Source organism: Rhizobium quercicola, from assembly GCF_021168455.1.
GTDB lineage: Bacteria > Pseudomonadota > Alphaproteobacteria > Rhizobiales > Rhizobiaceae > Ferranicluibacter > Ferranicluibacter quercicola.
The window spans coordinates 1-181,349 of the sequence record NZ_JAJOZR010000012.1 but is presented as its reverse complement, the minus strand read 5'-3'; the positions used below and the strand labels follow the sequence as shown (position 1 = coordinate 181,349).

173 protein-coding genes, 1 tRNA gene, 2 pseudogenes and 1 riboswitch are annotated in these 181,349 nt (G+C 66.2%); of the genes and pseudogenes, 98 read left to right on the top strand and 78 right to left on the bottom strand.

Annotated features, from left to right (window positions below; genetic code table 11):
- The 10 genes from LRX75_RS23440 to LRX75_RS18555 all read right to left on the bottom strand — a co-directional run.
- A partial coding sequence (locus LRX75_RS23440; protein ID WP_420851161.1) for a helix-turn-helix domain-containing protein occupies nt 1-139 on the bottom strand: 139 nt, incomplete at its 3' end.
- Between the two features lie 415 nt (nt 140-554).
- Nucleotides 555-1,013: a cytochrome c-type biogenesis protein gene (locus LRX75_RS18595; RefSeq protein WP_231816167.1), complete on the bottom strand. Its 459-nt coding sequence runs from the start codon at nt 1,011-1,013 to the stop codon at nt 555-557.
- Nucleotides 1,014-1,045: 32 nt separating this feature from the next.
- Nucleotides 1,046-3,034 (bottom strand): heme lyase CcmF/NrfE family subunit, encoded by a 1,989-nt coding sequence (locus tag LRX75_RS18590; protein ID WP_231816148.1) that lies wholly within the window; start codon nt 3,032-3,034, stop codon nt 1,046-1,048.
- Entirely contained in the window at nt 3,031-3,480 is a 450-nt protein-coding gene (gene ccmE, locus LRX75_RS18585; protein WP_231816166.1) for a cytochrome c maturation protein CcmE, read from the bottom strand. Before ccmE ends, LRX75_RS18590 begins: the two co-directional genes overlap by 4 nt.
- Before the next feature lie 8 nt (nt 3,481-3,488).
- Nucleotides 3,489-4,643: a c-type cytochrome biogenesis protein CcmI gene (ccmI, locus tag LRX75_RS18580; protein ID WP_231816147.1), complete on the bottom strand. Its 1,155-nt coding sequence runs from the start codon at nt 4,641-4,643 to the stop codon at nt 3,489-3,491.
- Between the two features lie 214 nt (nt 4,644-4,857).
- The gene (locus LRX75_RS18575) at nt 4,858-5,286 is read right to left on the bottom strand and encodes a hypothetical protein (protein ID WP_231816165.1); all 429 of its coding nucleotides are present in this window, start codon (nt 5,284-5,286) and stop codon (nt 4,858-4,860) included.
- Between the two features lie 183 nt (nt 5,287-5,469).
- Nucleotides 5,470-6,858, bottom strand: coding sequence for an ATP-binding protein (locus LRX75_RS18570; protein WP_231816164.1), 1,389 nt, complete (start codon nt 6,856-6,858; stop codon nt 5,470-5,472).
- Between the two features lie 31 nt (nt 6,859-6,889).
- Complete coding sequence (locus LRX75_RS18565; protein WP_110799759.1) at nt 6,890-7,582, bottom strand: response regulator transcription factor; 693 nt, start codon at nt 7,580-7,582, stop codon at nt 6,890-6,892.
- A gap of 128 nt (nt 7,583-7,710) precedes the next feature.
- The gene (locus LRX75_RS18560) at nt 7,711-8,028 is read right to left on the bottom strand and encodes a hypothetical protein (protein ID WP_231816146.1); all 318 of its coding nucleotides are present in this window, start codon (nt 8,026-8,028) and stop codon (nt 7,711-7,713) included.
- Between the two features lie 178 nt (nt 8,029-8,206).
- Nucleotides 8,207-8,566, bottom strand: coding sequence for a hypothetical protein (locus tag LRX75_RS18555; protein WP_231816145.1), 360 nt, complete (start codon nt 8,564-8,566; stop codon nt 8,207-8,209).
- 336 nt (nt 8,567-8,902) lie between these two features.
- Here LRX75_RS18555 and LRX75_RS18550 point away from each other — a divergent pair, with 336 nt between their 5' ends.
- Complete coding sequence (locus LRX75_RS18550) at nt 8,903-9,067, top strand: hypothetical protein (protein ID WP_231816144.1); 165 nt, start codon at nt 8,903-8,905, stop codon at nt 9,065-9,067.
- Between the two features lie 1,117 nt (nt 9,068-10,184).
- Here LRX75_RS18550 and LRX75_RS18545 read toward each other — a convergent pair.
- The 3 genes from LRX75_RS18545 to LRX75_RS18535 form a co-directional block, all read right to left on the bottom strand.
- A complete protein-coding gene (locus LRX75_RS18545; RefSeq protein ID WP_231816163.1) occupies nt 10,185-11,675 on the bottom strand; it encodes a DNA-packaging protein in 1,491 nt (496 codons plus the stop codon).
- A gap of 154 nt (nt 11,676-11,829) precedes the next feature.
- A complete protein-coding gene (locus LRX75_RS18540) occupies nt 11,830-12,540 on the bottom strand; it encodes a hypothetical protein (protein ID WP_231816143.1) in 711 nt (236 codons plus the stop codon).
- Nucleotides 12,541-12,694: 154 nt separating this feature from the next.
- A complete protein-coding gene (locus LRX75_RS18535) occupies nt 12,695-13,162 on the bottom strand; it encodes a YcgN family cysteine cluster protein (RefSeq protein WP_113150161.1) in 468 nt (155 codons plus the stop codon).
- Between the two features lie 294 nt (nt 13,163-13,456).
- Here LRX75_RS18535 and LRX75_RS18530 point away from each other — a divergent pair, with 294 nt between their 5' ends.
- From LRX75_RS18530 to LRX75_RS18520, 3 genes are all read left to right on the top strand, one after another.
- Nucleotides 13,457-15,625 carry a transglycosylase domain-containing protein gene (locus tag LRX75_RS18530; protein WP_231816162.1) on the top strand — a complete coding sequence of 723 codons (2,169 nt, stop codon included), beginning with the start codon at nt 13,457-13,459 and terminating at the stop codon, nt 15,623-15,625.
- A gap of 447 nt (nt 15,626-16,072) precedes the next feature.
- Nucleotides 16,073-16,660, top strand: coding sequence for a DUF1214 domain-containing protein (locus LRX75_RS18525; protein WP_231816142.1), 588 nt, complete (start codon nt 16,073-16,075; stop codon nt 16,658-16,660).
- A complete protein-coding gene (locus tag LRX75_RS18520; RefSeq protein ID WP_231816141.1) occupies nt 16,653-17,198 on the top strand; it encodes a DUF1254 domain-containing protein in 546 nt (181 codons plus the stop codon). The genes LRX75_RS18525 and LRX75_RS18520 overlap by 8 nt, the downstream gene beginning before the upstream one ends.
- Before the next feature lie 73 nt (nt 17,199-17,271).
- Here the strand turns inward: LRX75_RS18520 and LRX75_RS18515 are convergent, their stop codons facing one another.
- Both LRX75_RS18515 and LRX75_RS18510 read right to left on the bottom strand, forming a co-directional pair.
- Nucleotides 17,272-17,469: a hypothetical protein gene (locus LRX75_RS18515; RefSeq protein ID WP_231816140.1), complete on the bottom strand. Its 198-nt coding sequence runs from the start codon at nt 17,467-17,469 to the stop codon at nt 17,272-17,274.
- A gap of 425 nt (nt 17,470-17,894) precedes the next feature.
- The gene (locus LRX75_RS18510; protein WP_092932722.1) at nt 17,895-18,176 is read right to left on the bottom strand and encodes a hypothetical protein; all 282 of its coding nucleotides are present in this window, start codon (nt 18,174-18,176) and stop codon (nt 17,895-17,897) included.
- A 472-nt stretch (nt 18,177-18,648) separates the two neighbouring features.
- Between LRX75_RS18510 and LRX75_RS18505 the strand changes: the two genes are divergently transcribed.
- Nucleotides 18,649-19,542, top strand: a complete 894-nt coding sequence (locus tag LRX75_RS18505) for an SH3 domain-containing protein (RefSeq protein WP_420851230.1) — start codon at nt 18,649-18,651, stop codon at nt 19,540-19,542.
- A 573-nt stretch (nt 19,543-20,115) separates the two neighbouring features.
- Complete coding sequence (locus tag LRX75_RS18500; protein WP_231816139.1) at nt 20,116-21,150, top strand: DUF2336 domain-containing protein; 1,035 nt, start codon at nt 20,116-20,118, stop codon at nt 21,148-21,150.
- Between the two features lie 18 nt (nt 21,151-21,168).
- Here the strand turns inward: LRX75_RS18500 and LRX75_RS18495 are convergent, their stop codons facing one another.
- From LRX75_RS18495 to LRX75_RS18485, 3 genes are all read right to left on the bottom strand, one after another.
- Nucleotides 21,169-21,516 carry a DUF1491 family protein gene (locus tag LRX75_RS18495; RefSeq protein ID WP_231816138.1) on the bottom strand — a complete coding sequence of 116 codons (348 nt, stop codon included), beginning with the start codon at nt 21,514-21,516 and terminating at the stop codon, nt 21,169-21,171.
- Nucleotides 21,517-21,845: 329 nt separating this feature from the next.
- Nucleotides 21,846-22,961 (bottom strand): peptidoglycan-binding domain-containing protein, encoded by a 1,116-nt coding sequence (locus LRX75_RS18490; RefSeq protein ID WP_231816137.1) that lies wholly within the window; start codon nt 22,959-22,961, stop codon nt 21,846-21,848.
- Nucleotides 22,933-24,498 carry a sensor histidine kinase gene (locus LRX75_RS18485; RefSeq protein ID WP_231816136.1) on the bottom strand — a complete coding sequence of 522 codons (1,566 nt, stop codon included), beginning with the start codon at nt 24,496-24,498 and terminating at the stop codon, nt 22,933-22,935. The genes LRX75_RS18490 and LRX75_RS18485 overlap by 29 nt, the downstream gene beginning before the upstream one ends.
- 587 nt (nt 24,499-25,085) lie before the next feature.
- Here LRX75_RS18485 and LRX75_RS18480 point away from each other — a divergent pair.
- Both LRX75_RS18480 and LRX75_RS18475 read left to right on the top strand, forming a co-directional pair.
- A complete protein-coding gene (locus LRX75_RS18480) occupies nt 25,086-25,589 on the top strand; it encodes a DUF5330 domain-containing protein (RefSeq protein ID WP_231816135.1) in 504 nt (167 codons plus the stop codon).
- A gap of 96 nt (nt 25,590-25,685) precedes the next feature.
- Nucleotides 25,686-26,129, top strand: coding sequence for a SufE family protein (locus LRX75_RS18475; RefSeq protein ID WP_231816134.1), 444 nt, complete (start codon nt 25,686-25,688; stop codon nt 26,127-26,129).
- A gap of 322 nt (nt 26,130-26,451) precedes the next feature.
- Here LRX75_RS18475 and LRX75_RS18470 read toward each other — a convergent pair whose 3' ends face one another.
- The 3 genes from LRX75_RS18470 to LRX75_RS18460 form a co-directional block, all read right to left on the bottom strand.
- Complete coding sequence (locus LRX75_RS18470) at nt 26,452-27,402, bottom strand: DUF6456 domain-containing protein (RefSeq protein WP_231816133.1); 951 nt, start codon at nt 27,400-27,402, stop codon at nt 26,452-26,454.
- Nucleotides 27,395-28,021, bottom strand: coding sequence for a helix-turn-helix domain-containing protein (locus LRX75_RS18465; protein ID WP_231816132.1), 627 nt, complete (start codon nt 28,019-28,021; stop codon nt 27,395-27,397). Before LRX75_RS18465 ends, LRX75_RS18470 begins: the two co-directional genes overlap by 8 nt.
- 365 nt (nt 28,022-28,386) lie before the next feature.
- On the bottom strand, nt 28,387-28,806 hold the full coding sequence (locus tag LRX75_RS18460) for a Ros/MucR family transcriptional regulator (protein WP_113151628.1): 420 nt from the start codon (nt 28,804-28,806) through the stop codon (nt 28,387-28,389).
- A gap of 644 nt (nt 28,807-29,450) precedes the next feature.
- Here LRX75_RS18460 and msrB point away from each other — a divergent pair.
- Complete coding sequence (gene msrB, locus LRX75_RS18455) at nt 29,451-29,888, top strand: peptide-methionine (R)-S-oxide reductase MsrB (RefSeq protein WP_231816131.1); 438 nt, start codon at nt 29,451-29,453, stop codon at nt 29,886-29,888.
- 39 nt (nt 29,889-29,927) lie between these two features.
- Here the strand turns inward: msrB and trhA are convergent, their stop codons facing one another.
- Nucleotides 29,928-30,587, bottom strand: coding sequence for a PAQR family membrane homeostasis protein TrhA (gene trhA / locus LRX75_RS18450; RefSeq protein WP_231816130.1), 660 nt, complete (start codon nt 30,585-30,587; stop codon nt 29,928-29,930).
- Nucleotides 30,588-30,984: 397 nt separating this feature from the next.
- Between trhA and LRX75_RS18445 the strand changes: the two genes are divergently transcribed.
- A complete protein-coding gene (locus LRX75_RS18445; RefSeq protein WP_420851229.1) occupies nt 30,985-31,899 on the top strand; it encodes a VOC family protein in 915 nt (304 codons plus the stop codon).
- 16 nt (nt 31,900-31,915) lie between these two features.
- On the opposite strand, the gene LRX75_RS18440 is transcribed toward LRX75_RS18445, so the two are convergent.
- Complete coding sequence (locus LRX75_RS18440) at nt 31,916-32,197, bottom strand: DUF2798 domain-containing protein (RefSeq protein ID WP_231816129.1); 282 nt, start codon at nt 32,195-32,197, stop codon at nt 31,916-31,918.
- 129 nt (nt 32,198-32,326) lie between these two features.
- Between LRX75_RS18440 and LRX75_RS18435 the strand changes: the two genes are divergently transcribed.
- The 11 genes from LRX75_RS18435 to LRX75_RS18385 all read left to right on the top strand — a co-directional run bounded on the left by LRX75_RS18435 (nt 32,327) and on the right by LRX75_RS18385 (nt 46,249).
- Nucleotides 32,327-33,265, top strand: coding sequence for a LysR family transcriptional regulator (locus tag LRX75_RS18435; RefSeq protein ID WP_231816128.1), 939 nt, complete (start codon nt 32,327-32,329; stop codon nt 33,263-33,265).
- A 141-nt stretch (nt 33,266-33,406) separates the two neighbouring features.
- Nucleotides 33,407-35,512: a S9 family peptidase gene (locus LRX75_RS18430; protein WP_269456258.1), complete on the top strand. Its 2,106-nt coding sequence runs from the start codon at nt 33,407-33,409 to the stop codon at nt 35,510-35,512.
- A 319-nt stretch (nt 35,513-35,831) separates the two neighbouring features.
- Nucleotides 35,832-37,088 carry a DUF2254 domain-containing protein gene (locus tag LRX75_RS18425; protein WP_231816127.1) on the top strand — a complete coding sequence of 419 codons (1,257 nt, stop codon included), beginning with the start codon at nt 35,832-35,834 and terminating at the stop codon, nt 37,086-37,088.
- Nucleotides 37,089-37,192: 104 nt separating this feature from the next.
- Nucleotides 37,193-37,723, top strand: coding sequence for a hypothetical protein (locus LRX75_RS18420; protein ID WP_231816126.1), 531 nt, complete (start codon nt 37,193-37,195; stop codon nt 37,721-37,723).
- Nucleotides 37,724-37,823: 100 nt separating this feature from the next.
- On the top strand, nt 37,824-39,326 hold the full coding sequence (locus tag LRX75_RS18415) for a protein adenylyltransferase SelO (protein WP_231816125.1): 1,503 nt from the start codon (nt 37,824-37,826) through the stop codon (nt 39,324-39,326).
- A gap of 141 nt (nt 39,327-39,467) precedes the next feature.
- Nucleotides 39,468-39,809 carry a type II toxin-antitoxin system Phd/YefM family antitoxin gene (locus LRX75_RS18410; protein WP_231816124.1) on the top strand — a complete coding sequence of 114 codons (342 nt, stop codon included), beginning with the start codon at nt 39,468-39,470 and terminating at the stop codon, nt 39,807-39,809.
- Complete coding sequence (locus tag LRX75_RS18405; protein ID WP_231816123.1) at nt 39,806-40,447, top strand: hypothetical protein; 642 nt, start codon at nt 39,806-39,808, stop codon at nt 40,445-40,447. Before LRX75_RS18410 ends, LRX75_RS18405 begins: the two co-directional genes overlap by 4 nt.
- A gap of 367 nt (nt 40,448-40,814) precedes the next feature.
- Nucleotides 40,815-43,139, top strand: coding sequence for a glucose/quinate/shikimate family membrane-bound PQQ-dependent dehydrogenase (locus LRX75_RS18400; protein WP_231816122.1), 2,325 nt, complete (start codon nt 40,815-40,817; stop codon nt 43,137-43,139).
- A 473-nt stretch (nt 43,140-43,612) separates the two neighbouring features.
- A complete protein-coding gene (locus LRX75_RS18395; RefSeq protein WP_231816121.1) occupies nt 43,613-44,950 on the top strand; it encodes an MFS transporter in 1,338 nt (445 codons plus the stop codon).
- A gap of 78 nt (nt 44,951-45,028) precedes the next feature.
- Nucleotides 45,029-45,481, top strand: a complete 453-nt coding sequence (locus LRX75_RS18390; protein WP_231816120.1) for a MerR family transcriptional regulator — start codon at nt 45,029-45,031, stop codon at nt 45,479-45,481.
- Between the two features lie 285 nt (nt 45,482-45,766).
- Nucleotides 45,767-46,249, top strand: coding sequence for a GNAT family N-acetyltransferase (locus LRX75_RS18385; RefSeq protein ID WP_231816158.1), 483 nt, complete (start codon nt 45,767-45,769; stop codon nt 46,247-46,249).
- A 454-nt stretch (nt 46,250-46,703) separates the two neighbouring features.
- Here LRX75_RS18385 and LRX75_RS18380 read toward each other — a convergent pair whose 3' ends face one another.
- The 5 genes from LRX75_RS18380 to LRX75_RS18360 form a co-directional block, all read right to left on the bottom strand.
- A complete protein-coding gene (locus tag LRX75_RS18380; protein WP_231816119.1) occupies nt 46,704-46,922 on the bottom strand; it encodes a hypothetical protein in 219 nt (72 codons plus the stop codon).
- A gap of 140 nt (nt 46,923-47,062) precedes the next feature.
- On the bottom strand, nt 47,063-47,464 hold the full coding sequence (locus tag LRX75_RS18375; RefSeq protein ID WP_231816118.1) for a response regulator: 402 nt from the start codon (nt 47,462-47,464) through the stop codon (nt 47,063-47,065).
- Between the two features lie 233 nt (nt 47,465-47,697).
- The gene (tam, locus tag LRX75_RS18370) at nt 47,698-48,471 is read right to left on the bottom strand and encodes a trans-aconitate 2-methyltransferase (RefSeq protein ID WP_231816117.1); all 774 of its coding nucleotides are present in this window, start codon (nt 48,469-48,471) and stop codon (nt 47,698-47,700) included.
- Between the two features lie 16 nt (nt 48,472-48,487).
- A complete protein-coding gene (locus LRX75_RS18365) occupies nt 48,488-49,051 on the bottom strand; it encodes a phosphatase (protein ID WP_231816116.1) in 564 nt (187 codons plus the stop codon).
- Between the two features lie 266 nt (nt 49,052-49,317).
- Entirely contained in the window at nt 49,318-50,358 is a 1,041-nt protein-coding gene (locus tag LRX75_RS18360) for a zinc-dependent alcohol dehydrogenase family protein (protein WP_231816115.1), read from the bottom strand.
- Between the two features lie 258 nt (nt 50,359-50,616).
- On the opposite strand from LRX75_RS18360, the gene LRX75_RS18355 reads away from it, so the two are divergent.
- Entirely contained in the window at nt 50,617-51,501 is an 885-nt protein-coding gene (locus LRX75_RS18355) for a branched-chain amino acid aminotransferase (protein WP_231816114.1), read from the top strand.
- A 222-nt stretch (nt 51,502-51,723) separates the two neighbouring features.
- Here LRX75_RS18355 and LRX75_RS18350 read toward each other — a convergent pair whose 3' ends face one another.
- Nucleotides 51,724-52,515 (bottom strand): COG3904 family protein, encoded by a 792-nt coding sequence (locus LRX75_RS18350; protein ID WP_231816113.1) that lies wholly within the window; start codon nt 52,513-52,515, stop codon nt 51,724-51,726.
- A complete protein-coding gene (locus LRX75_RS18345) occupies nt 52,512-53,840 on the bottom strand; it encodes a hypothetical protein (RefSeq protein ID WP_231816112.1) in 1,329 nt (442 codons plus the stop codon). Before LRX75_RS18345 ends, LRX75_RS18350 begins: the two co-directional genes overlap by 4 nt.
- 256 nt (nt 53,841-54,096) lie before the next feature.
- On the opposite strand from LRX75_RS18345, the gene LRX75_RS18340 reads away from it, so the two are divergent.
- The 7 genes from LRX75_RS18340 (at nt 54,097) to LRX75_RS18310 (ending at nt 59,417) form a co-directional block, all read left to right on the top strand.
- Complete coding sequence (locus LRX75_RS18340; RefSeq protein ID WP_092932672.1) at nt 54,097-54,696, top strand: superoxide dismutase; 600 nt, start codon at nt 54,097-54,099, stop codon at nt 54,694-54,696.
- A gap of 501 nt (nt 54,697-55,197) precedes the next feature.
- A complete protein-coding gene (locus LRX75_RS18335) occupies nt 55,198-56,043 on the top strand; it encodes a metallophosphoesterase (RefSeq protein ID WP_231816111.1) in 846 nt (281 codons plus the stop codon).
- A 104-nt stretch (nt 56,044-56,147) separates the two neighbouring features.
- The gene (blaOXA, locus tag LRX75_RS18330; protein WP_231816110.1) at nt 56,148-56,990 is read left to right on the top strand and encodes a class D beta-lactamase; all 843 of its coding nucleotides are present in this window, start codon (nt 56,148-56,150) and stop codon (nt 56,988-56,990) included.
- A gap of 198 nt (nt 56,991-57,188) precedes the next feature.
- Nucleotides 57,189-57,623, top strand: a complete 435-nt coding sequence (locus LRX75_RS18325) for a c-type cytochrome (RefSeq protein ID WP_231816109.1) — start codon at nt 57,189-57,191, stop codon at nt 57,621-57,623.
- Between the two features lie 252 nt (nt 57,624-57,875).
- Complete coding sequence (locus tag LRX75_RS18320; protein WP_231816108.1) at nt 57,876-58,790, top strand: cytochrome c; 915 nt, start codon at nt 57,876-57,878, stop codon at nt 58,788-58,790.
- 55 nt (nt 58,791-58,845) lie between these two features.
- Complete coding sequence (locus LRX75_RS18315) at nt 58,846-59,082, top strand: type II toxin-antitoxin system HicA family toxin (protein ID WP_231816107.1); 237 nt, start codon at nt 58,846-58,848, stop codon at nt 59,080-59,082.
- Nucleotides 59,079-59,417 (top strand): type II toxin-antitoxin system HicB family antitoxin, encoded by a 339-nt coding sequence (locus LRX75_RS18310; protein ID WP_231816106.1) that lies wholly within the window; start codon nt 59,079-59,081, stop codon nt 59,415-59,417. The genes LRX75_RS18315 and LRX75_RS18310 overlap by 4 nt, the downstream gene beginning before the upstream one ends.
- A gap of 924 nt (nt 59,418-60,341) precedes the next feature.
- On the opposite strand, the gene LRX75_RS18305 is transcribed toward LRX75_RS18310, so the two are convergent.
- On the bottom strand, nt 60,342-61,172 hold the full coding sequence (locus tag LRX75_RS18305; protein WP_231816105.1) for a gamma-glutamylcyclotransferase: 831 nt from the start codon (nt 61,170-61,172) through the stop codon (nt 60,342-60,344).
- A 173-nt stretch (nt 61,173-61,345) separates the two neighbouring features.
- A complete protein-coding gene (locus LRX75_RS18300) occupies nt 61,346-62,284 on the bottom strand; it encodes a LysR family transcriptional regulator (protein ID WP_231816104.1) in 939 nt (312 codons plus the stop codon).
- A 150-nt stretch (nt 62,285-62,434) separates the two neighbouring features.
- On the opposite strand from LRX75_RS18300, the gene LRX75_RS18295 reads away from it, so the two are divergent.
- From LRX75_RS18295 to LRX75_RS18285, 3 genes are all read left to right on the top strand, one after another.
- Complete coding sequence (locus LRX75_RS18295) at nt 62,435-63,619, top strand: MFS transporter (protein ID WP_231816103.1); 1,185 nt, start codon at nt 62,435-62,437, stop codon at nt 63,617-63,619.
- A gap of 26 nt (nt 63,620-63,645) precedes the next feature.
- The gene (locus LRX75_RS18290) at nt 63,646-64,683 is read left to right on the top strand and encodes an aldo/keto reductase (RefSeq protein ID WP_231816102.1); all 1,038 of its coding nucleotides are present in this window, start codon (nt 63,646-63,648) and stop codon (nt 64,681-64,683) included.
- A gap of 209 nt (nt 64,684-64,892) precedes the next feature.
- Entirely contained in the window at nt 64,893-65,729 is an 837-nt protein-coding gene (locus LRX75_RS18285) for an aldo/keto reductase (protein WP_231816101.1), read from the top strand.
- A 314-nt stretch (nt 65,730-66,043) separates the two neighbouring features.
- On the opposite strand, the gene LRX75_RS18280 is transcribed toward LRX75_RS18285, so the two are convergent.
- The gene (locus tag LRX75_RS18280; RefSeq protein WP_231816100.1) at nt 66,044-66,430 is read right to left on the bottom strand and encodes a DUF2780 domain-containing protein; all 387 of its coding nucleotides are present in this window, start codon (nt 66,428-66,430) and stop codon (nt 66,044-66,046) included.
- A 304-nt stretch (nt 66,431-66,734) separates the two neighbouring features.
- Between LRX75_RS18280 and LRX75_RS18275 the strand changes: the two genes are divergently transcribed.
- The 8 genes from LRX75_RS18275 (at nt 66,735) to LRX75_RS18240 (ending at nt 74,367) form a co-directional block, all read left to right on the top strand.
- Nucleotides 66,735-68,306 (top strand): helicase HerA-like C-terminal domain-containing protein, encoded by a 1,572-nt coding sequence (locus LRX75_RS18275; RefSeq protein WP_231816157.1) that lies wholly within the window; start codon nt 66,735-66,737, stop codon nt 68,304-68,306.
- 362 nt (nt 68,307-68,668) lie between these two features.
- On the top strand, nt 68,669-68,878 hold the full coding sequence (locus tag LRX75_RS18270; protein ID WP_062469383.1) for a cold-shock protein: 210 nt from the start codon (nt 68,669-68,671) through the stop codon (nt 68,876-68,878).
- A 712-nt stretch (nt 68,879-69,590) separates the two neighbouring features.
- Entirely contained in the window at nt 69,591-69,809 is a 219-nt protein-coding gene (locus LRX75_RS18265; protein ID WP_231816099.1) for a hypothetical protein, read from the top strand.
- Nucleotides 69,810-70,510: 701 nt separating this feature from the next.
- On the top strand, nt 70,511-70,810 hold the full coding sequence (locus tag LRX75_RS18260; RefSeq protein ID WP_113151597.1) for a hypothetical protein: 300 nt from the start codon (nt 70,511-70,513) through the stop codon (nt 70,808-70,810).
- A 95-nt stretch (nt 70,811-70,905) separates the two neighbouring features.
- On the top strand, nt 70,906-71,559 hold the full coding sequence (locus LRX75_RS18255; RefSeq protein WP_231816098.1) for a PI-PLC domain-containing protein: 654 nt from the start codon (nt 70,906-70,908) through the stop codon (nt 71,557-71,559).
- Nucleotides 71,556-72,182, top strand: a complete 627-nt coding sequence (locus LRX75_RS18250; RefSeq protein WP_092932639.1) for an HAD family hydrolase — start codon at nt 71,556-71,558, stop codon at nt 72,180-72,182. Before LRX75_RS18255 ends, LRX75_RS18250 begins: the two co-directional genes overlap by 4 nt.
- Nucleotides 72,182-73,675, top strand: coding sequence for a glycosyltransferase family 2 protein (locus LRX75_RS18245; protein WP_231816097.1), 1,494 nt, complete (start codon nt 72,182-72,184; stop codon nt 73,673-73,675). The genes LRX75_RS18250 and LRX75_RS18245 overlap by 1 nt, the downstream gene beginning before the upstream one ends.
- On the top strand, nt 73,672-74,367 hold the full coding sequence (locus tag LRX75_RS18240) for a glycosyltransferase family protein (RefSeq protein WP_231816096.1): 696 nt from the start codon (nt 73,672-73,674) through the stop codon (nt 74,365-74,367). The genes LRX75_RS18245 and LRX75_RS18240 overlap by 4 nt, the downstream gene beginning before the upstream one ends.
- Before the next feature lie 59 nt (nt 74,368-74,426).
- Here LRX75_RS18240 and LRX75_RS18235 read toward each other — a convergent pair whose 3' ends face one another.
- Nucleotides 74,427-75,275 (bottom strand): hypothetical protein, encoded by an 849-nt coding sequence (locus LRX75_RS18235; RefSeq protein ID WP_231816095.1) that lies wholly within the window; start codon nt 75,273-75,275, stop codon nt 74,427-74,429.
- Nucleotides 75,276-75,470: 195 nt separating this feature from the next.
- A tRNA-Gln gene (locus tag LRX75_RS18230) sits at nt 75,471-75,545 on the bottom strand.
- Between the two features lie 348 nt (nt 75,546-75,893).
- On the opposite strand from LRX75_RS18230, the gene LRX75_RS18225 reads away from it, so the two are divergent.
- Together LRX75_RS18225 and LRX75_RS18220 are read left to right on the top strand one after the other, a co-directional pair.
- Nucleotides 75,894-76,214, top strand: a complete 321-nt coding sequence (locus tag LRX75_RS18225) for a cupin domain-containing protein (protein ID WP_231816094.1) — start codon at nt 75,894-75,896, stop codon at nt 76,212-76,214.
- Nucleotides 76,211-77,161, top strand: coding sequence for an MBL fold metallo-hydrolase (locus LRX75_RS18220; protein ID WP_231816093.1), 951 nt, complete (start codon nt 76,211-76,213; stop codon nt 77,159-77,161). The genes LRX75_RS18225 and LRX75_RS18220 overlap by 4 nt, the downstream gene beginning before the upstream one ends.
- Nucleotides 77,162-77,297: 136 nt before the next feature.
- Here LRX75_RS18220 and LRX75_RS18215 read toward each other — a convergent pair whose 3' ends face one another.
- The gene (locus tag LRX75_RS18215) at nt 77,298-78,281 is read right to left on the bottom strand and encodes a DUF1499 domain-containing protein (protein WP_231816092.1); all 984 of its coding nucleotides are present in this window, start codon (nt 78,279-78,281) and stop codon (nt 77,298-77,300) included.
- 687 nt (nt 78,282-78,968) lie between these two features.
- On the opposite strand from LRX75_RS18215, the gene LRX75_RS18210 reads away from it, so the two are divergent.
- Nucleotides 78,969-79,352, top strand: a complete 384-nt coding sequence (locus LRX75_RS18210) for a hypothetical protein (RefSeq protein ID WP_231816091.1) — start codon at nt 78,969-78,971, stop codon at nt 79,350-79,352.
- 15 nt (nt 79,353-79,367) lie between these two features.
- Here the strand turns inward: LRX75_RS18210 and LRX75_RS18205 are convergent, their stop codons facing one another.
- Together LRX75_RS18205 and ppdK are read right to left on the bottom strand one after the other, a co-directional pair.
- Nucleotides 79,368-81,176: a GGDEF domain-containing protein gene (locus LRX75_RS18205; RefSeq protein WP_231816090.1), complete on the bottom strand. Its 1,809-nt coding sequence runs from the start codon at nt 81,174-81,176 to the stop codon at nt 79,368-79,370.
- 106 nt (nt 81,177-81,282) lie between these two features.
- On the bottom strand, nt 81,283-83,958 hold the full coding sequence (gene ppdK / locus LRX75_RS18200) for a pyruvate, phosphate dikinase (protein ID WP_231816089.1): 2,676 nt from the start codon (nt 83,956-83,958) through the stop codon (nt 81,283-81,285).
- 234 nt (nt 83,959-84,192) lie between these two features.
- On the opposite strand from ppdK, the gene LRX75_RS18195 reads away from it, so the two are divergent.
- Nucleotides 84,193-84,414 carry a hypothetical protein gene (locus LRX75_RS18195; RefSeq protein ID WP_231816088.1) on the top strand — a complete coding sequence of 74 codons (222 nt, stop codon included), beginning with the start codon at nt 84,193-84,195 and terminating at the stop codon, nt 84,412-84,414.
- Nucleotides 84,414-85,145 (top strand): nucleotidyl transferase AbiEii/AbiGii toxin family protein, encoded by a 732-nt coding sequence (locus LRX75_RS18190; RefSeq protein WP_231816087.1) that lies wholly within the window; start codon nt 84,414-84,416, stop codon nt 85,143-85,145. Before LRX75_RS18195 ends, LRX75_RS18190 begins: the two co-directional genes overlap by 1 nt.
- Nucleotides 85,146-85,158: 13 nt before the next feature.
- On the opposite strand, the gene LRX75_RS18185 is transcribed toward LRX75_RS18190, so the two are convergent.
- Nucleotides 85,159-88,623 carry a chromosome segregation SMC family protein gene (locus LRX75_RS18185; RefSeq protein WP_231816086.1) on the bottom strand — a complete coding sequence of 1,155 codons (3,465 nt, stop codon included), beginning with the start codon at nt 88,621-88,623 and terminating at the stop codon, nt 85,159-85,161.
- Nucleotides 88,624-88,701: 78 nt separating this feature from the next.
- Entirely contained in the window at nt 88,702-89,544 is an 843-nt protein-coding gene (locus tag LRX75_RS18180; protein WP_231816085.1) for a DsbA family protein, read from the bottom strand.
- A gap of 219 nt (nt 89,545-89,763) precedes the next feature.
- On the opposite strand from LRX75_RS18180, the gene LRX75_RS18175 reads away from it, so the two are divergent.
- The gene (locus tag LRX75_RS18175; RefSeq protein ID WP_231816084.1) at nt 89,764-90,003 is read left to right on the top strand and encodes a FitA-like ribbon-helix-helix domain-containing protein; all 240 of its coding nucleotides are present in this window, start codon (nt 89,764-89,766) and stop codon (nt 90,001-90,003) included.
- A complete protein-coding gene (locus LRX75_RS18170; protein WP_338110338.1) occupies nt 89,994-90,419 on the top strand; it encodes a type II toxin-antitoxin system VapC family toxin in 426 nt (141 codons plus the stop codon). The genes LRX75_RS18175 and LRX75_RS18170 overlap by 10 nt, the downstream gene beginning before the upstream one ends.
- A 7-nt stretch (nt 90,420-90,426) precedes the next feature.
- Here the strand turns inward: LRX75_RS18170 and LRX75_RS18165 are convergent, their stop codons facing one another.
- Complete coding sequence (locus LRX75_RS18165; RefSeq protein ID WP_231816082.1) at nt 90,427-90,954, bottom strand: DUF721 domain-containing protein; 528 nt, start codon at nt 90,952-90,954, stop codon at nt 90,427-90,429.
- Nucleotides 90,955-91,104: 150 nt separating this feature from the next.
- Here LRX75_RS18165 and mutY point away from each other — a divergent pair, with 150 nt between their 5' ends.
- The 3 genes from mutY (at nt 91,105) to LRX75_RS18150 (ending at nt 94,068) form a co-directional block, all read left to right on the top strand.
- The gene (gene mutY / locus LRX75_RS18160; protein ID WP_231816156.1) at nt 91,105-92,226 is read left to right on the top strand and encodes an A/G-specific adenine glycosylase; all 1,122 of its coding nucleotides are present in this window, start codon (nt 91,105-91,107) and stop codon (nt 92,224-92,226) included.
- A 76-nt stretch (nt 92,227-92,302) separates the two neighbouring features.
- Nucleotides 92,303-92,926, top strand: coding sequence for an HAD family hydrolase (locus tag LRX75_RS18155; RefSeq protein WP_231816081.1), 624 nt, complete (start codon nt 92,303-92,305; stop codon nt 92,924-92,926).
- Nucleotides 92,927-93,036: 110 nt separating this feature from the next.
- Nucleotides 93,037-94,068: a calcium-binding protein gene (locus LRX75_RS18150; protein WP_231816080.1), complete on the top strand. Its 1,032-nt coding sequence runs from the start codon at nt 93,037-93,039 to the stop codon at nt 94,066-94,068.
- A 540-nt stretch (nt 94,069-94,608) separates the two neighbouring features.
- Here the strand turns inward: LRX75_RS18150 and LRX75_RS18145 are convergent.
- The gene (locus LRX75_RS18145) at nt 94,609-95,748 is read right to left on the bottom strand and encodes a site-specific DNA-methyltransferase (RefSeq protein WP_231816079.1); all 1,140 of its coding nucleotides are present in this window, start codon (nt 95,746-95,748) and stop codon (nt 94,609-94,611) included.
- A gap of 175 nt (nt 95,749-95,923) precedes the next feature.
- Between LRX75_RS18145 and LRX75_RS18140 the strand changes: the two genes are divergently transcribed.
- From LRX75_RS18140 to LRX75_RS18130, 3 genes are all read left to right on the top strand, one after another.
- Nucleotides 95,924-96,202, top strand: coding sequence for a nucleotidyltransferase family protein (locus tag LRX75_RS18140; RefSeq protein WP_231816078.1), 279 nt, complete (start codon nt 95,924-95,926; stop codon nt 96,200-96,202).
- Nucleotides 96,202-96,543 (top strand): HepT-like ribonuclease domain-containing protein, encoded by a 342-nt coding sequence (locus tag LRX75_RS18135; RefSeq protein ID WP_231816077.1) that lies wholly within the window; start codon nt 96,202-96,204, stop codon nt 96,541-96,543. Before LRX75_RS18140 ends, LRX75_RS18135 begins: the two co-directional genes overlap by 1 nt.
- Nucleotides 96,544-96,659: 116 nt before the next feature.
- On the top strand, nt 96,660-97,355 hold the full coding sequence (locus tag LRX75_RS18130; RefSeq protein ID WP_231816076.1) for an HAD family hydrolase: 696 nt from the start codon (nt 96,660-96,662) through the stop codon (nt 97,353-97,355).
- Between the two features lie 82 nt (nt 97,356-97,437).
- On the opposite strand, the gene LRX75_RS18125 is transcribed toward LRX75_RS18130, so the two are convergent.
- Entirely contained in the window at nt 97,438-97,998 is a 561-nt protein-coding gene (locus LRX75_RS18125; RefSeq protein WP_231816075.1) for a hypothetical protein, read from the bottom strand.
- Between the two features lie 290 nt (nt 97,999-98,288).
- Between LRX75_RS18125 and thrC the strand changes: the two genes are divergently transcribed.
- The 4 genes from thrC (at nt 98,289) to LRX75_RS18105 (ending at nt 104,617) form a co-directional block, all read left to right on the top strand.
- Nucleotides 98,289-99,695: a threonine synthase gene (thrC, locus tag LRX75_RS18120; protein ID WP_231816074.1), complete on the top strand. Its 1,407-nt coding sequence runs from the start codon at nt 98,289-98,291 to the stop codon at nt 99,693-99,695.
- A 15-nt stretch (nt 99,696-99,710) separates the two neighbouring features.
- Nucleotides 99,711-101,012: a M16 family metallopeptidase gene (locus LRX75_RS18115; protein ID WP_231816073.1), complete on the top strand. Its 1,302-nt coding sequence runs from the start codon at nt 99,711-99,713 to the stop codon at nt 101,010-101,012.
- Between the two features lie 78 nt (nt 101,013-101,090).
- The gene (locus tag LRX75_RS18110) at nt 101,091-101,702 is read left to right on the top strand and encodes a GNAT family N-acetyltransferase (protein ID WP_231816072.1); all 612 of its coding nucleotides are present in this window, start codon (nt 101,091-101,093) and stop codon (nt 101,700-101,702) included.
- A gap of 65 nt (nt 101,703-101,767) precedes the next feature.
- On the top strand, nt 101,768-104,617 hold the full coding sequence (locus tag LRX75_RS18105; RefSeq protein WP_231816155.1) for an EAL domain-containing protein: 2,850 nt from the start codon (nt 101,768-101,770) through the stop codon (nt 104,615-104,617).
- A 143-nt stretch (nt 104,618-104,760) separates the two neighbouring features.
- Here the strand turns inward: LRX75_RS18105 and LRX75_RS18100 are convergent, their stop codons facing one another.
- The 3 genes from LRX75_RS18100 to LRX75_RS18090 all read right to left on the bottom strand — a co-directional run bounded on the left by LRX75_RS18100 (nt 104,761) and on the right by LRX75_RS18090 (nt 107,094).
- The gene (locus LRX75_RS18100; protein ID WP_231816071.1) at nt 104,761-105,876 is read right to left on the bottom strand and encodes a zinc-binding metallopeptidase family protein; all 1,116 of its coding nucleotides are present in this window, start codon (nt 105,874-105,876) and stop codon (nt 104,761-104,763) included.
- Nucleotides 105,877-106,156: 280 nt separating this feature from the next.
- Nucleotides 106,157-106,348 (bottom strand): CsbD family protein, encoded by a 192-nt coding sequence (locus LRX75_RS18095; protein WP_113151773.1) that lies wholly within the window; start codon nt 106,346-106,348, stop codon nt 106,157-106,159.
- A 146-nt stretch (nt 106,349-106,494) separates the two neighbouring features.
- Nucleotides 106,495-107,094 (bottom strand): YqgE/AlgH family protein, encoded by a 600-nt coding sequence (locus tag LRX75_RS18090; RefSeq protein WP_231816154.1) that lies wholly within the window; start codon nt 107,092-107,094, stop codon nt 106,495-106,497.
- A gap of 253 nt (nt 107,095-107,347) precedes the next feature.
- On the opposite strand from LRX75_RS18090, the gene LRX75_RS18085 reads away from it, so the two are divergent.
- Both LRX75_RS18085 and LRX75_RS18080 read left to right on the top strand, forming a co-directional pair.
- Nucleotides 107,348-108,259, top strand: a complete 912-nt coding sequence (locus LRX75_RS18085) for a protein-disulfide reductase DsbD domain-containing protein (RefSeq protein ID WP_231816070.1) — start codon at nt 107,348-107,350, stop codon at nt 108,257-108,259.
- 125 nt (nt 108,260-108,384) lie between these two features.
- Nucleotides 108,385-108,870 (top strand): peroxiredoxin, encoded by a 486-nt coding sequence (locus LRX75_RS18080; RefSeq protein WP_231816069.1) that lies wholly within the window; start codon nt 108,385-108,387, stop codon nt 108,868-108,870.
- Nucleotides 108,871-109,099: 229 nt separating this feature from the next.
- Here the strand turns inward: LRX75_RS18080 and rnhA are convergent, their stop codons facing one another.
- The 6 genes from rnhA to LRX75_RS18050 form a co-directional block, all read right to left on the bottom strand.
- The gene (rnhA, locus tag LRX75_RS18075; protein ID WP_062594637.1) at nt 109,100-109,558 is read right to left on the bottom strand and encodes a ribonuclease HI; all 459 of its coding nucleotides are present in this window, start codon (nt 109,556-109,558) and stop codon (nt 109,100-109,102) included.
- Nucleotides 109,555-110,535, bottom strand: a complete 981-nt coding sequence (locus LRX75_RS18070; protein ID WP_231816068.1) for a homoserine kinase — start codon at nt 110,533-110,535, stop codon at nt 109,555-109,557. Before LRX75_RS18070 ends, rnhA begins: the two co-directional genes overlap by 4 nt.
- A 119-nt stretch (nt 110,536-110,654) precedes the next feature.
- A complete protein-coding gene (gene ispH, locus LRX75_RS18065) occupies nt 110,655-111,695 on the bottom strand; it encodes a 4-hydroxy-3-methylbut-2-enyl diphosphate reductase (protein WP_231816067.1) in 1,041 nt (346 codons plus the stop codon).
- 4 nt (nt 111,696-111,699) lie between these two features.
- On the bottom strand, nt 111,700-112,065 hold the full coding sequence (locus tag LRX75_RS18060) for a DUF1304 domain-containing protein (protein WP_231816066.1): 366 nt from the start codon (nt 112,063-112,065) through the stop codon (nt 111,700-111,702).
- Nucleotides 112,062-112,889: an SURF1 family protein gene (locus LRX75_RS18055; RefSeq protein ID WP_231816065.1), complete on the bottom strand. Its 828-nt coding sequence runs from the start codon at nt 112,887-112,889 to the stop codon at nt 112,062-112,064. Before LRX75_RS18055 ends, LRX75_RS18060 begins: the two co-directional genes overlap by 4 nt.
- On the bottom strand, nt 112,858-113,241 hold the full coding sequence (locus tag LRX75_RS18050; protein ID WP_092987417.1) for a DUF983 domain-containing protein: 384 nt from the start codon (nt 113,239-113,241) through the stop codon (nt 112,858-112,860). Before LRX75_RS18050 ends, LRX75_RS18055 begins: the two co-directional genes overlap by 32 nt.
- A gap of 226 nt (nt 113,242-113,467) precedes the next feature.
- Here LRX75_RS18050 and LRX75_RS18045 point away from each other — a divergent pair, with 226 nt between their 5' ends.
- Nucleotides 113,468-114,499: a polysaccharide deacetylase family protein gene (locus LRX75_RS18045; RefSeq protein WP_231816064.1), complete on the top strand. Its 1,032-nt coding sequence runs from the start codon at nt 113,468-113,470 to the stop codon at nt 114,497-114,499.
- An 18-nt stretch (nt 114,500-114,517) separates the two neighbouring features.
- Here LRX75_RS18045 and pdxH read toward each other — a convergent pair whose 3' ends face one another.
- Complete coding sequence (gene pdxH, locus LRX75_RS18040; protein WP_113151781.1) at nt 114,518-115,138, bottom strand: pyridoxamine 5'-phosphate oxidase; 621 nt, start codon at nt 115,136-115,138, stop codon at nt 114,518-114,520.
- A gap of 101 nt (nt 115,139-115,239) precedes the next feature.
- On the opposite strand from pdxH, the gene LRX75_RS18035 reads away from it, so the two are divergent.
- The 4 genes from LRX75_RS18035 to LRX75_RS18020 all read left to right on the top strand — a co-directional run bounded on the left by LRX75_RS18035 (nt 115,240) and on the right by LRX75_RS18020 (nt 118,862).
- Nucleotides 115,240-115,686 (top strand): RT0821/Lpp0805 family surface protein, encoded by a 447-nt coding sequence (locus LRX75_RS18035; protein ID WP_231816063.1) that lies wholly within the window; start codon nt 115,240-115,242, stop codon nt 115,684-115,686.
- A gap of 127 nt (nt 115,687-115,813) precedes the next feature.
- Nucleotides 115,814-116,962, top strand: coding sequence for a DnaJ C-terminal domain-containing protein (locus tag LRX75_RS18030; protein ID WP_231816062.1), 1,149 nt, complete (start codon nt 115,814-115,816; stop codon nt 116,960-116,962).
- A 401-nt stretch (nt 116,963-117,363) separates the two neighbouring features.
- Nucleotides 117,364-118,182: an enoyl-ACP reductase FabI gene (fabI, locus tag LRX75_RS18025; protein WP_113151783.1), complete on the top strand. Its 819-nt coding sequence runs from the start codon at nt 117,364-117,366 to the stop codon at nt 118,180-118,182.
- Between the two features lie 95 nt (nt 118,183-118,277).
- The gene (locus tag LRX75_RS18020) at nt 118,278-118,862 is read left to right on the top strand and encodes a histidine phosphatase family protein (protein ID WP_231816061.1); all 585 of its coding nucleotides are present in this window, start codon (nt 118,278-118,280) and stop codon (nt 118,860-118,862) included.
- Between the two features lie 11 nt (nt 118,863-118,873).
- Here LRX75_RS18020 and LRX75_RS18015 read toward each other — a convergent pair whose 3' ends face one another.
- Entirely contained in the window at nt 118,874-119,134 is a 261-nt protein-coding gene (locus LRX75_RS18015) for a DUF1344 domain-containing protein (RefSeq protein ID WP_110726688.1), read from the bottom strand.
- A gap of 313 nt (nt 119,135-119,447) precedes the next feature.
- On the opposite strand from LRX75_RS18015, the gene LRX75_RS18010 reads away from it, so the two are divergent.
- The 3 genes from LRX75_RS18010 to ribB all read left to right on the top strand — a co-directional run bounded on the left by LRX75_RS18010 (nt 119,448) and on the right by ribB (nt 124,507).
- Nucleotides 119,448-122,105: a bifunctional diguanylate cyclase/phosphodiesterase gene (locus LRX75_RS18010; protein ID WP_231816153.1), complete on the top strand. Its 2,658-nt coding sequence runs from the start codon at nt 119,448-119,450 to the stop codon at nt 122,103-122,105.
- A gap of 134 nt (nt 122,106-122,239) precedes the next feature.
- Nucleotides 122,240-123,337, top strand: coding sequence for a chorismate synthase (aroC, locus tag LRX75_RS18005; protein WP_231816060.1), 1,098 nt, complete (start codon nt 122,240-122,242; stop codon nt 123,335-123,337).
- Nucleotides 123,338-123,406: 69 nt separating this feature from the next.
- Nucleotides 123,407-124,507 (top strand): 3,4-dihydroxy-2-butanone-4-phosphate synthase, encoded by a 1,101-nt coding sequence (gene ribB, locus LRX75_RS18000; protein WP_231816059.1) that lies wholly within the window; start codon nt 123,407-123,409, stop codon nt 124,505-124,507.
- A gap of 20 nt (nt 124,508-124,527) precedes the next feature.
- On the opposite strand, the gene LRX75_RS17995 is transcribed toward ribB, so the two are convergent.
- The 3 genes from LRX75_RS17995 to LRX75_RS17985 form a co-directional block, all read right to left on the bottom strand.
- Nucleotides 124,528-124,899 carry a HepT-like ribonuclease domain-containing protein gene (locus LRX75_RS17995; protein WP_231816058.1) on the bottom strand — a complete coding sequence of 124 codons (372 nt, stop codon included), beginning with the start codon at nt 124,897-124,899 and terminating at the stop codon, nt 124,528-124,530.
- Nucleotides 124,896-125,186 carry a nucleotidyltransferase family protein gene (locus LRX75_RS17990; RefSeq protein ID WP_231816057.1) on the bottom strand — a complete coding sequence of 97 codons (291 nt, stop codon included), beginning with the start codon at nt 125,184-125,186 and terminating at the stop codon, nt 124,896-124,898. The genes LRX75_RS17995 and LRX75_RS17990 overlap by 4 nt, the downstream gene beginning before the upstream one ends.
- A gap of 76 nt (nt 125,187-125,262) precedes the next feature.
- Nucleotides 125,263-126,453, bottom strand: a complete 1,191-nt coding sequence (locus LRX75_RS17985; RefSeq protein WP_231816056.1) for a winged helix-turn-helix domain-containing protein — start codon at nt 126,451-126,453, stop codon at nt 125,263-125,265.
- A gap of 104 nt (nt 126,454-126,557) precedes the next feature.
- On the opposite strand from LRX75_RS17985, the gene LRX75_RS17980 reads away from it, so the two are divergent.
- The 5 genes from LRX75_RS17980 to LRX75_RS17960 all read left to right on the top strand — a co-directional run bounded on the left by LRX75_RS17980 (nt 126,558) and on the right by LRX75_RS17960 (nt 129,752).
- Nucleotides 126,558-127,238 (top strand): energy-coupling factor ABC transporter ATP-binding protein, encoded by a 681-nt coding sequence (locus LRX75_RS17980; protein WP_231816055.1) that lies wholly within the window; start codon nt 126,558-126,560, stop codon nt 127,236-127,238.
- Nucleotides 127,235-127,837, top strand: coding sequence for an energy-coupling factor transporter transmembrane component T family protein (locus LRX75_RS17975; RefSeq protein ID WP_231816054.1), 603 nt, complete (start codon nt 127,235-127,237; stop codon nt 127,835-127,837). Before LRX75_RS17980 ends, LRX75_RS17975 begins: the two co-directional genes overlap by 4 nt.
- Before the next feature lie 36 nt (nt 127,838-127,873).
- On the top strand, nt 127,874-128,437 hold the full coding sequence (locus LRX75_RS17970; RefSeq protein WP_231816053.1) for a biotin transporter BioY: 564 nt from the start codon (nt 127,874-127,876) through the stop codon (nt 128,435-128,437).
- Nucleotides 128,438-128,523: 86 nt separating this feature from the next.
- Entirely contained in the window at nt 128,524-129,453 is a 930-nt protein-coding gene (locus LRX75_RS17965) for a histone deacetylase family protein (RefSeq protein WP_231816052.1), read from the top strand.
- 5 nt (nt 129,454-129,458) lie between these two features.
- On the top strand, nt 129,459-129,752 hold the full coding sequence (locus LRX75_RS17960) for an exodeoxyribonuclease VII small subunit (protein ID WP_231816051.1): 294 nt from the start codon (nt 129,459-129,461) through the stop codon (nt 129,750-129,752).
- Here the strand turns inward: LRX75_RS17960 and LRX75_RS17955 are convergent, their stop codons facing one another.
- Complete coding sequence (locus tag LRX75_RS17955; protein WP_231816050.1) at nt 129,753-130,919, bottom strand: thioesterase domain-containing protein; 1,167 nt, start codon at nt 130,917-130,919, stop codon at nt 129,753-129,755.
- Nucleotides 130,920-131,187: 268 nt separating this feature from the next.
- Between LRX75_RS17955 and LRX75_RS17950 the strand changes: the two genes are divergently transcribed.
- The 4 genes from LRX75_RS17950 (at nt 131,188) to LRX75_RS17935 (ending at nt 136,896) form a co-directional block, all read left to right on the top strand.
- Entirely contained in the window at nt 131,188-132,546 is a 1,359-nt protein-coding gene (locus LRX75_RS17950) for an APC family permease (protein WP_231816049.1), read from the top strand.
- Between the two features lie 265 nt (nt 132,547-132,811).
- Nucleotides 132,812-134,740: a 1-deoxy-D-xylulose-5-phosphate synthase gene (dxs, locus tag LRX75_RS17945; protein ID WP_231816048.1), complete on the top strand. Its 1,929-nt coding sequence runs from the start codon at nt 132,812-132,814 to the stop codon at nt 134,738-134,740.
- Nucleotides 134,741-134,836: 96 nt separating this feature from the next.
- A complete protein-coding gene (locus LRX75_RS17940) occupies nt 134,837-135,649 on the top strand; it encodes a TlyA family RNA methyltransferase (protein WP_231816047.1) in 813 nt (270 codons plus the stop codon).
- On the top strand, nt 135,646-136,896 hold the full coding sequence (locus LRX75_RS17935) for a class I SAM-dependent RNA methyltransferase (protein WP_231816046.1): 1,251 nt from the start codon (nt 135,646-135,648) through the stop codon (nt 136,894-136,896). Before LRX75_RS17940 ends, LRX75_RS17935 begins: the two co-directional genes overlap by 4 nt.
- A gap of 1,049 nt (nt 136,897-137,945) precedes the next feature.
- Here the strand turns inward: LRX75_RS17935 and LRX75_RS17930 are convergent.
- Both LRX75_RS17930 and LRX75_RS17925 read right to left on the bottom strand, forming a co-directional pair.
- Nucleotides 137,946-138,698 (bottom strand): crotonase/enoyl-CoA hydratase family protein, encoded by a 753-nt coding sequence (locus LRX75_RS17930; protein WP_231816045.1) that lies wholly within the window; start codon nt 138,696-138,698, stop codon nt 137,946-137,948.
- 9 nt (nt 138,699-138,707) lie between these two features.
- Nucleotides 138,708-140,483 (bottom strand): acyl-CoA dehydrogenase family protein, encoded by a 1,776-nt coding sequence (locus tag LRX75_RS17925; protein WP_231816044.1) that lies wholly within the window; start codon nt 140,481-140,483, stop codon nt 138,708-138,710.
- Between the two features lie 206 nt (nt 140,484-140,689).
- Between LRX75_RS17925 and LRX75_RS17920 the strand changes: the two genes are divergently transcribed.
- Nucleotides 140,690-141,682: a transporter gene (locus LRX75_RS17920; RefSeq protein WP_231816043.1), complete on the top strand. Its 993-nt coding sequence runs from the start codon at nt 140,690-140,692 to the stop codon at nt 141,680-141,682.
- A gap of 73 nt (nt 141,683-141,755) precedes the next feature.
- Here LRX75_RS17920 and LRX75_RS17915 read toward each other — a convergent pair whose 3' ends face one another.
- The gene (locus LRX75_RS17915) at nt 141,756-142,211 is read right to left on the bottom strand and encodes a BA14K family protein (protein ID WP_231816042.1); all 456 of its coding nucleotides are present in this window, start codon (nt 142,209-142,211) and stop codon (nt 141,756-141,758) included.
- 245 nt (nt 142,212-142,456) lie between these two features.
- Here LRX75_RS17915 and LRX75_RS17910 point away from each other — a divergent pair, with 245 nt between their 5' ends.
- Nucleotides 142,457-143,422: a glycoside hydrolase family 25 protein gene (locus LRX75_RS17910; protein WP_420851232.1), complete on the top strand. Its 966-nt coding sequence runs from the start codon at nt 142,457-142,459 to the stop codon at nt 143,420-143,422.
- A 92-nt stretch (nt 143,423-143,514) separates the two neighbouring features.
- Here LRX75_RS17910 and LRX75_RS17905 read toward each other — a convergent pair whose 3' ends face one another.
- Both LRX75_RS17905 and LRX75_RS17900 read right to left on the bottom strand, forming a co-directional pair.
- Nucleotides 143,515-144,633, bottom strand: coding sequence for an FAD-binding oxidoreductase (locus LRX75_RS17905; protein ID WP_231816041.1), 1,119 nt, complete (start codon nt 144,631-144,633; stop codon nt 143,515-143,517).
- A 1-nt stretch (nt 144,634) separates the two neighbouring features.
- Nucleotides 144,635-145,879 carry an aromatic ring-hydroxylating oxygenase subunit alpha gene (locus tag LRX75_RS17900; protein WP_231816040.1) on the bottom strand — a complete coding sequence of 415 codons (1,245 nt, stop codon included), beginning with the start codon at nt 145,877-145,879 and terminating at the stop codon, nt 144,635-144,637.
- Nucleotides 145,880-146,025: 146 nt separating this feature from the next.
- A riboswitch (cobalamin riboswitch) is annotated at nt 146,026-146,220 on the bottom strand.
- A gap of 307 nt (nt 146,221-146,527) precedes the next feature.
- Between LRX75_RS17900 and LRX75_RS17895 the strand changes: the two genes are divergently transcribed.
- From LRX75_RS17895 to LRX75_RS17885, 3 genes are all read left to right on the top strand, one after another.
- Nucleotides 146,528-147,121, top strand: coding sequence for a DUF6656 family protein (locus LRX75_RS17895; RefSeq protein WP_231816151.1), 594 nt, complete (start codon nt 146,528-146,530; stop codon nt 147,119-147,121).
- 209 nt (nt 147,122-147,330) lie between these two features.
- On the top strand, nt 147,331-148,323 hold the full coding sequence (locus LRX75_RS17890) for an L-threonylcarbamoyladenylate synthase (RefSeq protein ID WP_231816039.1): 993 nt from the start codon (nt 147,331-147,333) through the stop codon (nt 148,321-148,323).
- A 132-nt stretch (nt 148,324-148,455) separates the two neighbouring features.
- Complete coding sequence (locus LRX75_RS17885) at nt 148,456-149,889, top strand: FAD-binding oxidoreductase (protein WP_231816038.1); 1,434 nt, start codon at nt 148,456-148,458, stop codon at nt 149,887-149,889.
- Nucleotides 149,890-149,910: 21 nt separating this feature from the next.
- On the opposite strand, the gene LRX75_RS17880 is transcribed toward LRX75_RS17885, so the two are convergent.
- Nucleotides 149,911-152,508 carry a DUF1217 domain-containing protein gene (locus LRX75_RS17880; protein ID WP_231816037.1) on the bottom strand — a complete coding sequence of 866 codons (2,598 nt, stop codon included), beginning with the start codon at nt 152,506-152,508 and terminating at the stop codon, nt 149,911-149,913.
- Between the two features lie 185 nt (nt 152,509-152,693).
- Here LRX75_RS17880 and LRX75_RS17875 point away from each other — a divergent pair, with 185 nt between their 5' ends.
- Together LRX75_RS17875 and LRX75_RS17870 are read left to right on the top strand one after the other, a co-directional pair.
- Entirely contained in the window at nt 152,694-153,260 is a 567-nt protein-coding gene (locus tag LRX75_RS17875) for a DUF6101 family protein (RefSeq protein ID WP_113151807.1), read from the top strand.
- 148 nt (nt 153,261-153,408) lie between these two features.
- A complete protein-coding gene (locus LRX75_RS17870) occupies nt 153,409-153,576 on the top strand; it encodes a hypothetical protein (protein WP_231816036.1) in 168 nt (55 codons plus the stop codon).
- Between the two features lie 12 nt (nt 153,577-153,588).
- Here LRX75_RS17870 and ubiA read toward each other — a convergent pair whose 3' ends face one another.
- Entirely contained in the window at nt 153,589-154,548 is a 960-nt protein-coding gene (gene ubiA / locus LRX75_RS17865) for a 4-hydroxybenzoate octaprenyltransferase (RefSeq protein WP_231816035.1), read from the bottom strand.
- Nucleotides 154,549-154,611: 63 nt separating this feature from the next.
- Nucleotides 154,612-155,040 carry a CopD family protein gene (locus LRX75_RS17860; RefSeq protein WP_231816034.1) on the bottom strand — a complete coding sequence of 143 codons (429 nt, stop codon included), beginning with the start codon at nt 155,038-155,040 and terminating at the stop codon, nt 154,612-154,614.
- A gap of 254 nt (nt 155,041-155,294) precedes the next feature.
- Here LRX75_RS17860 and LRX75_RS17855 point away from each other — a divergent pair, with 254 nt between their 5' ends.
- From LRX75_RS17855 to LRX75_RS17840, 4 genes are all read left to right on the top strand, one after another.
- Nucleotides 155,295-156,338 (top strand): polyamine ABC transporter substrate-binding protein, encoded by a 1,044-nt coding sequence (locus tag LRX75_RS17855; RefSeq protein ID WP_231816033.1) that lies wholly within the window; start codon nt 155,295-155,297, stop codon nt 156,336-156,338.
- Nucleotides 156,335-158,731, top strand: a complete 2,397-nt coding sequence (locus LRX75_RS17850) for a putative bifunctional diguanylate cyclase/phosphodiesterase (protein ID WP_231816032.1) — start codon at nt 156,335-156,337, stop codon at nt 158,729-158,731. The genes LRX75_RS17855 and LRX75_RS17850 overlap by 4 nt, the downstream gene beginning before the upstream one ends.
- 121 nt (nt 158,732-158,852) lie before the next feature.
- Entirely contained in the window at nt 158,853-160,121 is a 1,269-nt protein-coding gene (purD, locus tag LRX75_RS17845; protein ID WP_231816031.1) for a phosphoribosylamine--glycine ligase, read from the top strand.
- 97 nt (nt 160,122-160,218) lie between these two features.
- Nucleotides 160,219-160,797 carry a plant virulence effector HPE1-like domain-containing protein gene (locus LRX75_RS17840; RefSeq protein WP_231816030.1) on the top strand — a complete coding sequence of 193 codons (579 nt, stop codon included), beginning with the start codon at nt 160,219-160,221 and terminating at the stop codon, nt 160,795-160,797.
- A gap of 130 nt (nt 160,798-160,927) precedes the next feature.
- On the opposite strand, the gene LRX75_RS17835 is transcribed toward LRX75_RS17840, so the two are convergent.
- The 6 genes and pseudogenes from LRX75_RS17835 to LRX75_RS17815 form a co-directional block, all read right to left on the bottom strand.
- Nucleotides 160,928-161,425, bottom strand: coding sequence for a 2-thiouracil desulfurase family protein (locus LRX75_RS17835; RefSeq protein ID WP_338110337.1), 498 nt, complete (start codon nt 161,423-161,425; stop codon nt 160,928-160,930).
- Nucleotides 161,426-161,432: 7 nt separating this feature from the next.
- Nucleotides 161,433-161,852, bottom strand: a pseudogene (locus LRX75_RS23435) (DALR anticodon-binding domain-containing protein); the annotation flags it as partial.
- A 147-nt stretch (nt 161,853-161,999) separates the two neighbouring features.
- A pseudogene (glyS, locus tag LRX75_RS17830) lies at nt 162,000-163,886 on the bottom strand (glycine--tRNA ligase subunit beta); the annotation flags it as partial.
- Nucleotides 163,887-164,002: 116 nt separating this feature from the next.
- Nucleotides 164,003-165,928 (bottom strand): DUF2207 domain-containing protein, encoded by a 1,926-nt coding sequence (locus LRX75_RS17825; RefSeq protein ID WP_420851231.1) that lies wholly within the window; start codon nt 165,926-165,928, stop codon nt 164,003-164,005.
- Between the two features lie 76 nt (nt 165,929-166,004).
- On the bottom strand, nt 166,005-167,306 hold the full coding sequence (locus LRX75_RS17820; RefSeq protein WP_231816027.1) for a 3-phosphoshikimate 1-carboxyvinyltransferase: 1,302 nt from the start codon (nt 167,304-167,306) through the stop codon (nt 166,005-166,007).
- A 32-nt stretch (nt 167,307-167,338) separates the two neighbouring features.
- Nucleotides 167,339-167,890 (bottom strand): LemA family protein, encoded by a 552-nt coding sequence (locus LRX75_RS17815; RefSeq protein ID WP_113151818.1) that lies wholly within the window; start codon nt 167,888-167,890, stop codon nt 167,339-167,341.
- A 245-nt stretch (nt 167,891-168,135) separates the two neighbouring features.
- On the opposite strand from LRX75_RS17815, the gene LRX75_RS17810 reads away from it, so the two are divergent.
- The gene (locus LRX75_RS17810; RefSeq protein WP_231816026.1) at nt 168,136-168,345 is read left to right on the top strand and encodes a hypothetical protein; all 210 of its coding nucleotides are present in this window, start codon (nt 168,136-168,138) and stop codon (nt 168,343-168,345) included.
- Between the two features lie 49 nt (nt 168,346-168,394).
- Nucleotides 168,395-168,553, top strand: coding sequence for a hypothetical protein (locus tag LRX75_RS17805; RefSeq protein WP_231816025.1), 159 nt, complete (start codon nt 168,395-168,397; stop codon nt 168,551-168,553).
- 4 nt (nt 168,554-168,557) lie between these two features.
- Here LRX75_RS17805 and LRX75_RS17800 read toward each other — a convergent pair whose 3' ends face one another.
- A complete protein-coding gene (locus LRX75_RS17800; RefSeq protein ID WP_231816024.1) occupies nt 168,558-169,511 on the bottom strand; it encodes a glycine--tRNA ligase subunit alpha in 954 nt (317 codons plus the stop codon).
- 110 nt (nt 169,512-169,621) lie between these two features.
- Between LRX75_RS17800 and LRX75_RS17795 the strand changes: the two genes are divergently transcribed.
- Both LRX75_RS17795 and LRX75_RS17790 read left to right on the top strand, forming a co-directional pair.
- Nucleotides 169,622-169,900, top strand: coding sequence for a hypothetical protein (locus LRX75_RS17795; protein ID WP_231816023.1), 279 nt, complete (start codon nt 169,622-169,624; stop codon nt 169,898-169,900).
- Complete coding sequence (locus LRX75_RS17790; protein WP_231816022.1) at nt 169,897-170,217, top strand: type II toxin-antitoxin system RelE/ParE family toxin; 321 nt, start codon at nt 169,897-169,899, stop codon at nt 170,215-170,217. Before LRX75_RS17795 ends, LRX75_RS17790 begins: the two co-directional genes overlap by 4 nt.
- Nucleotides 170,218-170,295: 78 nt before the next feature.
- Here LRX75_RS17790 and LRX75_RS17785 read toward each other — a convergent pair whose 3' ends face one another.
- The 4 genes from LRX75_RS17785 to LRX75_RS17770 form a co-directional block, all read right to left on the bottom strand.
- Entirely contained in the window at nt 170,296-170,481 is a 186-nt protein-coding gene (locus tag LRX75_RS17785; protein WP_110726750.1) for an NfeD family protein, read from the bottom strand.
- Between the two features lie 40 nt (nt 170,482-170,521).
- Nucleotides 170,522-171,388, bottom strand: coding sequence for a S49 family peptidase (locus LRX75_RS17780; protein WP_231816021.1), 867 nt, complete (start codon nt 171,386-171,388; stop codon nt 170,522-170,524).
- An 87-nt stretch (nt 171,389-171,475) separates the two neighbouring features.
- A complete protein-coding gene (locus LRX75_RS17775; RefSeq protein WP_231816020.1) occupies nt 171,476-172,279 on the bottom strand; it encodes a tRNA1(Val) (adenine(37)-N6)-methyltransferase in 804 nt (267 codons plus the stop codon).
- Between the two features lie 14 nt (nt 172,280-172,293).
- Nucleotides 172,294-172,518 carry a putative signal transducing protein gene (locus LRX75_RS17770; RefSeq protein WP_113151824.1) on the bottom strand — a complete coding sequence of 75 codons (225 nt, stop codon included), beginning with the start codon at nt 172,516-172,518 and terminating at the stop codon, nt 172,294-172,296.
- A gap of 109 nt (nt 172,519-172,627) precedes the next feature.
- Between LRX75_RS17770 and LRX75_RS17765 the strand changes: the two genes are divergently transcribed.
- From LRX75_RS17765 to moaB, 4 genes are all read left to right on the top strand, one after another.
- The gene (locus tag LRX75_RS17765) at nt 172,628-173,644 is read left to right on the top strand and encodes a polyprenyl synthetase family protein (protein ID WP_231816019.1); all 1,017 of its coding nucleotides are present in this window, start codon (nt 172,628-172,630) and stop codon (nt 173,642-173,644) included.
- Nucleotides 173,645-173,873: 229 nt separating this feature from the next.
- The gene (locus tag LRX75_RS17760; protein WP_231816018.1) at nt 173,874-175,712 is read left to right on the top strand and encodes a tetratricopeptide repeat protein; all 1,839 of its coding nucleotides are present in this window, start codon (nt 173,874-173,876) and stop codon (nt 175,710-175,712) included.
- A gap of 90 nt (nt 175,713-175,802) precedes the next feature.
- Nucleotides 175,803-176,678, top strand: a complete 876-nt coding sequence (locus LRX75_RS17755; protein WP_231816149.1) for a 4-(cytidine 5'-diphospho)-2-C-methyl-D-erythritol kinase — start codon at nt 175,803-175,805, stop codon at nt 176,676-176,678.
- Nucleotides 176,679-176,691: 13 nt separating this feature from the next.
- On the top strand, nt 176,692-177,228 hold the full coding sequence (gene moaB, locus LRX75_RS17750; protein WP_231816017.1) for a molybdenum cofactor biosynthesis protein B: 537 nt from the start codon (nt 176,692-176,694) through the stop codon (nt 177,226-177,228).
- A 47-nt stretch (nt 177,229-177,275) separates the two neighbouring features.
- Here the strand turns inward: moaB and LRX75_RS17745 are convergent, their stop codons facing one another.
- Nucleotides 177,276-177,788, bottom strand: a complete 513-nt coding sequence (locus tag LRX75_RS17745) for a glycosyltransferase family protein (RefSeq protein ID WP_231816016.1) — start codon at nt 177,786-177,788, stop codon at nt 177,276-177,278.
- 234 nt (nt 177,789-178,022) lie between these two features.
- On the opposite strand from LRX75_RS17745, the gene LRX75_RS17740 reads away from it, so the two are divergent.
- The 3 genes from LRX75_RS17740 to LRX75_RS17730 all read left to right on the top strand — a co-directional run bounded on the left by LRX75_RS17740 (nt 178,023) and on the right by LRX75_RS17730 (nt 180,847).
- The gene (locus tag LRX75_RS17740; protein ID WP_231816015.1) at nt 178,023-179,180 is read left to right on the top strand and encodes a PA0069 family radical SAM protein; all 1,158 of its coding nucleotides are present in this window, start codon (nt 178,023-178,025) and stop codon (nt 179,178-179,180) included.
- A gap of 178 nt (nt 179,181-179,358) precedes the next feature.
- Nucleotides 179,359-180,054, top strand: coding sequence for a ribonuclease HII (locus tag LRX75_RS17735; protein WP_231816014.1), 696 nt, complete (start codon nt 179,359-179,361; stop codon nt 180,052-180,054).
- Between the two features lie 178 nt (nt 180,055-180,232).
- Entirely contained in the window at nt 180,233-180,847 is a 615-nt protein-coding gene (locus LRX75_RS17730; RefSeq protein ID WP_231816013.1) for a LysE family translocator, read from the top strand.
- The last annotated feature ends 502 nt before the right edge of the window (nt 180,848-181,349 follow it).

Below are 181,349 nucleotides of genomic sequence, written 5' to 3'. Positions count from 1 at the left end.
CCGCCCGCAACTTCTGCCCAAGCCGCACCGCACTCGCAGCCGACACATCGAACCGTCGCGCAACAGATCGAACCGATTCACCCTGCACGACAGCCGCCGCAATCCGGCTGCGCAAATCCAACGAAAGTGACTTCGGCATTGCTGAAAGCCTCCCGCTAAAATCCATACGGAATCAGAAAACAACACAAAATGCCAGCCCCCGATTCCGTTACCCGCAGACAGACTCTAGCCATCAGGCGCCGCGACCGATCTCCCGGGTCCGATGCAGATAGTCTGCAAAGAGAGGAACCGTGAAATCGATATCCCCATGGGACGGGCTGTAGATCATGCCCTTGCGTATGATGCTGGACCGCGTCGGCCCGAGGCTCGTAACCGTCTCGCCCATACGCTCGGCGACGTCGCCCGATCGGTAAGGGCCGCTCCCCAGCTCCGCCATGCAGATGTAAAGATCTACCGATTGCACAGAGTTTACCGCCGTTCACCTCGCCGTCAAATATGGCGCTATAAACCTAAACACATCCATATAATTGGATAAACTCCATAAAGTATTCGGCTTACTTCAGGAGCTGATCCAGCCGCGCCTCTTCCTCCGCAGACAGCGGCACCCCCGCCACCCGCGACTGCCGACGGCCACGGGCGGCAAGCAGCATGGCGGCGGCGCCGGCGACCAGCAGCAGGACCGGCGTGCCCCAGAGGATCAGGGTCTTGGCCTCGAAGCGCGGTTTCAGCAGCACGAATTCGCCATAGCGCGAGACGACATAGTCGATCACGGCGGTGTCGGCGTCGCCGCGGGCGAGCCGTTCGCGCACGATCAGCCGCAGGTCCTTGGCGAGCTCCGCATTGCTGTCGTCGATCGACTGGTTCTGGCAGACCATGCAGCGCAGCTGCGCCGACAGCGCGCGCGCCCGCGCCTCCAGCGCCGGATCGGCCAGCACCTCGTCCGGGTTCACCGCCCATGCCGGCCCGAGCGTCGGGAGCGCGAGCATCAGGGCGACGAGCATCGTCCCCGCCATCCGCATGCCCGTGCGCGCCAGTCGGGCCATCGTCATTCCGCGGCCTCGGGCAGGCTACGGACCGGCTTTCGCGCCCGCGCGGGCGCGCCGATGCGCAGGCGTCGGTCGCTGAGGGAGACCGCGCCGCCGAGCATCATCAGCACAGCGCCGCCCCAGATGCAGAGAATCAGCGGCTTCCACCAGATGCGCACGACGACGCCGCCATCCGGCTGGTCGTCGCCCAGCGAAACGTAGAGCTGGCTCGCCCCGAAGCTCAGGATGCCCGCTTCCGTCGTCGGCATGCGCCGCGCGGTGTAGAGGCGGCGCGACGACCAGACGTCGGCGACGACGATGCCGGCGCGGCTGATGGTGAAATGACCGCGTTCTTCGGTGTAGTTCGGTCCTTGCGCCGCCTTCACGCCATCGAAGCGCAGCGCGTATCCGCCGGCCTCCGTCGATTGCCCCGGCGTCATCGCCAGGATGTGCTCGCTCTGGAACGCCGTCACGGCGACGATGCCGATGACCGTCACGCCGACGCCGGCATGGGCGAGCGCCATGCCGAAGCTCGAGCGCGGAAGGCCGGACAGCCGCCGCCAGGCGGTGCCGGGCGAAACCTTGCCGAGGCCGGAGCGGAGCACGAGATCCGTCACCGCGCCGCCGATCATATAGGCGCCGAGCGCGATCCCGAGCAGCGCCAGAACCGGCCCGCCGCCCTGCGCATAGGCGATGCCCGCGCCGACCAGCAGCCCGAAGGCGACGGCCGCAAACAGCCGCTGGCCGGCCGCCAGCACGTCGCCCCGCTTCCAGGCGAGCAGCGGGCCGAAGGGCACGGCAAAGAGCAGCGGCAGCATCAGAAGGCCGAAGGTCATGTTGAAGAAGGGCGGCCCGACGGAAATCTTGTCGCCCGTCAGCGCCTCCAGCGCCAGCGGATAGAGCGTGCCGGTCAGCACGGTCGCGGCAGCGGTCGTCAGGATGAGATTGTTGAAGACCAGCGCGCCCTCGCGCGAGATCGGCGCGAACAGCCCGCCCGCCTTCAGCCGCGCGGCACGGATCGCAAACAGCGTCAGCGCGCCACCGATGAAGAGAATGAGGATGACGAGGATGAAGATGCCGCGGCGCGGGTCGGTCGCAAAGGCGTGCACCGAGGTCAGCACGCCGGAGCGCACGAGAAAGGTGCCGAGCAGCGACAGCGAGAAGGTCATCAGCGCCAGCAACACCGTCCAGATCTTCAGCGCCTCGCGCTTTTCCATCACCAGGGCGGAATGCAGCAGCGCGGTGCCGGCCAGCCAGGGCATGAAGGAGGCGTTCTCGACCGGATCCCAGAACCACCAGCCGCCCCAGCCGAGTTCGTAATAGGCCCAGTAGGAGCCCATGGCGATGCCCGCCGTCAGAAAGCTCCAGGCGGCCAGCGTCCAGGGCCGCACCCATCGCGCCCAGGCCGCGTCCAGCCGGCCCTCGATCAGCGCCGCCACGGCGAAGGAGAAGCAGACGGAGAAGCCGACATAGCCGAGATAGAGCAGCGGCGGATGGATCGCGAGCCCGACATCCTGCAGCACGGGGTTGAGATCCTGCCCCTCGCCCGGCGCCGGCACCAGCCGCGCGAAAGGGTTGGAGGTCAGGAGCACGAAAAGCGCGAAGGCGGTCGCGATCAGCGCCTGGATCGACAGGACATGGGCTTTCAGGGTCGCGGGAAGATTGCCGCCGAAGAACGCGACCAGCGCCGAGAAAAAAGTCAGGATCAGCATCCACAGGAGCATCGAGCCCTCGTGATTGCCCCAGACGCCGGAGAATTTGTAGAGGAGCGGGATCGCCGAATGCGAATTGGCCCAGACGTTCTCGACGGAGAAGTCGGAGGTCACATGCGCATGCGTCAGCGCCGCGAAGGAGAGCGCCACGAGGATGAAGGTGGCGTAAGCCGCCGAAGTGCCGCTCGCCATCAGGCCCGCGTCGCGCCGGACGGCGCCGATGGATGGCAGCGCGGCCTGCAGCAGGCTGGTCGCCAGCGCCAGCACCAGCGCGTAATGCCCGAGTTCGGCGATCATCGGATCGTCTCCTGCCCGCCGAGCGAGACGCCCTGCGCCTTCAGCCGGTCGGCCACATCCTTCGGCATATAAGTCTCGTCGTGCTTGGCCAGCACCGTGTCGGCCACGAACACGCCGGCCTCGTTCATCGCGCCTTCCGCCACCACGCCCTGCCCCTCGCGAAACAGGTCGGGCAGCATACCGGTATAGGTCACCGGCACCTTGGCCAGCGTATCCGTCACGGTAAACGTCACCGTCGTGCCCGCACTGCGCTCCACGGAGCCGGTCGCCACCAGCCCGCCCAGCCGGATGCGCGTGCCCGGCGCAACATGCGCCTTTTCGAGATCGCCGGGAACATAGAAATAGGCCACCGCCTGGCTGAAGGCGAAGAGTACGAGCAGCACGGCCAGAGAGAGAAAGCCGACGCCGCCGGCGATCAGCGTCAGACGCTTCTGCTTGCGCGTCATCTTCAGCGTCATGGTGCTCTCCCCGTGTCGATGCCGAGTTCCGCCGCCAGCGCCAGCAGCTGCCGGCCGCCGTCTCCCGCGCGCGGAAAAGCGGCGAGCCCTTCGCGCAGCGCGCCTTCCGCCTTGGCGGTCTCGCCCAGCACCGCATAGGAGCGGATGATCCGCTGCCAGCCCTCGAGGTTGGCGGGATCGTCCTTCAGCTTGGCGGCAAGGCTCGCCACCATGCCCTCGATCATCTGTCGCCGGTCGTCCGTGCTCATCGTCGCGGCATCGGCGATCGCCGCGGCATCCGGCCCGCCCAGCCTGGCCGCGTCGGCGGGGGGTGCGCCACCCGCCGGCGCCAGCGCGGCGATGTGCTCGTTGACGAGCGGCAGCCAGGGCGCGCCGGCCGGCGATGTCTGCACGATCTCGCGAAACGCCGTCAGCGCCTCGGCCGCCTTGCCGTCCTGCTCCAGCCCCAGCGCGAGGTAGAAGCGGGCGCGCGGATCGTTCGGCTGCAAAGCCAGCGATTGCTCCAGCGCCGTGCGCGCCTCGGCCGCGACCAGCCCGCCGGAGCGGGCGATCAGGCTTTCGGCATAGCCGCCGAGCCGCTGCGGCGACGGGCCGTTGAGGCGGATCGCGTTGGAAAAGGCGGAGATGGCGTCGTCGAAACGGCCGCTGCGATAGTAGATCGGCGCCAGCACATCGTATCCGGCGCCGTCGTCCGGGTTGGCGGCCAGTTGCTTCTCGGCCTGCGCGATCAGGAGTTCGATGTCGTCGCCGGGATCGGCGAGACGCGCGACCAGCGGCGCATCGGGCAGCTCCGGGCTGCCGGTCGTCATGTACAGACAAAGCCCGACCACGGGCAGAACGACGATGACCGCGGCCTGTGCCAGCCGGTTGGCCCTGCAGGCCGAAGACGTCCCTTCCGGGCCCGCCGACCGTTCGGCCCTGGCGCTTGCGGCCAGCAGCCGCCGGGCGATCTCGGCGCGGGCGAGCTCCGCCTCCTCGGGCGGGATCAGCCCGTTGCGCGCATCCCGTTTCAGCTCGTCCAGCTGGTCGCGGTAGACTTCGGCATCATGCTGGCCGGCGACCATGCCGGGCGCGCCTGCGCGCAAAAGCGGCAGAAGAAGCAGCGCCGCGACGGCGGCGGTCATCACGGCAACGATGATCCAGAACAGCATGTCCAGTCTTTCAAGCCCTCACGGCACGCCCGACATGGCGCCCCGTCCTCCGGCCCGTCCATGATGTCGCCGCGGCAGACGGATCAGGCTCCGATGGCAGCCATACTATGGGCACAGCCGGGTTCCAATCGGCAAAGCGGGCATGACGGAAAATTGAGGTCCTTGCCGGCACGGCGACACCCGGCCCGGCGCCCGCCGACCGTCCGTGCCCGCGTCAGGTCAGCGGCGTCCAGGAGCCATCGGCGTTGCGGCAGGCGACGCCGCGCGCGACGTTGTCGGCGGTGCCCGCCGTCACCGTGTGGCTGTACTGCCGGCAGTTCTGCGAGCCCACCTGATAGGGCGCCGCCGCGACGACCGAGCCGCGCATGCCGTTGCCCTGCCAGACGACGGGCTGGCCGCCCGGAGCGGCCTCCAGCGCCCGGTACTCGGCCTCCAGCGCCCGCTGGCGATCCGCACCCGACAGCTTCACATTGGCGTTCTGGCCGATGATGCCGTTGCCCAGCGCCGCGATGAATGAGGACGATGCGCTCCCCCGCGTCGCCACGCCGCCCAGTGCGGCCGTCGTCGGCCCGGCGGACTTGGAGGCGCAGCCGCTCGCCGCACCCAGGGCGATGAGAAGCCCCGTCGTTGCCAGCGGGATCATGCGGGGGAAACGGTGTCTGTCTGTCATGCGCGAAGCGGATCCGGGTTTCATGGGCAAGCGTCGATGCGTGTATTTTGCATCGCCGCAAAACGCGGGCAACAGCTCATCGCGAAATAAGCAACCACCTCCGGTCGTTTCCCGCCGATGCGTGTCGAAAAAGCACGCCGCACCTCGCGCGGCCCGTCACGAGGCCGCCGGCAGCACCAGCGTCGCCTTCAGGCCGCCGATGTCGGCGCGGTCCATGGCCAGCGTGCCGTGATACTCGCCGGCGATTTCCCGCACGATCGACAGGCCGAGCCCCGTGCCCGGCTTGCTTTCGTCCAGCCGCCGGCCGCGCTTCATCGCCATGGCGATCTGTGCGGGCGCGATGCCCGGCCCGTCGTCCTCCACATCCACCGTAATCCAGGCCCGCCGTCCGGGATCGAGCCCCTGCACGCCCTCGCCCGAGAGATGCGCGGTGATCCGCACTTCGCCGAGCGCGTAGCGCGCGGCATTGTCGAGCAGGTTGCCGACGGTCTCCTCCACGTCCTGCTGCTCCATCGCCAGCACGAGGTTGGGCGGCGAGATCGTCAGAAGAAACGTCTTTTCCGAATGCAGGCGGCGCATCACGCGCACCAGCCGCTCCAGTGCCTGTTCCACCTCGGTGCGCGCCAGCACGGATTCGCGCTGCGCGGCGATGCGCGCCCGGTTGAGGTAGGATTGAACCTGCACCTGCATGGCGTCGGCCTGGCTGCGCACGAGCTCGCCATGCGGCGCCTCCAGCACGCGCGCCTCGTTGATCAGCACGGCGAGCGGCGTCTTCAGCGAATGCGCGAGGTTGCCCACCTGCATGCGCGCCCGCTCGATGATGCGCCGGTTGCTGTCGATCAGCGCATTGACCTCGCTCGCCAAGGGCTGGATCTCGCGCGGAAACACCCCGTCCAGCCGCTCGCTCTCTCCCGCCCGGATCTTTTCGAGCGACCGCCGCGCCTGGTCCAGCGGGCGCAGGCCGAAGAGGATGGCGAGCGCGTTCATGCCCAGCCCGCCGAAGCCGAAGATCGCCAGCGCCAGATAGAGATTGCGGTTGAAATCGTTGATATCGGCCTCGAGCACGTCGCGGTTGCCCGCGATGCGGAACCGCGCGGTTCGACCCTGAATGTCGAGCACCACTTCGGTCTCGGCCACCTCGACCTCGTTGCCGAAGCTGTCGAGCGTCGTATAGAAACGCTCGTAGCGAATGTCGAACGGCACGTCGTCGACGCTGACGATCGGCAGCTTGCCGGAGCCGAGCGAGGTCGAGACCAGTGGCGGCGTGTTGAATTCGCCGATCGGCTCGACAATCCAGTACCAGCCCGTCTGCGGCTGCGAGAACCTGAGGTCGCCCAGCTGCGGGCTGCCGGCCAGCACGCCCTTGTCGTTGACGACGATCGAGTTGATGACATTGTAGAGCTGCGCCCGCAGCAGGTCCTGAAAGCCGCGCTCCGACCCCTGCCGGTAGAGCGTCGAAATGACGACGCCGATCACCACGAGCGCCGCCGCCGCCCAGATGGTGGAGACGAGAAGAACGCGGGCGGTGAGGGATTGCAGCCGCAGCATCAGCCCCGCCGGCTTTTCACGGGCCGCGTCAAGACTTTTCCGCCATGCCATTTTCCGCGACACCCGGCGCCTGCATGCGGTAGCCGAGCCCGCGCACGGTCTCGATCAGGTCGTTGCCGATCTTCTTGCGCAGCCGGCCGACGAAGACCTCGATCGTGTTGCTGTCCCGGTCGAAATCCTGGTCGTACATATGTTCGACCAGCTCGGTGCGCGACACCACCTGTCCCATATGGTGCATGAGGTAGGAGAGCAGCCGGAATTCGTGCGAGGTCAGCTTGAGCGCGATGCCGTTGACCGTCGCCTTGGAGCCCTTGGTGTCCAGCCGCACCGGGCCGCAGACGATCTCGGACGTCGCATGGCCCGCCGCGCGGCGGATGAGTGCGCGGATACGGGCGAGCACTTCCTCGACATGGAACGGCTTCGTCACGTAGTCGTCGGCGCCGGCGTCGATGCCGGCGACCTTGTCGCTCCAGCGGTCGCGGGCGGTGAGGATCAGCACCGGCATGCGCCGGCCGGCGCCACGCCATTTTTCGAGCACGGTGATGCCGTCCATCTCGGGCAGGCCGATGTCGAGAATGATGGCGTCGTAGGGTTCGCCCTCACCGAGATAGTGCCCCTCCTCGCCGTCGAAAGCCTGATCGACGACATAGCCGGCCTCCTTCAGCGTGTCGGTCAGCTGCCGGTTGAGGTTCACGTCGTCTTCGACCACCAGAATGCGCATCAGATCCCACTCTCCGTCTGTCCGTCGTCACGGACCTTACCGGGCAAGCCCGGCAGCATTGCGTTCAGTGCCCGGCCCCGCCATCCGATGCAAGAGCCACGGTCGGCATGAGGGGCATCGGGGCCGATCTACATCGGCACCCGCATCGTTACCTTTTTCGGCCGTCCGCCATTGCCGGGAATGAGCACCGTCACCACGCATTGCCCGTCGGAGGTCATCTGCACCGACAGGAGGTCGCCGCCGGTCTGCTCGACCACCTGCGAGGCCGCCGAGCTGCAGTCGCCGGAAACCGGCGCGACCTGCAGGGCGTCCACCTCCGCCACGGCGGCACCGGCCCCGCCCCCGGCCCAGGACCCGAGAGGCGCCGCCGCCGTCGGCAGCGGAAGCACCATCAGGCTTCCGGCCAGGCTTCCGGCGAGCATCGCGATGATCAGCGGTGACGGCATGAACGCACTTTCGCATTTCCGAGGTGTTGCGTGTGTATTAGGGGTCCCTGCCTGAATGGCGAATGAATGCGCGACTTACGCCACTTTCTCCGCTCCGGATCAAGCCCTGATCCGCCGTCCGATCGAAGGTTGCGCCGTCCCCGCGCGCAATTCACAGAGACGATCCGCCCGTCCCGCCTCACACGGCCAGCAGCGCCTCGCCCGCAAGCCCGAGCGCCACCACCTGCCCCCGCTGCCGCACCCGCACCGACAGCTGGCTCTGCCGCGCGCCGAAATCCGCGATCTCCTGCGCCAGCGGATAGGCGAGCGCGTTCGTGGTCGTGTCGCTCGCGCGCACCACCTGCGTGCCTGAGAGGATCTCGACACGGTAGGCCTCCACGGGCTCGTCGAGCGGCGTTTCCCCGTCGAGCCAGGCGTCGGCGGAGGCGCGCGCGCAGCGGATCCACCCGAGCGTGAGGTTGCCGGCCGCATCCCGCCGGGCGCTCAGATGCACCGGCGCGAGCGGCGTCTGCGCGCGCAGGCCGCCGGCAAAGCTCACGGTCTCCGCCGCACCGGCCGGCCGGCCCCGCCCGCGCCCTGTCGAGAATCGCCCCCATTCCCGCCACCTGCCCGCTCGTCAGCCGGCCGCCGAACAGCGTCCGGCGGACGGTGGCGAAAAACACAGCCCTGTCCATCCGATGATCCCCTCTTCGCCGGCACAGGCCGACGCCTGGTTGTCACGAAAAATGCGCAATACAATCGATTTAAGAAAACTAAATCGTTTAAACCTCTTAAGGCACTGATTTACTTTTTGTTTAGGCTCTGCCAGCGTAAATCCAGCAGGCGGGACCGGCCACTCAAGGTCGAATTTAAAAAACCAACAGGGAGAGACGGCATGACCTCGACAGAAAAGACGCAGACCCAGACCCGCGAAACCATTCCGCCGCATCTCCTCAGCCGCATCGAGAACGAGTGGCAGCAGATGCGCACTGTCGCCGTCGCCACCCCGCGTGCCGAAGCCCGCACGGATGCCCGCCCCGCCGCGACCGCGCGCGACTGACCTTCCGCCCCGCGGCCTTGTCCGCGGAACCTTTGTGCCCAATGTGCGTTTTTGTCGCACTCAACCGTCGCGTTAAGGAGAGACCATGACCGTCAAGACGATTTCCCAGAGCCTTTTCGAACGCTTCGAAAACGAATGGCGCCAGATCCGCACCACCACACCCGCCCCCGCCAAGCCCGCACCGGCCGGCGCGAAATAGGCGACCGAGGTCGGTTCGAGAGGGACGAGAGGCGCACACCGGTTGCGCCTCTTTTCGTTTGCGGCACGCGTCGGGCCAGCGCGAGCCAAGAGGGTCGTTCTCCGTCAGATCTCAGGAGCGAGCAAGACAAGAGGGTCGTTCTCCGTCAGATCCCAAAGCCCCTCATCCGCCTGCCGGCACCTTCTCCCCGCAGGCGGGGCGAAGGAGCACGCGGCATCCCACTCGCCCCCCATCATGAGCCTTTGCGAGAGACAAACGCGAGCGGCCCGCCCCAGGTCCCTTCGCCCCGCGCGCGGGGAGCCAGCCCCAGGTCCCTTCTCCCCGCGCGCGAGGAGAAGGTCGCGGCAGCGGGATGAGGGGCCGCCACGCCCGCAACGCCCCATCAACCGCCTCGAAAACGAATGGCGCCAGATCCGCACCGCCACACCCGCCCCCGCCAAACCCGCACCGGCCATCGCGAACTAGGCGACCGAGGTCGGTTGGAGAGGGACGAGAGAGACGAGAGGCGCACACCGGTTGCGCCTCTTTTCGTTTGCGGCACGCGTCGGGCCAGCGCGAGCCAAGAGGGTCGTTCTCCGTCAGATCTCAGGAGCGAGCAAGACAAGAGCGCTGTTTTCCGTCAGATCCCAAAGCCCCTCATCCGCCTATCGGCACCTTCTCCCCGCAGGCGGGGCGAAGGGACAGGCGGCTTGCACTCGCCCCCATCATCAGCCTTTGCGAGAGACAAACGCGAGCGGCCCGCCCCAGGTCTCTTCGCCCCACGCGCGGAGAGCCAGCCCCAGGTCCCTTCTCCCCGCGCGCGCGGAGAAGGTCGCGGCAGCGGGATGAGGGGCCGCCACGCCCGCAACGCCCCATCAACCGCCTCGAGAACGAATGGCGCCAGATCCGCACCGCCACACCCGCAAACACCCGACACCGTCACACCATCCGCAACCGCGGCTCGCCCCCGCCCTCCAGCATCAGCGCCGTCAGCGCCCAGACCAGCGCATCCAGCCGGTCCGGCGACCGTCCCGACGAGAGCCCGTCCGCGCCGAAGTCGCACATCTGGTCTTCCAGCGCCGGAAACGCCCCGGCATGCACCACGCGGCCCTGCTCGTACAAGGCCGCCACGGGTTCGGCCCGCAGCCACTTGCCGCGGCTGGCGCGCACGGTGGTGATCGGCAGGCGGGCGTCGATGCCGCGCAGGACGGCGGCCACCATGTCGCCGCCCTGGTTGATTTCGGCGACGATGCGGTCGGCGTCGAAGCGGCGGAAGGCGCGGACCACGGCCGCCGCCCAGCCGGCGGGGCTTGCGCCCTCCACCGAGCAGTCCGCCAGCACCACCGCGCGTCCCCGCCCGTCGATGCCGGCCACCACGATGCCGCAGCAGCTGTCGGCCCCCGCACCCGCCGGCGGATCGACCGCCACGACGATGCGGCCGAGCGGGCCGACATCCCGCAGGGTCAGCGCCTCGATCGCCGCCCGGTTCCACAGCGCATCCTCCCGATCGGCGATCATCTCGCCGTCGAGTTCCTGCCGCCCGAGCCGCGTGCCGCCATAGCGCCCATCCATCGCCTTGAGAAATCCCGGCGCCAGATTGCCGGCATTGTCCGTGGTGCGGATGCGCCGCAGCACCGTCGCCGGATCGGCGGCCAGCGCCTTGAGGATGGGGATCGGCCGGGGCGTCGTCGTCACCAGAATGCGCGGGTCCGGCCCCAGCCGCAGGGCAAACTGCAGCATGTCGAAGGTCGCCTGCGCATGTTTCCATTTTCCCAGCTCGTCGCACCAGGCATAGTCGAATTGCGGGCCGCGCAGGCTTTCGGGGTCCTCGGAGGAGAAAATCTGGGCGATCGTCCCGTTCGGCCAGACCAGCCGGCGGCGCGAGACCTCGAAGTCCGGCCGCTGCCGCGTCGCTACCCGGCAGATGCCGGAGATGCCGTCGATCATCACCTCGCGCGCATCGCCCAGCGTTTCCGCCACCAGCGCGATGCGCAGGCCCGGCCGGGCGCCGGGGGCGGTCGCGAGATCCTGCACCCAGTGCGATCCCGCCCGCGTCTTGCCGGAGCCGCGGCCACCCATCAGCAGCCAGACCCGCCAGTCGCCGGGCGGCGGCCGCTGCTCGGGCCGCCCCGTCAGCCGCCAGTCGGAGGCGAGGCGCGCGAGAAGCACCGGCGAGAGACCCCCCGCCGCCGCCGCCGCGAGCCAGGCCGCAAAACCGCTGGTCTGCGTTCCGCCGTCCCCTTTCGGAGAAGAGCCCGCCCCGCCCAGCCGAACCGACCCGTCACACGCCCTCGTCGGCCCCTGCCCCGCACCGGACCCACCCGTCGGCAAAACCGGGGCTGGCGCGGGCGGCTTGGCAACGGCACCCCCGGCGATCATCGCGGCCAGTCCGGCACTGGCGGAACCGCCGCCATCACTCGCCTCCGCCATGCGCCGCCGCAGGTCGCGCAATTGCGCCATCCTGCGTTCCCAGTCTTCTTCGACCCGTGTCACACCATCCTCGAAACCCGAAACGATCACCACGAACCGCGCCCACATCGCCGCATCGATCCGCCGACGCCGCGCGGCCACCGCCGCATCGCGCTCATCCGTAGGGCGCAAGGGGGGTGCCGTCTCGGCAGACGGCGGGCATGGAATCGTCGCCAGCCAGAGCCACAGCGCCGGCTGCACCTGCGTGCCCGCCCCCTCCGTCCCCGCCCGCTCCGTCCCCGCGTGCTCTGTTGTCGCCCGCGGTATCGCGCTCGCCGCCGTCGCGCGCCGGCGCCGTCTCGAACGCCCGGCCACGCTCGACAGCGCGCTGCTCGACCAGAGCCTCGATTTTGTCGAGAAGAGATTGGTAGCCCGCATCGTCCAGTGCCTCCGCGTCCCGCCGTTCCCGGTCCTGCGCCAGCGTGCGCTGCAGGCTGTCGATCTTTTCCAGCGTCCGCACGATCAGCGACATCGCCTCGATCGCGGCCTTGGCATCGGCCTGCGCCGTCTTGCGGTCGATCTCCTCGCCGGCATCCGCCTGCCGGCGGTCGGTCTGCTGGCGCAGCATCTGGAACATCTGCATCTGCTCGCGCAGTTCCCGCGTCATGCCGTTCAGCATGTCCACCAGCTCCTCGCCGGCGGGGATTTCGGCCGCCTTGCGGTCGAGGATCAGCCGGAACGCGTCATCGAATGGCTCGCCGTCCAGAGCCGGCGCCAGACCAGAGGCGCCCAGGCCATCGGCGCCCGGGTCATAGACGCCGACACCATAGGCATATGGCGCCGTCCACGCGCCGAACAGCGCCGGATCGTAGGTCCCGTCGGTCATCGCATCGTCCTGTCGTGAAAGAAGAAAATCCCGGAATGAAAAAGGCCGGCTGTGGGCCGCGGCCCCGCCGCATCCGCACATTTCCGACCATACGCAAAACCTACAGGAGGACCGTCACGCCGTCAAGGACTATTTTCCTAGTTCGGGAAAATAATCAGAATTCCGATGTCTCGCCGCCATCGGTCGGCCAGTCCGCGAGGTAATATTCGAAGTCGTCGATATCGACGTCGTCCTCGCTCACCGTGCGTCCGCGCGCGGAAATGCCGGCGGCGTGCACCGTTTCCGGGTCGCCGGAAACCAGCGGATGCCACCAGTAGAGGTCGCGGCCGTCGCGCACGAGGCGATAGCCGCAGGTCGGCGGCAGCCAGGGAAGCTCGCGCACCTGCTGCGGCGTCAGCTGGATGCAGTCCGGCACGGTCGCCTGCCGGTTGGGGTAGTCGCGACAGCGACAGGTGTCGCCGTCGAGCAGCGTGCAGCGAATCGAGGTCCAGGCGATCTCGCCCGTATCCCAGTCCTCGAGCTTGTTGAGACAGCACAGGCCGCAGCCGTCGCAGAGGCTTTCCCACTCCGCGCCGTTCATCGTCTCCAGTGTCTTCGTCTTCCAGAAAGGGAGGTCGCCCATGGATCCGTTCCGTCGTCTTTGCCCGCTTCGTCTATACCGGTGTGCGGCGCCGCGCTAGGTAAGTCTGTATTTCCGGAATTTTAAGGCTGTTGCGACATATCCCCGTGGAAGGGCAGGTCGCCGCGTGGCAGTATAGCGCCATCCCGCGCGAAAAAAGCCTGCTTTCGCCAGCAGCCTGTGCGACATCGAAACACCGCGCGAGAGTGAGGACGGTCCGAAGCGTTGACAAGCCCGAGCGACGACATTCCCGACAACACACCACCGGAGGGCGCCGCGTCCCCCGGCGGCCCGGCCATGCCGCCTCCGGCGGAGCTGCCGAAGAAGCGCCATATCCTCCTGCGCATCGATGCCTTCATCGATTCCACCGTCTGGCACACCGGTTTCCGCCTTGCCGAATGGTGGGAAGACATCACCATCTTCTTTCGCCGGTTTCGCGTGCGCGGCTGGAAACGGGCGGTGTTCGAGCTGCTCGGCGAAGGCATGACCTGGGGCACGGTCGGGGCCGTGGTGCTGCTGGCGCTGGCGCTGCCCGCCTTTCAGGAAACCAAGGGCAACTGGCTGGCGCAGAGCGATTTCGCCGTGACGTTTCTCGATCGCTACGGCAACGAGATCGGCCATCGCGGCATCATCCACGAGGACAGCTTTCCCGTGGACGAGCTGCCGGATACGCTGGTCAAGGCGGTGCTTGCCACCGAGGACCGCCGCTTCTTCGACCATTGGGGCATCGATTTCCTCGGCCTCACCCGCGCCATGACCGTCAATGCGCGCGCCGGCGGCGTCGTGCAGGGCGGGTCGACGCTGACGCAGCAGCTCGCCAAGAACCTGTTCCTGTCCAACGAGCGCACCTTCGAGCGCAAGATCAAGGAAGCCTTCCTGTCCGTGTGGCTGGAGTGCAACCTCTCGAAAAAGGAGATCCTGCGCCTCTATCTCGACCGCGCCTATATGGGCGGCGGCACCTTCGGCGCGGCGGCGGCGTCGCAGTTCTATTTCGGCAAGGCCATCACCGATATCAACCTGGCCGAAAGCGCCATGCTCGCCGGCCTGTTCAAGGCCCCGGCCCGCTACGCCCCCCACGTCAACCTGCCGGCCGCCCGCGCCCGCGCCAACGAGGTGCTGACCAACCTCGTGCAGGGCGGGCTGATGACCGAGGGACAGGTGGTCGCCGCACGGCTTCATCCGGCTTCCGTGGTCGATCGCGCCGAGGTCACGGCTCCCGATTTCTTCCTCGACTGGGCCTTCGACGAGGTCCAGCGCATCGCCGCCCCCTTCGCCCAGCATTCCCTCATCGTGCGCACCACCATCGACATGGGCCTGCAGCAGGCGGCGGAGGACGCGATCGAATCCAGCCTGCGCCAGTACGGCGAAAGCTACCGCGTCAAACAGGGCGCACTGGTCATGATCGAGAACGGCGGTGCCGTGCGCGCCATGGTCGGCGGGCGGGATTACGGCGAGAGCCAGTTCAACCGCGCCACCAAGGCGCTGCGCCAGCCGGGCTCCTCGTTCAAGGCCTATACCTATGCCGCGGCCATGGAAAAGGGCATGACGCCGGAGACGACGATCAGCGATGCGCCGATCACCTGGGGCCGCTGGTCGCCGCAGAACTACGGCCGCAGCTTCTCCGGCAAGGTCACGCTGCTCAGCGCCATCGCCCGCTCCATCAATACGGTGCCGGTGCGGCTCGCCAAGGAGACGCTCGGCATTCCGCGCATCGTCGAGCTTGCCAAGGCCTTCGGCGTGGAGACGCCGATCCGGCCGGACAAGACCATTCCGCTCGGCACCTCCGAACTCACCGTCATGGACCAGGCGACCGGCTACGCCGTCTTCCCGGCCGGCGGCCTGCAGGCGCGCCGCCACGGCCTCAGCCAGATCCTCAACTACGACGGCGACGTGCTCTACGATTTCAACCGCGATGCGCCGCCGGCCCAGCGCGTGCTCAGCGAAAAGGCCACGGCCTCGATGAACTACATGCTGACGCAGATCCCGATCATCGGCACGGCCCGCAAGGCCGCCCTCGACAACGGCGTCGTCGCCGGCGGCAAGACCGGCACCACGCAGTCCTACCGCGATGCCTGGTTCGTCGGTTTCACCGGGGATTACACGGCCGCCGTCTGGTTCGGAAACGACGACTATACCTCGACCAACAACATGACCGGCGGCTCCCTGCCCGCCATCGCCTTCAAGCGCCTGATGGATTACGCCGAGACCGGCATCGACCACCGCCCCATCCCCGGCATCGCCCCGCCGGTGGCCCCGTCGAAGAAGGAGAAGCCCCCTGCCGCGGTCGCCAAGACCGAGGAGAACGCCCTTCCCCCGCTCGTGCGCCCCCGCATGCTCTCGGGCGACGTCACCCGCCTCCTCAAATCCCTCGCCACCCGCTTCGAAACCGCCCCGCCGCTCGAAAGCACCCCCGGCAAAGTCGCCAGCGCCACCCCCGAACCGGCGCCCGACGCCGCCAGCAACTGACGCGATGACGATGCGCGTCCTCGCTTCTCTGTCAAACCTGCGGCAGCCCCTCACCCTAACCCTCTCCCCGCATGCGGGGAGAGGGGACGTGTGCCGCGCGACCTCTTTGGTCACGGCAAACCCGCGCCGCGCGTCTCTTCTCCCCGTCAGAACGGGGAGAAGATGCCGGCAGGCAGATGAGGGGCAGCTGCAGCGCGCGCGTTTCAGCGGGTTAGAAACGAAAGACCCTCTCTGCCCTGCCGGGCATCTCCCCCACAAGGGGGGAGAAGACTCGGGGCGGGCCTCTCGCCCACTGAAGAGACGTTCTGGACAAGAGCTGGGTGCATCCCCGGAGTCCTCTCCCCCCTTATGGGGGAGATGGCCGGCAGGCCAGAGAGGGTCTTCCTTTCTGGCGCCATCCTCCCCGCGCCACCCCCGACCCTCCTCGCCAAAAAGCAGCCAGTCCTGATGTTTCGCGTGCCCTTTCTCGTCGCACTCGCCTTGTGCGTCGCCTTCGGCGGCGGCATTGCCGTGAGCCTGTCCGCGCTCAAGGCCTCCACCGGCTTCGGCTCCATCCGCCTCGGGCCATGGGTCGCCTATCCCAATGCGCAGACGGCCGATACCGACCCCTATGCCAAGGCCCACCGGGCGCGGGCCGGGCGCTTGCTTTACGGCAAGGCCGAGGGCATGCGGTTTACGGCGGACACGGACGATGCCGGCCGCGCGCTTTCCGGCGCCTGCCGCTACGACATCGTCGGCAACACGCCGCCGGCGCGCTTCTGGACGCTGTTTGCGACCGACACGGCCGACCGGCCGCTGACGGCGTCGGAGACGCTGCCTGTCGCGCTCAACGCCTGGAGCGTGCTGCGCGCCGCCGATACGTCCTTCATCATCCATGTCGCGCCGGATGCGCAGGCGGACAACTGGCTGGCGATCACCGAGCCCGGCCGTTTCCGCCTCGTCCTCACCCTCCTCGACGCGCCGACCGCCAATTCCTCCGGGGCGATCGAACTGGTCATGCCGAAGATCATCGCGCGGGGGTGCGGCGATGCGTAGCCTTCTCTATGCCGTCCTCGTCGGGCTCATCGGTGCCGCGCTCTTGCACATCGTCATCGTCCTCGCGCTGCCCCGCTTCACGGCGGAGGATGCCTATAGCCGGGTGCTCGGGCTCTACGAGATGGACAGCTTCTTCCCGCTGACCTCGGCGCCGGGGCCGACGGGTCTGTCCAACGACGATCCCTATCTCCGGGTCGCGGTCTGCGGTTTCTCGGTGCTGGGCGGTCCGGTGCGGTTTACGGCGTCGGGCGACGTGCCCTTCTGGTCGCTCGCCATCTACGATTCCGGATCGAACGAAATCTTCAGCATGAGCGATGCGACGGCGGTGAACGACCGGGTGGATGTGGTGGCCGCGACGCCACTGCAGCTCGTGGAGCTGCGCAAACAGCCGGCGGACACCATCGGACAGACCATCACGGTCGAAATGCCGGAAGACGAAGGCTACGCCGTCCTTCGCGCGCTCGCGCCGCTCGGCAGCTACGAGGCGGCGGCCAGCACCTTCCTCAGCGAAGCGGGTTGCGAGCCCCTGTCCCGATAGGGGCCTTGTCCCGGGCGAAACCGTCGCGCCATGGCAGCGCCGGATCGCGCGGGGAAAAAGAATGTCTGCGGATTCAGTGTTTCTGGGTCGAGCCGTTCAGCGGCTTGATCGCGGAAACGCCTGTGGGAACCTTGGGAAGGGTCACGCCGTCCATGCGCTCGTAGCGAATGCCGGTGAAGAGCAGGATCGTCGCGTCCTGGCGTGTTCCGCCAGCGTTCATCTTGCGACCGCCGCGGTGCTGGCGGTCCTGAAGTCTGATTACATCTGCCATTCTCGTCTCCAATGAACGGGATGAGACGGATGAACTTGAAACAGATTTCATCCTGCCCTCGTCGGGCTGACGCTTCACCGACCCGTCGGGGTCAGCCATGAGCGCCGTTCTCGTTGCTCCTTCTTCCGGGTGATTCCGGATGTATTTCGGTTCATACTGCGAGGCATGCGGTTCGTTCGAAGCGTGTCTGCCCGCAAGATGATTGGGCCACAGCTTAGTAAACAAGGTCTTAACTTTGGATACCCCAAACCTAGCGATGGAAAACATCCCGAAAACCTGCCGTCCGCCCGTTGAAACCCATGATTCGCATGAAAACGTCTTCGGCATCTCCCGGAGCGCCCTGCGCTCCAGTCGCCGACAGCCGCAATCTCCCTCACGGACATTGCGGCTGAATGGCAGTGCGTCCTGACGACGCGCGTGCGGTCTTAGCGGCGGGCGAGAAGGCCCAGCACGAAGGAGACGCCGGCGATCGTCAGCAGCGTGGTGACCGGTTCTTCGCGAACGCGGTCGCGCAGGCGCTCCGTCAGCACTTCGGCTTCGGACTGGACGACGGCCTTCGCGCCGCTGCCGATGGCCGAGACCGAGTCGGTCAGGCGGGCGATTTCGGCACGCAGATCGGAGATCTGGCTGTCGAGGTCGCTCTTGGCAACGCTGGCTTCGACTTCGGCTTCTGTGCTGGAAACGGTGGCGAATTTCTTATCGATCATTGTCCGGGGCTCCTGTTCGAACTGCCGCTTTAACGGCCGGTGGTCGATTTTGTTCCCCGCCTTGCCGAAACACCCCCCGTTTCAGGAGGCTGCCCGCGCGGACTTCAGTGCCGAAGCCGCGCGGACGCCGGAGTCCGAAAACGCCCGTCCTCCTCGTTCAGGATCCGTTCAGGCCGGGCGGCCTAGGAACAAAAACAGGCAGACGCTGTTTTCTGCTTCGCCACATCTCGTGTGAGGGCGTTTTTCCGGGCCTACCCGATCCTGCCTGCATGACGACCTGCCTTGGGAAAGGACCTTTCCCGGCATGGTCGATCGATACGGCTCCGCCCGTGTCGCACAGCGGACGGAGCGGCGGGACGGGCGGACGATGCCATCATATGGGCGTGTTTTACCGTGCTCAATATCATTCGGCACGGTCTGCCAGCCACCCGCCCGCAGGCCCGAAGCCGGAAAGCTACTGGAGGACCCTAGAGTGTATTCCGTCAAATCCATCCTGTCCGGCATCGCGCTCGCCACCACGCTGCTCGCGCCGGTCGCGGCCAGCGCTGCGGAGGGCTTTGCCACCGCCAATGTCAACATGCGCTCCGGCCCCAGCACGCGCTACCCGGCCGTCGTCGTCATTCCCGTCGGCGCGCCCGTCGAAATCCATGGCTGCCTTGCGGATGCCAACTGGTGCGACGTGTCCTTTTCGCGCGGTCGCGGCTGGGTCTCCGGCTCCTACGTGCAGGCGGAGTACCAGCGCAGCCGCGTCTATGTCGCGCCGCGCTACTACCGACCGCTCGGCATCCCCACCGTCACCTTCGAACTCGGCAATTACTGGGATCGCAACTACCGGAACCGCGACTTCTATCGCGACCGCGAATACTGGCGCGGCGGCCCGGACCGTTTCGAACGGGACCGCGATCGTCCCCGTTTCGACCGCGACCGGGACCGGGACCGCGCCCGCTTCGAGCGCGACCGGGATCGGGACCGCTTCGAGCGGGACCGGGACCGCGATCGCTTCAACAATGACGGCCCGCGTTTCGACCGCGATCGCCCCGACTTCGAGCGGGACCGCAACCGGGACCGCGACGGCAATCGCGACCGTCCCCGCTTCGACCGCGACAATGACGGCAACCGGGATCGTCCGCAGTTCGACCGGGATCGCCGCGACAATGATCGGCGGGACAATGACCGTCAGAATTTCGACCGTCGCGACAATGGCGACCGCCGAGACAACGACAACCGTCGCGACAACGACCGGAACAACCCCGATCGTGGCGTTCTGGAACGGCCCAACCTCGACGGCGGCAACGACAATCGCCGCGACCGCGATCGCGACCGCCGCGGCGCCTGCGAGATCGGCGAGCCCGGCTGCACGCTGTAAGCAGCCGCTCCCCATCGCATGAGACAACAGGCGGCGCCGGCCACGGCGCCGCCTGTTGCGTTAAATGAGAGCACCTCCCTCTCCTCCGTCATGCTCGGGCTTGTTCGGAGCTTCTGCTGTCGTCGCTGCAAACTCCATGGTTCTCCAGATCGCGGGCCGTGCAGCAGATGCTCGGCACCCGACGCTGGAATCGATCAACCGGGAAACGGTCTCACGGCGGCCCCATCCGCCCGCCACCCGCGTGCAACCAAGCCTTGCGGGCCCCTGTCACACATCACCCAATACCTGCCCCAGGATCGCACGCCCTTAAGCCGATGTTAACCACGTCGGCATAATCTCCGTCGCATGGCGCGCTCGTTGCCATCGCCGGGACACCTGCATCGCGGATTCCAGACACGTCAAGGCCTTGCGCGGCGACGTTCAGGAGACGTGTGAGCGGAAAACGGTGGCACGAGGCCTGCGCCCTGAACGCGGGCAAGGGGTGCCTTGCCGAGGGATGCGTCGGTGTTTTGCGTATGAGGTGGACGTGTGGCGAACCGGTTTCGTGATTTGGAAAGACCGCAGAACGGCCGCGTGAAAGACGCGGTGCTGATGGCAACGGTGTCGAGTTTCGAAGGGCTTCGCCAGCCGCGATCCTCCGATCTCAAACAGTTCTGCGAGCTGTTCGAGCCGCTGTTTGCAGCCTCTAGCGACGAGGCGCGCCGGCAGGCGGCAGCGGCCCTTGCCAGAAGCCCCCATGTGCCCCCGTCCGTCGCCCTCCAGATCGGCAGCGCCCCCATCGCCATCGCCGCCCTGTTTCTCACCCGCGCCGTCTCGATCGAGGAGCGCGTCCTCCTCGACATCATCCGCAACCAGAGCCCCTCCCACGCCAATGCCATCGCCCGTCGCGAGAACCTCAGCGTCCGGGTGGTCGATGCCCTTGTCGAGCGGCGCGACAGCACGCCCCGCCCGGCGGCCTCCGTGCCGGAGGCGGCGCGGCCCGCTTCACCCGCTCCTCCCGCCGCGAGCGCCTCGCTGGAGCGCGAGGAGCGCCTGCGCGCGGAGCTGAAGGCGCTTGCCCGCACCGCCGGCCAGCCGCTGGCGGCACCTGCGGCCCCACCCCGCCGCCCGCTGGTGGCGCTCGACGCCACGCATGAAGCACTCCTCGTGCGCTTCTCCCGCTCGGGCGAGGTCAATCTGTTCGCCGCGACCCTGTCGCATGCGCTCGACTGCTCGGCCGTCTTCGGGGAACGCCTCGTCCTCGACGTCTCCGGCTGGCAGCTGGCCGTCACCCTGTCGGCGCTCGGCACGCCGCGCGCGGAAATGGTGCGCATGCTTACCACGCTCTACCCCTATCTCGGCGAACGAAGCGGCGCGGGAACGCGCTGCGATGCGCTGCTCGACGGGATCGACCCGGTCGATGCGAAGACCCGCGTGGAAGGCTGGATCGCCGCGGACGATGCGCGCCGCGAGGGTGGCCGCAGCACCGGTCCGCGCCACGCGCCGATGCTCGGCCCGGAGCGCGCGGAAGACCCGCGCCAGCCGGCCGCCTACCCCGCCCCCGCCAACCAGACGCAGCAGATCGCCTCCACCTTCTACCGCCGCAACCTGACGCGCGGGGCACGCTGACCGGTCTCAGACCAGGTGTCAGCCGTCCGGCGTGATGGTTTCGAAAAGATCGGAAACGTCCTGCGTTTCCAGCTCGACGATCCAGCAATCCGGATCGAACCGGATCTCGCGGGCGAGCGCCGCGTCGATGGCGTTCGCATCGGGCGACGAGAGGCGGCATTCGAACAGCCGCCCGCCCTCTTCCTCGGCCGTCACCAGGCTCTGCGGTGCCGGGCCGAACAGCGTTTCCTGCCCGTCCCGGGTCCGCTGGCGGATAAAGATGGCCCCCGCCGCCTCGGCCCCCTTGCGCAGCACAGCCGCGTAGTCGCCGCGCGAAAAGACGCGCCGGGTGATGGCGGAAACGAAGATGTCGGAACGCAGGCGCATGGCCCTGCATAGCGCGGGCAAAGGGCGGCGTCTATCGCTGCCGGCACAGGCGGTTAGGAGCGGTATTTTCCACCGCTTCGCGAAGCGGTTCGCACGTTGATTCCGAAAAGACTCGGAATCCGCTCAAGCGATTGTGTTTTCCACGCCTCCCCTCCGTCATACTCGGGCTTGTCCCGAGCATCTGATGTCGTCCCCGCAAACACCATGGTCCTCCAGATCCGCAGGCTGTGCAGCAGAACGCTGCACAAGCCCGAGCATGACGGCAGGGGGTGGCAATGCCCGACACCGGAACACGGCTGTCAGGAGGCAATCAGCCGGGCGCCACCAGCTCAGATCGCGCCGATTTCCTTCATCTTCTTCAGCACGGCCGCGCTCGGCTCGCCCGTTTCCGGCAGGCGGTAGTGTTTTTCGAAGTGGCGGATGGCCATGCGGGTCTGGTCGCCCGCCACGCCGTCGATCGACACGTCGGTATAGGCAAGGTTCGACAGGCCCCGCTGGATGGACATGACGAGGCCGGGGCCGCTCGCGGCGGACGGGCCGGTGTCGGCGGATGCCGTTTCGGCGGGCTTGGCAGGTGCGGGCTTCGGCTTCGCCTCGGCGCCGCCCTCGGCGGCACGGATCGCGGCGGCGATCGGGTCGATCTCGGTTGTCGTCCTTGCGGCCGGCTTGTGCGCCGGCGGAATGGCCGTCGGGCGCGGGGCCGGCATGATCGTGGCGATGCCGGACGATGCGGACGCCCCGCCTTGCAGGGCCGTGAGCAGGCCCTGGCTGACGATGCCCGTCTGCGGCAGGCCGTTCGCCTGCTCGAACCGGCGGATCGCCGCCGTGGTCTTCGGTCCGAGGCGGCCGTCGGCCTCGCCGTCGTAGAAGCCGTGTCGCGCGAGCTCGGCCTGAACCGCGCGCACGAGGCGCGCCGGGTCGAGGTCGGGCGTCGCATCCGGGCGAGGTTCCGGCTCACCCGGCAGCGTGGCCAGCGTGTCGGCTGCGGGAACGCTGGCGGTGCGCTCGCCGGTCGGCAGCGCCTCGGCCGGCACCTGCCCCGGCTCGGCCTCGCCCACCTCGTCCTCGCGGCGGATGACGAAGGTGGTGACCTTGCTCGGGTCCGGCGCGTCCTGCGGTTCGCTCAGCGACACCCGCGCCGGATCGGGATGGGTGAAGGGCAGACGGGTGCGCATCAGCGGCGACGGGTGGTGGCCGGGCTGATACCAGAGCGCATTGGCCGCGACGAAGCCGAACACGACGGCAAACGCCGCGGTCCCGCCGAAGATCGCGGGATTGCGCAGCGCCAGACGCAGCATGCCGGAGGCGGCCCGCAGCACGATGTTCGGTCGCGACGTTGCCTTTCGCTTCGGCGCGGTGGCGCCCCTGGCGCTCGCCTTGCCTCTTGCCGGTGTGGCGGCGGGTGCTTTGCGTCGGTCAGGCTGTTTTCGCGTAGGCTTCGCCATCTGCCGCACCTCCTTTCTCAACCCCGGACGCGTCGGTCGCGGGGTTCAGGGACGTGGAGCCGGCCTGGCTTTTCAGGCGCGGCGGAAAATCTGCAACGCTGTCGGCGTCGGCAAGGTGATCGGCATCGCGGATGCCGGAGCCGTCGAGCGGCAGGCTGATCCGGATCGCCGTGCCTTCGCGCGGGCGGCTGGAGATCTCGAAACGGCCGCCATGCAGCGCCACCAGCCCTTTGACGAGCGCCAGGCCGAGGCCGGTGCCTTCGTATTTGCGGGTATATTCGTTCTCGACCTGCATGAAGGCCTGACCGAGAGAGGCGAGCTTTTCCGCGGGGATGCCGATGCCGGTGTCGCTGACGGTGAGGCGCAGGTCGGCGCCGACGATTTCCGCATCGACGGTGACGATGCCGCCGGCGTCGGTGAACTTGATGGCGTTGCCGACGAGGTTGATGAGGATCTGCTGCACGGCGCGGCGGTCGGCATGGACCTCGCCGACGCCGCGCATGACGCGGCTCGCGAGCTTCACGCCCTTGGCCTCGGCCTGCAGGCCCAGCATCGCCTCGCAGGCGGAGACGGCATCGGCGACGACGAAGGGTTCGGCGATCAGCTCGTAGCGTCCCGCCTCGATCTTGCTCATGTCCAGCATCGTGTTGACGACGGAGAGGAGATGGGCGCCGGACTGGTTGATCAAGGCAACGTATTCGCGCTGGCGATCGTTTTCCAGCCGGCCGAAATATTCGCCGGAGAGAATGTCGGAGAAACCGAGAATGGCGTTGAGCGGCGTGCGCAGCTCGTGGCTGACGGCGGCGAGGAACCGCGTCTTCGCGTCGTTCGCGCTTTCCGCGGCTGCGGCCTTCGAGGCGGCATCGGCCTTCAGCGCCACCTCGGCGGAGATGTCGCGCGACTGGACGAGGATGGCCGACAGCGCGCCGCCCTCGACGATGGCGGCGAGTTCGCACCGCATATGCAGAAGCTGCGCGCCGCCTTCCGTCATGGAGCCGCGCTCCAGCCGAAGCTCGACGGTCTCGGCGTCGGCCCCGAGCCGGATGGCGTCGATGGCGCGCAGGAAGGCGATGCGGTCGGAGACGTGGATCTGCTCGATGAAGCCGCGGCCGGTCGGGTCGCGCATCCAGGCGAGGAAGCCGGCCGCGTCGCGCCCGTGCACGGATGTCACGGAGCCGCGCAGGTCGTGCAGCGTCACGAGGCCGGAAAAGAGATCATAGGCGCGTGCTGCAGGGGCGACGGGCGTCTCGGCGGGCGGCAGCGGCTGCGCCTCGCGGCCGGCAAGGCCGACGGCGGCGAGACCGCCGACCAGCGTCAGCGCGCCGACGAGGCCCGCGCCGACCGGCAGGGCCAGCGACAGCGGCAGCACGGCGGCAAGCGCCAGCGGAGCGACGGGGAAGGCGATGAGAGCGCAGGCTGCAACGGTGCGGATGGCGGAGAGCTCGCGCTCCGTCGGTGCCGGGCGGGGCAACCAGAGCCTGGCGGCATCGTCCACGCGGGACGCAAACCTTCCAGCGATGTTCCGCACAATTGTCACGCCCGACCCTGCATTTTTCGTTGCCCGGAACGTCCTGCCCCGGTTGTTTATGACGGTCCGTGCCGGTCGTTTCCGGCCATCACAAAGGGCGGGACGATCGTCATCGGACTGAGGGCGAATGTCTCACCGGCGGCTTAATGAAACTCTAAGTGACGACACCCGAACTGTTGCAAAACGGCGTCACCGGCCTTCCCGAGCCGGATTCGGACGCCCTTCGTTTGTTGTGGTTAACGTGGCGTAACCGTTGAAATAATGGTGTTTTTCGGGTTAATTTAACCACTGTGGCAGGCGCAGCCACTGCCGGAAGCCGCATTTGCAGGGGGCGGACGCGCGGTCGCCGCCTTGACCCTTAACACGACTGCCTCAAATGCCCTTCAAATGCGGATCAAAGGCAGATCGATCGCATTTTACGAAAAGACGCCTCAAATACAGGTCTCGTTTTCAAGGCCGTGTTGGAAGAGGTGCCCTAGTGTGACCGTCAGCCGACCTGCTTCCCGTCATCGGTCACCGGCAGAGACCGGACACCGGCGGGGGACATGGAGCAGAGGCGCTGGACAGTTGCGTGAACGTCAAGAACGGGGTCGACCATGTGGTTTCTGATCAAGGCAGCATTCTGGTTTTCGCTGGTGCTCGTTCTCCTGCCGATCTTCGGCACGGAGGAGGCCGCGCAGCCGCAGACGGCAGCCGGTGCCCGGATGGATATCGGCCAGACGGTGTCGGCCGCCAGCGAGGCGATCGGTTACATCGGCGCCATCTGCCTGGAGAAGCCCGACGTCTGCACCAAGGGTGCCGAGACATTCCATGCGCTCGGCCACCGCGCCAAGGACGGCGCCCGCATCGCCTACCAGCTGCTGGAAACCCAGTTCGGCGACGAGAAGACCGCAGCGGCGGCACCGGCTGACGCCGCGACGGCGGGTGACGCCGTGACGACGGGCACCGTGCCGGAGCAGGCCCTGCCCCCGGTCGCCCCTCCGGTCGCGGCGGCCGAGGCACCGGCGCTGTCCGAGCCCGAGAGCCATGAGGATCTGGGCGTCACGCGGATCCCGGTGCCGGAAAAGCGCATTCCGCCGAAGCCGCACCGCGCCTCCTGACCGGCCCGGCATCCGCCACCGGAACCCCGGCGAAAGCCCGCGCGCGGCAAGCCGATCCGCCTTCTCAACGCTTCCCCGATCCCTTATAGAGACGGCATGACCGATGCCGCCACCTTCACACCGACGCCCCTTTCCGAAATCCTCGAGAACTGCGCCTATCTCGACGACTGGCAGGACAGGATGAGCTATGTCATCGAGCTCGGGCGGACGCTGCCGGACCTGCCGGAGGAGAAGCGCACGGCCGAGAACAAGGTGCAGGGCTGCGCCAGCCAGGTCTGGCTGGTGACCCATGCCGGCGAGGGTGCCGATCCCGTCCTGACCTTCGAAGGCGAATCCGACGCCCATATCGTGCGCGGGCTCGTCGCCATCGTGCTCTCGATCTTTTCCGGAAAGACAGCCTCGCAGATCGCGGCGACGGATGCGCTGGACCTCTTCGGAAAGATGGGCCTCATCGAATTCCTCACCGCCCAGCGCGCCAACGGCCTGCGTTCCATGGTCAAGCGAATCCAGGACCAGGCGGCGCTGCGGCTGAAGGGCTGAGGCGGAAGAGGGTTGATCGACGCCAGAACAAGGCCATCAGGTGTCCATCAGCCGGACGCCATAGGATGCGATTCAAGGTTGATGGCTTCGGGGGCGGACAAGAGCGAAAAGCGCAGACGTCCCTTTCCGCAACCGTGCGATTCTGAAGGGAGAGCCATCCTCCTCCCCGATGTTCCGGCCTTGAGCCGGACTCTCGCCATCTCATGTCCGTAAGATGAGACGACGCTTTTGACCTGACGCACGTCAGGTCGCTGATGTGTGATTGGCATCCCGCCGGTGATTGGCGCGATTTCAACGTCCATTCGCGCAGCCCCGCCGTCCACTACCCGCCGCGTCCGCGACCCCCATCCATATCCGGGCGATAGCCTTCCGCGCCCCAGGCATGGGTGCGGCGCTCGGGGGACGCCGGCGGGGGGGCGTAGTGGCGGGCGAGCGCCATGAGGGCGGCGCGCAGCAGGAGCTTTGCCGAGCGGGCCGGCCATTGCCGTTCGCGCTCCACCGTTTCCAGCCCTTTCTCGAAACCGCAGACGTCGATGGCGACGCCGCAGAGTTCCGGGCCGATCGCCTCCATGGCGCGCGCCACGCGGCTGCGCGCCGTCATGGCGCTGTCGGCGATCTCGCTGCCGCCACCGCCGCCCCTGGTGCGCGTCGACAGCTGCGGCGCGTAGGACATGGTCATGCGCGGCTGCAGCTGCGCGCGGGTAAAATCGCGGTGCAGCCGCTGCCCGGCTTCCAGCGCTTCGGCCGGCAGAAACGGCTTGCCGGATTTCTCCTTCAGCCGGGCGATGTGCGCGAGCGGCGATTCCGCGAGATTGACCTGCACCGTCTGCCGCCCGGCCGCCGTTTCCACCGTGCCGGAGGCGATGTGCCGATGCTGGCCGGCAAAGGCCGCCTCCGGGGCAGATAAGGCACGCTTGAGAAAGGGCACGGCCGGTGGGAGGAGACGCCAGCGCCCGGTGGCATCCGGCCCGGCGGCATCGGGCTTGGCGCCATGCGGTCCGGCGGCATGGGGCCCGGCGGCGTCAAGCCTGGCGACAAGCCCGAGGGACACGGCATCGCGCAGCGCCGCGGGCGGCAGCGTGCGCTGCACGCCGTCCGGGCGCGTGACGATCAGGCCGGTGCCCGCCTCCGTCACCGTGAAGCTGGCCACGACGGCGGCATCCGCGGTATCGCAGGCTTCGCCGGGCCGCGCCCGCCGGCCGCCGACGAGGTGGCGGACCAGTCGGACGAGATCGGCGCGGGCGGCGGCGTCCCCAGACCGCGCGTCACGCATGGGTGGCATCTCCGACCGGCAGGAAGGCGGCCGTGATCACGCGCTCGATGGCGGTGACGAAGGCATCGAAATCGGCATCGTCGCGACGATCCTCCACCACATGGCAGGAATAGCTGACCGTCGAGCGATCCCGCCCGAAAGCCACGCCGATATCGGTCAGCGAGACCTGCAGCACGACATGGCTGACATACATGGCGATCTGGCGGACATGCGTCATCATTCGCCGGCGGTCGCGTCGCAGCTGCTGGCGATCGCCGACCATCAGGGTGAGTTCCTCGACCACATCGGCCACCATGCGGCAGCGGGCCTGCGCCAGCGGATCGGGCGCTGCCGTCTCCGGCTGTTCGCGAAGCCGGGACGGCGCGGGCGTGCGGGCCGCCTGCCCGTCCGCTGCGGGAAGCCCTGCGGCGGAGGGCGGCCACGCGGATTTGCACTCCGGCGCACGGATAGGCTCACGGGTGGGCGCCGCTGCCGGAGACGCCGCCGCCCGGGCCGAGAGCGGCGATATCGCGATGACGGAGGCTGCGGCTGCGGGGCCGCGATCGTCGGAAAAACGGCCCAGAAGGCCCAGAGGGCCGATCGTCGTCAGAACGCTGGCAGGTGCAGAGGGCATGGTCATCGCAGATCTCCGTTATAGGAATAGTTTCATATATCCTACGCCGAAGGGGAAACGAGCGCTACAACCCGACCGCAACTTTCTGTTGAATTGTTTGACCTTTCACATAGAGCCCTGAATCATATAGGCATTTTTTCCTTATTCTGGTTCACGCATATGCGCGGCCCTTCCGCGGACATGAAAAAGCCGGACCGGATCAGGATCCGGTCCGGCGCCATGGTGACGTTGCGCTTGGGAGGCGTTGGCAAAAGCGGTGTCGCGCTGGCGCGAAGCCTGTCGCCGGTCCGCCGACGTGCCCGTCCGCCGACCTGGCGGCGTGCTGACGGGTCGGCGTGCTGACGGGTCGGCGTGCTGACTTGCCGGCGTGCTTACTTGGCGGCGCGCTTGCGGCGTTGGCCGAGGCCCATTTCGCGGGCCAGGCGCGAGCGCGCTTCGGCATAGGCCGGGGCGACCATCGGGTAGTCTGCCGGCAGTTCCCACTTCTCGCGATAGTCTTCCGGCGACAGAGCGTGGTGCGTCATCAGGTGGCGCTTCAGCGACTTGAAGTTTCCGCCGCATTCCAGGCAGGTGATCTGCCCGTCCTGAACCGACTTGCGCACCGATACGGCGGGCTTGGGCTTTTCCACGGCGGCGACGACGGGGGCCGGTGCACCGGTGTTGTTCAGCGCGGTGTGCACATCGCCGATGAGGGTCGACAGCTCCGAGACGGGCACGACATGATTGCTGACATAGGCTGCGACAATCTCTGCGGTCAGTTCCACCAGCAACTCGTTGCCATGTCCGGGCATGCCACCATGTCCTGCCATCTGTTCACTCATTTTGTTCTCCTTTCGGGCGGTTGTCTCGTTATTGCCCGCGAATGCGCAGGCTTTTTTCTGAAAGCGCCATTTGTCCCATGGAAATGCGATCGATTCCGGTAAAACCGGCACGATTGCATCAGAATGGGACGACCGAGTTACTTGATAAATGCACCTGCATGGACCGCCGGATATCTTTCCCCTACCCCGAAAAGACAACCGAATTCTGTAGAGATATTTCGGCGACGACAACCTGCAGTAATTTCAGTCTCAGACACTTTGCCTTTACTCGAATAACATTCGCCCCAAAAATGTCAAACCCGTTTTTCAATAGACGCAAGACTTGGCGACGAAATTCATGCGCTTCATCACAGTTGTCACAAGCAATCCCGGTGTAATGGGGCGCGTTGATCTATCGAGAAACGCGGTTCGGGGCAACATCCCTCCGCGCACCGATGGCGGGGCAGGCGATTCTCTGCAACCTCTGATTCCCGCTCTGCCGGATATGTTTCCATGAGCAGACGTTACTATAAAGCGGCGGGGCACAAAGGCGAACGCCTGATACCAAGTGCGACGCTTTGTTTGCGCGCTGCGCGTTCCTATATGAAAGGTCATCTCAAGATGAGGAGAACGACATGAGCGAACATTGCATGCAGGCCACCGATAACGGCGCAAACCCCGCTTTCAAGGTCGTGAAGAGCGATGCCGAATGGCGCGAGCAGCTGACGCCGGACCAGTATCGCGTGACCCGTCAGCACGGCACCGAACGGGCGTTTTCGAGCCCCGATTTCGCGCTCGGCAAGGCCGGCACCTATCGCTGCATCTGCTGCGGCAATGCGCTTTACGACGCAGGCACGAAGTTCGATTCGGGAACGGGCTGGCCGAGCTTCTTCCAGCCGCTCGCGCCCGAAGCGGTGACGCAGGTCACCGACCGCTCCTACGGCATGACACGGACGGAAGTGAAGTGCGCCGATTGCGACGCGCATCTCGGCCATGTCTTTCCGGACGGACCGGCTCCGACCGGGCTTCGCTACTGCATGAACGGCGTGGCGCTGAGCTTCGACCCGGCCTGAGCGATCCGGCGAGCCCGCGCGCGGCCTCGCGCGTGGATCTCAGGCGGTCGCGTTTCCGATGACCGAAAAGACGGCCGAGAAGTGAACGGCGGCAGCGGTGACCACGAAGCCGTGCCAGATGGCGTTCTGGAAGCGCAGCCGCTCCCACACGTGGAAGATGACGCCGGCGGAGTAGATGATGCCGCCGGCGAGAATGAGCAGCATGGTGGCGCCGTTCAGCGTCGTCAGCAGCGGCCCGACGGCCAGCACGCCGCTCCAGCCCATGGCGAGATAGAGCACGATGGCCAGCTTGTCGTAGCGCCCCGGGAAGACGCATTTCAGCGCGATGCCGAGTGCGGCGATCAGCCAGATGCCGACGAGCATGACGGCGAGGAAGGGATCGTCCCAGCCGCTCTGCAGGAACGGCGTGTAGGTCGCCGCGATCAGGATGAAGATCGAGGAGTGATCGAACCGGCGCAGCAGCCATTTCGTGCGCGAAACCGGCCACATATTGTAGAGAAAGGAGATCGACAGCGTGGCGACGAGGCCGGCGCCGTAGATTGCCGCGGCCGCGATCTGCCCGGCCGTGCTTGCGGCGCCCGCATGGACCAGCAGGATGGTGACGCCGACGAGCGCGCAGGCGAGACCGATGCCATGGACGATGCCGTCCGCGATCATCTCGGTCCGGTCGTAATTCCACTTGATGCCCTTGATCTCCACGCGCGCTTCGTCTCCAGATCCGTTTCGCGGTCAGGCTACGCACCCGCCGCCCGTTTGGCGAGCCCCCGGGGGACATGCGCCGGTCACTTTCAGTGACGAATCGATCATCGGCGCGGATGCTGGCGGGAGAATGACAGACTGTGCCGCAAAGGGCGGAAAAATGCTGCGGGTGCGAAAAAAGTTTCAAGCCGGCGTGAAGGGTTCGCGCAGGGATTGTCAACGCCTCCGAGACGCTGCATCGCCGTTCCCGGGGATTTCGCGCCGGGCGCCGGCGGTGCATAGTCGGCATCACTTTCGGGACTCTCGCCACGGACGATCCGCGCCACCTGCCGCACAGGCCGGAATGGCGCGTGTCCTGTCCGGCATCGTCCCGAACACTCAAGCAGGAGCGACCGCGATGAGCCTTTCCATGACCGACATCACCCCTTCGACGGAGCGTCCGCTCATCCCCGAACATCCCTTGGCCATGCCGGCCTATGTCGATCACGCACGGCTGGTGGTGCGCGACCTGCCGCTCGTCTCGTCGTGGTACCAGTCGGTGATGGGACTGAGCCTGATGGCGCGGTTGCCGAGCGGCGAGACGCTCGGCGTCGGCGGGCGGCCGCTGCTGACGCTCACAACCTCCGGCACGGCGACCCCGGCGCCGCGCAACGCGCCGGGCCTGTTCCACACGGCCTTTCTCGTACCGGACCGGTCGGCGCTTGCCCGGTGGCTGGCCCATGCCGCGGACCTTCAGGTGCCGCTGCAGGGCGCTTCCGACCATCTGGTCAGCGAGGCGATCTATCTCGCCGATCCCGAGGGCAACGGCATCGAGGTCTATCGCGACCGGCCCCGCGCCACCTGGACTACCCTGCCCGACGGCACCGTGAAGATGGCGACGCTGCCGCTCGATCTGCAGGCGCTCTACGACGAGGGCGTGGCGCTCGGGCGTGCGGAGATCGCCTGGGGCGGCATGGCGGCCGGCACGGCGCTTGGCCACCTGCACCTGCAGGTGTCGGATCTGCCGCAGGCCAACGGCTTCTTCCGCGACGTGCTCGGCCTCGATCTGATCTCCACCTATCCCGGCGCCAGCTTCTTTTCGAGCGGCCGCTACCACCACCATCTCGCCGCCAATATCTGGAACGCGCGCAACGCGCCGCGGCGCGTGGCCGATATGACCGGGCTCGGCACCTACGCCCTGCGGTTCAACGACGCGGCGGCCCTTCAGTCGGCGCTGGCCGCGTTGGACCGGCTGGAGATCGCCACGACCCGCGCCGGCGACACCGTCTCCCTTACCGATCCGTTCGGCATCGGGCTGACGCTGTCGGCCTGAACGTCCGGCCCCAAGTTCAGCCCGGGCGGCGCACCACAAGGGCGGTGAGCTTCAGCGCGATCGGGCGGACGATCAGCACGCTGACGAAGGCGGCGGGCATGGCGACGAGATAGGCGCCGGCCACGCGCATGGGCAGGCCGCCGTCGATGCCGCTGTTCACCGAAACGATGATCCAGCACATGACGAAGGCCATGATGCCGGCCATGAAGAAGGCGAAGACGTAAGGGGTCATCGCCGGGGGAAGGCCCGCCCTTGCAGAGCGGGCGGCGGGCGATGCGGGGGTTGCGTTGGTGGGCATGGTCTCTCCGGATGTTTGATCTCGATGTCCCTGTCCTAGCGCCAAATGCGGCGCGTGATTAGAGGCTTGCAGGCTCCCTCAATCTGAAGCAAAACTTTCGAATGATCCGTATCGGGAGTGCGCGCAGCTATGGACAGTCTTCGCGGGATCGAGAGTTTCGTGCGCAGCGTCGAGATGGGCAGCATCGCAGCGGCGGCGCGCCACCTCGGCATCAGCCCTGCCGCCGCCAGCCAGAACATCGCCCGGCTGGAGCGCGACCTCGGCGTGCGCCTGCTGCAGCGCACAACGCGCCGCCTGGGGCTGACGGATAGCGGGCAGGTGTATTTCGAGCGCGTCCGCCCTGTCGTCCACGCGCTGGAGGCGGCCGCCACCGCCGTCTCGGCGCTCAACGACACGCCGCGGGGCCGGCTCACCTTGTCCACCTCCGTCGCCTTCGGGCGGCATGTCGTCGCACCGCTCATTCCCGGTTTCGCGCGCCTCTACCCGCAGCTGTCCGTCGAGCTCGTCGTCACCGACAGGGCGGTCGATCATATCGCCGAGGGCATCGACATCAGCGTGCGCTTCGCCGAGCAGCTGGAGCCCTCGCTGATCGCGCGCCGCCTCGTCACCGTGCCCATGCTGATCTGCGCCGCGCCCGAGTATCTCGCCCGCCGCGGCACGCCGCGGACGCCGGAGGATCTCGTGCATCACGATTGCCTGCTCTACCGGCTGGCCACCCATGGCCGCCTGTTCCGCTGGACGTTTCTCAAGGACGGCACGCTCTACGAGCCCGACATCAAGCCGAAGATCATCAGCAACGACATCGACACCCTGACCTCCATGGTCCTGGCCGGCGCCGGCATCGCCCGGCTCGGCGCCTTCATCGCCGACGCGCTGATCGCCAAAGGCCTGGTCGTGCCCTTGTTTCAGGAGGCCCCCGTCGCCGGCGGCAGCAGCGTCGCCGGCAGCACCACGGTCGCCGCGCACACGCCCTTCACCTTCTACGCCTGCACGCTCGACCGGCACAGCGCCACGCCGAAAATCCGCGCCTTCATCGATTACGCGGTCGCCGCGCTCTCCGCGCGCTGAGACAACGCGCTTTGCCGCTTGAATGCGCCGGCTGCGGCATCTATGTGCTGGATATCCCAGCGCATTGTCCTGCGGCTGCAACGAAGAGATGGAGCCTTTCCGGGACATCGGAAAAGCTCCAGCGAACCCCCGGAGATCGCCTTGTCCGACCATGCCCCCGTCTTTTCCAGCCTGCCCCCGGCGCCCGTCGCGCCCAAGAAGCCGGTGAGCGACACCCGCCACGGCATCACGCGCACCGACGATTATGCCTGGTTCCGGGCCGACAACTGGCAGCAGATGTTCAAGGATACCTCGATCCTCGATCCCGAGATCCGGGCGCATCTGGAGGCCGAGAACGCCTATATGAAGGCGGCGATGGCGGACACCGAGGCGCTGCAGAAGCAGCTGTTTTCCGAGATGAAGGGCCGCATCAAGGAAGACGACAGTTCCGTGCCGATGAAGGACGGACCCTTCGCCTACGGCACGTCCTTCGTCACCGGCGGCGAGCAGCCGCGCTATTTCCGCGAGCCGCGGGCGGGCGGCGAGCGCGTGGTGCTGCTCGACGGCGACAAGGAGGCCGCGGGCAAGGACTATTTCCGCCTCTCCGGCATCGACCATTGCACCGATCACTCGCTCGGCATCTGGGGCTATGACGACAAGGGCTCGGAATATTACACGCTGCGCATCCGCGATCTGTCGACCGGCGAGGACCTCGCGGACGTGATCGCGAACACCGGCGGCGGCGGCGCCTGGGCGCCCGACGGCCGCAGCTTCTTCTATACCGTGCTCGACGAAAACCACCGCCCGTCGAAGATCTTCCACCACGTCATCGGCACGCCGCAGGCGGACGACCGGCTGGTCTACGAGGAGGAGGATCCGGGCTTCTTCATGGGCGTCGGCGCGTCCATGCTGGACGACGTCATCTATATCGACATCCACGACCACGAGACCAGCGAATACCTGCTGATCCCGACCGCCGACCTGCACGCGACGCCGAAGCTGGTGGCGGCGCGCGAGACCGGGCTCGAATATTCCCTGACGGAAGGCGGCGACGTCTTCTACATCCTGACGAATGCTGACGGCGCCAAGGATTTCAAGATCATGGAAACGCCGTTCGACCGGCCGGAGCGGGAGAACTGGCGCGAGGTCGTGCCCCACACCCCCGGCCGGCTGATCCTCAACCATATGGCGTTTGCCCGCCATCTCGTCTGGCTGGAGCGCGAGAACGGGCTGCCGCAGATCAAGATCCGCGACCGGCGCACCGGCGCGGAACACGCGATCGCCTTTGCCGAGGAAGCCTTCTCGCTCGGCCTCTCCGGTGCTGCCGAATACGACACCGACGTCATCCGCTTTTCCTATTCCTCGATGACGACGCCGAGCCAGCTGTTCGACTACGACATGACGACGCGCGCGCGCACGCTCCTGAAAACGCAGGAGGTGCCCTCCGGCCATGATCCGGACGACTATGTCACGCGCCGCGTGTATGCGCCCTCGCATGACGGCGCCGCCGTGCCGGTGACGCTGCTCTACCGCCGCGACACCCCGCTCGACGGCTCCGCGCCCTGCCTGCTCTACGGCTACGGCGCCTACGGCATTTCCATTCCCGCCTCGTTCAACACCAACTGCCTGTCGCTGGTAGACCGCGGCTTCGTCTATGCCATCGCCCATATCCGCGGCGGCAAGGACAAGGGCTTTGCCTGGTACGAAGACGGCAAGATGGAGAAGAAGACCAACACCTTCAAGGACTTCATCGCGGCGGCCGACTATCTGAATCAGGAGGGCTTCACGTCCTACGCGAACATCGTCGCCGAAGGCGGCTCGGCCGGCGGCATGCTGATGGGCGCGGTCGCCAACATGGCGCCGGAGAAATTCGGCGGCATCATCGCAGCCGTTCCCTTCGTGGACGTGCTGAACACCATGCTCGACGACACCCTGCCGCTGACCCCGCCGGAATGGCCGGAATGGGGCAACCCGATCGACGACGCGGCGGCCTACCACCATATCGCCAGCTACTCGCCCTATGACAATGTGGCGGAAAAACCCTACCCCGCCCTCCTCGCCCTTTCCGGCCTCACCGATCCGCGCGTGACCTACTGGGAGCCGACCAAATGGGTGGCGAAGCTGCGCGACAGGACCACCGGCCAACAGCCGATCCTCTTGAAAACCAACATGGGCGCCGGCCACGGCGGCGCCTCCGGCCGCTTCCAGCGGCTGGAGGAGATCGCGTTCGAATATGCGTTTGCGATCAAGGTGGCGCGGAAGATGTAAGGGGCAAGAAGACAGGCCCTTTCTGCCCCGCCGGGAATCTCCCCCACAAGGGGGAGAGGACTCGCGGCACGCCCTCAGCTTTAATCTTGAACGTTTCTTTTGAAGCGAGCGGATGCCGCACGTCTTCTCCCCCCTTGTGGGGGAGATGGCCGGCAGGCCAGAGAGGGTCTTTCTTCCTTCCTTCCTTCCTTCCTTCCTTCCTTCCTTTCTTCCTTCCTCATCCCACCCTCCACACGCACATGCGCCATCTCGAAAATACATCACCGCGCCCTATAACCCTGCTGCGGCGGCCATCCGGCCGTCCGGTTCGGGGGATGTCATGCTCAGGTCGAAACGTCTCTGGCAGGTGGTGCGGCTGTCGCGGCGGCTGTGGGTTCGGGCGACGCTCTATTGTCTTGCGGGGGTTGCGACGGCGCTCGTGGCCATTCTGCTCGGACCCTTCATTCCCGAAGACATGACGCGGGCCTTCGGGGCGGATGCGGTCGATCCGATCCTCAGCATCATCGCCTCCAGCATGCTCGCCGTCACCACCTTCTCACTGTCGACGCTGGTGGCCGCCAGCGCGGCTGCGGCCAGCGGCGCGACGCCGCGGGCGACGAGCCTGCTGCTCAAGGACACCACCGCCCAGCGGGCGCTTTCCACCTTTCTCGGCACCTTCCTGTTTTCGCTGGTCGGGCTGATCGCGCTGCATGCCGGGCTCTATGGCGGCGGCGGGCGGCTCGTGCTGTTCGTCGTCACGCTCGGCGTCATCGCCGTGATCGTGCTGACCCTGCTACGCTGGATCGACCATCTCTCGACCCTCGGCCGGATCAGCGAGACCATCGACCGGGTGAAGACCGTGGCGATGACGGGCATGCGCGATCATCTGGAAGATCCGCTTCTGAGCGCCGCGCCGCTCGGGCCCCTTCCCTCCGGTGCCGTTCCGGTCTCGCCCGAAAGGGTCGGCTATCTCCAGCATATCGACGTGCCGCAGTTGCAGGCGCTCGGCGACGCGGGCGATCTGGACCTGTATCTGACGGTGCGCGCCGGCGCCCTGTGCGCGCCGGGCACGCCGATGCTGTTCGTGCGGATGCGGACCGGCGGCGGGCTCGACGCGCGGGTGCGGCAGGCCATTCTCGACGCCCTGACCATCGGCCCGCGCCGCACCTTCGAGCAGGATCCCCGCTTCGGCCTGATCGTGCTCGCCGAAATCGCCTCGCGCTCCCTGTCCTCCGCCATCAACGACCCCGGCACGACCATCGACGTCATGACCGCGATGATCGAGGTGCTCGCCGTGGAGCCGCGGGACGACCACCGGCGCGATGCGCCGGCGTTCCCGCGCGTCCATGTGCCGCCGGTCAGCCTTCGGGATCTGTTCGAGGACGCCTTCCTGCCGATCGCCCGCGACGGCGCCGGCAATCTCGACATCGGCATCCGCCTGCAGAAGAGCCTGCGGGCGCTGGCAGGCCTGCCCGGCGGACGCCTGCACACCATCGCCCGCGAGATTGCGGTCGCCAGCCTGACGCGCGGGCTGGCAAGCCTCACCTTCGAGGCGGACCGGGAGCGGCTGACGCGGGAGGCCTTCGTGGAGGCTTGAGGCGGATCTTTCGCAGAGCGGGTGCGGCCGGCTTCACCTCCGGTTGCAAGCTCGGCACAGGGTTTGTTTTTTAGAACGTCCTTATTGTCAAGAAGGGCACCTCCATGAAGATCGCCGACAGCCATTACACGTCCTACAAGCCGGCCGCCCGCCCGCAATTTTCGGGCTTCGAACAGATCGGCCTGCCCCGTCCCGGTGGTCGCCCCGAAACCCTCGACCCGCGGGCGGGCGGCGGAACCGGCGCGGACGCGGACGCGTCGATGGCCGCGGCGTCGACGGTGAACCTGTCCGCAGCCTTCTGGGCGATCAGCGCCGAGAAACTGGAAAAACGCGCCGCGGACGTGGAGAAAGCCGCGCAAGCGGTTGCCGCCAAAGCCACAGCGGACAAGGCGGCGACCAGAGAGGCGTTCCTGGATCTGGCGGGAAAGTCGGTCGCCGAAAAGGTTCGGGCGCAGTTTCTGAAAGACCGCAATCTGTCGGAAGACGATCTGGCCGCGATGGATCCCGCAGCGCGCAAGGCCCTCGAGGAGGAGATCACCGAGGCCGTCAAGCGTCAGCTCGACCTCGAGGACGATGTCGTGCAAGGCCCCGGCGCTTCGGGACAGAGCGCGGCCCCGCGTGACCGCGAGGCCTGATCACCCTTTCATGCCGGCGCGGCCGACCCTATCTAGAGATCAGGCGATCGGTCTTCGGACCGGTCCGACGAAACCGATACGGCACGGAGCGGAGACGATCATGGAGGCGACGAGCAGGACGCAGGCCGAGACGCTGCCCATCCCCTTCGACAACAGCTATGCCCGGCTGCCGGAGAGCTTCTTCTCGCGCGTCGATCCGACGCCGGTCGAGGCGCCCGTGCTGATCCGCTTCAACCGCGCGCTTGCGGAGGAGCTGGGGCTGGATGTCGCGCGGCTGGAGGCCGACGGTGCGGCGATCTTTTCCGGCAATACACTTCTTCCGGGTGCCGAGCCGCTGGCCATGGCCTATTCCGGCCACCAGTTCGGCGGGTTCAACCCGCAGCTTGGCGACGGGCGGGCTATCCTGCTCGGCGAGGTCGTGGACTGCACCGGCCGGCGCCGCGATATCCAGCTGAAGGGCGCCGGCCCCACGCCCTATTCCCGGCGCGGCGACGGACGGGCGGCGCTCGGCCCCGTGCTGCGCGAATATATCGTCAGCGAGGCGATGCAGGCGCTCGGCCTGCCGACCACGCGGGCGCTGGCGGCGGTCGTTACCGGCGAGCCGGTCTACCGCGAGACCGTGGAGCCCGGCGCGGTGCTGACACGGGTGGCGGCCAGCCACATACGCGTGGGCACCTTCCAGTTCCATGCCGCGCGCGACGACCGGGCCGGCGTCAAGGCGCTCGCCGATCACGCCATCGCGCGGCACTATCCCGACCTCGCGAACGACCCGCAGCCCTATCTCGCCTTCCTCTCCGCCTTTGCCGACCGGCAGGCGTCGCTGATCGCGCGCTGGCTGTCGATCGGCTTCATCCATGGCGTGATGAACACCGACAATGTCGCGATTTCCGGCGAGACCATCGATTTCGGCCCCTGCGCCTTTCTCGACGCCTATGATCCGGCCAAGGTCTTCTCCTCCATCGACCGCAACGGTCGCTATGCCTATGCCGCCCAGCCCGGCATCGGGCAGTGGAACCTCGCGCGGCTCGCCGAGACGCTGCTGCCGCTGCTCGACCCCGACGAGGAAGCCGCCGTGACCGCCGCCAACGGCGTGCTGAAGGCCTATGGCGAACGCTTCCAGCACCACTGGCTGGCCGCCATGCGTGCCAAGCTCGGCCTGTCGACGCCGCAGGACGGCGATCTCGATCTCGTGCAGGACCTGCTGACGCATATGCATCAGGAAGAGGCGGATTTCACGCTCACCTTCCGGCGCCTCGCCGATCTCGCCGCCGACCCATCGACGGAAGACCGGTTCACCGCCTTGTTCCGCAACCCCGCCAGCACCAGCCTCTGGCTTGACCGCTGGCGCCGGCGCGTGGGCGCCGAGGGACGCAGCCCGACCGACACCGCCGCCGCCATGCGCACTGTGAACCCCGCCTTCATCCCCCGCAACCACCGGATCGAGCAGGCGATCGCCGCCGCCCGGACCGACGCCGATTTCTCACCCTTCGACGCCCTCCTCCGCGTGCTCGCCCGCCCCTATGACGACCAGCCCGAGATGTCTCCCTTCGCCGAGCCTCCCGCGCCGGGCGAGGAGGTGCTGCGGACGTTCTGCGGGACGTGAGGTCATGCACCCTGTGCAGACATTTCCCGAATGAGGCAGCAATGACCACCAGCATTCGCTTTCGCCCTTGGACGCAATGCCCAAAAAATTGCGTTGGACGGCATAATATGTAAATTTACGTAAATTGGCCGGAGGTGCGTGATGCAGACTATTCGCTCGATCAACCTGCAGAAGAATCTGGGTGACGTTTTGAAGGCGGCAGATGTCGAAGCGGTCCTCGTTACCAACCGGGAACAGCCTCGGGCAATCGTTATGTCCGCGGAAGAGTTCATCCGACTGAAGACCGCTGCGGGGGAACCGGTTCCCCCTGAAGTGCGGAAGTCCGGACCGACGCTCCATAGACGACCGGTCGATCCGCTTGGTTATGATACGCGCGATCCCTCCTATGGTGTCCGGATGGCTGAGGATGCTTTGAATGGACGGCATTCGGATGAGATCGAGCAAGAGATCGATCGCGCTATGAGTCGGTGGGGTATGCGATGATGGATGACGATATCTCGCGTAGGCCGCGCCTTCTCATTCCAGACAACTCGCCGCTTTCCCTGCTCTCAATGGCCGGAAGAGAGGCGTTGGATTATCTTTTCGCTCCCCGGGTAGACGTTTGGATAACGGACATGGTGGAAATCGAGGCAACACGAGATCCGGATCCTGGTGACGATCAGCGGACGGCGCAACGGAGAACGATAGCGGAATGGTTTGACGAGAACAGACATAGAATTTCGGTGACGGAAACCGCTGTCGGGCGCGAATACTCGAAAGCGATGACAAACTGGAAGAAGGGTGGAGGCCACCCCGATCTAAAGCCGGACTGGGCTGATCGCGGCGACTACAGCCTTTTTGACATTCTCAAAGTTGCGGAAACCTTCGTCGAAGACAGTGAGGCAGTTGTCCTGTTGGTGGACGACCGACGCGCTCGAGCGGCTCTCAGGCAGAACGAAGATCTCAATCTTGATATTCTTTCAACAAGGGCGTTCATCTCAATGCTGGAACATAAACTCGGCATAGAGAATGCGGACGACCTTTGGCACATCATTGAAATCGGCGCTGGCGTGAACGAGCACGGCAAATCGAGAGTTCCTGCTCCGCTATCTGACGATCCCATTTACGTCCGCAAACGGTAGTGGGCTTATGGCGTGGTGGCAGTTGCTCCCGAATTCCGGACATTTCCGTCAAGGCGCACCTGCGATGACAAGACGGCTCCAGCACAACACCCGCCAACGCCCGTCACAACCATAAGCCAGGCGCCCTCCCGCCACCGATTGTGCATTGCGGCATTGACCCGCGACGGGCCTGCCCTAATTTCGCCATAACGGGGCCCGGATCTTCTTCCGGCTTCGGCTGCACCATTTCCCGAACCGGCACCGGCCGAGGGGCGGATGATGCGGCATCTGCACTGTGTCGGAACGACCTCACCGCGTCAGACGGGACGCGCGGCGCTTCGATGTCGATATTGACGGGGCGCACATCGCGGCGCCAGGAGTCCCTTCCATGATCATCTTTACGTCTGTCCTTTTTGCGCTGATAGGACTGGGGCTTGCCGGCTTCGGGGCCTGGCTCGCCGTTCTCGGCGGCAGCTGGTACTATGTGCTGGCGGGTCTCGCCTTTCTCGCAACCGCCATCCTTCTCTCGCGCCACCGGTCGTCGGCGCTCACCGTCTACGCGGTGTTCATCGTCGCCACGCTCGCCTGGGCGCTCTGGGAGGTCGGCTTCGACTGGTGGCAGCTCGGCCCCCGTGGCGGCGTCGTCATCCTGCTCGGGCTCTGGCTGCTCCTGCCCTCGGTGCGCAAGCCGCTCGGCTTTACGAGCCCCACGGGCCATGTCTACCGCGCCAGCGGCTGGCCGCTCGGCATCGCCGTCGTGCTCTCCATCGCGGTCGCGCTCTATTCGATGACGCAGGACCCGCTCGACATGGCCGGCGCGCTGCCGACCACGGTCGCCAATGCCACGCCCGCGCTTGGCGGCACTGTGCCGGATGGCGAGTGGCACCAGTATGGCCGCACGCAATATGGCCAGCGTTATTCGCCGCTGACGCAGATCACCACGGCCAATGTCTCCGATCTCAAGGAAGCCTGGCGCTACCAGACCGGCGACGTGAAGCTGCCGGAGGATGTGGGCGAGACCACCTATCAGGTCACGCCGCTCAAGATCGGCGACACGCTCTACGTCTGCACGCCGCACAACTGGGCGATCGCCATCGATGCCGCCACCGGCAAGGAAAAGTGGAAGTTCGACAGCAATTCCGGCATGAATGCCGACCGGCAGCACCAGACCTGCCGCGGCGTCACCTACTACGCGGATGCGGCGGCCGCACCGGGAAGCGCCTGCGCCACCCGCGTCTACCTACCGACCTCGGATGCCCGCCTGATCGCGCTCGACGCGCAGACCGGCCAGGTCTGCACCGGCTTTGCCGAGCAGGGAACGCTGCGCCTGGAACAGGGCATGCGCTACCAGCCGGCCGGCTACTACTACTCCACCTCGCCGCCCGTCATCACCGGCAACAAGATCATCATCGGCGGCGCCGTCAACGACAACTACTCGACGCAGTCGCAGTCGGGCGTCATCCGCGCCTTCGACGTCAACACCGGCGCGCTCGTGTGGAACTGGGACAGCGGCAATCCGGACGTGACCACGCCGCTTCCGGAAGGCCAGACCTACACGACCAATTCGCCCAACAGCTGGTCGGTGTTCTCCTATGACGAAGCCCTCGGCCTCGTCTATATCCCGCTCGGCAACCAGGTGCCCGACCAGCTGGGCATGGGCCGCAGCGAGAATGTGGAGAAATTCTCCTCCTCCATCGTCGCGCTCGACATCAATTCGGGGCAGCTGCGCTGGGTTCGCCAGACCGTGCACCACGACCTCTGGGACATGGACGTGCCCGCCCAGCCCGTGCTGCTCGACATCGACGGCCGCCCGGCGCTTGTCGGCCCGACCAAGCAGGGCGATCTCTATGTGCTCGACCGGCGCACCGGCGAGCCGATCATCCCCGTGAAGGAAATCCCGGCGCCGACCGGCGCCATTCCGGAGGATTTCACCTCGCCGACGCAGCCGATCTCCGATCTCACCTTCTCGCCGCCGCCGCTGACGGACAAGAACATGTGGGGCGTCAGCATGTTCGACCAGCTGGCCTGCCGCATCGCCTTCGAGCGGCTGAAATATGACGGACGCTACACCCCGCCGTCGCTCGAGGGCTCGCTGATCTATCCCGGCAATTTCGGTACCTTCAACTGGGGCTCCGTCGCGGTCGATCCGGAAAAGCAGCTGATGTTCGGCATGCCGACCTACCTCGCCTTCACCTCGCAGCTCGTGCCGCGCGACCAGATCCCGCCGAAGGGACAGGACCAGAAGGGCAGCGAACAGGGCCTGAACCGCAATGACGGCGCACCCTATGGCGTGCTGATGGGGCCGTTCCTCGGGCCGCTCGGCATTCCCTGCCAGGCGCCGCCCTGGGGCTATGTCACCGGCGTGGACCTGAAGACCGGCGCGATCGCCTACAAGCATCGCAACGGCACCGTCTACGACATGACGCCGCTGCCCCTGCCCTTCAAGGTCGGCGTGCCCGGCATCGGCGGCCCGATGATCACCAAGGGCGGCGTCGCCTTCCTCGGTGCCGCCGTCGACAACTATCTGCGCGCCTATGACCTGACGACCGGCCGCGAACTCTGGCGCGGTCGCCTCCCCGCCGGCGGCCAGTCCACCCCCATGACCTACAGCACGGATGACGGCACCCAATACGTCGTCATCGTCGCCGGCGGCCACGGCTCGGTCGGCACCAAGCCGGGCGACTACATCATCGCCTATACGCTGCCGAAGTGAGGGTGGCGTAGCGCGAGACGAAAAAGCCCGGCCGCGGGAGCGCGCCGGGCTTTTTCGTGGGGTGGGGCACGATGGCCGAAAGGTTGCAGCCACGCCCGGCTGGGGATATGTCTGAGGCGAGACGACCGGACGCCCCGCCTGATCTGGCGTTCGACCGCTCGGGATCGGACGATCGACGTCATCCGCGTGGGCCGTTCGCTCGCCAGCCGCCGAACACCGGCGGATCGCTTGCCGATCGGACCGGGGACAAATCTTCGGCCCGTCCCGGCGCATCACAACCGTGGGCCTCACAGGATCGGTGCCGACGCGGACGTTTCCCGCCAGACACCGAGAGGCCGACAGAGAACCGTGCCCGTTCCGGAAAGCATGCGCGCCTTGCCATCGGACCGTGCAGGACGAACGACGAGTCGAAGCCTTCCCCAGCAAACGATCGTTGGCGGACAAGGTCTCGGACGCAATCAACGGACGCTTTCATGACCACTTCCCCACACGCATCGCTCCCCCGAACGTCGCTCACCGCACCCGACCAGCGCACGCGCCTCAAATCCATCATCGGGGGTTCGGCGGGCAATCTTGTCGAGTGGTACGACTGGTATGTCTATTCCGCTTTCACCCTCTATTTCGCGCCGGTGTTCTTCCCCTCCGGAAACCAGACCGCCGAGCTTTTGAGCGCGGCCGCCGTGTTCGCCGTGGGGTTTCTCATGCGGCCCATCGGCGCATGGTTCATGGGCATCTATGCCGACCGGAAGGGGCGCAAGGCGGGGCTGACGCTGTCGGTGACGCTGATGTGCCTGGGGTCGCTGATGATTGCGGTCACGCCCGGCTACGCGACGATCGGCATTGCGGCGCCAGCGCTGCTCGTCTTGGCCCGGCTGCTGCAGGGCATCAGCGTCGGCGGCGAGTATGGTGCGAGCGCGACCTATCTGTCCGAAATGGCGGGGCGCAACCGGCGCGGCTTCTTCTCCAGCTTCCAGTACGTCACGTTGATCTCGGGGCAGCTCGTTGCCCTGATGGTGCTGCTGGTCCTGCAGCGGCTTCTGTCGCCGGAAGAACTTTCCGCCTGGGGCTGGCGTATTCCCTTCTTCATCGGCGGCGTGCTGGCGATCGCCGTGTTCTACATTCGCCGCGGCCTTGCCGAGACGCAGTCTTTCCACAATGCCGCCCAGGCAGGCACGACGGACGAAGCCCCACCGAAATCCAGCGGTTTCGCGCTGTTCAAGCATTATCCGCGCGAGGCGCTGATGGTGCTGGCATTGACGGCCGGCGGTACGCTCGCCTTCTATGCCTATACGACCTATCTGCAGAAGTTCCTCGTCAACACATCGGGCTTCAGCAAGGAGAGCGCGACCGAGATCACCACGGCGGCGCTGTTCGTCTTCATGTTGTGCCAGCCGTTGGCGGGCCTCCTTTCCGATAGGATCGGGCGCAAGCCGCTGATGGTCGGTTTCGGCATTCTCGGCACGCTCTTCACCTATCCCATCTTTTCCGCACTGTCCGGCACTCAGGATGCGACGACCGCCTTCTTCCTTGTCATGGCCGGGCTGCTGATCGTCACGGGCTATACGTCGATCAATGCCGTGGTGAAGGCCGAGCTGTTTCCCGCCCATATCCGTGCCCTGGGCGTTGCCCTGCCCTATGCGCTGGCCAACACGATCTTCGGCGGGACGGCCGAGTTCGTCGCGCTGAAGTTCAAGCAGATGGGACATGAAAATTGGTTCTTCTGGTATGTCACGATCATGATCGCCCTGTCGTTGATCGTCTATGTCCGGATGCGCGACACGCGCCACAACAGCCAGATCCAAGAGGATTAGGTCGGGCTGGAAAGCCCGCCGCCGCGCGCCTATCTCTTTTGGCGAGCGGCCTTCCTTTGCCGCGCGGAGAACGGCCTTATGTATTCGATCGGCGATCTGTCGCGGCGCACCGGGGTGAAGGTGCCCACCATTCGCTATTACGAGCAGGCGGGGCTGATCGTGCCGGCGGAGCGGACGGAGGGCAACCAGCGGCGCTATGAGCGCCAAGCGCTCGACCGTCTCGCCTTCATCCGCCACGGCCGCGATCTCGGCCTGTCGATCGAGGCGATCCGCGACCTGATCGACCTCAGCGACCACCCGGAGAAGCCCTGCGCCCGGGCGGATGCGATCGCCGTCGAGCACCTCTCCGCCGTGCGGGCGAAGATCGCCCAGCTGCAGCGGCTGGAGCACGAGCTGGAGCGGATCGTCTCCCACTGCGCCGGCCATACGGTGGAGGATTGCTATGTCATCCGCGCGCTGTCCGACCATGGGCTGTGCGACGGCGACCATGCGCAGCCGCTGGAGGACCGGCTGGTGCCGGGGCGGACGTGATCGCCCTGATCGGGCGCGTGATCGCCGGGACCGGGCGCCGGCCGGCCGGTTGACATGCGTCTGAAAAAAGATCATGCATACGTCATGATCACGACCGCAACCCGTGCCCGCTGGTATTTTACGCTGCATTCATAGATGCGGCTGTCTGATCACGTTCAACAAGCCGCCGCCAGGCGGCTTTTGTTTTCAACGGTGCCTGGGGCGGATCAGCTTCAGGAAACCACGATGCCCACCTTGTCTTCTCCCCCGGCCACCCGCCCGCCTGCTTTGCCCGAAGGGCTGGACATGCCGCCCGCCACTGCCCCCAGCCGGGCACCGCTGGTGACGATCCGCTCCGCGCGGGCGAGCGATATCGCCACGCTCTGCGAGATGATCACCGAGCTTGCCGCCCATCACGGCGACGTCGCGCCGCTCGATGCGGACACGCTGGAGCGCGACCTCTTCGGCCCCGTGCCGTGGATCTCGGCGCTCGTGGCCGAAGCCGCCGGCGCGCTGATCGGCTACGCCATTCTCGTGCCGCTCTACAGGGCGCAGCTCGGCGTGCGCGGCATGGACCTGCACCATCTGTTCGTGCGCGACGCGCATCGCGGCACCGGTATCGGCCGCCATCTGGTGGCCAAGGCCCGCGAGGAAGCCCGCCGCGCCGGTTGCACCTACCTCTCCGTCAGCGCCGCCACCGGCAACCTCAAGGCCCACCGGTTCTACGAGCAGCAGGACTTCACGCCCGGCCCGGTGACGGGGATGCGGTATGTGCAGGCCTTGCGGTAGGGATGGCCCCTTCCTTTTCCGGCCCCTGCGCGGCCGTCACGGTCCGGAGGGGCGGCCTCCACGACATCATGGCCGAGGATGAAGGTCTTCCGCACCAAGACCTTGTCCATGCCCTCGGCGGCGCGCGTTTCGGTCAAGATGCAAGCGGACCCCGGCAGGATTTCGGACGGCGCCTGTTCAGTTTGCCAATTCGTAAGGCTGTGACGCGCAGCAATGAGGCCTCAAAGATCTTCTACGCCCCAGTTCCTCGGAACAAAGCCCGAAGATAAAGGTGTGGGACGAGCCGGAACTGCGGACAAGTGTCGGCGGTCCAGCCGGCCGTCCGGGCAGGGCTTGCCCGTTACAGCCCCGGCAGCGACGGCAGGTCCGCAAATCCCTGCGGCGCCGTGATCAGCCGGGCGTCGTGAAGCTGGGGGAAGAATATGGCCCTGTTCGGCAAGGGAGCCTGCCCTTATCACTTATGTTGAGCGTAGGAGGCGATAGCCCGTCCGCGTCTGCGCAAACCAGCGCGGACCATGTATATGAAATTGACGGACAGAAGCGCAGCAAGGCCACGCAACGCCATATTCAGCGTCGGATCCAGCACGTTCAGCAGCAACGACACGCCAATGCTGAAGGCGATAGCCGATGTTGCCCACAGCACGATCGAAAGCCATATCTGACGTGTGGACATGATCTGCATCTCCGGTTGTGTCCTAAAACGCCTCACGCCGTGTTGCGCGCGGCATCGCATCCGACCTTTGTCCGATCTTATGGGATTTTTCGCACATTTGGAAACGATGTCCGGCCGGCTGTCCCGACAGCGCTTGCCCGTTAGAGCCCCGGCAGCGACGGCAGGTTCGCAAAACCCTGCAGCGTCGTGATCAGCCGGCTGTGGTCGTAGGGCTTGGGGAAGAAGACGGCCCGGTCCGGCAGCTGGGCTGCGGCATTGGTGACGGCGCCGGAGGTGATGATGATCTCGATCGGCGGCCATCGGTCGCGGATGGCGGCGGCGAGCTTCAGCCCGTCCATGCTGCCGGGCATGTCGATGTCGGTGAAGACGATGCGGATGTCGAGCCGCGTTTCCAGAAGATGCACGGCCTCGTCGGCACTGCTGGCCTCCACCACCGTGAAGCCGGCCTCCTCGATCAGGTCCACCGCCATCATCCGCAGCAGCGGCTCATCCTCCACCACCAGCACCACGGAGGGAGATGCCGGGTCCCTGGACTGTCCCATGCCTCAGCCTCCCCGACGCAGATCCGCGACCGGAGCCGGGGCGCCGTGCGGAGACAGGTGGAAGGCGAGACATGCGGTCATGGATCAGGATGCGTTGTGGATGACATGGGCTGTTCTGTTGTGAAGCGGCCCGGCAGGGCAAGCAAGCGGTTTAACGTTCCGGCGGTCTTTTTCCCGTCCGGCTCTGTATGAGGGCAGCCGCCGTCCGCGTTTCTGCATCATACAGCCGCTTCTCAAGTGCGTATAGCCACCAGAAACAACCTGGGGAAGCGCAACAGCACCCGCCCGTCGGCAAGCGGCGGGTATTCGGCGCGGATGCGTTCGAGATAGCGGGCGAGAAAGCTCTGCCGGAGATCGTCGGACAGCGGCGCGAGATAGGGGCGCAGACCCGTGCCCTTGACCCATTCGACGATCGCCTCGGCACCGTCCAGCCGGTGATAATAGATGGTGTGCCACACATCGACACGGGCGCAGAGCGGCGAGAGGAGATCGACCAGCCGGCCGGGTGCGGGAAGGCTGTTGCGGTCGGGCAGGCCTGCTGTGCCATAGGCTTCGGCAAAGGCCGGGTCGGCGGCGATTTCGCGCATGGCCCGGTGCGTCGGCTCGGTCAGATTGTCCGGCATCTGCACCGCCAGCACGCCGCCGGGCGCCAGCATGCCGGCGAGGCGGACGATGCTCGTCGCCGGGTCGGGCATCCACTGCAGAACGGCATTGGCAAAGAGCAGCGCCGGCGCATCGCTCGGGCGCCACGCGGCAAGATCGCCCTGAACGAAGGGAATGCCGGGCAGGCGCCGCCTTGCCGCAGCCAGCATGTCCGCATCGCTGTCGATGCCCGTCAGCGGCGCCCCGGCAAAGCGTGCGGCCACCAGCTCGGTCGAATTGGCCGGTCCGCAGCCGAGGTCGAAGAGCGGGCCTTGCGGCAGGTCCGGCACCTGCGCCAAAAGATCGCGCGCCGGCCGCGTCCGCTCGTCCTCGAATTTGATGTATTGCGCCGCCGACCAGGCCATATCTATTCCTTCGCGCTCACCCCTTGGCCGGCTTCCACACCTTGGCCGGAAAGCGCAGCGCCTGTTTGGCCAGCTTGCCTTTCAGCCCGAGGGCCGAATCGCAGAGGCCGACGACATGCCGGTTCGGCTTGGCATCCGGCCGCAAGGCATGCAGCGCGGCGGCGGCGGCTTCGGGGTCCATGTAGCGCGCCAAAATGCCGAGCGTCAGCGCTGTCGAGCGGCCGATGCCGCGCAGGCAGTGGACGAGCAGCCGCGCATCGCCGGGCAGGCCGTCGATGAAGGCGAAGGCCTGCGCGATGGCCTGCGGCCGGGCCGCATCACGCTCTTCCGGGTCCATCGTGTCGCCGAAGATCAGCTGCAGGTGCCTGTCCTCCGGCAGGTCGATCATCGACAGAAGCTTGGTGTCCGGCGCGCGGATGGAGATGAGATGGGTCGGTGCCCAGGCCGCGCGATTGTGCCGCGCCTCGGTCTGCGAGCTGACCATCAGGGCCAGCGGCCAGCCATGGCTATGGCCGGGATTGGGAAGCAGCACCGGCGAAAACAGGACGTCCTCCTCCGGCTTCTGCGCTGCGCGTGCCATGCTCCACCTCGTGATTCTCTGTCTGCCCCGCGCGCGAATTTATCAGCCGAAGCTGGATCGAGCAAAGTGTTCCCGTCGGAAACAGGGCAACGACAGGCGGGGCGGCACCCGTCTCCGCCATCCCGCACGGGATGCGCAACCCGCGACCGCACGTCCGTCAGGGCGAAAAACGCCTTTCAGATGAGGGGCCTGGGCGGGCTCGATCCCGGGATGACGCAGGAGAGGCGGGACAGTCACGCCCCCGGTTCGGGGGAACGGGACGTCCGTCAGAACGTCGTGATGACGCTGATGCCGAGGTCGGTGGCGGTGTCCATGGTGGTCAGCGCGGGCACGGCCTCGTCCAGCGACAGATGCCGGCCGATCAGCTTCTGGGGGCTGAGCTTGCCCGATGCCACCAGCGCCAGCATCGCCTCGTAGCGCCAGGCCTGCATGCCGTGGCTGCCATAGATCTCCAGCTCGTGGCCGATGACCTGCGCCATGGGGATCTGCGGGGCGGCGTGGTCGCCGAGCATCAGCCCCACCTGCACATGCCGGCCGCGCCGGCGCAGGTTGCGGATGGAGTTGAAGCAGGTGACGGGCGAGCCGAGCGCGTCGATCGAAAGATGCGCGCCGCCGCCGGTGATCTCGCGCACGGCCTCGGCGACGTCGCCCGTCTGCGTGGCGTTGATGGTCTGGACCGCGCCGATCTCGCGGGCGAAGGACAGCTTGGTGTCGGCAATGTCGATCGCGATCACGTTCGCGCCCATGGCGGACGCAATCATGACGGCCGACAGCCCGACGCCGCCCGCGCCATGCACGGCCACCCACTCGCCGCCGCGCACCCGGCCCTGATCGACGATCGCCCGGAAAGCGGTGGCAAAGCGGCAGCCGAGGCTCGCCGCCGTCGCCGCATCGATCGTATCGGGCAGGAGCACGAGGTTCTCGTCGGCAAAGTCGATCGCGACATATTCGGCAAACGAGCCCCAATGGGTGAAGCCCGGCTGGAACTGGTTGGGGCAGACCTGCTGGTTGCCCGAATGGCACTCCGGGCAGCGGCCGCAGCCGGAAACGAACGGCACCGTCACGCGGTCGCCCGTCTTGTAGCGCATCACGCCGCGGCCCGTGGCCACCACCGTTCCCGCCAGCTCGTGGCCGGGCACGTGCGGCAGGCGGATATCGGCGTCATGGCCCATCCAGCCGTGCCAGTCGCTCCGGCAGAGCCCGGTCGCCTCCACCTTCACCACCACGCCGCCATCGGCCGGTGTCGCGTCGGGCACGTCGCGGATCTCCGGCGTCTTGCCGAACGTGTCGAAATACATGGCGCGCATGGTGGTCTCCGCGAGGTCTGGATGGGCGTTCCGGCGTCGCCTGAAACGAGGAGGAGGTAGAGTGTTTGTGCGATTCGACGCGCTCTAGCGCAAACAGCATGGGCCGGAAAAGCCCCGACGTCCGGTCGATCAGAAGTATTGATCGATCCATTCACCCCTGTTCTCCGTTTTCAGGCTATGCGACAAGCCGGATCGATCCTGTGCGCGCCGACCGACAGATCCGGCGCGCCATCCGAGAACGAGAACGAGGAAAGCATCATGGCCGTCGACACGTCACCGCGCAGCACCACCTGGACCTTCGTCGATGGCGAATGGGTGACGGGCAATCCGCCGCTGATCGGCCCGACCTCGCACGCCATGTGGCTCGGCACCACCGTGTTCGACGGCGCCCGCTGGTTCGACGGCATCGCGCCGGATCTCGACCTCCACTGCCAGCGCGTCAACCGCTCGGCTCTGGCGCTCGGCCTCGATCCGGTCGTGGCGGCCGGGGATATCGAGGGCCTCGCCTGGGAGGGCGTGAAGAAGTTCGACGGGCAGACCGCGATCTACATCAAGCCGATGTACTGGGCCGAACACGGCATGCCGGGCTCCGTCGTCGCTGCCGATCCCGCCTCCACGCGCTTCGCGCTCTGCCTGTTCGAGGCGCCGATGAACACGGCGCAGCCCTCCTCGCTCACCGTCTCGCCCTATCGCCGCCCGAGCCCGGAGGTCGCGGTGACCACGGCGAAAACCGGCAGCCTCTACCCCAATTCCGGCCGCATGATCCTGGAGGCCCGCGCCCGCGGCTTCGACAATGCGCTGGCGAAGGACATGAACGGCAACGTCGCGGAAACCGCCTCGTCCAATATCTTCATGGTCAAGGACGGCGTCGTCTTCACCCCGCTCGCCAACGGCACCTTCCTCGCCGGCATCACCCGTGCCCGCATCCTCCACCTTCTGCGCCGCGCCGGCCTCGACGTCCGGGAAACCACGCTGACGGTCGAGGACTTCCTGTCCGCCGACGAGATCTTCACCTCCGGCAACTACTCCAAGATCGTCCCCGTCATCCGGCTCGACGACCGCCACCTGCAGGAAGGCCCCGTGGCCAAGAAGGCGCTGGAGGTCTACATGGACTGGGCGCATGGGAATGGGTCGGATTTCTGAGGTCGCGCGTCGCGTTTAGCCTGGAAGCCCGCCCCTCATCCCCCTGCCGGGACCTTCTCCCCGCCAAGCGGGGCGAAGGGACTTGGGGCGAGCGCTCGCTTGTTTCTTGAAGGTTGATGATAGGGGCAGAAGCCGCGCCCCAGGTCCCTTCTCCCCGCTTGGCGGGGAGAAGGTGGCGGCAGCCGGATGAGGGGCAGCCACACCCACCGACGCACCCAACGGCTAACGCACACCCTCCGCCCCACGGATCAAGCCCATCTCCCGCATCTCCTTGACGCTGAGATAGGCCAGCCGGTCCGGCGGCGTTTCCATGGCGCGTTGCCACAGTCCGGGCTTGATGCCCATGGCGTCGAGGTGGCGGGTGATGGTGGCGGTGGTGCGCTGGGCTTCGGCCATGGCCATCTCGGGCGATAGCGTCTCGCGCGTGCCGTTGTAGATCTGGTGCACGCCGACGACGGCGCCCTCGGCCACCGTCCGCTCCACCCCGCCCGACAGCACGATGGGGCAGGAAGAGGCGCAGAGCGCGCCTTTTTCGACGAGCGTGTTCAGCTGCCGGTCGCGGATCAGCTTCGACATGGCCAGCGCATCGCTGACGGAGCCGCCGGGCGAATCCAGCTGCACCACCTTCACATATTCCCCGCGCGCCTCGATCTCCGCGGCAAAGCGCGCCGCGGCCCCGGGGTCGATCGCGCCCTTGGCGAGCATCACGCCGCCCGGCTGCAGCTCGAAGCGGATGGCCTGCTTCAGGGTTTCCGGGTCGGTCTTCACCTCGCCCGGGGCGTCCTCCGGCTCGCCGGTGGTCAGCGCCGGCGGCAACACGGGTTCGCGCATCGGGTTGGCCGGATCGAGCGCGGCGGCGGCGTTCTGGCTCGCGATCTCACGGAAATCGATGACCACGAAGACGAGGGCCGCCGCGAGCAGGATGTAGAAGAAGGCGCGCATCATCTGCCCGTCGTCCACTTTCGCGGAAAAGCGCGTCAGGGCATTTATGGCGCCGCCTGCCGTCGGTCTCATGCCTGTGGCGCCTTGCCCTGCGGGCCTATGCGCGTTCCCTTTGCCGGAAGATCGAGGCTGGTGATGTTGGAGGGCTCGTCGGCCACGTCGTCCGCAGCCGGCGCGGCCTCCCGGCGCGCCAGAGCCTCGAGATCGACGCCGCTGCGGGCGAGGGCCTGCTGCACCTCCATCGCCGCCAGCAGCTCGGCCGCGGTGATGCGGGCAGCAAACGGCAGGCTCTCCTCCTGACGGCGGAGCGACGCATGCGCGATGGCCAGCATGAACACCAGCACGGCCGGCAGGAGGTCGATCGAGATCGCCCCGGCCCAGCTCGGAATGAAGTCGGCGGCATAGACGAGCACGGCGGCGGCCGCCGACAGCGGCACGAAGCGGCGTTCCTCCACGGGCGGACGCTTCAGAATCTCGGCTGCGGCATCCGACAGAACCTTCGATTGCGCGGCGACCGAGCTGCGGATCGTCGCGATCACCTGGTCCTGCCGGTTGATGAGGTCGGGTTCCAGCCCGCTCGCCACCGGTGCGATGAAGCCGAGCGAGAGATCGTCGGCCGCACGCTTGACCGAGCCGGCAATCGAGGTCTGCTCGAGCGCGGCGATCGTGCCCGTCAGCGCCACCGCCTCCGTGGAAAACGAATCGGCCCGCGGCTCGATGGCGCCGGGGGAGGACAGGAGGCCGCGCATGGTAGAGATGCGGCCCTGACCTTCGGTAAAGAGGCTTTCCACCCGGTCGCGCGAGGCCGCGATGCCGGCCTGCAGCTCGCGCAGCTGCGCGGCCATCTGCGCCAGCAGCTGCACGACGCTGCCGGCCCCGGTCGTGCCGGTCAGGGCGCCGCTCCGCTGTTCCTGGTCCGACAGGCGCTGGAACCGCTCGGAGGTGCGCTGAATATCCGGCAGCAGGCTCTGGGCGGCGAGCGCGTTCTGGTGCGCCTTGTCGAGATCGGCCGTGTAGTCCTCGATCGTCTCGGCCAGATGCTGCTCGACGGCGGCGGAGCCGGCCAGCGCCGCCGCATTCAGCCAGCTCGCCATGGCGATGATCATGACGCAGCCGAGCGCCATGATGCCGAGCATGCCGGTGCGGCCCGAACGGCTGGTCACATGCGGGTAGAACCGCGCCATATAGGTCCAGAAGGCGTAGATTGCGACGGAGACGGCGCAGGAATAGATCATCGCGGCGAAGAAGACGGCCGTCGCCGACCCGTCGAGGATCGAGCGGACGCCCAGATAGGTATAGACGCCGGAGGCGAGCGCCAGCACGGCCAGCGCGAAACGCGTCATGGTCTCGACGGCTTCGATGCCGTCCTGCAATCGATGCGAAGCGCCAAGCGCCATGGAGGATTCCCCTGGTTTTGAAAGTCTTAACACGGGCTTAAGAAACGGGCGAAATGAAGGCCGGACGTCCGGCACGCCGGGCCTTCGCGGTGCCGACCGGCGCCCGATGACGCAGACGTGAAGCGGGCGCGAGAGAAAACCATTTCGCCGGAGGCGATGAATTTAGCGATGGCGCCGGTTGCCTCGCATGGCCGGGGTGCCTATGTTCCCCCTGACGATTTCGTGAATGAATTCCGATGCCAAGAGGAGAACCGCCATGGCTTTCGAACTTCCCCCGCTGCCCTATGACTACGATGCGCTTGCGCCCTTCATGTCGCGCGAGACGCTCGAATATCATCACGACAAGCACCACCAGGCCTATGTGACGGCCGGCAACAAGCTGGCCGAAGAGGCCGGCCTTGCCGATCTGTCGCTCGAAGAGATCGTCAAGAAGTCCTACGGCACCAACCAGCCGCTCTTCAACAATGCCGGCCAGCATTACAACCACCTCCACTTCTGGAAGTGGATGAAGAAGGGCGGCGGCGGCACGTCCCTGCCGGGCAAGCTCGACGCGGCCATCAAGTCCGACCTCGGCGGCTACGACAAGTTCAAGGCCGACTTCATCGCGGCCGGCGTCGGCCAGTTCGGCTCCGGCTGGGCCTGGCTCGCCGTCAAGGACGGCAAGCTGCAGATCGCCAAGACCCCGAACGGCGAAAACCCGCTGGTCCACGGCGCGACCCCGGTTCTGGGCGTCGACGTGTGGGAACACTCCTACTACATCGACTACCGCAACGCGCGCCCGAAGTACCTCGAAGCCTTCATCGACAACCTGATCAACTGGGACTACGTCCTGGAGCTTTACGAAAAGGCAGCCTGATCAGGCACGGGACTGGGAAAAGCGGGGCCTTTGGGTCCCGCTTTTTTTCTGTCTGACAAAGTGCGCAACTCTGTTTTCCGTCATGCGCGGGCTTGTCAAAAGCATCTGCAACGTCCTGCATTCGTTGACGTTAACAGAACCCCGGCACAAGGCCGAGGATGACGTTTCGGGAGACGGCAAGCGTGTCGGTAGACTGGGCGAGGCCTTCGGGTTCCGCGTTCTCGGTCGTCATGGAACCGTTGGATGTCTCGCCCTCCTTTCGTCATACTCGGGCTTGTCCCGAGTATCTGCAACGATGTGATCTCGTTCACGTCGGCGGATCGTCCGCAGCCGGTCGAGGACGATGTTGTGCGAAAACGGAGCTTATCGGCAAACTGAGCGGTACCTTCGGATGACCGTTTGGCTTCACGCCGTGCTCATCGTGTCGCGACGCCTCCACTGTGGCTCTTCCTGCCGACAGCCTGTCATCCCTCTGTCATCCCCCTTCGCTACCTCGCCCTCATGACCGAAAACCCCGTCCTCCGCCTCGGCATCATCGCCGATCCGCAATATGCCGATCTCGCGCCGAACCTCGCGCTCGACCGCCACTTCCGCCAGTCGCTCGGCAAGCTGGAGGAGGCGATCGCGGTGTTCAACGGGCGTGAGTTGGATGCCGTGGTCACGCTCGGCGATCTGATCGACCGGGACTGGGAAAGCTTCGATCCGGCGCTGGCGGTCTACCGCCGTCTGCGGCACAAGGCGCTGTTCCTGCCCGGGAATCACGATTTCTCGGTGGCGCCGGAGCATCTGGGCGATGTGCACCGCCGCCTCGGCATGCCGGCGCCCTATCACGATCTCCTCGTCGCCGGGCATCGCCTCGTCATTCTCGACGGCAGCGAGGTCAGCCTGTTCGCCGTGCCGAAGGGTCATCCGCGCCGCGAGCAGGCGAAGGCCCGGCTGCAGGCGCTGACGGCGGCGGGCGCCATCAATGCCGAGCGCTGGAACGGGGGCCTGAGCGAGGCGCAGTTCGCCTGGCTTGTCGAGGTGCTCGACCAGGCCCGCGACGACGGCGAGCCGGTCGTCATCCTCTGCCACTACCCGGTCGCCCCCGAAAACGCGCACGACCTCTGGGACGCGCAGCGCCTGCTCGACACGCTGCGGGACTATCCGAACGTGCGCGCCTGGCTTTGCGGCCACAACCATGCCGGCAACACCGTGACGCGCGACGGCACGCACTACGTCACCTTCCGCGGCATGGTGGATACGCCCGACCGGAACGCCTTCGCGATTGTCAGCCTCTACGAGAACCGGCTGGAGATCGAGGGTTTCGGGCGGGAGGACAGCCGGGTGATCCGGGCGGAAACGTAAGCGGAGATTTTAAAAGTCTGCGAATGCACCGCCATTGCCGCCGCAATGATGCCCGGTTTCCCCGGATGCTGCGGGCATCGTCCTGTCCTGAAAGGAAACCCGGCTTGCGTCGTCCCGTTCTCGCCCTTGGCCTGCTCGCTCTCTCCGCCACCGCCGCTTTCGCCGCCACCGCCGCTTTCGCGGCCAGCGATGTCGATGTCACCTGCACGATCATGCTCGATGCCGCCACCGGCAAGGTGCTGATCGAGGAGGGCGACTGCGCCACCCGCACGACGCCGGCCTCCACCTTCAAGATCCCGCTGGCGCTGATCGGCTACGACACCGGTTTCCTCAAGGATGCGGCGACCCCGGTGCTGTCCTATCAAAAGGGCGATCCGGACTGGGGCGGGGCCAACTGGCTGCGGGATACGAACCCGGCCGACTGGATGCGCTATTCCGTCGTCTGGTATTCGCAGCGTATCACGCGCGCGCTCGGCCGCGAGACGCCGGAGCGCTATCTCCAGCGTTTCCACTACGGCAATGCCGACCTCTCCGGCGATCCGGGTTTCGACAACGGGCTGGAGCGGGCCTGGATCGCCTCGTCGCTGCAGGTTTCGCCGCGCGAGCAGGTCGCGTTCCTGCGCGGGCTGGTCAACGCCACGCTGCCGGTCGGGGCCGAAGCGGTCGAGAAGACGAAGCGCATCGTGGAAAGCCGCGCCGTCGGCGGCTGGACGATCCACGGCAAGACCGGCGCTGCCTTTCCGCGCAACGCCGATCGCAGCTTCGACTATGCCCATGGCTGGGGCTGGTATGTCGGCTGGGCCGAGCCGGATGGCGCGACGGACAGGACCGTGGTCTTCGCCCGGCTGATCCGCACGCGGGAGAAGACGCAGACCTCGCCGGGCGTGCTGACGCGCGACGCGCTGTTTGCGCAATGGCCTGCGCTCTCGAAGACCCTGCGCCCCTGACAACCTGTCCATCGCCTGTTGCGGGCTTGAAATGTCGCGAAAATTTTACTTTCACCGCGGCGGGAAGATGCCAAGATGCCTGCGACGAAATGACCGGATTCCGGCCTGACATCGGTCGGGCGGGATCGGGCCATGTCCGTCGGTCACGCATGTCGGAACGGGCGCCTGCAACGGGCGTCGCCACCAGAGAGGACTCCCATGAAACTGAGAACCCTGTTTCTCGCCGCGGCGCTGGCAGGCCTTGCCGCCGGTGCCGTGACGGCCGCCGAGCCGCAAGAGGTGCGCGAAGGCCTGATGAAGAAGATCGGCGGCTCCATGGGCGCGCTCTCGGCCATCGCCAAGGGCCAGAAGCCCTATGATGCCGACGTGGTGAAGGCGTCGCTGACCGCGATCAGCACCAGCATCAAGGCGTTTCCGAATCAGTTCCCGGCGGGGTCGGAAGCCAATTCCGAGGCGAGCCCGAAGATTTGGGAGAACAAGGCTGATTTCGACGCCAAGGCCGCGAGCCTCGGTGCGGATGCCGACACGCTGCTGGCGCAGCTGCCCGCCGATCCGGCCGGCGTGGGTGCCGCGCTCGGCAAGCTCGGCCCCCATTGCGGCGACTGTCATCAGGTCTACCGCGTCAAGAAGTAAGCGGTAGACCGGGACGAACCTCCGCCCTGCCTTTGCCGATTACGGCAGTCCGCGCCCGCGCGGGAGGCCGCCGGCATCCGGCAAGGCCAGACGTCGCCGGAGAACCGGTTGCCCAGTCCCGTCGGCCGGGTGGTCGGGGTCTGGCCCGGCGCTGTGGCGTTCGTCAGGGATCGGCGGAACCGGCGATCCCGAAACGGCCGGCGCAACCGAACAGATCGAACCTGACAGCCTCTGACAACAAGGAGCCGCCGCATGGCCCGTCGCGCGCGCAAACTCGTCTCGACCGTCCTCTTCCTCGGCGTCGTGGTCGCGGGCGGCGCCTGGTTCGTTACCAAGCCCGAGCGCTGGCCGGCCGCACATTGGGACGGGCTCGGCGCGCCGGATCTCGCGAAAGGCGAGCAGGTGTTCTGGGCCGGCGGCTGCACCAGCTGCCACGCCGCACCGGGCGCGCAGGGTGACGCCAAGCTGGTGCTGAGCGGCGGCCTCCCACTCAAAAGCCCGTTCGGCACCTTCCATGTGCCCAATATCTCCACCGACGAGGCCGCCGGCATCGGCCGCTGGACGCTCGCCCAGTTCGGCGATGCCATGACGCGCGGCGTCGGCCCGGATGGCGAGCATCTCTACCCGTCCTTTCCCTACGGCTCCTATGCCCGGCTGACGCCGACGGACCTCAACGACCTGTTCGGCTACATCAAGACCCTGCCGAAGAGCGAAAACGTCGCCCCGCCGCACGACCTGCCGTTCCCCTACGATATCAGGGCGTCGCTCGGCGGCTGGAAGCTGCTCTTCTACAGCGACAAGCCGCGCGTGCCGGTCGATCAGGCGAATGCGAAGCTGGTGCGCGGCCAGTATCTCGTCGAGGGCCCCGGCCATTGCGGCGAATGCCACACGCCGCGCAACGCGCTCGGCGGCTTCCGAACCGACCTCTGGCTCGCCGGCGCGCCAAACCCGGACGGCGAGGGGCAGATCCCCAACATCACGCCCGGCTCGAAGGCCATCGCCGCCTGGTCGGAAGCCGACATCGCCACCTATCTCGAAACCGGCTTCACCCCGGATTTCGACAGCGCCGGCGGCTCCATGGCCGAGGTCTTGCAGAACATCGCCAAACTCCCCGCCGCCGACCGCGAGGCAATCGCCGCCTATCTGAAGGCGGTGCCGGCGCGGTAGCGCTTGCAGAAAGTGCAAGCACAAGCCAGGATGCGGCAGGAACGACCGGCATCGCATGATCCTGCAGGCCGTTCTCGCGGACCCCGTGTCCGGAACGATCGCATGGGCGGATATCGAAGCACTGCTGATCGCGCTCGGCTGCAAGGTTCTCGAAGGATCGGGGTCCCGTGTAAGGTTCGTCTGCGGGTCCGAGATCGAAAGCTTTCACCGTCCGCATCCGGAGAAGGAAGCCAAGCGCTATCAGGTTCGAGCGGCGCGTGATTTTATCAAGCGTATGGGAGGTCAACCATGAACGTCATGTCGCACAAGGGCTATTTCGCGCGGGTGGAATATGATGCCGAGGACGAGATCTTCTTCGGCCGTCTCGCCGGCATCACCGATGGCGTCGGATTTCACGCAGACACGGTCTCCGACCTGAAAGCCGCGTTCCACGACGCCGTGGACGACTATATCGAGACCTGCGCCAAGGCCGGCAAGGACCCGCAAAAACCCTATTCCGGCCGCATGATGTTCCGCGTCGATCCCGAGATCCACGCCAAGGCCGCCCGCGCGGCAGCACTCGCCGGCAAGAGCCTCAATCAGTGGGCCGCCGAAGTGCTGGCGGAGGCTGCGACGGAAGATGCCTGATCTGATGACTGCCGTTACGGTCAAAAGCGAAAGCCACGCAAATTCGTTCTGCAACCGTGCGATTTTGAAGGACCGACCAGGCATTCCGGCCTTGAGCTGGAATGCCGCGACCTGACGTCCGTCAGGTCAAAAGATTCGTTTCATCTTACGGACGTGAACGGCTGGCAACTGTATCGTCAGGATCGGTTTAAGCTGCTTTGAATGGAGTTTTATCCCTTATGGTGGCATTTGCGATTGTCAGCATTTTGCGGGCGAGGCGAAGGCGCCACTACTCACGCAGTGCGACCAGTTGATCCCGCCGCGTATTCAAGCTTTTCAGCCGTTGCCGGGCTGGATCGACCCTTCTGCTGAGAGGGGCGAAGGTGTTTTTCCTATCCACGCCAGCATCTACGCATCGACCCCGTCGGTCTTAACCATCTGCCGATGGCCCTGGCAAATTCGCGGGCTCTTGCGGGATTAGCGCGGGAATACAGAGTACCGCGCTCGTCCAGCGGCTCGCGCAGGAATCTGTCATAGCGTTCTGTCGCTTCCAAGATGATGACGACATCGCGCCCGGCAAGCGTATCGAGCCATTCGCCAATGCCAGGTTTTGCATTGTGCATGCGGATCTCCATCCTTGGTCTGACCGTCGGCGATATTAAGATAAGCCTTGGCGACATCGCATCCGATAGAAACAGGTTGCATCATGGCGAGCCTCATCCTGTGCCTCAAGGCCCGGGTTCACGGCCTCCATCAACTGTTCAGGTTAGGATTATCAAGGGTGGGCGGAGGCCCAAAATCCACCAAACGGTCTTTAGAGACCAGGATTCCGACGTCCTTCCTCCTACATCGTCTATAACACATTCCCGATACACGGGATTCCGGCTCAAGGCCGGAATGACGGGGATGGATGGTACGTCATCCTCTAAAAGCGAATTGCCGCGCTCAAACCGGATCGCGCGCCTTTTCGCCATCGATCTTCGCCATGGGCGCCGCCTCCAGCGCGGCCTTCGCTTCCCCGCGCAGGGCTTGCGGCGCGGAAGGGTGGCCGTGGAGGTTGCGGATCTCGTCGGCGACCAGGGCCTGGAGGCGCCAGAGGTTGCGGTCGCGGATGCCGACGGCTTCGAGGTGGAGGACGGTGTTGTAGAGATATTCGGCGCAGGAGCCGACATGGCCGCAGGCGCGGGCGAGGATGCGGGCGACCTCTTCGAGCGGCAGGCGGGAGACGGCGTCGTGGCCGGTCGATCCGAGCCAGAAACCCAGCACCTTGACGGGCCCTTCCAGCGTGCTGACCGGCATCCAGCGGACGGTGGAGACGGTTTCGCGGGCGGAGAGCTCGCGGCGCAGCAGGCGCTCGATCTGGGCGATGCGGTCGTCGTCGGCCAGACGGTAGATGACGCCGTCGCAGCGGCCGCCCCGCTCCAGCGCCATCATCAGCCCCGGCGCCGCGCGCGAGCCGCGCCAGCGGTCGATCTTCAGCGAAAAGGCGCGGTGCCAGCCATAGGCGGTGGCGCGGCGGCTTTCCACCGAAGAGAATTCCGGCTTCCAGATCAGCGAGCCATAGGCAAAGACCCAGAGCGGCGCGCCGCCGGATTGCGCATCGAGTGTAAGGGCGAGCGCCCGGTAATCCTCGTCCTCCATCGGCGTCCACCGCGCGTTCAGCCCGGGATCTTCCTCCTCGCGATAACAGAGCGCCACCAGCTCCGGCGTCAGCGACATCCGGCGCGGCGCGGCACGCGGCGATGCAGGCGATGTTGCGGAGGGACTCTTGGACATGGAAGCACGTTTCCTTGCGGACATCGAACGCTCCTCCTGCCCCTATCGGAGGCCGGAGCGGTTCGTCTGTCAAGACGGCGGGGCACCGGCGGCGTCGATGACGCGCCGTTTTTCGCACGCGACCGGTGCGCGGCGGCGACGACGGGCTGACGTAAGGTGGCAGAGGACGCGTCTCAAGGGGTCGGGCCGTCTTCGGGCAGGACGCCGCCGACCGGATCGATGCGGGCGACGAGAAAATCGATGAAGGCGCGGATGCGCGCGGCGAGGTGTTCATGGCTGGCGAAGACGGCGTGGATCGTTTCGCGATCGGCCGGGCGGTGCGCCTGCAGCAGCGGCACGAGGCGGCCGGCATCGACATCCGGCTGGATGTGGAAGGCGCCGATGCGGCCGATGCCGACGCCATCGAGGCAGAGCCGGCGCATGATGAAGCCGGCATTGACGAGAACCGCCGGCTCGAACGGCCGCCGGATCGTCTCGCCGGTCGCCGGGTCGAGAAACGGCCATTCCGCCCGCATGCCCGGAATGTTGAAGCCCATGCAGGCGTGGCGGGCGAGATCGGCCGGCACCTGCGGCGTGCCGTGCCGGGCGAGATAGGCCGGCGAGGCCACCAGCAGGCGGTGGCTGTCGAGCAGTTTCCGCGTCTTCAGGGAGGAATCGCGAAGGGCCCCGGAGGACCGGATGGCGATATCGGTGCGATCGCCGACGAGATCCACCACATCGTCGCTGAGCGACAGATCGATGAGGACATGCGGATAGAGGCTGTGGAACTCGCCGATCAGCGGCAGGATGAAGCGCTCGGCAAAGGCCATCAGCGCGCTGACCCGCAACACGCCGCGCGGCACGGCCTGCGTGCCGCTGGCGATCAGGCGCTCCGTCTCGTTGATCTCGGCGAGGATGGTGCGGGCGCGCGCCAGATAGAGCGCGCCCTCCGGCGTCGGCTGCAGCGTGCGGGTGGTGCGCACCAGAAGCCGCGTTCCCAGCCGGTCCTCCAGCCTTGCAACGAGCTTGCTGACCGCCGAGGGCGACAGGCCGAGCCGGCGGCCGGCGGCCGAAAAGCCGCCGCCCTCCACCGCCGCCACGAAGACCTCCATCTCGCCCGCTCTGTTGTCCATGGGTCACCGCTCATGAATTCAAATCACAGGTGATTATCCGATAGGCCGGATTATCGCACAAGCGGGCAGCGTCTATATCGTCGTCAGATCAGCGGCCGGCTCCGAAACGCCATCGCCGCGCACCCCTTTCCCACCTCACGGAGGCTGCCTGTGCCCCTTGCTCTCTTCGCCCTGACGATTGCGGCCTACGCGATCGGAACCACCGAATTCGTGATCGTCGGCCTGTTGCCGACGGTCGCCCGCGACCTCGGCATCACCCTGCCGATGGCCGGTCTCATCGTCTCGATCTATGCACTCGGCGTCACCTTCGGCGCGCCGATCCTCACCGCGCTGACCGGGCGCATCGGGCGCAAACCGCTGCTGCTCGGGCTGATGGCGCTCTTCATCGTCGGCAACGGGCTGGCGGCGGTCTCGCCCGGCTATGGTCTCCTCCTTGTCGCGCGTGTCCTCTCGGCCTTTGCGCATGGCGTGTTCTTTTCCGTCGGCGCGACGATTGCGGCGGGGCTGGTGCCGGAGAACCGGCGGGCTTCGGCCATCTCCATGATGTTCATGGGCCTGACGGTCGCCATCGTCACCGGCGTGCCCCTCGGCACGCTGATCGGGCAGACTTTTGGCTGGCGCGCTACCTTCTTGGCCGTGGCCGGTCTCGGGTTCATCGCCCTGGCCGCCATCGCGCTGCTGCTGCCGGCCCATCTGCCCTCCAGCCCGCCGGCCCGGATCCTCGACCAGGTGAAGGTTCTCGGCAGCGGCCGCCTGCTCCTCGTCTTCGGCATGACGGCGCTCGGCTATGGCGGGACCTTCGTCACCTTCACCTATCTCGCGCCGCTGCTCGAAGAGATCACCGGCCTGTCCGCCTCCGCCGTCAGCCTCGTGCTGGTGCTCTACGGGCTGGCGATCGCGGCCGGCAACCTTGCCGGGGGGCGGCTCGCCAACCGCCATCCGGTCAAGGCGCTCGCCGTTCTCTTCGCGGCCCAGGCGCTGGTTCTGCTGCTCCTCACCTTCACGGCCAGTGCCACCATTCCTGCCCTCGTCACGCTGACCGCGCTCGGCTTCCTCTCCTTCGCCACCGTGCCCGGCCTGCAGCTTTACGTGGTGGAACTGGCGCGCCAGCACCGCCCGGCCGCCGTCGATGTCGCCTCGGCGCTGAATATCGCCGCCTTCAACCTCGGCATCGCCGCCGGCGCCTGGATCGGCGGCCTCACCGTCGCCTCCGCGCTGGGGCTCGGGGCCACGCCCTGGGTCGGCGCGCTGATGGTGCTGGGCGCGCTGGGGCTGACGGTTATCAGCGCATCGCTCGACGGACGCGAAAAGACGCTGAAGCCCGCTTGCGCCTGACTTCCCCTTTCGAAAGGACAACCTCCATGGACCACCGCACCCTCGGCCGATCCGGCCTGAACGTTCCCGTGCTCAGCTTCGGCGCTGGCACCTTCGGCGGCTCCGGCCCCCTGTTCGGCGCCTGGGGCACGGCCGGCGAGACCGAAGCGTGCAGACTGGTCGATATCTGCCTGGACGCGGGCGTCACGCTGTTCGACACAGCCGATGTCTATTCCAACGGAGCCTCCGAGACGGTTCTGGGTGCGGCCATCAAGGGACGGCGCGACAAGGTGCTGATCTCGACCAAGGCCGGCCTGCCGATGGGAGACGGCCCGAACGCGGCGGGAACCTCGCGCAGCCGGCTGATCCGCAGCGTCGACGCCGCCCTGCAACGGCTCGGAACCGACGTGATCGACATTTTCCAGCTGCACGCCTTCGACGCGTCGACGCCGGTCGAGGAGGTTCTGGCCACGCTCGACCTGCTCGTGCGGGCGGGCAAGCTGCGCTATGTCGGTATTTCCAACTTTGCCGGCTGGCAGATCATGAAGTCCCTCGCCGTCGCCGAAAAACATGGCTGGCCGCGCTATGTCGCAAACCAGGTCTACTACTCCCTCCTCGGCCGCGACTACGAATGGGATCTCATGCCGCTCGGCAAGGATCAGGGGCTCGGCGCCCTCGTTTGGAGCCCGCTCGGCTGGGGTCGCCTGACGGGCAGGATCGGCCGCGACCGGCCGGTGCCGGAAACGAGCCGCCTGCACGCGACCGCGGCGTTCGGGCCACCGGTCGAGGACGATCACCTTTATCGCGTGATCGATGCGCTGGATGCGGTGGCGAAGGAGACGGGCAGGACCGTGCCGCAGGTGGCGATCAACTGGCTGCTGCAACGCCCGACGGTCGCCTCCGTCATCCTCGGCGCCCGCAACGAGGCACAGCTTCTCGACAATCTCGGCGCCATCGGCTGGCAGCTCAGCGCCGAGCAGATTCGTGTTCTGGATGCGGCAAGCACGGTGACGGCACCCTATCCGCATTTCCCCTATCGCAGGCAGGAAGGCTTCGCCCGGCTGGATCCACCGCTGACCGCGTGATCCGGTTTCCGCAGGGGCCGGCCTTTATGGGAACCTTCCGCGGCCCGGTCCCATTACATCTCTCTCCGGACGGCGCGTTGGCCGACCGGAAAACCAGCGCGGAGAATCCCTTGGCGGGATTTCAGCATCCTCTTGTGGAGGATCAGCGCACCCCCCTTCCCCGCCTGGCCGCACAGAGGCCGGGCTCTTTCGACCCAGGAGACAGACCCATGAACATCGTCAAAGCCAATGGCGCCGAGATCCCCGCGCTCGGTTTCGGGACCTTCCGCATGCCCGGACCGGAGGTTCTCCAGATCGTGCCGAAGGCCATCCAGCACGGCTTTCGCCATGTGGACACGGCCCAGATCTACGGCAACGAGGCGGAGGTGGGGACGGCGATCCAGCAGTCCGGCGTTGCCCGCAACGAGATCTTTCTGACGACCAAGGTCTGGCCGGAGAAATACGCCCGGTCGAGCTTCGCGCAGTCGGTGGACGAGAGCCTGACGAAGCTGAAGACCGACCATGTCGATCTGCTGCTGCTGCACTGGCCGCGCGGAAGCTCCGTGCCGCTCGAAGAACAGATCGAGGGCCTGAATGCCGCGGTCAAGGCCGGCAAGACGCGGCATATCGGCATCAGCAATTTCAACACAGACGACATGCGCGCGGCGAGCCGCCTCTCGGCGGCGCCGCTGGTGACCAACCAGATCGAGTATCACCCCTATATCGACCAGTCGAAAGTGCTGCAGACGGCCCGCGCGCTGGGCCAGTCGATCACCGCCTACTACGCCATGGCCGACGGCCGGGTGCCAAAGGAGGCGCTGCTGAACGACATCGCCAGCCGCCACGGCAAGACCGCGGCACAGGTGGTGCTGCGCTGGCTGATCCAGCAGGACGGCGTGATCACCCTGTCGAAGACCGCGACCGAAGCACGGCTCGCCGAAAACATCGGCATCTTCGATTTCGCGCTGTCGGACGAGGAGATGGCGGCCATCCACGCACTCGCCCGCCCCGACGGCCGCATCGTCAATCCGGGGCATCTCGCGCCGACGTGGGATGAGGCGGCGTAAAGGCCGGCTTGCCGCCATTGCGATCCAGCGAGACACACCACGGGCTTCATGGCCCGCGGTGGTGGGGCCAGAACGTTCCCGTCCGTCATGCTCGGGCTCGTCCCGAGCATCTGCAACGCTTTGTATATGTTGACGTTATCAGATCCTCGGGACAAGCCCGAGGATAAGGGAGGGTGGCGTGGGCCGCGACGAATGACCGCCATGGGTCCAGATGCATCGTCATAGGGCTGAACCGTGTGCATCGCTGCCCGAGGCGTTATAGACGGATGAGGACCGCCGGAAGCAGCGCTCCTCTCCCTCAGACGAAACCGCCCTCAAACGAACTGGCGCAGACCCGGGACCGAGTTGATCACCGCATCCACCGTTTCGTCGCCGGCGTGTTCGCGGGCGTAGGCCAGCGTTTCCTTGGCGAGGCCGGTGATTTCGCCCATGGAGAGGCCCTGGCCCATCAACTGCTGGCCGAGCGCCATGACGCCGCCGCCGACGGCGCCGATGACCTTGCCGAGCAGGCCGGTCTTGGCGCCTTCGCCATTGAAGCGGGCGACCAGCTCCGGCGCGCCGGGCACGGCTTCGATCATGCGCGCGACGGGGCCGGCATCGGCTTCGCGCTGCAGGAAGCCCAACATCATGCCGATCGCCTTTTCCGCCTTGTCCGGCTCGATGCCGACATTATCGGATACGCGGGTGACCAGTTCGCTCATGCTCTTCTCCTCGGCAAGCGTTCTAACGTTCACGTCAACGTAAAGGGATGGCGGGAGAAATCAAGCCGTCTCGCGGCGCTTTTCGCCCGGTCTCGGCGAAACCGTGCCGCATGGTAAAGCGGCCGCCCGCAGACCGCAATGCCGGCACCGGCGGGCGCGTTTGCCTGCCCGCCCATGTGCCTTCCGCGTGACGGTGTGCGTGACGATATGCACAGCGTGCGTGCCTGGCGGCTTGCCGGCTTGTCTGCCCACGGGCAACGTATAGTATCGCGCACAAACAAGCGAATGGATCCCCGATATGGCAATGCTGCAGCCCGGAATGCTCTACCTCGGCACGAGCCGCAAGCCGGACGACACGCTCGACAAGGGCGAATACCTGACGCTCAAATACGGCAACCGCCACGGGCTGGTGACGGGTGCCACGGGCACCGGCAAGACGGTGACGCTGCAGGTGCTGGCCGAGGGCTTTGCGAGCGCCGGCGTGCCGGTGTTCTGCGCCGATATCAAGGGCGACCTGTCCGGCATCGCCGCCCGGGGCGAGCCCAAGGATTTCCTGCTCAAGCGCGCCGCCGAGATCGGGCTCGACCCTTACGAGTTCACCCAGTTTCCGGTGATCTTCTGGGATCTCTACGGTGAAAAGGGCCACCGCGTGCGCACCACCATGTCGGAGATGGGGCCCCTCCTCCTGTCGCGGCTGATGAATGCGACGGATGCGCAGGAGGGCGTGCTCAACATCGCCTTCAAGATCGCCGACGAAGGCGGGCTGCCGCTTCTCGACTTGAAGGATCTGCGCGCGCTGCTGACCTATATGAGCGAGAATGCGAGCGCGCTGTCGTCCACCGTCGGGCTGATCTCCAAAGCCTCCGTCGGCTCGATCCAGCGGGAACTGCTGATTCTCGAGCAGCAGGGCGCCGAGCACTTCTTCGGCGAGCCGGCGCTGAAGGTGACCGACATCATGCGCGTGACGCCGGACGGTCGCGGCACGATCTCGGTGCTGGCCGCCGACAGACTGATGATGAACCCGCGGCTTTACGGCACCTTCCTTCTCTGGCTGCTGTCGGAGCTGTTCGAGGAACTGCCGGAGGTGGGCGACCCGGAAAAGCCGCGGCTGGTGTTCTTCTTCGACGAGGCGCATCTTCTCTTCAAGGACGCGCCGAAGGTGCTGCTGGAGCGCATCGAGCAGGTGGTGCGCCTGATCCGCTCCAAGGGCGTCGGCGTCTACTTCGTCACCCAGAACCCGCTCGACGTGCCGGAAACCGTGCTGGCGCAGCTGGGCAACCGGGTGCAGCACGCGCTGCGCGCCTATACCCCGCGCGAACAGAAGGCCGTGAAGACCGCCGCCGAAACCTTCCGCCCGAATCCGGATTTCGACTGCGCCGAGGTGATCACCACGCTCTCGACCGGGGAAGCGCTGGTCTCGACGCTGGAGGGCAAGGGCTCGCCCTCCATGGTGGAGCGCACGCTGATCCGCCCGCCCTCCGCCCGTGTCGGGCCGCTGACCGAGCCCGAGCGGGCACAGGTGATGGCGCAGAGCCCCGTCGCCGGCGTCTACGACCGGGATGTCGACCGCGAATCGGCCTACGAGATCCTCGCCGCCCGCGCCGCCAAGGCGAGCCAGCAGGCGGAGGCCGCGCGCGAGGCGGAGGCACCGGACGCGCCCGCCACCGGCGGCAGCCGCTGGACGCTGCCGGGCTTCGGCGATGCGGACGCACCCGCGCAGAAGCCCGCACGCGCCGGCACCGCCGCCCGGCCGCGCAGTGCGGGCTATCAGCGCGAAACGGTGGTGGAAGCCGCCATGAAGACCGTGGCACGCACGGTCGCCTCCTCGCTCGGCCGGGCCCTGGTGCGCGGCATTCTCGGCAGCCTGAAGCGCTAGCGCTCGTCAGGGACGCGGAAAATCCGGCCATCCCCGGGAGACGAGCGGGGACGGAAGAATCGAACGTCCGGCGGGTTCGCACTGAACCGGACGGAGTTTCCGGGGCTGCCCCGAACAGATCGACGGCCGGCATTTGCCCGTTTTTCCAAGGCCTTGCCGGCCCGAGGCCGCGAGGGAGACCCGCAAATTTTGACAGGGCGACTTGCAATTGCCGGGGGGATCGTCTATCTCTTGGCTATCGATCTTGCATTTTGAGCTTTGCTCCCGCGCAACGCGCCGTTCAATCTTCTCTTTCAACGTCGATCTATCACCGCCCGCACACTGCGAGCGAAACTTCATCACGATTGAAAAGGAATCACGTCGTGGCAACAGGTACCGTAAAGTTCTTCAACGCAACCAAGGGCTTCGGCTTCATCGCTCCGGACAACGGCGCAAGCGACGTTTTCGTCCACATCTCGGCCGTTGAGCGCGCCGGCATGCGTTCGCTGAACGAAGGCCAGAAGGTCAACTTCGAAATCGTTCAGGACCGTCGTAGCGGCAAGAGCGCTGCCGACAACCTGTCCGCAGCCTAAGACGGAATTTCGTTTCCGGCGCCTGACCACGGATGTACTGGCAGAAACCGTCGAGACGATATCGAGAAGGTCGGGAATTTCCCGGCCTTTTTTTGTGACTTTCCTATGGGCATGGGTCGTCGTTGCGTTCGGTGCGCCTTGCGATCTCCGGCTCCCGCGGGACAGGATCGAGCCGGACCCGCCGGCTCGGAGACCATTCTCCTGCGGCTTTCGGCTGATGGCATCGTGATGGCAGTGCTCAGCTATCGACCTCCCAGCCGATGCGCGGCCCGCGATCCGGGGGAGCATGGCATCTGCGGGGACGACAGCAGATTCTCGGCACAAGGCCGCGAATGACGCAGGGGAGACCGAACGGTTGTTCGACATCCGAACCGGGCATCGAGAGACCTCGATCCGTATCGGACATGTCCATTGGCGCGCTTTGCGGTTCAGCCTGCCCTTCTCGCCGAATGGCCGCAGCCGGCCGGCCGGCATGCTTCGACCGCCGGTTTCGCCCTGTATTTCCTGTCCCTGGCGCTTTCGATTTCCGGTGTAATGCAGTAAGCTCTTCATAACATTGCGTATGTCGGCACTTTACATCCGGAACGGGCCTGCGAACGACGACGCGGCAGGCATCGGAGGCGGGGCAGGATCGACAGACACCGACACCAGACTGCGCGATCGTGGCCGACCGGCCTCCGACGCCTCACCGATACTCCCGAAGGAGAACGCCTTGGTTCCCGCCGACCGCCTGTTCAAGACCGAAACCCGCCCTGCGAACGCCAAAGCCACGCAGACCGATTCGGCCTCCCGATCCATCATCGAGGTGGAAGCCGCCCAGCGCCGCGCCAAGACCGAGCGGCTGAAGCAGGCCCGCATCGCCCAGGAAGCCAGCCAGACCGCGCCCGAAGCGCCCGTGAAAAAGGTCGCCAAGCCCCGCAAGAAGGCGTGAGGCGGTTTCCGGCTCATCAATGCCACGTTCTGGTGTCGGGCAACCGTTCCCCCCTCACCGCCGTCATGCTCGGGCCCGTCCGGAGCATCTGATGCCGGCACCGCAAACACCATGGTCCTCCAGATCGCGGATGGTGCAGCGGATCCTCGGCACAAGGCGAGCACGACGGCAGGGGCTGGCATCGCTCGACACCATAACGCTGCCATCGCGCGGCAATCGACCGGAAGCCGTCTTACGAGATAGGGCCTCTCTCGATCACGTCTCCCGTACGAAGCTGCGCCAAGCTCGTTCGCAGTCGATCGCAATCGCTTGCGTGGAGAGACGATGCAGCGTTTCCTGCATGCTATCGTCCTCACCCTCGATCATGAGAACCAGCGCCTCCGATCCCTGCCGGGTGACAAGCAGCAGTGCACGCGATCCGATGACGGCGTCGACATATGTCGCGATGTTCGGCTGAACTCCGTCACGTGCACTGGGGCCAAACGCACAGGGGCCAAATGCACAGGGGCCAACGGACCCTCCCCTTTTCGAACGTCTATGAATGTACGGATTTCCTGACATTCGCAAGATCGTACGATGTGGCGGTCTGGCCGTCGGACGATGAGCCCGCCCGCGCGGGACATTGGCGCACGAGACCTCCCCGCCTCTCCTTGCATCCGCAATATGCGTAACCATCTATGGAGTCTTGCCAGGAGACCCCCTTGTCCGACTTCATCAGCTACCTCTTCGCCATTTTCGTCGTCACGCCGCTTCAGGCCGAACTGACCGACCGCCTGCAGGGCATGCCCTCCGCCGCGCTGATCGAGGCCGGACGCGCCTGCATCTCGGCCGAAGGCCCCCGCCTGCTGCAGATGGCGCAGGACAACTGGGGCTGGGCCGCCGCCAACGCACTGGGCGTCACCGCCGGCCTCGTCGACCCCGTCACCCTCCTCTCGACCCAGAACGGCCAATGCGGCCTCGTGCGCAACGCCCTGATGAACGGAGCGGGCGAGGACGCGTGAGGGGGCCTCCCTTCCAGCCTCGTACAAGTTCCACCTCATAGACTTCGTCACACAGCACAGACCACACGCCTTTCGTGCTGCCGACGAGTGGACCTATGAAGATTCTCGCGCATCGCGGCTGGTGGCATGCTCCGGCCGAAAAGAATACGGAAGCAGCCTTCCGCCGTGCCTTCGAGCATGGCTTTGGCGTCGAGACCGACGTCCGCGACCAGAATGGTCTCCTCAAGATCTCGCACGACATGCCGATTGGCGACAGCGGCATGGATCTGGACGGGTTTCTGGACCTGCACAAGGCGCACGCGCAGGCCGGCGCGATCGCGCTCAACATCAAGGCTGACGGCCTGCAGGGGGCGATCCGCTCGGCCCTCGACCGCTCCGGCGTGTCCGATCTCTTCTGCTTCGACATGGCCGTTCCCGACGCTCTCGGCTATCTGCGTGCAGGCTTTTCGAGCTACACTCGACACTCCGAGATCGAACCCGTTCCGGCCTTTTACGACCGGGCGGACGGCGTCTGGCTGGACGCATTCTTCGACGACTGGATCACGCCGGACATCATCGAGCGGCACCGTGCCGCCGGCAAGAAAGTGGCGCTCGTCTCGCCGGAACTGCATGGCCGCGATCCGGCAGCGGCCTGGGCACTGTGGCGCGGGCTGCGGGGCGACGACCTTTCGATCTGCACGGACCTGCCCGACAGGGCCGCGGAATTTTTGGACATAGCGCCCGGGGGGCCTAACGGTGGGAAGTCATGATCAAGGCGGTTCTTTTTGATATGGACGGCGTTCTCATCGATGCCAAGGAGTGGCATTACGAGACGCTGAACGACGCGCTGGCCGTGTTCGGCCTGAACATCAGTCGCACGGAACACCTGGCGGTCTATGACGGTCTGCCGACGCGCAAGAAGCTCGAAATGCTTTCGCGCACGCGGGGCCTGTCGCCCAAGCTGCATGACTTTCTCAACACGCTGAAGCAGCAGATGACCTACCGGGTCATCGTGGAAAAGTGCCGGCCCGTCTTCCACCACGAATACGCGCTCGGTCGCCTGCAGCGGGAGGGCAAGCGTCTTGTCGTCTGCTCGAACTCCGTGCGCTCGACGGTCGAAGCCATGATGCAGCAGTCCAACCTTCTCAAATATCTCGATTTCCTGCTCTCCAACCAGGACGTGGCCAAGGCGAAGCCGCACCCGGAAATCTACCTCACGGCGATCGAGCGGCTGAAGCTGCAGCCCCATGAGTGCCTGATCCTTGAGGACAACGAGCACGGCATCCAGGCAGCGCGCGCCTCCGGCGCGCATGTCATGGTCGTCGGTTCCGTCAACGACGTCAATTACGACCGCATCGGCAAAGAAATCGCAGCAATAGAGGCCGTTCACTGATGAGATATCTCATTCCGATCGCGTCGAAGGACGACCTGTTCCCCAAGGAAGACTTTCATTTTCCCAAGCCTCTGATCGAGGTGGACGGGGTTCCGATGATCGCGCTCGTCGTCGGAAGCATTCGCAAGCGCGACCCTTCGGCACGCTTCATCTTCATCGCCTTGCGGCAGGACGTGCTCGAATACAGCCTGGATTCGATCCTGAAGCTGGTCGCCGGAGACGGCTGCATCGTCATCGAGCTCGGCAACCCGACGATGGGCGCCATCTGCTCCGCACTGATGGCCGTCGACCATATCGACGACGACGAACCTCTCGTCATCTGCAACGGCGACCAGATCATCCATGCCGATCTCGGCGCCATCGCGGATGCCTTCTATCATTCGGACGCCGATGCCGGCGTGGTGACATTCCCCTCCGTCCATCCGCGCTGGTCCTATGTGCGCGAGGATGCCGACGGCCGCGTCGTGGAAACGGCGGAAAAACGCGTGCTCAGCCGCAAGGCCATTGCTGGCTACTATTACTTCCGCAAAGGTCGTCAGTTCGTGGCCCTCGCGCAGGATTGCCTGCTGAAGTCGGACCCGATCGGCGGGAAATACTATCTGTCTCCCGTCCTCAACGAGGTCGTGCTGTCCGGCGGACGCATCGTGCAGTTCGAAGTTTCCGCGGCAAGCTACGTTTCGTTCTACTCCCCGAAGCGCGTCGAACTGTACCAGGCCGAGAATCAGGGCCGTATCGCGCCGCTGCCGCAGTCGAGCCCGGCCGTTCAAGTCGTCATTCCCATGGCGGGCCTCGGCAGCCGGTTTTCGCAGGCAGGCTACGCCAAGCCGAAGCCCTTCATCGATGTCGATGGCGCAACGATGATCGAGCGGGTCATGGACAATCTGCGCGTCGAGAACGGACGCTTCGTGCTGATCGCCCGTCGTGACCATCTGATGGCCGAACCGCAGGTGGTCGAGGGTCTTCTGCGCCGCGGCGATCTCGTGTTCTCCCCCATCGATTTCACCACCGAGGGCGCCGCCTGCACGGTGCTGACGGCGCGGACGCATCTCGATCCCGACGCGCCGCTGATGATCGCCAACTGCGACCAGATCGTCGATTTCGACTGCAGCGCCTTTCTGGAGGACGCCACGCGGCGTGATCTCGACGGCTCGATCCTCTGCTTCCGTGACGTCCATCGGGATCCGAAATGGTCCTTCGCGCGCACGAACGACGACGGATATGTCGAAGAGGTTCGCGAGAAGGTGGCGATTTCCGATCTGGCGACCGTCGGCATCTACTATTTCCGACGCGCCCAGGCCTTCATCGATGCGTCGATCGACATGATCACCGCCAACGACCGCTCGAACAACGAGTTCTACGTCTGCCCCGTCTACAACTATCTGCAGCGCCGCGGTGGCAAGATCGGCGTCTACGAAATCGCGGCAACCGCGATGCACGGCATCGGGACGCCCGGCGATCTCGACGCCTATCTCGGGCTGCGCAAGATCGCATGAAGTGCATCGTGCCGCTGGCCGGCCCGGATTTGTGGAGCGAGAGACACGGCCTTCGGCCGCTGGTGAATCATGAGGGAACACCCCTCATCGAGGCCGCGCTGCGGCCGCGCGCCTGGGCGTCCCTGCTAGCGCCGAGCGACTATGTCTTCGTCGTCCGCGAGACGACGGCGCACCTCGATCTCGTCGCCTTCCTGAAGGACGCCTGGCCCGGATGCCGAATCGTCACGCTGTCGCATCTAAGCGCCGGCGCCCTGTTTTCCTGTCTTGCCGCGACGGCTCTCGTACCGGCGGATGAACCGCTCATCGTCGATCTCGCCGACGTTCTCTTTCACGAAGGTCCGGCCGATCCCGCCGCGCTGTTCGCCCAAGGCGCATACGGAGCCATCGTTCCCGTCTTTGCCTCAAGCGAGCCGTGCTACAGCTATCTGACGATCAGCGACGGGCTCGTCACCGGGGCGCGCGAAAAGCAGGTGATCTCGGGCCATGCCTCGGCCGGCGTCTATATGTTCCGGAATATCGAAATCTTTCTGGGAGCCAGTGCCCACAGCATCGCCCACCGCGACGAACTCGCCCATAAAGGCAGCCTGTTCATCTGCCCGATGATCAACGGCGTCATCGCGGACGGACATTCCGTTATTGCGCCGCATATCCGGGACTGTCGCCCCGCAGGCAAAATCTTTCACGACGCGTGACGGGCGTTTCTGTGACATCCGCCTGCAATGTGCAGATCGTCAGACAGGCCCCGCCGCCGCTACACCATAAGACCGTTGATGTAATCGCGCAGCGCGCAGGCCTCGCGGGGGACGCGCTTGACGCTGAAGACGGTGTCGAGGACCGATGCGCCGATATGCGGCGAGCGCAGCGCGCGGGGGATGCGGCGCGCGAAGACGGCGCCTTTGCCCTTGCGCACCGTGTCGACCGTGTCGGCGTTCATCTCGAGATTGTTGCAGTAGTTGCAGAGCGTGATCGGCAGGCCGACCGTGACGCCGGTCATCGCGAAGCGCGCGGCGAAGGTCGGCAGAATGACCTCCTCGATCGGAAAACCGATCGGGCCCATGGGAAAATGATCGGTAAAGGCCCGGGCCAGCTGGGAGAAGATGCGCCGGCTGGCAAACTGGCCCTCCGCCTGCCCGCCGAAGAAGAGCGGCAGGCCGAGGGCCGAGAGAAACCCCTGCATGGCGGGCGTGTGGAGATAGTCCTGGCGAAACACGCCCCAGTCGTTCGACGTATCGAAGACCTCCATCTGAGACCCGATGTCGTAAGCCCCGACATAATCGGCAAGCCCCGGCTTCACCAGCAGCTCGTTGGAGGAGATCAGCACGATCTTGTCGAAGGCGACATCCGCCTCCATTGCATAGAGAAAATTGCTGATATGGGCGTGCATGATCCCGGCCGACCAGAGGGTTTCATGCGACTGCGGATTGATCAGGACGTTGTCCGCCGCACACAGCGCCCGAAACGTCTCCTTTTCGCCAAGCGCGATCGCGGACACATGCAGGCAGATGACCGAGCCGGGGCAGAAATAGTCGATGTTCCGGATCTGCTCGCGGACGATGTCCGGCCGCTCGTGCACCGGAAGAGAGAAAAGAAGCCTGCTCATATCACCCCAGTCCCACCGATCATCATCCCATCCCCCACCCGAACGGAACCGGATGCCGCGTCCTGCAGACCTCTTCCCTACCCCGGCAATCTGTCGTCAGACTGGAACCGCGCGATGCCGGCGAGCAACGGACTTCGCCGCGGCATCGCACGAGACGGAGGGCGTGAGGCTGGACTAAATTTTTTAAAGCCTTGCTGGCTGGGGCGCCAGGATTCGAACCTGGGAATGCCGGTACCAAAAACCGGTGCCTTACCGCTTGGCGACGCCCCATTGCCGGCCCGGGTGCGGTGATGTCCGGGTGTTGGGCTGATAGCAAAGCGCGAGGGCGGGGACAACGGGTAAGTTTGCTTGGTGGTCAGTTTGTCCGAAGGGCGGGTTTTGGCGGGCTTGCCTTGGTCGGGTGTGCTTTGCCGGGGGCGCTGTTTGTCGAGGCTCTGGTTGTCCGGGCACTCTGGTTGTCAGGGGCTCTTTCGTTGCTGGGCTCTCTCTTTGTCGGGGTGGCGATTTCGGTTCGGAGATTTTTGGGCTAGGGTCGGGGGTGACGCGCGTGTGCGGTGCGGGCGTCGTCTTAAGGAGAGACGGATGGCGGGATATCGGGCTTGGAGGCCGGCGCGGCCGATGGCGATCGGCGACGGTGCTTTCAGGCGCGTGACGCCGCGGGATTTCGTGCGCGGGTTCGAGACCTGGGTCGAGACGGGAGCTGAGATGCGGGTCGAGACTTGGGCCGCGATGGAGGCCGAGACGGGGCATCCTGCGCGCGGGCTCGGCTCTCTCGACGTGCCGATGACGGATTGGCGGCTCCGGATCGAAAGTGCGCAAAGCGCGCGGGCGGTGGATGTCGCCGAGGGCGCGGTCTTATGGCGCGACGCCGGGGTGGGGCACATTGTCGCCAGTGCCGGCGCCACACCCAGGCGCTTCATCGAGATCGAACGGACGTGAGCGGCGCCCCTCCGGACAGCGAGGAAGAGCCGCATTTCGAGCGCGCCTTCGAGCCGGCGCACGGGCAGGCCATCACCGTTGCCGCCGGCGTGCGGCGGATCACGGTGAACAATCCGGGCCCGTTCACCTTTCACGGCACGAACAGCTATCTCGTCGGCGAGCGCACGCTCGCGGTGATCGATCCCGGCCCGCTGGACGACGACCATCTGGAGGCGCTGCTGCGGGCCATCGACGGGCGGCCCGTCAGCCATATCCTCGTCAGCCATACGCATCGCGACCATGCGCCGCTTGCCCGGGTTCTGCAGGCCCGGGTGGGCGGGGTGATCGCGGCGGAAGGGCCGCACCGGCCGTCCCGGCCGCTGCATGACGGCGAGATCAATCCGTTTTCGGAAAGTTCCGACATGGACTTCGCGCCCGATCTGGTGCTGGCCGACGGCGCGACGGTGGCCGGCGACGGCTGGGCGCTGACGGCGCTCGCCACGCCGGGGCACACGGCGAACCATCTCTCCTTCGCGCTCGAGGACACCGGCATCGTCTTCTCCGCCGACCATGTCATGGCCTGGGCGACCAGCATCGTCGCGCCGCCGGATGGTGCGATGCGCGACTATATGGCCTCGCTCGATACAATGCTGGCGCGCGACGACCGGCTCTATCTGCCCGGCCATGGCGGACCGGTGACGGAGCCCGCGAAATTCCTGCGCGGCCTGCGCGCCCACCGGCGCATGCGCGAGCGCGGCGTGCTGGAGCGCATCCGTCGCGGCGACTCTGGGATTTCCGAGATCGTGCAGGCGCTCTATGCCTCGACGGATCCCCGGCTGCACGGGGCGGCCGCCCTGTCGGTGCTCGCGCATCTGGAGGACCTGGTGGAGCGGGGCCTCGTGATCACGGATGGCCCGCCCGCCTTGTCGGGGCGCTACCGGCTGGCGGAGCATGACCGGTCGGCTTAATCGCCGACCCGTCATTCCTCAAGCGACGGGGCGCCATGCCGCGCACCATCTTCAGTGGGCGAGATGGTTGCTGTTCTGACGGAGGTCCGGTCGCGGAAGGCCGGATGACAGGGGCACGGGGGCACAGAATTCTGTTTCAGTCGCCCGCAATGCCCAGAAGCTCGGCGTCGAGCGCGTGGAGGAAGCGTTCGGCCACGGCGGCGTCGAGGCCGAGGTCGTGGGGGCCGAGGCGGGAGGCGACGCGGATATCGACGAAGGTGGTTTCGGATTCCTCGCGCAGGCGGATGACGAGGTCGAAGCGGAAGCCGGCGATGCGGCTGCGGCTTTCGCCCTGCAGGAGGATGTCGCCGGCCTTGCGGCCGGGCGGCAGGGGCGCGGCATCCGGCTGCGGCCGCGAGAGCGGAATGGGAACCGGCCCCGGATCGCGCGCAGCGGGGGTGATGCGGCCGCCTTTTCCCGCCGGTGTCCGGCCTGCAATCTTGCTCGTGGCCTTGCCGGTGGCGGTGCCGGGCGGTTCGGCCGGAGGCTCGGGCCGCAGGGCGAGATCCTCGAAATCGGGCTCGGCATTTTCGAGCCCCTCTTCCGCGACGATGGCGATGCCCGACTGGTCGGCCACCGTGCGCACGCCGGTCAGCACCCGGTCGAGCGCACCGTCGTAGCGGCGTCCGGTGAGGGCGGGATAGGCGCGTGCCTGTGCCTGCCGGTCGGCGACGACGGCAGCGGACGGCGTCAGCCAGCCGGTTTCGAGCGGCCGGTCGCGGATGAAGGGCGGCGGCGTTGCCAGATCCGTGGAGACATCGGTGATGGCGGGCTTTGCCACCAGCTGCGACAGGACGAGGCCGGCGGCGGCAAGCGGCAGGGACGCATAGAGCAAGGCCATGGTGGAGGCGATGCCGGCGACCGCCGCCACCTGCCAGAGGCGGACGAAGCCGATGGCGGCGAGGATGACGGCCAGCAGCGCCAGCCCGGCACTGACGAGGGCGAGCGTAACGAAGAGCGTGCTGGAGAGCGAGCCGAACCGATGGGCCGCAAGCGACAGGACGAACAGGACGAAAGCGAGCCGCGCCACGTGCCGCGCCCAGCGGGCGGCGTAGGATATCGGGCGCTCATAGGTGATCATTGCCGGCCGAACCTCTGTCTCTGCCTTCGTGCGGCCGATGCGCCGTCACCTCGTCTGAGAGACTGCACGGTTCGCTGCAAACCGGCCAGACTCTGCATGCGTGTCGTCGTTGGTCTCTCCGGGATAATCGATTTCCCTTACCTTTGACTTACGCCGGAGCGCCGCGCCGCCGTCATGCTGCGCCAAGGCCACCCCGACGGGCGATCGACGCCGGACGGTTTCGTCTCTCGGCCGATCCCGGTCGACCGCAGTCCGCCGGAGAGGCTGTCCGGCAACCCGCCGGATCGACCCTCCACGTCTTAAAACAGTCTCTTACACCAAGTCTCACCGATGGAAACCCGCCGGACAGCGTCGCCGGCGGGCCAACCCCTGCCCGGCCCCTCGGACGGCGCCTGTCCGGGCTGCTCTCATGACCATCGCCTGTCGCCGCCCCTCCAAGGCTCAGTCCCGCGGCGACGCAACCGGGCGGCGGGCGTTCCGCACGCCTGTCCGCCCACGTCTCCGCCCGATCGGGAACCTTTCGGGACTTGCGGCGTTAGTGGGCGCTTCCTGAATGTCCGTAACCGGGAGACGCGTCTCCACAGAATTGCCATTCTTGTTAACGACATCATCGACGACCTTGGGCCTTTCAGACCGCGGCGGGGCCCGCTTCCACCGGCTCGGGCCGGTTGCAAAGGGATGACGACCATGCGCTCTGCCGATATCGAAACCTCCTCCGCATCAAGCACGCCGGATGGCGGCGAGTTCGAATTCACCATGGAAATGTTGGAGCTGGAACTGTCGCTCGATGGCATCGCGCCGGACGGCGACGATTTTTCCGACAGGGTGCGCGCCGCTGCGGCCGATCTCAAGGGGGCGTTCCTGTTCGACCTTCCCGCCTCCGGTCTCGTCGAGAATTGCGTGCGGATCGCCGTCCTGCGGATCCCGCGCGACAACGGCGCGGGCAGCGAGACGATCTTCGCCTGCCTGGAGGCCGACGGCACCGCGATCCGCATCGAGAAGCCGGACGAACGCACCATGGGCCTTGCCCGTTTTGCCCAGGCCTTCGTGGACGTGTTCCAGCGGATGTAGGCTGCGGCAGCCGCCTCAGCCGGACGCCAGCATGCGCAGTTCGCAGGCGGGCTTTTCCGTCGCGGCGCCGAAGATGCGGTAGGTGTTGCGGCCGCTTCGCTTGGCCTCGTAGAGCGCGATATCGGCATTGCAGCAGAGCAGCGAGAAGGATGCGCCGCCGGCGTCGCGCCCCTTCCCGTCCGCCATCAGCGCAAGCCCGATGCTGGCGCCGACTCGCGCCTGTATGCCGCCGATGTCGATCGGCTTGTTGAACTGCAGCAGGATATGGGTGGCGAAGGCCTCGAGCCCGGCCATGTCGAGCCCGAGCGTGCAGATGGCGAATTCGTCGCCGCCGAGACGGGCAAGCAGGCTTTCCGGCCCCACGGCATTCGACAGGCGGGAAGCGATTTCGCGCAGGAGCTGATCGCCCGCAAAGTGCCCGAACGTATCGTTGACAGCCTTAAACCCGTCGAGATCGATATAGAGCACGCCGACAGGCTGGCCCTCCGCGCTGTCCTGCGCGGGGATCGCGTCCGCAGGGGTCGTGTGGCTCACGGCGGCCACTCTCAGATCTCCAAGACCGAGGAAGCGGGCGCGGTTGAGGAGACCGGTCAGCGGATCGGTTTCCGCCTGGAAGCGCAGCCGTTCGGTCAGATCGCGCCGTTCGGCAAGCTGGCCTTCCAGCCGCCCGATCGCGTCGAAGAGATCGTTGATCTCGCGCGTATCCGCCGTCACGCCGTTGCGCTCGGTCGGCTTTTCCTCGGCCAGCCCGACGATCATCTCGTGGGCCGTCAGCAGCGGGCGCAGAACGGAGAAGAACAGGCGGCGCATGACCGCGACCAGCAGCGTCAGCAGCAGCACGGTCGCCGCCGCGATGCCGACAAGCCAGACGAAGGCGATATCGCGGCTGCGGACGATATCCGCGAGCATCTGGGCGATGGTGGCCTTGCGCAGCTCTTCCAGCGGCACCAGCGTCGGCACGTAGAGGCCCGTCAGACCGGCGGGCGCAATGCTGTAGTGGCCGCCGGCGCGCCCTTCGAGCGTCAGCTTCTCCATGAGGCGGACGCCCCGCCCGATGAAGAGCCGGCGGACCTCGCCCATCAGGGCGCGCAGATTTCCTCTGGACATATCGAGCCGCAGGCCCAGCATCTGCATCAGCTTGTCGATATGGCCTTGCGTGCGGTTGACCCTGTCGACGGCGGCCGGCGGCATGGGCAGCGAGCGGGAGACGCTGGGCACGATATGGCTGCCCAGACGCCCCGCCTGTTCGCGCAGATCCGTGACGATGAGGGCGGTGAAGACGCTGCCGGCAAGCGCGGGGTTGTCCTTTTCCAGCGTCTCCGCCGCGAGGGCGACGGTCGGCTGGATCTCGTCCACGATCGCGAACATATCGGTGATCGCGTCCGTCAGCATATCGAGGGAGCGCTCCGCCTGCGGCATCCGCGCGATGACGTCGATGCGGCGGCGGGCGAGGTCCAGATCGTCGCGCAGGCTGCGCAGCAGCCCCGGCGGGAGCGGCAGGTTCGTCGTCCCGTCCATCGCCGCCAGCGCCGTGTCGGTGGCGCGGCGGGATTCCTGCAGGCGGATGGCCGCCGCTGGGTCGGAGCCGACCTCGACCGACATGAGGACATTGGACGGGCCCCGCTCGGCCGAGAGCGCGCGCGACGCGATCAGCATCGCTTCATACTCCTGAACGGAGATCAGGTTGCTTTCCGCATCGACGTAAGCCTTTACCGACGGCGCGACGATCCACACCGCCATGCCGATCAGGGCGGCCCCGACGACGAGGGAGGCGCTGCGCCACCTGCAGTAGAGCGATCGTGCACCTCGCCGTCCCTGATTCATCCGTCGCGTCCTTCAGCTTTCCCTGCAAAATTCCTTACTGATGAACCTTTAAGCGGACATGAATCGCCTGCGTGCAGCCCCGAAAAATCGGGTTGCATGCCCTTTGTCAGGCCCCCGAAATCTTGCCGTTGATCGCGGCCTGCGCGGCGGCGAGCCGCGCGATGGGCACGCGAAAGGGCGAGCAGGAGACGTAGTCGAGGCCGGTTTCCTCGCAGAAGCGGATGGAGGCGGGATCGCCGCCATGTTCGCCGCAGATGCCGAGTTTCAGCCCGTTCTTGGTGCGCCGGCCGCGCTCGGCGGCGATCTGGATCAGCTCGCCGACGCCGTCGTAATCGATCGACACGAAGGGATCGCGGTCGATGATGCCCTTCATGCGATAGGTATTGAGGAACTGCGCCGCATCGTCGCGCGAGATGCCGAAAGTCGTCTGCGTCAGGTCGTTGGTGCCGAAGGAGAAGAAATCGGCGGATTCGGCAATCACATGGGCGCGAAGGGCGGCGCGCGGCAGCTCGATCATGGTGCCCACGAGATATTCGATGCCAACACCGGCCTCATTCAGAATATCGGCGGCCACCGCATCGATGCGGGCCTTGACGTAGTCGAGCTCGGCCTTCAGCCCCACCAGCGGCACCATGATTTCCGGCACGACGGGCGCGCCGGTGTCGCGGGCGGCCAGCACCGCCGCCTCGAAGATCGCGCGGGCCTGCATTTCCACGATCTCGGGGTAGGAGATGGCCAGCCGGCAGCCGCGATGTCCGAGCATGGGGTTGAACTCGTGCAGCGCATCCACCCGCTGGCGCAGTTCCAGCGGCTGCATGCCGAGCGCCACCGCGACATCGGCGATTTCCTCGTCGGTCTTCGGCAGGAATTCGTGCAGCGGCGGATCGAGCAGGCGGATGGTCACCGGCAGGCCGTGCATGATGGAGAACAGCTCGGTGAAATCGGCCCGCTGCATCGGCAGGAGTTTTGCCAGCGACGCGCGCCGGCCGGCCTCGTCGGCGGCCAGAATCATTTCGCGCATGACGTTGATGCGCTCGCCCTCGAAGAACATGTGCTCGGTGCGGCACAGCCCGATGCCCTCGGCACCGAAGGAGCGCGCGGCGCGGGCGTCGGCCGGCGTGTCGGCATTGGTGCGCACGGTCATGCGGCGGCTGGCATCGGCCCATTCCATGATGCGGCCGAAATCGCCGGAGAGTTCCGGCTGGACCATGGAGACGCGGCCCTTGAGCACCTGCCCCGAGGAGCCGTCGATGGTAATGACGTCGCCCCGCGCAAAGGTCGTGCCGGCGGCGATGAGCTTTTCGTTGCGCAGATCGACGCGGATGCCGCCGGCGCCGGAGACGCAGGGGATGCCCATGCCGCGCGCGACGACGGCCGCATGGCTCGTCATGCCGCCGCGCGTCGTCAGGATTCCCTCGGCCGCATGCATGCCGTGAATGTCTTCCGGGCTCGTTTCGACGCGGACGAGAATGACGGAACGGCCTTCCTTCTTGGCCTGGACGGCCTCTTCCGAGGTAAAGACGATCTCGCCGGTCGCCGCCCCCGGGGACGCGGGCAGGCCGGCGCCGATGATGTCGCGGCGGGCGGAGGGGTCGATGGTCGGGTGCAGCAGCTGGTCGAGCGCCGCGGGATCGATGCGGGCCACCGCCTCCTCGCGCGAGATCAGCCGTTCGTCGGCCATATCCACCGCGACCTTCATCGCCGCGCGCGCCGTGCGCTTGCCCGAGCGCGTCTGCAGCATCCACAGCTTGCCCTGCTCAATCGTGAACTCGATATCCTGCATGTCGCGGTAATGCGCTTCCAGCCTGTCGCAGATGGCGCAGAGATCCGCAAACGCGTCCGGCATCACCTTTTCGAGCGAGGGCCGGTCGGAGCCGGAGGCGATACGGGCGATTTCGGTGATGTTCTGCGGCGTGCGGATGCCGGCGACCACGTCCTCGCCCTGCGCATTGACCAGAAACTCGCCGTAGAGCGCCTTTTCGCCGGTCGAGGGATTGCGCGTGAAGGCGACGCCTGTGGCGGAATCATTGCCGAGATTGCCGAACACCATGGTCTGGACGTTGACCGCCGTGCCCCAATCGGCCGGGATATCGTGGAGTTGGCGATAGGTGACGGCGCGCGGGTTCATCCAGCTGGCAAAGACCGCGCCGATGGCGCCCCAGAGCTGCACGGCCGGATCCTGCGGGAACCCCTCGCCCGTCTCCTCGCCGATGACCTCCTTGTAGCGATCGACAAGCCGGCGCCATTCGTCGACCGTGAACTCGGTTTCCTGCTCCTTGCCGATCCGGCCCTTCTCGTCCTCCAGCAGTTCGGCGAAGACCTCGTGGTCGAGGCCCATGACGACATCGCCATACATCTGGATGAAGCGGCGGTAGCTGTCCCAGGCAAAGCGCGCATCGCCGCTGTCGCGCGCCAGCGCCTCGACCGTCTCGTCGTTGAGGCCGAGATTGAGCACCGTATCCATCATGCCGGGCATGGAGGCGCGCGCGCCGGAGCGCACGGAGAGGAGCAGCGGCCGTTCCGCATCGCCGAAGCGGCGCCCGGCCATGCCCTCGACGACCGAAATGCCGGCGAGCACCTCGGCCTTGAGACTATCGGGAATGGCGCGGCCGTTTTCGGAATAGAGCGCGCAGGCGCGCGTGACGATGGTCAGGCCCGGCGGCACCGGCAGGCCGAGGCTGCACATCTCCGCGAGATTGGCGCCCTTGCCCCCCAGAAGGTCGTGATCCAGCGCCCGCCCCTCGGCCTTGCCCCCGCCGAAGGTGTAAACCCACTTCTTCATGTCCGTCTCCACCCTGAGGCCCAGGACGTCCGCGCCGCATTCCCGCAACCTCCGGTCCATCCCGCCTCGTCTCCCCCTTCACGCTACAACATCAGCCCCCGATTAGGAATGCTGCGGATGCGGGATTATTGTTGCATTGCAGCAAAATTATTGCGGGGTGGGTGGGTGATGTCCACACATCCTGCGGCGCTCTTGTTTTTTGATTTTTCCACTGTTTCCTGATAGGAATTCTGCATGGCGCAACGTTGTGGACATCAGATCGTACCCGCGGACTTTCCCGAGCTTCGAACGCTCGTCTGGAACAGGGATCCCTTGCGCGCCATCGATGCCGACGAAGTCTTTGCCCTTTACGAGCGAAACTGGCGCTTCGTCGATCGCGATCGCCTGTCGGACAAGGAAGCGATGCTGATCCGGGAACTGACCGATACGTTCGGTCACGGTCGCATGCTGGTCTGATGGGCTATCTCCGCGCCGAACATCAGGCCATCGCGGACGTGCTGTCTTCGATGAATCATGACGTTCTCCGTTCTGCCGAATGCTGGTTCGGCGGGGGAACGGCGATCGTTCTGCGCTTTGGCGAGTATCGACGGTCTCTCGATCTGGACTTCCTCTGCTCGAGCGCTGCGGGCTACAGGGACCTGCGAAACGCCGTCATCGAAGGTGGTCCGGGTGCGCTCTTTTCGGACGAGGTGTCGTTGCTGCGGGATGTGAGGGCGGACGCCTACGGGATCCGCATGCTTCTCGAATATCGAGGCCAGCCCATCAAGTTCGAGATCGTCCGGGAAACCCGAATCGCGTTGACGGGAGAGAGAGACCCGATTCTCGGTGTTCCCACCCTGTCGATCGAGGACATGTTTGCCGAAAAGCTGCTTGCGAATGCCGATCGTTGCTACGATCGCGCCGTCGGCTACCGCGACGCCGTCGATCTCGGCGTTCTCGTTCAGTTTCGTGGATCGCTTCCGGAAGTGGCCGTGGCCAAATCCGAGGAGGCCTATGGGCGGGATATCGCCCGGAAGCTTGCCGGCATTCTCAACCACCTGCTGAATCCCGATGCCGTGCGCCATGCCGCATCCACCCTCGACATGGGAGAGGACGCGGTCATATCCGCGGTGTCAGCGCTGCGTTCGGCAGGCGTTCAGACATTTCCGCAGGCTGGCATTCGGGCGGACGGCAGCGCCTTCGACTGACCGTTGCCCCCTCTCACACCGCCTCGCGCAATTGCTCCGCCGTCTGCAGATCCACGGAGACCAGCTGGCTCACGCCCTGCTCCGCCATGGTGACGCCGAAGAGGCGGTTCATGCGGGCCATGGTGATGGGGTTGTGGGTGATGATAACGAAGCGGGTTTCGGTCGAGGCGGCCATTTCGTCCATGAGGTTGCAGTAGCGCTCGACATTGTGGTCGTCGAGCGGGGCATCCACCTCGTCCAGCACACAGATCGGCGCGGGATTGGTGAGGAACACGGCGAAGATCAGCGCCATGGCGGTCAGCGCCTGCTCGCCGCCGGACAGCAGCGTCATGGTCTGCGGCTTCTTGCCCGGCGGGCGGGCGAGGATTTCGAGGCCGGCATCCAGCGGGTCGTCGCTCTCGATCAGCTGCAACTCGGCCGTGCCGCCGCCGAAGAGATGGCTGAAGAGGCGCTGAAACTGGGCGTTGACGATATCGAAGGCGGCGAGCAGCCGCTCGCGACCCTCGCGATTGAGGTTCTGGATGGCGCTGCGCAGCTTGCGGATGGCGTCGATGACGTCCTCGCGCTCCTTCAGGATCGCGGCCAGACGGTCGGACAGCTCGGTCTGCTCCTCTTCCGCGCGCAGGTTGACGGCGCCCAGGCGCTCGCGCTCGATCTTCAGGCGTTCGAGATCCCGCTCCACGATGCGCGGGTCGGACGGCAGGGCATCGACCGCGCGGCCGGTGAGGCGCAGCACCTCCTGCGGGCCGATGGACAGAGCCTGCCGGATCGCCGCCTCCACCTCGACGCGCTTTTCCCGCGCCGACATCAGCCGTTCCTCGGCGCGGCCGCGCTTCTCGCGGGTCTCCGCCAGTTCGGAGAGGGCGGTCGCGGCGAGCCGATCGGCGTCGCGCTGGCGGGTCTCGGCCTCGACCAGCCGGTCGCTCGCCGTGCGGCGGGCCGCTTCCATCTCCGCCAGGGCGCTCATCAGGGCGCGGCGCTGCTCGTCGAAGGCGTCGGGCGCGTCGAGAATGGCCTCGATCTCGTCGCGGGCCTCGGCCTCGCGGTCGCGCAGGGTGGCGATATGGTCGTCGGCGCTCGCCGCCCGGCTCGCCCATGTCTGGCACTCGGCGGCGATCGCCCGCAGACGGCGCTCGCGCGCCTCCGTCTCGCGGTTCAGGCCGTCCGAGAGGGCGCGGGCCTCGGCGAGTGCGGCCCGGTCGGCGGCCACGGCTGAGCCTTGCGCGGCGAGGCGCTGGTCGAGACCGGCCATGTCGGGCGCATCCTCGAGTGCCGCGGCGGCATCCTCCAGCGCTACGACAGCCTCCTCGTGGCTCTCCGCGATGCGGGCGGCGGCCTCCGTCAGCACCGCGCGGCGGCGGGCGAGATCGCCCCGGGCGCGCTCGGCCAGAGCCAGCGCATCGCGCGCCTCCGACAGGCGGCGGATCGCCTGCCGTTCCGCCTCGCGCGTCATCCGCAACGCATCGTCGCCAGCGCGGATCGCCGCCGCCGCCGCGCTCAGGATGCGCTCGCACTGCGCCAGAGCGTCGGCGGCCCCGGCGATTTCGGCGTCCAGCTCGCTCAGACGGTTGCGGTTCTCCAGCCGCAGGGTGGCGGCACTCGGGGCGTCGGCGCCGGTGACATGACCATCCCAGCGCCAGAGCGCGCCCGACCGGGTCACGAGCCGCTGTCCGGGCCGGAGCACCGGCTGCAGCCGTGCCGCCTCGGCATCATCCGCGACGATGCCGACCTGCGACAGGCTGCGCCGCAGCGTCTCCGGCACCGTCATATGGTCGATCAGGGGGGCGGCGCCGGCCGGCAGAGCCGGGTCGTCCCGGCCTGATCCCGGATCGCGCCAGTGCACGGGGGCGGAGGGATCGAGCGGGGATTCGAGGTCGTCGCCCAGCGCGGCGCCCAGCAGCGCCTCGAAACCGCGCTCGACGGTGATGGCATCGACCACGGGGCTCGCGCCGCCGGCCAGCGTGGCGGCCTCCAGCAGGCGGCGGATGGTGCGGGCCTCGGTTTCCGCCGCGCTCAGCCGCGCACGCGCGGCCTCCAGCGGGCCACGGGCCTCCGCCTCGCGCGCCCTCGCCTCGCCCAGCGCATGCTCGGCGCCGGCCACGGCCTCGGTCCGCGCCTCGATGTCGGCTTCCGCGGCGTCCACGGCCTCGCGGCATATCTCGGGATCTTCGAGCGCCGCGATCTCGCGGTCGAGCGTGTCGATCTCGCCTGCCTGCTCCGACATCTGGCGGGACAGGCGCATGCGTCGGTCGCCGAGATCGCGGATCGCGCGCTCCAGCTGGCCGCGGGCGGCCTGCGCCTCCGCGCGTTCGGCCGTCAGCGTGGAGAGGGTCCGTTCGCTCTCCACCAGCCGGTCCTGCGCATCGATCAGGCGCTCGCGCGCCTCGTCCGCCCGCGCGCCGGCATCCTCGGCGTCTTCCCGCAGGGCCTCGGCTTCCTCCTCCAGCCGCGCCATGGCGCCGGCATTGTCCAGCGCCAGACGCTCCTCGCGGGCGATATCCTCGCCCAGCTGTGCCAGACGCCGCTGCAGCTCGTCGCGCCGGCGCAGCGTGCGGCTCATATCCTCGTCGAGCTGGGTGCGGGCGATCTGCAGCCGCTGGAGGCCGGCGGCCGTGCGGGCCTCCTCCTCGCGCAGCTCCGGCAGCTTCAGGCTCGCGACCGCCTGGTTCCTCGCCGCCTCCATCTGCGCCTGCGCCTTCTCGGCCACCAGCGAGGTCGCCTGGTTGAGGAGACTGTCGGCGTCCGCCTCGGCCGCCTTTGCCTGCACCCAGCGGATGTGGAACAGCATGGCCTCGTGGGCGCGGATCTCGGCCGAGAGCATCTTGAAGCGATTGGCCTGCCGCGACTGGCGCTTGAGGCTTTCGATGCGGCTTTCGAGTTCGGCCGTCACCTCGTCCAGCCGCTCCAGATTGGTCTCGGCACCGCGCAGGCGCAGCTCCGCCTCGTGGCGGCGGGAGTGGAGGCCGGAAATGCCGGCGGCTTCTTCCAGCAATTGCCGGCGGGCCTGCGGCTTTGCGGCGATCAGCTCGCCGATACGCCCCTGCCCGACCATGGAGGGCGAGCGGGCGCCGGTGGAGGCATCCGCAAAGAGCAGCTGCACATCCTTGGCACGGGCCTCGCGGCCGTTGATGCGGTAGACCGACCCGTTCTCGCGCTCGATGCGGCGCGTGACCTGGATCTCGTCGCTGTCGTTGAAGGCGGCGGGCGCGGTGCGGTCGGTGTTGTCGAGGTAGAGGCCGACCTCGGCGGTGTTGCGCGCCGGACGCTTGCCGGAGCCGGAGAAGATGACGTCGTCCATGCCGGACGCGCGCATGTTCTTGTAGGAATTCTCGCCCATCACCCAGCGAAGCGCTTCGACGAGGTTCGACTTGCCGCAGCCGTTCGGGCCGACCACACCGGTCAGCCCGCGCTCGATGACGAACTCGGACGGCTCCACGAAGGATTTGAAGCCGATGAGGCGCAGCTTGGTGAATTTCATGACGGCGTGCCCGTCACGATCGGAACCCGCATCATCGAGAAAAACGGCACGGTTTCCCGTGCCGCAACCGGAAGCGACTTAGAGCAGAGGATCGATAAGGGCCGACATGGTGTCAACCGACATGTCTCCGGAATAGCGCTTGCCGTTGATGAAGAAGGTCGGCGTCGAAGCAACCTGGTACTCCTTCATGCCCTTCTGCATCACGGCGTTCACATCATCCAGAAGCTTCTGGTTCGTCAAGCAGGCCTCGAAGCTCTCCTGTGAAAAACCGGCGAGCTTGGACATCTGCAGCAGCGCATCGCGGCCGTTCTGGGCGGCGGCCCACTGTTCCTGCTGCTTGAAGAGCATGGACACCATGGGGAAATACTGGCCCTCCGGCGCGCAGCGCGCCAGCATGAAGGCGGCGGCGGCACGCGGATCGAACGGGAACTCGCGCAGCACGAAGCGCACCTTGCCGGACTCGACATATTTCGCCTTGATGGCATCGAAGGTCGTGTTGTGGAAATGCGCGCAGTGCGGGCAGGTCATCGACATGTATTCGACGATCGTGACCGGCGCATCGGCCTTGCCGATGGCCATTTCCGGCAGGGCGCCGGGCTCCATCAGCTTGGAAAGCTCGACCTCGCCGTCGGCCTGGGGCAGCTCTGCCGTCGCGGGCGCCGCAGCGGGCGCTGCCGCCTGGGCCATCTGGGTCTGGGCAGGCGCCGGCGTCGTTGCCGGGGTGGCGGCGGTGGACGACGTCGTCATCGTATCCGCCGGCTTCATCTCCGTCTTGGTCGCCGTATCGACCGTTTCGACCGGAGCCGCCGCATTCGCCGTCTCCTTCTTCTCGTCGCTGCAGGCGACGAGCGCGAGCGCCAGGGTGGCGATGGCCACACCGCTCGAAAGGCGTTTCAGCAAGGTCATTTCGGAAAGGGACATGGTTCACCTGTTCAAGCGGAGACGGGACCTTTGCGATATCGCGCCCGCCGGGGCCGGACAAGGGGCCCCCAGGGCCCATCGTTCAAAGAATTGTGAGGCATTTGTGGCGTGGAGGGTGGATGGCGGGATATTCCGGCGCGCTGTTGATCGGGCGGGCTCGCTGCTGATAGACTGCAAAGGGTCTGGTAGGAGCTTCGACGTCGAGAGGACAGACGCACCATGACGGCCATCATGATCAGGAACCTTCCCGAAAAAACCCATCAGGCGCTGGAAGCCCGTGCCCGCCGGAACGGGCGCACCACCGAGGCGGAAATCCGCGTTATTCTGGAAAGCGCCGCCGCGAGGGAGGAGCCGCTTGGTATCGGTTCCTATCTCAAGGCCATCGGGCAATCGATCGGAGGCATCGATCTCGACGACGGGCGGGACAGACAGGCTTACCAACCCCCTTCATTCAAATAATCATTCTCGACACGAATGTCGTTTCGGAACCTCTTCGCAAGATGCCAAGCGAACGCGTGCTTGCGTGGCTCGATGCACAGCCGACGGACGCGTTGTACTTGACGACGATCACGGCGGCCGAAATACTGTCCGGCATGGCGATCATGCCAGCCGGTCGGCGGAAGGACATGCTGCGAGAGGCGCTCGAACACCTCTTATCGATCGTGTTCCGCGGTAGGATCCTCCCTTTCGACATGCAGGCGGCACGGCAGTTTGCCGTCATCTCGCAGAAGGCGCGGGAAAAGGGGGCGGGCGTAGGAATGGCGGATGCACAGATTGCCGCGATTGCCGTCGCGAACGGATTCTCCGTTGCGGCACGCGACGTCACGCCATTTACGGCAAGCGGGCTGCACGTGATCAATCCGTGGACGGCCTGATCGACCCCTACCGCTTCTGCCCCAGCACCGCCGTTCCCAGCCGGGTCAGCGCCGCCTTCAGGCCTTCGTCCTCGATCTCGGCGGTCAGGGCTTCGAGATGCCGGGCGGGCTGGCCGGTCAGGGGGCGTGGGGGGCGGCGGGTGCGGTTCACGGGGGTGACCGGTTTCTGGACGATGCGGACGCGGTCGATGGCGGGAAAGCCGAAGAATCCGTTGATGCGCTGAACGAGTTCGCCCTCGGTGTGGGCGAGGAACAGGGCGCGGGCGCCGTCGCAGGCGATGGTGAGCACGCCCGGCTGGTGGCGGCTTTCGCCCGTCATTTCGGAAACGCGGCGCGGCCAGGCGATCTTTTCGGGCCGCGTGCAATCGGCGAAGGCCTCGCCGGCGATCTCGTCCCAGGAGCCGAGCAGCAGCGTGCTGATGCCGGCGCGCTTGGCCAGGACGGGATCGAGCAGGCCGTTGGCGACCTCGCTGATCTGCCTGACGCCTTTCGGGGTATAAGCGCCTTTCGGGGTATACGGCTTGGAAGGCGCCATGCGGTTGCTCCCGTGAGCGGTGATTGCGGGGTGAGTGGTCATCAGGCTCTACCCCACCGCCGCAGTTTCGGCTATGACGCGGGAGACGATACCGGCGTCGGTCAGGCTGTCTGCGACGATCTATAAAGGAAGTCGGGCCCTAGGACCATGATGCAACGTTTCACGTCCACGGCGCAGGCCCTGCCCTTGCCGAACTCTCCGCCCTCCCTCGCGAACCTGCTGCTCGACTGGTACGATCGCAGCCACCGCGTGCTGCCGTGGCGCATCACGCCGCCGATGGCGAAGGCCGGCAAGCGGCCCGACCCCTACCATATCTGGCTGTCGGAAGTGATGCTGCAGCAGACGACGGTGCAGGCGGTGAAGGCCTATTTCGCGAAATTTCTCGATCTGTGGCCGACGGTCGGCGATCTCGCGGCGGCCGAGACCGAGGATGTGATGAAGGCCTGGGCGGGGCTCGGCTACTACGCCCGCGCCCGGAACCTGAAGAAATGCGCCGAAGCGGTGGCGAGCCTGCATGGCGGGCGCTTTCCCGAGACCGAGGAGGGCCTGAAGGCGCTGCCGGGCATCGGCGACTATACCGCGGCCGCCATCGCCGCCATCGCCTTCAACCGGCAGAGTGCGGTGCTCGACGGCAATGTCGAGCGGGTGATCTCGCGGCTCTACCGGGTGGAGACGCCGGTGCCGGCGGCGCGGCCCGACATGCGGCGGCTGGTCGCCGCGATCACGCCTGCCGATCGGCCCGGCGATTTCGCGCAGGCCATGATGGATCTCGGCGCGACCATCTGCACGCCGCGCCGGCCGGTCTGCGCGCTCTGTCCGATCAACGCGGATTGCCGCGCCTTCAAGGCCGGCGACCCGGAGCGCTTTCCGGTGAAGCTGGCGAAGAAGGCAAAGCCGGTGCGGTACGGCACCGCCTATGTCGCGACCGACGCCGCGGGCGCTGTCTATCTCTGCAAGCGGGGCGACAAAGGGCTGCTCGGCGGCATGACCGAGGTGCCGGGCACCGACTGGACGGCCGATGCGCAGGCAACCCCGACACCGCCGTTCGCCACGCAGACCGTGCCCGTCTGGCGCGACTGCGGCGGCATCGTGCATGTGTTCACCCATTTCGAGCTGCGGCTTGCCGTGCGCCATGCCGAGGTCGCACGCGACGCCATCACGGCGAACGGCTGGTGGGAGCCGCGCGCGACACTCGCCGCGCAGGCACTGCCGACCGTGATGAAGAAGGTGATCGAGAAGGCCCTGCCCGGCTCTTTTGCGAAGGCGTCATAAATCCTGCGCCGTCACGACATAGGAACGGTCCGGAGACGAAGAGGCTCCGGGACCGATGATACGAGGAGAGACACCCATGACCGACGCGACGACACCCATCCGCCATATCGTGTTCGATATCGGCAAGGTGCTGATCCATTACGATCCGCATATCCCGTTCAGCCGGATCATTCCCGACGAGGCCGAGCGCAACGCCTTCTTCGCGACCGTCTGCACCCATGAATGGAACCTGGAGCAGGACCGCGGCCGCAGCTGGGCGGACGCCGAGGACCTGCTGGTGGCGCAGCATCCCGAGCAGGAGGCAAACATCCGCGCCTTCCGCGCCCATTGGGGCGAGATGGTGCCGCATGCCTACGAGGAGAGCGTGGAGATCCTCGAAGGTCTGATCGCCAAGGGCTACGACGTGACGATGCTGACCAATTTCGCTTCGGACACCTTTGCCGAGGCGCGGGCGCGCTTTGCCTTCCTCAACCTGCCGCGCGGCGTGACCGTGTCCGGCGAGAAGCGGCAGATCAAGCCGGATCGGGAGATCTACGAGACGCACCAGGCGGCGTTCGGCCTTAAACCCGCGGCCACGCTGTTCATCGACGATAGCCTGCCCAATGTCGAGGGTGCACGGGCGGCCGGCTGGCAGGCGGTGCAGTTCATCGACGGCCCGACGCTCAAGGCGGATCTCGCACGATTCGGCCTGCCAGTGTAGGGCACAGCTTTCATTTCACGGAAAGGCCACATTCGGTTCAGGCGGCGTTCACCCGCCTGGCGATATGATGGCCCCGTCATCTTGACCGATCATTCTGCGAGGACGCTTTCATGGCGAATTACTACGGCACCAACAGGAACGACATCCTGACCCAGAACAAGCTGTCCGAGGTGTCGATCTACGGTTACGGCGGCAACGACACGATCAACCTCAACCGCACCGACAGCCTCGGCGGCTTCAATTACGTGGATGCGGGGTCCGGCAACGACCGAGTCGTCAACTATTATGAGGGTGGCAACGACATCTTCCTCGGCACCGGCAACGACCTCTACATCGCCGATATCCGTGCCGAAGACGGCAAGGCCTATGACGTGGTCTCCGGCGGCGACGGCAACGACATCTTCCAGGTCAATTCGGAAGCCAGCGTCTACAAGGGCGACAGCGGCAACGACACCTTCTTCTCCGTCGGCTACAACAACAGCTTCAACGGCGGCACCGGCGTCGATACGATCAGCTACGAGCTGCAGGATTCCTACGCCTCGCAGCGCGGCAAAGGCGTCGATATCGACCTCGACAAGGGCACGGCGACCATCGACAGCGACCAGATCGAGGATCTCGCCAACATCGAGAACGCCACGGGCACCAATTCCGCCGACGACATCACCGGCTCTGCCGACCGCAACGTGCTGAAGGGCCTCGGCGGCGCCGACAATCTCTATGGTCTGGAGGGCAATGACGGGCTTTATGGCGGCGCCGGCAACGATGTCCTCTATGGCGGCGCGGGCGCCGACGACCTCACCGGTGGCATCGGCCGGGATTACCTGAACGGCGGCACGGGTGCGGACATCTTCTACTTCGACACGATTTCCGACAGCCGCGTCGGCAGCGGCCGCGACGTGATCGCCGACTTCACGGCCGGGGAAGGCGACCTCATCGATCTCTCCGGCATCGACGCCAACACGCGCGCCAGCGGCAACCAGACGTTCGACTACATCGGCAATGACGGTTTCAGCCGCCATGCCGGCGAACTGCGTTTCTCGAACGGCATTCTCTCCGGCGACGTCAACGGCGACGGCCGCGCCGATTTCGAGGTCAGCGTGTCGGGCGTCACCAAGATGTATGCGGACGACTTCATTCTCTGACGGTCTTTCGCCGTCCCTGCCAAACAGCAACGCCCGGCCGCTTTTCCAAGCGGCCGGGCGTTTCAGATTCCTCCGGGACTGAAGGTACGAAACCGGAGGAAAGACGACCGTCGGCGGGCTTTTCCCGTCGACAGATCGCAGTCCCGCTTCGTCTTGGGGCACGAGCTCCGGCAACACCCGGAACCCCCGCCCGCATCGCGGTCTGCCGGTGGTTGATCACGCGGCGGTATCGCAGGCATGAGACTAGCGGCGCAGAGGTTAAATTCTCTTAAACATTGCGGGCGGATTCTGGCGGGTGGGTGACATCTGGACACGACAGGTCACCACCACCCTCGGCGTGGAAGTGTCTCCCCTTTTCACCCCGTCGCTGCCCCTCACCCTAACCCTCTCCCCGCGCGCGGGGAGAGGGGACTTGCCCTGCTCGTTGTTTCGAAATCGGGTAGAAGCGGTGCCACACGCCCCTTCGCCCCGCCCGCGGGGAGAAGGTGCCGGCAGGCGGATGAGGGGCCGACGCAGGCGTTAACTCTCTGGTTTACACCCTCACCCCAGCCGCGCCATGTCCGCGCGAATGACGGTGCGCAGGTCGTCGATCGGCCGCAGCACGCCGCCGTCGTCGTAGTGCCAGAAGGTCCAGCCGTTGCAGGCGTCGAGGCCCTGCACCCTGGCGCCGAGGCGGTGGATGGAGCCGGCCTCGCCGCCCGAGGCGAGCGTGCCGTCGGCGCGCACGATGGCGCTGTGGCGGCGGCGGGCATCGGTGAGGACGGCGCCGGGCTTGATGAGGCCGCTTTCCACCAGCACGTTGAAGGCGACGCGGGGTTCGGCGCGCTTGCCGGTCATGACCGACAATGTGGCACCGCCCAGCGGCTCGACCGCCGCGATGCGGGCACGGGCCGCGTCGATATAGGTCTGCTCGCGCTCGACGCCGACATAATGCCGGCCGAGGCGCTTGGCGACGGCGCCCGTGGTGCCCGAGCCGAAGAACGGATCCAGCACGACATCGCCCGGCCGGGTGGAGGCCATCATGACGCGGGCAAGCAGCGCTTCCGGCTTCTGGGTCGGGTGGACCTTGTCGCCGTTTTCGTCCTTCAGACGCTCGCCGCCCGAGCAGATCGGGAACACCCAGTCGGAGCGCATCTGCACGTCGTCGTTCGCCGCCTTCAGGGCGTCGTAGTTGAAGGTGTAGCCCTTGCCCTTGGCGCTCGGGCTCGCCCAGATCAGCGTCTCATGCGCGTTCTGGAACCGGCGTCCCTTGAAGTTCGGCATCGGGTTGGTCTTGCGCCAGACGATGTCGTTGAGGATCCAGAAGTTCAGGTCCTGCAGGATCGCGCCGACGCGGAAGATGTTGTGGTAGGAACCGATGACCCACAGCGTGCCGTTGGGCTTCAGCACGCGGCGGCAGGCGAGCAGCCAGGCGCGGGTGAAGGCATCATACGCCTCGAAGGAGGCGAACTGGTCCCACGCATCGTCGACGGCATCGACCAGCGACTGATCCGGACGGTGCAGGGCACCGCCGAGCTGCAGGTTGTAGGGCGGATCGGCGAAGACGACATCCACCGAATTGTCGGGCAGCTTTTCTAGGGCGGACACGCAATCGCCCTTGATGATGGTGTCGAGCCACCCGCCAGCAGCGGCGGGGGAGATTTCAGCAGACAAAACGACGGAAGACTTCAGGGACACCATGACTACTCGCTGATACGCTGACTCTGGGACACAAATTCTGCTGCTATGGTTACCGAGTTTGGTTACCAAAGGCTGAAGAGGCGGAAAACTTGCGCGAAAAACCGACGGATGGAAAAGGAACGCGCTTTGCGGTAAGCTTGCTTTTATGAAAACGCGCCTTGATCGAAGACATGTCATGGAGCGCCTCCGCGACGACGCCGAGGCGGTGCGCTCCTGTGGAGCTACATCGCTTTACGTCTACGGCTCCGTTGCGCGGGACGAGGCTAACGCATCAAGCGACATTGATCTTTTCATCGACTACGACCCGGCAAGTCGATTTAACGCATTCGATCTCATCGGCATAAAACTGATGCTGGAAGAGCGTTTGGAATCTCCGGTCGATATAACGACCCGAGATGGGCTTCACCCCAGGTTGAAAGCCGACATCGAGGCCTCTGCTCTCAGGGTGTTCTAGTGGCACGTGACTTCCGGCATGCACTTGATGACATGAATGCTGCGATTATTGGAATTCAGACAGCCGCCGCGGGTAAGACGATACAGGATTACAGTTCGGACTGGATGCTCAGGCACGCGTTGCAAAGGGCCATCGAGATCATATCCGAAGCAAGCCGATCTCTCCCGGATGACGTGCGAGCAACACGTCCCGAGATCCCCTGGCAGCGGGTGAAGACGATCGGAAACGTTATACGTCATGAGTATCACGGACTTTCCGACCCGATCTTGTGGAGCGTCATCATTGACGAGATTCCACAACTCGAGCGCGCCGTTTCGGCCCTCATGGAGCAGTATCCGTGAGCTGGTCGCCCTAAGCGCAGTGCATCTCCCTCCAGTTTCCATCGCCCGCCGCATTGTCCCCCGCCGCCCCCTCGTGTAAAGCGCGGGCATTCCCCATGCATCAGAGATTGTCCCCCATGTCCGGTATCGACCTCATCATTTTCGATTGCGACGGCGTGCTCGTCGATTCAGAGATCATCGCGTCCGAAGTCGAGGCGGCGCTGCTGACGGAGGCGGGGTATCCGATCTCGACCGAGGAGATGGCGGAGCGTTATGCCGGGATGACGTGGCAGAACACGCTGCTGGCCGTCGAGCGCGAGGCAACGATCCCGCTGTCGGCAAGCCTCATCTCGCGCCACAGCGAGATCCTCGAACAGCGGCTGAAGGACGACGTCGAGATCATCGAAGGCGTCAAGGCGGCGCTGTCGCAGATCCGGCTGAAGAAATGCGTCTGCTCGAACTCGACCTCCGAGCGGCTGGCGATGATGCTCGGCAAGGTCGGCCTGAAGGACCTCTTCGGCCGCAACATCTTTTCCGCCCGCGACCTCGGCGAGGACAGGGTGAAGCCGAAGCCGGATATCTTCCTGCATGGTGCGGCCCAGATGGGCATCGATCCGTCGCGGGTGATCGTGGTGGAGGATTCCGTGCACGGCGTCCACGGCGCCCGCTCGGCCGGCATGCGCGTCATCGGCTTCACCGGCGCCTCGCACAGCTACCCCTCGCATGCCGACGCGCTGACGGAAGCCGGCGCCGAAACTGTCATCTCCCGCATGACCGCCCTGCCCGCCACCATCGCGGCGCTGGCGGAATGGTCGGAGGAGCTTGGGGACTGATCGGGCCCGGGCGCCGCGAGCGGCGACACAGGCGCCTGACAAGGCGCGCGGCCTTTCGGGCGACCGCGCTCGTCTCGCTTGCCTACTTCCGCTTCTTCTTCGGCGCAGCCGCGGCCGGGGCCGTGTCGAAGCCGACATAGACCTTGGCGAAGTCGCCGGCGCCGCCGTTGATGGGGGCGGATTTGGTGAAGATGAACTGCTGGGCGCCGGTGCCGGCCTGGACGGTGACGGGCAGCTGGGTCACTTCGGAGAACAGCGTGTTGTTCTCGTCGCTCGCGGTGACGCGGATGGGCAGGTTGATCGTGCCGGGGCCGCCGGCCGGACCCGTGGTGACGCGGCCCTGGACCACGACATTGACCGTCAGGGTCGTATCGCTCTGCACGCACTGGCGCGTCGAGTCCACGAGCGAGGCCTGGTAGATGATCTGCGTCGGGTCGTCCTTGGCGCCTTTCGCATAGGTGCGGTAGACCGAGGTGGCATCGCGCATGAAGACCTGCGGGCACTTCGCCTGGATGACGGCGGGCGTGGCGGATGCCGCGCTGGCGCCCGCGTCGATCGCGCCGCCCGTGTCCGGCGTATTGCAGCCGGCAAGCGCCAGAAGACCTGCAAATGCCGCGATGCGGCTGACTGTATGACCCACCATTCGATCCGACCCCCTGTCGCTGCCCGCGCTCTCACGGCGCCTGTCCGTCGCCGTCTGCCGACGGCCAACATTGCCACCGCCCGCAGGCGGACGGCCGTTGCACAGCCCCGGACACCCTGCTCAAAGGCAGGCTTTCCAGTGCTGCGGCGATGGTCTATAGCAGCGGCGCGCCGGAAAATCGATTGGACTCGCGCGCGTTCCGGTCTTTTTTGTAAGCCCCGCCCGAACTTGAGCGTCACGTGCCGCGCGTTCGGGACGTGTCCACCGTCGCCGCGCGGCACGAAACGAGGATGACGAACGTGAAGTATGTTTCGACCCGGGGCGAGGCCCCTGCGCTCGGTTTCAGCGACGCCCTGATGGCGGGCCTTGCGCGCGATGGCGGGCTCTACGTGCCGGAGACATGGCCGGCCCTGTCGAAGCGCGAGATCCGGAACCTGCGCGGCCTCTCCTACCAGGAGGTCGCCTTCCGCATTCTCAAGCTCTTCGTCGATGGCGAGATCGAGGATGCGACGCTGCGCGGCATGATCGACGAGGCCTATGCGACCTTCCGGCACCCGGCCGTGGTGCCGATCGTGCAGACCGGGCCGAACGCCTTCGTCATGGAGCTGTTCCACGGCTCGACACTCGCCTTCAAGGACGTGGCGATGCAGCTGCTGGCGCGGCTGATGGACCATGTGCTGGCGACCCGCAACGCGCGCGCCACCATCGTCGGCGCGACCTCGGGCGACACGGGGGGTGCTGCGATCGACGCCTTTGCCGGGCGCGACCGCACCGATATCTTCATCCTGTTTCCCCACGGCAAGGTCTCGCCGGTGCAGCAGCACCAGATGACGACGTCCAAGGCTTCCAACGTGCATGCGATCGCCATCCGCGGCAATTTCGACGATTGCCAGACGCTGGTCAAAGACATGTTCAACGACGGGCCGTTCCGCGATCGCGTGCATCTGTCGGGCGTCAATTCGATCAACTGGGCGCGCATCATGTCCCAGATCGTCTATTATTTCACGACGGCAGTGGCGCTGGGCGGGCCGGACAGGAAGATCTCGTTCACCGTGCCCACCGGCAATTTCGGCGATATCTTCGCGGGCTACGTGGCCATGAAGATGGGGCTGCCGATCGCGCGGCTCGTGGTCGCCACCAACGAGAACGACATTCTCGCCCGCACGCTGAAGACCGGGCGCTACGAGATGCGCGACGTGCGCGCGACGACCTCGCCCTCGATGGACATCCAGATCTCCTCGAACTTCGAACGCCTGCTGTTCGAGGCCTTCGACCGGGACGCGGGCAAGGTGCGCGCCGCCATGGGCGGGCTGAAGCAGTCGGGCGCCTTCGCGATCGAGGACAAGGCGCTGACGATGATCCGCGGCCTCTTCCGCGCCGGACGCGCGACGGAAAAGCAAGTGGCGGAAACCATCCGCGCCACGCTGGAGGAGACCGGCTATCTCTTCGATCCGCACAGCGCCATCGGCGCCTTCGTCGCCGCCAAGCATATGAAACCCAACGCACCTATGGTGACGCTGGCCACCGCGCACCCCGCGAAATTTCCCGCCGCAGTAAAATCGGCCTGCGGTATTGACCCGGCGCTTCCGACGTGGCTTGCTGACCTGATGGACAGGGAGGAGCGCTTCGACATTCTGGATCCCGAGCTGAAAGCCGTCGAGGCCTATATCGGCGAGCACGCCCGTATCCGGACCTAGTGCGCAGAAAGACCGATGATGAAAGTTGAGTGCACCCGGCTTGCCTCCGGGCTGACGGTCGTGACCGAAACCATGCCGCACCTGGAAAGCGTCGCGCTCGGCACGTGGATCAAGTCCGGCTCCCGCGACGAGACCATCGAAGAGCACGGCATCGCGCATCTTCTGGAGCACATGGCCTTCAAGGGAACGGCGTCGCGCTCCGCGCGCGATATCGCCGAGCAGATCGAGAATGTCGGCGGCGAGGTCAATGCCGCGACCTCGACCGAGACGACCTCCTATTACGCCCGCGTGCTGAAGGACGACACGGCGCTCGCCATCGACATCCTCGCCGACATCCTGACGGAATCGTCCTTCGACGAGGAAGAGCTGGAGCGCGAGAAGAACGTCATCCTGCAGGAGATCGGCGCGGCGAACGACATGCCCGACGACGTGGTGTTCGACCGCTTCGCCGAAACCGCCTTTGCCGACCAGATCGTCGGCCGGCCGATCCTCGGCACGCCCGAAACGGTCATGTCGTTTTCCGCCGACCAGATCCGCACCTATCTCGGGCGCAACTACACCACCGACCGCATGTTCGTCGTGGGTGCCGGTGCGGTCGATCACGATGCCTTCGTGGCGCAGGTGCAGGAACGCTTCGCCAGCCTGCCGCAGCAGCCGGCGGAAGCGCCGCTGATCGAAAAGGCCCGCTACACCGGCGGCGACACCCGCGAGGACCGCGACCTGATGGATGCGCAGGTCCTGCTCGGTTTCGAGGGCAAGGCCTATCATGGCCGCGATTTCTACTGCTCGCAGATCCTCGCCAATATTCTGGGCGGCGGCATGTCCTCGCGGCTTTTCCAGGAAGTGCGCGAGCATCGCGGCCTCTGCTATTCGGTCTATGCGTTCCACTGGGGCTTTTCCGACACCGGCATCTTCGGCGTCCACGCCGCGACGGGCGGCGAGAACCTGCCGGAGCTGATGCCCGTCATCATAGAGGAGCTGCGCAAGTCGGCCGATCATATCGATCAACAGGAAATCGACCGCGCCCGCGCGCAGATCCGCGCGCAGCTGCTGATGGGGCAGGAAAGCCCCGCGGCCCGCGCCGGCCAGATCGCCCGGCAGATGATGCTCTACGGCCGCCCGATCCCCAACGAGGAGCTGATGGACCGGCTGTCCGGCATCACGGTCGAGCGACTGACCGATCTTGCCGGCCGCCTGTTCTTCGAAACCGTGCCGACGCTTTCGGCCATCGGCCCCGTCGACAAGCTGGCGCCGATGGCGGATATTCTCGGCGGACTGACCCGCGACACGGCCCTGCCGCGGGCGGCGAACGGCTGAACCCGGTCCGGCGTCTTCCCGCCGGCACCGTTTCTAACTGCGATCCCGGCCCGATATGCGACCCCGGCGGAGGTTTTCATGACACGATCGGTGTTTCGGTTTCTGTCACGGCAGCCGGACCCGGTCAGGATCGAGAGCGACACGCATCTGCTGCGCCTGCCGCGCGGCTCCGACTACCGGCAATGGTTCGCGCTGCGCCGGGAAAGCCGGCCTTTCCTCGAGCCGTGGGAGCCGACCTGGCGGGCGGAAGAGATGACCGAGAGCGCTTTTCGCGCCCGTGCCATCCGCAGCGAGCAGGAATTCCACTCCGGCCAGGCCATTCCCCTCTTCGTCTTTGCGCGTGATACCGAGACGCTGCTGGGCGGCCTCACCATCGGCTATATCAGGCGCGGGGCGGCGCAATGCTGCATGATCGGCTACTGGATGGGCGAGCGCTTTGCCGGTCAGGGGCACATGGCCGCGGCGGTCCGGCTCTCCATCCCCTACATCTTTTCGACCCTTCAGTTGCACCGTATCGAGGCAGCCTGTATTCCGGAAAACGACAGGAGCATCAGGCTCCTTGAAAAGGCCGGCTTTCACCGCGAAGGCTATCTGCGTGAGTATCTCAAGATCAATGGGCAGTGGCGCGACCACCTGATCTTCTCCCTTCTTTCGCGTGACATCGCGCCCAACAGGACTGCTAGCGAGTGACCCATCCCTTCCGTCCGACGCTTTTGCCGTCGATCCGCAGGCTGCCCGGGCTGGTGCTGGCCCTGATGCTTGCGATGATGTGGCTCGGCGGGGGCCAGGCCCATGCCATCGAGCCCGTGAAGATCTCGCGCGAGGACACCGCGCTCGACCTCACCGCGACGACCGAGATCTATACCGGCCGGGGCGAGGCCTTTCAGGTCTCCACCGCGCCCGGCACGGACGGCATCGTGCGGCGCATCGAGGTGCGCTCCAGCGCCGACAACCATCAGGGCGACTGGGCCGTCTTCGCGCTCGCCAACGTGTCGGAAGAGCAGCTGGAGCGCGTGATCGTCGCGCCGCATTTCCGGCTGGTGAATTCCAAGATCTTCTGGCCGGACCTCGGTTCGCAGCGCATCCTTTCCATCACCCCGTCGGAAGGCTTTGCACTCGACCGGCAGCCGAGCGAGGAGGCCGACGTCTTCCGCATCACGCTCAATCCGGGCTCGGTCATCACCTTCGTCGCGGAGCTGGCGACGCCCGACCTGCCGCAGATGTATCTGTGGGAGCCGGACGCCTACAAGGACACGGTCAACGCCTTCACGCTCTATCGCGGCATCGTGCTCGGCATTGCCGGCCTGCTGGCGGTGTTCCTGACCATCCTGTTCGTCGTCAAGGGCACCTCCATGCTGCCGGCGACGGCCGCGCTCGCCTGGGCAGTGCTCGCATATATCTGCGTCGATTTCGGCTTCCTGTCCAAGCTGATCGCGATCACCGCCGGCGACGAGCGCATATGGCGGGCGGGAACGGAGGTGTTTCTGGCGGCCGGCCTCGTCATCTTCCTGTTCACCTATCTGAACCTCAATCGCTGGCACCAGCACCTGTCCTATGCGACGCTCGCCTGGATTCTCGGTCTCGGGCTGCTCTTCGGCGTGGCGATCTACGATCCCGCCATTGCGGCGGGGATCGCGCGCATCTCGTTTGCCCTGACCGGCACGGCCGGCATCATCCTCATCGCCTATCTCGGGCTCAACCGCTACGACCGCGCGATCCTGCTGGTGCCCGCCTGGCTGCTGACCCTCGTCTGGCTGTTCGGCGCCTGGCTGACGGTGACGGGGCGGCTTTCCAACGACATCGTCCAGCCGGCGCTGGGCGGCGGGCTCGTGCTGATCGTGCTCCTCATCGGCTTCACGGTCATGCAGCACGCCTTTGCCGGCGGCGCCTACAGCCAGGGCCTGTTCTCCGACCTCGAACGCCAGTCGCTGGCGCTGACCGGCTCGGGCGATACCGTGTGGGACTGGGACGTGGCGCGCGACCGGGTGGTGACCATTCCCGACGTCTCGCAGCAGCTGGGCCTCACGCCCGGCGCCATGCACGGGCCGGCCCGCAACTGGCTGCCGCGCCTTCACCCCGACGATCGCGACCGCTTCCGCGCGACGCTCGACATTCTGCTCGAGCACCGCCGCGGCCGCCTGAACCACGATTTCCGCATTCGCGCGGAGGACGGGCATTATCACTGGCTGTCGATCCGCGCGCGGCCGGTTCTGGGCGCCAATGGTGAAATCATCCGCTGCGTCGGCACGCTGGTGGATATCACCGAACAGCGCAATTCGCTCGACCGGCTGCTGCACGATGCGCTGCACGACAACCTGACCGGCCTGCCGAACCGCCAGATCTTCCTCGACCGGCTGCAATCCATCCTGGCGCTGGCGCCGGGTGCGAACGGCGTGCGCCCGACGGTGATTGCCATCGACATCGACCGCTACAAGCAGAACGTCAACGACGTGCTGGGGATCGCCGCCGGCGACAACATCCTGATCGCGCTGACGCGGCGGCTGCGGCGGCTTCTGAAGCCGCAGGACACGCTGGCGCGGCTCGGCGGCGACCAGTTCGGCCTGATCCTCATTTCGGAGCGCGACCCCGCCAAGGTGGCGGATTTCGCCGAGGCCGTCAGCCGCGCGATCATGGTGCCGATCAGCTTCGGCAATCGCGAGATCAGCCTCACCGCCTCGGTCGGCCTCGTCTCCTGGGTGGACCAGAGCCAAAGCGCGGCCGGGCTGCTGGACGATGCCGAGCTTGCCATGTTCCGCGCCAAAAAGGCGGGCGGAAACCGCGTCGAGCCCTATCGCCCGGCTTTCCGCACCTCCGGCACGGACCGGCTGCAGCTGGAAACCGACCTGCGCCGCGCCATCGAGCGCAACGAGCTTTCCCTCGTCTACCAGCCGATCGTGCGGCTGAACGATGCGGAAATCGCGGGTTTCGAAGCGCTGATGCGCTGGGACCACCCGAAGCGCGGCAGCATCCCGCCGTCCGAGTTCATCCCCATCGCCGAGAGTTCGGAAGTCATCAACCAGCTCGGCCTCTTCGCCTTCGAGCGGGCGACGAGCGATCTTGGCGAATGGCAGATCCAGACCGGCCAGCTGCCGATCTTCGTGTCCGTCAACCTGTCGAGCGGCCAGCTGCTCAACAACGACCTCCACGACGACATCCGCGCCATCCTGCACAAGAACCGCTGCAACCCCTCGCAGGTGATGGTGGAGCTGACGGAATCGCTGATGATGGAGAACCCGGAACAGGCGCGTCTGGTGCTGCAGAAGCTGCGCGACAGCGGGCTGAAGCTGGCGCTGGACGATTTCGGCACGGGCCACTCCTCGCTCGCCTATCTCACGCGCTTCCCGTTCGACACGATCAAGATGGACAAGGCGCTGGTGAAGGACGAGAGCGACAAACGCACCATCCTGCTGCGCTCCGTCATCAACATGGCCCGCGAACTCGACATGCAGGTCGTGGCCGAGGGTATCGAGTCCGAGGAAGACGCGATCCAGCTCGGCCAGATGGGCTGCCATTACGGCCAGAGCTTCCTCTTCGGCCCCCCGATCTCGTCGGATCTGATCCAGCGGTTGCTGAAGGAGCGGTTTCCGTTGATGAAGCGGGCGTGAGGGTTCTTCGGCAGTCGGCAGTCGGCAGTCGGAGACTTTAAACGGACGGCGGGGCTGTCGATACGATTGGCGAATTCCGATTTCCGACTGCCGCTAAACGCAAAATGCCCCTCTCGACGAGAGGGGCATTTTGCGTTTGGCCTTTACGCCGCAGCGGACGTCTCGATCGGAGGCTGGGACAGGGGCAGCAGGCCCTGGCCGGCCTTGTGGATCAAGCGGTTGAGGAACTCCAGCTTCTGCACCACGGGGATCGACAGCACGAAGGGGTAACTGTCGGTCTGGCCCATGGAGCGCTGGATGCTGTTCAGCGCGACGCTGAGCGGGACCCAGGCATCGACCAGGGTCTGGGCGTCGCGGACGTTGTAGGGATCGAAATCGACTTCGGCGGCCATTTCCTCGTGGCGGCGGGGGTCGGTGGAGAGGCCGAAGGCGCGCGCGGTTTCCAGCGTATCGACGATGTGGAAGAAGTGCGCCCAGCATTCGGCGAAGTCTTCCGACGGGTGGCAGCTGGCATAGGTCGAGATGAAGCGGTTCTGCCAGTCGGCCGGCGGGCCCTGCTCGTAATTGCGCTGCAGGGCTGCGGCATAGTCTTCGCGCTCGTCGCCGAAGAGGGCGCGGGCCTCGGCCAGCGTTTCCTCGTCGCGGCAGAGCTGCGCGAAGTAGAAATGACCGATCTCGTGGCGGAAGTGGCCGAGCAGCGTGCGGTAGGGCTCGCCCATGGACACGCGGATGCTTTCCCGTGTGGCATCGTCGGCTTCCGCGGCGCGCAGGCTGATCAGACCGTCCTCATGGCCCGTCATGGCTGCCTGGATGACGTTGCCATTGGCATCGACCTCGTCGGCGAGAAAATCGAACACCAAACCGCCCTGCGGATCGGCATCGCGGCCCGGGCGCGGCAGGTTCCAGCGCAGGATCGAATAGAACAGGTGGCGCTGCGCCTGACCGATCTTCTGCCAGCGCTGCACGCCTTCCGTATTGTCGGTGACCGGGACGATGTGATTGTAGCTGCAGGCCACGCAATAGGTGTGGCCACTGCCGGCCGGGACGAGCCAGTTGCAGATGTCGTTGGCCGCATTGGCGCAGAAGCGCACGGCCGTATCCGTCTGGCCGATGACGGTCCACTGATCGCCGCCGGCCGGTGCCAGCGCCTTCATGCTCAGGGACTCCGTCTCGAAGCCGAGGCGCGAGCCGCAATTCACGCAGGTTCGATTGTCGAAATGCACGGAATTTCCGCAATTGCTGCACGTAAAGAGCTTCATGGTCGTTTCGTCCCTGGGGCCATCCGCGCGGATGGCATCTGATGGTTGTGGCTCCGCAGCGCCGGCGTCTTTCAGAACGTCCTGTTGTCACTGCCCTACATAGTATGTCGCCTGAAGCGGCGGCCACCCGCTCGGCGGATGGACGAACCGACAGACGAGGAAATGCCCGCCGGCACGAGGCACAGCGGGCATTCGGCGCACGTCGCCATCCAGTTGAACCCGTCAGGACGGCAACGGTTGCGCACCTCGTCGCTACGGTCAGAACCGTAGCAAAACTTTGTTACAGGCGATCGACGGCACCCTTGACGGTGTCCTTGGCCTTGCCGGATGCCTGCTGGACTTCGCCCTTGACTTCCTGCGCCTTGCCTTCGGCCTGCAGACGATCATTATCGGTCATCTTGCCGACGGCCTGCTTGACGTTGCCTGCTGCCTGGTTGGCGGCGCCGGATACCTTATCGGAAATGCTACCCATGTGCGTAACTCCCTGTCTATCAGGCGGCTGCTTTATTGCTGTGCCGCTTGCCTTCAAAACGGGGTGTCGGACAAAATGTTCCGCGATTTGTTCATAAGGAATCGAGAAAAAGCAACGTCTTGCTTGAGGCCGTGACGAGCCGCGCCTCAGGCGTGGCCGGCCGTCATCGACAGCATGGCGGGGGCGACGCCCATCGCGGCCAGCGCGCGATCGTACTTGTCGCCGAGGTCGCGATCGAAGATCAGATCCTCGTTGGCCGCGCAGGTCAGCCAGCCATTGTTGGCGATCTCGGCCTCCAGCTGCCCGGCGCCCCAGCCGGCATAGCCGAGCATCATCATGGCGCGGGACGGGCCGGCGCCGCGGGAGATGGCGCGCACGATATCGAGCGTTGCCGTGAGGCAGATATCGTCGCTGACGGGAATGCTCGATTCGCTCAGGTAATCGTCGGAGTGGAGCACGAAGCCGCGGCCGGTCTCGACGGGACCGCCGGTCTGGATCTGGAACGCCCGCGTCCGCTCCGGCAGCCGGATCGCCTGCAGGCGATCGACGATTTCCAGATGCAGGAGCACATCGGGAAAGGTGAGCTGCTGCGGCCGGTTCAGGATGAAGCCCATTGCGCCATCGTCGGAATGCGCGCAGACGAAAATGACCGTACGGGCGAAATTGCTATCGACCATACCGGGCATGGCAATCAGGAACTGCCCGTCCAACATGCCCCGTTCACGGTTTTTCTGGAATGTCGCCATCATGGTGCCTTGCCCTTGTTCCGGTTGAGGTCCGTCCCGCCTTTTTCGATGCCTGCCGTTTCGAATTTTCAGGATGTCGACACTACGGGTGCCGGTCGGGATGACAGCTCGGCCATCCTGTCTCTTGAAGCCGATGTCCCGCCGATCGTTCCATTGAACCGGATCGATCCTTGCATCGCGCCTTCAAGAAAAATTGCGCGAGAATCCGAGCCGCCGCATCCTGCCGATCTTCTCCGACCCTGCCAAAACCGCTATGGCTCTGCCCATGATCGGACGCCTGACACTGCAGAGTTTGACGCATTCGGCCCGCGTGGCAACCCTCGCCACCGTGTTTTTTTTCGCGGCTGCAGCAGGCGGCGGGGTGGCCTTTGCCGCGCGCAGCGCCTGGGTGGAGACCGTGGGCGGCGGAATCCGGCTGGTCACGGGCGCGCGCCTCGCCGACGGAACGCTGCCGGCCATGCTGGAAATCCGGCTGGAACCGGGCTGGCGCACCTACTGGACGAACCCGGGTTCGAGCGGCATTCCGCCGGAGGTGACCATCACCGGAAGCGGCCCGGGCGCAGGCAGCCTCGTCTATTCCGGCCTGCGGCTGCCGGCCCCCAGGCGGTTTGCCGAGGGCAATCTCGACTATACCGGCTACGACCGGCCTGTCGCCTTCCCGCTTCTCTTGACGAGCGATGCTGGCAGGGATCTGACGCTGAAGGCGGCGGTCTTCCTCGGCATCTGCCGGAGCATCTGCATTCCCGTGCAGGCCGAGCTCGACCTTCCGCTTGCCGCCGATACACCCGACAACCCGCTGGATACCGCGCGCGTGCGCGCCGCCTTCGCTGCCCTTCCCGCCGCACCCATGCCGGATTTCGAGGTGGTGCAGGCGATGTTCGACGTGCCGGCGCAGGCGATCGCGCTGGCCGTGCGGCTGCCGGCGGGTGCGGCCCTTTCGGACGTGTTCCTTGCGGCCCCCTCCGGCTACGTCTTCCATCCGATGGAGAGCCAGGTCGGTGCGGACGGACTGACGCGCGTGCGCATCGGCGCGAAAGTGCCGGCGAAAGCCTCCGCCGCGCCGAACGACGGCACGCCAGGCGACGGCGAGATCCAGGCGACGATCAGCGTGCGCATCGGCGCGGAGAGCCGGGCCATCGAAACGCCGCTTGTCTTCAAGCGCTGAAAATCTATATCCTTCTTCTGCGCCTGTCCGGCGCACCGATTTTCCACGCGGCGCGCGGCTTGCGCTTCGCGCCGTCATCAGAGCCCATCCCCCGAAGCCCCATTCCCTGAGCGAGGACCTTCCCTTTGACCATTTCGATCGGCGACAAGATTCCATCTGCGACCTTTAAGGAAAAGACCGTCGACGGCCCGGTGGAGGTCACCACCGACGCCCTGTTCTCCGGCAAGCGCGTCGTGATCTTCGGCGTCCCCGGCGCCTTCACGCCCACCTGCTCGCTCAACCACCTGCCCGGCTATCTTGAAAATCGCGACGCGATCCTCGCCCGCGGGGTCGACGACATCGCCGTCGTCGCCGTCAATGACATCCACGTCATGGGCGCCTGGGCGACCGCCTCGGGCGGCATGGACAAGATCCACTTCCTCTCCGATTGGGACGCCGCCTTCACCAAGGCGCTCGGCCTCGACATCGACCTCTCGGCGGGCACGCTCGGCGTGCGCTCGAAGCGCTATTCGATGCTGGTGGACGACGGCGTGGTGAAGACCGTGAACATCGAGGAAAGCCCGGGACAGGCGACGGTGTCTTCGGCCGCGACCATGCTGGAGCAGATCTGAGGAGTGCAGCATGCGGCAGCCCCTCATCCGGCTGCCGCCACCTTCTCCCCGCCAAGCGGGGAGAAGGGATGCTTGGCAAGCGCTTGGTCCTCTCTCGAAGGCCAAAGGTCCGGTCCGGGGCGGTGCTCCGGGTCCCTTCTCCCTGTCAAAACGGGGAGAAGGTCGCGGCAGCGGGATGAGGGGCTGGCCGCAGATTCGAGAGCCGCGCTTTAGGCCGCGACGCCGTCCCTCAGCCCAGCTTCACCGCCCGCTTCGTCTTGAACGGCTCCATGCCCTTGCGGGCCAGCTCGTCGGCGCGTTCGTTTTCCGGGTGGCCGGCGTGGCCCTTGACCCAGTGCCAGGTGACCTTGTGGGTGCGGTTGGCGGCGTCCAGCGCCTGCCAGAGTTCGCCGTTCTTCACCGGCTTGCGGTCGGCCGTCTTCCAGCCGTTCTTCTTCCAGCCGTGGATCCATTTCATGATCCCGTCCATGACGTATTTGCTGTCGGTGTGCAGGTCCACCTCGCAGGGCTCCTTCAGCGAGGTCAGCGCGGTGATGGCGGCGAGCAGTTCCATGCGGTTGTTGGTGGTCTCGGCCTCACCGCCGCAGAGGTCCTTTTCGGTCTCGCCATAGCGCAGCACAGCGCCCCAGCCGCCGGGGCCCGGATTGCCCGAGCAGGCGCCGTCCGTGAAGATGTCGATGTGTTTCATGCGTCGGGTTCCGAAATCGTCAGGCCATATTCGAGCGCCGTGTTCACCGAGCGGTGGAACTGGAGCTTGCGGAGATATTCGAGCGGGTCCTTCTTGACCACCAGCGCGCCGGCCGGCGTCGTCAGCCAGTCGTAGAGCCGTGTCAGGAAGAAGCGCAGCGCCGAGCCGCGGGCGAGAAGCGGCAGGGCCGCGATCTCGCCAGCCGTCAGCGGGCGCACCGACTGGTAGCCGGACAGAAGCGCCATGCCCTTGGTCATGTTGAAGGCGCCGTCCTTCTCGAAGCACCAGGCATTGAGGCAGATCGAGACGTCATAGGCGAGCAGATCGTTGCAGGCGAAGTAGAAGTCGATCAGGCCGGAGAGATTTTCGCCGAGAAAGAAGACGTTGTCGGGGAAGAGGTCGGCATGGATGACGCCGGCCGGCAGGTCGGACGGCCAGTTGGCTTCGAGATGGTCGAGTTCGGCGGCGATCTCGGCGGCGACACCCGGCTGCACCTCGTCGGCGCGGTCCTTCGCCTTGTCCCAGAGCGGGCGCCAGCCGGAGACGGACAAAGCGTTTTCCCGCGACAGGGCGAAGCCTTCGCCCGCGACATGCATTTCGGCCAGCGCCCGGCCGACCTCGCGGCAGTGGGCGGCCTCCGGCTTGCGCAGCCACATGCCTTCGAGAAAGGTGATCATGGCGGCGGGGCGGCCGGACAGCGTGCCGAGCAGGGCGCCGTCCGTGCGGGCGAGCGGCAGCGGGCAATTGAGACCGCGGTCGGCCAGATGCTGCATCAGGCCGAGGAAGAACGGGAGATCGCCGGGATCGACGCGCTTCTCGTAGAGCGTGAGGATGAAGGCGCCCGTGGTGGTGTGCAGCAGGAAGTTGCTGTTCTCCACGCCTTCGGCGATGCCCTTGTAGGAGGTGAGCTCGCCCACTTCATAGGCGGCGAGAAACCGCTTGAGGTCGTCTTCGGAGATATCGGTATAGACGGCCATGTGAGCCCTGTGCGGTGGTTGGTTGACGGAAGGCCCTCTCTGCCCTGCCGGGCATCTCCCCCGCAAGGGGGGAGAGGACGTGTGGTGACGTGCACCACCGTCGACGGCAGATGCAGAGGTCAGTCGCCGTTGACGAAGGCCATGTCGGCCTGGGTCAGCGGCACGTGGCGCAGCTCGCGGTTGACGAGGAAGTTTTCGGTTTCCTCCACCGTATCGGCCAGCTCGACCACCGCATCGTAGCGCGCGCGAAACGCCTCGATGATCTCGTTGACGATCACCTCGGGTGCGGAGGCGCCGGCCGAGAGGCCGACGGTGCGGATCTCGCCGAGCGTGTCCCATTCGATATCGCTGGCGCGCTGGACGAGGACGGACTGGCGGGCGCCGGAGCGGAACGCGACTTCGACCAGACGCTTGGAGTTGGACGAATTGGGCGCGCCGACGATGAGGAAGAGATCGCAGCCGGGGGCCGCCTGCTTCACGGCTTCCTGCCGGTTGGTGGTGGCATAGCAGATGCTGTCGGCCGCAGGCGCCGTGAGATTGGGGAAGCGCTCGTGCAGGCGCTTGATGACGCCGGCGGTATCGTCCACCGACAGCGTCGTCTGGGTGACGAAGCCGAGATTGTCGGGATCGGGCGGCGTGTAGGTATCGACATCGTCGATGGTTTCGACCAGCGAGACGCTGCCCTCGGGCAGCTGCCCCATGGTGCCGATGACTTCGGGGTGGCCGGCATGGCCGATGAGCACGACGTGGCGGCCCATGCGGTTGTGGCGCATGGCCTGCTTGTGGACCTTGGAGACCAGCGGGCAGGTCGCATCGAGATAGAAGAGATTGCGCTGGTCGGCGTCCGCCGGCACGGATTTCGGCACGCCATGGGCGGAAAAGACGACCGGCTGCTTGCGGTGCTCCGGCGGGATTTCGTCGAGCTCCTCCACGAAGATCGCGCCCTTCGCCTCCAGCCCTTCCACGACATAGCGATTGTGCACGATCTCGTGGCGGACATAGACGGGCGCGCCGAATTCCTTCAGCGCGAGCACCACGATCTGGATCGCGCGATCGACCCCGGCGCAGAAGCCGCGCGGGCCGCAGAGTCTAATCGTGAGCGCCGATTTCTGCGAAACGGGCTCGAACGCGGCGGGCTTTTCAGCGGGACGAAATTCCATGGGATCAGAACGCCAAGACTGTGAACAGGAGTGCGAGCATCGCCGGGCCGCCCTGCACCAGAAGAATGCGCGCACTGACCGACCACGCGCCATATATAGCGGCGATGACAACGCACACAAGAAAGAACAGCTGCAGCTGCACGGCAAAGGCAGGCGGTGACGCCAGAAGCGACCAGCCGAGGCCGGCGGCAAGAAAGCCGTTACAGAGGCCCTGATTGGCCGCGAGCACCCGTGTCGCGTCTGCCTGCTCCTGCGTCATGCGGAAGATGTGGCGGCCCTGCGGTCTGGTCCAGAGAACCATCTCCAGCACCAGAAAGCCGATGTGGAGAAGGGCCGTGAGCGCGGTGAAGATCTGGGCAAGCAGCATCATTCCGGCGTCTCCTCTTTTATAGACGCGGGGTCGGCGCGCGTCTCGGCTCTCCTGCGGAACAGGAACAGGCCGCTGACGGCCACGAGGGCCAAAGCGAGGCCATACCAGGTGAGCGCATACTGGAGATGATTGTTCGGCAGATCGAACTGGGTGACGCCGCCGACCGGCAAACGGCCGGGATCGGGGGTCGCATCGGCATCGATGAAGAAGGGCAGCGTGCGCGCCGGCGACAGGCCGGCGGCCGTGGTCATCGCCGTCCAGTCCTTCCAGTAGAAGATGTTCTTGCCCAGGTCGTTGTCCGGCACCACCCAGGACGGCTTGGCATCGAGCCGGGCGCGGGCAAGGCCGGTAACGGTGACCGGGCCCGAAGGCTGGCTCTCCGGCCGGGTCGCCGGGTCCTTGCGCTCATAGGGCACGAAGCCGCGATTGATCAGGACCGTGCGGCCGTCCGCGAGCGTTAGCGGGGTATAGACGTAGAAACCCGACTGGCCGTTATAGGTCGCGAAGAAATGACGCTCGCCGGCGTTGACGAAGACGCCGGACACGCGGACGGGGCGATATTCGATATCCGTGCCCGCCTCCACCATCGCGGCGATGGCATCGACATCCACGGGCGGGGCGTTGCGGCGCTCGGCGATGGCCGCGAGCAGCCCCTCCTTCCAGTGCAGCCGCTGCATCTGCCAGGTGCCGAGCCCCACGAGCGCCGCGAAGAGCGCGAGGAGGAGGATGCCGGAGAGGACGCGCGCGACGGGTCCGCCCCGGGGCCGCGCCCTGCCGGCCGGTCGGACCGTCTCAGCCACGGTCGATTTCGCCGGGCCGCGCATTGTTGCGATACTGCAGGTCGATCAGCACGCCCTTGAGCATGCGGGTGAGCGCCAGCGACAGCACGATGGCGAGCGGGATCCAGAGCAGGAAATGCAGCCAGAGCGGCGGGCTGTAGTTCACCTCGGCCCAGAGCGCGGCACCCACCGTGATGAACCCGATGATGAGGATGACGAAGACCACGGGACCATCGCCCGCATCGGCGAAATCATAGTCCAGCCCGCAGGCGGCGCAGCGGGGGCGCAGCGCGAGATAGCCCTGAAACAGCTTGCCCTCGCCGCAACGCGGGCAACGGCCGCGCAGACCCGCCTTGATGGGATCGACCGGCGGATAATGCGCGCTGTCTTCGGTCATGATGGTCTCTCGATCGCCTGTGTTCGGCGGCACGAGCATGGTCCCCTCGTCCCTGCCGGACGTTGTATCGGCAATGCGGGGCTTCGTCCAATCGAACATCTGCGACAAAGGCGCCGGGCGGGCGGGCGGGAGGCGGTTTCGCGGTCAGGGTCTTCCACCGTTCAGGGAGCCTTTACCCCGAGCGCCCTACAGTCCCGTCATCCATCCAGCGGAGGTTCGGCAGGTCGTGAAGCGGTTGATCAAGAGGGGCGTCATAGCCGGCGGACTGGCGGTTGCGCGCGGCCTGTCGGCAGCGGGGCTGATGCGCGGCGCGCGGGGGCGCGGGGCGATCTTCACGCTGCATCACGTGCGGCCGTTTTCGGCCGCCATGTTTTCACCGAATGCGCATCTGGAGATCACGCCGCAGTCGCTGGATGCGGCGATCGTCCGGCTGAGACGCGACGGCTACCGCTTCCTCGCGCTGGCCGATCTGCCGGCGCATCTTGCCGGCGACGACCGGAGCCCGGTCGCCGTCTTCACGCTCGACGATGCCTATCGCGACAATCTCGACCATGCCGCGCCGGTCTTTGCCCATCACGGCGTGCCGTTCACGGTGTTTGCGACGGAGGGCTTCGTGACGCGGACGCGCAGCCTCTGGTGGGAGACGCTGGCGGTGCTGCTGCAGGCCAAGCCCCGGCTGACCTTCGACTTCGGTGCCGGGCCGGAGCGCCTGCACCTCCAGACACTGCCGCAGATGCAGGCGGCGTTCACGCGCTTTGCCGATTTCGTGCATGCCGTGGACGAGGCGACGGCGGTTGCCGATATCGACCGGCTGGCCCGCGCGGAAGGGCTCGATCCGCTGTCGCTCACCGACCGGCTGACGCTGGATGCGGCGGGGCTGGGCGTGCTGGCCCGCCAGCCGGGGGCCGCAATCGGGGCGCATACGGTGAGCCACAGGGCGCTCGCGCGGCTGTCGGATGCGGAGGCGGACGACGAGATCGTGCGGTCCGTCGAGGCGGTGGCCGCCGTTACCGGCGTTCGTCCGACGACGTTTGCCTACCCGTATGGGGATGCGCGGGCCGTATCGCCCCGCGACATGCGGCTTGCCCGCCGTCACGGGCTTGTCGCCGTGACGACGCGGCCGGGCACGCTGGCGCGCGATGCCGACCTGACCGCCCTGCCCCGGATCTCGCTCAACGGCCATTTCCAGACGCCAGACCATGTCGCAGCGCTTGCCTCCGGGATTCCCTTTCGCCTGATGCGGGCCGCTTCCGCCTGATCAGGGGCCGTTACAGCATCAAGGATACATGCGCACCTTGGACCAGTCGCCGGCGGTTTCGGGCCGGCGGAATTCGATGCGGTCGTGCAGGCGGAAGGCGCCGTCCTTCCAGAACTCGATCGACACCGGGCGGATGCGGAAGCCGGACCAGTATGGCGGGCGCTTGATCTCGCCGATGGGATGGCGCGCGGTGAACTCGGCGACGGCCTTTTCCAGCGCGAAACGGCTTTCGAGCGGGCGGGACTGTTTCGACGCCCATGCGCCGATGCGGCTGCCCCGGGCGCGCGACTGGTAGTAAGCATCTGCTTCCGCATCGCTGACGATCTCGACCGTGCCGCGCAGGCGCACCTGCCGGCGCAGGCTCTTCCAGTGGAAGCACATCGCCGCCTTGTGCGTCGCGAGAATCTCGCGGCCCTTCTGGCTTTCGAAATTGGTGTAGAACACGAAACCGTCGGCGTCGAAGTCCTTCAGCAGCACCATGCGGACATTGGGCAATCCATCCGGATCGACGGTGGCGAGCGCGACGGCGTTCGGGTCGTTGATCTCGGTCTCCTGCGCCTCCTTCAACCAGGCGCCGAACAGCGTAAATGGTTCGTTTTCCTCGGTGAAGTCACCAGTTGTTAACCGGGTTTCCGTCATATTCGTTTCCAATGCAGGCTGCCGATGCTGACCTTTCATATAGGCCGCGGCGATGCCGTTTCGAGCGACCCCGTATCCACTTCCAGTCCGACAGGGTGACCGTGAAAGACATAGCAAAACGCGTCTGCGACACCAAGCTCTTCTCGCGTCTTGCGGGCGCCATGGCGCTCGGGCTCTGCGTCGTCGGGCTCTCCGGCTGCATGGGCAACGGCATCGGCCTCGGCGACGCCGCCGGCGTCGACAATGTCCGCACGGGCTCCATACCGGCCCCGCCCAGTCCGGCGATGGTCGATGCGGCCGCCGTCCAGACCGCGGTCTCCACCGCCGACGTGCGCGAGGTGGCGAGCAACCCCATTCCCTGGGCGAATGCGCAATCGGGCAGCGCCGGCGTCATCTCCAGCATTCAGGAGCAGACCGTCGGGGGGATGGTGTGTCGCCGCTTCACGACGACGCGCCACTCCTACCAGGGCATCGCCAAGTTCGACGGCAATACCTGCCGGACGGGCGACGGCGACTGGACGCTGACCAGCTTTGCCCCGCGCAGCTGAGCCTGTTGCAAACGCTCTCTTAACCCTCTGCGCACGGAAGTGCCGCATTTCGATCACGATAAACCTGTCCTTAAGGCCGTTCTTTTCATCATCGCCGTCGCACGTGCCGCTGGGACGAGGATGAACGATGAAAATGTCGATGCAGGACCCCTATGCCGTCCTCGGCGTGCGCCGCAATGCCGGCCCGGACGAGATCAAGGCCGCATGGCGCGCCGTGGCGAAGGCCGTGCATCCCGACCAGAACCGTGAAGATCCCAACGCCACCGCCCGTTTTGCCGAGGCCGGCCGCGCCTACGAGGTCCTGAAGGACCCGCAGATGCGCAACCGCTACGACCAGGCCCGCCGCGACGCCGATCTGCGCCGCATGGAGGAAATGAAGCGCCGCGCCGACCGGTCGCGCGCGCCCGAGCCGCCCGTCGGCCCCGAAACCGCGGAAGAGGCCGTGTCCCGCATCTTCGGAACGGACAATGGCAAGCCCGAGGCGACGAAAGCCGCGGCCCCGAAGCCTGCGGCGGCGCGCGCCGCCCCGCCTCCACCCAGACCCGAAGCGCCGGCCGAGGCGAAAGCTGCGGACGAGGGTGCCGACGAGACCGCCACCGAGGCGGCCGCGACGCATGCGCCCTTCGGCCCGAGCATCCTTGCCCGCGCTGCGGCACCGGCGGCCGAGATCGTCTCCAGCCTCTTCCGCCGCATCCTGCCGGCGGCACCCGAAGCCGGGGAGAAGCCTGCCGACAAGGCGCATGAGAGGACCGGCGACAAGCCTGCGGCCGAACGCGTCCCGGATCTCGTCTGCGAGGCCGTCGCGACGGTCGAGGACCTGTTCCGGCGGCGGCGCGTGACGGCGACGCTGCCCGACGGACAGGTGCTGAAGGTGACGCTGCCGGCCGGCACGACCGACGGGAGCCTCATTCGCCTGCGCGAACAGGGCTACCGGCAGGGTGCCGCACGTGGCGATGCGCTCGTCAGCATCCGTGTCGCGCGGGACGCGCATTTCCGCGTCGATGGCACGGACGTCCGCACCACCCTGTCCTTGTCGCTGCACGACGCCGTGCTCGGCTGCACGACGACGGTTGCGACCGTGACCGGACAGACCTCGCTGGTCGTGCCCCCGTGGTCGGGTCCGGACCGGCCGCTGCGCATTCCGGACCAGGGCCTGCCGATGGCCGACGGCCGGCGTGGCGCCCTGATCGTCGAGCTCAGCCTGACGCTCGGCGCGCGTCCCGACCAGAAGCTGATGGACCTCATGCGCAGCCAGCGCGACGGGCTGGTGCTCTGAGACGGTTTCGTTCGATGCGTCTTGATGGCACTCTTCCGATGTCGAGCGACGCCACCCCCCTGTCGTCATGCTCGGGACACGCCCGAGCTTGACGGAGGAGAGGGCGAACGAAGAGCCCACCTTCCGTCGTTTTCCACGCACCTTCTGCGTGAAAAACGCGTCCTTCGTGACGGAGATGCGACATTCACAGTGGACACTGACCGTTTGTTACCGGTCCTAACAGTTCCTGATCCTCCCCACGCTTGAACGCCTTGTGAGCCTATGCCATAGCGAGGCCTCGCAGACCGGACCGTTCCTCGCTTGCGAGCGGGTGCGGACGCGTTCCGGGCAGTCCATTTTCAGAGACGATTTCGGCTGGCGCCTGGCCGGTCCGATCCAAAAGGCATTCGGGGGCAGACACGATGGCGCAGACATCCGGTTTGATGAGTGGAAAGCGCGGCGTGATCATGGGCGTCGCCAACAACAGGTCGATCGCCTGGGGCATCGCCAAGGCGATCCATGCGCAGGGTGCGGAGATCGCCTTCACCTATCAGGGCGACGCCCTGAAGAAGCGTGTCGAGCCGCTGGCGGCCGAACTCGGCGGCATTCTGGCCGGCCATTGCGACGTCTCCGACGAGGCCAGCATCGACGCCGTCTTCGACCATATCGAAAAGACCTGGGGCAAGATCGACTTCGTCGTCCACGCCATCGGCTTTTCCGACAAGGACGAACTGACCGGCCGTTACGTCGATACCTCGCCCGACAACTTCGCCAAGACCATGCAGATCTCGGTCTACTCCTTCACCTCGGTCGCGCGCCGCGCGGAAAAGCTGATGACGGATGGCGGTTCGCTGCTGACCATGACCTATTACGGCGCCGAGAAGGTCATGCCGAACTACAACGTCATGGGTGTCGCCAAGGCGGCGCTCGAGGCCAGCGTGAAGTATCTCGCGGTCGATCTCGGCCCGAAGAACATCCGCGTCAACGCCATCTCCGCCGGCCCGATCAAGACGCTGGCCGCCTCCGGCATCGGCGACTTCCGCTACATCCTCAAGTGGAACGAGTACAATGCGCCGCTGCGCCGCACCGTGACGATCGAAGAGGTCGGCGATGTCGGACTCTACATGCTGTCGGACCTGTCGCGCTCGGTGACGGGCGAAGTGCACCATGCCGACAGCGGCTACCATGTCGTCGGCATGAAGGCCGTGGACGCGCCGGATATCGCCGTCGTCAAGGACTGACCTCCTCGCTTCGCACGCGCATCGCCCCGGGGCCGGCGTCATCCGGCCCGACGGGATGCGCGTCGCGCCCTCCCCCAACAGCCAGGCATTTCCCCATGTTGATCTACATGATCCGTCACGGCCAGACCGACTGGAACGCGGAAATCCGTCTCCAGGGCCAGAAGGACATTCCGCTCAACGATACGGGGCGCGACCAGGCGCGCGGCAACGGCCGGGCGCTCGCCGGCATCCTCGGCACGCAGGCCGCCACGTTCGACTATGTGGCCAGCCCGCTCGGGCGGACGCGCGAGACGATGGAGCTTCTGCGCGGCGCGATGGGGCTCGCGCCCGAGGCCTACCGCACCGACGACCGGCTGAGGGAGGTCTCCTTCGGCGACTGGGAAGGGTTCACGCTGGAAGAGCTGGAGGCGCGGGTGCCGGAGCGGGTGGCCGAGCGCGAAGCCTCGAAATGGGACTTCATTCCCCCCGGCGACGACGCGGAGAGCTACGAGATCCTCTCCTGGCGCATCGCGTCCTGGATGAAGGACGTGACCGTGCCGACCGTCTGCGTCAGCCATGGCGGCGTCATTCGCAGCGTCTTCAAGCTGCTGGGCGCGATGGCGCCCGAGGAGGCCTCGATGGGGGCCATTCCGCAGGACCGGATCTTGAAGATCGAGACCGGAACGGTCGGCTGGGTCTGAAAAGACCCGTCTTACTGAACGACTTCGAGATCGTTGATGACGCGCTTGCCGTCGACTTCCGTGTAGAACACCACGACCTTGACGCCGGCCTTCAGGCCTTCGAAATTGAACTCTTCCGGCGCCTGGTAGCTCTTCCCGTCATCCAAAGAGAGGCTGAGACGCTCGGTGTCGATGCCGGTGATCGTCGCTTCGATATCGGCACTGTCGGCGAAGGCCGCGAGCGGGGAGAAGAAACTGGCGGTCGCCATCAATGTCGCAACGACGAAACGCATCTGTGTCTCCCTCTTGGCCGAATGATTCACTGTTCGAATATGATGCAGTTTTTGGGCGCCGATTGTGGCAAAAATTCACCAACCTTGTGACAATCCGATGAGCATGTGACGGCGACGCAGGTTAGCGCAAACATGGTTAGCGAAGTCTTGACGCCGCCCCGCCCGGCCGTGCAGGGCGCCCGTCCGCCGGAAGTATAAGAGGATCTTAATCTTCCGTCACTACCCTTGGGCGAGTTCACAGTCTGGACGGACGCGGGGAAGGGTTCATATGGCGGGAGTTGGGAACGCTGTTCGCGCCAGGGCATCAATCTTGGTGCGCTTCACCCGTTCCTCCATCATTCCGTCTCTCGTGGCGACGCTGATCCTGCTCATCGCCGGGCATGTGTACCAGACGCAGAACAGCGAGAACTTCCGGGCAGCGCTGAGAAGCGACGTCCAGAGCACGCTGGGTCTCGTCGAGGCGCAGATCCAGGCGAACATCGACAGCAACACGGTCGCCCTGTCCGGCCTTGCAAACGACATCGCCATCGACGGCGACATCACCGCCTCCCGCTTCGCCGCGCTCGCCACGGCCATCATGGAGCGCAATCCCGGCATCCGCCGGATCAGCCTCGCGCCCGACGGGGTCGTCTCGCGCGTCATGCCATCCATGGAAAACAAGCGGATGGCGGGCACGCGGCTCGACCGGTTCTATTCCCAGCGCACCGCATCGCAGCGCGCGCAGGCCCATGGCCGCGCCGCCATCGGCAGCCTGCTGGTGCTGCCCGACAGCTCCCGCGGCTTCGACGTCTACATTCCCGTTTTCCTGACCCCGCACGGCATGCCTGTTCTCTGGGGCTTCGTCGAAGCGGTGATCGACGAAAGCGCCGTCTATCTCGGCGCGAACCTGACGACCGTGGCCGGACGCGGTGCGGTGGCGGCCGGACGCAGCACGCCGGTCACGCTCGGCATTCGCGATGTTTCCGACCCCGCCAATATCGGCGACGCCTTTTTCGGCACCAATGCGACGTTCCACACGGGGCCGGTGCTGCAGGATGTCGTTCTGCCCGGAGGCACCTGGCAGCTCGCCGGCGTGCCCGTCGGCGGCTTCGACCGGCGGCCCGACAATCAGGAGCAGATCGGCCTGATGATTCTGGCCTGTGCCATGATCGTCATCGTTCCGATCGTGCTGACCTTCGGGCTGATGGGCGAACGCCGGCGCGCCGTGACCGCGCTCGACCGCCGCAACCAGGAGTTTCTGGCCATGTCGCAGCGGCTCAATCTGGCGCTCGAATGTTCGAGCTTCGGCGTGTGGGAGATCGACCTGGAGACGCGGCTGCGGACCTGGGACGACCGGATGTACAGCCTTCACGGCCTCGTCTCGCGCAACGGCGCGCCGGGCCCCACCTGCTGGAAGGCCAATATTCATCCCGACGACCTGCCGCACGCCGAAGAGGTGCTGAACAATACGGTGATGTTTCTCGAGCCGTACCAGACGGACTATCGCGTCGTCCTGCCGAGCGGAACGCGCCATATCCGCCACATCGGCGCCGTGAACATGGGCTCCGACCGCCGCAAGACGGTGACCGGGCTGAGCTGGGACATTACCGAGGACGTGCGCCTGACGACCGCGATGATGGAGGCCAAGGCCTTTGCCGAGGCGCAGACGGCGAAACTGGCCGCGGCCAAGGACCGGATCGAGCACAATGCGCTTCACGACCCGCTGACCGAGCTCGGCAACCGGCGCATGCTCGATGCCGCGCTCGCCGCCCTTCTCGATCGCGATCCCGAGCGCGCCACCGACGTGGCCGTGCTGCATCTCGATCTCGACCGCTTCAAGCAGATCAACGACACGCTCGGCCATGCCGCCGGCGACGCCATGCTGGTGCACGCCTCGCAGGTGCTCAAGACGGAAGCCGGACCGGGCGATCTGGTCGCGCGCATCGGCGGCGACGAATTCGTCGTTCTCGTGCCCAATCCCGTTCCCGGGCAGCTGGAAGCGCTCTCCGAGCGGATCATCGCCCGGATGCGCCAGCCCGTCGATTACCACGGATATTCCTGTCGCTTCGGCGTCAGCGTCGGCATTGCCGTCGGCCGCGGCGCCGACGCCGATCTCCGCCGCCTGCTGGTCAATGCCGATATCGCGCTCTACCGCGCCAAGGAGAAGGGCCGCAACCGCTACGAATTCTTCAGCGAGGCGCTGCAGTCGGAGATCGTCAACAGCAAGCGCATCGGCGACGAGATTCTCGAGGGCATCGAGCGCGGCGAATTCACGGCCTGGTACCAGCCGCAGTTCGATGCGGAAACGCTGACGCTGTGCGGGGTCGAGGCGTTGATCCGCTGGAACCACCCGCGCGACGGCGTGCTGACGCCCGACCGCTTCCTGTCGATCGCCGAGGACCTGAACGTCGTGGCGACGCTCGACCAGATCGTCATGGAGCGCGCGCTGATCGACCTGATGCACTGGACGGCCGCCGGCCTCAACATCCCGCGCATCTCGGTCAACGTGTCGGCGCGGCGGCTGCGGGACGAGACGTTGCTCGACTCGCTCTCCGGCCTGGCCTTCACGCCCGGACAGCTTTGCTTCGAGCTCGTGGAGGCGATCTTTCTGGATGGCGACGACGAGATCATCACGGCCAACATCGCCGGCATCGTGGCGCTCGGCATCGATATCGAGCTCGACGATTTCGGTACCGGCCACACCTCGATCGTCAGTCTCCTGAAGATCAAGCCGAAGCGGCTGAAGATCGACCGGCAGCTGGTCTCCCCCATCACCCACGCGCCGCGCGAACAGGCGCTGGTGCGGGCGATCATCGAAATCGGCCGGTCGCTCGGCATCGGGACGGTGGCGGAAGGCGTGGAGACGCTGGCGCATGCCGAGATGCTCGCCGTGCTGGGTTGCGACATCCTGCAGGGTTACGCCTTCTCCAAGCCTCTGCCGGCCGACCAGCTCGCCGATCTCGCGGCGGCGGAGTGGCAGCTCGCCTCGTGAACCGCCGTGCGGGTGCGGCCCCTTGTTTTTCTGCGCAAAGCGTTTCCGCCTCGCGACTTATGCAGTAAGAGTGTCCGCCAAAGAACGGGTGCCGCCAGGAAAGGCCGCCCGAAGCAGACAATGGTTGCCGCAGCATGTCGCATAATACATTTGGTCATCTTTTTCGCGTCACGACATGGGGCGAAAGCCACGGCACCGCGCTCGGCTGCGTCGTGGACGGCTGCCCTCCGGGCATCCGCTTCACCCTGCCCGAGCTTCAGGCCTGGATGGACAAGCGCAAGCCGGGCCAGTCGCGCTTCGTCACGCAACGGCGCGAGGACGATCTGGTGCGCGTGCTCTCCGGTGTGATGCCGGATGCGGACGGCGAGACGCTGATCACCACGGGCACGCCGATCTCCATGCTGATCGAGAACACCGACCAGCGCTCCAAGGACTATGGCGAGATCGCCCGGCGCTACCGCCCGGGCCATGCCGACTACACCTACGACCTGAAATACGGCATTCGCGACTATCGCGGCGGCGGGCGCTCCTCCGCCCGCGAGACGGCCGCAAGGGTGGCCGCCGGCGGGCTGGCGCGGCGCGTGGTGCCGGGCCTCACCGTGCGGGCCGCGCTGGTGCAGATCGGCCAGCACAAAATCGACCGGGCGAACTGGGACTGGTCGGAGGTGGGCAACAATCCGTTCTTCGCGCCGGACCCGGCCATCGTGCCGGTCTGGGAAGACTACCTCGACGGCATTCGCAAGGCCGGCTCCTCGGTCGGCGCCATCATCGAAGTCGTGGCGGAGGGCGTGCCGGCCGGCATCGGCGCGCCGATCTATGCCAAGCTCGATCAGGACATCGCCTCCAACCTGATGTCGATCAATGCGGTGAAGGGTGTTGAAATCGGCAACGGCTTTGCCGCCGCCGGCATCACCGGCGAGGAAAATGCCGACGAGATGCGGATCGGCCCGGACGGCAAGCCGGTGTTTCTCTCCAACCATGCCGGTGGCATTCTCGGTGGCATCGCGACCGGAGAGCCCGTCGTCGCGCGGTTCGCCATCAAGCCGACGTCCTCGATCCTGACCGAGCGCCGCTCCATCGACGCGGACGGGCAGGAGGTGGACGTGCGCACCAAGGGCCGCCACGACCCCTGCGTCGGTATCCGCGCCGTGCCGATCGGCGAAGCCATGGTCGCCTGCGCCATCGCCGACCATTACCTGCGCGACCGCGGCCAGACCGGTCGCCTCGATTAGTCAAACGGTCGGGCCAGCCGACAAGACCCTGCGGCCCGAGCGGCCGTGCCAAACGAGAGGATCCCATCCATGTCCTTCGACCAGACGCGCGTCGTCGATGCCATCCGGGCCTTTGAGGCCGGCGAAATCGTCGTCGTCACCGACGATGACGGCCGGGAGAACGAGGGCGATCTGATCGTCGCCGCCGTTCACTGCACCGCCGAGAAGATGGCCTTCATCGTGCGCCACACCTCCGGCATCGTCTGCGCGCCCATGCCCAAGGAAGAGGCCAAGCGGCTGAACCTCAACGCCATGGTGGCCGACAACGACAGCGCCCACACCACCGCCTTCACCGTCAGCGTCGACTTCAAGCACGGCACGACGACCGGCATTTCCGCCGACGACCGGACGCTGACCGTGCGCAATCTCGCCAATCCCAATGCCGGTGCCGCCGATTTCGTCCGGCCGGGCCATATCTTCCCGCTGGTGTCGCGCGAGGGCGGGGTGCTGATGCGCTCCGGCCATACGGAAGCGGCCGTCGATCTCTGCAAGCTTGCCAGCCTGCCGCTGATCGGCGTGATTTCCGAACTCGTCAACGACAATGGCACGGTCATGCGCGGGCCGGAGGTTGCGGCCTTTGCGGACGCGCACGGCCTGAAGCAGCTCTCCGTCGCCGACCTCATCGCCTATCGCCAGCGCAAGGAAACGCTGATCGACCGCGGCGATGTCTTCGACATCGAGACGCCGTTCGGCATGGCCAAGGGCCACGCCTTTTCCCTGCCCTGGGACCCGATGCAGCACCTCGCCGTCGTCTTCGGCGATATCCGCGACGGCGTCGATATTCCCGTCCGGCTGCATCTGGAGAACGTCGGCGCCGACGTCTTCGGCAAGCAGGGCCAGCTCGACCACATTCTCCAGCGCATCTCCGACTACGGCCGCGGCGTCGTCGTCTATCTGCGCGAAGGCTCCGTCGGCGTCGGCGCCTCGCAGACCGCGCGCAAGAGCCTGCAGGACCGCGAGGGCCACAGCGAGGCCCAGGCCCGCGACAGCGAATGGCTCGAAATCGGCCTCGGCGCCCAGATCCTGAAAGACCTCGGCATCTCCTCGATCAAGCTCCTCTCCACCCGCGAACGGCACTATGTCGGGCTGGAAGGGTTCGGCATCGCGATTTCGGAGACGGTGATTTTGTGAGGACCGGCTTCGCCTTATCGTCAGACGGTGCCTTCTTCACTCTTGGCGGCATCGAGAAGAGTTGGCAGGGCTTCGATCAGTGTCGGCACGCTTTGGTCGAGCGTCGCCCAGATCGTAGCGAGGTTGAGCGTGGCATGCGCGTGAGCGATACGGTTGCGCATGCCCTTCATGCTCCGCCAGGGGATCTCAGGGAAGCGACTGGTGAACGATGGATCGTTCCTGAGAATACGCGCTGAAGATTCGCCGACGATCATCAGGTTGAACAGCACGGCCTGGTGGGTTTTCTTGTCGGCAAGGAATTGGGCATGGTCGATGCCGATACAGTATTCCAGAGCTTGTCGACCCGCCTCCTGCATCGTCAGGAGATGATTAAGGGCACTGAATGCCCTCATACCGGGCGCGCTTCGTTCAGCACTTTCGTTCGCAGATATTCGGGCACATCGCCCGGCGTCAGCACGTAGACCTGCGTCCCGAACAATTCCTCCAGCTCGACCTGAAGTCCGCCGAGGTCGAGGAGCGTGGTGCCGGGGCGATCGTCGACGAGGAATTCGATTTCGTCGCCTTCCGCCTCGCCGTTCTCTCCCGCAGCACCGACGATTCGGGGGTTGGACAGGTGGAAACGGCGCACGAGCGCGTGAATGGCTTCGCGGTGTGTCTCGACGGCGGCAGACGGCTTCATGTTCGATCCTCGGCGTGGGCTTCATCATACGCTGACGGCGATATCGTACAACAGATATCGCTGACATAAAACATCCCTACCCTCTCGCCCCCTCCAGCCACACCACCTGCTCGACCCCAGCAAACCGGGCGATGCGGGCGAGTTCGGCGTCGAGGCGGGTGGCGCGGCCGGTCGAGGGGCGCAGGCCGGGTTCCCACCAGAGGCGCTTGACCTCCAGAAGGCCCGCCTTTCGGTTGGCCTTCATGTCGATGCGGCCGACGAGACGGTCGCCTTCCAGAAGCGGGAAGACGTAGTAGCCGTACTGGCGCTTCGGCTCCGGAACGAAGATCTCGATGCGATAGGTGAAGCCGAACAGGCGCTCGGTACGGGCGCGATCGCGCAGCAGCGGATCGAACGGGCTGAGGACGCGCAGGCGGGCCGGCGGGTCTTCGAGGTCCCCCAGCGGGCCGGGAAATCCGGCAAGCGCATGGGCAGCGCGCGGGCGGCTGCCGTCGGCGGGCTCGATGACCACGGATTGCAGCTCGTGCGCGTGGGACAGCACCCATTGCCGCGCGTCTTCCGGCGTGATCAGCGCGAAGAAGGCGGCGAGTTCGCCGTGCGTGGCGAAACCGAGACGATCGAGCGCCGCCCGGCAGCACCAGTCGATGAAGGCCTCGCGGTCCACCTCGCCTAATCGATAGGCCTCGGGGATCACGCGCTCGGTCAGGTCGTAGATCTTCTGGAAGCTGTCGCGGCCGGCGATCGCCAGTCTGCCGGTGCGCCAGAGATATTCGAGAGCGGTCTTGGAGGGATGCCAGTTCCACCAGCCGCCGGAGGTGCGGTCCTCGTATTTGAAGTCGCGCGCGAGCACGCGTCCGGTCTCGGTGATCTGCGTCAGCGTGTCGTCGAACACATCCTCGAACCCCGCCTCCCGCCATTTTCGCCAGCGCTCCACCAGCGTCTCGCTCTCGCGGGCGAAGCGGTGCTTCCAGTAGACGAAGAAGGCGCTGGGGATGATCGAGGCGTCATGCGTCCAGTGCTCGAACAGCGCGCCGTCCTTCTCCAGAAGGGCTGTCAGGTGCTCCGGCCTGTAGGTCTGGTTGCGGGCGTGGAGGATCATATGATGGGCGCGCTCCACCGTGGAGATGCTGTCCACCTGCACGAAGCCGATCTTCGTGATGAGCGCGAGCAGGCCGGCCTTCGTCAGCGCCCGGTTGGGCGGCGATGCCAGCCCTTGGGCGTTGAGGAAGATGCGGCGGGCATCGCGGTTGGATACGAGAATCGTCATGGGTTTGATCATGCTTTGTTCTGACGAAGAATCAACTGCCGCTTTGCCTTTTGCCCGCGTTCGCCTATGAACCGGCGATCCACCGACACATCCGAGGAGACGGGATGGAGATCCGCTTTGTCGATTGCGGCATTCGTTATGGCGAGACCGTCGCGCTGCAGCCGCTCGACCTTGATCTGGCCGAGCGGCGGATCGGGGTGATCGGGCTGAACGGGTCGGGCAAGACGACCTTTGCGCGGGCCATCAACGGCCTCGTCAAGCCGAGCCAGGGCCGGGTGACGGTGAACGGGCGCGATACGGTCGCGGATGGCGCGGAAGTTCTCGGCAGGGTCGGCTTCATCTTCCAGAACCCGCAGAACCAGCTGATCCTGCCGATCGTCGCCGACGATATCGCGCTCGGCCTGAAGAGCCGGGGCGTCGGGAAAGCGGACGTCGCGGCGCGGGTCGAGGCCATTCTCGCCCGGTTCGGCATCGAGCATCTCGCGCGGCGGCGGGTGCATGCGCTGTCGGGCGGCGAGACGCAGCTGGTGGCCATGGCGAGCGTTCTGGTGACCGAGCCCGACATCCTGATCCTCGACGAGCCGACCAACCAGCTGGACCTCAGGAACCGCAAGCGCGTGGTCGACACGCTGGCGGGCCTTGACGAGGCGGCCATCGTCGTCAGCCATGACCTGTCGCTGATCGAGAGCTTCGAGCGCGTGCTTCTGTTCCACGAAGGCCGCCTGATCGCCGACGGCATACCGGGCGATGTCGTAAAGGCCTATGAGGCGGTGGCACTGTCATGAAAAGCCTGCATGTCGAGGGCACGACGCCGCTTCACCGCCTGTCGGTCCGCACCAAGCTGGCAGGACTGTTCCTTGCCAGCCTCGCGGTGTTCCTGACCGGTCATCCCGTCGTTCTCGGCGGGGCCGTGCTGGTGGCAGCGCTCGTCTTCGCCACGGTGGGCGTGTCGTTTTCCGATGCCGTGTCGCGTCTTGCCTGGCCGCTCGTCTCCATCGGGCTGGTCGCCATCGCCACGGCCGTCTTCGAAACGCCGGTTCACGGCCTCGTCGTGCTCTTCCGCTTCGCCACGCTCATTCTGCTGGCCGCCGCCGTCACCGCCTCGACGGAGGTGGGCGACTTCATGGAGGAGATCACCCGGCTGATGATGCCCTTCGAGCGGCTGGGGCTGGTGAACGCCGCCGATGTCGGGCTGGCGCTGGGCCTGGTGCTGCGCTTCGTGCCGGAGATCTCGACGCGGTACGAGAGCCTGCGGGAAGCGCATGCGGCGCGGGGCCTGCCCGTGCGCCCGCTCAAGATGCTGGCGTCGTTGATCATTCTCACGCTGAAAGATGCCGACATGATCGCCATGGCCATTGACGCACGCGGCCTGCGGCGTCACTAATCGGGCTTTAACAGCAACCCGTGAAAGGAGAGGCGAATGTCGACGCGCGACCTGGTTCTCACTGCCCTGTTTACCGCCATCATCATCGTCCTCGGCATCATCCCGCCGATCACGCTCGCCATCGTGCCGGTGCCGATCACCGCGCAGTCCATGGGCGTCATGCTGGCCGGCTGCATCATCGGCGCCAAGCGCGGCGCGCTCGCCTATCTCCTGCTCATCCTCATGGTCGCCGTCGGCCTGCCGGTGCTTTCGGGCGGCCGCGGCGGGCTCGCCGTCCTTGCCGGCCCGACCGGCGGCTACATCGCGGGCTGGGTCGTCGGCACCCTCGTCACCGGCCTCGTCGCCGAGCGGATCGTTCGCGAAACCCAGGGCGGCGCGCGCCAGATCGCTGGCTTCTTTCTCGCCTCGATCGTCGGCGGCATCGGCGTCGTCTATCTCATGGGCACGATCTGGCTCGCCATCAACACGGGCATGGGCTTCCTGGCCGCGCTTTCGGCCAATGCCGTCTTCGTTCCGGGCGACCTCATCAAGGCCGGCATCGCCGCCCTTGCCGCCCGCGCCGTGCTTGTCGGCTATCCCCTGCTGCCGCAGCGGAACTGAACGGAACCAGGCCTGAAGCGGGAACGGGCGGGGAAAAGCCGGCAATGTGCTGGACCCTGCCCGCTTCCCGCTCTAGCTTGGCGTCCATGACAACCATCCTCTACGAAAACCCCATCTTCCTCGAGCATCAGGTACCCGAGGGCCACCCGGAGCGGCCGGACCGGCTGCGGGCGCTCAATCTGGCGCTGGAGCACGAGCGGTTTTCCGATCTCGTCCGGCTCAAGGCGCCACAGGGCAACGAGGATCTCGTGCTGCTCGCCCATCCGGAAGAGCACCTGCGCGCCGTGATGTCGGTGATTCCCGAAGAGGGCATCAACAGTTTCGAGGCCGATACGCATGCAAGCCCCGCCAGCCTGCAGGCGGCGCTGACCGGCATCGGCGGCGCGGTGGCGGCGGTGGACGCGGTCTTCACCGGCAAGGCCGACAATGTCTTCGTCGCCTCCCGCCCGCCCGGGCACCATGCCGAGAAGACGAAGGCCATGGGCTTCTGCTTCTTCAACAATGCCGCCATCGCCGCGCGGCACGCCCAGCGCGTGCACGGGGCCGAGCGGGTGGCGATCGTCGACTGGGACGTGCACCACGGCAACGGCACGCAGGATATTTTCTACGACGACGCCTCCGTCCTCTTCTGCTCCACGCACCAGATGCCGCTCTATCCCGGCACCGGCGCGAAGGACGAGACGGGCGCGCACAATACGATCGTCAATGCGCCGCTCTCACCGGATACGGGCAGCGAGCATTTCCGCGAGGCGTTCAAGTCGCGCGTGCTGCCGGCGCTCGAGCGCTTCCAGCCGGATCTCGTCATCATCTCGGCCGGGTTCGATGCGCACCACCGCGATCCGCTGGCGCAGATCAACCTCGTCGGCGATGATTTCGACTGGGCGACCGGCCGGTTGCTCGATGTCGCGGGCAAGCATGCCGGCAATCGCATCGTCAGCCTGCTCGAAGGCGGCTATGACCTCGTGGGGCTCGCCGAATCGGCGGGTCTGCATATCCAGCGCCTGATGAGGGGATGACCGACATGGCAAACGAGACACGCACGCAATCGCCGGATGCCGGCCAGGCCGAACCGTCCGGCCCCGCCGCTGTCGCCTCGCTGTCCTTCGAGCGGGCCGTGGAGGAGCTGGAATCGATCGTGTCGGCGCTGGAGCGCGGCGATGTCGCCCTCGACCGCTCGATCGAGTTCTACGAGCGCGGGGAAGCGCTGAAGAAGCATTGCGAGGCCCTGCTCAACGCAGCCGAGAACCGTATCGAGAAAATCCGTCTCGACCGCGCCGGCAAGCCGCAGGGCGTGGAGCCGCTGGACGGCAACTGATCAGGCGGCCGCGCTTTTCGCCGGCGCGGATGTGTCCGATGCCGAAAGGGGTGCGGGCCGCAGATGCATGTCCATCATGGCGGCCAGCGTGCGGGCGTTTCGGGCGACGATCATGCTGAGATGGCTGCCCGACGCCGAGACCCACCGTGCCTTGGGCAAGTAGGCCTTCCAGATGCGGCCTGCGTTGCAATCGATCGGCGAGCCGGACGTCGAGGCAAAGAAGACGAGCGGTTCCGCATAGACGCTCGGCCTGTAGAGGCCTTTCATCTGCAGCAATTGACGGGCGCAGGCATCGTAAGCGGGGGTATAGCCGCCTGCCCATTGCGGCGCGTGAAGCGGGTAATCCGGGTGACGCGGGTTGCGAAAGCGGAAGAACAGGTGATGGCCCCGGCGGGGCGGGCTGTGATGCGCGGGGGAAACGTCGAGACGCGGAGGCACGGCGCCGCCACAGGCATCGGCCTGACGCTCCGCCGACGGCTTGCCGCGGCGAAGGGCGCGGCCCGCCAGTTTCCCGAGCACCGACCGCACCTGCCGCATGATCGTCCGGCGCATCAGCCCGGCCCAGATCGGGAGCGGCCAGCTGTGATCGTTCTGCGGCGGGTCGAGCAGGAGGAGAGCCGCGATAAGGTCGCCCTCCGCCCTGGCCCGGCGGGCAAGCTCCAGCGCCAGCACGCCGCCGAAGGAGTAGCCTGCGAGGCGGTAGGGTCCCTCCGGCTGGATGGTCTTCATGGCGCGGTAGGCGCGCTCGACCTCCTCGGCGACTTCCGGCGGAGAGCCGGCCGGTCGGCCGAAATCCGTCAGCGTGATGCCGTAGATCGCGCCCTCGAAGGTCAAGGCATCGACGAGGTCCTGCGTTTCCAGGAAGCAGTTGACGCCCCCGGCAAAGAGAAAGAGCGGGCGCGGACGATCGCCCTCGCGCAGAAGCACAATCTTGTCGGCCGGCTGCACGCAGCCCTTCCCGATCGCCTCGACGATCGCGCGGGGCGTGCCGTGGAGGTAGAAGACGTTGACGTCGAGCTCGACCCCCGTGCGCATCCAGAACTGCTTGATGAGCGCGAGCGCCTTGTTGGCGGTCAGGCCCTTGGCCACCAGATCGTCATCGGCGGCGATGGTGGTGCGCATCGTTCGCTGGCAAAGGCCTGTCAGTGTCGCGAGCATCCCGTTCATCCCATCTTCGGATGCCGGAGGTCCGACCACCCGTTCGCGCCTGTCGCCGCGTCATAAGCTGTATATAGACGTTTCAACTTACCAAAGCGTTGAATGACACGGTGCGTGTTGCGTGTCCTTTCAACCTCATACGCTCCGCGTGCCAGCCGGAAATATGCAACCTTTAGGCGATTTCGAATTTCCTCATGGTCTTGCCGGATGCATCTTTCCTTCGTGGCCGGCAGATCTATGTCCCTACGAAGAACATCCGTTGGAAAAGGGGAGCCCGATGACGGTGCAGGAGAAAAAGGCGACGCAACCCGAACTGAAGCGCGTGATGGGGCCCGGACTCCTGCTGCTCTTCATCATCGGCGACATCCTCGGCACCGGCATCTACGCGCTGACCGGACAGGTCGCAGCCAAGGTCGGCGGCATCGTCTGGCTGCCCTTCCTCATCGCCTTCGCGGTCGCGCTGCTCACCGCCTTCAGCTACCTCGAACTGGTGACGAAATATCCGAAGGCCGCGGGTGCCGCGCTCTATACGCACAAGGCCTTCGGCGTGCATTTTCTGACCTTCATCGTCGCCTTCGCGGTGATGTCGTCCGGCATCACGTCGGCCTCCACGGCGGCACGGGCGTTTTCGGCCAATTTCACGGCGGCGCTCGGGCTCGATGTGGGCGATGCGATGGTGGTGACGATCGCGATCCTGTTTCTCGGCCTCGTCGCGGCCATCAATTTTCGCGGCGTCGGGGAGAGCGTGAAGCTGAATGTCGGGCTGACGATGATCGAGCTGACCGGCCTGCTCATCATCATCGGCATCGGCTTCTGGGCCATCTTTCACGGCCAGGGCGACGTGTCGCGCGTCACCACCTTCACGCCGGCCGGCGACAGCGGCGTGTTCTGGTCGGTCATCGCCGCCACCACGCTCGCCTTCTTCGCCATGGTGGGCTTCGAGGATTCCGTCAACATGGCCGAGGAATGCAAGGATCCGAGCCGGATCTTTCCCAAGGTGCTTCTGACCGGCCTGCTCATCACCGGCGTCATCTATGTGCTCGTCTCCATCGCCGCCATCACGCTCGTGCCGGCCGGGGAACTGAGCGAAGGCGAGACGCCGCTGCTGAAGGTCGTTCAGGCCGGCGCACCCGGCTTTCCCATCAGCATCTTCGGCGTCATCACCATGCTCGCGGTCGCCAATTCCGCGCTGATCAACATGATGATGGCGAGCCGGCTGCTGTACGGCATGGCGCGGGAAGACGTCATTCCCGCCCTTCTCGGGCGCGTGCATGCCGGGCGGCAGACGCCCTATATCGCCATCGGCTTCACCACGTTGCTGGCCGTCGGCCTGCTGATCTTTGCCGGCGGCGTTCCCCAACTCGGGGGAACGACGGCGCTGCTGCTGCTCTGCGTCTTCGCCATCGTCAACATCGCCGTGCTGGTGCTGCGCAAGGACACGGTCGAGCACAAGCACTTCCGCATTCCCACGGTCTTCCCGGTGCTCGGCGCGCTGACCTGCACGTTTCTGGCCGGCCCGTGGACCGGGCGCGATCCCGTGCAGTACCTCATCGCCGGCGTGCTTCTGGCCATCGGCGTGGTGCTCTGGCTCGCCACCGTCGGCATCATGCGCCGGACGAATGCCGCGCGCGCCTGATGCGCGCGGCCGGAACCGTGCGCCACCGAACTTTGTTGTAGGATGATGACGGGGGTTCCGGTAGTCTGACCGGCGCCCCTCGACGCAGATTCGGGAGCGCGCCGGCGTGACGATCGGATCGGTCCCATGGCCGGACTCCCAACAGGCCTCATCCTGCGGATGTTGCGGCGCCGGGCTTTTGCAATTCGGGCGAATTGCGATTAAGACGCCATTTTGCGAATGATTTCTATCGCGGCCCATCAACGACCGCGGGTATGAGGACAGCGTGACCCAACCGAACTCCCCGCCGTCGACGCCGCTTCTGGACAAGGTCAACCTGCCCCGGGACCTGAAAGCGATCGACGACAAGGACCTGCCGCAGCTTGCCGGAGAACTGCGCGCCGAGATGATCGACGCCGTGTCGCGCACCGGCGGGCACCTGGGCGCCGGCCTCGGCGTGGTCGAGCTGACCATCGCCATCCACAAGGTGTTCGACACGCCGCACGACCGGCTGATCTTCGACGTCGGCCACCAGTGCTATCCCCACAAGATCCTGACCGGCCGCCGCGACCGCATCCGCACCCTGCGCCAGGAAAACGGCCTCTCCGGCTTCACCCGCCGGGCGGAAAGCGAATACGATCCCTTCGGTGCCGCGCATTCCTCCACATCGATCTCGGCCGGTCTCGGCATGGCGGTCGCGTCCGAGCTGCAGGGCGTGAAGCGCAACGTCATTTCCGTCATCGGCGACGGGGCGATGTCGGCCGGCATGGCCTATGAGGCGCTGAACAATGCCGGCGCGCTCGATGCCCGGCTGATCGTGATCCTCAACGACAACGACATGTCGATCGCGCCGCCGACCGGCGCCATGAGCGCCTATCTGGCGCGGCTTGCCTCGGGCCGCACCTATATGGGCTTTCGCGAGCTCGGCAAGAAGCTGACCGCCTATCTCGGCAAGTCGATCGATCGCGCCATCACCCGCGCCGTGGAGCATGCGCGCGGCTATGTGACCGGCGGCACGCTGTTCGAGGAGATGGGTTTCTACCATATCGGGCCGATCGACGGGCATTCCTTCGAGCACCTGCTGCCGGTGCTGCGCAATGTGCGCGACAACGCGCATGGCCCGGTGCTGATCCATGTCGTGACGCAGAAGGGCAAGGGCTACGCGCCGGCCGAGGCTGCCGCCGACAAATATCATGGCGTCAACACCTTCGACGTCATCACCGGGGCGCAGGCCAAGGCCAAGCCGAACGCTCCGTCCTACACCGCCGTCTTCGCCGAGACGCTGGTGCAGGAGGCCAACGCGGACGAGCGGATCGTCGCGGTGACCGCGGCCATGCCGTCCGGCACCGGGCTCGACACGTTCGCGCTGGCGCATCCGACCCGCATCTTCGACGTCGGCATCGCCGAGCAGCACGCCGTGACCTTCGCGGCGGGCCTTGCCTCGGAGGGACTGAAGCCCTTCGCGGCGCTCTATTCCACCTTTCTGCAGCGCGGCTACGACCAGGTCGTCCATGACGTAGCGATCCAGGGCCTGCCCGTGCGCTTTCCTATCGACCGCGCCGGTTTCGTCGGTGCGGATGGTCCGACGCATGCGGGCTCGTTCGACACGACCTATCTTGCCGCCCTGCCCGGCTTCGTGGTGATGGCCGCGGCCGACGAGGCCGAGCTGAAACATATGGTGCGCACCGCCGCTGCCTATGACGAGGGTCCGATTTCCTTCCGCTACCCGCGCGGCGAGGGCGTCGGCATCGACATGCCGGCCCGCGGCGAGATCCTCGAGATCGGCCGCGGCCGCATCGTCAAGGAAGGCACGAAGGTCGCCCTTCTCTCCTTCGGCACGCGTCTCGCCGATTGTCTGCTGGCGGCGGAAGACCTCGATGCGTCAGGGCTTTCCACGACGGTCGCCGATGCGCGCTTTGCCAAGCCCCTGGATCACGACCTCATCCGCCGCCTTGCGCGCGAGCACGAGGTGCTGATCACCATCGAGGAAGGCTCGGTCGGCGGCTTCGGCAGCCATGTGCTGCAGTTCCTGGCGCTGGAGGGCCTGCTGGATTCGGGCCTGAAAGTGCGGCCGATGGTGCTGCCGGACATCTGGATGGAACAGAGCAAGCAGGAGGCCATGTATGCCCAGGCCGGCCTCGACCGCGCCGGCATCGTCTCCACCGTCTTCCGCGCGCTCGGACAGAAGCGCCTCGGCCGCGACGCCGCGAGCTGAGATCGGAGCCGCCTCCGACCGCAGGCGCGGCATCTAACAGGCCGGTTCCAACGCAAAAGGCTTGTCAGCCGGGCCCTGACACGCCATGACATGGGCATGTCAAACGAACCGAAAACCACCGTCCGCCTCGACCAGCTCGTTCTCAACCTCGGGCTCGTCGCCAGCCGCTCGCGCGCACGCGATGCCGTGCAGCGCGGAACCGTGCGGGTCAACGGCCGCGTCGTCACCAAGCCGAGCTCCACCTTTCCCGAGGATGTGACGATCGAGATCGACGATCCGGTCCAGGCCTATGTCTCGCGCGCGGCGCTGAAGCTCAAGGCCGGGCTCGATCATTTCGCGCTGTCGCCCGAAGGGCTCGACTGTCTGGATATCGGCGCCTCCACCGGCGGCTTCACCGAGGTGCTGCTGCATGCGGGTGCCGCCCACGTCATTTCCGTCGATGTCGGCCACGGGCAGTTTCACCCCCGGCTGGACGCCGATCCGCGCGTCACCAATATCGAGGGCCTGAACGCGCGCGTGCTCGACGAGGAGCATCTGGAAGACCGCGAGATCGGCATGGTCGTCTCCGACGTTTCCTTCATTTCGCTGAAACTCGCCCTTCCCCCCGCGCTCGATCTTGCCGTGCCCGGCGCGCTCTGCATTCTCCTCGTGAAGCCGCAATTCGAGGCCGGCCGCGATTTCGTCAGCAAGGCGGGCCTGCTCAAGGACCCCTCCACCGCGCCCGAGGTGGCGGCGGAACTGGAGCGCTGGCTGGTGGAAGAGATGGGCTGGGAAAGCCTCGGCCTCATCCCCTCGCCCATTGCCGGCGGCGACGGCAACGAGGAGTTTCTTCTGGCCGGCCGCAAGCCTCTCGACGCTGATACTGACGACGACGACCTCGATGCCGACACCGACGAGGACGCGGCATGAGCGCGGAAACCGCAACGATCGAACGGCTCGGCCTGCAGGGGGACGGTGTCGTCTCCTTCCCGTCCGGCCCCGTCTTCGTGCCCTTCACGCTTCCCGGCGAGCGGGTGACGCTGGCCGTCAACAAGCAGCAGGGCACGGTGATGTCCCTGCTTGCGCCCTCGCCCGACCGCGTCGCGCCGGCCTGCCGGCATTTCGGGCCGGAAGGCGAGAACGGCACCTGCGGCGGCTGCACGCTGCAACATGCCGGCGACGACCTCTACCATGCGTTCAAGCGGCAGATCGTGATCGACGCCCTGCGGTCGCGCGGCATCGAGACGGAAGTGGCGCCGCTCGTCATCGCCCGCCCCGGCGAGCGCCGACGCACGGTCTTCACCGCGCGCCGCACCGAGAAGGAGCTGCTGCTCGGCTACCTCAAGGCGGAAAGCCATCACATCGTTTCCATAACGGAATGTCCCATCGCGAGTCCCGGCATCGTGTCGCGGCTCGCAGCCATCCGCATCGTCGCAGCGGCGCTCGCGGCCAATGCAGAGCCGTTCCGCATCACGGTGCTGGAAACGTCGACCGGGCTCGATCTGGCTGCCGAGGGCATCAAGGCGCTCTCGGACCGGCACCGCCAGCAGGCGATCGAGGCCGTGCTGAAGCTGCGGGGAATCGCGCGACTGGCCGTCAACGGCGAGACAATCGTCGAGCCGCTGAAGCCTCTCATCGCCTTCGACGGAATCGCGGTCTCGCCGCCGCCCGGCGGCTTTGCGCAGGCGAGCGCGGTCGCGGAAACCGCGATGGCGGAGCTGGTCATGGCGCATCTCGGCAAGGCCAAGCGGGTCGCCGATCTTTTCGCGGGCACCGGCACCTTCGCGCTGCGCATGGCCCGCAAGGGTCGCGTGCATGCCGTGGAAAGCGAGGAGAAGGCGCTAAAAGCGCTCGATCTCGCCGCCCGCAACACGCAAGGTCTGAAGCCGGTCAGCGTCGAAAAGCGCGATCTCTTCCGACGGCCGATGATGACCTCGGAGCTAAAGGTCTACGACGCCGTCGTCTTCGACCCGCCTCGCGCCGGCGCCGAGGCGCAGTGTCGCGAACTGGCCCGCTCGACGGTCAAAACCGTCGTCGCCGTCTCCTGTAACCCTCAGACGCTTGCCCGCGATCTCTCGATCCTCATCGAGGGCGGCTATCGCGTCACCAAGGTCACGCCGGTGGACCAGTTCCTCTGGTCGTCTCACGTCGAGGCCGTGGCGACACTGACGCGCTGACCGTACATTCTTTTTCTCTAATGTTCCGAAAAAGCCCGTGCTACGCTTCGGCTGTTCGCAGCTGAAGCAGAAAGCGCTGCGCCAGCCAGCGCGTCGGGGACGATGAGCCTCCCTGACCTCGGCATGGGCTTTGCTGTCGAACAGGAGTGAGGCGAATGGGGTATCTATCCTTAAGCATCACGCTTGAGATAAGGAAAACCCGCACGGGCTGGCGAATGCGCGTGCGGGTCATAGTCCTCATCTAAGCGAAACGACAGCCGGAGTTACCGCTTCGGCTGTCACTCCGCTAATATACAGCGTTGTTTGCCGGGTGCAAGACAGGTCGAGCCACCTCGTCAGCTGCTTCGACGATATAAAAGAAAAATCTTATATAAAGAATTTCGTTCTGCTACGCTTTCTCCGTTCGCGGCAAAAGCAGAAAGCGCTGCGCCAGCCAGCGCGTCGGGGATGATGAGCCTCCCCGACCTCGGCACGGGCTTTGCTGTCGAACAGGAGTGAGGCGAATGGGGTATCTACCCGTTGGTATCACGCTTGAGATAAGGAAAACCCGCACCGGCTGGCATGTCCAGGTGCGGGTCACATTCCTCATCTAAGCGAAACGACAGCCGGAGTTGGCGCTTCGGCTGTCACTCCGCTAATATACAGCCTTGTCTGCCGCGTGCAAGATACGTCGCGCAGACAACCAAGTCACTTGATCAGCTGCATCGTCATAACAGTAGAAATTCCTTATATAAAGAATACCGTTCTGCTACGCTTGGCCGTTCGCGGCAAAAGCAGAAAGCGCTGTGCCAGCCAGCGCGTCGGGGACGATGAGCCTCCCCGACCTCGGCATAGGCTTTGCTGTCGAACAGGAGTGAGGCGAATGGGGTATCTACCCGTTGGTATCACGCTTGAGATATGGAAAACCCGCACGGGCTGGCGAATGCGCGTGCGGGTAACATTCCAAGTCTGAGCGAAAGGCGGTCGAAGTTCGCGCTTCGGCTGCCACTCCGCGATTATACATCCTGCTGCTTCCTGCTGCAAGACACCGCAGGCCCTTCCAGGCTCCCTCAGCGCTTGGAGAGGAAGGCCATAAAGGCGGATTGGGCTTCGGCGCTTTTCAGGCGGGCGGCGAAGTGCTCGGCTTCGATGTCGATGCGGGCCAGAATATCCGTCGTGTCGCCGCGCAGGAGCTGGCGGGCGATGCGCAGGGCCTGGGGCGGCTTGGCGGCGAGCATGGCGGCCGCGGCGAGCGTTTCATCCTCCAGCCCTTCGGGCGCGACCGCTTTCCAGACGAGGCCGACAGCGACGGCGTCTTCGGCAGCGATCGGCAGGCCGGCGGCCAGCAGCGCGAAGGCGCGCTGATGGCCGATGATGCGGGGAACGATGAGGCTGGAGGCGGCTTCCGGCACCAGTGCAAGATCCACGAACGGGGTTCGCAGCTGGGTGCGGGTGGAGATGACCGTGAGATCGCAATGCAGGTTCAGCGTCGTGCCGATGCCGATCGCCAGGCCATCGACGCCGGAGACGAGCGGCTTGGTCGCGGTCGCGAGCGCACGGAGAAAGCCGAGGACTTCGGTTCCCAGCGTCTCGCTGATCGCCATCTGGGCGAAGTCGGCCATGTCGTTGCCGGCGGAAAAGCAGCCGGGCGTGCCAAGAAAGACGATGACGCGGACGTCGTCGTCCGCCTCGGCCGCTGCGAGCGCCTCCGTCATTGCCACATACATGGCGCGGGTGATGGCGTTCTTCTTTTCCGGGCGATTCAGCCGAATGACGCGGATGGCGGCGTCCGGCTTTTCGATGAGGATCGTCTCGTCGGTCATATCGGGATCTCAGTTCAGCGCGATGCGCGCAGCCTCGAGGCTGTCGGCGCCATGAAGGATGGCGTCGGCAAGCGCGGCCGTTTCGCCGAGCAGGTTTTCGGAAAGGAAGCGGGCAAGCGCGATGCGCTGCGGCCGGCGGCCATCGTCCACCGCGACCGCCGCCCCTTTGGCCAGCAGCGCGCCGGAGAGGACAAGGCCGAAGAGGCGCTGATAGGCGGTGGCCCCGGCCAGCGCTTGCGCCAGATGTCCGCCCGCCAGCGCGGACTGGAGCCACTGCGTCGTCGTTTCCAGTTCACCGATCGCCTTGTCGAGACGTGCGGCGGTTTCGCCCCACGCGCCCGTGCCGCCATCGGCTGCGGGCACGGCCTTTGCAATGGCGGAGAGTTCCGCGATGAGGCCGTGCACATGAGCACCGTCGCCGAGCGGCAGCTTGCGGGTGACGAGGTCGATGGCCTGGATGCCGTTCGTGCCTTCGTAGATCGGCGCGATGCGCGCATCCCGCAGCAGGCGGGCGGCACCCGTTTCCTCCACGAAGCCCATGCCGCCATGGACCTGGATGCCGAGCGAGGCAACCTCGACCCCGACATCCGTAGGGAAGGATTTCGCGATCGGTGTCAGGAGCGCCGCGCGATCCTGCCAATGGCGCTTCTCGTCGCCTTCGGCCTCATGGGCGCGATCGACCGCCTCCGCACAGAGATAGGTGATGGCGCGCGACCCCTGCGTCAGCGCCTTCATGGTCAGAAGGGTGCGGGCGATATCGGGATGGTCGATGATGGGGCTGGCGGCTGTGGCGCCCAAATCCGCCCCGGGGGCCTTGCCCTGACGGCGCTCCCGCGCATAGGCGAGCGCCCCTTGCGTGGCGGCTTCCGCCATGGCGACGCCCTGGGCGCCGACGGCAAGGCGCGCGTTGTTCATCATGGTGAACATGCAGGCGAGCCCGCGATTTTCCTCGCCGATCAGGTAACCGACGGCACCGGCCTCCGCGCCGAAACGGCCGTCGCCATAGATCATGGTGCAGGTGGGCGAGGCATGGATGCCGAGCTTCTCCTCGATCGAGTGACAGAAGAGATCGTTGCGCGCACCCAGCGTCTCGTCCTCGTTGACGATGAATTTGGGCACCAGGAACAGGGAAATGCCGCGCGTGCCCTCGGGCGCATCCGCCAGGCGGGCGAGAACGAGGTGGACGATATTGTCCGTGAAGTCGTGTTCGCCCCAGGTGATGTAGATCTTCTGCCCGAAAATCCGGTAGGTGCCGTCGTCGCGGCGTTCCGCACGGGTGCGCAGCGTGCCGAGGTCGGAGCCGGCATGGGGTTCGGTCAGGTTCATCGTGCCGGTCCATTCGCCGGAGACCATCTTCGGCAGGAAGCGGGCCTTTAGGGCATCGGAACCATGCGCGGCGAGCGCTTCGGCGGCACCGGCCGTCAGCATGGGTGCGAGCGCGAACGCCATCGAGCCGCCGTTCCAGATCTCCATGGCGGCGATCTGCAGACGGTGCGGCAGGCCCTGCCCGCCCGCTTCCATCGGTGCGGCAAGCCCGTTCCAGCCGGCGGCGGCCCAGGCGCGATAGATCTCCGGCCAGCCCGTCGGCGAGCGGACCTCGCCATTGGCGAGCCTGGAGCCCTCCTTGTCCCCGCGCGCGGCCGCCGGCGCGATGGTCGCGTCGCAGAAGCGACCTGCCTCCCACACGACCGCCTCCACGATATCCGCATCGATGGACGCGTCGCCATCAAGGCCGGCGATATGCTTGAGCGTGAACAGAATGTCGTCCACAGGCGATGTATACATGCGTTTCTCCTGCCTTTGCCGGCGCCCACCCGTCTTCTCCTGCGCCGCCGGCCAAATTATTGATTTTTACGTAAACGTCAACCGGGCTGCGCTATCGTCGCGGATGTTTTCGATCGGTCGGCGCGTTTGCCCGGCGTCATTTGCCTTGCAACGAAACTGTCATAGAACAGGGATACAGCACCCTACCGACCGCCGGACATTCCGTCATGAACCTCGTTTCGCCCGACATTCCCGGCCTCGTCTGGGCCTATCGCTTCCGCCCGGGCCAGAGCCGCGGCGAGCGCATCTCCGCGGATGCGCCGCTGGAGACGCTGACGGCGGACGATGGCTGGCTGTGGCTGCATCTGGCGCTGAGCGACGCGCGCACGCCGGCGCTGATCCAGAAGATCTGCGATCTGCCCGCCGACGCGCTGGCAACTCTATCGAGCCACGACACGCAAGCCGCGATCACGACCGACGAAGCCATGGTGCACGGCACGCTGGTCGATTTCGAGCGGACCTTCGACCAGATGACGAAGACCATCGGCTGGCTGCATTTCGCAGTGACGGACAAGGTGATCGTGACGACGCGGCTGCATCCGCTGCGCAGCATCGACCGGGTCAAGGCGGCAATCGAGAAGAACCCGCGCTGCCTGCGGCCGATCGACCTGTTCGAGATGATGGTGATCGAGTTCCAGCGTACCCTGATCGGGCTGGTGCTGGAACTGACGGAGGAACTCAACGTCATCGAGGACGAGGTCTATGGCGAGGCGGGGCACAACGACCAGCCGCGGCTGGCACCGCTGCGCCGCACCGCCGTGCGGCTGCACCGGCACCTGCGCACGCTGCTGGCCCTTCTCAGACGCGCCGCGGCCTCCGACGAGGACGAGGTGCCCGCCGGCTTCATCGACGTCGCCGAGCGCCTGACCGACCGTCTGGAAACGGTGGATCGCGACGTTTTCGCCCTGCAGGAGCGCGCGCGGCTGCTGCACGAGGAGATCGACAGCAAGCTCTCCTCGGAGACCAACCGCCACCTCTACATCCTCTCGCTGATGACCGCCTTCCTGCTGCCACCGACGCTCGTCACCGGCTTCTTCGGCATGAACACCAGCGACCTGCCGCTCGCCGGCGGCATCCACGGCACCCTCATCGCCGGCGTCTTCATCGTGATGTCCATGGCGTTTGCCTGGACGATCCTGAAGCGCATCGGCATTCTCTGACGACGGGACCAGAACGCAAAAAAGGCACCGGGAGACCCGATGCCTTTTCCATGCGCTCGCGACAGGCAGCCAATCAGTACGGCGAATTGCACTGGCGGCGGGGGCCGCTGTTGGGCTGGTAGGTGTTGTCGTAGGCGCGGTAGGAACGGTAACGATCCTGGCACCAGGCGACATGGCTTCCGCCCACACGGGCCGGACGGTCGTTGTTGATGGCGCCGCCGATGATGGCGCCGGTCGCAAACGCTGCGAGCGGGAACCAGACGCCGTTGTGTTCGCGGTAGCCGCGGCGGCGTTCGCGATAGCCGCGATGACCGTTGTAATAGTAGGCATCACCGCGACGATGCATGCCACGACGGCGCCAGTCGTCGCGGTCGCGATCCCGGTACTGCACGGGCTCGGCTGCATTGGCCGTCTGCACCGGCTTCTGGACCGGGATCGGCACCATGGCCTGTACGGGCACGAACGACGTGACGAAGAGCGCTGCCGACAGGCCGGCGGCCGAAAGGAGCTTGGCGTTGAAGAGACCCATTGTTTCCTCCTTGGATTTTTATCGAACGACGGCGGGGGCACGGCGTTTCCTGGCCTGACAACGGGCGGAATCGTCATTGGTTCCCTCCGTGACGGAGACAGGACAGGCGCAGACGGCAGATGTTAACGGCGCGTTAACCATGTGAGCGCAGCATCGTGCGCATGCGAAACATCGCCCGAACCATTGCCGGCGCGTTCCATCACACCCCTCTCGGGCGCGGCTCGGCCGTGGCGCTGGGCCTTGTTATGGCGCTGAGCGCCATGCTCGCACCGCAACGCGGCCTTGCCGTGGATCTGGAGCCCTGGAAGAAACCGGAACCGGCGCTGGTGATCGATGCCTACGAGCTGAACGTCGTCGACTGGCAGGAGATGCTGAAGGACAAGCGGATCGCGGGTTTCGTCTCAAAAGCCTCCGACGGCCTGCCGGAGAGCTTTTCCTGCACAGGCGAGCACAAGGGCGATAGCTTCGCGCACTGCAAGACGATGTGGCGGAAATATGCCGTCAGCCGCGAGCTTTACCAGACCCGGCGCCTGGTGGCGCGGGCAAGCGGGCTTCTCTGGGGCGCCTATCATCTGGCGCGGCCGGGCAACCCGATCGAGCAGGCCAATCACTTCCTCGCCTATGCCGAACCCGCCGCCGACGAGCTGATGGTGCTCGACATCGAGGGCATCGACCCGGAAAATTTCATGTCGCTCGAAGATGGCGAGATCTTCGCGCAGCACATCAAGACGCGCACGGGCCGGTATCCGATGCTCTACACCAACCACTCGACCGCCCGCCATATCGCCGATCACCGCGCGCTCTACCCGATCCTCTCGCGCCTGCCGCTCTGGTATGCGCGCTACAAGCCGGGCATCCGCAACGTCTTTCCCATGGGCAACTGGGACAGCTACGCGCTCTGGCAGTTCTCCTCCGGCGCCAACTGCAACAAGCGGCGCTGTCCCTACCGCATCAGTGGAACCCTGCCCGATATCGACGTCAACGTGGCACCGATGGATGCCGCGCGGCTCAAGGCGGAATGGGCCAAGGGCGACCTGGTACCGGCAAAGCCGCTGCCTCCGGAACCGGCTCCGTCGATCCCGGCCCTCGATCCGCCCGTCCTCATGCTCGTCTCGGCCAGCGGCACACGCCCGGCCTGCATCGGCGCGCAGGCGATCGGCGTGGACGCGATGACGACCTCCTCCATCGGCGCACGGATCGCCTCGCGGTAACGGCCGATCATCCTCGAATTCTCACGAGCGCGCACCGTCTCCGACCCGACGGACGTCAGGTCACGGGGTCTTTGCGACGGACGGTCGCCCGCTCACGCCTCGATCTGCACATCCGTCAGCGGGCGGGAGCAGCAGGCGAGGATGTAGCCTTCCTCGACTTCCTCGTCGAGGATGCCGCCATTGTGGTTCATGTCGACCTCGCCCGAGATCTTCATGACGCGGCAGGTGCCGCAGAGGCCGCTTTCGCAGGCCGCACCGATGCGCACGCCGGCGGCGCGGGCGGTCTGGAGCACCGTCTGGCCGGGGATGCACCTGGCCTCCTTGCCGGCCATGGTGAAGGTGACGGTGGGGGCGACGATCGGCTGGTCGCCATCGACCTCGCCGGCACCGGCACGGACGGCGAGTTCGTCGACATTGGGGGCGGCGGCCGGCTGGAAGCTTTCCTCGTGGTAGCGCGCCATGTCGAAGCCGGATGCCTGCAGCATCTCGCGCACGCCGCGCATGAAGGGCTCGGGACCGCAGCAGAACACCGTGCGGGTCATGAAATCGGGCGACAGCAGCGCCACCTTGGCGGCATCGATGCGACCGCGCAGGCCGTGCCAGCCATGGCGGGGCTCGTGGCCTTCCACGACGAAGCCGAGCGACAGGTTCGGCATGCCGGGGCTGAGCGTTTCCAGTTCGGACCGGAAGAGCAGATCGTCGGGTCGGCGGGCGCAGGAGATGAAGGCGATATCGGTCTGCGGCGCGCAATCGGAGAACCAGCGCGTCATCGACATCATCGGCGTGATACCGGAGCCGGCGGAGACGAACAGGTATTTTTCGCCGGGATAGCGCACGAAGGAGAAGTCGCCGAGCGGACCGAAGGCCTTGAGCGTCATGCCCGGGCGCAGGTTTTCGAACATCCAGCGCGTGCCGACCGAGGTCGCCTGCGCCTTCACCGTGACGGCGATGGAGAAGGGACGCGAGGGCGTCGAGGAGAGCGTATAGGTCCGCATCACCGGATCGTCGGCCGTCACCGGAATTTCCAGCGTGACGAACTGGCCCGGCAGGTAGCGGAACCAGCCGTCGCGATCCGACCTGAACACGAAGGTCATGACGTCGGGCGCCTCGACCGTCGCCGCGATGCATTCGAGCAGGTGCTGGCGATCGTTCCAGGGCTGCAGCTCATCGAAGTGACGGAACGGCGATGCGATGCCGATGCTTTGGCTCATGTCACGCCACGCGGACAAGCGGCGCGTGGACGCCGGTCAGGCGATCCTGCATGAACGTCGTGTACCACTCCACGAACTGCATGACGCCGCCTTCGTGCTCGGGCGAGTAGGGTCCCGGCTCATAGGCCGGCGAGCGGATGCCGAAGGCATTTTCCTCGACGATCTGGCGGTCCTGATCGTTGGTCTCGGTCCAGACGTGCGTGAGTTCTTCAAGATTGTAATCGACGCCTTCCACGGCATCCTTGTGGACCAGCCACTTGGTGGTGACCTGCGTCAGTTCCGGCCCGAGCGGCAGCACGCGGAAGGTGATGGCGTGGTCGGCCAGCACGTGGTTCCAGGTGCTCGGATAGTGGAACATCAGCAGCGTGCCGATGTGGCTCTGGGGCACGGCATCCGACAGACGGCGCTTGACGGCGCGGGCGCCGGACATCGTGTAGCTCTCGGCATCCTGGATCAGCGGCATGCGCGCGACGCGGAACTGGCCCGTCGGATCGATGCGGAACTCGCTCGGCAGGCCGGAGGCCTCGCAGCGGCTCCAGTGCTCGGAGATGACGGGATCGTCCTTGGCGCCCTGCACGCCGGTGGCCGAGGGGGCCTCGGGATAGGTGCGGCAGAGTTCCGGGTGGTTGCTGGCGCAGTGGTAGCACTCGCGGTTGTTTTCCCAGACGAGCTTCCAGTTGCCCTTCTCCACGATGGTGCTCTCGAAGGCCACCTTCGTGTCCTTGAGATTGTGCGGTGCGAGGTAGGAGGTGACCATGTCGCGCACGGGCGCGAAATCGAGCGGCTCGGCGGCGAGGCTGATGAAGATGTAGCCGGCAATGGTCTCGCAGGCGACGGGCTTCAGGCCGTGGGCGGACTTGTCGAAGTCCTCACCCATCTGGCGGGCGAACATCAGCTTGCCGTCCAGCTCGTAGGTCCAGTTGTGATAGGGACAGACGAGCTTGGCGGACGCGCCCTTGGCCTGGGTGCAGACGCGCGAGCCGCGGTGGCGGCAGGCATTGTGCAGGGCATGAATGGCGCCCTGACGGTCGCGGGTGATGACGACGGGATAGTCGCCGATCTGGACCGTGAAATAATTGCCGGCCTTGGGGATCTCGCAGTCATGGCCGATGAAGAGCCAGTCCTTGTACCAGATCTCCTGCAGGTCGAGCTTGTAGAGATCGGGATCCGTATAGAATGCCTGCTCGAGGCTGTGGGTCTCGCGCCGGTTCCGGAGCGTGCGGAGCACTTCGCTGCGAAAATCCATGTTCCCGTTCCTTTATACCACGGACCCTTCCGAGGGGTCGCCATCCCGAAACCCCGTCAAGGGGCCATAGACAGGGCCGGTATGGCCGGGAAAGCCGTTTTCGCTCGCACCCGGCAACCGCCGCACCAAGACATTCACATCAATGACCGTACCGTCGGCGCAAGACAGGTGTCCGGGCTCAGGGGCATCCCGCCATACAGACCTCGGGGTTGCTCAACCCCTCGAGAAGGCTCTGCCGGCGTCATGCTCCACCACCGTTGCGGGCGCAGCGCCGGGTTTCGACCGGCTTCCCAATTTGTCCGGATCCCTTGGAAACCGGCGCCTTGAGCCTCTCTATCTAACGCCGCGCCGGCCGATTTCAGAGGCCAAGAAGCGACACGCGATTTGAGAAAGACGACACGCGCGATCGCCGGGCATTTTTCGCGCTGCGTGCGCCGATCCTTCAAGAGAAACAACAGGATGCGTGAAATCTGGGCAGATGTCGCTTTTCCGGTCGGCCTTGCGCATCGCGACGGCGTGCGCATTTGCGACATCGAGGACCGCGCCCCGCCCCCATCCCGACGACACATGGCCTGATGACGCAAGCCTCGCGCCATGGCGGGCCCGTAAAACTGACGAAAAGGAAGATCATCCATGCTGGACCAGACCATGGCCAACCTGCGCTACTATGATGATGCCAAGGCCCCCAAGGAACAACGCGGGGGCGTGTACACGGATTACCTGCGCACGGGCCGCATCAACCGCTCGACCTCCGACGCGCGCGCCGCGCGGCGCTACCTGACGCACAAGGAAGTGGCGGAGCGGACCGGGCGCAAGCTGGAGGCCGCCGGCACGCTCGCCTACGACCGCATCAACGGCTTTCACGCGTCGATCCGCTTTCCCAAGATGATCTTCCACCGCACGCTCGATGGCAGCCCGCATCTCGGCTACTGCCACGTGACGGCGGCGCGGACCAGGTTCGCGGACTATGACGATGTCCGCTGGTCGTTCTACATGGCCAATTTCTTCTGCGAGATCGGCAAGGACGAACATTTCTTCGACGATGTCCGGCGCGGATATTCGCGCATGTATTTCGCCGTCGCGATGGACCTCGACCGCGAGCAGGGCAAGCTCGTGATCAACCGCACCGTCCGCGATGGCGGCCTTCTCTTCCGCACGCAGGACCCGAAGACGGCGCTGAAGAACGTGCTGATGCTGGGCGCCAAAAACGACGCCCTGCGCACGATCATCCGCGCGCTCTGAGCCGGCGCCCTCTCCTCGGGCGCGAAAGCGGGACCGACGCAGGGCCGAGACGCCGTCGCCTTTCGACACGGGCTCTCCTGTACCATTTCCAGATAGGGCCGTACGCTTCGCGTCTCTGCTTTTTCGCGCGTCGCACCCGCAAAACCGCTGCACATTCCTGCGCGATCCTTTAAGACAGCCGCTTCACCGGACGGAAGCGCGAAAACGGCATGGCAGAGATCATCGACACGACCTTGGACCGGGCGGGCGCGCTGGCGCGTGCCGTGGACGTGCTCGGCCGCGGCCGGCCGATCGCCTTGCCGACGGAGACCGTCTACGGGCTTGCGGCCGATGCGACGCGGGCCGAGGCGATCGCCTCGATCTACGAGGTGAAGGGCCGGCCGCGCTTCAATCCGCTGATCTCGCATGTGTCCGACATGGAGATGGCCGCGCGCCATGGCCTGTTCGATCCGATCTCGCGGCGTCTCGCCGAGGCCTTCTGGCCGGGGCCGCTGACGCTGGTGGTCGCGCGGGCGCCCGACAGCGCGGTGCATGCGCTGGCCACGGCCGGGCTCGAGACGCTCGGCCTGCGGATGCCGGAGGGTTTTGCGCGCGCGGTCATTTCCGCTTTCGGCAAGCCGCTGGCGGCCCCCAGCGCCAACACGTCGGGGCGGATCAGCCCGACGACGGCCGCGCATGTGGCCGACGATCTCGGATCGGCCATCGACCTCATTCTCGACGCGGGACCGGCCGGCATCGGGCTGGAATCGACCATCGTGAAGGTGGAGAACGGGCAGCTTCGCCTGCTGCGGCCGGGCGGGCTGGCGGCGGCCGACATCGAGGCTGTCGCAGGCCAGCGGCTTTTGCGACCGGAGACCGCGGGTGCGGCCATTCAGGCCGTCGGTGCCGCCTTGGAGGCGCCCGGCATGCTCGCCTCGCATTATGCGCCGGATGCCGCCGTGCGGCTGGATGCGACCGAGGTGCGGCCGGGCGAGGCGCTGATCCGCTTCGGCGGCGTGGCGCTTCCCGGCGAGGAAAAGGCCGCGATCGTGCTCGACCTCAGCCCGACCGGCAATCTGCGGGAAGCCGCCGCCCACCTCTTTTCCTATATGAAGCAGGCCGACGCCACCGGCGCCCGGACGATCGCCTTTTCCGCCATTCCGGACGACGGTCTCGGCGAGGCCATCCGCGACCGGCTGGAGCGGGCAGCTGCGCCGCGCTGAGACGAACATCGACATGCGAGCCTGCCAGGTTCATTCTGAACCCGCCGACCTCTCGATTCCTGTGTCGTCGCGTGTCTCTCCGGGAATGCCGGATTCCTCTTAATGCCTGACAAACTCACGGAAAGCGCCGTCATGACCAACACCGTCCCCTCGCCCGCCCTCGTCCAGCGCTTCGTCGATCTCGTCGGCGGACATGCCGAGGTGGGGGCCGAGGTCGAGGATCGCTATCTGGTGGAGACGCGCGGGCTCTATCGCGGCACGACGCCGGCGGTGCTGAAGCCGGCAGATGTCGCGGAGGTCGCGGCGATCCTGACGCTTGCCAGCGAGACCGGCGTCGCCATCGTGCCGCAGGCGGGCAATACCGGCCATGTGGCGGGCCAGATCCCCCGCACGGGGGCGGCCGACATTCTCCTGTCGCTGGAGCGGATGAACCGCATCCGCGATGTCGATCCGGTCGGCAATGTCATCGTGGCGGATGCCGGCTGCATTCTCGCCGATATCCAGTCGGCGGCCGACCGGGTGGACCGGCTGTTTCCGCTGTCGCTCGGCTCGGAGGGGTCGTGCCGGATCGGCGGCAATCTCTCGACCAATGCCGGGGGCACGGCGGTTCTGGCCTATGGCAATATGCGCCAGCTGTGCCTCGGTCTCGAAGTGGTGCTGCCGACCGGGGAGATCTGGGACGGACTGCGCCGCCTGAAGAAGGACAATACGGGCTACGATCTGCGCGATCTCTTCATCGGCGCGGAAGGCACGCTCGGCGTCATCACCGGCGCGGTGCTGCGGCTGTTTCCAAAGCCGCTCGGCCACGAGGTCGCACTGGCCGGCCTGCGCACCGTCGAGAATGCGCTGGCGCTGTTCGAACGGGCCTCCACGCTGTGCGGGCAGACCTTGACCGGGTTCGAGCTGATGCCGCGCATCGGCATCGACTTCTCGGTGCGCAACATTCCCGGCGTCACCGACCCGATGACGACCGTGCATCCCTGGTACGCGCTGATCGACATTTCCAGCGCCGACAGTGCGGAGAGTGCCGGCCGCACGATGGAGGCGCTGCTCTCCGGCGCGATCGAGAACCGGCTCGTGGACGATGCGATCGTCGCCTCCAGCGAGGCGCAGCGGAAGGCGCTCTGGCATATGCGGGAAAGCCTGTCGCTGGCGCAGCGGCCGGAGGGCGGGTCGATCAAGCATGACGTGTCGGTGCCCATCGCCAGCATACCCGCCTTCATGGCGCAGGCCGATGCGGCCGTGATGGCGGCGATACCCGGCGCGCGGATCTGCGCCTTCGGCCATATGGGCGACGGCAACATCCACTATAACATCTCCCAGCCGGTCGGCGCCGACAGACGAGCCTTTCTGGAGCGCTGGCGGGAGATGAACGCGATCGTGCACGGCATCGTGCTGGCGCATGGCGGCTCGATCTCTGCCGAACACGGCATCGGCCAGCTGAAGCGCGACGAGCTGGCCGAGGTGCGCCACGGCATCGAGATCGACCTGATGCAGCGCATCAAGCACGCGTTCGACCCGGCCGGGATCATGAACCCGGACAAGGTGCTGCAGATTAGGCCGTAAGGATGCGCGCGGGCGCCGCGATCAACCGCCGCGACGCAGCTGCGCGATCGCCAGCAGCGAATCGCCGCTGATGCCGGCGCTGCTGCCCGAGGAGGACAGGACCGACAGGGCCGGTGAGGTCACGGTGTTGTTTTCCACATCGTAAAGCGCGGTGAACCGCTTCATCAGCTTTTCGAGCTTTTCCGGATCGCGCAGATCCTTCACGTCCAGGACACGCTTGATGTATTCCGACTGAACGTCCACGTCGGCGCTGCTCATCTCTTCGGGGATGCTGAAGGCCGTGCGCACCACCTGCATCAGCGCATTGTCGGCGAGAATGTCGAAGGACGAACCGATTTCCGGTGCCATGCGGCGGAAATAGAGCGCCAGGCGGACGCCGGCATTGTCCTCGCCCTTCTGCTCTTCCAGCGTCTGGTTGTAATAGAGGTCCTGCGTTTCCAGCAGACCACGGCGGGTCTGGATCTGGTTTTCCTGCGGACGCACCGTCTTGCCGGTCGCATCGAAGTTGAAGGAGGCGACCAGTTCGCGATAGCGCGAGTCCGCCTGCGTGTTGATGTAGCTCTTGGGGTCGGAGAGGTCGGAGGTGAAGATCTTCTTCAGCTCGTCCTTCTTCACCGTCTTCGGATCGATGCCGGTCGCCACCAGCATGAAGTTCGTCATGCGCGTATCCTTCAGGAGATCGTCGAGCGTCTGGACCTTCTCCATCTGTGCCGCATAATACTTGGCCTCCGCCGTCGCGTCGGTCTTGTCCTTCTCCGTGCCGAACTGGCTCTTGGCCAGCACATAGGCCTTGGAGATCTGCAGAATTTCCGACTGCGACTGGGCGAGCTTCGGCGCGCCGATCTTGCCGTCCGCCTTGAAGTTGAAGGCGTTGACGAGCTTGACGTAACGGTCGTCCTTCAGCGTGTTCACGTAGCTCTTCGGGTCGTTCACGTCGCTGGTCAGGATCCGGCGCAGCTCGCGCACGCTCTTGCCTTCGTTTTCCAGGCCGAAGGCCGAAAGCGCGACCTGAAGGCCCTTGGGGTTGTTCAGCAGGGCATCGACGGTGGTCGCCGAGCCGATCAGAGCCTTATAGGCGGAGATCAGGCTTGCGTCGGACGCATCCGCCGCATCGTTGTAGCGGTTCATGTAGTTTGCCGAGGCCGAACGCGTCTGCTCTGCCGTCTGGGGCACCTCGCCGGCCGCCAGCGTTCCGTCCGGCTTGAAGTTGAAGCCGGCGGCCAGCGCCTTGTAGGCGGCATTGTTCTCCGCACCGGTGGTGTTGGCGTAGCTCGTGGGATCGTCGAGGTCGCTGGTGATGATGGCGTTGAGCACGCCGGAGCCCGTTCCGCGCGGAATGCCGTAGGCCGTGATGATGTAGGAACGCATGCGGCTGTCGGCGAGAAGGTCGGTCGCAGTGGTGAAATCGTTGACGTGCGCCTCGAAGTAATCCTTGTTGATCAGCGCGCCCGTACCGGTCAGCCGCGGTGCGGAGGCGAAATAGAGTTCGCGCATCGAGGCCTTGTCGGAGTCTCCGATGAGCGGGCCCGTGGCGGGGGCGGTGCCGTCGGGGTTGAACTTGAAGGCCGTCGCCATGGCCTTCAGATTGGTGGCGAGGGTGCCGTCATAGTCGAGCTGCGCATATTCCGACTGCAGGACCGAAACGGCCGCGGCGGTTTGGGATTCCGGCGGAAGCTGGGCGTCCAGCGCGTTGAAGATCGCCTCCTGCTCGGAGACTTGCGCCTGAATGGCCGCCTGGTCGGCGCCCGGCTGGAACAGGCTGTTCGTCAGCGTCTTGATCTGCGCGGAGGCGCGGGAGCGCTCGTCGAACTTGGAGATCGTCGCCTGGATCTCCGCACCGCGACCGGACAGGGCATCGGCGGCGGATTGCTGCAGGGTGTTGACGTAGCTTGCGGGGTCGCCGATATCGCTCGTCAGGGCCTGGCGCACCTGCGTGAAATCGAAATTGTCGGGCTTCAGTCCGAACAGCGGAAAGGCATAGTCGCGCAAACGCTCGTTCTGCAGGAACTGATCGACGGTCTGAATATTGCCGCCCGCCGTCATTGCGTTAAAATAGTTCACCTCGGTGTTCATGACGCTGTCGGCATTGGCGATATTGGCATTGTAGAGACCGATCAGCGCGTCTTCCTGTGCGCCGGTCTGTGCCACCGTGGTCGACTTGTCGAAGCTGAAGGCCATCGCGAAATTGCGATAGCGATCGTCGCTCAGCTTGTTGGCATAGCTGGCATCGTCGTTGAGGTCGCTTTCCAGCACCTTGCGCATGAACGCCTTGGCGTAGGTCATGTCCTCCAGGCCGTGGGCCTTCATGGCATAGGAATAGAGCCGATAGTCGTCGAGGAAAGCATCGACGGTCGTGACCTTGCCGATATTGTCCTTGTAATACTGGGTATCGCGCTCGACCATCTTCTGCTGGGAGACGCGATTGATGCTCTCCTTCATGTCCCGAACGACGAGATTATAGTCGAGATAGGTCGATGCCATTTGCCGCCCCGTTGCCTTGACGGCCGCCGCGCGCGGCGCGCGCTGAAGGGCACGCGCCGGCATGCTGCGGCCATGTCGCTTCACCATGACGGGTGCTGCTTGCGCGAGGCTTTTTGCGGAAAATGCGAGGCGGCGCATTGACGCCTTTTAAACCGTAAAGCGTCGAGTTTTGCTAACCATCGGGGAATGCAAAGTTTTTTAACCGCGAATTTTAAGCGGTCTCAAACAGCCGCCGCCTATGTTGACCTCCATAGAAGACGAAAACGTCTCGATGAGAAAAGACCGGAAACCGGCTCTCAAGGGTAAAACAAGGGCGAAATGACATGCTGAAAACCGTTTCTCAACCTGCCTGGGTCGACACCGAACTGCGGCTCGATCCGAAGCGTTTCCCGCAACATGCCAGCTTTGCGCTGCCGGGCGCCCGGAGCAATGTGACGATCAGCCTCGACGAACGCGGCGCGGTGATGCGCAAGGTTCTGCCGTCGAGCGGCCTGCCGCTGTCCATCGCGCTGCCGGCGCGGGCCTTCAAGGGTGTTGCTGCCCGCGCCATCGACCATGGCGACGGCGAGGTGACGGTGACACTGGAACTGCATCACGACGATCCGGACCTGTGCGTGCCCCTTCTCGTCGCACACGACCTCTCCGACATCGCCGCCGACTGGCGCGCCTGGTCGGAAGCCTATCGCATCCCCATGCTGATGGTGGAAGCCGACGGCATTGCCCGGCCGCTCGACAACCATCTCGGCGAGGTGAAGACCCATCCGATCGTGCCGCGCCGCCGCCATTCGCTTCACACCAAGCGCCGCCCGCGCTTTCTGATGCGCCGGACCACCGGCAGCCTCGGCGTGGCGATGAAGATCGACGGCTCCGAGATCATCGCGCGTCGCTGATCTCTTCGACCTCCTCCTCCAGTGCAGAAAGTCGGCCGTCCCTGCGGCCGGCTTTTTGTTTGTGGGTCCCGCATGCTTCCCGCGCGGTTCGCGGGGAACAATCACGGCGGTGAGCCGGTTGCCTGACAGCAACGACGAGGAGCATGCCATGACACAGGACAAACCGACGACGACCGGCCATGCCGCGCCGACGCAAGCGAACACGGATGCCGAGCGCGAAAGGCTGTTGAAAGACGCGGATCAGAACAAGGTCGATAGCGACGACGGCGAGGACGAGGTCGTGCCCGATCCCGCCAACGACTGGCCGGCCGCCTGAAAGGTCGGACCTCTAGATCAGCCGGACGAGAAACGCTGCCGCCAGGCCGGCGAAGACGATCAGGCCGACCCTGCCGTTGAAGCGGAAGAGGGTGAGGCATTGCCCGGCGTCGTGGATATCGAGCACGACGATCTGGTAGAAGAGCATGACGGCGGCGGCGGCGAGCGCGAGGTAGGCGAGCGCACCGGCGCCGGCCAGCGCGAAGGCGAGGACGAGCAGACCGACGGTGAGCCCGTAGAGCGCGATCAGCCAGGGCTTCGGTCGTTCCCCGAAACGGCGCGCGGTCGAGCGCACGCCGACAAGCTCGTCGTCCTCGCGGTCCTGATAGGCATAGATCGTGTCGTAACCGACCGTCCAGGCGATGGCGGCGAGGTAGAGCATGACGGGTGCGGCCGAAAGGCTGCCGAACGCCGCCGCCCAGCCCATGACGGCGCCCCATGAGAAGGCCATGCCGAGAAAGACCTGCGGCCAGTCGGTGAAGCGCTTGGCGAAGGGGTAGATGGCGACGAAGCCGAGAGAGAGAATGCCGAGCACGATCGCAAATGCGTTCAACTGCAGCAGGACCACGAGGCCGACCAGCGCCTGCAAGCCCATGAAGAGCTTGGCGTTGCGGCGCGACACCCGGCCGGATGGCAGGGGCCGCGAGCGCGTGCGGGCCACCGCCATGTCGATCCTCTCATCGACGATATCGTTATAGGTGCAGCCGGCGCCGCGCATCGCGATGGAACCCACGAGAAACAGCGCGAGATGCAGGATGAGGCGCCCGACCGAGGCCGTGCCCTCCAGAGCGGCCATATTGGCGGCCAGCGCGGCCGACCAGAAACAGGGCCACATCAGAAGCTGCCAGCCGATCGGCCTGTCCCAGCGGGCAAGCTGCGCATAGGGCCAGAGCGGCCGGGGCAGGATGCGATAGACCCAGTTGGTCGATGGCGCATCGAAGACGCGCCCGCTCTCGGAAGGCAGTGTGTTCATGGCATTCTGTTTGCCGTCTCGTCTGCGGCCGGTCAAGCCGATGACACCAGCTCCATTCGCAGATCAGAAGGGCTTGACGACGACGAGGAGCACGATGACCAGCATGGTCACGAGCACGATGGCGCCGGCATGGCGGGCAAAGGCCGGCGGCAGGCGGTTCGGATCGGCGGCGGTGCGGCGCAGCGCGCCGGAGAGCATGCCGTGCAGAGCCGAGAGAAAGACGACCAGCAGCAGCTTGGCATGGAGCCACGGCGCCGTAAACCAGTCGCCCTGCCAGGCCGCGACGAGGCCGAACAGCCAGGTCAGGCCCATGGCCGGCGAGGTCACGCGCCCGTCCCAGCGCCGGACGGTCGTGATGACCGCGGTCTCGCGGTCGGTGCGCGGACACTGCGCCCGCGCCAGCCAGAGATGGATCGCCGACAAAAGAACCATGCCGCCGATCCACGCGACCATGGTGGCGACGTGGAGGGATTTGATCAGAAGATAGCTCAAGACGATGTCTCCTCTGCCGTCCTGCTCGACCCGGATCGGTCGGACGGCGCTGTGCGACGGTGCATTGGCCCCTGCCGCAAACACCTGGTTTCGCGCACACCGTGCCCGAGGATGGACGTGTTCCGCAAGGTCTTTCGTAAGGGCGGCGAGACCGTTTTCCGGGCTTCGCGTCGCGCGTTCGACCGGTAAGGCACCGTAAAGTTTCAGCAAGTTTTACGGTCTATCGTGCAGTGCAACGATGAAGGGGAAGCCGGATGCGATACGGACCTGCAGCGACGGCGCTTTTGCTCGGGCTTTTCGGCTGCACGACCCTGGCGCGCGCCGAAACCCTCAACCTTCTGATCTGGGAGGCCTATATCGACCAGGCCATTCTCGATGACTGGACGGCCGCCACCGGCGTCAACGTGCGACAGATCTATTTCGACAGCGGCGATGCCCGCGACGAGATCCTCGCCGACCCCAACAGCAATATCGACCTCAGCGTCGTCGGCGAGAACGGCAGCGCCCTGTTCGGCAAGCGCGGCATCCTCGCACCGCTGACGACGCAGGACGTGCCGTCGCTGAAGGACTATGCGGCCCACTGGACATCGCGCTGCGGCGGATATGGCGCGCCCTATCTCTGGGGCACGATGGGGATCGTCTATCGCTCCGACAAGGTCGCTGCCACGCCGACCTCATGGAAGGATCTCATGCAACCGGCACCGGCGCTGAAGAAGCACATCGCCATGTATGACGACCACAACGAGGCGTTCATCGCGCCGCTGATCCTGCTCGGCAAATCGATCAATGCCAATGACAGCGAGACGCTGAAGCAGGCCTTCGAGGTGATGAAGGGACAGGCGCCGTCGGTGCTGACCTATACCTACGTCATCACCTCGATCGACAACCCGGATTACGGGCGGGATATCTACATGGCGCTGGCCTATAGCGGCGACCAGAAGGTGCTGAACGAGAAGGCGGGCACGCCGGGCGTCTGGCGCTATGCCGTGCCGCATGAGGGCACGCTGTCCTGGCTCGATTGCATGGCGGTGACCGCGGCCTCGCCGCGCAAGGCGCTGGCGATGAAGCTGCTCGACCACATCCTGTCGGCCAAAAGCGCCGCCATGAATGCGCAGACGCTCGGCATGCCCACGGCCAGCACCGCCGCGCTCGCCCTCATTCCCGAGGCGATGCGGAGCGATCCGGCCATCTATACGCCCGACGACATTCTGGAGCGGAGCCAGTACCAGACCGAGCTTTCGGTGTCCTCGATCCAGACCCGGCGCCGGATCATCAGCTCGATGGCGAATTTCCAGTGACTCTCGGCAAGCGCGCGATCTTCCTCATCTTTCCCATCGTGCTTGCCGGTTATGTTCTGGCGGCGTGCCTCGTCTATGTCGTGGAAAGCCGAGCCCTGCTGTCGCTCGAACGGGCGCGGATCTTCCAGCAGCTCGACCATGCCGAGGCGCTGTTCCGTGCCGACGCCAACCAGAGCCGCAGCTTCCTCTACTCGCTTCTGGAAGGCAATGCGGTGCGGCTCTTCATGTCCGAGCCGGATGCCAGCTACCGCAACAATGCGCTGTCGCTGCGCATCCAGGAATCCATCCGCACGCTGTCGGACGATATGCGGGCCTATATTTCCTTCTCGATCCTGCAGCCGGATCTGTCCATCGGCTACTATTTCGAAAACAGCGACGACCCCTTCGCCGATATCAGCCCGGCGCAGATGACGCTGGCGCGCACGCTCTTCAAAGGCGAGAGCCTGCGCAACTGGACCTTTCTCAACGAGGGCACGAGCCGGCCGCTGATCGTCTATTCCGAGTTCATCGACCCCACCACCTTCAGCCGCGCGCTGCCGAGCAACAAGGACCGGGCGCTGCTCGTTCAGGTCGCCGTCCAGCCGGACCAGTTCCTGGCGATGCTCCAGTCGCTGAAGAGCGAGTACGGCACCGAGCCGCTGTTCACGGCGGTTGCGCCGAAGGTGGCGACACCGGGCGAGCTTGCGGCCACCGTGGCGCTGATCCCCGAGCTGCACCTGACGCTGCGCGTGCCCGAAGCCTATGCCTCGAAGGCGCTCTGGCAGCTGACGCTGGTGCTGGGCATCGGCACCGTCGGCATGAGCCTGATTTCCATCGGCCTGATGATCACCCTCATCCGCCGCTTCATCACCGATCCCATCGCCGCGCTCGATCAGCAGGTGACCGCCGTCATGGACGAGCGGAGCGACGGGATCGTCGATGCCGGCGGCGACGGCGAGATCGGGCGGCTGACCGGCAATATCAAGAAACTGCACGATCGCTCGTCGAGCGCGCTGCGCCGCGTGCAGGAGGCCTCCTGGACGGATGCGCTGACCGGCATGCAGAATCGCAGCCGGTTCAACGTGCTGGCCGGGCGGATCGTGCAGGAGGCGGTCGCCGGTCGCGGCAGCGCCGCCCTTCTCTTCATCGACATCGACCACTTCAAGTTCGTCAACGACAAGCACGGGCACGAGGTCGGCGACGAGCTGCTGCGCGTCTTTGCAACGCGGGTGCATGATGCGGTCGCCCCCATCATGCAGCAGCGCGCCCTGCCGGAGCCCATGCTCGCGCGCCTGTCGGGCGACGAGTTCGCCGTGCTCATTCAGGCGGAGCCGGGCACCGGCGCGATCCGGGCGGCGTGCGACGCGATCCTCGCGCTGTTCACCAACGGCTTCGAGGTTCAGGGCAAGATCTACCCTGTGACCGCGAGCATCGGCGTCGCGCTCTGCCCGCGCGACGCGCAAAGCGTCGCTGCGCTGATCTCCAACGCCGATGCGGCGATGTATCAGGCCAAGACCAGCGGCAAGAACCAGTCCTCGCGCTTTTCGCGCAACCTGCAGGACAAACGCGACCGGGTTCGCCAGATCCAGGAAGAGCTGCGCGTGCTCGATCCGGACGAGCAGTTCCACCTCGTCTACATGCCGATCGTCGATCAGGCGGGCACCGTCACCGGCTGCGAGGCGCTTCTGCGCTGGACGTCGCCGACGCTCGGCCGGGTGACGCCGGACGAGTTCGTACCGATTGCCGAAAGCTCCGGCCAGTTCACCAAGATCGACTGGTGGGTCGTCTCCCGCGCCATGAGCGACTACGGCAAGATCCGCGCCATGTTCGGGCCGCAGGCGGTGCTCGCCATCAACATCTCGTCGGCCGAGCTGCATTCCCGCAGCATCGGCGACCATTTTACCCGCGAGGCCGCCCGCCACGGCATCGCGCCGGACCGGATCGAGATCGAGCTGACCGAAACCTATGCCGTGAAGCTCGGCGACCAGCTGCATCGCAACATCGAGGCGCTGCGCGGCCGCGGCTTCCGCATCTCCATCGACGATTTCGGCGCGGGCTATACCTCCGTGCAGCAGATCATCGAATATACCGCCGACACGATCAAGCTCGACCGGGCGATCGTGGAGACCATGGCGACGCCGGATCTTTCGCCCGCCCTCACGGCGCTGATCGCGCTCTGCCACGCGCGCGGCATGGTGGTCATCGGCGAGGGCGTCGACAGCGAGCAGAAGGTCGATTTCCTCACCCGCGCGGGCTGCGACTTCTTCCAGGGCTACCTGATCTCCAGACCGCTGGCGCTCGACGAGCTCGGCATCTGGGCGCTGCAGCGGCTGGGCGAGACGACGGCGGCGCAGCCGGACGAGCAGGCCGCGACGACCGGCCCGCGCCAGCAGGGAACGCTGCGGCTTCTCTAGAGGGCGGCTGCGGCAGCCTTGGCGGTACGGGAGAGCGGGCGTTTTTCCTTGACCCGGGGGGAGCGCCGCCTTAACCGCAACAGCACGGTTGCTTTCCCGGTTGCTGCAAGGACGAGACACGATGAAGGTATTGCTGATCGGTTCGGGCGGGCGCGAACATGCCCTGGCTTGGAAGCTGGCCCAGTCGCCCCGCCTCACCCAACTTTTCGCCGCACCCGGCAATCCCGGCATTGCGGACGTGGCGACGCTGATCGAGATCGACGTGGAGAACCACGAGGCGGTCCTCTCCTTCTGCCTCAGCGCCGGCATCGACTTCGTCGTCGTCGGCCCCGAGGCCCCGCTGGTCGCGGGCCTTGCCGACATGCTGCGCGCGGAGAACATCCTCGTCTTCGGCCCCTCGCAGGCGGCAGCCCAGCTCGAGGGCTCCAAGGGTTTCACCAAGGATATCTGCGCCCGCTACGGCATCCCGACCGGCGCCTATCGCCGGTTTACCGAGGCGGCGCCGGCCATCGCCTATATCCACGAACAGGGCGCGCCGATCGTCATCAAGGCAGACGGGCTCGCGGCCGGCAAGGGCGTGACCGTCGCCATGACGATCGAGGAGGCCGTTGCCGCCGCCGAGGACTGCTTCTCCGGTGCGTTCGGGGCGGCCGGTGCCGAGGTGGTGGTCGAGGCGTTTCTCGATGGCGAGGAGGCCAGCTTCTTCTGCCTCTGCGACGGAACCCACGCGCTGCCGCTCGGCTCGGCGCAGGACCACAAGCGCGTCGGCGACGGCGATACCGGCCCGAACACCGGCGGCATGGGCGCCTACTCCCCCGCGCCCGTGATGAGCGCCGAGATGGTCGACCGCACGATGCGCGAGATCATCGAGCCGACGCTGGCCGGCATGGCCGAGAGCGGGCACCCGTTCGAAGGCGTGCTCTTTGCCGGGCTGATGATCACCGAAAAAGGCCCCGAACTGATCGAATACAATGTGCGCTTCGGCGATCCCGAGTGCCAGGTGCTGATGATGCGGCTGAAGAGCGACCTGCTGCCGCTGCTGCTGGCATCGGCGACCGGCGGACTGGCCGAGCTGGAAGCCGAGTGGCGCGACGAGACGGCGCTGACCGTGGTGATGGCCTCCAAGGGCTATCCCGCCGCCTACGACAAAGGCACGCCGATCGCCGCGCTGCCGGCGGAAGAGGCCGATATGAAAGTGTTTCACGCGGGCACCGCGCTGAAGGACGGGGCGCTGGTGGCGACCGGCGGCCGCGTGCTCAACGTCACGGCCATCGGCGACACGGTGGAGGCCGCGCGCGATGCGGCCTATGCCGCGGTCGACAAGGTTTCGTGGGACAACGGCTTCTGCCGGCGCGACATCGGCTGGCGCGCGATCGGGCGGACCGCCTGAACGGGCTTTCGCGCGGTTCATTCAAACTTTACCAATTCTCCTGACGGGTCCGTAACGGCCGGCCGGTAGTGTGCTCCCAAACCTGTGGGAGAAGACCATGCGCGGATTTCTGCTGGCAGGCATCGCCTTTGCCTCGGCCCTCCCGGCCCTGACGCCCTTGTCGGTGCGCGCCTCTTCGATCGATTATGTGCACACGCCGCCGGCATCGGCGCCGAGCGTCACGGTGCTGCATTGCACGGACTGCCCGGCCCTCAAGCCCGATGTCCGCGCCGTGACCTATGTCGTTCCCGATCTGGTGCCCGGCACGGACCGGACCGAAATCAAGGATATCCATGGCGAAATGAAACGTGTGCGGGCGGAAGCCTGGCTCGGCGGCTCGCCGGTGACCTTCGTCAGCAAGGCGTCGGACGCGGAGATCCGGATCGCGCGCGGGGAGCCGGCCACGCCGCCCCTCACCATTCTCGCAAAGGCAGCAAGCGATGCCGGCGGCGGCGTTTCGGCGCACACCCGCATGAACGTGGCGGTGGATGCGGCGATGACGACGGCCTCGCTCAGCCCCGCAACGGCGGTCTCGATCGCCTCGGCTTCGGTCGCCCCGGCCGAGCAGACGCCGGCGGCGGGCGAATCATCTTCACACGATTTTGATGGGCAAAGCCTGCAGCTTCGGCTAAACTGATCCCGACTTCCAGTCCCTGCCCTCTCCGGCCGCCAAGGTCTGATGGGCAAGCGCCTTACATCAAGGCGGAAAATTGCGTCCCTGAGAGAAGCAGGGGCGCAATTTTTTTGAGGACTGTTCCGCCCTGATCTCAGGGGCCGTCGATCTCTTTCACCAGCGCCTCGATCTCGTGATCGGCGAAGACGCGGATGCCGTTGCGGCGCAGGAGTGCGGCGGCGACGCCCTCGCCCTCGTGCTTGCGCCCGGAAAAGCCGCCGTCATAGATGCTGCGCGACCCGCAGGACGGGCTGCCGTCGATGAGCAAAGCGTGGGTGCAGCCAGTGTCGAGCGCAAGCTTCAGCGCGTTCTCCGCCGCCAGCCGGAAACCCTCGGTGATGTCGCCGCCGGTCGCCTCGATGACGCGTGCCGTGCCCGCCAGCACCGCCGCTCCGCTGCGGCCATCGGCGATCTCGGCGGGGGGACGCGGCACCGGCATGCCGGCCGACATTTCCGGGCAGATCGTCACCAGCCGGCCTTCGGCCTGCCAGCGATCGAGGCTGGCATGGCGCAGGGGCTTGGCCTTGCCGTCATAGCGCACGGCATGGCCCATGAGGCAGGCGCTGACGAGAATGTTGCCCCGCGCAGCCACCGCAGGTTCAACCGGCGATGCGGGAGAAATCGGCGACCGTGCCGGTGGCGGCGCGGATTCGGCCCAGCAGCGCAAGCCGGTTCGCCCGGATCGCCGGGTTCTCGTCATTGACGAGGACATCGGCGAAGAACCGGTCGATCGGCGCGCGCAGGGTCGAGAGCGCTTCCATGGCGGCCCGGAAATCCTCGCGCGCGACCGCTTCGGCAGCGTCCGATGTGGCGGTGCTGACGGCTGCGTAAAGCTCGCCTTCGGCCGGGAGGGCAAACAGCGCGGGATCGACGGCGTCGGTGATGACGGCGCCCTTCTTTTCTTCCGCCGCCAGAAGCTGCGTCGCGCGCTTGGTGCCCGCCAGCAGGTCCAGCCCCTCCTGCGACGTCACGAACGCCGTCAGCGCCTCGACGCGCCGGGCGACCATCAGGAGGTCGTCGTTGCCGGCGGCGGCGTGCCCCTCATCCGCCCTCCGGGCACCTTCTCCCCGCACGCGGGGAGAAGGACTGGAGAGCGCAGAGTTCGCCTCTTCCTTCTCCCCGCCTGCGGGGAGAAGGTGGCCCGAAGGGACGGATGAGGGGCTGGCCGCAAGCACGGCATCGATCAGGTCATGACGAGCACCGAGATCGCGGAGATAGACCTTGAGGCGGTCGTGGAAGAAAGAGAGGAGGTCGGATGCCTGCTTTGCGAAAGCTGGATGCGTTCCCTTCAGTGGATGCGCCGATGCGATAACGTCGTGGCGTTCTTCCAGTTGGAAATCAAACCCTTCGCAGAAAGCGAAATCCTTTTGGTCTTTCACCGCTTCGATCTGGGCGGGCGCGTGTGGATCAATCGCGATATAAGTCGCCGTGAGTTGATCAAAAAGCCGGCTTTGCGCCAACTGAATAATGGCGGCCAGCTTTACCTTTACCTTCCGCTCCAGCAGGATCCGGTTGACGCCCAGAGCCGCCCGCCGCAACGCAAACGGATCCTTCGAGCCCGTCGGCTTCTCGTCGATCGCCCAGAACCCCACCAGCGTGTCCAGCTTGTCGGCCAGCGCCACGGTCAGCGAGACCGGGTCGGTCGGCACGACGTCGGTCGGGCCTTGTGGCTTGCGGTGTTCGGCGATCGCGGTGGCCACGGCGTCGTTCTCGCCCTGCAGCAGCGCATATTTGCGGCCCATGATGCCCTGGAGTTCGGGGAACTCGCCGACGGCCTCGGTGCGCAGGTCGGCTTTGGAAAGCACCACGGCGCGGTCGACCAGCTTGGGGTCCGCACCGGTGACGGCACAGAGGTCGGCGGCGAGCGCGCGGATGCGCTGCACGCGCTCGCCCTCGGTGCCGAGCTTGGCATGGAACGTCACGTTCAGCGCGTCGAGCTTTGCCATGCGCTGGTCGAGCGGCTTGGCGAGGTCGAGGCCGAATGCTTCGGCGGAAGCGCGCAGCGTGTCGAGGTCCGGCAGGTCGCTCTGGTCGCGGGTCCAGAAGTGGCGGGCGTCGGACAGGCGGGCGCGCACGACCTTGCCGTTGCCGTGCACGATCTCCCGGCCGCCATCCTTCGCCTCGATGTTGGAGACGAGGATGAAGTGGTTGGACAGGGTCTCCTCGCCCGGGCGGCGGGTGACGAAACACTTCTGGTTGGTCTTGATGGTCAGGCGGATGATTTCGGAGGGAATGGAGAGGTCGGCCTCATCGAAGGTGCCCATGAGCACGACCGGCCACTCGACGAGACCCGAGACCTCCTCGAGCAGGCCTGCATCCTCGACCAGTTCCAGCCCGCTGGCAAAGGCGAGATTGCCGGCATCGGCGGCGATGATCTCCTTGCGCCGTTCGGCATCCAGCACGACCTTCGCCTTTTCGAGCTTCTCGATATAGTCGGCAAAGCGGCGGACCGTGATCGCCTCCGGCGCGTGGAAGCGGTGGCCATAGGTGACGTTGCCGGCAACGAGACCATCGACCTCGAAGGCGATGACCTGCGTTTCCTCGTTTTCCGGGCCGAAGGTGCAGACGATGGATTGCAGCGGGCGCACCCAGCGCAGCGCGCCCGGACGGGTGGAGGCGACGCCCGAGCGCATGGAGCGCGGCCAGGGAAAATTGCGGATGATGCCGGGCATGACGTCGGCGACGATCTCCTCGGCGGCGCGGCCGGGTTTCACCAGATGCGCGACGTAGAAATCGCCCTTCTTCGGGTCGGAATGCACATGCGCCTCGGTGATGGACGCAAGACCCGCCGCGCGCAGAAAGCCTTCGATGGCCTTTTCGTTGGCGTCGGTGCGCGGGCCCTTCTTTTCCTCGCGCACATCCGCGGAGCGGGCGGTGACGCCGCGAATGTCGAGCGTCAGGCGGCGCGGCGTCCAGTATTCGCGGGCGCCCTCATAGGTCAGGCCCGCCTCGACCATGGCGTCCGTCAACAGCTTCTTGAGGTCGCCGGCAGCCTTGCGCTGCATGCCGGCAGGGATTTCCTCGGAGCGGAGTTCAAGCAGAAGATCGGGCATGGCACTCAGACTTTTCGGTAAAGCGGATGGATGCCCGTCGCCTTAGCAATCCCGCTGCGAAAAGTCACCATGATAGGCGCGCTTTGGCAGCGTTGTTTCCCGGCGACGGCGCGCGTCTACCAGCCGCCGCCACCGCCACCGCCGCCGCCCCCGCCGGAAAAGCCGCCGCCGGAGGAAAAGCCGGAACTGGAGCTTTTCGGCGGTGGCGGAAGCGACGACTGCATGGCGCCCGCCATGGAGCCGGCAAAGCCGCCCATGCGATCGCCGAAGCCGCTATTGCCGCCGGTGCCGGAGTACCAGACCGGCGTATAGGCCGCCGCGCCCGCCGCAGCCGTGGCGAGCCAGGCATCGAAGGTCTTCGACCACGGCTTTTCCACGCCCAGGGCCACGGCATAGGGCAGCAGGGTTTCATAATGTCCGGGTGACATGGTGGGCGCGCCGGCCATGTTCATGCGCTCCTGTTCGGCCAGCGTCAGATATTGCCGCAGGCCGGCGATGTGGGCCGACATCTTCGCGCCGACCGGGGTGGGCGCGCCCATGAGGAACAGGAAGACGAGATTGACGAGCACGATGCCGCCGATGCCCGCGAGCAGCGGCAGCTGGTGCGTTTCCACCGCCTCGAAGGCGATGGAGGCGATGAGCCCGCCGAAGACGGTGACGCCGATGAAGCCGAAGACCGACAGGACGACAATGCCGGCGACGCGCCCGGCCAGACTCGACCTGCGGCGGATGGAGCGGCCGAAGACGGCAATGAAGATGGCGACGAACACGGCGATGACGACGGGCACGATGACGATGGCGGCACCCGCATCGTCGAGCGTTCCGAGCACGAGGATCGCCAGGATGAAGGCGACGGACAGCGCGATGCCGGCGATGATCGCGCCGATGTTCGCCTTGTAATACTTGCCGCGATGTTCGCTTTCCATCGCCTTGCGGAAGGCTTCGCCCGCCTTCTGCACGGCGGGGCCGTTTTCGCGGTCGATGACGAGCCGGCCTCCCGCACCCTCGACGGCGCGCATCAGCGCGGCTTCGCCGGTGGGCAGCTTCTCGGTGGAGACCTTCTTGCCGGTCGCAGCGATGACGAGCGCGTTCTGAAGATCCTCCAGCACGACGCGGCCGGTGACGGCGAGGTTGAGCGCGGCCGCGGAGATCGCCGTCCAGCCGCCATCGGCAAAGCCGCGATTGTCGATGTAGTTGACGAGCGCGGGCGAGGCGTTTTCCGGCGGGTCCCATCGCGGCACGACGACGCCGCCATCCGGATCGCGCCCGGCGCGCCGCCAGATCCAGCCGTAATAGACGGCGACGACGAGGAGGCCGATGCCGGCGAGGATCGCGGCCATGTTTTCCTGCCACCAGGCGGCCCGCAGCTGCGCCTCGCTCGGCGGCGCGATCACGCCCTTCTTCAGGCTCATGACGATGGTCAGGCCCTCCTGCGCCCCGAGCGGTCGCGTGGTGCGGAACGTCGCGCCGTTTCCGGCGGGGGAGCCGCGCGCGAACTTGGCCCTGGAGCCGTAGGCACCGGTGAAGACGTCGAGCGCCTGCGGCCGCGCGCCGCCCGGCAGGAGCACGGTGGCGCTCGCCTCGTCGATGGGGAAGGCCCAGCCGGTTCCGGTGACGTTCCAGTAAAGCTCGTCGTGGTCTTCGAAAAAGCGAATCTGGCGGTCGGTCGTGTAGGTCAGCGCGAAGGTGTGGACGCCGTTCGACAGGAAGACATCCTTGTCGCCGGTATAGATGCGGATGCCGCCATCGATGTTTTCGGTGCGCGACGGCTCCGCCTCGCCATCGCGCTCGACGGAAACGAGCTGGAAGCCGACGCGGTGCGTGCGGCCATCGTCCGTGGTGAAGGTCAGCGGAAAATCACGATAGATGCCGCGCTTGATGAGGTCGCCCTCGGCGACGGCACGGATCGTCTCGGTGACGGTCAGGGTTCCGTCCGCGGCGACCTCGATCTGCGAATCATAGGAGAGGATCCGCTCTTCGGCCTGCGCGAGACCGGCGGTGACGCCGGCAAGGAGGATGAGCGCGGCGAGAACCGCGACCAGCCGCGATACAGCGCCCCCCTGCGCCGTCCATGTCCGCGAGCCCTGCCGGATCGTGTGCCGCGCGCGCTTCATCGGATCACGCCGACCGCAGGGTCATATCGACGCCCAGCGAGGCGAGCGCATCCCAGTAGTCCGGATAGGTCTTTCCGACGCAGTCCGGATCGAGAATGGCGATGCCGCCGATCTTCAGTCCCGCCAGCGCAAAGCTCATGGCGATGCGGTGATCGGCGAAGGTGTCGATCTCGGCCGGCAGGGTCTGGCCGGCAAGGCCGGGATCGGAGGCCACCAGCAGGTCGTCGCCCTCCTCCGCGGCCAGCCCGGCGCGGATGTTCGTCAGGCCGAGCGAGAGGGCGCGCACGCGGTCGCATTCCTTGACGCGCAGGTTGGCGATGCCGGTGAAGCGCACCGGCGTCTCGTTGAAGGCGGCGAGAACGGCGAGCGTCGGCACGGCATCCTGCATCTGCGATCCGTCGATCACGGCGGGGAGATGCGGAAATTGCGCGATGACATCATATGCGCGGGCATCGGGCTGCGAGAAATCCACTGTCGGGACGCCCAGATCGATGCGGCCGCCGGTTAGCTTTTCCATCGCCCAGAGATAGGTGGCAGCCGACGCGTCGGGCTCGATGCGGAAGTCGGTCGCGGTGTAGCCCGTCGGCCAGACCCGCCAGACGGAGGACGAGGCCTGCTCCACGCGGGCGCCGAAGGCGCGCATGGCGGCAAGCGTCAGGTCGATATAGCCGCGCGCGCCGATCTCGTCGCCGGCAAGCGCGATGTCGAGCGGCGCGTCGGTCTCGTCGGCCGAAGCCGCGCCGGCTGCGGCCATCAGCAGGGCGGAGACATACTGGCTGGAAAGGCCGGCATCGATCTCGACGCGGCGGCCCGGGATGCGGCCCGTGCCGGTGACGGTGACGGGCGGGCAGCCGGTCTCGGCGGAGAGCCCGACGCCGAGGGAGCGCAGCGCCTCCACCAGCGGCGCGATCGGCCGCTTGCGCATGTGCTGGTCGCCATCCACGACCACGGTGCCATCGACGAGGGCCGCGGCCGCCGTGAGGAAGCGGGTGGCCGTGCCGGCATTGCCGAGGAAAAGCGGTTCGGAGGGTGCCGTCAGCCGGCCCGTGCCGGTGACGACGAAGGTGGTGGGATCGGGCTCGCGCACCGCGACGCCCATCGCGCGCAGGGCCTCGGCCATGTACCGCGTATCGTCGCTGCGCAGCGCGCCCGTCAGCCGGCTGGTGCCGTTGGCAAGGCCCGCGAGCAGCAGCGCGCGGTTGGTGATCGACTTCGAGCCGGGCGGACTGACGGCGCCGACGAGCGGATGCGACGGCGGCGTGATGGTCACGGATTTCTGAAGGGCGGTCTTCTGGGCAGGGATCATACGACTGTCTCTTGTAAACGTTGCGGCGCGGCTCAGAACTTGATCGTGGGAACGGCGCGGTCGGCCTCGCTGGTGATCTCGAAATAGGGTGCCTTGGAAAAGCCGAGCGGACCGGCGACGAGGTTCGACGGAAAGCTCTCGACCTTGACGTTGAGGTCGCGCGCGGCACCGTTGTAGTAGCGGCGCGACATCTGGATCTCGTCTTCCGTGCCCTCGATGGAGGCCTGCAGTTCGGAAAAATTCTGGTTGGCCTTGAGATCGGGATAGGCTTCGGCCAAGGCGAACAGCTTGCCGAGCGCCTGGCCGAGCATGCCTTCCGCCTGCGCGCGGCCTGCGACATCGCCGGCCGGCACGGCCTGGGCGCGGTTGCGCAGATCGACGATCTCTTCCAGCGTGCCGCGCTCGTGCGCCGCGTAGCCCTTGACGGTTTCCAGCAGGTTGGGGATCAGGTCGGCGCGGCGCTTCAGCTGCACGTCGATGCCGGACCAGGCCTCTTCCTTGACGTTCCGCGCCTTGACCAGCCCGTTGTAGACAAGGACGAGATAGCCGGCGACGACGGCCAGAATGACGAGACCTGCGATCATTTTCTCTCTCCCCAGATGTCGCGCATCTCACTGCGCGCGACGAAATACACGGAACACGCCAGCCTGCGCGCGGGCGGCAGGCCGAACCGGACCTTACGCCCTGCCGGCCCGCATCTCCATAGCGTGCTTTTACACCGCTGCCCACTGCCTTGCAGGCCGGCACATGGCTCCTGAGGGCGCGTTTCACCGGAAATGACGGGCGATTTGTCAGGATTGGCGTCAGCCTCGATCCGGCTTACCCTGCCATGATGGATCTCGCGATGACGACGCACCTGCCGATCCCACGGCGCGCGGCATCGTCCGATTTCCAACGCCGGAGCCGGCGGGACACCTCGAGCGAGGAAACCCGCGCTTCCGGCACCGTCCGACGCTGCAGCGTGTTCGTGCTGCCGGGTGTCATGGATGCCGCGCCCCGGCGCTGCATCGGCACCGACCTGTCGGCAATGACGGCCTGACAAACCTCATTCGGAAGCTCAGGCTTCCCTCAAAAAGGATACCGTGATCATGACACTTCTTGCCGTCATCGCCCTGTCCGCCGTGATGCTCACCGGCATCAGCCACCTCGTCGCGCTGCGGGGCGAGCGCAATCGCTTCACGCCGCGCATGCTCGACAGCGCGCCGCTCAACATCCACCGCCCCCTCCAGCGTCACTGGCGCGGCTGAGGGTTCAGGCGGCGGCCGAAAGGTTGATGCCGCCGGCATCGGTCATCAGGAAGGCTTCGCCGCAGGCCTTGGCCAGCGTGCGCACCCGCAGAATGTAGCTCTGCCGCTCGGTGACCGAAATGACGCCGCGGGCATCGAGCAGGTTGAAGACGTGGCTCGCCTTGATGCACTGGTCGTAGGCCGGAAACACGCATTTGTGCAAAGCGCGGTTGTCGGTGTCGCCCGGTGCGCCGGCCTTCAGCAAGGCCAGGCATTCGGCTTCCGCGTCGATGAAGTGCTGATGCAGCATCGCGGTGTTGGCATATTCGAAATTGTGCCGCGAATATTCCTGCTCGGCCTGCAGGAAGACGTCGCCATAGCTGATCTTTTCGGCACCCTCGCGGCCGTTGAAGTTGAGGTCGTAGACATTGTCGACGCCCTGGACATACATGGCCAGCCGCTCGAGGCCGTAGGTCAGCTCGCCGGACACGGGCGAGCATTCGATGCCGCAGACCTGCTGGAAATAGGTGAACTGCGACACCTCCATGCCGTCGCACCAGCACTCCCAGCCGAGCCCCCAGGCGCCGAGCGTCGGGCTTTCCCAGTCGTCCTCGACGAAGCGGATGTCGTGCAGCAGCGGATCGAGGCCGATGGCGGCGAGCGAGCCGAGATAGAGCTCCTGCAGGTTCGACGGGTTCGGCTTCAGGATGACCTGATACTGGTAGTAATGCTGCAGCCGGTTCGGGTTCTCGCCATAGCGTCCGTCGGTCGGCCGGCGCGAGGGCTGCACATAGGCGGCCCGCCAGGGTTTCGGGCCCAGCGCCCGCAGCGTCGTCGCCGGATGGAACGTGCCCGCGCCCACTTCCATGTCGTAAGGCTGCAGCACCGCGCAGCCCTTGTCGGCCCAGTAGGCGTGCAGGGTCAGGATCAGGGCCTGGAACGAGCGCTTCGGGTTCATGTGGTCGGGCAGGTCGGTCATGGCAGATCAATCGCTGGTGACGGTAAGATGAGACCGGACGAGTGCCACGGGCGACGACAGGGGTCAATGTTTAAGGTATGTTGGTTGCGGGATTTGCAAAGGAGACGCCGATGAATATCAAGACGACCGTCAGCCTGCCGGATCACGTTCTGCACTACGCCGAGCGGCTGGTGGAGGAAGGCCGCTACCCCTCGCTCGACAGCGTCCTGGCGGCAAGCATTGAGGACATGATGCGGAGCCATGAAAGTGTCGCGGACGATCCGTTGGCTGGCATGACCGACGAGCTGCACCGCCGGATGGCGTTGCCGCGGGATCAATGGATTGCGATGGATGAAGACGACCTCTTCGATCGCGTGCGTGAACGCCTTGCTGCCCGTTCACGAGGATGACGAGCCCGTATCGCATTCTCTACCTGCCGGAAGCCGTGCAGGAGCTCATCGATATCAACGACATGATTGCAGCCTATGCCGGCGTCGAGATTGCGGGACGAAAGCTCGCCGACATCGAGGCGGTCACGAAGACCCTTGCGGATATGCCCTACAAGGCTCCGATCCGTGACGGTCTCCCCTCGGGGTTACGCACCATTCCCGCCGGACAGAAAGGCGTGATCTGCTTTACCGTGGACGAGGAAGCGCGAACCGTCCAAATCGTCGCCATCAGCTATGCGGGGTCGGACTGGATGTCGAAGGCTAGAGACCGGCTTTAGCAGGTGAGCGAAGGCTACATGCCTGCGGCCGGCCTTCACAACGTCATCATCAGGGCTCCGCAGCTCGCTCGGCCGCCATCAATCCTGCTTGAGGCGATATTCTCCCGTCGCCGGGTCCTTCACCAGCGTACCCTGCGACCCGGTCTGCTGCTGCTTGCGGACGCGTTCGCGCTGGCGGGCGAGGCGTTCGGCGTCGAGCACGAACTTGCGGTAGCCGAACCAGGCGATGGCGGCGACGATCAGGAAGAGGATGAGTTGCGGCATCGTGGGTTCCAGCGGGAGACGGGGCGCGACCGTGTTGCTTTCAAAGGCCGAACCGGCCCCATAATGCCTTTTCTTCTGCCGTTTCGGCAAGACCGGCGACGGCGGAAAGCGCAAGGCTGCTGCCGATGCCGGCCGCAAGGCCCACCCCGGGCTGGCGGCGGCCGAGCAGGCCGCGCGACGCGCTGACCAGCCGCAGTTCCGTCTTTTCGCCATAGCGGCGCTTGAGTTCGCCGCGCATGTCGCCGAGGCCATCGACCAGGCCGAGCGCGCGGGCACGTTCGCCGGTCCAGAACAGGCCGGAGAAGATCTCGCCGTCGTCCGTCAAGAGATGCCCGCGCCGGGCTTTCACCATGCCGGTGAAGACGCCGTGAATTTCCTGCTGCAGGCTTTTCAGATAGGCGACGTCCTTTTCCTTCTCGGGCTGGAACGGATCGAGCATCACCTTGTTTTCGCCGGCCGTGTAGATGCGGCGCTCGATACCGACCTTTTCCAGAAGCTCGGTGAAGCCGAAGCCGCCGGAGACGACGCCGATGGAGCCGACGATGGAGGTGGGATCGGCGATGATCTCGTCGCCGGCCAGCGCGATCATGTAGCCGCCGGAGGCCGCGACGTCTTCGGCGAAGACGAGGACGCGCTTGTTCTTCTCCACCGCGAGATCGCGGATGCGCTGGTAGATCAGCCGCGACTGGACGGGGGAGCCGCCGGGCGAATTGATGGCGATGGCCACCGCCGGCGCCTCCTTGTCGGCAAAGGCACGCTCGAGCAGCGGCGCGACGGCTGCAATGTTGAGCATCGGCCGGAACGCGCTGCCGCCCGCCATGATGGCGCCGTGCAGGCGAACGACGGGGATCGTCACGCCCTGCTTGCGAAAGCGCTTCGGCAGCAACCTCTTCATGAAACCGGCCAAGTCCGTCTCCTTATCGTGAACACTCTCCGCCGGATGTAGGGATTGCCAATGCCGACGCAATGCCGTGCGGCGCGCATCACGGTAAATTCAGCGCCGGGCGTGAAAGGCGCGCCCGTTGTTGAGGTCATCGACCTCCTGGAGAAAGGCATGCGAGCCCTCCCCGTGCATGACGAGGGGCGCGCGCAGGGCAAGGCGCGCGCGGGACTGCTTGATACCGGTGAGGAGGATGCGTACGGCATTTTCGCCGGCCCGCGGCAGGACGGGCGTGATCTCCAGACCGCCGAACCGGCGCCCGCAGGCGGCCATGATCTCGCCGATGGATTCCGGGCGCGCGATCAGCGACAGCTGGCCGCCGGGCCGCAGGATCGCGCCGGCGGTGCGGATCCAGGCGTCGAACAGCCCGTCGCTCATGGCATGGGCCTCCGCCTTCAGCGCATCCGGCGTCCGCCGGTCGGCGCCATTGTTGAAGGGCGGGTTCATGACGACATGGTCGAAGACGTCGCTCGGCAGGCCGGCCGCGACACGGGCGCGACCGGTCAGCGCGACATCGGCCTCCAGCACGGCGAGGCGATCGGCGAAGGCGGCGTTCTGCGGAAGAGCAAGGCTGCGACGGGCAAACGTCGCCATTTCGGGCGCCCGCTCCACGAGCAGGACCTGCGCGGCGGGTATGCGCACGGCCACCGCCATGCCGGCCGCACCTGCGCCGGCACCGAGATCGGCGACCTTCGTGCCGGCCCGGTTCGTATCGGGGACCAGCGCGGCGAGCAGCATGGCATCCATGCCGGCGCGATGGCCGCGGCCGAGCGGCTGGACGAGGTGGAAGCGTCCCCGGTGGAAGCTGTCGATGGTCTCGCCGGCCTTCCGGCGGTCCATGGTCGTCTCGGCCGTCATGTCTCCCCGTCCCGTCACCGGTCGCGCAGTTCCGCCGCAAGGCCCGCATCCGAGAGGATGCTTCTCGCCTCCTCGGCGCGCTCGCCCTGCACCATCAGGCGGCGCGGCAGCAGGCCGAGCGAACCGTCGAGAATGCTCATGCCCTGGTCGGCGATGAAGCAGACAATGCCGGCATCGCGCATCAGACTTTCGGCGAAAGAGAGCACGACGGCGTCGTTGGTACGGATCAATTCTTTCATCTGTCTCGCTTTTTCCCCATTCGTCAGTGGCTTGGGACAAATCGCCACTTGCCGCGAAAGCCACCCCTTTCTATTCTCAGAGGAGTAGCTTGAACAGGAGTGCTTCGCCTTGGGCGTCGTGATACCGCTGGAAGACGGCAAGAACAAACAGGCCTCGGTGCAGCCGCTGGTCGATCTGACCAAAGCCGACATGGAGCGGGTGAACCAGCTGATCCTGGCAAAGGCCGGGTCGGATGTCGAGATGATCCCCGAGGTTGCCAACCACCTGATCTCGTCGGGCGGCAAGCGGCTTCGGCCCATGCTGACGCTCGCCTCTGCGGCGATGTTCGGTTTCCACGGCGATGCGCATGTGAAGCTGGCGACCAGCGTGGAATTCATGCACACGGCAACGCTGCTGCATGACGACGTGGTGGACGAAAGCGATCTGCGGCGCGGCAAGTCCACGGCCCGGATGATCTGGGGCAACCAGGCAAGCGTGCTCGTCGGCGACTTCCTGCTCGGCCAGGCGTTCCGGATGATGGTCGAGGTCGGCTCGCTCGATGCGCTCGACGTGCTCTCGACCGCCGCCTCCGTGATCGCCGAGGGCGAAGTGCTGCAGCTTTCCGTCGCCAAGAACATGGAGACGACGGAGGACGACTACCTCTCCGTCATCCGCGCAAAGACGGCCGCGCTCTTTGCAGCCGCTGCCGAAGTCGGCCCGATCGTCGCCAAAACCGATCGCTCCGCCCGCAACGCACTCAAGTCCTACGGCATGAATCTCGGCCTCGCCTTCCAGCTGGTCGACGACGTTCTGGACTATGGCGGCAAGGCGGCCGATCTCGGCAAGAATGTCGGCGACGACTTTCGCGAAGGCAAGATCACCCTGCCGGTCATCCTGTCCTATCGACGGGGAACGGCCGAGGAGCGCAGCTTCTGGAAGGACGCGATCGAGGGCGGCAACGCCACCGACGCGAACCTGGAACACGCTCTGGGGCTCATCACGCGCTATGGCGGCCTGACCGACACGATCGCCCGCGCCCGGCATTACGGCACGATCGCGCGCGATGCGCTGGCGCCGCTGCCCGCCTCGCCGTGGAAGGATGCGCTGCTGGAGGTCATCGACTTCTGCATCGACCGCGTGAACTGACGCCGGCTCCGAGGCTTCGGCCGGGATCGGACAGACCAGGCAGTTTTGTGAGGCCTTGCGCCAAAAAAGCCATTCTGTCTTGCCAAGCCTGCCGCAACCAAGGGTGATGCTTTTCGATAAGGGTCGAACCCGGCTGGACGCAATTCCGGTTCTGCGCGGAGTGCGTTATCACTACAGAACTGATTCCGGTTAGGCGCTTGCGCGGCGCATCCGAAACGAAAGGCTTGTCATGCGGCAAAAACATACTCTTCGGATGCTCACCAGCGTGGCGTTTCTGACGCTTGCCGGCATCGTTTCCGGCCCGGCATCCGCCCAGGAGACCCCGGCTCCGGCCGCCAAGGCCGAAGCGGAGACCGCCAAGCCCTTCGACGTGAACTCCGTCAACAGCTTCTCCGGCTCGTTTCTTGCCGCACGCACCGCCGACGTCGATCACGATCTCGACACCGCGACCAAGCTCTATCGCACGGCGCTGGAGTTCGAGCCCGACAATGTCGAGGTCAAGCAGCGGCTGATGATCACCTCGCTGATGAACGGCGATTTCGCCGAGGGCGTGAAGATCGCGACGCAGCTGAAGGACGATGCCTCCGTCGAGCGGATCACCACCGTCGCGCGCGGCGTCGATGCGATCCGGAAGAAGGAATTCCGCAATGCGGAGAAGATCCTGAAATATTCCGGACCGAACGATCTGGACCGGATGATGAACGGCCTGCTGCTGGCCTGGGCGAAGGCCGGACAGGGCAAGCCCAAGGACGCGATCGCCATGATCCAGGAGATGAAGGGACCGGAATGGTTCGCCATCTTCAAGAGCTACCAGCAGGGCGCCATCGCGCTCGCGGCCGGCGACAAGCAGACCGCGCGCACCAAATTCAACGAGGCGGTGACGGACCGCAACGGCGGCGGCGCCGCGCCCGATACGTTCATCCGCTCGGTGATCGCGCTCGCACGGCTGGAGGCGACCGACGGCAACAAGCAGAAGGCGCTCGACACGATTTCGCTCGGGCAGAGCTTCGTCAACAACTACGCGCCGCTCGATGCCCTTCGCAAGAGCATCGAGGATGGCAAGCCGCAGGAACAGCAGGTTCGCAATGCGAGCCAGGGCGCTGCCGCCGTGCTGTTCTCCGTGGGTGCCGCGCTCAACCGCGAGGGCGCGGAAGATATCGTTTCGCTCTACCTGCAGACGGCCCGCGCGCTCGATCCCGACAGCGCCGACATTCTCGTCATGCTCGGCGGCATTGCCGAGACGCTGAAGAAGCCGGAACGCGCCATCGCGCTCTACGGCCAGGTGCCGCAGGGCTCGCCCATGCGCCGCCTGTCGGAGATGCAGCTGGGGCTGGCCCTGGCCGAAGTCGGCAAGGTGGATGATGCGAAGAAACACCTGCGCGAGCTGATCGACCTCGATCCGAAGGACATCCGCAGCTATGTCGCCTATGGCAGCGTGCTTTCGGATGCCAAGGACTACAAGGAGATGGCCGTCACCTACGACAAGGCCATCGAGGTCCTCGGCCCCATGCCCAAGCGCACCGACTGGTCGATCTACTTCCAGCGCGGTATCGCCTATGAGCGGCTGAAGGAATGGGAGAAGGCCGAGCCGAGCTTCAAGAAGGCGCTGGAGCTGAACCCCGACCAGCCGCAGGTGCTGAACTATCTCGGCTATTCCTGGGTGGACAAGAACATGAACCTCGACGAGGGGCTGAACATGATCCGCCGCGCCGTCGAGCTGAAGCCGGATGACGGCTACATCGTCGATTCGCTCGGCTGGGCCTATTTCCGGCTGGGACAGTTCGACGAGGCCGTGGCCGAACTGGAGCGCGCCGCCGAGCTGATGGCCGGCGACCCCACGATCAACGACCATCTGGGCGATGCCTACTGGCGCGTCGGCCGCAAGCTCGAGGCCGTGTTCCAGTGGAACCAGACGCTGGAGCTGAAGCCCGAGGCGGAGGAAATCCCCAAGATCAAGGCGAAGATCGAAAACGGCCTGCCGCCGCTGGAGACGAAGGTTCCCGCGGCCGCCGAAGCCGAGGGCAAGCCGAAGCCGCCGGAAGTGGCCGTGCCCGGCAAGAAGTCCTGACGGCGGGCCGTGGCTGACACCCTTATCATGCCGGAGGTCTTGAGCGCACCTGCTCCGGTGGATCAGGGTGCTGACGTGCCGCTGGTGCTCATGGCACCGGCGAAGATCAATCTCGCCCTGCATGTCGTCGGCCAGCGCGCCGACGGCCACCATCTTCTCGAAAGCCTCGTGACCTTTGCCGATGACGGCGACCGGTTGTCGCTGGCGCTCTCAGAAACCGACAGCTTCACCGTCTCCGGCCCGTTTGCCGGCGATGTGCCGGTGGGGGCCGATGGCGGGAACGCCAACCTCGTGCTGAAGGCGCGGGACCTGCTGCGCACGCGACTGACCAGGCTCGGCCTGCCCTGCGGCCCGGTCGCCCTGCATCTGACAAAGGCCCTGCCCGTTGCCTCCGGCATCGGCGGCGGCTCGGCGGATGCCGCCACGGCCCTCATCGGGCTCATGCGCCTCTGGGGCGCGTCGCACGACCTCCCTGTGAACATCGACCTTGCCGCGCTCGGCCTCTCGCTCGGCGCCGACCTGCCGATGTGCCTGACCGGCCGGCCGCTGATCGCCCGCGGCATCGGCGAGGCGATCACGCCGGTCATCGGCCTGCCCGCCTTTCCCGCTCTCTTGGTCAATCCCGGTGCTGCGGTCTCCACGCCTGCGGTGTTCCGCACGCTCACCAACAAGACCAACCCGCCGCTGACGCTTCCCGAACGGCTTGCCGCGCCGGACGACTGGATCGCGGCGATCGCCGCGACACGCAACGATCTGGAGCAGCCGGCGCTCTCGCTTGCGCCCGTCATCGGCGCGGTCCGCGCAGCACTCGCAGACGCCGGCGCAGCACTTGCCCGCATGTCCGGCTCCGGTGCCACCTGCTTCGGCCTCTTCCGCGACGTCGCGGCGCGAGACCGGGCGGCGGCGCACCTGCGCGCGGCCCATCCCGACTGGTATCTTCTGCCCTGCACCACGCTGGGAAGCTAAGGACGAACGCCCAATGACGATCGACACGACACGCACCTTCGTGCCCGTTTCCATCGCGGTGCTCACCGTTTCCGACACCCGCACGCCGGAGACGGACACATCCGGCGACACGCTGGTGGCGCGGCTGACGGCGGCCGGCCATGTGCTGGCCGCACGCGGCATCGTGCCCGACGACCGCGCCGCCATCGCCGCGCAGGTGACGGCCTGGAGCCTCGATCCCGAGATCGACGTCGTCATCACCACCGGCGGCACGGGCTTTACCGGGCGCGACGTGACGCCCGACGCGCTGGAGCCCTTGTTCGAGAAGAAGATGGACGGCTTCTCCGCCATCTTCCACCGCATCTCCTATGACAAGATCGGCACCTCGACCATCCAGTCGCGCGCCACCGGCGGCGTGCTGAACGCGACCTTCGTCTTCGTGCTGCCCGGCTCGCCCGGCGCGTGCCGCGATGCCTGGGACGGCATTCTCGGCCAGCAGCTCGACCTGCGCCACCGGCCCTGCAATTTCGTGGAAATAATGCCGCGGCTGGACGAACACCTGAAGCGGTGAGCGTGTGGTTCAGCGGATCGACATCGTCCGGCGATAAGGAAAGACCCTCAACGACCCGAAGCCCAGGCCGGCATCAGCTCGCTCGACAGGCGGTGCACGCCGCGACGGGAGACGAAATCGGCGAGCGACATGCCGGATCTCGTCATGCCCGCGGCCTGCGTGCGCTTGATCAGGAACCCCTGTTCCAGCGGCGGACGGCGCGAGGCGAGACGGGCCAGAAGCGGCCGCCTGTGCCGGCGGGAGGCCGAGAAGCAAGCGGGGCCCCGGCCGATCGCCATGTGCTCGGCGATCTCGTCGACCCAGCGCCCGAGCGGCCGGGCACCCGGCTCGATCAGGAGCAGCCATTCGCCGCGCGCCGAGCGCAGGACATCCGCCATATCCCAGCGTGTGAGGAACCGCGCACCCGCGGCATCGGCCACCTGGCCGGAGGCATCCTGCGAGCCGTGATCGAGGACGATCACATCGCTGATGAGGCCTTCCACCGCGCCGGCCACCAGCGCGGCCAGCGATTGCGCCAGCCTCGTCTCGCTATCGCGGGTTTCCATCAGGATCGTCAGCATGGCCGGTCGTACCGCATTGCACAGGGGAATGCCATAAAACCTGTACAAAACAGGCCAGTATCCCGTCATTCATGATGAATCCGCCGGCGACGGGACAGCGGGGAGATCGCTTCCAAGGCGTCACCGGCGTATTTGTTCTTGCAATGTTCTCTTATTATGGTTATCACTGACCGAAGAGAGAACGACATGACGGTGGGGTGAAAACCGGACCGTCCATGTTCCCCGGAGTGTCCCATGAACGATCTGTCCCATGTCAGGCAGGGCGCATTTGCGCCCGGCAATCGGGCCGATGTGGCCGACGCACTGATGGTCGAAACCGGCCTTCGCATCGAGGTGGACCGCCGTCGCGGCCGTGGCGCCGGGATCAACACCTCGGGAAGGTTCGAGCCTGTGACGCGCAGCACCGAGGACGACGGCTGGAACTCGCTGGAGGACCTGCCGCCGTTCAAGACGGAGGTGCAGGTGGAAAAGCCGCGCACGATCATTGCCCGCAACGATTCGCCGGACATTCACTTCGACCGCTCGGTCAACCCCTATCGCGGCTGCGAGCATGGTTGCATCTACTGCTTCGCCCGGCCGACGCATGCTTATATGGGCCTCTCCGCCGGACTCGACTTCGAGGCGCGGCTGTTTGCCAAGCCGGATGCGGCAAAGCTTCTGGAGCGCGAACTGGCCAAGCCCGGCTACAAGGTGAAGCCGATCGCGATCGGCACGAACACCGACCCCTACCAGCCGATCGAAAAGGAGTGGCGGATCATGCGCCAGATCCTGGAGGTGCTGAAGGCGGCCGATCACCCGGTCATGATCGTCACGAAATCGGCGATGGTGACCCGCGATATCGATATTCTCACGCCGATGGCGGAAAAGGGTCTCGCGCGCGTCGGCCTTTCGGTGACGACGCTCGACCGCAAGCTGGCGCGGCTGATGGAACCGCGCGCCTCGACGCCGGAGAAGCGGCTGGATGCGATCCGCAAGCTGTCGGAGGCCGGCATTCCCGCGAGCGTGCTGATGGCGCCCGTCATTCCCGCCCTCAACGACCACGAGATCGAGCGCGTGCTGGACTCCGCCAAGGCGGCCGGTGCGAGCGAGGCGAGCTATGTCATCCTGCGCCTGCCGCTGGAGGTCAGCCCCCTTTTCCGCGACTGGCTCTTGCAACATTACCCGGACCGCTATCGCCATGTCATGTCGCTGGTGCGCTCGATGCGCGACGGCAAGGATTACGACGCCGACTTCACCAAGCGGATGAAGGGTGCCGGGCCCTATGCCTGGCAGATCGGCCGCCGCTTCGAGCTGGCCGCCAAGCGGCTGGAGCTGAACACCAACCGGCGGGCGCTGAACTGCGATCTCTTCGTTCCCCCGCTCGGGACGGGCGTGCAGCTCTCGCTGCTGTGACGCGAGCGAAGACCTTCGTCCGGTGACATCCGGACACCGAACGGGATCGCATGTCCCTCGTAGCATGCGATCACCCGAGGCCGACGGCTTCCGCAAAGCCACCGGCCTCCACCCCCGGCGCCGCCGCATCCGCCTGGGGGTCTTGCGGGGAATCGGCCTCCCGTGCGAGTCTGCCCTCATGGCACGCCGCACCACGACCGATTCCCCGCTTCTCTTCGACATCCGCCTCCGTCCCGATTTCACGCTGGAGGCGGCGGCGAAGCGCGACGGGCTGTGGCCTGTCGCCGGAACGGACGAAGCCGGGCGCGGCCCACTGGCCGGCCCCGTGGTGGCCGCCGCCGTCATCCTCGACCCGCAGCGTATTCCCGGTGGCCTGAACGACAGCAAGCAACTGACCGCCCAGCGGCGCGAGGTGCTGTTCACCGAGATTCTCGCGACCGCCACCGTCTCGATCGCTTCCTCCGGCGCGGGCCGCATTGACGGCACGGATATCCGCAAGGCGAGCCTCGACGCGATGCGGCGCGCGGTCTGCGGCCTGCATCGGCGGCCGGCGCTCGTGCTTGCGGACGGGCGCGACGTGCCACCGGGGCTTGCCTGCGAAGGCCGGGCCGTCATCAAGGGCGACGCCCGCTCCCTCTCCATCGCCGCCGCCTCCATCGTCGCGAAGGTCGCCCGCGACCGGATGATGACCCGGGCCGACGGCGTCTTCCCCGGCTACGGTTTTGCGCTGCATGCGGGCTATGCCACCGCGCATCACCGCAGCGCCATCCTTCTCCACGGCCCCTGCCGGCTGCACCGCATGACCTTTCGGCCCTTGCGGGTGGACGAAGCCGAGGTGGACGCTCTACCGGCCGAACGGCCGGCGTCGCGCTGACGCTCGCATCGCCCGCTTGCCGGGCACAGAAGCGGCGCTAGCGCCGACGCGCCTCATCGTCAGAGGAGGATGACGCGCAGTTTTGACGCTTGCCGTTCTGCCGAAATCACGGCACACTTTCGGCCGGCAGGCTTTCGGCTCGGCTCGACCGGCGGCGCCCCTGCCGCGGGAGACCGATATGGATGCCGTGACGCTTCTGACTTTCGCCCTCACCTTCTTCGTCTTCGCCGCGAGCCCGGGGCCGGACAATATGACGATCGTGTTGCGCACCATCTCGCACGGGCCGGCCTCGGGCCTTGCCTATGGCGCGGGAACGGTCGTCGGCATTCTCGTCTTCCTGTCGCTGGCCGCCTTCGGTCTCTCCCTGCTCGCCGCGGAGATGGGCACGCTGATGACCGCCCTGCGGCTCGCGGGCGCCGCCTATCTCGTCTGGATGGGCGTCCGGCTCTGGACCGCGCCGCCCGTGCTTCCCGAGATGCAGGCGGTCTCCGAGCGGGACAGCCTGCTCGGCGTCTTCTGCACCGGTGTCGCGCTGAACCTCGGCAATCCGAAAATGCCGCTCTTCTACGTCGCGCTGCTGCCGAACGTCGTGGGAACGAGCTTCACGATCACGACGCTTGCCGAGCTCGCCGCCATCATTCTCGCGGTCGAGGCCGTCGTCATCGGCGGGCATGTGCTGCTGGCCGTCCGCGCCCGCCGCCTGCTGCGCACCACCCGCGTCATCCGCCGCGTCAACCACGCGGCGGGCGGGCTGATGATCGGCGCTGCCGTGGGGATCGTCGCCACACGGTGAGGGTTTCGGATGATGGTGTGGGCACGGTATTTGGCGTGTCGCGTTCGGCGGCGGGAGGTACAGTTCGCCCCTCATCCGGCTGCCGCCACCTTCTCCCCGCCAAGCGGGGAGAAGGGACTTGTGGCGCGGCTTGCGCCTCTTAAGCAAAACCACCAAGGAGCGCACGTCAAGCTAGGCGAGCGCGTCAAGACCCCGAGCAGGGCACGTCCCCTCTCCCCGCGGGCGGGGAGAGGGTTAGGGTGAGGGGCCGCTTTGAAGCGAGGCTTTGATACATCGGGCCGATAATCTGAGGGAAAACAGCCTGAGGGTCGGTGATGTGACGGAGAACCGATCTGGGGTCGGTCGGCTACATTGTTCTCAATCTATCGCGACACAAAGTCATAGACCTCCGCCAGAGGCGGAGGTTTGGGACGCTGCGCTTGGACCACTTGAAGTGGTTTTGTTACAAGTTAGTAGGAACCCTTGAAAAGGTCTGCATGGTCAGAAGCCTTATCGGCCTTTT

Bases quoted from the DNA above. Each gene is read 5' to 3' on its own strand.
- LRX75_RS18560 (WP_231816146.1), bottom strand. From the start codon at position 8,028: ATGCCGTCACCGCTGATCATCGCGATGCTCGCCGGAAGCCTGGCCGGA.
- LRX75_RS17965 (WP_231816052.1), top strand. From the start codon at position 128,524: ATGACAACCATCCTCTACGAAAACCCCATCTTCCTCGAGCATCAGGTA.
- LRX75_RS17855 (WP_231816033.1), top strand. From the start codon at position 155,295: ATGCGATACGGACCTGCAGCGACGGCGCTTTTGCTCGGGCTTTTCGGC.
- LRX75_RS17990 (WP_231816057.1), bottom strand. From the start codon at position 125,186: ATGAAGCCGTCTGCCGCCGTCGAGACACACCGCGAAGCCATTCACGCG.
- LRX75_RS18275 (WP_231816157.1), top strand. From the start codon at position 66,735: ATGCTGCAGCCCGGAATGCTCTACCTCGGCACGAGCCGCAAGCCGGAC.
- LRX75_RS18410 (WP_231816124.1), top strand. From the start codon at position 39,468: ATGCAGACTATTCGCTCGATCAACCTGCAGAAGAATCTGGGTGACGTT.
- LRX75_RS18125 (WP_231816075.1), bottom strand. From the start codon at position 97,998: ATGGTGGGTCATACAGTCAGCCGCATCGCGGCATTTGCAGGTCTTCTG.
- LRX75_RS18545 (WP_231816163.1), bottom strand. From the start codon at position 11,675: ATGGCGGAGGCGAGTGATGGCGGCGGTTCCGCCAGTGCCGGACTGGCC.
- LRX75_RS18325 (WP_231816109.1), top strand. From the start codon at position 57,189: ATGAAACTGAGAACCCTGTTTCTCGCCGCGGCGCTGGCAGGCCTTGCC.
- LRX75_RS18595 (WP_231816167.1), bottom strand. From the start codon at position 1,013: ATGGCGGGGACGATGCTCGTCGCCCTGATGCTCGCGCTCCCGACGCTC.
- LRX75_RS18060 (WP_231816066.1), bottom strand. From the start codon at position 112,065: ATGATGCTGCTTGCCCAGATCTTCACCGCGCTCACGGCCCTTCTCCAC.
- LRX75_RS18320 (WP_231816108.1), top strand. From the start codon at position 57,876: ATGGCCCGTCGCGCGCGCAAACTCGTCTCGACCGTCCTCTTCCTCGGC.
- LRX75_RS18055 (WP_231816065.1), bottom strand. From the start codon at position 112,889: ATGCGCGGCCCGGCGAAATCGACCGTGGCTGAGACGGTCCGACCGGCC.
- LRX75_RS18345 (WP_231816112.1), bottom strand. From the start codon at position 53,840: ATGGCGCTTGGCGCTTCGCATCGATTGCAGGACGGCATCGAAGCCGTC.
- LRX75_RS18525 (WP_231816142.1), top strand. From the start codon at position 16,073: ATGTTTCGCGTGCCCTTTCTCGTCGCACTCGCCTTGTGCGTCGCCTTC.
- LRX75_RS17885 (WP_231816038.1), top strand. From the start codon at position 148,456: ATGACCAACACCGTCCCCTCGCCCGCCCTCGTCCAGCGCTTCGTCGAT.
- LRX75_RS18490 (WP_231816137.1), bottom strand. From the start codon at position 22,961: ATGGCGAAGCCTACGCGAAAACAGCCTGACCGACGCAAAGCACCCGCC.
- LRX75_RS18405 (WP_231816123.1), top strand. From the start codon at position 39,806: ATGATGGATGACGATATCTCGCGTAGGCCGCGCCTTCTCATTCCAGAC.
- tam (WP_231816117.1), bottom strand. From the start codon at position 48,471: ATGGCCTGGTCGGCGGCGCAATACATCAAATTCGAGGACGAGCGGACG.
- LRX75_RS18175 (WP_231816084.1), top strand. From the start codon at position 89,764: ATGACGGCCATCATGATCAGGAACCTTCCCGAAAAAACCCATCAGGCG.
- LRX75_RS18145 (WP_231816079.1), bottom strand. From the start codon at position 95,748: ATGGTGTCCCTGAAGTCTTCCGTCGTTTTGTCTGCTGAAATCTCCCCC.
- LRX75_RS18465 (WP_231816132.1), bottom strand. From the start codon at position 28,021: ATGACCATGCCCTCTGCACCTGCCAGCGTTCTGACGACGATCGGCCCT.
- LRX75_RS18565 (WP_110799759.1), bottom strand. From the start codon at position 7,582: ATGCGCATTCTGGTGGTCGAAGACGACGTGAACCTCAACCGGCAGCTG.
- LRX75_RS18435 (WP_231816128.1), top strand. From the start codon at position 32,327: ATGGACAGTCTTCGCGGGATCGAGAGTTTCGTGCGCAGCGTCGAGATG.
- LRX75_RS17840 (WP_231816030.1), top strand. From the start codon at position 160,219: ATGCGCGGATTTCTGCTGGCAGGCATCGCCTTTGCCTCGGCCCTCCCG.
- LRX75_RS18155 (WP_231816081.1), top strand. From the start codon at position 92,303: ATGACCGACGCGACGACACCCATCCGCCATATCGTGTTCGATATCGGC.
- LRX75_RS18110 (WP_231816072.1), top strand. From the start codon at position 101,091: ATGACACGATCGGTGTTTCGGTTTCTGTCACGGCAGCCGGACCCGGTC.
- LRX75_RS18310 (WP_231816106.1), top strand. From the start codon at position 59,079: ATGAACGTCATGTCGCACAAGGGCTATTTCGCGCGGGTGGAATATGAT.
- LRX75_RS17920 (WP_231816043.1), top strand. From the start codon at position 140,690: ATGAACCTCGTTTCGCCCGACATTCCCGGCCTCGTCTGGGCCTATCGC.
- ubiA (WP_231816035.1), bottom strand. From the start codon at position 154,548: ATGAACACACTGCCTTCCGAGAGCGGGCGCGTCTTCGATGCGCCATCG.
- LRX75_RS17775 (WP_231816020.1), bottom strand. From the start codon at position 172,279: ATGACGGCCGAGACGACCATGGACCGCCGGAAGGCCGGCGAGACCATC.
- LRX75_RS17880 (WP_231816037.1), bottom strand. From the start codon at position 152,508: ATGCGCCGCCTCGCATTTTCCGCAAAAAGCCTCGCGCAAGCAGCACCC.
- LRX75_RS18520 (WP_231816141.1), top strand. From the start codon at position 16,653: ATGCGTAGCCTTCTCTATGCCGTCCTCGTCGGGCTCATCGGTGCCGCG.
- LRX75_RS18195 (WP_231816088.1), top strand. From the start codon at position 84,193: ATGGCGCAACGTTGTGGACATCAGATCGTACCCGCGGACTTTCCCGAG.
- LRX75_RS18385 (WP_231816158.1), top strand. From the start codon at position 45,767: ATGCCGCCCGCCACTGCCCCCAGCCGGGCACCGCTGGTGACGATCCGC.
- LRX75_RS18355 (WP_231816114.1), top strand. From the start codon at position 50,617: ATGGCCGTCGACACGTCACCGCGCAGCACCACCTGGACCTTCGTCGAT.
- LRX75_RS18350 (WP_231816113.1), bottom strand. From the start codon at position 52,515: ATGAGACCGACGGCAGGCGGCGCCATAAATGCCCTGACGCGCTTTTCC.
- LRX75_RS18165 (WP_231816082.1), bottom strand. From the start codon at position 90,954: ATGGCGCCTTCCAAGCCGTATACCCCGAAAGGCGCTTATACCCCGAAA.
- LRX75_RS17895 (WP_231816151.1), top strand. From the start codon at position 146,528: ATGGCCAACCTGCGCTACTATGATGATGCCAAGGCCCCCAAGGAACAA.
- LRX75_RS18140 (WP_231816078.1), top strand. From the start codon at position 95,924: ATGGAGCGCCTCCGCGACGACGCCGAGGCGGTGCGCTCCTGTGGAGCT.
- LRX75_RS18085 (WP_231816070.1), top strand. From the start codon at position 107,348: ATGGCTCTGCCCATGATCGGACGCCTGACACTGCAGAGTTTGACGCAT.
- LRX75_RS18515 (WP_231816140.1), bottom strand. From the start codon at position 17,469: ATGGCAGATGTAATCAGACTTCAGGACCGCCAGCACCGCGGCGGTCGC.
- LRX75_RS18380 (WP_231816119.1), bottom strand. From the start codon at position 46,922: ATGTCCACACGTCAGATATGGCTTTCGATCGTGCTGTGGGCAACATCG.
- LRX75_RS17820 (WP_231816027.1), bottom strand. From the start codon at position 167,306: ATGATCCCTGCCCAGAAGACCGCCCTTCAGAAATCCGTGACCATCACG.
- LRX75_RS18225 (WP_231816094.1), top strand. From the start codon at position 75,894: ATGGCGATCGGCGACGGTGCTTTCAGGCGCGTGACGCCGCGGGATTTC.
- LRX75_RS18540 (WP_231816143.1), bottom strand. From the start codon at position 12,540: ATGACCGACGGGACCTACGATCCGGCGCTGTTCGGCGCGTGGACGGCG.
- LRX75_RS17970 (WP_231816053.1), top strand. From the start codon at position 127,874: ATGTCGACGCGCGACCTGGTTCTCACTGCCCTGTTTACCGCCATCATC.
- LRX75_RS18150 (WP_231816080.1), top strand. From the start codon at position 93,037: ATGGCGAATTACTACGGCACCAACAGGAACGACATCCTGACCCAGAAC.
- LRX75_RS18425 (WP_231816127.1), top strand. From the start codon at position 35,832: ATGCTCAGGTCGAAACGTCTCTGGCAGGTGGTGCGGCTGTCGCGGCGG.
- moaB (WP_231816017.1), top strand. From the start codon at position 176,692: ATGACGATCGACACGACACGCACCTTCGTGCCCGTTTCCATCGCGGTG.
- LRX75_RS17875 (WP_113151807.1), top strand. From the start codon at position 152,694: ATGCTGAAAACCGTTTCTCAACCTGCCTGGGTCGACACCGAACTGCGG.
- LRX75_RS18190 (WP_231816087.1), top strand. From the start codon at position 84,414: ATGGGCTATCTCCGCGCCGAACATCAGGCCATCGCGGACGTGCTGTCT.
- LRX75_RS18360 (WP_231816115.1), bottom strand. From the start codon at position 50,358: ATGCGCGCCATGTATTTCGACACGTTCGGCAAGACGCCGGAGATCCGC.
- LRX75_RS18340 (WP_092932672.1), top strand. From the start codon at position 54,097: ATGGCTTTCGAACTTCCCCCGCTGCCCTATGACTACGATGCGCTTGCG.
- LRX75_RS18285 (WP_231816101.1), top strand. From the start codon at position 64,893: ATGAACATCGTCAAAGCCAATGGCGCCGAGATCCCCGCGCTCGGTTTC.
- purD (WP_231816031.1), top strand. From the start codon at position 158,853: ATGAAGGTATTGCTGATCGGTTCGGGCGGGCGCGAACATGCCCTGGCT.
- LRX75_RS17915 (WP_231816042.1), bottom strand. From the start codon at position 142,211: ATGGGTCTCTTCAACGCCAAGCTCCTTTCGGCCGCCGGCCTGTCGGCA.
- LRX75_RS18290 (WP_231816102.1), top strand. From the start codon at position 63,646: ATGGACCACCGCACCCTCGGCCGATCCGGCCTGAACGTTCCCGTGCTC.
- ccmE (WP_231816166.1), bottom strand. From the start codon at position 3,480: ATGACGCGCAAGCAGAAGCGTCTGACGCTGATCGCCGGCGGCGTCGGC.
- LRX75_RS17800 (WP_231816024.1), bottom strand. From the start codon at position 169,511: ATGACCGACCTGCCCGACCACATGAACCCGAAGCGCTCGTTCCAGGCC.
- LRX75_RS18445 (WP_420851229.1), top strand. From the start codon at position 30,985: ATGAGCCTTTCCATGACCGACATCACCCCTTCGACGGAGCGTCCGCTC.
- LRX75_RS18100 (WP_231816071.1), bottom strand. From the start codon at position 105,876: ATGAAGCTCTTTACGTGCAGCAATTGCGGAAATTCCGTGCATTTCGAC.
- LRX75_RS17810 (WP_231816026.1), top strand. From the start codon at position 168,136: ATGATGGATCTCGCGATGACGACGCACCTGCCGATCCCACGGCGCGCG.
- LRX75_RS18420 (WP_231816126.1), top strand. From the start codon at position 37,193: ATGAAGATCGCCGACAGCCATTACACGTCCTACAAGCCGGCCGCCCGC.
- LRX75_RS18250 (WP_092932639.1), top strand. From the start codon at position 71,556: ATGATCAAGGCGGTTCTTTTTGATATGGACGGCGTTCTCATCGATGCC.
- LRX75_RS18305 (WP_231816105.1), bottom strand. From the start codon at position 61,172: ATGTCCAAGAGTCCCTCCGCAACATCGCCTGCATCGCCGCGTGCCGCG.
- LRX75_RS17935 (WP_231816046.1), top strand. From the start codon at position 135,646: ATGAGCGCGGAAACCGCAACGATCGAACGGCTCGGCCTGCAGGGGGAC.
- ppdK (WP_231816089.1), bottom strand. From the start codon at position 83,958: ATGAAGAAGTGGGTTTACACCTTCGGCGGGGGCAAGGCCGAGGGGCGG.
- LRX75_RS17730 (WP_231816013.1), top strand. From the start codon at position 180,233: ATGGATGCCGTGACGCTTCTGACTTTCGCCCTCACCTTCTTCGTCTTC.
- LRX75_RS17995 (WP_231816058.1), bottom strand. From the start codon at position 124,899: ATGAGGGCATTCAGTGCCCTTAATCATCTCCTGACGATGCAGGAGGCG.
- LRX75_RS18415 (WP_231816125.1), top strand. From the start codon at position 37,824: ATGGAGGCGACGAGCAGGACGCAGGCCGAGACGCTGCCCATCCCCTTC.
- LRX75_RS18365 (WP_231816116.1), bottom strand. From the start codon at position 49,051: ATGGCACGCGCAGCGCAGAAGCCGGAGGAGGACGTCCTGTTTTCGCCG.
- LRX75_RS18535 (WP_113150161.1), bottom strand. From the start codon at position 13,162: ATGGGCGACCTCCCTTTCTGGAAGACGAAGACACTGGAGACGATGAAC.
- LRX75_RS17785 (WP_110726750.1), bottom strand. From the start codon at position 170,481: ATGCCGCAACTCATCCTCTTCCTGATCGTCGCCGCCATCGCCTGGTTC.
- LRX75_RS18510 (WP_092932722.1), bottom strand. From the start codon at position 18,176: ATGATCGATAAGAAATTCGCCACCGTTTCCAGCACAGAAGCCGAAGTC.
- LRX75_RS17770 (WP_113151824.1), bottom strand. From the start codon at position 172,518: ATGAAAGAATTGATCCGTACCAACGACGCCGTCGTGCTCTCTTTCGCC.
- LRX75_RS18470 (WP_231816133.1), bottom strand. From the start codon at position 27,402: ATGCGTGACGCGCGGTCTGGGGACGCCGCCGCCCGCGCCGATCTCGTC.
- LRX75_RS18300 (WP_231816104.1), bottom strand. From the start codon at position 62,284: ATGGACAACAGAGCGGGCGAGATGGAGGTCTTCGTGGCGGCGGTGGAG.
- LRX75_RS17925 (WP_231816044.1), bottom strand. From the start codon at position 140,483: ATGTATACATCGCCTGTGGACGACATTCTGTTCACGCTCAAGCATATC.
- LRX75_RS18235 (WP_231816095.1), bottom strand. From the start codon at position 75,275: ATGAGCAGGCTTCTTTTCTCTCTTCCGGTGCACGAGCGGCCGGACATC.
- msrB (WP_231816131.1), top strand. From the start codon at position 29,451: ATGAGCGAACATTGCATGCAGGCCACCGATAACGGCGCAAACCCCGCT.
- thrC (WP_231816074.1), top strand. From the start codon at position 98,289: ATGACGAACGTGAAGTATGTTTCGACCCGGGGCGAGGCCCCTGCGCTC.
- LRX75_RS18240 (WP_231816096.1), top strand. From the start codon at position 73,672: ATGAAGTGCATCGTGCCGCTGGCCGGCCCGGATTTGTGGAGCGAGAGA.
- ispH (WP_231816067.1), bottom strand. From the start codon at position 111,695: ATGGAATTTCGTCCCGCTGAAAAGCCCGCCGCGTTCGAGCCCGTTTCG.
- LRX75_RS18335 (WP_231816111.1), top strand. From the start codon at position 55,198: ATGACCGAAAACCCCGTCCTCCGCCTCGGCATCATCGCCGATCCGCAA.
- LRX75_RS18185 (WP_231816086.1), bottom strand. From the start codon at position 88,623: ATGAAATTCACCAAGCTGCGCCTCATCGGCTTCAAATCCTTCGTGGAG.
- LRX75_RS18375 (WP_231816118.1), bottom strand. From the start codon at position 47,464: ATGGGACAGTCCAGGGACCCGGCATCTCCCTCCGTGGTGCTGGTGGTG.
- LRX75_RS18255 (WP_231816098.1), top strand. From the start codon at position 70,906: ATGAAGATTCTCGCGCATCGCGGCTGGTGGCATGCTCCGGCCGAAAAG.
- LRX75_RS18280 (WP_231816100.1), bottom strand. From the start codon at position 66,430: ATGAGCGAACTGGTCACCCGCGTATCCGATAATGTCGGCATCGAGCCG.
- LRX75_RS18095 (WP_113151773.1), bottom strand. From the start codon at position 106,348: ATGGGTAGCATTTCCGATAAGGTATCCGGCGCCGCCAACCAGGCAGCA.
- LRX75_RS18315 (WP_231816107.1), top strand. From the start codon at position 58,846: ATGATCCTGCAGGCCGTTCTCGCGGACCCCGTGTCCGGAACGATCGCA.
- LRX75_RS18590 (WP_231816148.1), bottom strand. From the start codon at position 3,034: ATGATCGCCGAACTCGGGCATTACGCGCTGGTGCTGGCGCTGGCGACC.
- LRX75_RS18390 (WP_231816120.1), top strand. From the start codon at position 45,029: ATGTATTCGATCGGCGATCTGTCGCGGCGCACCGGGGTGAAGGTGCCC.
- LRX75_RS18115 (WP_231816073.1), top strand. From the start codon at position 99,711: ATGATGAAAGTTGAGTGCACCCGGCTTGCCTCCGGGCTGACGGTCGTG.
- LRX75_RS18090 (WP_231816154.1), bottom strand. From the start codon at position 107,094: ATGGCGACATTCCAGAAAAACCGTGAACGGGGCATGTTGGACGGGCAG.
- LRX75_RS17745 (WP_231816016.1), bottom strand. From the start codon at position 177,788: ATGCTGACGATCCTGATGGAAACCCGCGATAGCGAGACGAGGCTGGCG.
- LRX75_RS18210 (WP_231816091.1), top strand. From the start codon at position 78,969: ATGCGCTCTGCCGATATCGAAACCTCCTCCGCATCAAGCACGCCGGAT.
- mutY (WP_231816156.1), top strand. From the start codon at position 91,105: ATGCAACGTTTCACGTCCACGGCGCAGGCCCTGCCCTTGCCGAACTCT.
- LRX75_RS18495 (WP_231816138.1), bottom strand. From the start codon at position 21,516: ATGCGCCTGCGTTCCGACATCTTCGTTTCCGCCATCACCCGGCGCGTC.
- LRX75_RS17805 (WP_231816025.1), top strand. From the start codon at position 168,395: ATGACACTTCTTGCCGTCATCGCCCTGTCCGCCGTGATGCTCACCGGC.
- LRX75_RS18575 (WP_231816165.1), bottom strand. From the start codon at position 5,286: ATGATCCCGCTGGCAACGACGGGGCTTCTCATCGCCCTGGGTGCGGCG.
- rnhA (WP_062594637.1), bottom strand. From the start codon at position 109,558: ATGAAACACATCGACATCTTCACGGACGGCGCCTGCTCGGGCAATCCG.
- fabI (WP_113151783.1), top strand. From the start codon at position 117,364: ATGGCGCAGACATCCGGTTTGATGAGTGGAAAGCGCGGCGTGATCATG.
- LRX75_RS18400 (WP_231816122.1), top strand. From the start codon at position 40,815: ATGATCATCTTTACGTCTGTCCTTTTTGCGCTGATAGGACTGGGGCTT.
- pdxH (WP_113151781.1), bottom strand. From the start codon at position 115,138: ATGACGGAAACCCGGTTAACAACTGGTGACTTCACCGAGGAAAACGAA.
- LRX75_RS17815 (WP_113151818.1), bottom strand. From the start codon at position 167,890: ATGATCGCAGGTCTCGTCATTCTGGCCGTCGTCGCCGGCTATCTCGTC.
- LRX75_RS17755 (WP_231816149.1), top strand. From the start codon at position 175,803: ATGGCACCGGCGAAGATCAATCTCGCCCTGCATGTCGTCGGCCAGCGC.
- LRX75_RS18480 (WP_231816135.1), top strand. From the start codon at position 25,086: ATGTGGTTTCTGATCAAGGCAGCATTCTGGTTTTCGCTGGTGCTCGTT.
- LRX75_RS17870 (WP_231816036.1), top strand. From the start codon at position 153,409: ATGACACAGGACAAACCGACGACGACCGGCCATGCCGCGCCGACGCAA.
- LRX75_RS17960 (WP_231816051.1), top strand. From the start codon at position 129,459: ATGGCAAACGAGACACGCACGCAATCGCCGGATGCCGGCCAGGCCGAA.
- LRX75_RS17790 (WP_231816022.1), top strand. From the start codon at position 169,897: ATGACGAGCCCGTATCGCATTCTCTACCTGCCGGAAGCCGTGCAGGAG.
- ccmI (WP_231816147.1), bottom strand. From the start codon at position 4,643: ATGCTGTTCTGGATCATCGTTGCCGTGATGACCGCCGCCGTCGCGGCG.
- LRX75_RS18395 (WP_231816121.1), top strand. From the start codon at position 43,613: ATGACCACTTCCCCACACGCATCGCTCCCCCGAACGTCGCTCACCGCA.
- LRX75_RS17985 (WP_231816056.1), bottom strand. From the start codon at position 126,453: ATGACGATTCTCGTATCCAACCGCGATGCCCGCCGCATCTTCCTCAAC.
- LRX75_RS17980 (WP_231816055.1), top strand. From the start codon at position 126,558: ATGGAGATCCGCTTTGTCGATTGCGGCATTCGTTATGGCGAGACCGTC.
- LRX75_RS17795 (WP_231816023.1), top strand. From the start codon at position 169,622: ATGAATATCAAGACGACCGTCAGCCTGCCGGATCACGTTCTGCACTAC.
- LRX75_RS17905 (WP_231816041.1), bottom strand. From the start codon at position 144,633: ATGAGCCAAAGCATCGGCATCGCATCGCCGTTCCGTCACTTCGATGAG.
- LRX75_RS18015 (WP_110726688.1), bottom strand. From the start codon at position 119,134: ATGCGTTTCGTCGTTGCGACATTGATGGCGACCGCCAGTTTCTTCTCC.
- LRX75_RS17975 (WP_231816054.1), top strand. From the start codon at position 127,235: ATGAAAAGCCTGCATGTCGAGGGCACGACGCCGCTTCACCGCCTGTCG.
- LRX75_RS18215 (WP_231816092.1), bottom strand. From the start codon at position 78,281: ATGATCACCTATGAGCGCCCGATATCCTACGCCGCCCGCTGGGCGCGG.
- LRX75_RS17930 (WP_231816045.1), bottom strand. From the start codon at position 138,698: ATGACCGACGAGACGATCCTCATCGAAAAGCCGGACGCCGCCATCCGC.
- LRX75_RS17950 (WP_231816049.1), top strand. From the start codon at position 131,188: ATGACGGTGCAGGAGAAAAAGGCGACGCAACCCGAACTGAAGCGCGTG.
- LRX75_RS18475 (WP_231816134.1), top strand. From the start codon at position 25,686: ATGACCGATGCCGCCACCTTCACACCGACGCCCCTTTCCGAAATCCTC.
- LRX75_RS18460 (WP_113151628.1), bottom strand. From the start codon at position 28,806: ATGCCCGGACATGGCAACGAGTTGCTGGTGGAACTGACCGCAGAGATT.
- LRX75_RS17740 (WP_231816015.1), top strand. From the start codon at position 178,023: ATGAACGATCTGTCCCATGTCAGGCAGGGCGCATTTGCGCCCGGCAAT.
- LRX75_RS18530 (WP_231816162.1), top strand. From the start codon at position 13,457: ATGCCGCCTCCGGCGGAGCTGCCGAAGAAGCGCCATATCCTCCTGCGC.
- LRX75_RS17955 (WP_231816050.1), bottom strand. From the start codon at position 130,919: ATGAACGGGATGCTCGCGACACTGACAGGCCTTTGCCAGCGAACGATG.
- LRX75_RS17900 (WP_231816040.1), bottom strand. From the start codon at position 145,879: ATGGATTTTCGCAGCGAAGTGCTCCGCACGCTCCGGAACCGGCGCGAG.
- LRX75_RS18180 (WP_231816085.1), bottom strand. From the start codon at position 89,544: ATGTCCCTTTCCGAAATGACCTTGCTGAAACGCCTTTCGAGCGGTGTG.
- LRX75_RS18130 (WP_231816076.1), top strand. From the start codon at position 96,660: ATGTCCGGTATCGACCTCATCATTTTCGATTGCGACGGCGTGCTCGTC.
- LRX75_RS17910 (WP_420851232.1), top strand. From the start codon at position 142,457: ATGGCGCTGAGCGCCATGCTCGCACCGCAACGCGGCCTTGCCGTGGAT.
- LRX75_RS18020 (WP_231816061.1), top strand. From the start codon at position 118,278: ATGTTGATCTACATGATCCGTCACGGCCAGACCGACTGGAACGCGGAA.
- LRX75_RS17890 (WP_231816039.1), top strand. From the start codon at position 147,331: ATGGCAGAGATCATCGACACGACCTTGGACCGGGCGGGCGCGCTGGCG.
- LRX75_RS18440 (WP_231816129.1), bottom strand. From the start codon at position 32,197: ATGCCCACCAACGCAACCCCCGCATCGCCCGCCGCCCGCTCTGCAAGG.
- LRX75_RS18550 (WP_231816144.1), top strand. From the start codon at position 8,903: ATGACCTCGACAGAAAAGACGCAGACCCAGACCCGCGAAACCATTCCG.
- LRX75_RS18030 (WP_231816062.1), top strand. From the start codon at position 115,814: ATGAAAATGTCGATGCAGGACCCCTATGCCGTCCTCGGCGTGCGCCGC.
- LRX75_RS18245 (WP_231816097.1), top strand. From the start codon at position 72,182: ATGAGATATCTCATTCCGATCGCGTCGAAGGACGACCTGTTCCCCAAG.
- LRX75_RS17760 (WP_231816018.1), top strand. From the start codon at position 173,874: ATGCGGCAAAAACATACTCTTCGGATGCTCACCAGCGTGGCGTTTCTG.
- LRX75_RS18205 (WP_231816090.1), bottom strand. From the start codon at position 81,176: ATGAATCAGGGACGGCGAGGTGCACGATCGCTCTACTGCAGGTGGCGC.
- LRX75_RS17940 (WP_231816047.1), top strand. From the start codon at position 134,837: ATGTCAAACGAACCGAAAACCACCGTCCGCCTCGACCAGCTCGTTCTC.
- LRX75_RS18070 (WP_231816068.1), bottom strand. From the start codon at position 110,535: ATGGCCGTCTATACCGATATCTCCGAAGACGACCTCAAGCGGTTTCTC.
- LRX75_RS18050 (WP_092987417.1), bottom strand. From the start codon at position 113,241: ATGACCGAAGACAGCGCGCATTATCCGCCGGTCGATCCCATCAAGGCG.
- LRX75_RS17735 (WP_231816014.1), top strand. From the start codon at position 179,359: ATGGCACGCCGCACCACGACCGATTCCCCGCTTCTCTTCGACATCCGC.
- aroC (WP_231816060.1), top strand. From the start codon at position 122,240: ATGTCGCATAATACATTTGGTCATCTTTTTCGCGTCACGACATGGGGC.
- ribB (WP_231816059.1), top strand. From the start codon at position 123,407: ATGTCCTTCGACCAGACGCGCGTCGTCGATGCCATCCGGGCCTTTGAG.
- LRX75_RS18105 (WP_231816155.1), top strand. From the start codon at position 101,768: ATGCTTGCGATGATGTGGCTCGGCGGGGGCCAGGCCCATGCCATCGAG.